At 54.6% G+C, this 230,686-nt stretch carries 209 protein-coding genes and 7 tRNA genes (1 of these 216 cut by a window edge); 74 read left to right on the top strand and 142 right to left on the bottom strand.

Annotation, left to right across the window (positions count from 1 at the left end; translation table 11 throughout):
- Nucleotides 1-732: the final stretch of an ATP-binding protein gene (locus JAO79_RS16245; protein ID WP_199006861.1), read on the top strand. The gene continues 1,260 nt to the left of window position 1, outside the view; only the last 732 of its 1,992 coding nucleotides appear in the window; its start codon lies beyond the left edge, outside the window; the stop codon is at nucleotides 730-732.
- Here the strand turns inward: JAO79_RS16245 and JAO79_RS08655 are convergent.
- On the bottom strand, nucleotides 683-1,174 hold the full coding sequence (locus JAO79_RS08655) for a MarR family winged helix-turn-helix transcriptional regulator (protein WP_199006860.1): 492 nt from the start codon (nucleotides 1,172-1,174) through the stop codon (nucleotides 683-685). The two genes, JAO79_RS16245 and JAO79_RS08655, sit on opposite strands and share 50 nt — an antisense overlap.
- A complete protein-coding gene (locus JAO79_RS08650; protein WP_199006859.1) occupies nucleotides 1,152-1,637 on the bottom strand; it encodes a glutathione peroxidase in 486 nt (161 codons plus the stop codon). The genes JAO79_RS08655 and JAO79_RS08650 overlap by 23 nt, the downstream gene beginning before the upstream one ends.
- 252 nt (nucleotides 1,638-1,889) lie before the next feature.
- On the opposite strand from JAO79_RS08650, the gene JAO79_RS08645 reads away from it, so the two are divergent.
- From JAO79_RS08645 to htpX, 3 genes are all read left to right on the top strand, one after another.
- On the top strand, nucleotides 1,890-3,104 hold the full coding sequence (locus tag JAO79_RS08645) for a pyridoxal phosphate-dependent aminotransferase (protein WP_199006858.1): 1,215 nt from the start codon (nucleotides 1,890-1,892) through the stop codon (nucleotides 3,102-3,104).
- Nucleotides 3,105-3,116: 12 nt separating this feature from the next.
- Entirely contained in the window at nucleotides 3,117-3,590 is a 474-nt protein-coding gene (locus JAO79_RS08640; RefSeq protein ID WP_199006857.1) for a hypothetical protein, read from the top strand.
- A gap of 93 nt (nucleotides 3,591-3,683) precedes the next feature.
- On the top strand, nucleotides 3,684-4,565 hold the full coding sequence (gene htpX, locus JAO79_RS08635; protein WP_199006856.1) for a protease HtpX: 882 nt from the start codon (nucleotides 3,684-3,686) through the stop codon (nucleotides 4,563-4,565).
- A 70-nt stretch (nucleotides 4,566-4,635) separates the two neighbouring features.
- Here htpX and pdxB read toward each other — a convergent pair whose 3' ends face one another.
- The 3 genes from pdxB to JAO79_RS08620 are packed head-to-tail and all read right to left on the bottom strand — an operon-like array spanning nucleotide 4,636 to nucleotide 7,700.
- Nucleotides 4,636-5,790: a 4-phosphoerythronate dehydrogenase PdxB gene (gene pdxB / locus JAO79_RS08630; protein ID WP_199006855.1), complete on the bottom strand. Its 1,155-nt coding sequence runs from the start codon at nucleotides 5,788-5,790 to the stop codon at nucleotides 4,636-4,638.
- 21 nt (nucleotides 5,791-5,811) lie between these two features.
- A complete protein-coding gene (locus JAO79_RS08625) occupies nucleotides 5,812-7,113 on the bottom strand; it encodes a DEAD/DEAH box helicase (protein WP_199006854.1) in 1,302 nt (433 codons plus the stop codon).
- A gap of 20 nt (nucleotides 7,114-7,133) precedes the next feature.
- Nucleotides 7,134-7,700, bottom strand: a complete 567-nt coding sequence (locus JAO79_RS08620; protein ID WP_199006853.1) for an elongation factor P hydroxylase — start codon at nucleotides 7,698-7,700, stop codon at nucleotides 7,134-7,136.
- A 121-nt stretch (nucleotides 7,701-7,821) separates the two neighbouring features.
- Here JAO79_RS08620 and dsbD point away from each other — a divergent pair, with 121 nt between their 5' ends.
- Entirely contained in the window at nucleotides 7,822-9,699 is a 1,878-nt protein-coding gene (dsbD, locus tag JAO79_RS08615; protein ID WP_199006852.1) for a protein-disulfide reductase DsbD, read from the top strand.
- Between the two features lie 20 nt (nucleotides 9,700-9,719).
- Here the strand turns inward: dsbD and tusA are convergent, their stop codons facing one another.
- A complete protein-coding gene (gene tusA, locus JAO79_RS08610) occupies nucleotides 9,720-9,962 on the bottom strand; it encodes a sulfurtransferase TusA (protein WP_199006851.1) in 243 nt (80 codons plus the stop codon).
- Between the two features lie 82 nt (nucleotides 9,963-10,044).
- On the opposite strand from tusA, the gene JAO79_RS08605 reads away from it, so the two are divergent.
- Nucleotides 10,045-10,338: an antibiotic biosynthesis monooxygenase family protein gene (locus tag JAO79_RS08605; RefSeq protein WP_199006850.1), complete on the top strand. Its 294-nt coding sequence runs from the start codon at nucleotides 10,045-10,047 to the stop codon at nucleotides 10,336-10,338.
- Nucleotides 10,339-10,343: 5 nt separating this feature from the next.
- Here the strand turns inward: JAO79_RS08605 and rlmM are convergent, their stop codons facing one another.
- Nucleotides 10,344-11,420 (bottom strand): 23S rRNA (cytidine(2498)-2'-O)-methyltransferase RlmM, encoded by a 1,077-nt coding sequence (gene rlmM, locus JAO79_RS08600; RefSeq protein ID WP_199006849.1) that lies wholly within the window; start codon nucleotides 11,418-11,420, stop codon nucleotides 10,344-10,346.
- A gap of 130 nt (nucleotides 11,421-11,550) precedes the next feature.
- On the opposite strand from rlmM, the gene JAO79_RS08595 reads away from it, so the two are divergent.
- On the top strand, nucleotides 11,551-13,410 hold the full coding sequence (locus JAO79_RS08595; RefSeq protein ID WP_199006848.1) for a diguanylate cyclase: 1,860 nt from the start codon (nucleotides 11,551-11,553) through the stop codon (nucleotides 13,408-13,410).
- On the opposite strand, the gene JAO79_RS08590 is transcribed toward JAO79_RS08595, so the two are convergent.
- Nucleotides 13,395-14,039: an alpha/beta family hydrolase gene (locus tag JAO79_RS08590; RefSeq protein ID WP_320158952.1), complete on the bottom strand. Its 645-nt coding sequence runs from the start codon at nucleotides 14,037-14,039 to the stop codon at nucleotides 13,395-13,397. The two genes, JAO79_RS08595 and JAO79_RS08590, sit on opposite strands and share 16 nt — an antisense overlap.
- A 221-nt stretch (nucleotides 14,040-14,260) precedes the next feature.
- On the opposite strand from JAO79_RS08590, the gene ccoN reads away from it, so the two are divergent.
- From ccoN to JAO79_RS08545, 9 genes are all read left to right on the top strand, one after another.
- Complete coding sequence (ccoN, locus tag JAO79_RS08585; protein ID WP_199006847.1) at nucleotides 14,261-15,691, top strand: cytochrome-c oxidase, cbb3-type subunit I; 1,431 nt, start codon at nucleotides 14,261-14,263, stop codon at nucleotides 15,689-15,691.
- Between the two features lie 15 nt (nucleotides 15,692-15,706).
- On the top strand, nucleotides 15,707-16,315 hold the full coding sequence (gene ccoO, locus JAO79_RS08580) for a cytochrome-c oxidase, cbb3-type subunit II (RefSeq protein WP_199006846.1): 609 nt from the start codon (nucleotides 15,707-15,709) through the stop codon (nucleotides 16,313-16,315).
- Nucleotides 16,316-16,319: 4 nt separating this feature from the next.
- Complete coding sequence (locus JAO79_RS08575) at nucleotides 16,320-16,505, top strand: cbb3-type cytochrome oxidase subunit 3 (RefSeq protein ID WP_114333488.1); 186 nt, start codon at nucleotides 16,320-16,322, stop codon at nucleotides 16,503-16,505.
- Nucleotides 16,502-17,392, top strand: a complete 891-nt coding sequence (ccoP, locus tag JAO79_RS08570; RefSeq protein WP_199006845.1) for a cytochrome-c oxidase, cbb3-type subunit III — start codon at nucleotides 16,502-16,504, stop codon at nucleotides 17,390-17,392. Before JAO79_RS08575 ends, ccoP begins: the two co-directional genes overlap by 4 nt.
- A gap of 136 nt (nucleotides 17,393-17,528) precedes the next feature.
- Complete coding sequence (gene ccoG / locus JAO79_RS08565; RefSeq protein WP_199006844.1) at nucleotides 17,529-18,956, top strand: cytochrome c oxidase accessory protein CcoG; 1,428 nt, start codon at nucleotides 17,529-17,531, stop codon at nucleotides 18,954-18,956.
- A gap of 43 nt (nucleotides 18,957-18,999) precedes the next feature.
- Complete coding sequence (locus JAO79_RS08560) at nucleotides 19,000-19,515, top strand: FixH family protein (protein WP_199006843.1); 516 nt, start codon at nucleotides 19,000-19,002, stop codon at nucleotides 19,513-19,515.
- The gene (locus JAO79_RS08555) at nucleotides 19,512-21,920 is read left to right on the top strand and encodes a heavy metal translocating P-type ATPase (RefSeq protein WP_199006842.1); all 2,409 of its coding nucleotides are present in this window, start codon (nucleotides 19,512-19,514) and stop codon (nucleotides 21,918-21,920) included. The genes JAO79_RS08560 and JAO79_RS08555 overlap by 4 nt, the downstream gene beginning before the upstream one ends.
- A gap of 9 nt (nucleotides 21,921-21,929) precedes the next feature.
- Nucleotides 21,930-22,169: a cbb3-type cytochrome oxidase assembly protein CcoS gene (ccoS, locus tag JAO79_RS08550; RefSeq protein WP_199006841.1), complete on the top strand. Its 240-nt coding sequence runs from the start codon at nucleotides 21,930-21,932 to the stop codon at nucleotides 22,167-22,169.
- Nucleotides 22,170-22,177: 8 nt separating this feature from the next.
- Nucleotides 22,178-22,867, top strand: a complete 690-nt coding sequence (locus JAO79_RS08545; RefSeq protein ID WP_199006840.1) for a sulfite exporter TauE/SafE family protein — start codon at nucleotides 22,178-22,180, stop codon at nucleotides 22,865-22,867.
- 3 nt (nucleotides 22,868-22,870) lie between these two features.
- Here JAO79_RS08545 and ttcA read toward each other — a convergent pair whose 3' ends face one another.
- A complete protein-coding gene (gene ttcA, locus JAO79_RS08540; protein ID WP_199006839.1) occupies nucleotides 22,871-23,782 on the bottom strand; it encodes a tRNA 2-thiocytidine(32) synthetase TtcA in 912 nt (303 codons plus the stop codon).
- A 72-nt stretch (nucleotides 23,783-23,854) separates the two neighbouring features.
- On the opposite strand from ttcA, the gene JAO79_RS08535 reads away from it, so the two are divergent.
- The 3 genes from JAO79_RS08535 to JAO79_RS08525 are packed head-to-tail and all read left to right on the top strand — an operon-like array spanning nucleotide 23,855 to nucleotide 26,252.
- Nucleotides 23,855-24,508 carry a TetR/AcrR family transcriptional regulator gene (locus tag JAO79_RS08535; RefSeq protein ID WP_199006838.1) on the top strand — a complete coding sequence of 218 codons (654 nt, stop codon included), beginning with the start codon at nucleotides 23,855-23,857 and terminating at the stop codon, nucleotides 24,506-24,508.
- A gap of 18 nt (nucleotides 24,509-24,526) precedes the next feature.
- Nucleotides 24,527-25,183 carry a DNA-J related domain-containing protein gene (locus tag JAO79_RS08530; RefSeq protein WP_199006837.1) on the top strand — a complete coding sequence of 219 codons (657 nt, stop codon included), beginning with the start codon at nucleotides 24,527-24,529 and terminating at the stop codon, nucleotides 25,181-25,183.
- Nucleotides 25,184-25,217: 34 nt separating this feature from the next.
- Nucleotides 25,218-26,252 carry a polysaccharide deacetylase family protein gene (locus JAO79_RS08525; RefSeq protein WP_199006836.1) on the top strand — a complete coding sequence of 345 codons (1,035 nt, stop codon included), beginning with the start codon at nucleotides 25,218-25,220 and terminating at the stop codon, nucleotides 26,250-26,252.
- Nucleotides 26,253-26,259: 7 nt separating this feature from the next.
- Here JAO79_RS08525 and JAO79_RS08520 read toward each other — a convergent pair whose 3' ends face one another.
- Genes JAO79_RS08520 through JAO79_RS08505 form a run of 4 tightly spaced genes read right to left on the bottom strand, consistent with a single transcriptional unit; the run spans nucleotide 26,260 to nucleotide 30,845 of the window.
- A complete protein-coding gene (locus JAO79_RS08520; RefSeq protein ID WP_199006835.1) occupies nucleotides 26,260-27,294 on the bottom strand; it encodes a MalM family protein in 1,035 nt (344 codons plus the stop codon).
- A 20-nt stretch (nucleotides 27,295-27,314) separates the two neighbouring features.
- Nucleotides 27,315-28,940, bottom strand: a complete 1,626-nt coding sequence (locus JAO79_RS08515; protein ID WP_199006834.1) for an OmpP1/FadL family transporter — start codon at nucleotides 28,938-28,940, stop codon at nucleotides 27,315-27,317.
- A gap of 39 nt (nucleotides 28,941-28,979) precedes the next feature.
- Nucleotides 28,980-29,990, bottom strand: a complete 1,011-nt coding sequence (locus JAO79_RS08510) for a transporter (RefSeq protein WP_199006833.1) — start codon at nucleotides 29,988-29,990, stop codon at nucleotides 28,980-28,982.
- A 54-nt stretch (nucleotides 29,991-30,044) separates the two neighbouring features.
- A complete protein-coding gene (locus JAO79_RS08505) occupies nucleotides 30,045-30,845 on the bottom strand; it encodes a C39 family peptidase (RefSeq protein WP_199006832.1) in 801 nt (266 codons plus the stop codon).
- Between the two features lie 314 nt (nucleotides 30,846-31,159).
- Between JAO79_RS08505 and JAO79_RS08500 the strand changes: the two genes are divergently transcribed.
- The gene (locus tag JAO79_RS08500; protein WP_199006831.1) at nucleotides 31,160-31,519 is read left to right on the top strand and encodes a phasin family protein; all 360 of its coding nucleotides are present in this window, start codon (nucleotides 31,160-31,162) and stop codon (nucleotides 31,517-31,519) included.
- A gap of 76 nt (nucleotides 31,520-31,595) precedes the next feature.
- Nucleotides 31,596-33,392: a PHA/PHB synthase family protein gene (locus JAO79_RS08495; protein WP_199006830.1), complete on the top strand. Its 1,797-nt coding sequence runs from the start codon at nucleotides 31,596-31,598 to the stop codon at nucleotides 33,390-33,392.
- On the opposite strand, the gene JAO79_RS08490 is transcribed toward JAO79_RS08495, so the two are convergent.
- A complete protein-coding gene (locus JAO79_RS08490) occupies nucleotides 33,389-33,991 on the bottom strand; it encodes a uracil-DNA glycosylase family protein (RefSeq protein ID WP_199006829.1) in 603 nt (200 codons plus the stop codon). The genes JAO79_RS08495 and JAO79_RS08490 overlap by 4 nt on opposite strands.
- Before the next feature lie 37 nt (nucleotides 33,992-34,028).
- Nucleotides 34,029-35,855 (bottom strand): phosphogluconate dehydratase, encoded by a 1,827-nt coding sequence (gene edd, locus JAO79_RS08485; protein ID WP_199006828.1) that lies wholly within the window; start codon nucleotides 35,853-35,855, stop codon nucleotides 34,029-34,031.
- A gap of 122 nt (nucleotides 35,856-35,977) precedes the next feature.
- Here edd and pyk point away from each other — a divergent pair, with 122 nt between their 5' ends.
- Entirely contained in the window at nucleotides 35,978-37,426 is a 1,449-nt protein-coding gene (gene pyk / locus JAO79_RS08480) for a pyruvate kinase (protein WP_199006827.1), read from the top strand.
- On the opposite strand, the gene JAO79_RS08475 is transcribed toward pyk, so the two are convergent.
- From JAO79_RS08475 to zwf, 3 genes are read right to left on the bottom strand one after another with little or no spacing between them, the layout of a single operon-like run.
- Complete coding sequence (locus JAO79_RS08475) at nucleotides 37,423-38,094, bottom strand: bifunctional 4-hydroxy-2-oxoglutarate aldolase/2-dehydro-3-deoxy-phosphogluconate aldolase (RefSeq protein ID WP_199006826.1); 672 nt, start codon at nucleotides 38,092-38,094, stop codon at nucleotides 37,423-37,425. The genes pyk and JAO79_RS08475 overlap by 4 nt on opposite strands.
- Nucleotides 38,094-38,807, bottom strand: coding sequence for a 6-phosphogluconolactonase (gene pgl / locus JAO79_RS08470; protein WP_199006825.1), 714 nt, complete (start codon nucleotides 38,805-38,807; stop codon nucleotides 38,094-38,096). The genes JAO79_RS08475 and pgl overlap by 1 nt, the downstream gene beginning before the upstream one ends.
- Nucleotides 38,800-40,272, bottom strand: coding sequence for a glucose-6-phosphate dehydrogenase (gene zwf / locus JAO79_RS08465; RefSeq protein ID WP_199006824.1), 1,473 nt, complete (start codon nucleotides 40,270-40,272; stop codon nucleotides 38,800-38,802). The genes pgl and zwf overlap by 8 nt, the downstream gene beginning before the upstream one ends.
- 179 nt (nucleotides 40,273-40,451) lie before the next feature.
- Here zwf and JAO79_RS08460 point away from each other — a divergent pair, with 179 nt between their 5' ends.
- A complete protein-coding gene (locus JAO79_RS08460) occupies nucleotides 40,452-41,333 on the top strand; it encodes a MurR/RpiR family transcriptional regulator (RefSeq protein ID WP_199006823.1) in 882 nt (293 codons plus the stop codon).
- 41 nt (nucleotides 41,334-41,374) lie between these two features.
- Here the strand turns inward: JAO79_RS08460 and JAO79_RS08455 are convergent, their stop codons facing one another.
- The 10 genes from JAO79_RS08455 to JAO79_RS08410 form a co-directional block, all read right to left on the bottom strand.
- Nucleotides 41,375-43,222 (bottom strand): SurA N-terminal domain-containing protein, encoded by a 1,848-nt coding sequence (locus JAO79_RS08455; protein WP_199006822.1) that lies wholly within the window; start codon nucleotides 43,220-43,222, stop codon nucleotides 41,375-41,377.
- Between the two features lie 154 nt (nucleotides 43,223-43,376).
- The gene (locus JAO79_RS08450) at nucleotides 43,377-43,649 is read right to left on the bottom strand and encodes an HU family DNA-binding protein (protein ID WP_114333466.1); all 273 of its coding nucleotides are present in this window, start codon (nucleotides 43,647-43,649) and stop codon (nucleotides 43,377-43,379) included.
- A 238-nt stretch (nucleotides 43,650-43,887) separates the two neighbouring features.
- Complete coding sequence (gene lon / locus JAO79_RS08445; RefSeq protein ID WP_199006821.1) at nucleotides 43,888-46,305, bottom strand: endopeptidase La; 2,418 nt, start codon at nucleotides 46,303-46,305, stop codon at nucleotides 43,888-43,890.
- A 173-nt stretch (nucleotides 46,306-46,478) separates the two neighbouring features.
- Entirely contained in the window at nucleotides 46,479-47,762 is a 1,284-nt protein-coding gene (gene clpX, locus JAO79_RS08440) for an ATP-dependent Clp protease ATP-binding subunit ClpX (protein WP_199006820.1), read from the bottom strand.
- Nucleotides 47,763-47,838: 76 nt separating this feature from the next.
- Nucleotides 47,839-48,474 (bottom strand): ATP-dependent Clp endopeptidase proteolytic subunit ClpP, encoded by a 636-nt coding sequence (clpP, locus tag JAO79_RS08435; RefSeq protein ID WP_133005865.1) that lies wholly within the window; start codon nucleotides 48,472-48,474, stop codon nucleotides 47,839-47,841.
- 163 nt (nucleotides 48,475-48,637) lie between these two features.
- Complete coding sequence (gene tig / locus JAO79_RS08430; RefSeq protein ID WP_199006819.1) at nucleotides 48,638-49,942, bottom strand: trigger factor; 1,305 nt, start codon at nucleotides 49,940-49,942, stop codon at nucleotides 48,638-48,640.
- Nucleotides 49,943-50,162: 220 nt separating this feature from the next.
- Nucleotides 50,163-50,247 (bottom strand) — tRNA-Leu (locus tag JAO79_RS08425).
- A gap of 57 nt (nucleotides 50,248-50,304) precedes the next feature.
- Nucleotides 50,305-50,380: transfer RNA gene (locus JAO79_RS08420), tRNA-His, on the bottom strand.
- A gap of 92 nt (nucleotides 50,381-50,472) precedes the next feature.
- Nucleotides 50,473-50,549 (bottom strand) — tRNA-Arg (locus JAO79_RS08415).
- 33 nt (nucleotides 50,550-50,582) lie between these two features.
- Nucleotides 50,583-50,659 (bottom strand) — tRNA-Pro (locus JAO79_RS08410).
- Nucleotides 50,660-50,895: 236 nt separating this feature from the next.
- On the opposite strand from JAO79_RS08410, the gene folD reads away from it, so the two are divergent.
- On the top strand, nucleotides 50,896-51,753 hold the full coding sequence (gene folD / locus JAO79_RS08405; protein WP_199006818.1) for a bifunctional methylenetetrahydrofolate dehydrogenase/methenyltetrahydrofolate cyclohydrolase FolD: 858 nt from the start codon (nucleotides 50,896-50,898) through the stop codon (nucleotides 51,751-51,753).
- Between the two features lie 98 nt (nucleotides 51,754-51,851).
- Here the strand turns inward: folD and JAO79_RS08400 are convergent, their stop codons facing one another.
- The 3 genes from JAO79_RS08400 to JAO79_RS08390 form a co-directional block, all read right to left on the bottom strand.
- Entirely contained in the window at nucleotides 51,852-54,023 is a 2,172-nt protein-coding gene (locus JAO79_RS08400) for a malate synthase G (protein ID WP_199006817.1), read from the bottom strand.
- Nucleotides 54,024-54,173: 150 nt separating this feature from the next.
- On the bottom strand, nucleotides 54,174-55,559 hold the full coding sequence (gene cysS, locus JAO79_RS08395) for a cysteine--tRNA ligase (protein WP_199006816.1): 1,386 nt from the start codon (nucleotides 55,557-55,559) through the stop codon (nucleotides 54,174-54,176).
- Nucleotides 55,559-57,238, bottom strand: a complete 1,680-nt coding sequence (locus JAO79_RS08390) for a glutamine--tRNA ligase/YqeY domain fusion protein (RefSeq protein ID WP_199006815.1) — start codon at nucleotides 57,236-57,238, stop codon at nucleotides 55,559-55,561. Before JAO79_RS08390 ends, cysS begins: the two co-directional genes overlap by 1 nt.
- Before the next feature lie 160 nt (nucleotides 57,239-57,398).
- On the opposite strand from JAO79_RS08390, the gene JAO79_RS08385 reads away from it, so the two are divergent.
- The 3 genes from JAO79_RS08385 to JAO79_RS08375 are packed head-to-tail and all read left to right on the top strand — an operon-like array spanning nucleotide 57,399 to nucleotide 61,337.
- On the top strand, nucleotides 57,399-57,899 hold the full coding sequence (locus JAO79_RS08385) for a peptidylprolyl isomerase (protein WP_199006814.1): 501 nt from the start codon (nucleotides 57,399-57,401) through the stop codon (nucleotides 57,897-57,899).
- Nucleotides 57,896-58,630: a UDP-2,3-diacylglucosamine diphosphatase gene (gene lpxH / locus JAO79_RS08380; RefSeq protein ID WP_199006813.1), complete on the top strand. Its 735-nt coding sequence runs from the start codon at nucleotides 57,896-57,898 to the stop codon at nucleotides 58,628-58,630. The genes JAO79_RS08385 and lpxH overlap by 4 nt, the downstream gene beginning before the upstream one ends.
- Nucleotides 58,631-58,685: 55 nt before the next feature.
- Nucleotides 58,686-61,337, top strand: a complete 2,652-nt coding sequence (locus JAO79_RS08375; protein ID WP_227664475.1) for a mechanosensitive ion channel domain-containing protein — start codon at nucleotides 58,686-58,688, stop codon at nucleotides 61,335-61,337.
- On the opposite strand, the gene JAO79_RS08370 is transcribed toward JAO79_RS08375, so the two are convergent.
- Entirely contained in the window at nucleotides 61,271-62,206 is a 936-nt protein-coding gene (locus JAO79_RS08370) for a hypothetical protein (protein ID WP_199006811.1), read from the bottom strand. The two genes, JAO79_RS08375 and JAO79_RS08370, sit on opposite strands and share 67 nt — an antisense overlap.
- A 150-nt stretch (nucleotides 62,207-62,356) precedes the next feature.
- Here JAO79_RS08370 and JAO79_RS08365 point away from each other — a divergent pair, with 150 nt between their 5' ends.
- Nucleotides 62,357-64,213 (top strand): LTA synthase family protein, encoded by a 1,857-nt coding sequence (locus JAO79_RS08365; RefSeq protein ID WP_199006810.1) that lies wholly within the window; start codon nucleotides 62,357-62,359, stop codon nucleotides 64,211-64,213.
- Nucleotide 64,214: 1 nt separating this feature from the next.
- A complete protein-coding gene (locus tag JAO79_RS08360; protein ID WP_199006809.1) occupies nucleotides 64,215-66,020 on the top strand; it encodes a glycerophosphodiester phosphodiesterase family protein in 1,806 nt (601 codons plus the stop codon).
- 20 nt (nucleotides 66,021-66,040) lie between these two features.
- Here JAO79_RS08360 and JAO79_RS08355 read toward each other — a convergent pair whose 3' ends face one another.
- A complete protein-coding gene (locus JAO79_RS08355; RefSeq protein ID WP_199006808.1) occupies nucleotides 66,041-66,496 on the bottom strand; it encodes a hypothetical protein in 456 nt (151 codons plus the stop codon).
- Between the two features lie 371 nt (nucleotides 66,497-66,867).
- Nucleotides 66,868-67,638, bottom strand: a complete 771-nt coding sequence (locus JAO79_RS08350) for a ferredoxin--NADP reductase (protein ID WP_199006807.1) — start codon at nucleotides 67,636-67,638, stop codon at nucleotides 66,868-66,870.
- Between the two features lie 139 nt (nucleotides 67,639-67,777).
- On the opposite strand from JAO79_RS08350, the gene JAO79_RS08345 reads away from it, so the two are divergent.
- Nucleotides 67,778-68,659 carry a LysR family transcriptional regulator gene (locus JAO79_RS08345; protein ID WP_199006806.1) on the top strand — a complete coding sequence of 294 codons (882 nt, stop codon included), beginning with the start codon at nucleotides 67,778-67,780 and terminating at the stop codon, nucleotides 68,657-68,659.
- Between the two features lie 45 nt (nucleotides 68,660-68,704).
- Here JAO79_RS08345 and JAO79_RS08340 read toward each other — a convergent pair whose 3' ends face one another.
- Nucleotides 68,705-69,313 carry a tRNA-(ms[2]io[6]A)-hydroxylase gene (locus JAO79_RS08340; RefSeq protein ID WP_199006805.1) on the bottom strand — a complete coding sequence of 203 codons (609 nt, stop codon included), beginning with the start codon at nucleotides 69,311-69,313 and terminating at the stop codon, nucleotides 68,705-68,707.
- A 258-nt stretch (nucleotides 69,314-69,571) separates the two neighbouring features.
- Here JAO79_RS08340 and JAO79_RS08335 point away from each other — a divergent pair, with 258 nt between their 5' ends.
- Nucleotides 69,572-72,166 carry a bifunctional aconitate hydratase 2/2-methylisocitrate dehydratase gene (locus tag JAO79_RS08335; RefSeq protein ID WP_199007140.1) on the top strand — a complete coding sequence of 865 codons (2,595 nt, stop codon included), beginning with the start codon at nucleotides 69,572-69,574 and terminating at the stop codon, nucleotides 72,164-72,166.
- A gap of 274 nt (nucleotides 72,167-72,440) precedes the next feature.
- Here the strand turns inward: JAO79_RS08335 and putP are convergent, their stop codons facing one another.
- The 12 genes from putP to JAO79_RS08275 all read right to left on the bottom strand — a co-directional run bounded on the left by putP (nucleotide 72,441) and on the right by JAO79_RS08275 (nucleotide 82,924).
- The gene (gene putP / locus JAO79_RS08330; RefSeq protein ID WP_199006804.1) at nucleotides 72,441-73,931 is read right to left on the bottom strand and encodes a sodium/proline symporter PutP; all 1,491 of its coding nucleotides are present in this window, start codon (nucleotides 73,929-73,931) and stop codon (nucleotides 72,441-72,443) included.
- Between the two features lie 302 nt (nucleotides 73,932-74,233).
- Complete coding sequence (locus JAO79_RS08325; protein ID WP_199006803.1) at nucleotides 74,234-75,013, bottom strand: helix-turn-helix transcriptional regulator; 780 nt, start codon at nucleotides 75,011-75,013, stop codon at nucleotides 74,234-74,236.
- Nucleotides 75,014-75,017: 4 nt separating this feature from the next.
- On the bottom strand, nucleotides 75,018-75,662 hold the full coding sequence (tmk, locus tag JAO79_RS08320; protein ID WP_199006802.1) for a dTMP kinase: 645 nt from the start codon (nucleotides 75,660-75,662) through the stop codon (nucleotides 75,018-75,020).
- Nucleotides 75,662-76,726: an endolytic transglycosylase MltG gene (mltG, locus tag JAO79_RS08315; RefSeq protein ID WP_199006801.1), complete on the bottom strand. Its 1,065-nt coding sequence runs from the start codon at nucleotides 76,724-76,726 to the stop codon at nucleotides 75,662-75,664. Before mltG ends, tmk begins: the two co-directional genes overlap by 1 nt.
- A 29-nt stretch (nucleotides 76,727-76,755) precedes the next feature.
- Nucleotides 76,756-77,550 (bottom strand): aminotransferase class IV, encoded by a 795-nt coding sequence (locus JAO79_RS08310; RefSeq protein WP_199006800.1) that lies wholly within the window; start codon nucleotides 77,548-77,550, stop codon nucleotides 76,756-76,758.
- 7 nt (nucleotides 77,551-77,557) lie between these two features.
- Entirely contained in the window at nucleotides 77,558-78,805 is a 1,248-nt protein-coding gene (gene fabF / locus JAO79_RS08305; protein WP_199006799.1) for a beta-ketoacyl-ACP synthase II, read from the bottom strand.
- 126 nt (nucleotides 78,806-78,931) lie between these two features.
- Entirely contained in the window at nucleotides 78,932-79,165 is a 234-nt protein-coding gene (gene acpP, locus JAO79_RS08300) for an acyl carrier protein (RefSeq protein ID WP_114333443.1), read from the bottom strand.
- 133 nt (nucleotides 79,166-79,298) lie between these two features.
- Nucleotides 79,299-80,042: a 3-oxoacyl-ACP reductase FabG gene (gene fabG / locus JAO79_RS08295; RefSeq protein WP_199006798.1), complete on the bottom strand. Its 744-nt coding sequence runs from the start codon at nucleotides 80,040-80,042 to the stop codon at nucleotides 79,299-79,301.
- A gap of 15 nt (nucleotides 80,043-80,057) precedes the next feature.
- Entirely contained in the window at nucleotides 80,058-80,996 is a 939-nt protein-coding gene (gene fabD, locus JAO79_RS08290; protein ID WP_199006797.1) for an ACP S-malonyltransferase, read from the bottom strand.
- A gap of 112 nt (nucleotides 80,997-81,108) precedes the next feature.
- Nucleotides 81,109-82,113 (bottom strand): phosphate acyltransferase PlsX, encoded by a 1,005-nt coding sequence (gene plsX / locus JAO79_RS08285; protein ID WP_320158951.1) that lies wholly within the window; start codon nucleotides 82,111-82,113, stop codon nucleotides 81,109-81,111.
- Between the two features lie 43 nt (nucleotides 82,114-82,156).
- Nucleotides 82,157-82,336, bottom strand: a complete 180-nt coding sequence (gene rpmF, locus JAO79_RS08280) for a 50S ribosomal protein L32 (protein WP_114333439.1) — start codon at nucleotides 82,334-82,336, stop codon at nucleotides 82,157-82,159.
- A gap of 30 nt (nucleotides 82,337-82,366) precedes the next feature.
- Nucleotides 82,367-82,924, bottom strand: a complete 558-nt coding sequence (locus tag JAO79_RS08275; protein ID WP_199006795.1) for a YceD family protein — start codon at nucleotides 82,922-82,924, stop codon at nucleotides 82,367-82,369.
- Between the two features lie 137 nt (nucleotides 82,925-83,061).
- Here JAO79_RS08275 and JAO79_RS08270 point away from each other — a divergent pair, with 137 nt between their 5' ends.
- Nucleotides 83,062-83,655 carry a Maf family protein gene (locus tag JAO79_RS08270; protein WP_199006794.1) on the top strand — a complete coding sequence of 198 codons (594 nt, stop codon included), beginning with the start codon at nucleotides 83,062-83,064 and terminating at the stop codon, nucleotides 83,653-83,655.
- Nucleotides 83,656-83,674: 19 nt separating this feature from the next.
- On the opposite strand, the gene JAO79_RS08265 is transcribed toward JAO79_RS08270, so the two are convergent.
- From JAO79_RS08265 to rluC, 3 genes are read right to left on the bottom strand one after another with little or no spacing between them, the layout of a single operon-like run.
- On the bottom strand, nucleotides 83,675-84,673 hold the full coding sequence (locus JAO79_RS08265; protein WP_199006793.1) for a S49 family peptidase: 999 nt from the start codon (nucleotides 84,671-84,673) through the stop codon (nucleotides 83,675-83,677).
- A 38-nt stretch (nucleotides 84,674-84,711) separates the two neighbouring features.
- Complete coding sequence (locus tag JAO79_RS08260) at nucleotides 84,712-85,359, bottom strand: HAD family hydrolase (protein WP_199006792.1); 648 nt, start codon at nucleotides 85,357-85,359, stop codon at nucleotides 84,712-84,714.
- A 2-nt stretch (nucleotides 85,360-85,361) separates the two neighbouring features.
- Nucleotides 85,362-86,423 (bottom strand): 23S rRNA pseudouridine(955/2504/2580) synthase RluC, encoded by a 1,062-nt coding sequence (gene rluC, locus JAO79_RS08255; RefSeq protein ID WP_199006791.1) that lies wholly within the window; start codon nucleotides 86,421-86,423, stop codon nucleotides 85,362-85,364.
- On the opposite strand from rluC, the gene JAO79_RS08250 reads away from it, so the two are divergent.
- The 3 genes from JAO79_RS08250 to JAO79_RS08240 all read left to right on the top strand — a co-directional run bounded on the left by JAO79_RS08250 (nucleotide 86,422) and on the right by JAO79_RS08240 (nucleotide 90,540).
- Nucleotides 86,422-86,577: a hypothetical protein gene (locus tag JAO79_RS08250; protein WP_199006790.1), complete on the top strand. Its 156-nt coding sequence runs from the start codon at nucleotides 86,422-86,424 to the stop codon at nucleotides 86,575-86,577. The two genes, rluC and JAO79_RS08250, sit on opposite strands and share 2 nt — an antisense overlap.
- Nucleotides 86,578-87,028: 451 nt before the next feature.
- Nucleotides 87,029-89,995, top strand: coding sequence for a ribonuclease E (gene rne / locus JAO79_RS08245; protein WP_199006789.1), 2,967 nt, complete (start codon nucleotides 87,029-87,031; stop codon nucleotides 89,993-89,995).
- A 2-nt stretch (nucleotides 89,996-89,997) separates the two neighbouring features.
- Complete coding sequence (locus tag JAO79_RS08240) at nucleotides 89,998-90,540, top strand: YecA family protein (protein WP_199006788.1); 543 nt, start codon at nucleotides 89,998-90,000, stop codon at nucleotides 90,538-90,540.
- Between the two features lies 1 nt (nucleotide 90,541).
- Here JAO79_RS08240 and JAO79_RS08235 read toward each other — a convergent pair whose 3' ends face one another.
- Nucleotides 90,542-91,408 carry a PHP domain-containing protein gene (locus JAO79_RS08235; RefSeq protein WP_199006787.1) on the bottom strand — a complete coding sequence of 289 codons (867 nt, stop codon included), beginning with the start codon at nucleotides 91,406-91,408 and terminating at the stop codon, nucleotides 90,542-90,544.
- 87 nt (nucleotides 91,409-91,495) lie between these two features.
- Between JAO79_RS08235 and JAO79_RS08230 the strand changes: the two genes are divergently transcribed.
- The 3 genes from JAO79_RS08230 to JAO79_RS08220 all read left to right on the top strand — a co-directional run bounded on the left by JAO79_RS08230 (nucleotide 91,496) and on the right by JAO79_RS08220 (nucleotide 92,896).
- The gene (locus JAO79_RS08230) at nucleotides 91,496-91,795 is read left to right on the top strand and encodes a YciI family protein (RefSeq protein ID WP_199006786.1); all 300 of its coding nucleotides are present in this window, start codon (nucleotides 91,496-91,498) and stop codon (nucleotides 91,793-91,795) included.
- A 141-nt stretch (nucleotides 91,796-91,936) separates the two neighbouring features.
- On the top strand, nucleotides 91,937-92,605 hold the full coding sequence (locus JAO79_RS08225) for a TIGR04211 family SH3 domain-containing protein (protein ID WP_199006785.1): 669 nt from the start codon (nucleotides 91,937-91,939) through the stop codon (nucleotides 92,603-92,605).
- Between the two features lie 3 nt (nucleotides 92,606-92,608).
- A complete protein-coding gene (locus tag JAO79_RS08220; protein WP_199006784.1) occupies nucleotides 92,609-92,896 on the top strand; it encodes a PilZ domain-containing protein in 288 nt (95 codons plus the stop codon).
- A gap of 67 nt (nucleotides 92,897-92,963) precedes the next feature.
- On the opposite strand, the gene rraA is transcribed toward JAO79_RS08220, so the two are convergent.
- Together rraA and ppsA are read right to left on the bottom strand one after the other, a co-directional pair.
- Nucleotides 92,964-93,443 (bottom strand): ribonuclease E activity regulator RraA, encoded by a 480-nt coding sequence (gene rraA, locus JAO79_RS08215; protein ID WP_114333427.1) that lies wholly within the window; start codon nucleotides 93,441-93,443, stop codon nucleotides 92,964-92,966.
- 28 nt (nucleotides 93,444-93,471) lie between these two features.
- Nucleotides 93,472-95,844: a phosphoenolpyruvate synthase gene (gene ppsA / locus JAO79_RS08210; RefSeq protein ID WP_199006783.1), complete on the bottom strand. Its 2,373-nt coding sequence runs from the start codon at nucleotides 95,842-95,844 to the stop codon at nucleotides 93,472-93,474.
- A gap of 114 nt (nucleotides 95,845-95,958) precedes the next feature.
- On the opposite strand from ppsA, the gene JAO79_RS08205 reads away from it, so the two are divergent.
- Nucleotides 95,959-96,774 (top strand): pyruvate, water dikinase regulatory protein, encoded by an 816-nt coding sequence (locus JAO79_RS08205; RefSeq protein WP_199006782.1) that lies wholly within the window; start codon nucleotides 95,959-95,961, stop codon nucleotides 96,772-96,774.
- Nucleotides 96,775-96,841: 67 nt separating this feature from the next.
- Here JAO79_RS08205 and JAO79_RS08200 read toward each other — a convergent pair whose 3' ends face one another.
- Nucleotides 96,842-99,766, bottom strand: coding sequence for an insulinase family protein (locus tag JAO79_RS08200; protein ID WP_199006781.1), 2,925 nt, complete (start codon nucleotides 99,764-99,766; stop codon nucleotides 96,842-96,844).
- 100 nt (nucleotides 99,767-99,866) lie between these two features.
- Here JAO79_RS08200 and JAO79_RS08195 point away from each other — a divergent pair, with 100 nt between their 5' ends.
- From JAO79_RS08195 to JAO79_RS08185, 3 genes are all read left to right on the top strand, one after another.
- Nucleotides 99,867-100,328 carry a hypothetical protein gene (locus JAO79_RS08195; protein ID WP_199006780.1) on the top strand — a complete coding sequence of 154 codons (462 nt, stop codon included), beginning with the start codon at nucleotides 99,867-99,869 and terminating at the stop codon, nucleotides 100,326-100,328.
- 114 nt (nucleotides 100,329-100,442) lie between these two features.
- The gene (locus JAO79_RS08190; protein WP_199006779.1) at nucleotides 100,443-101,756 is read left to right on the top strand and encodes an MORN repeat-containing protein; all 1,314 of its coding nucleotides are present in this window, start codon (nucleotides 100,443-100,445) and stop codon (nucleotides 101,754-101,756) included.
- A 54-nt stretch (nucleotides 101,757-101,810) separates the two neighbouring features.
- Entirely contained in the window at nucleotides 101,811-102,875 is a 1,065-nt protein-coding gene (locus JAO79_RS08185; RefSeq protein ID WP_199006778.1) for a response regulator, read from the top strand.
- On the opposite strand, the gene JAO79_RS08180 is transcribed toward JAO79_RS08185, so the two are convergent.
- Entirely contained in the window at nucleotides 102,858-103,400 is a 543-nt protein-coding gene (locus tag JAO79_RS08180) for an NTP transferase domain-containing protein (RefSeq protein WP_199006777.1), read from the bottom strand. The genes JAO79_RS08185 and JAO79_RS08180 overlap by 18 nt on opposite strands.
- A gap of 171 nt (nucleotides 103,401-103,571) precedes the next feature.
- Here JAO79_RS08180 and JAO79_RS08175 point away from each other — a divergent pair, with 171 nt between their 5' ends.
- A complete protein-coding gene (locus JAO79_RS08175; RefSeq protein ID WP_199006776.1) occupies nucleotides 103,572-104,423 on the top strand; it encodes a 6-carboxytetrahydropterin synthase in 852 nt (283 codons plus the stop codon).
- Between the two features lie 165 nt (nucleotides 104,424-104,588).
- Here the strand turns inward: JAO79_RS08175 and JAO79_RS08170 are convergent.
- From JAO79_RS08170 to gltX, 3 genes are all read right to left on the bottom strand, one after another.
- Nucleotides 104,589-104,664, bottom strand: a tRNA-Glu gene (locus JAO79_RS08170).
- A gap of 7 nt (nucleotides 104,665-104,671) precedes the next feature.
- Nucleotides 104,672-104,747, bottom strand: a tRNA-Ala gene (locus tag JAO79_RS08165).
- 116 nt (nucleotides 104,748-104,863) lie between these two features.
- Nucleotides 104,864-106,345 carry a glutamate--tRNA ligase gene (gltX, locus tag JAO79_RS08160; RefSeq protein WP_199006775.1) on the bottom strand — a complete coding sequence of 494 codons (1,482 nt, stop codon included), beginning with the start codon at nucleotides 106,343-106,345 and terminating at the stop codon, nucleotides 104,864-104,866.
- A gap of 138 nt (nucleotides 106,346-106,483) precedes the next feature.
- On the opposite strand from gltX, the gene JAO79_RS08155 reads away from it, so the two are divergent.
- Complete coding sequence (locus JAO79_RS08155) at nucleotides 106,484-107,386, top strand: zinc ABC transporter substrate-binding protein (RefSeq protein WP_199006774.1); 903 nt, start codon at nucleotides 106,484-106,486, stop codon at nucleotides 107,384-107,386.
- Here JAO79_RS08155 and JAO79_RS08150 read toward each other — a convergent pair.
- Nucleotides 107,375-108,289: an AEC family transporter gene (locus tag JAO79_RS08150; protein WP_199006773.1), complete on the bottom strand. Its 915-nt coding sequence runs from the start codon at nucleotides 108,287-108,289 to the stop codon at nucleotides 107,375-107,377. The two genes, JAO79_RS08155 and JAO79_RS08150, sit on opposite strands and share 12 nt — an antisense overlap.
- Before the next feature lie 255 nt (nucleotides 108,290-108,544).
- Here JAO79_RS08150 and rnk point away from each other — a divergent pair, with 255 nt between their 5' ends.
- Complete coding sequence (gene rnk / locus JAO79_RS08145) at nucleotides 108,545-108,931, top strand: nucleoside diphosphate kinase regulator (protein WP_199006772.1); 387 nt, start codon at nucleotides 108,545-108,547, stop codon at nucleotides 108,929-108,931.
- Nucleotides 108,932-108,984: 53 nt separating this feature from the next.
- Here rnk and selD read toward each other — a convergent pair whose 3' ends face one another.
- Nucleotides 108,985-110,022, bottom strand: a complete 1,038-nt coding sequence (gene selD, locus JAO79_RS08140) for a selenide, water dikinase SelD (protein ID WP_199006771.1) — start codon at nucleotides 110,020-110,022, stop codon at nucleotides 108,985-108,987.
- A 109-nt stretch (nucleotides 110,023-110,131) separates the two neighbouring features.
- Here selD and JAO79_RS08135 point away from each other — a divergent pair, with 109 nt between their 5' ends.
- From JAO79_RS08135 to JAO79_RS08125, 3 genes are all read left to right on the top strand, one after another.
- Nucleotides 110,132-111,316, top strand: a complete 1,185-nt coding sequence (locus JAO79_RS08135) for a trans-sulfuration enzyme family protein (protein WP_199006770.1) — start codon at nucleotides 110,132-110,134, stop codon at nucleotides 111,314-111,316.
- Nucleotides 111,317-111,434: 118 nt separating this feature from the next.
- Entirely contained in the window at nucleotides 111,435-112,256 is an 822-nt protein-coding gene (locus JAO79_RS08130; protein WP_199006769.1) for a hypothetical protein, read from the top strand.
- A 62-nt stretch (nucleotides 112,257-112,318) separates the two neighbouring features.
- Complete coding sequence (locus JAO79_RS08125; protein WP_199006768.1) at nucleotides 112,319-113,077, top strand: transporter substrate-binding domain-containing protein; 759 nt, start codon at nucleotides 112,319-112,321, stop codon at nucleotides 113,075-113,077.
- A 22-nt stretch (nucleotides 113,078-113,099) separates the two neighbouring features.
- On the opposite strand, the gene JAO79_RS08120 is transcribed toward JAO79_RS08125, so the two are convergent.
- The gene (locus JAO79_RS08120; RefSeq protein ID WP_320158954.1) at nucleotides 113,100-113,558 is read right to left on the bottom strand and encodes a very short patch repair endonuclease; all 459 of its coding nucleotides are present in this window, start codon (nucleotides 113,556-113,558) and stop codon (nucleotides 113,100-113,102) included.
- Between the two features lie 83 nt (nucleotides 113,559-113,641).
- Here JAO79_RS08120 and JAO79_RS08115 point away from each other — a divergent pair, with 83 nt between their 5' ends.
- Nucleotides 113,642-115,216, top strand: a complete 1,575-nt coding sequence (locus JAO79_RS08115; RefSeq protein ID WP_199006766.1) for a DNA cytosine methyltransferase — start codon at nucleotides 113,642-113,644, stop codon at nucleotides 115,214-115,216.
- A 38-nt stretch (nucleotides 115,217-115,254) separates the two neighbouring features.
- On the opposite strand, the gene JAO79_RS08110 is transcribed toward JAO79_RS08115, so the two are convergent.
- From JAO79_RS08110 to JAO79_RS08075, 8 genes are all read right to left on the bottom strand, one after another.
- Nucleotides 115,255-116,019 carry a hypothetical protein gene (locus JAO79_RS08110; RefSeq protein WP_199006765.1) on the bottom strand — a complete coding sequence of 255 codons (765 nt, stop codon included), beginning with the start codon at nucleotides 116,017-116,019 and terminating at the stop codon, nucleotides 115,255-115,257.
- Complete coding sequence (locus tag JAO79_RS08105; protein WP_199006764.1) at nucleotides 116,016-116,924, bottom strand: hypothetical protein; 909 nt, start codon at nucleotides 116,922-116,924, stop codon at nucleotides 116,016-116,018. Before JAO79_RS08105 ends, JAO79_RS08110 begins: the two co-directional genes overlap by 4 nt.
- Nucleotides 116,921-118,786, bottom strand: coding sequence for a hypothetical protein (locus tag JAO79_RS08100; protein ID WP_199006763.1), 1,866 nt, complete (start codon nucleotides 118,784-118,786; stop codon nucleotides 116,921-116,923). The genes JAO79_RS08105 and JAO79_RS08100 overlap by 4 nt, the downstream gene beginning before the upstream one ends.
- Nucleotides 118,783-119,802: a PD-(D/E)XK motif protein gene (locus tag JAO79_RS08095; RefSeq protein WP_199006762.1), complete on the bottom strand. Its 1,020-nt coding sequence runs from the start codon at nucleotides 119,800-119,802 to the stop codon at nucleotides 118,783-118,785. Before JAO79_RS08095 ends, JAO79_RS08100 begins: the two co-directional genes overlap by 4 nt.
- Nucleotides 119,795-122,419, bottom strand: coding sequence for a Z1 domain-containing protein (locus JAO79_RS08090; RefSeq protein WP_199006761.1), 2,625 nt, complete (start codon nucleotides 122,417-122,419; stop codon nucleotides 119,795-119,797). Before JAO79_RS08090 ends, JAO79_RS08095 begins: the two co-directional genes overlap by 8 nt.
- Before the next feature lie 419 nt (nucleotides 122,420-122,838).
- Nucleotides 122,839-123,750: an ROK family protein gene (locus tag JAO79_RS08085; protein ID WP_199006760.1), complete on the bottom strand. Its 912-nt coding sequence runs from the start codon at nucleotides 123,748-123,750 to the stop codon at nucleotides 122,839-122,841.
- 66 nt (nucleotides 123,751-123,816) lie between these two features.
- Nucleotides 123,817-126,006: an EAL domain-containing protein gene (locus JAO79_RS08080; RefSeq protein WP_199006759.1), complete on the bottom strand. Its 2,190-nt coding sequence runs from the start codon at nucleotides 126,004-126,006 to the stop codon at nucleotides 123,817-123,819.
- 225 nt (nucleotides 126,007-126,231) lie between these two features.
- On the bottom strand, nucleotides 126,232-126,930 hold the full coding sequence (locus tag JAO79_RS08075; protein WP_199006758.1) for a pirin family protein: 699 nt from the start codon (nucleotides 126,928-126,930) through the stop codon (nucleotides 126,232-126,234).
- Nucleotides 126,931-127,141: 211 nt separating this feature from the next.
- On the opposite strand from JAO79_RS08075, the gene dusA reads away from it, so the two are divergent.
- From dusA to JAO79_RS08055, 4 genes are all read left to right on the top strand, one after another.
- A complete protein-coding gene (gene dusA / locus JAO79_RS08070) occupies nucleotides 127,142-128,164 on the top strand; it encodes a tRNA dihydrouridine(20/20a) synthase DusA (RefSeq protein ID WP_199006757.1) in 1,023 nt (340 codons plus the stop codon).
- 117 nt (nucleotides 128,165-128,281) lie between these two features.
- Entirely contained in the window at nucleotides 128,282-129,247 is a 966-nt protein-coding gene (tal, locus tag JAO79_RS08065) for a transaldolase (RefSeq protein ID WP_199006756.1), read from the top strand.
- 55 nt (nucleotides 129,248-129,302) lie between these two features.
- Nucleotides 129,303-130,430 (top strand): 3-deoxy-7-phosphoheptulonate synthase, encoded by a 1,128-nt coding sequence (locus JAO79_RS08060; protein ID WP_199006755.1) that lies wholly within the window; start codon nucleotides 129,303-129,305, stop codon nucleotides 130,428-130,430.
- Nucleotides 130,427-131,200: a glycerophosphodiester phosphodiesterase gene (locus tag JAO79_RS08055; RefSeq protein WP_199006754.1), complete on the top strand. Its 774-nt coding sequence runs from the start codon at nucleotides 130,427-130,429 to the stop codon at nucleotides 131,198-131,200. Before JAO79_RS08060 ends, JAO79_RS08055 begins: the two co-directional genes overlap by 4 nt.
- Before the next feature lie 25 nt (nucleotides 131,201-131,225).
- Here JAO79_RS08055 and sthA read toward each other — a convergent pair whose 3' ends face one another.
- From sthA to JAO79_RS08005, 10 genes are all read right to left on the bottom strand, one after another.
- Complete coding sequence (gene sthA, locus JAO79_RS08050) at nucleotides 131,226-132,617, bottom strand: Si-specific NAD(P)(+) transhydrogenase (protein WP_199006753.1); 1,392 nt, start codon at nucleotides 132,615-132,617, stop codon at nucleotides 131,226-131,228.
- Between the two features lie 69 nt (nucleotides 132,618-132,686).
- Nucleotides 132,687-132,929 carry a (Na+)-NQR maturation NqrM gene (nqrM, locus tag JAO79_RS08045; protein WP_199006752.1) on the bottom strand — a complete coding sequence of 81 codons (243 nt, stop codon included), beginning with the start codon at nucleotides 132,927-132,929 and terminating at the stop codon, nucleotides 132,687-132,689.
- Nucleotides 132,930-132,941: 12 nt separating this feature from the next.
- Nucleotides 132,942-133,991: an FAD:protein FMN transferase gene (locus tag JAO79_RS08040; protein ID WP_199006751.1), complete on the bottom strand. Its 1,050-nt coding sequence runs from the start codon at nucleotides 133,989-133,991 to the stop codon at nucleotides 132,942-132,944.
- A gap of 9 nt (nucleotides 133,992-134,000) precedes the next feature.
- Entirely contained in the window at nucleotides 134,001-135,227 is a 1,227-nt protein-coding gene (gene nqrF / locus JAO79_RS08035; RefSeq protein WP_199006750.1) for an NADH:ubiquinone reductase (Na(+)-transporting) subunit F, read from the bottom strand.
- Nucleotides 135,228-135,264: 37 nt separating this feature from the next.
- Nucleotides 135,265-135,873 (bottom strand): NADH:ubiquinone reductase (Na(+)-transporting) subunit E, encoded by a 609-nt coding sequence (gene nqrE / locus JAO79_RS08030; RefSeq protein WP_199006749.1) that lies wholly within the window; start codon nucleotides 135,871-135,873, stop codon nucleotides 135,265-135,267.
- Nucleotides 135,873-136,538 (bottom strand): NADH:ubiquinone reductase (Na(+)-transporting) subunit D, encoded by a 666-nt coding sequence (locus JAO79_RS08025; RefSeq protein ID WP_199006748.1) that lies wholly within the window; start codon nucleotides 136,536-136,538, stop codon nucleotides 135,873-135,875. Before JAO79_RS08025 ends, nqrE begins: the two co-directional genes overlap by 1 nt.
- A 2-nt stretch (nucleotides 136,539-136,540) precedes the next feature.
- The gene (locus JAO79_RS08020; protein WP_199006747.1) at nucleotides 136,541-137,344 is read right to left on the bottom strand and encodes a Na(+)-translocating NADH-quinone reductase subunit C; all 804 of its coding nucleotides are present in this window, start codon (nucleotides 137,342-137,344) and stop codon (nucleotides 136,541-136,543) included.
- Nucleotides 137,337-138,545, bottom strand: a complete 1,209-nt coding sequence (locus JAO79_RS08015) for an NADH:ubiquinone reductase (Na(+)-transporting) subunit B (protein ID WP_199006746.1) — start codon at nucleotides 138,543-138,545, stop codon at nucleotides 137,337-137,339. Before JAO79_RS08015 ends, JAO79_RS08020 begins: the two co-directional genes overlap by 8 nt.
- Nucleotides 138,546-138,549: 4 nt before the next feature.
- Nucleotides 138,550-139,896, bottom strand: coding sequence for a Na(+)-translocating NADH-quinone reductase subunit A (locus JAO79_RS08010; RefSeq protein ID WP_199006745.1), 1,347 nt, complete (start codon nucleotides 139,894-139,896; stop codon nucleotides 138,550-138,552).
- Nucleotides 139,897-140,124: 228 nt separating this feature from the next.
- Nucleotides 140,125-141,528, bottom strand: a complete 1,404-nt coding sequence (locus JAO79_RS08005) for a glyceraldehyde-3-phosphate dehydrogenase (protein WP_413785055.1) — start codon at nucleotides 141,526-141,528, stop codon at nucleotides 140,125-140,127.
- Nucleotides 141,529-141,780: 252 nt separating this feature from the next.
- Between JAO79_RS08005 and mfd the strand changes: the two genes are divergently transcribed.
- Both mfd and JAO79_RS07995 read left to right on the top strand, forming a co-directional pair.
- Nucleotides 141,781-145,314, top strand: a complete 3,534-nt coding sequence (mfd, locus tag JAO79_RS08000) for a transcription-repair coupling factor (protein WP_199006743.1) — start codon at nucleotides 141,781-141,783, stop codon at nucleotides 145,312-145,314.
- 29 nt (nucleotides 145,315-145,343) lie between these two features.
- Entirely contained in the window at nucleotides 145,344-146,090 is a 747-nt protein-coding gene (locus JAO79_RS07995; RefSeq protein ID WP_227664470.1) for a CsiV family protein, read from the top strand.
- On the opposite strand, the gene JAO79_RS07990 is transcribed toward JAO79_RS07995, so the two are convergent.
- From JAO79_RS07990 to JAO79_RS07970, 5 genes are all read right to left on the bottom strand, one after another.
- On the bottom strand, nucleotides 146,077-146,856 hold the full coding sequence (locus JAO79_RS07990) for an S-methyl-5'-thioinosine phosphorylase (RefSeq protein ID WP_227664469.1): 780 nt from the start codon (nucleotides 146,854-146,856) through the stop codon (nucleotides 146,077-146,079). The two genes, JAO79_RS07995 and JAO79_RS07990, sit on opposite strands and share 14 nt — an antisense overlap.
- Nucleotides 146,846-148,093, bottom strand: coding sequence for a mechanosensitive ion channel family protein (locus JAO79_RS07985; RefSeq protein WP_199006741.1), 1,248 nt, complete (start codon nucleotides 148,091-148,093; stop codon nucleotides 146,846-146,848). The genes JAO79_RS07990 and JAO79_RS07985 overlap by 11 nt, the downstream gene beginning before the upstream one ends.
- A gap of 23 nt (nucleotides 148,094-148,116) precedes the next feature.
- Nucleotides 148,117-148,581 carry a L,D-transpeptidase family protein gene (locus JAO79_RS07980; RefSeq protein ID WP_413785054.1) on the bottom strand — a complete coding sequence of 155 codons (465 nt, stop codon included), beginning with the start codon at nucleotides 148,579-148,581 and terminating at the stop codon, nucleotides 148,117-148,119.
- A gap of 91 nt (nucleotides 148,582-148,672) precedes the next feature.
- Nucleotides 148,673-149,350 carry a TetR/AcrR family transcriptional regulator gene (locus JAO79_RS07975; RefSeq protein WP_199006739.1) on the bottom strand — a complete coding sequence of 226 codons (678 nt, stop codon included), beginning with the start codon at nucleotides 149,348-149,350 and terminating at the stop codon, nucleotides 148,673-148,675.
- Between the two features lie 60 nt (nucleotides 149,351-149,410).
- Nucleotides 149,411-150,274 carry a hypothetical protein gene (locus JAO79_RS07970; RefSeq protein ID WP_199006738.1) on the bottom strand — a complete coding sequence of 288 codons (864 nt, stop codon included), beginning with the start codon at nucleotides 150,272-150,274 and terminating at the stop codon, nucleotides 149,411-149,413.
- 148 nt (nucleotides 150,275-150,422) lie between these two features.
- On the opposite strand from JAO79_RS07970, the gene JAO79_RS07965 reads away from it, so the two are divergent.
- Nucleotides 150,423-151,043, top strand: a complete 621-nt coding sequence (locus tag JAO79_RS07965) for a riboflavin synthase subunit alpha (RefSeq protein ID WP_199006737.1) — start codon at nucleotides 150,423-150,425, stop codon at nucleotides 151,041-151,043.
- 8 nt (nucleotides 151,044-151,051) lie between these two features.
- Here the strand turns inward: JAO79_RS07965 and JAO79_RS07960 are convergent, their stop codons facing one another.
- The 3 genes from JAO79_RS07960 to JAO79_RS07950 form a co-directional block, all read right to left on the bottom strand.
- The gene (locus JAO79_RS07960; RefSeq protein WP_199007138.1) at nucleotides 151,052-152,185 is read right to left on the bottom strand and encodes a class I SAM-dependent methyltransferase; all 1,134 of its coding nucleotides are present in this window, start codon (nucleotides 152,183-152,185) and stop codon (nucleotides 151,052-151,054) included.
- A gap of 190 nt (nucleotides 152,186-152,375) precedes the next feature.
- Nucleotides 152,376-153,431 (bottom strand): class I SAM-dependent methyltransferase, encoded by a 1,056-nt coding sequence (locus JAO79_RS07955; protein WP_199006736.1) that lies wholly within the window; start codon nucleotides 153,429-153,431, stop codon nucleotides 152,376-152,378.
- Between the two features lie 112 nt (nucleotides 153,432-153,543).
- Nucleotides 153,544-158,409, bottom strand: coding sequence for an NAD-glutamate dehydrogenase (locus tag JAO79_RS07950; protein ID WP_199006735.1), 4,866 nt, complete (start codon nucleotides 158,407-158,409; stop codon nucleotides 153,544-153,546).
- A gap of 166 nt (nucleotides 158,410-158,575) precedes the next feature.
- On the opposite strand from JAO79_RS07950, the gene JAO79_RS07945 reads away from it, so the two are divergent.
- Genes JAO79_RS07945 through JAO79_RS07920 form a run of 6 tightly spaced genes read left to right on the top strand, consistent with a single transcriptional unit; the run spans nucleotide 158,576 to nucleotide 165,540 of the window.
- A complete protein-coding gene (locus tag JAO79_RS07945) occupies nucleotides 158,576-159,538 on the top strand; it encodes an AAA family ATPase (RefSeq protein ID WP_199006734.1) in 963 nt (320 codons plus the stop codon).
- 40 nt (nucleotides 159,539-159,578) lie between these two features.
- Nucleotides 159,579-160,511, top strand: coding sequence for a DUF58 domain-containing protein (locus JAO79_RS07940; RefSeq protein ID WP_199006733.1), 933 nt, complete (start codon nucleotides 159,579-159,581; stop codon nucleotides 160,509-160,511).
- On the top strand, nucleotides 160,511-160,978 hold the full coding sequence (locus JAO79_RS07935; RefSeq protein WP_199006732.1) for a DUF4381 domain-containing protein: 468 nt from the start codon (nucleotides 160,511-160,513) through the stop codon (nucleotides 160,976-160,978). Before JAO79_RS07940 ends, JAO79_RS07935 begins: the two co-directional genes overlap by 1 nt.
- On the top strand, nucleotides 160,975-161,994 hold the full coding sequence (locus tag JAO79_RS07930; RefSeq protein WP_199006731.1) for a vWA domain-containing protein: 1,020 nt from the start codon (nucleotides 160,975-160,977) through the stop codon (nucleotides 161,992-161,994). The genes JAO79_RS07935 and JAO79_RS07930 overlap by 4 nt, the downstream gene beginning before the upstream one ends.
- Entirely contained in the window at nucleotides 161,987-163,813 is a 1,827-nt protein-coding gene (locus JAO79_RS07925) for a VWA domain-containing protein (protein ID WP_199006730.1), read from the top strand. The genes JAO79_RS07930 and JAO79_RS07925 overlap by 8 nt, the downstream gene beginning before the upstream one ends.
- Nucleotides 163,807-165,540, top strand: a complete 1,734-nt coding sequence (locus JAO79_RS07920) for a BatD family protein (RefSeq protein ID WP_199006729.1) — start codon at nucleotides 163,807-163,809, stop codon at nucleotides 165,538-165,540. Before JAO79_RS07925 ends, JAO79_RS07920 begins: the two co-directional genes overlap by 7 nt.
- A 25-nt stretch (nucleotides 165,541-165,565) precedes the next feature.
- Here the strand turns inward: JAO79_RS07920 and ccmI are convergent, their stop codons facing one another.
- Genes ccmI through ccmA form a run of 9 tightly spaced genes read right to left on the bottom strand, consistent with a single transcriptional unit; the run spans nucleotide 165,566 to nucleotide 172,804 of the window.
- Complete coding sequence (gene ccmI, locus JAO79_RS07915; RefSeq protein ID WP_199006728.1) at nucleotides 165,566-166,840, bottom strand: c-type cytochrome biogenesis protein CcmI; 1,275 nt, start codon at nucleotides 166,838-166,840, stop codon at nucleotides 165,566-165,568.
- A gap of 39 nt (nucleotides 166,841-166,879) precedes the next feature.
- Nucleotides 166,880-167,362 (bottom strand): cytochrome c-type biogenesis protein CcmH, encoded by a 483-nt coding sequence (locus JAO79_RS07910; RefSeq protein ID WP_199006727.1) that lies wholly within the window; start codon nucleotides 167,360-167,362, stop codon nucleotides 166,880-166,882.
- Entirely contained in the window at nucleotides 167,362-167,898 is a 537-nt protein-coding gene (locus tag JAO79_RS07905; protein WP_199006726.1) for a DsbE family thiol:disulfide interchange protein, read from the bottom strand. The genes JAO79_RS07910 and JAO79_RS07905 overlap by 1 nt, the downstream gene beginning before the upstream one ends.
- Complete coding sequence (locus JAO79_RS07900; protein WP_199006725.1) at nucleotides 167,895-169,895, bottom strand: heme lyase CcmF/NrfE family subunit; 2,001 nt, start codon at nucleotides 169,893-169,895, stop codon at nucleotides 167,895-167,897. The genes JAO79_RS07905 and JAO79_RS07900 overlap by 4 nt, the downstream gene beginning before the upstream one ends.
- A 33-nt stretch (nucleotides 169,896-169,928) precedes the next feature.
- Nucleotides 169,929-170,408, bottom strand: a complete 480-nt coding sequence (ccmE, locus tag JAO79_RS07895; protein WP_199006724.1) for a cytochrome c maturation protein CcmE — start codon at nucleotides 170,406-170,408, stop codon at nucleotides 169,929-169,931.
- A gap of 13 nt (nucleotides 170,409-170,421) precedes the next feature.
- Nucleotides 170,422-170,655, bottom strand: coding sequence for a heme exporter protein CcmD (gene ccmD, locus JAO79_RS07890; protein WP_199006723.1), 234 nt, complete (start codon nucleotides 170,653-170,655; stop codon nucleotides 170,422-170,424).
- 3 nt (nucleotides 170,656-170,658) lie between these two features.
- On the bottom strand, nucleotides 170,659-171,402 hold the full coding sequence (ccmC, locus tag JAO79_RS07885) for a heme ABC transporter permease CcmC (RefSeq protein WP_199006722.1): 744 nt from the start codon (nucleotides 171,400-171,402) through the stop codon (nucleotides 170,659-170,661).
- Nucleotides 171,403-171,455: 53 nt separating this feature from the next.
- A complete protein-coding gene (gene ccmB, locus JAO79_RS07880; protein ID WP_199007137.1) occupies nucleotides 171,456-172,181 on the bottom strand; it encodes a heme exporter protein CcmB in 726 nt (241 codons plus the stop codon).
- Nucleotides 172,181-172,804 carry a cytochrome c biogenesis heme-transporting ATPase CcmA gene (gene ccmA, locus JAO79_RS07875; RefSeq protein WP_199006721.1) on the bottom strand — a complete coding sequence of 208 codons (624 nt, stop codon included), beginning with the start codon at nucleotides 172,802-172,804 and terminating at the stop codon, nucleotides 172,181-172,183. The genes ccmB and ccmA overlap by 1 nt, the downstream gene beginning before the upstream one ends.
- Before the next feature lie 153 nt (nucleotides 172,805-172,957).
- Here ccmA and JAO79_RS07870 point away from each other — a divergent pair, with 153 nt between their 5' ends.
- Nucleotides 172,958-174,316 (top strand): flagellar hook-length control protein FliK, encoded by a 1,359-nt coding sequence (locus JAO79_RS07870; RefSeq protein WP_227664467.1) that lies wholly within the window; start codon nucleotides 172,958-172,960, stop codon nucleotides 174,314-174,316.
- Complete coding sequence (locus JAO79_RS07865; protein ID WP_199006720.1) at nucleotides 174,313-174,651, top strand: EscU/YscU/HrcU family type III secretion system export apparatus switch protein; 339 nt, start codon at nucleotides 174,313-174,315, stop codon at nucleotides 174,649-174,651. The genes JAO79_RS07870 and JAO79_RS07865 overlap by 4 nt, the downstream gene beginning before the upstream one ends.
- Here the strand turns inward: JAO79_RS07865 and JAO79_RS07860 are convergent.
- The 14 genes from JAO79_RS07860 to flhA all read right to left on the bottom strand — a co-directional run bounded on the left by JAO79_RS07860 (nucleotide 174,648) and on the right by flhA (nucleotide 188,762).
- The gene (locus tag JAO79_RS07860) at nucleotides 174,648-175,040 is read right to left on the bottom strand and encodes a DUF2802 domain-containing protein (RefSeq protein WP_199006719.1); all 393 of its coding nucleotides are present in this window, start codon (nucleotides 175,038-175,040) and stop codon (nucleotides 174,648-174,650) included. The two genes, JAO79_RS07865 and JAO79_RS07860, sit on opposite strands and share 4 nt — an antisense overlap.
- A 65-nt stretch (nucleotides 175,041-175,105) precedes the next feature.
- On the bottom strand, nucleotides 175,106-175,594 hold the full coding sequence (locus JAO79_RS07855) for a chemotaxis protein CheW (protein ID WP_199006718.1): 489 nt from the start codon (nucleotides 175,592-175,594) through the stop codon (nucleotides 175,106-175,108).
- A gap of 127 nt (nucleotides 175,595-175,721) precedes the next feature.
- Entirely contained in the window at nucleotides 175,722-176,456 is a 735-nt protein-coding gene (locus JAO79_RS07850) for a chemotaxis protein CheW (RefSeq protein WP_199006717.1), read from the bottom strand.
- Complete coding sequence (locus tag JAO79_RS07845; protein ID WP_199006716.1) at nucleotides 176,449-177,246, bottom strand: ParA family protein; 798 nt, start codon at nucleotides 177,244-177,246, stop codon at nucleotides 176,449-176,451. The genes JAO79_RS07850 and JAO79_RS07845 overlap by 8 nt, the downstream gene beginning before the upstream one ends.
- A gap of 183 nt (nucleotides 177,247-177,429) precedes the next feature.
- Nucleotides 177,430-178,212 carry a flagellar motor protein MotD gene (gene motD / locus JAO79_RS07840; protein ID WP_199006715.1) on the bottom strand — a complete coding sequence of 261 codons (783 nt, stop codon included), beginning with the start codon at nucleotides 178,210-178,212 and terminating at the stop codon, nucleotides 177,430-177,432.
- Nucleotides 178,213-178,240: 28 nt separating this feature from the next.
- Nucleotides 178,241-178,978: a flagellar motor protein gene (locus JAO79_RS07835; protein WP_199006713.1), complete on the bottom strand. Its 738-nt coding sequence runs from the start codon at nucleotides 178,976-178,978 to the stop codon at nucleotides 178,241-178,243.
- A complete protein-coding gene (locus JAO79_RS07830) occupies nucleotides 178,978-180,123 on the bottom strand; it encodes a protein-glutamate methylesterase/protein-glutamine glutaminase (RefSeq protein ID WP_199006711.1) in 1,146 nt (381 codons plus the stop codon). The genes JAO79_RS07835 and JAO79_RS07830 overlap by 1 nt, the downstream gene beginning before the upstream one ends.
- A gap of 23 nt (nucleotides 180,124-180,146) precedes the next feature.
- Nucleotides 180,147-182,249 (bottom strand): chemotaxis protein CheA, encoded by a 2,103-nt coding sequence (locus JAO79_RS07825; RefSeq protein WP_199006709.1) that lies wholly within the window; start codon nucleotides 182,247-182,249, stop codon nucleotides 180,147-180,149.
- A gap of 19 nt (nucleotides 182,250-182,268) precedes the next feature.
- Nucleotides 182,269-183,054: a protein phosphatase CheZ gene (locus JAO79_RS07820; protein ID WP_199006707.1), complete on the bottom strand. Its 786-nt coding sequence runs from the start codon at nucleotides 183,052-183,054 to the stop codon at nucleotides 182,269-182,271.
- A gap of 20 nt (nucleotides 183,055-183,074) precedes the next feature.
- A complete protein-coding gene (gene cheY, locus JAO79_RS07815) occupies nucleotides 183,075-183,458 on the bottom strand; it encodes a chemotaxis response regulator CheY (RefSeq protein WP_199006705.1) in 384 nt (127 codons plus the stop codon).
- A gap of 88 nt (nucleotides 183,459-183,546) precedes the next feature.
- Nucleotides 183,547-184,290 carry an RNA polymerase sigma factor FliA gene (locus JAO79_RS07810; RefSeq protein ID WP_199006704.1) on the bottom strand — a complete coding sequence of 248 codons (744 nt, stop codon included), beginning with the start codon at nucleotides 184,288-184,290 and terminating at the stop codon, nucleotides 183,547-183,549.
- A gap of 30 nt (nucleotides 184,291-184,320) precedes the next feature.
- Nucleotides 184,321-185,133 (bottom strand): MinD/ParA family protein, encoded by an 813-nt coding sequence (locus JAO79_RS07805; protein ID WP_199006703.1) that lies wholly within the window; start codon nucleotides 185,131-185,133, stop codon nucleotides 184,321-184,323.
- A 62-nt stretch (nucleotides 185,134-185,195) separates the two neighbouring features.
- Nucleotides 185,196-186,533 (bottom strand): flagellar biosynthesis protein FlhF, encoded by a 1,338-nt coding sequence (flhF, locus tag JAO79_RS07800; RefSeq protein ID WP_199006702.1) that lies wholly within the window; start codon nucleotides 186,531-186,533, stop codon nucleotides 185,196-185,198.
- 57 nt (nucleotides 186,534-186,590) lie between these two features.
- Entirely contained in the window at nucleotides 186,591-188,762 is a 2,172-nt protein-coding gene (gene flhA, locus JAO79_RS07795) for a flagellar biosynthesis protein FlhA (protein ID WP_199006700.1), read from the bottom strand.
- A 235-nt stretch (nucleotides 188,763-188,997) separates the two neighbouring features.
- Here flhA and upp point away from each other — a divergent pair, with 235 nt between their 5' ends.
- Nucleotides 188,998-189,636: a uracil phosphoribosyltransferase gene (gene upp / locus JAO79_RS07790; RefSeq protein WP_199006698.1), complete on the top strand. Its 639-nt coding sequence runs from the start codon at nucleotides 188,998-189,000 to the stop codon at nucleotides 189,634-189,636.
- Nucleotides 189,637-189,638: 2 nt separating this feature from the next.
- The gene (locus tag JAO79_RS07785) at nucleotides 189,639-190,895 is read left to right on the top strand and encodes a uracil-xanthine permease family protein (RefSeq protein ID WP_199006697.1); all 1,257 of its coding nucleotides are present in this window, start codon (nucleotides 189,639-189,641) and stop codon (nucleotides 190,893-190,895) included.
- Nucleotides 190,896-191,074: 179 nt separating this feature from the next.
- Here JAO79_RS07785 and flhB read toward each other — a convergent pair whose 3' ends face one another.
- The 23 genes from flhB to JAO79_RS07670 all read right to left on the bottom strand — a co-directional run bounded on the left by flhB (nucleotide 191,075) and on the right by JAO79_RS07670 (nucleotide 212,800).
- Nucleotides 191,075-192,211: a flagellar biosynthesis protein FlhB gene (flhB, locus tag JAO79_RS07780; protein ID WP_199006695.1), complete on the bottom strand. Its 1,137-nt coding sequence runs from the start codon at nucleotides 192,209-192,211 to the stop codon at nucleotides 191,075-191,077.
- A 2-nt stretch (nucleotides 192,212-192,213) separates the two neighbouring features.
- On the bottom strand, nucleotides 192,214-192,996 hold the full coding sequence (gene fliR, locus JAO79_RS07775; protein ID WP_199006694.1) for a flagellar biosynthetic protein FliR: 783 nt from the start codon (nucleotides 192,994-192,996) through the stop codon (nucleotides 192,214-192,216).
- A 3-nt stretch (nucleotides 192,997-192,999) separates the two neighbouring features.
- A complete protein-coding gene (gene fliQ, locus JAO79_RS07770) occupies nucleotides 193,000-193,269 on the bottom strand; it encodes a flagellar biosynthesis protein FliQ (protein WP_114333343.1) in 270 nt (89 codons plus the stop codon).
- A 10-nt stretch (nucleotides 193,270-193,279) separates the two neighbouring features.
- Nucleotides 193,280-194,041 carry a flagellar type III secretion system pore protein FliP gene (gene fliP, locus JAO79_RS07765; RefSeq protein ID WP_199006693.1) on the bottom strand — a complete coding sequence of 254 codons (762 nt, stop codon included), beginning with the start codon at nucleotides 194,039-194,041 and terminating at the stop codon, nucleotides 193,280-193,282.
- A gap of 4 nt (nucleotides 194,042-194,045) precedes the next feature.
- Nucleotides 194,046-194,450 (bottom strand): flagellar biosynthetic protein FliO, encoded by a 405-nt coding sequence (gene fliO / locus JAO79_RS07760; RefSeq protein ID WP_199007135.1) that lies wholly within the window; start codon nucleotides 194,448-194,450, stop codon nucleotides 194,046-194,048.
- A 43-nt stretch (nucleotides 194,451-194,493) separates the two neighbouring features.
- Nucleotides 194,494-195,000 carry a flagellar motor switch protein FliN gene (fliN, locus tag JAO79_RS07755; protein ID WP_199006692.1) on the bottom strand — a complete coding sequence of 169 codons (507 nt, stop codon included), beginning with the start codon at nucleotides 194,998-195,000 and terminating at the stop codon, nucleotides 194,494-194,496.
- The gene (gene fliM / locus JAO79_RS07750) at nucleotides 194,993-195,991 is read right to left on the bottom strand and encodes a flagellar motor switch protein FliM (protein WP_199006690.1); all 999 of its coding nucleotides are present in this window, start codon (nucleotides 195,989-195,991) and stop codon (nucleotides 194,993-194,995) included. Before fliM ends, fliN begins: the two co-directional genes overlap by 8 nt.
- 24 nt (nucleotides 195,992-196,015) lie before the next feature.
- Nucleotides 196,016-196,516 carry a flagellar basal body-associated FliL family protein gene (locus JAO79_RS07745; RefSeq protein WP_199006689.1) on the bottom strand — a complete coding sequence of 167 codons (501 nt, stop codon included), beginning with the start codon at nucleotides 196,514-196,516 and terminating at the stop codon, nucleotides 196,016-196,018.
- A gap of 180 nt (nucleotides 196,517-196,696) precedes the next feature.
- Nucleotides 196,697-197,860: a flagellar hook-length control protein FliK gene (locus JAO79_RS07740; protein ID WP_199006687.1), complete on the bottom strand. Its 1,164-nt coding sequence runs from the start codon at nucleotides 197,858-197,860 to the stop codon at nucleotides 196,697-196,699.
- A 94-nt stretch (nucleotides 197,861-197,954) separates the two neighbouring features.
- Nucleotides 197,955-198,299: an Hpt domain-containing protein gene (locus JAO79_RS07735; RefSeq protein WP_199006685.1), complete on the bottom strand. Its 345-nt coding sequence runs from the start codon at nucleotides 198,297-198,299 to the stop codon at nucleotides 197,955-197,957.
- Between the two features lie 34 nt (nucleotides 198,300-198,333).
- Nucleotides 198,334-200,046, bottom strand: a complete 1,713-nt coding sequence (locus tag JAO79_RS07730) for a SpoIIE family protein phosphatase (RefSeq protein ID WP_199006684.1) — start codon at nucleotides 200,044-200,046, stop codon at nucleotides 198,334-198,336.
- Between the two features lie 9 nt (nucleotides 200,047-200,055).
- Complete coding sequence (locus JAO79_RS07725; protein ID WP_199006683.1) at nucleotides 200,056-200,361, bottom strand: STAS domain-containing protein; 306 nt, start codon at nucleotides 200,359-200,361, stop codon at nucleotides 200,056-200,058.
- Between the two features lie 136 nt (nucleotides 200,362-200,497).
- Nucleotides 200,498-200,941, bottom strand: a complete 444-nt coding sequence (gene fliJ / locus JAO79_RS07720; RefSeq protein WP_199006682.1) for a flagellar export protein FliJ — start codon at nucleotides 200,939-200,941, stop codon at nucleotides 200,498-200,500.
- Nucleotides 200,941-202,332, bottom strand: a complete 1,392-nt coding sequence (gene fliI, locus JAO79_RS07715; RefSeq protein WP_199006681.1) for a flagellar protein export ATPase FliI — start codon at nucleotides 202,330-202,332, stop codon at nucleotides 200,941-200,943. Before fliI ends, fliJ begins: the two co-directional genes overlap by 1 nt.
- Nucleotides 202,313-203,194 carry a flagellar assembly protein FliH gene (locus tag JAO79_RS07710; RefSeq protein ID WP_199006680.1) on the bottom strand — a complete coding sequence of 294 codons (882 nt, stop codon included), beginning with the start codon at nucleotides 203,192-203,194 and terminating at the stop codon, nucleotides 202,313-202,315. The genes fliI and JAO79_RS07710 overlap by 20 nt, the downstream gene beginning before the upstream one ends.
- Nucleotides 203,194-204,225 carry a flagellar motor switch protein FliG gene (gene fliG / locus JAO79_RS07705; RefSeq protein ID WP_199006679.1) on the bottom strand — a complete coding sequence of 344 codons (1,032 nt, stop codon included), beginning with the start codon at nucleotides 204,223-204,225 and terminating at the stop codon, nucleotides 203,194-203,196. The genes JAO79_RS07710 and fliG overlap by 1 nt, the downstream gene beginning before the upstream one ends.
- On the bottom strand, nucleotides 204,218-205,933 hold the full coding sequence (gene fliF / locus JAO79_RS07700; RefSeq protein ID WP_199006678.1) for a flagellar basal-body MS-ring/collar protein FliF: 1,716 nt from the start codon (nucleotides 205,931-205,933) through the stop codon (nucleotides 204,218-204,220). The genes fliG and fliF overlap by 8 nt, the downstream gene beginning before the upstream one ends.
- Before the next feature lie 15 nt (nucleotides 205,934-205,948).
- A complete protein-coding gene (gene fliE / locus JAO79_RS07695) occupies nucleotides 205,949-206,317 on the bottom strand; it encodes a flagellar hook-basal body complex protein FliE (protein ID WP_199006677.1) in 369 nt (122 codons plus the stop codon).
- 241 nt (nucleotides 206,318-206,558) lie between these two features.
- Nucleotides 206,559-207,995, bottom strand: coding sequence for a sigma-54-dependent transcriptional regulator (locus tag JAO79_RS07690; RefSeq protein ID WP_199006676.1), 1,437 nt, complete (start codon nucleotides 207,993-207,995; stop codon nucleotides 206,559-206,561).
- A 22-nt stretch (nucleotides 207,996-208,017) separates the two neighbouring features.
- Nucleotides 208,018-209,256 carry a sensor histidine kinase gene (locus JAO79_RS07685; protein WP_199006675.1) on the bottom strand — a complete coding sequence of 413 codons (1,239 nt, stop codon included), beginning with the start codon at nucleotides 209,254-209,256 and terminating at the stop codon, nucleotides 208,018-208,020.
- Between the two features lie 206 nt (nucleotides 209,257-209,462).
- Entirely contained in the window at nucleotides 209,463-210,911 is a 1,449-nt protein-coding gene (locus tag JAO79_RS07680) for a sigma-54 dependent transcriptional regulator (RefSeq protein WP_199006674.1), read from the bottom strand.
- A 106-nt stretch (nucleotides 210,912-211,017) separates the two neighbouring features.
- A complete protein-coding gene (locus JAO79_RS07675; RefSeq protein ID WP_199006673.1) occupies nucleotides 211,018-211,347 on the bottom strand; it encodes an SOS cell division inhibitor in 330 nt (109 codons plus the stop codon).
- A 94-nt stretch (nucleotides 211,348-211,441) separates the two neighbouring features.
- Nucleotides 211,442-212,800, bottom strand: a complete 1,359-nt coding sequence (locus JAO79_RS07670; RefSeq protein ID WP_199006672.1) for a DUF1329 domain-containing protein — start codon at nucleotides 212,798-212,800, stop codon at nucleotides 211,442-211,444.
- 205 nt (nucleotides 212,801-213,005) lie between these two features.
- On the opposite strand from JAO79_RS07670, the gene JAO79_RS07665 reads away from it, so the two are divergent.
- Both JAO79_RS07665 and JAO79_RS07660 read left to right on the top strand, forming a co-directional pair.
- Nucleotides 213,006-213,506, top strand: a complete 501-nt coding sequence (locus JAO79_RS07665; protein WP_199006671.1) for a DUF6586 family protein — start codon at nucleotides 213,006-213,008, stop codon at nucleotides 213,504-213,506.
- A gap of 63 nt (nucleotides 213,507-213,569) precedes the next feature.
- The gene (locus JAO79_RS07660) at nucleotides 213,570-213,830 is read left to right on the top strand and encodes a hypothetical protein (protein ID WP_199006670.1); all 261 of its coding nucleotides are present in this window, start codon (nucleotides 213,570-213,572) and stop codon (nucleotides 213,828-213,830) included.
- A gap of 8 nt (nucleotides 213,831-213,838) precedes the next feature.
- On the opposite strand, the gene JAO79_RS07655 is transcribed toward JAO79_RS07660, so the two are convergent.
- Both JAO79_RS07655 and lexA read right to left on the bottom strand, forming a co-directional pair.
- Nucleotides 213,839-214,324, bottom strand: coding sequence for a cell division inhibitor SulA (locus JAO79_RS07655; RefSeq protein WP_199006669.1), 486 nt, complete (start codon nucleotides 214,322-214,324; stop codon nucleotides 213,839-213,841).
- 40 nt (nucleotides 214,325-214,364) lie between these two features.
- Nucleotides 214,365-214,973 carry a transcriptional repressor LexA gene (lexA, locus tag JAO79_RS07650; RefSeq protein ID WP_199006668.1) on the bottom strand — a complete coding sequence of 203 codons (609 nt, stop codon included), beginning with the start codon at nucleotides 214,971-214,973 and terminating at the stop codon, nucleotides 214,365-214,367.
- Between the two features lie 170 nt (nucleotides 214,974-215,143).
- Here lexA and JAO79_RS07645 point away from each other — a divergent pair, with 170 nt between their 5' ends.
- Entirely contained in the window at nucleotides 215,144-216,145 is a 1,002-nt protein-coding gene (locus tag JAO79_RS07645) for an amidoligase family protein (RefSeq protein ID WP_227664466.1), read from the top strand.
- Nucleotides 216,138-216,923, top strand: a complete 786-nt coding sequence (locus tag JAO79_RS07640) for a gamma-glutamyl-gamma-aminobutyrate hydrolase family protein (RefSeq protein WP_199006667.1) — start codon at nucleotides 216,138-216,140, stop codon at nucleotides 216,921-216,923. Before JAO79_RS07645 ends, JAO79_RS07640 begins: the two co-directional genes overlap by 8 nt.
- Here JAO79_RS07640 and JAO79_RS16400 read toward each other — a convergent pair.
- A complete protein-coding gene (locus JAO79_RS16400) occupies nucleotides 216,905-220,675 on the bottom strand; it encodes a translocation/assembly module TamB domain-containing protein (protein ID WP_320158950.1) in 3,771 nt (1,256 codons plus the stop codon). The two genes, JAO79_RS07640 and JAO79_RS16400, sit on opposite strands and share 19 nt — an antisense overlap.
- Nucleotides 220,672-222,420: an autotransporter assembly complex protein TamA gene (locus JAO79_RS07630; protein ID WP_199006666.1), complete on the bottom strand. Its 1,749-nt coding sequence runs from the start codon at nucleotides 222,418-222,420 to the stop codon at nucleotides 220,672-220,674. The genes JAO79_RS16400 and JAO79_RS07630 overlap by 4 nt, the downstream gene beginning before the upstream one ends.
- 226 nt (nucleotides 222,421-222,646) lie before the next feature.
- On the opposite strand from JAO79_RS07630, the gene JAO79_RS07625 reads away from it, so the two are divergent.
- Nucleotides 222,647-223,654 (top strand): hypothetical protein, encoded by a 1,008-nt coding sequence (locus JAO79_RS07625; RefSeq protein ID WP_199006665.1) that lies wholly within the window; start codon nucleotides 222,647-222,649, stop codon nucleotides 223,652-223,654.
- A gap of 33 nt (nucleotides 223,655-223,687) precedes the next feature.
- On the opposite strand, the gene JAO79_RS07620 is transcribed toward JAO79_RS07625, so the two are convergent.
- Nucleotides 223,688-224,344 (bottom strand): CoA transferase subunit B, encoded by a 657-nt coding sequence (locus JAO79_RS07620; RefSeq protein ID WP_199006664.1) that lies wholly within the window; start codon nucleotides 224,342-224,344, stop codon nucleotides 223,688-223,690.
- Nucleotides 224,345-224,381: 37 nt separating this feature from the next.
- A complete protein-coding gene (locus JAO79_RS07615) occupies nucleotides 224,382-225,080 on the bottom strand; it encodes a CoA transferase subunit A (RefSeq protein ID WP_199006663.1) in 699 nt (232 codons plus the stop codon).
- 146 nt (nucleotides 225,081-225,226) lie between these two features.
- Between JAO79_RS07615 and JAO79_RS07610 the strand changes: the two genes are divergently transcribed.
- Both JAO79_RS07610 and JAO79_RS07605 read left to right on the top strand, forming a co-directional pair.
- Nucleotides 225,227-226,114, top strand: coding sequence for a LysR family transcriptional regulator (locus JAO79_RS07610; RefSeq protein WP_199006662.1), 888 nt, complete (start codon nucleotides 225,227-225,229; stop codon nucleotides 226,112-226,114).
- 74 nt (nucleotides 226,115-226,188) lie between these two features.
- Complete coding sequence (locus JAO79_RS07605) at nucleotides 226,189-226,335, top strand: hypothetical protein (RefSeq protein ID WP_199006661.1); 147 nt, start codon at nucleotides 226,189-226,191, stop codon at nucleotides 226,333-226,335.
- Nucleotides 226,336-226,457: 122 nt separating this feature from the next.
- On the opposite strand, the gene JAO79_RS07600 is transcribed toward JAO79_RS07605, so the two are convergent.
- The 3 genes from JAO79_RS07600 to JAO79_RS07590 form a co-directional block, all read right to left on the bottom strand.
- Nucleotides 226,458-227,351 carry a DMT family transporter gene (locus JAO79_RS07600; RefSeq protein WP_320158949.1) on the bottom strand — a complete coding sequence of 298 codons (894 nt, stop codon included), beginning with the start codon at nucleotides 227,349-227,351 and terminating at the stop codon, nucleotides 226,458-226,460.
- 94 nt (nucleotides 227,352-227,445) lie between these two features.
- Nucleotides 227,446-227,522, bottom strand: a tRNA-Met gene (locus JAO79_RS07595).
- A 97-nt stretch (nucleotides 227,523-227,619) separates the two neighbouring features.
- Nucleotides 227,620-228,939, bottom strand: a complete 1,320-nt coding sequence (locus JAO79_RS07590) for an acetyl-CoA C-acetyltransferase (RefSeq protein ID WP_114333264.1) — start codon at nucleotides 228,937-228,939, stop codon at nucleotides 227,620-227,622.
- A gap of 185 nt (nucleotides 228,940-229,124) precedes the next feature.
- On the opposite strand from JAO79_RS07590, the gene JAO79_RS07585 reads away from it, so the two are divergent.
- Complete coding sequence (locus JAO79_RS07585) at nucleotides 229,125-230,531, top strand: 3-oxoacyl-ACP reductase (RefSeq protein ID WP_199006660.1); 1,407 nt, start codon at nucleotides 229,125-229,127, stop codon at nucleotides 230,529-230,531.
- Nucleotides 230,532-230,686: the final 155 nt, after the last annotated feature.

Here is a 230,686-nt window from a genome sequence, read left to right as displayed (position 1 = left end):
AAATTTACCGATCAGGGTAAGGTCAAGGTTCGCGCCAGCTACTCCTCAGGGCACCTTCGTATCGAGGTCATCGATACCGGCATCGGCATGTCACAGGAAGGCCTGAATAAGATCTTTTCTCCTTTTTCACAAGCCGATTCCGATACCACCCGTCTTTACGGAGGCACCGGACTGGGCCTGACACTCTGCCGGCAGTTGGTTGATCGCATGAACGGCCGGATCAAAGTGGATTCCACGCCCGGAAAAGGCACGCACTTTACGGTGACACTGCCCCTACCCGTCCACAACGAGCCTATGCAGGACAGCACGCCTGACGAGGAACTACCGTCAGCTTCAACTCAGTTGTTGAAGATTCTTCTGGTGGAAGATAACCATGTAAACCAGTTGGTCGCGAGCGCAATCCTGAGACGGCTGGGACACAAGGTCGATACGGCGGAAAACGGAGCACTCGCCATCGAAGCCCTCAAACAGGAGAGCTACGATCTGGTGTTGATGGACTGCCAGATGCCGGTAATGGATGGCTATGCAGCCACACGGGAGATACGGCGCAATCCGCACTGGAAGAACATTCCTGTGATCGCAGTAACCGCAAACGTGATGCAAGGCGACAAAGAAGAGTGCTTTGACTCCGGCATGAACGACTACATCACCAAACCCTATAACCGCGACGAGCTAAAGGCGGCTATTGTGCGCTGGGCTCCGCCCGCTCCAGAATCTCCAGAAGATCCCTGAGCTCACTCCGCAGCGAGGCTACGCGCCGCGGATCAACATCAAGACCGCACATAAGGCGCTGCGGCACAGCCACGGCCTTCGTGCGTAACAGGCGCCCGTCGGGTGTCAACGCCACCCTGACCACCCGCTCGTCTTCCGGCCCGCGCGTGCGCTTGACCAAAGAACGCTCTTCCAGCCTTTTCAGCAGAGGTGTCAAGGTACCGGAATCCAGCCGCAAACGCTGCCCGAGCTCCGACACTTTAGGTGCCCACCCCTCTTGGTCTTGCTGCCACAGTACCAACATCACCAGATATTGCGGGTAAGTCAGGCCGAGCTCTTGCAACAGAGGGCGGTAGCGTGCGGTAACCGCCCTATTGGCCGCGTAAAGCGCAAAACACAGCTGGTTGTCCAGCGCCAGCAGCTGGTCGCCCCCCGGGATTTCAGAGCAACTTTTCGATGTCATTCCGAATGTCCGCAGGTTTGACCGTCGGCGCGTAGCGGCGCACCACCTGACCTTCTTTATTGATCAGAAATTTGGTGAAATTCCACTTCACTTTTTCGCTCCCCATCAAACCTTTCGCTTCTTTTTTCAGGAAGCGGTATAGCGGGTGAGCCCCGTCGCCGTTCACGTCAATTTTCGCAAACATCGGGAAATCCACCCCGTAGTTCAAAGAGCAGAACTCAGTGATGGACTCGTTGCTACCCGGGTCCTGGTTCATAAACTGGTTGCAAGGGAAACCCAACACTTCAAAACCTTTGGCGCCCAGTTCGCTGTGCAGCTCCTGAAGCCCTTCAAACTGCGGCGTAAAACCACACTTCGATGCGGTGTTGACGATCAGCAGCACCTTGCCTTTGTAGTCTGCCATCGCAACATCATTACCTTTCGCATCCTTGGCACTGAAATCGTATATAGATTCGTTCGCCATCTCTTTCGCCTCTTTGTCGTTAAATTGTCAAAATTAGATTGTGCACAATTTAATTGCAAAAAACCAGGCAAGACATGCAGCTTTATCGCGCCACCCAGCATCCACTTCAACATTCGCTCGCAAACTCAACAGAATTCGCCACAATTGAACACATTTGCCCCTGTTCGCCCTGCCCCTCACTCCGCTAGAATAGTGGGCTTGTGTTATCTCGTATAACTCTTCCAGACCGTTAGCTAAGGATCTCTGCACGCCATGCATAACTTCTCCAAATCCGCCAAACTCGACAATGTGTGTTACGAAATCCGGGGTGTGGTGCTGAGAGAGGCGCGCAGGCTGGAAGAAGAAGGGCATCGCGTACTGAAGCTCAACATCGGAAACCCCGCGACATTCGAGCTGGACGTACCTGAAGAAATCCAGCAAGACGTCATCTACAACATGCCGCAAGCTCAGGGTTATGTGGAATCCAAAGGGCTCTTTTCGGCCCGCAAAGCGGTGATGCATTACTGCCAGCAACGCGGCATCGCCAAAGTCGATATTGATGACATCTATCTGGGCAACGGTGTCAGCGAACTGATCGTTATGTCGATGCAGGCCCTGCTCAATACCGGCGATGAAGTGCTTATCCCTGCCCCGGACTACCCGCTCTGGACCGCTGCCGTAACGCTATCAAGCGGCAAACCGGTGCATTATCGCTGCGACGAACAGCAAAACTGGTTTCCGGATATCGAAGACATCAAAAAGAAGATTACGCCGCGCACCAAAGCGATTGTGCTGATCAACCCGAACAACCCCACAGGCGCGGTGTACTCAGTCGAGTTGCTGCATCAGGTCATCGAGCTGGCCAGAAAGCACAATCTGATCGTGCTCTCCGATGAGATCTACGACAAGATTCTCTACGACGGAACCGTACACACCTCCACCGCCTCGCTGGCGGAAGACGTGCTGTTCTTCACGTACAACGGTTTGTCGAAAAACTACCGGGCCGCCGGCTATCGGGCGGGCTGGATGATTATCAGCGGTGCCAAACACCGGGCCAAAGACCTGATTGAAGGCATCGAAATGCTGTCCAATATGCGCCTGTGTGCCAACGTGCCGGCGCAGCTCGGGATTCAAACCGCTTTGGGCGGCTACCAGTCCATCAACGATCTGGTCGCTCCGGGAGGGCGCCTTTACGAGCAGCGGGATACCGCATGGCGCATGCTGAATGACATTCCCGGCGTCAGCTGTGTGAAGCCTCAGGGCGCGCTCTACCTGTTCCCTAAGCTGGACCCCAAGCATTTCCCGATTCGAAACGACGAGAAACTCGTGCTCGATTTACTGTTGCAGGAAAAAATTCTTCTGGTGCAAGGCTCGGCGTTTAACATTGACGACCAGCAGCATCTACGCGTTGTCTTCCTGCCGCGCAAAGAAGCATTGGCCGATGCTATGGGCCGGCTGGGCAACTTCCTGGAACACTACCGCCAGTAACCGGAGCAACACATGGCCGACATTCACGTAGAAGAGTTTTACAAGGACGTCGCCATTGCCTTGGTTCAACTGTACGCCGCCTTTCCGCGGCGTATCAGTTTGTTCGTCGAAGACATAGCCGGGCCTGACGATCCAGACGATTTCGGGTTGCATAGCCAACGACACATGGCATGCTTCGGCGCCCTGCTCTGGCTGTGCGAGGAAGGGTTTCTGCGCTACGTGGACACCATCCGCCAGGAGGCGCTCGATCAAGCGGTTTTATCCCGAAGTGCGTTCACCCGGCTGAGTGCCCCGGCACCGCAGGTCTTGAGTGAAAAGCTCGCCCCGAATACGGATCAATCCGGACTGCCAAGCTCTGTAGAACGGGATAGATCAACCTACATACATCTTCTGCGCACTGCACTGAAAAGCGGCAGCTCCAGCCAGATAAGCCTGATCGTGCAATCAACTTTCTTCCTAGACCCTGAACTCCAATCGGTTCATTAAATCGTCGTCAACCTCTTGAAGAAGTGAACCCTGCCCACATATATCGGTCAGATAGAAAACGACGTTTGGCGTAATCTTAAACAAGGAAATTCTATGCGCATTTTGTTGTTTCTGGCCACGAACCTGGCCGTTATTCTGGTTGCGAGCTTTACCCTGCGACTGCTTGGGGTAGACAGCTATCTTGCTCATCAGGGCATTAACTACAGCTCTCTGCTTATTTTCGCCGCCGTGTTCGGATTTGCCGGATCGTTTGTCTCCCTGCTGATCTCCAAGCCGATGGCAAAGTGGAGTACCAAAGCCAGGGTTATAGAATCCCCACGTACTCCTGCAGAACGCTGGTTGTTGGAGACTGTCGCAGATCTCGCGCAGAGGGCTGGCATCGGCATGCCGGAAGTCGCCATTTTTCCGGCCTCCCAATCGAACGCGTTTGCCACCGGCTGGAACAAGAACGATGCACTGGTCGCGGTCAGTGAAGGCCTGCTTCACCGCTTCAACCAGGATGAGATTCGTGCCGTATTGGGGCATGAGATCGGCCACGTAGCGAACGGCGACATGGTCACACTGTCTTTGATCCAAGGCGTGGTGAACACCTTCGTTATTTTCGCATCCCGCGTGATTGGTTCGTTCGTAGATCGCGTGGTGTTTAAAAACGAGGATGGTCACGGCATCGGTTTTTTCATCGTCAGCTTTGTGGCCGAGATCGTACTGGGGATTCTGGCTAGCACCATCGTGTTCTGGTTCTCTCGCCGTCGGGAATTTCGTGCCGACATCGCCGGTGCCCAACTGGCTGGTCGCGGCGCCATGATCAACGCGTTAGCGCGCTTGAAACAGGAAAGTGAAGTGCCGGATCAAATGCCGGACACGCTGCAGGCCTTCGGCATCAACCGGGGCTCCCGCTCAGGCCTGGCCGCTCTGTTCATGACCCACCCGCCATTGGAAGACCGGATTGCAGCGCTGCAAAAAGCATCGCTTTAAGCATTTCCAAGTATCCTGAAACAAGAAGGGGCGCTTTAGCGCCCCTTCTTGTTTCAGATGAGAAACCTAATCAGATCTTGAGTTTAAACCCCAGTGCCCGGAAACGGTCCTGCAGAGACTTGCTGCTTCCTTTCAGATGAATCTTCAGGCTGGAACACTCTCGGCGCACCGGGTAATCGCGGCGCAAGCGATCAAAGGCTTCGGCACGCTTTTCACCCTCTTCTTTCATCACACGGCGCAACCGAAGGTCGTCTTTCCTAGGGTCGTAACAAGCGCCCAGCGCAAGGCGCAGCGCTTCATCTTCAACGGCATTGCGGGTAAACGACATATTACTCAAGGCTGGCTCAGGCAAAAACTGGCCCGCTTTCTTCCGTACAGGCAAGCCCAGAAAACGACACAAAGCCTGATACACCATTTCGGTGCCCTGCACCTTCCCTTCCAGGCTGTAACCCGCGATGTGCGGCGTCGCCAGCCACACGTTATCGACCAGATCAGGGTCGATGGCAGGCTCGTTCTCCCAAACATCCAGTGCAACAACCGGGGCATCAGGCTGCGCAAGCCTGCGCGCCAAAGCCGCCCCATCAATAACTTCACCTCGGCCGGCGTTGATAAGTAACTGATCCGAGGTCAGCTCGGCAAGCTGTTGATCGGAGATCATATGATGCGTCGGGTAATCGCCGGCACGAGTCAACGGGGTGTGAAAGGTCACCACATCACAGGCCAGCGTTTCTGCCAGGCTGACAAACTCATCGGCGTTCTCTGGCTCCGCATCCTGGCGGGGCGGATCGCACAGCTTCACGTCGAAATCGAGGCGCTCTAATATTCTGGCCAGCTCGCTACCAACGTTTCCCGCGCCAACAACCCCCACACTCAGAGTTGACCAATCACACAGGTCCCGCTGATCAGCAAACAACGAGATCACCGCCAGAACATACTCGGCCACACTTCCTGCGTTGCAACCCGGCGCCGCCGAAAACCCGATACCTTGTTCCGTGAGCCAGTCAACATCCACGTGATCGGTACCGATCGTTGCCGTACCGACAAAGCGCACACGCGTACCTTCGAGTAAGTCCCGATTCACCCGGGTCACCGAGCGAACCAGCAAAATATCCGCGTCCTGGACTTCGTTTCGTGTCAGCCCCCGGCCCTTTACCCGGCGAATCTCGCCAATATCGCCGAAAAACGACTCCAATAACGGTATATTCTCATCAGCAACGATCAACATATATCAGCTCCTTCAAGCCAATCAGTTGCGACGGGGCCGCTGCGGGCCGCGTCCGCCGGTATTGCGCCCGCCGCCACCAGCGCGGTTACCTTGGGGCCGCCGCCCGCCCCGTTTGCGGGTGATTGGAGGGTTTTCCATCGCCACCAGAAGATCCTCTTCAGGCACGGCGGTTTTCAGCTTCTGGCTGATGTAGGTTTCGATCGACGGCAACGCATAAGCATCGTCCTCTCCGGCAAAGCTGATGGAAACACCGGTCTGCCCTGCGCGGCCTGTTCGCCCGATGCGGTGCACGTAATCTTCCGCGTTTTCCGGCAGGTTATAGTTGAATACGTGGGTCACGCCGTTTACGTGAATGCCCCGGCCCGCCACATCGGTGGCAACCAGCACCTGAATGTCACCTTTCTTGAATTGGTCCAGCGTTTTCAAGCGTTTGTTCTGGGCAATCTCACCGGACATCAGCGACACTTTCACGCCTTGATTTTTCAGATCTTCTTCCAGGTCCCGGCATTGATCACGACGGTTTGCAAAGACAATGGCCTTTTCCACTTCAGGACGCTTGAGATAGTTCACCAACACCGGAAGTTTTTCGTCATCGGAAATCAGGTAAACGGTCTGTTCAACCCGCTCGGCGGTTTTTTGCTCAGGCTCGATCTCGACAAATTCGGCGTTTTGGGTCCACATCGACGCCAGGTTCAGTACGTCCTGATTGAAGGTGGCGCTGAACAATAAGGTTTGACGCTCTTCTTTGGGCGTACACTTGCGAATAATTCGCTTAACATCCGGAATAAAGCCCATATCCAGCATTCGATCGGCCTCGTCCAGAATCAGGATATCCAGCTGATCCAGAAACACATCCTGTGAGCCCAGAAAATCGATCAGACGGCCCGGCGTTGCAACCAGAATATCAACGAATTCATTTTGCAGTTGCTCACGCTGTTTATCGTAATTCATGCCACCCACTACGGTGACTACATTGTGACCGGTGTATTTGCAAAGGTGCTCGGCATCTTTGGCAATTTGCATGGCCAGCTCACGAGTTGGTGCCAATGCCAGAACCCGTGGTTCAGAGGCAAACCGGTCCGACGCTTTGACGGGTGTTTCAAGCAGCGTCTGAATGGCGGTAATCAAAAACGCGGCCGTTTTACCGGTGCCGGTTTGAGCCTGGCCGATCAGATCTTCACACGCCAAGGTCCATGGCAATGTTTCCGCCTGTATCGGTGTGCAGTATTCGAAGCCAATTTTGCTGATGGCATCGAGAAGTTTCTGGTCCAGGTTTAAATCGCTGAAACGCAATTTACTGGTGTCTTTTGTCTCAATCGTCATAAAGTTTCAGAAGTCCTTGTTTAATCATTTTCCACGCCCGTTGGCGCGATGCGAACCCGATCCAGGTTCCAGTACTCGGCAAAACGGGCTGAAGTCTTGTAAAAATCCCGGAGTGTTTCGAAGAAAGCTTGCGCCCGTGCAGGAAGGCCATGTTCGAGATAATGACTCGCCTGCTTAAGCACATTAGCGCGAAAGGTGCGCTCGTCAGCCGCCCCATCACCCGCCAGATTATCCACGCTGATATGGAAACGTGATCCGGCAGCCAGAGAAAACAGCCACTCCACCGCCTGGGGCTTTATTTCTACGCTCTCGAACGCTTGTTGCTGTTCGGGGGTGCGCCCATCGGGGCAATACCAATAGCCGTAATCGTGCAGTGTGCGGCGGTACTCACCGGCCAGGCACCAATGCGCAATTTCGTGCAGGGCGCTGGCAAAAAAGCCATGGGCAAAAACCACCCTGGCGAGCCCGTCGGGGTCGCTGGCTGGCAGGTATTCCGGTTCGTCACTGCCCTTGACCAGTATGGTCCGGTGTTTCTCCCGGAACAGGTCATTAAACAGCATGATAAGATCGTCTGGATTGTGATTCATTGGTTCGCTATTGTGCGACTTTAAAGCAGCCAATGCCAGCGGGAACTTCTGACAGCCCACTCGGTCAATGCCCCCGACTTAACCACTACACGCACTGACGACACAGGATATTCAAATAGCCATGACAGTGTCCCCACGAATTTGGCACTTTATGCCACTCAAGGTGCTGACTGCTGTTGCCGTTTTCACCCTATTCAGTCTGCTTGTTACCCCTGTCGCACAGGCAGCCGGCAACTCGTTTTTTAACACCGCAAGCAATGATTTCCTGCCGGTAGAGCAAGCACTTCCCTTCAATTACACCTCTGACGCGGGCCACCTTGTATTGTCGTGGGACATAGCCCCGGAACACTACCTGTATAAAAGCCGAATCACCGTAACCCCGCTCAGCGCCGGAGTGAAAGTGGGTGAACCGGAATTTTCATCGCCCGGCACACTCACGAACGACGAATTCTTCGGTGAGATGACGGTGTTTTTCGACCCGGTCGAGGTTCGTTATCCGATAACCCTTCCCGATGGCGTTGCCGAAGCGGATCTACGGGTATCGTTTCAGGGCTGCGCTGAAGCAGGCTTGTGTTACCCGCCACAAAACCACGAGATTCTTTATTACCCGGGCTCCGGCGACTCTCAAGCTTCCGCCACAGCTCCTTCATCTACCAACACTGTGCCGCCAGTCACAACGGCAGACACCAGCAGCGCCAGTGGGCTTGCCGGATTTCTGTCCAGCCAATCCATCTGGATGGTCGCGGGTCTGTTTTTCCTGCTTGGTCTGGGGCTGACCTTTACTCCTTGCGTGCTCCCGATGGTGCCGATCATTTCCAGCATGGTGTCCGGCCAAAACACCCGGACCACCGCACACGCGCTATTGTTGTCCGGCAGTTACGTTTTAGGCATGGCGATCACCTATGCCGCCGCGGGAGTGATCACCGGATTACTCGGCGCCAGCTTTAATCTTCAGGCCCAACTGCAGTCTCCCTGGGTACTGGGGATTTTTGCTGCCTTATTTATCGTGTTCGCACTGTCCATGTTTGACCTGTTCGAGATTCAGCTGCCTCGCTTCATCCGTGAACCACTCAACGATGCCAGCCAGCGACTAACCGGCGGCCGGGTGCTGGGCATATTCGGAATCGGCGCACTGTCTGCCCTGATTGTTTCACCCTGTGTCTCCGCACCGCTGGCGGGAAGCTTACTGTACATTTCCACCACCCAGGACGCCTTTATTGGCGGAGTCGCCCTGCTGGCGCTCGGGTTGGGCATGGGCGTGCCGCTAATTCTGGTCGCCGTAGGTGGTCGCAAGCTGCTACCAAGCTCCGGGCGCTGGATGACGACCGTGAAACACTTTTACGGCGTGATGTTATTGGCGGTTGCAATCTGGTTGGTCGAACGATTGATTCCCGCCTGGACAGGCTTGACTTTGTGGGGCCTGCTCATCACTGTTACCGCGGTTCAATTAGGTGCATTTGATGCAGCAAAACCCGGTTGGGGGCGAACCCGCAAAGGCATCGGTTTGGTGATGTTTTCCTACGGCTTGGCCTTGTTGGCCGGAGCTGTCAGCGGCGCCACAGACCCGCTTCGCCCGTTAGCGCCGTTCACAGCCACGGCAGGAATTCCGCAAGGCACAGCACAAGCTCATGCTGACTTTGAACGGATAGAAGACCCAGAACAGATCCGCTCGCTGATGGCTCAGGCCAGCGCGTCTGGCCAACCCGTCATGCTGGATTTCTACGCAGACTGGTGCATCTCATGCAAAGTGATGGAGCGCAACGTGTTTAACCAGCCTGATGTGATTCAGGCGTTGCAACCATTCACGTTGCTCCAAATCGACATGACGGACAACACACCGGCCCAACAAGCGTTTCTTGACGAACTTGGCCTGTTCGGGCCGCCGTCCATTCTGTTTTTCGACAGCACTGGCCAGGAATTCTCCGAGGCGCGGGTTCTGGGTGAAATGAACAAGCAGCAATTCCTCACCCACCTGAGCAATCTATCCTCGGCCTCGTAAAGTTAGTCATCATTGCCTGGTCAAGCCTCGCACCGCTTGATCAGGTAAACAAACTCCCCGCCCTGTTCTTCATGTTCGATCAACTCGTGGCCCAAAAACTGGCAAAAGCGCGGTATATCCCGAGTGGTGGAGGGGTCGGTGGCAATGACTTTCAATACTTGGCCAACCTCAACGTCGGTGATGCGCGTGTGCAACATCATTACCGGTTCAGGACAAAACAAGCCTCGTGTATCCAATTCCGCGTGAAAATTCTGATCCGCCAAAGGTGACTTCCTCTAGTTCTCGTGATTTTAAGAATTCGGTGCTAAATTATTGTTTATAGCAACGAAAAAACGGGAGACTTACATGATTCGGGTTTTGATTGAACGCCACATTGCCGAGACGCTTGAAGCTGCTTACGAAGATCGCGCCCGAAAGGTGCTTCAACACGCGGTCAGTGCTCCCGGCTTTATCTCAGGCGAAACTCTGGTAGACAGCAAAGACCCTAACCACCGCATTACTCTGGCCAACTGGCGCTCCGAACTTGACTGGGACCGTTGGTACAGCTCGGAAGAACGCAAAGATCTGATGGCAGAGTTGGTGCCCATGATGGATCAGGATGAGCACATTACTGTCTTGCACCAAAGCCCCATGCCCTGAGAACTCTATTCGAGCCGTTCAATAAAGCAAGTGATCTCTTCGCGATCATGATACAAATGGCGGGCCTTGAACGTGCAGTTGAGGCCCGCATCCTCTAACCCGCGAACGATGATGTCCCGGCACACAAGCCACTCCTCATACCGTTTTTTCATCGGTAGCTTGAGATTGAACACGGTGTAACGGCAAAGCCGGCCTGCCAACCAATCGACCGCCAACCGGGCTGTGCGCTGGGGTTTATCGATGATGTCACACACCATCCAGTCTACGGCACGCTTCGGCTGCCAGTTGTAACCATCGGCTACCACGTGCTCAACGTGACCACTAGCCATCAATTCGGGGTTCATCGGCCCGTTATCAACCGCCGAGACCAGCATCCCCTGCTGCACCAACTGCCAGGTCCAACCACCCGGAGCGGCCCCGAGATCAACCGCTTTTTTACCACCGCCGAGATAATCCAGCCAGCGGGCCTTGGGCAAAAACACCTTCCAGGCTTCTTCCAGCTTTAATGCGGAACGGCTCGGCGCGGAGGCAGGCAAGCGCAAACGAAGGATACCGTCAGGGAAAGGAGAACGATTGTCTTCCAGGCTAAAGCCGACGACTGCCGTTTCAAAATCACCGAGTAGCACTTCGAGGCGAGCTTTGGACGACGCCTTCGCATCCCGCTTTAACAAGCCCGCGTCGCGAAGCCCTCTCGACAAGGGCGCAACCCATTTACGCGCAAAGTTGCCCAGATCCTTATCGTCGTTATTCTCGGGCAACCGCACGTCAACGCGAGCACAGTGCTCGCCCGACCATTCACAGTCCTTCAGAAATTCAATGATTGCCCCTACCCTATCCGTAACCGGCAGTTCGCACTCACCGATCAGTGCGAACCAATCGCGGGTGAACACCAACCCCTGTAAAGGAACCCGGTCCATCATATCCCGGCCGGTTTCGCCACCAGCGATCGTGAAGCGGACCTGCCCGGAATTCCGTTCGGGCTGGAAGTAACCATAAATACCCTTCTCGGCGGCCTGATCCATCAACTCCTGACCGGCCTCTGCCTCAAAGCCTGGCCGGCATATCAACATAATCTGTTGCATTAATGACCTATGTACTCGTTTTACGCCGAATTTCTGGCACATCGACAAGCATGAAATTCAACCTGCTTAACACCAATGCGTCATGACTCTCGCTATAATTGCGCCTCATTTTAAACAGATAATGCCTACGATGCTCGGCACACGGTTTCGGAGTTTCATAACTCTCCTCGTTCTGGCGAATCTATTTCTGGTCTCAAACGTCCTCGCTCAGACCCAATGCCCGACTCTGGCTGTTGACGATAAACATGCCCGTCAATCGATCAATCATTATCTGTGCTATGCGGTTACTAACCCCGGCGAGCCCGCACATTCTGCGTTATCGCCGCAGCAACTTCCTCAATCCCTAGAGTGGCGCTCTTCAGCAGGTAATGATCTGGTTTTCAGCCATACCAAAGCAATCTATTGGATAAAGCTCAGGCTCAACAATCCCGGCGACTCCCAAAGCCGCTGGTACCTGATGCTGAACTACCCGCCGCTCGACGAAATCACCTTCTGGCAAAAGCCAGGCCCCCACAGCGGGGCAACTACGCCTTCCCCTCTGAAAACAGGGGACCATTTCCCGTTCGAAAGCCGCGGCATCGATTACCGGTATTACCTGCTACCCATCACGCTGGCAGAAAACGAAACGACCACCCTCTACATACGCGTGCACAGCAGCGGCGCTCTCAATGTGCCTTTGAGCCTGATGACGCCAGACGAAGCCATTGAACAAAGCAACCACCTTACTTTGATCCACGGCCTGTTTTATGGGGCCCTGGTCATACTCGCGGTCTTCAACCTTCTGTTATATGCCAGCTCCGGCACCCGCTACTATTTCCTCAACGCTTTTTACACTGCTTCAATGGCGATGTTTCTGTTCGCCATGGGCGGTTTTGCGAATCAATATTTCTGGCCCGACAACTTTTATATGGCGAACCTGTCCATCCCGTTCCTGCTTGGCGTCATTGCGTTGGCCATGATTCTGTTTGGATGGTCGTTTCTAGAAGTTCCCCGGCGTACCCGATCAGGAAAATCACTGCGCGTGTTGGCATGGTGTGCAGCAGGCTTGCTGGCTCTGACTTGCGTTATACCCTATTCAACATCCATACAGATCAACACCATTTTCCTTTTGGCGGTGATCCTGCTCCTGTCCATAATTGCAACCATTCGCTGGCGTGGCGGTTACCAGCCTGCGTTCTGGTACCTCGCCGCATGGATGGTCATGGTCGCCGGCAGCCTAATATATGCAGCAGCTGCATTCGGCTATATGGGCGATTATCAGGCCAGAGAAGTGATGATGCAGGCCGTGGTCGGCGCGCAAGTCGTGCTCCTGAACTACGCATTGGTTCAACGCTGGCGCCTGTTAAATGAAAAACTACTCGGTATCGAGCATCAGGCCCGCAACGAACTCGAAGTAAAAGTTCACGAACGAACCTACCAGTTGCGTACCGCCATGTACCGGCTTGAACAGGCAAATCGCAAGCTGGAAGCCCTTAGTCTAAACGACGCGCTTACCGGATTACATAATAGAAGGCACATGGATAATTTGCTGCCCGAACTGTGCCTTGAGGCACAGCGGACAGGCAAACCATTAACCCTGGCCTTACTAGATGCCGACCACTTCAAACGAGTCAATGATACCTGGGGGCACGATTTCGGCGACGCCTGCTTGCGAATGATTGCCGGAATTCTGACCGATCACGTGAAACGCCCCCGTGACGTTGCCGTACGGTTTGGTGGTGAAGAGTTTGCGCTTCTGCTGCCTGACACAGACATTGAGGGGGCGGCCCGCCTGTGCAACGACATTCTGAAAACCATGCGCAACACACCTGTTCGCGCACCAGATGGCAGCCAGATTACCATCACCCTGAGCGCAGGGCTCGCAGAGCTGGCCGGCCACAAGAATGCCCAAGCCTTGTTTCAAAGCGCGGATGAAGCGCTTTATGCGTCAAAACACCGGGGCCGGGACACCCTCACATTCGCGGAAACCGCGCCTCACATCACGCCGTGATCAGTCAAAAACTGTCGGGTCAGCTCAGCCGCTTGGCGAATCAGATCAGACTGGTCAGCCGGATGCTTTTTCAAGGTCGCGAAATCGTGGTTGCCGCCGTCGAGCCAACAAAGTTGTGTTATACCGTCTATCTCGCCCTGCGCAATTAGCTCTTCAGGCTTCCCGAAAGGATCTCGCGTTCCCTGCACCACCAGGAGTGGACAGGTTACAGCCGGAAGATGATCAAGACGCCATCGATCAAGCTTTCCCGGTGGATGGAAGGGGTAACCAAAACAAACGACAGCATCGACATTGTCTTCGCTGGCCACCACGGAGGCCATCCGTCCGCCCATCGATTTACCGCCAATCACCACCCGACAATCGGGCCCCACCTCGGCACGAACCTGCCGAATCTGTTTCCTAAACGCCTCCAGCAACACAGGCGCTCTGTCAGGAGGCCGCTTCTTTCCATCTTCCCGACGTTTTTGCATATAAGGAAACTCAAACCGAACACAGGCAATCTCCTGCCACTCCAATGCTTCGGCTAATTGTTCCATAAAGGGCGAATCGGCCGGCGCTCCCGCTCCATGAGCAAGAATCAAGACGGTTTTTGCCCCGTTCGCATAGCTTTTACTGGTAAATCGGACCACAACATTCACCTTCAACTTATCTGGCGGTATCATTAGCGCCTTGAGAAAAACCCGCAAGACCCTTTTAAGAAACAGGAATCTACGCCAACCCACTGGCAACGCTGCCGATTATGGCAAATTTGACGAATGTCAGTAGTTGACTTGAGTCATTGCAAAGGGGTCATGGTTTCTCCATACTTGCGACCGCATAATTTCCCCATCCTGAACCCATTGGTAAGGCTATGAGCACAGTAAACGCAAACCTGACATACAACTACACGGTGGTGAGACAGTTCGCCATCATGACAGTAGTGTGGGGTATCGTTGGCATGTCTCTGGGTGTGTTGATTGCAGCACAGCTGGTTTGGCCAACTCTCAACCTCGATCTTCCCTTCACGCATTTCGGCCGTCTGCGGCCGCTGCACACCAACGCCGTTATTTTCGGTTTTGGTGGTAGTGCCCTGTTCGCAACATCTTACTATGTTGTTCAGCGAACCTGTCAGGCACGCTTGATTTCTGATGGCTTGGCCGCGTTTACCTTCTGGGGTTGGCAGGCCATTCTGATTGCAGCCGTCATCACCTTGCCGATGGGGCTGACATCTACCAAAGAGTACGCTGAACTCGAATGGCCGATCGACATCGCCATCACCATTGTTTGGGTGACCTACGCACTGGTATTTTTTGGCACGATCACCAAGCGCAGCACGCCTCACATCTACGTAGCTAACTGGTTCTACGGCGGCTTCATCCTGACCGTTGCCATGCTGCATATTTTCAATAACATGGCGCTACCTGCAACCGCGTTCAAATCCTACTCTGCCTATGCTGGCGTCACAGACGCGATGATGCAGTGGTGGTACGGCCACAACGCCGTAGGTTTCTACCTGACCGCCGGTTTCCTCGGAATGATGTACTACTTCGTTCCCAAGCAGGCTGATCGCCCTGTCTACTCCTACCGTCTGTCCATCGTCCACTTCTGGGCGTTGATCGCTACCTACGTATGGGCTGGTGGCCACCACCTGCACTACTCTGCACTGCCGGACTGGGCTCAGACTGCCGGCATGGTTATGTCCCTGATTCTTCTGGCGCCTTCTTGGGGCGGCATGATCAACGGTATGATGACTCTGTCAGGCGCATGGCACAAATTGCGTACTGACCCGATTCTGCGCTTCCTGGTGGTGTCTCTGTCCTTCTACGGTATGTCTACCTTTGAAGGCCCGATGATGGCTATCAAGACCGTAAACGCTTTGTCCCACAACACCGACTGGACCATCGGCCACGTCCACTCCGGCGCACTCGGCTGGGTTGCCATGATCAGTATCGGTTCGATCTACCACCTGATCCCGAAACTCTGGGGTGTGAAGGCAATGTACAGCACCGCGCTGATCAACGTTCACTTCTGGCTGGCCACTGTCGGCACTGTCCTGTACATCGCCGCTATGTGGGTTAACGGCATCATGCAAGGCCTGATGTGGCGCGCGGTTAACGAAGACGGCACGCTGACATACAGCTTTGTAGAGGCTCTGGAAGCTTCTTACCCGGGCTACCTGGTTCGCTTCATCGGCGGAGCCACCTTCCTGACCGGTATGCTGATCATGGCGTACAACGTTTACATGACCGTGCGTCAGAAAGAAGCGGCTGCTGAAAGCAATGCAGCAACTCAGGCGGCCTAAGGGGAGATTGATCAGATGAATCACGAAACTATCGAGAAAAACCTTGGCCTGATGATTGTGCTGATTATTCTCACAATCAGCGGTGGCTTCCTGGCTGAAGTTGTTCCCCTGTTCTTCCACAAAGAAGTGAACCAGCCCATTGAAGGCCTTGAGCCTCTGTCTGCGCTGGAACTGGAAGGCCGGGACATCTACATCCGCGAAGGCTGCCACGTGTGCCATACCCAGCAGATCCGTCCTTTCCGTGCGGAAACCGAGCGCTATGGTCACTACTCCGTTGCGGGCGAATTCGTATACGATCGTCCGTTCCTGTGGGGTTCCAAGCGCACAGGGCCTGATCTGGCCCGCGTTGGCGGCCGTTACTCAGATGCCTGGCAGCGCCAGCACCTGTTTGACCCTCGCAGCGTGGTACCCGAGTCCAACATGCCCGCGTTTCCATGGCTGTTCGAGAATCGTGCAGACCACGGTTCTATCGAAGCACGCATGAAAACCCTGCAGACTCTTGGCGTTCCCTATACCGACGAGCAAATTGCCAGCGCAGCCGATGAGCTGAAGGGTAAATTTGAAATCGAAGCATTGGTCGCGTACCTGCAGCAGTTAGGCACCGTGCTTTCAGAGAAACGGTGATCCCATGGATATCAATGAGTTACGCGGAATTCACTCTCTATTGGTAATGGCAGCTTTCTTCGGCATCATCTGGTGGGCGTACAGCGCCCACCGCAAGAAGGCCAATGAAGAGGCGGCACACCTGCCCTTCGATGATGACGAAGTGGATAAGCGTACGCTCGAACAGGAAAAAACGGAGAAAAAACAATGAGTACCTTTTGGAGCGTCTGGGTCATCGTGATCGTGCTCGGTACCATATTCGGCTGTGCTTGGCTGCTGTTGGCCACCCGCAAAGGGCAGACAAACGACACCGAAACCGAAAACACTACTGGCCACTCTTACGATGGCATCGAAGAATATGACAACCCGCTGCCCAAGTGGTGGTTCTATCTGTACCTTGGCACCTGTGTGTTCGCCCTGGGCTACCTGGCACTCTATCCGGGACTGGGCAACTACGAGGGTCTACTGGGTTGGACTTCCACCAACCAATGGGAAGCTGAAGTACAGGAAGCTGAAGAGAAGTATGGCCCGATCTATGCGCAGTTTGGCGAAACACCCATTCCCGAACTCGCTCAGAACGAAGACGCCATGAAAATCGGTCAGCGCCTGTTTGCGAACAACTGCTCCGTATGTCACGGAACGGCAGCTCGCGGACAGGTTGGTTTCCCGAACCTGACCGATGACGACTGGCTGTGGGGCGGTGAGCCCGAGCAAATCCTGCACTCGATTGCGAAAGGTCGCCAGGGCAACATGACTCCCAAGGGCGTCATGCCGAACATGACCAATGAACAGGTTGACCAGGTGGTTAATTACGTTCTGAGCTTCAGTGGCCGTGAGAAGGATGCTGAAGCCGCAGAAGCCGGTGCCGCTGTGTTCGCGCAAGCCTGTACCGCATGTCACGGTGCGGATGGTACCGGCATGCAGGCGGTTGGCGCACCTAACCTGACCGACAACATTTGGCTCTACGGCTCCACCTACGAGTGGATCAAAGAGACCGTTGTCAACGGTCGCCAGAACCAGATGCCTGCACAGGAAGGCCGTCTGACTGATGACCAGATTCATATCCTGGCAGCATACGTTTACAGCTTGTCCAACTGAATCAAACCCGGCCGGGGGTGACTAATCCCCGGCTTGGTCTTTTCAACCCTGTATCTGCCCTGCGGGTACAGGCTTGAAAAGATCCGCAGACCCTCCGAGGCCCGCTCCCAGCACGTTTATTTACCGGGAGGTATCCATGAGCAAGCAGATTCCTGTAAAGCAGGTAGACCCTAGCCCTTCCGACAACAACAAAAACTCCGGAACCTACGACCTTTACGAAAGTCGAGAAAAGATCTACGTCAAAGAAGTTAAAGGACTATTCCAGAGAATCCGGAACGTCAGCCTTGTGGCCCTCATGGGCATGTACTTTGTTTTTGCCTGGTTGACGCTGGACGGTCAGCCGCTGATCCACTTCGATCTCCCGGCCCGGGAATTCCATCTGTACGGAACCACCTTCTACCCGAAGGATTTCTTTTTGCTATCGGCCATGCTGATCATCTCGGCATTTGGCTTGTTTTTCATCACTACCTTGTTCGGACGCGTCTGGTGTGGCTATACCTGCCCGCAAACCGTCTGGACTTTTATCTTCATGTGGATTGAAGAAAAAGTTGAAGGCAACCGCAACAAGCGGATCAAGCTCGATAAGAGCCCCAACTCGGCCGAGAAGATCACCAAGAAAACCATCAAGCATACGCTTTGGCTGATCGTCGCATTGGCCACCGGCATCACCTTCATTGGTTATTTCTACCCCATCCGCGAGCTGATCGTGGACATGATTACACTGCAAGCAAACGGCTGGGCGTATTTCTGGGTTGCGTTTTTCACTGTCGCAACTTACCTGAACGCCGGCTGGATGCGAGAGCAGGTCTGTTTGTACATGTGCCCTTACGCCCGATTCCAGTCGGTCATGTTCGATGAAAACACTCGCATCGTATCTTACGACCCGAACCGGGGAGAGCCTCGGGGCAAACGCAAAAAAGGCGTTGATCCCGAAGAGGTGGGGCTGGGCGACTGCATCGACTGCGAGCAGTGTGTACAGGTCTGCCCTACCGGTATCGATATCCGAGACGGCCTTCAATACGAATGTATTGGCTGCGCTCTGTGCATTGATGCCTGCGACGAGATCATGGAGAAAATGGATTATCCGAAAGGCCTGATCCGTTACACCACGGAAAACGAACTCGAAGGAAAAACCTCTAAACTGCTTCGCCCCCGCACCTTTGGCTACGGGCTTTTGCTGGCCGTCATGATTGGTGCGGTTGGGTACATTATCGCCACTCGCGTGCCCGCCAAACTTGAGGTCATCCGGGATCGCGGCGCTCTCTTTAAATTTAATGGCGAAGGTCGTGTCGAAAACTCGTTCACGTTGAAACTACAGAATATGACAGAGATCCCACAAACGTTTGAGCTGTCGGTCGATGGCATGGAAGGGATCCGTATTCTCACCCAGACCAGCGTAAAGATTAAAAGCGGTGAAAACCTGTCGCTGCCCACCGTTGTTGATGTGGTTCCGGAATCGATTGAGCAAACCAACAACACCATCAGCTTCCGGGCAGAGTCAAAAACCGATCCATCGCTGCAACTTGAAACCGAAAGCCGATTTGTGGGTCCAAGACCTCGTTAATAACGGCGCGCTACACTTAAATTAATTTGAGACGACCAAGATTATGACTGACAACACCCCCGTCGCCCCATGGTATCGCCAACCCTGGTTCTGGTTTCTGACCATTTTTCCTTTGGCGTCTATCACTTTCGGGCTGACCATGCTCGTGGTTTCCGTGAATCTGGACACTGCGATGGTCACAGACGATTACTCGAAGGAAGGCCGTGGCATCAACATGGCCATTGCCCGGGATCAGAAAGCCTCTGAAATGCAGGTATCAGGGAAACTACAGCTGGCTAACCGCAAAGCCGTGCTTACACTGGACACAAAAGATGGTCCGGCAGATTTTCCATATCTTGTCCTTAATCTGTACCACCCTACCCTTGAAGATAAAGATCGGGTGATTCAGTTCAACCGCTTGGCAGACGGCGAATATTCCGGCCGCATATTGGAAAATCTGGATGGCCGTTGGTATTTCGACCTTCAGGGTCCCGACAACGATTGGCGGGTTAAAGGGGAACTCTGGTTACCCGCCGAACACCCTATTACCATTCAAGCAAAGGCTAACGTTCAAGAGTGACCCCCACCAGTTGCTTCCATTGTGGCGAGCTTGCCGAGGGTAATCCGGCGATTACCCTGAAGCTCGACGATCAAGAGCGGCATTTTTGTTGTCAGGGCTGTAAAGCGGTATGTCAGACCATCCACCAAGAGGGCCTGACAAACTTCTACGACATCCGCACCGAACCGGCCACCACCCCAAGAGAGCTCAGCGAATCCGAACTCCTGCGTCTGCGTGAGCTGGACCACCCGCTGGTTCAGCAATCGTTCGTTGCGCCCGTTAAAGCCGGACAGGAAGCACAATTGCTGATCGGCGAAATCACCTGCGCAGCGTGTATCTGGTTGCTTGAAAATCACATGAAGCACCAAGCCGGTGTTCAGAGTTTTACCGTGAACCACACCACCCAACGAGCAAGATTGGTGTGGTCTCCCGAACAAACCCGATTGAGCGATCTGCTGATCGCTATCTACGAGCTGGGCTATACCGCCCGCCCATACCAGGCAGATTCGGCTGAGCAAGCTCTAAAGGCGGAAAACCGTTCCATGCTTATCCGGCTAGCGGTCGCCGGTATCGCCACCATGCAAAGCATGATGCTGGCGTTCCCGCTGTATTTCGAAATTATCAGCGAGCTGTCACCTGAATTTATCAATATGTTCAGATGGTTCGGCTTTCTCGTAGCAACACCGGTTGTGTTCTACAGCGCCCGGCCTTTTTTCCGCAATGCCCGGCGAGACCTCGCCTCGCGACATCTGACCATGGATGTGCCGGTCGCAATCGCCATCGGCCTGGCCTACGCCGCCAGCGCGTGGGTAACGGTATTCGGCGGTCAGGAAGTCTACTTTGAGTCGGTGTGCATGTTCGCGTTTTTCTTGCTGCTGGGTCGCTACATCGAGGTGCAGGCGCGCTATCGGGCCGGCCTGAGTGGCAACGCGCTGGCCGGCTTTCAGCCGGCGGTCGCCGCACTTGTCACTGACGGTGAAGCGGAGATTGTTCCTGCCCACCAAATTCAGCCTGACGACGTGATTCGGGTTCGGCCCGGGGAAACACTACCAGCTGACGGCGTTATCCTTTCCGGTCAGTCCACCCTCAATGAAGCGGCACTGACCGGTGAATATTTGCCAGAAACCCGCTCGCCTGGCGATACGGTTCATGCCGGAACCATCAACGGCGAGAACCCGCTAGATATTCAGGTCACTCGCGCCGGCGCACAGACGCGCCTGTCAGGAATTCTCCGGGTGCTGGACCGGGTCCAATCGGAAAAACCCCCTGTCGCCAGAATGGCAGACCGGATTGCCGGAAAGTTTGTTGGCCGAGTACTTATACTCGCACCGGTAGTCTGGATTGGCTGGTGGCTGGCCGGCGCGGATAACGCCTTTGATATCACCCTGTCGGTGCTGGTGGCCACCTGCCCCTGTGCACTGTCACTGGCCACCCCCACCGCCATTACCTCAGCCACGGTCCGGTTGCGAAAACTCGGATTTCTGCCGACCCGCGGCCACACATTGGAATCGATGAATGCGATTGATACGGTCGTGTTCGATAAAACCGGCACCCTCACCCGTGGTGAACTCACGCTCACCGACCACACCGCGTTCGGCCCGGTTGATGAAGGTACCTGCCTGAGAATAGCCGCGGGGCTGGAAAAGCAGTCCGAGCACCCTATTGCTAAAGTGTTTCATAGTATGCCTTCGCTTCCGGTGACCAACGTCACCAACCATCTGGGCGGAGGCCTTTCCGGAGACTATGAGGGCGAGGCGGTCTATATCGGTCACAAAGCGTTCGTTGCCAGCCACACACGCGCGTCCGAACCTGACGCAGCTAATGCCGGAGGCATGGAAATTTGGCTAGCGACAGCCTCACACTGGTTGGCCCGCTTCCAGCTAGATGACAGAATTCGTGACGATGCCGCCAAGGCAATCCGCACATTGCAAAGCATGGGTATCGAAACCGTGCTTCTCAGTGGTGACCGATCCGGTCATGTCCAACAGGTTGCTTCGGAACTCGGAATTTCACGTGCCATCGGTGAAGCCTCACCAGAGCACAAACTCGAGGTGCTGGATAAGCTGAGCCAGGAAGGCCACCGTGTTATGATGGTAGGCGACGGTTTGAATGATTTGCCTTCAATGGCCGGCGCCGGTATTTCCGTCGCCATGGGCACCGCCGCTGATCTAACCCAGCTAAAAGCCGATGCGGTGTTGTTAAACGGCCAGCTTTATCAGCTCGTTGAGGCCATTCATACAAGCCAGAAGACTCGCCACATCATACGCCAAAACATGATCTGGGCGTTCGGCTACAACGTGTCTGCATTGCCGCTGGCTGCTGCGGGCCTTGTGCCACCCTGGCTTGCCGCGATTGGCATGTCTCTCAGTTCACTGATCGTTGTCCTCAATGCTTTGCGCCTGAGCAGGGCCCGACGCGACACTTAGGAGTTAACAATGAACATTGTCATGCTTCTGATTCCCCTGATGTTGATGCTGGTAGCGCTTGGCATCGTTTTATTTTCCTGGGCGGTCAAAAGCGGCCAGTATGATGACCTGGACGGGCCTGCACACAGGATCCTGCACGACGACGATAAAGACATGATCCCCACGGAAGCTCGCCCTCCTTCAGAACGCTCCGCCAAAGACCGTCAAAGCAAAAGCGATTCGGGGAAAAGCTCCGAGCGCTCTGACTAACCACATTCATGCAGCCAGAACTCTATCTTAGTTATTCGAGCGCCTTTGTCATTGGGCTGCTCGGCAGCACTCACTGCCTTGGCATGTGCGGAGGCATAAGCGCCTCGCTCTCAATGGCCCTACCTGTGGGCCGCGGTTTCCGGCTTCGCCAGACACTGCTCCTATTGGCATTCAACTTTGGCCGAATCGGAAGTTATTCCCTGATTGCAGCCGGCATAGCCTTGCTCAGCACCCAAGCCGCAGGGCAATGGGCCTGGGCAGGGCAACTACTCATGGCGTTCGCCGGCGTACTGCTGATCTTCATGGGGCTATCAATGGGGCAATGGTGGCAAGGAATTCGCTATATCGAACGAGCGGGCGCACCGGTTTGGCGTATGCTGTCACCGCTCACCAAACGCTTTCTTCCGGTCAATAACGCCGGGCAGGCATTGGCTCTGGGTTCATTATGGGGCTGGCTGCCTTGCGGCTTGGTGTACAGCACACTCGGCTGGGCAGCTCTTCAGCCCACCGTATCCAGCGCTGCTTTAACCATGTTCTTTTTTGGTTTGGGCACTCTACCCTCAATGCTGGCAACCGGATATGCCGCGCAATGGATACGCGGCATCAAAAGCCACCAAGGCGTGCGCAAAATCAGCGGCATCCTGCTGATCCTGTTCGGATTGTGGACACTGCCCATTCACGCCATATTGCCCCTCTGACGACTAGAGATTCAGCACATCCAGACGACCAAAGTCTTGCTCGGGCTCAGCGTTCTGCACAACAGCCTGGCGCTTACCTCCAAGGCGTTTGCCGTCCTTGAAGTCATAGAGATTCGGGTCAGCCAGGTGAGAGGGCTCAACATTACACATCGCACGGAACATGGTTTCCAAGCGGCCGGGATGCTGCTGATCCCATGTCTGGAACATGTCTTTGATCACCTGCCGCTGCAGGTTTTCCTGAGAACCACACAAATTACAGGGAATGATGGGGTATCCCCGAAGTTCCGCGTATCGGGCAATGTCTTTTTCCCGGCTAAAAGCCAGCGGTCTGATCACGGTGTTGCGGCCATCATCGCTATGCAGAACCGGCGGCATAGATTTTAACTTGCCACCGTAGAACATGTTCAGAAACAAGGTTTCCAGCATATCGTCCCGGTGGTGACCAAGCGCTATTTTGGTCACCCCGTGCTCTTCTGCAAAGTTATACAGAATTCCGCGACGCAAGCGAGAACACAGACCGCAAGTGGTCTTCCCTTCAGGGATTTTTTCCTTAACAATGCTATAGGTGTCTTTCTCAATGATGTGGTACTCGACCCCGAGCGCATCCAGATAGGACGGGAGCACGTCTTCCGGAAAGCCTGGCTGCTTTTGGTCGAGATTCACGGCAATGATCTCGAAGCGGACCGGAGCGCTCTTTTGTAGATTGAGCAATATATCCAGCATCGCGTAAGAGTCTTTGCCGCCAGACAAGCAACACATAACCTTGTCGCCTGCCTCAATCATCGAGTACTCAGCAATGGCCTGCCCGACCTCTCGGCGCAAGCGCTTCTGGAGTTTATTCTGCTCCACCTTGAGGAGGCGCTCCTGCTCAGAAACGGGTTGAGATTCAGATTTGACAGACATTGCTTCAGACATCGGTTTTCCGCTCACGAGGTAAGTGAGCCCGGAATTATACGCACCACAAACATTCAGGGACAGGACAGCAACATGGATATGTTGAATTTGAAGCCGGAAACTACGGGTAAACGCGCACTCAACAGGCAGCGAAACCGCCGAGCCATTCTGGATGCCGCCAGAGACTGTTTTCAGGAAAACGGTTACGACAACAGCTCCATTCGCGATATCGTGCGCAGGACGAATCTGGCCTCTGGTACTTTTTATAATTACTTTTCGAGCAAGAAGGACATTTTCGCCGCGCTGCTGACCGATTTTCTCACCTCGCTCAATGAGGATATGACCACGCGCAGAAATGCGGCGACCTCAACCCGAGAGCTGATCTACTCCACTTACCATGCGCTTTATAGCGCAACGGCCAAAGACCCGGTGATTTACGAGTTGGCCCATCAAAATCAGCGGGCACTGAGAAACCTGTTTGGCTCGGACATACTCGGCCTGACGCTCCTGTCACTGGAACAAGACGTTCGTGCCGCGATCGACCGGGGGCTCCTTCCCAAAACGGATCCGGACTATCTATGTGCCACTTTTTTTGGCGTTGCTTATGATATGAGCTTGCTCGTCGCCCGAAAAGCACGGACCTGCCCTGACAGTGTTCAAGATGAGGCAGAGCGTGCCGCCAAATTCTCAACCGATCTGTTTCTGGGGGGCCTGCCGGCGCTGGCCACTCTTCCAAGCAAAAGCTGACTGGCATACCATGCCTGCATGACGATTGAACGAGAACCCGGCCGGGCCAGTGGCGTTACTGACAACGAATTGAACTGGTTGACGCAACAGATCGAGCATCTCATGCTGGCGGCTGAGCAGGAGTTGAGGGTGGCAGGCCCGTTGGGCCTCAGTGAGCTGACTCTGATCAAAGCACTTCAAGGTGACTGCTGGCAATTAATCGGGCAAGTGGATTTTTCCCGCCCCGAACAACTCTACCCCGTTCACTTTTTACTCTTTCACGCGCTATACCGCTTAAGCGACGAGCTATTCACCGGAGGGGAAAGCATCCAGATATCCCCTATGTGTATTCGTCTGGTCACAGCAAATGCAGCTACCGACACATCCCTTCCGGGGCCAAAAGATGCGCTCAGGGCGTTTTACCTCGACCTGAACCAATACTACCTGTCTAACACCGATATCAGCGACATGATGGATCGCTTTTGGGCAGGTACAATACAGCAAAAACCAGATTGCGCATCCGCTGCCTCGGCCGCTGAATTACTCGGGTTCGAGTCAGTGCCGACGTCGTTCGACACAGTAAAACGCCGATTCAGAAAACGGATGATGCAGGCGCACCCTGACCGTGGCGGTAGTACAGAAGAAGTTCAGCACTTGAATGAGGCTATCACGGTTCTCAAAGCGCACTATTCATAAACTACACCCCAGTGTCCATTGGAACGCCCTACTCATGATCAAATTCAGAAAACTGATACTTCGAACCACTCTGTCCTTGATGATGGCACTCCCGTTCACTGCCCAGGCCGACCTGGTGGTTCTGCAGTATCACCACGTTGACGATAGCACCCCGCCAGCCACCAGCACATCGCGGTCTTTGTTTGAAGCTCAATTACAGATGATTGCTGAATTGGGGTTGGAAGTGGTTTCCTTGGAGCCCGCTGCGCGCCAGACACTCGCCGGAGACGCTCCGAAAACAAATCAAGTCGCGATTACCTTCGATGATGCCTATGAATCGGTGTACAACGTGGCCGCCCCACTGCTCGACGAACAACAGATACCCTACACCATCTTCGTAAACACCAATTCAGTAGGTGGAAAGGGTTATATGGGCTGGACGGAGCTAAAAGAACTGAACCGCAAAGAATGGGTTACGATTGCCAACCACAGCGCAGATCATGCGCATCTGGCTCGGAAACCAGGTGAAGCCGAAGCCGATTGGAACACACGCACTAACCGCAGCCTGGATCGCGCGCAAAGTGCGCTGGAAACCCAATTGGGAACAACCCCGCGCTTATTCGCATACCCCTATGGCGAATACGACGAAGCGCTCGAGCAGAAAATAAACAGCAGAGACTGGCTAGGATTTGGCCAACAATCGGGAGCCATAGGCCGCCACTCGCACAGTACGCGCCTTCCCCGCTTCCCAATGGCCAATGCTTACGGACAACTCAACAGCCTGAAAGATAAACTGCTTAGCAAAGCCTTTCCTGTGAGGGCCAGTAGCCTGCCGGATGGCGTCATTTCCACCAATCCGCCATCGCTGACAATTAAACTGAACGCCCCACTATCGGCATCCCGACTTGCTTGCTTTGCATCGGGGCTTGGTCGAATCGATTTTCGCGTAACGGGTGACACTGTCACCGTGCAAGCACCTAAAGCTCTGAACGCCCGCCGCTTTCGATACAACTGCACCCACCCGGCAGGTGACGGCAGTTTTTACTGGCTGTCACAGCAGTGGCTGAATCTGGACGCGCCAGAAGACTAAACGGCACTCACGGCTCGAACGTTGCAATCCCCAACTCACCTTTTTGAGTATGAGCAATCGCTTTGGGCCCAGCATCAGTTGTGATAACAGTCTGATCCTGAGTGTCCTGGGATCGGGTATGAAGCACAAGCCAGCGCTCACCACGGTTGGGGAAAGCCGGCACCCAAGCTTCTAGATACCCCCGGCGATGCCAATTTTCCGGGGTGTATCCCATCACGAGATCTGTAACGAGCCTGACGACCTTGAACTCCCGATCAAGAAACGCCAGGCTCGGAACAAACACTCCGTGGTGATCATAAGCCCGTAGCCGCATGACAAACCCGGACTTGGAAACTGACAAAGGCAGCGCAATCAGATGGTACGGTGACTCGCCGGAACTGAATTGATGACGAGGAGTATCGGAATCCATCTGAACGCCAAATTCGCTCCCCTCCACCCAATTTTGATAGTCCTTGTTTGCCAGGGCCTTGCAGCAATGCTCTGCAAACTCATCAAACTCGCTGGTCTGCTTAGGCTCTATACCTAAAATCGCAAAAGCATTCGGGTCGTACCCCTCCACAGGTTCAATTTCACCAACGGATTGCGATGGCAGATGCACGGAGGCCGGCGTGAGACTAATCGGACTGGCCTGGCTTTTCGGCCGGCCTTCGAAATCGGGCGTGTAATAGCTGACCCGCACATTGCCCTGGGCATCCAGCCAAGTGAAATAGGGCTGTCTCTGGCCATCACGCACAAAACCATGGTCCGCCAGCGCTTCACCATCCGGATAATTCTCGACGGTGAAATCATCGTCACTTGGCGGTGTACTGGCCACAAACGGATCCTGGCTTTCGACACGCTCCGGTTCGGCGTTATCGCCACTCTCTTCAGGCGTATCCGAATCTGGAATTCGGGTGTAACGTACCCGGCCCTGCTCGTCCACCCAGGTAAAATAGCCCTCACGGTCGCCAACGTGAGCGTTTCCGCCACTAAACTGGCAACCAGTCAGTACCGTAACAACGACAAATAACAGCGATAACGCCTTTGCGCGGGCCAGTGTCATTGACAAACTCCGCCGTTCGCTCAGAACTTGGTCCTGAAGCTTAAACCGGCCATCACAACCCGCAGGGAGGTTTTTATATCGAGGCCAGCATATGGGTTGTAAATGATGTTGGTTATATTGTCACAGTTTACGTTACAGCTGGAATCCGCCGGAATGGTTTCAATCGACTGTAAATACGACAAGTTCATGTCGATTTCGGTATCTTTATCCCAGCGATACCCCATGCCAATGCTGTAAAGGTTCGCCCCACCGAAGGGCGCCATAATTGAGCGCTGGTCATCCGGAATGACAGAATCCCGAATTTCAACGCCGGCCCGCAGGTCAAGGCGTGACGATGCATGGAATTCCATCCCGAACGCCCAGTTCCACTGGCTTTTGAAACCCAGAGGCAGTTTTAGCGTATTGGGTGTTGCGTTATCAGGAGACAGAATTCTCGCGGCGTTCAGAAATTCCAGATCCCGGTCGAACCGCAAATTGAAGGCATCCCACTGGGCAAAGTCGGTCCAGCCGATATCGGCATTCAAGGTTAGCTTGGGGTGAACATCCACGCTGATCCCGGTTTGGAAGTGCTGCGGATACACCAGGTCCATCGACACGTTACCCGCCTCGCGCGGCGCACCAGAAGGCAAACTAAGAATGGCTGAAGTGATCGCCCCCAGTACCGACCCGTTCAAGCCTTGCCAGAACCCCGCCCAATCGTCGGTGTACTGAATCTCGAACTGGCCTTTCAGATTCATGTCGGCTTCGGAGGTGTAGCTTGCCCCCCAACGAAACCAATCGGTAGGCTCCCACATGACGCCGAGCGCATAGGTCGGCGAAATGCTTTCCTGCATGTTCAGACTCAGGGCACCAATGTCATCAAACGGGCCTATGTTACCGCCACACAGCGCAAGCCAGGGCTGCAATGGTTCGTCGCCGCTTTCGCAGTTGAAGGCATCCTGCAGCACTTCAGCGACACCCAACAACATGTTGGGGGCACGCATGTACTGATCAGCGGCTAAACCGAAGTGGGACAAATGAATGCCGGCTCCCACCGACCACTCGTCATTGATCTCGTAACCCACCGTTGGCGACAGATACGTGGTGCGTTGAAGCGCCGTTGCTTGTGGCTGGTATCGGCCCGGGTCGTCTTTGTCCCGGTAAAAGCCAGCGGCCATCGGCATAAAGAACGCGTTCGCAAACGTTAGCTTTGACCCCGGAGATTTGATACTGATCCCGGCTGATGGCGCAACCGCCGGCCCCGGCGGCAACCGAAGAACGCCATATCCGGGCACGTATAGGGCCACGTTGTTGGTATGACTGTGGCTATTAGCGACCGGGTCACGCTTTTCGTTGGTTAAAGGGTCAATCTCCAGCCCTTTAATTCCAAAAATCTCATACTCTTCATCCGCAATGAAGTCGGCATCAATATCCAGATAGATGCTGAGGATGTTCACTTCCAACTGACGGTCGTCTAACTTCGTCAGGCCGGCCGGATTATAGTGAATCGACATAACCCCCGGTGGATCGGCGGTCACAGCATTGCCGAGCGCCAGTGCCTTAGGGTGGATCGTCAGGTTCTGAGTCATCTGCGCCTGCGCTCCACACGAAAGGCCAGCCGCTATCAACGTCGCCAGAACGTGCTGTTTGTAGCTAGGTTGTCCCATGAAATTCATCCCCTTCCCTTTGAATATCTACAGCGCCAATCACTCTTTGAGGCCGGAGAAATTAATGGGCAGGGATACACCCAGGGAGAAGTCTGGAGCATCTTCGGTCAAGCCAATACCCAGGCTGGTGTTCACGATGGTCATGTCACTGACGCGCGTGCCGAGCGACATACTGAGGAAGCCGGTCATCTGGTCTTGAGCGGCGGCTTGATCACCGTTAGAGAACGTCAGAATCGTTTCGTCGCTATAGCTGACCTGGGCTGATACGCTCAAGGAAATGTCGTATGACAACGAATAAGCAAAACCGGCGGACCCGGACAACCCGAAACCGGGCTCCACTTCCACCAGCAGACGGCCACCACGTACCTGTTCCAAATCATCAGCAGTGATATTGTAGGTCGCACTCACCGAGCCAAAAACAACCACCGGGTCCAACACCTTGGACAGGCTCAGGCCGCCGCCAACCGAGTAATAACCGCTGCCCGTTGATAACTGCTCCTTGATATCGATCTCGTAGGGACTAACGCCGGTTTTGGTGCTCAGAGTTCCGAAAAAGGTGGTCGACATTTTGCCCGGTACATACGCAAATGGCTGCCAGCGCCCGGTAAAGGAAACATCCCCCATGTCGTAGACATTCAGTTCATCTTCGGTGTCGTACTTCACGACTAGCGGAAGGCGGGCGCCTACCGTCAAGTTGTCCAAAAGCCCGTAGTCGTAGGAAAACGAATTGGTGAAACTGTGAGTAGCCGAGGGCACCACATCCAGATTGCGTACCGAACCGTTAGTAATCGCCAGATCAAGACGTTGATCGCCGGTGTACGAATAATCAAAGGAGTAATTAAGAGAATGGGTCCCCTTCTTCTGTAACGAGTAGTTTTTTTCCGCCGCCTGAAACACCTCTTCCAATTGACGGCTGGAATCCTCATCTCCGTCCTGACGCGACAACGCTTCCCGTGCCTGATCAACGCTTCCGTCCTGTGCCAGCGCCATACCCGGAAGCAGACCCGCCGTGGAAACAAGGAAAAAGCCTCGCACTAACCAACGATTCATCCTGACTCCCTACTTTTATTTATTTTATTCCTGTCCCGGGTGTTAACCCGAAAATTAGTTACGACGGTAGTGAAGCTGTTTTCGTGTGTTTTCCACACTGCCGTCGGGATTGTTCTTTTGACGTTCCAACAGGTTCTGCAGCCTGCGCTCCGTGGCTTCATGAAATGCTGGAATTTCGTGCTGCGCCAGCAGCGTCATCGTCTGGTCATCCACGAACCGGAGGTCTTCCTCTTTCAATTCCAGGTTATCCAGAGGCTTATCACTCCCCGGAAAGACAATGAACAACACGTTGTCGTCCCATTTTTCTTCGAACTGAGCCAAGGTAAACGAGATGTTGCCCACGGCCGGATCAGCGAGATATACCCGGCCATCTCGAATGGTTCGAAGAACAACAAAGTGTTTGAAGCCTGCGTGCTGGATGGGAACGATGGCAGGGTGATCAAGCTCCATCAGGTCATCGATACCGGCGCGAAAACCACCTGACGGGTAACCAAGGGCGGTCACCAGTTTTTTCATATCCAGCATGGAGAATGCGCGGCGTTCGACAATGCGCTCGCTTTCGCCGTAGTGGAGCAGCCCTTCCATTACCTGACGCTCTGACAGTGTTCGCCCCAGATAATTGTTCAATACGGTGGTGAGCGCTGCGCTGCCGCAACTGTAGTCGTAGGCTTGCCGCACTATGTTTCGGAAGGTTTGTTCCACCAATGGCTCAACGCGAACATCGGTGCGATGCTCGACGGGGCTGGCGTCCACTTTGTGCTCGAGCACAATGGTACCCCGATCAAACGGTTCTACTTCGGTAGCTTCCTGCACCATTGCGAAGGTCATGATAGACCCGGCTAACACCAGCAGCATTATGGAAAGTCCCTGTTTTTATTAGATATGCAACTTAGTGGTTACATCATGTAACGGTACGATACCGAAATCGGAAAAGGCTTAAAGATAACTGTGCCTCAAATCTATCGCTGCAGCGCAGGCCAGCCCGGGTGGGAGTGAGAACTGGTTCAAGAGCCGTTGATTCAAATCGATTCCATTATCGACTAAGAGCTAAACGACTCGCGCACAAAGGTAAGGGATAATACGTACTGTCATACCAGCGTCATCAGGCGCCGGCGACGATAAAAAAACATCCTCTAAAGAAGATACCTTACAAAACGGAGTTGTACTTTATGAACACGGATCTACTCGAAAAAGCCTCTCGCCTTAACGAAACACTGATCAACCAGTTTGGTAAAGCGGCTGAAATACAAATGGAATCGTTGCGCCGTTACGCCGACGTTGCGATGGATCAGGCCCAACAGGCCGCCGAAGTACGCAATCTGGATGATTTGAAAACGCTAACCGCCAACCACGCGGACACGCTCAAATCACTGAATGACCAACTCACCAATGACTGGAAAGCCTGGCAGAATTATTTCAGTGAGACCCGCGAGCGCATGCAGAGCATTTTCGAGACTGAAACAGGCAAGCCATCAGCCGAACCAAAAGCATCATCAAAGACATCTGGCAGTAACAAAAACGCAACCTGATTACCGTTAAACGCAGTTGAATGCCGGAATGACCTGATTCATTCCGGCTGTTTTTATCAAGCGAACGGAGGCCCCAATGCTTGGTATGGATTTTTTCGGTAAGACGGCAAGCCAGTTACTCAAGTCTTTCGAACCCCGAATTCGTGACAGTCAGCAGCAAATTGAAACGTTACTGGGTGATGCTGGCTTGATGGACTACGCCAAACTATCGACCCTGTCCGAAATGTCAGACGCGTATCGCGCAATGGCGGAGGACCTTCTGCTACACCCTCTCAGATTCGCCAGTGCCGAGATGGATCTCGCGAAGAAACATCTTGGTCTTGCCCGTTACACGCTCAATCGAGTCCTAGGGAAAGAAGTCCCCCCTGTCGCCAAACCAGATCCGGATGACCGACGTTTTCTGGCGGAGGACTGGCACAAACACCTGCCGTTCGATGTGTTACAGCAAGCGTACTTGATCAATTCCCAAGCCTTTCTGGACTGGGTAGAAAATATCGAAGGGTTGCCAGCCCCTACCCGGGATCAACTGATGTTTTATGCCCGTCAGTTAACCAGTGCGCTTTCGCCCGCAAACTACCCGCTAAGCAACCCTGAGGTGCTTCGTATTACGTGGGAACGTAAAGGCATGAATCTGATCGATGGTGCCCGTAACCTGGTCGAGGACATTCGCCAAAACCCGGCACTGTTCAACGTAGGGATGACCGATCGCACCGCATTCGAGATAGGCAAAAACCTGGCAGAAACGCCCGGAAAAGTGGTCTATCAAAACGAACTCATGCAGCTGATTCAGTACACCCCAACCACTGAAACCGTTGCCAAGCGACCAATCCTCATCGTTCCGCCGTGGATCAACAAATTCTATATTCTGGACATGTCCGAGCAGAATTCCTTTATTCGCTGGCTGGTCAGTCAAGGTCAAACGGTGTTTATTATTTCGTGGCGAAACCCCGGGCCTGAGCATAAAAATCTGGGCTGGGACGACTATGTAGAATCCGGGCCGTTAGCCGCCATTGAGGCCGTGAAGCAGGCCACCGGCGAAGACAAATTGAATGCGATCGGTTACTGCATCGGAGGAACCCTTCTGGGCACTACCATGGCGGTTCTGGCCAAGAAGAAACTCAAACCGATCGTCAGCACCACCTATCTGACCACTCTGATGGACTTCTCCGACCCCGGCGGCATCGGTGTGTTCATCAACGACCATTCCCTGCGCGGTATCGAGCGGGCCATGGAGAAGAAAGGCTACCTTGACGGCCGGGCCATGGCGTTCACCTTCAACTTACTGCGTGAGAACGACCTGTTCTGGTCGTACTGGACCAACAACTATTTGAAGGGCATCAAACCAAAAGCGTTCGACTTGCTGTATTGGAACCAGGATGGCACCAATCTGCCCTACCGCATGCACAGCTACTATCTACGTGAAATGTATCTTCACAACCGCCTGATCGAACCAGATGCAATGAACATTTGCGGTGAAAAGATCAATCTCGGCGAAATCAAGGTGCCATCGTTCTTCCTGTCGGCACGCCAGGACCACATCGCCAAGTGGAAAGCCACCTACAAAGGTGCAAAGGCGTATGGCGGTGATGTCCGCTTTGTGGTTTCAGGTTCCGGCCATATCGCGGGGGTCATTAACCCGCCGTACAAGGAGAAATACGGCTACTGGACCAACAACGCCCTGCCCGAAAACCCGGATGAATGGTTTGACACTGCCGAAGCCCATAATGGCTCTTGGTGGCCACACTGGCGTGAGTGGATCAAAAAACACGAAGGCGCGCAGGTTCCCGCACGGGTACCCGGCGACGGGGAACTAAAGGCAATTGAAGACGCCCCCGGCAGCTACGTCAAAGTCAAAGCGGGCGATGTGATCTAACCGAGAATCTCAGCAACCCGCGCCTGCAACCGCGGCAGCACCTCCTCCTCAAACCAGGGGTTCCTTCGAAACCATAAATTGTTTCGGGGGCTGGGATGAGGGGTTGGTAGCAGCCGCGGCCAGTATTCACGCCACGCTTTCACGTTGTCGGTAACCGATCGTCGGCTATCAGGCAGATGCCAGGCGTGCGCGTACTGGCCAATCACCAACGTCAATTCAACCTTTTTCAGCCGTGCCAGCAATCCCTCACGCCAGGTATCTGCGCATTCCGGGATGGGTGGCAAATCGCCGGATTTTCCGGTGCCCGGAAAACAGAACCCCATCGGAAGTATGGCCATTCGGGTGTCATCATAAAACGTCTCCCTATCGACCCCCATCCAGCGGCGTAACCTGTCCCCGCTGGGATCGTTAAAGGGCATCCCCGTTTCGTGCACCTTTCTGCCGGGCGCCTGCCCCACAATCAGAATACGGGATGACCCGGACAGCTGAACAACCGGCCTTGGCTCATGGGGCAGCTTGTCACGGCACAAGGTACAAGCCCGAACTCGCATGACTAACTGCTCAAAGCTGAGCTTATCGAGCTCCTGATTATCTGACATCACCATCAGTTCTCCCGGCCTGAATCAATACAGTCACCTAACTGCGGCCTTCGGTTGCCCAAAACACACTGGCACCCTGCTCCGGATGACTCACCCCATGCCGCATCCAGCCAAACAGTTCGCGTCCGTAATCTTGATGTTGCCGCGCAAGATCACGGCAAACCGGTTTCCTTGCCTTCCAGGTGGCGTCGTCTACCAACACAGATAACTGCCCGTTAACAGCATCCAAACGAATAACATCGCCGTTCTGCAGTTTAGCCAACGGCCCACCATCCAAGGCTTCGGGATAGACATGGATGGCAGCAGGAACTTTACCAGAAGCGCCCGACATACGGCCGTCCGTCACCAGCCCGACTCGATAGCCGCGATCCTGAAGAACACCCAGGTAAGGCGTTAGTTTGTGAAGCTCCGGCATACCATTAGCCCGGGGCCCCTGAAAACGCACTACCACTACACAGTCCCGGTCAAGATCGCCGCCCTCAAAGGCTGCCTTCAGATCGTTCTGGTCTTCAAATACAATCGCAGGTGCCTCCACACAATGGTGTTTCGCTGCAACCGCAGAGACTTTAATAATGCCCCGGCCAAGATTGCCTTCGAGGACTTTCAACCCACCATCGGGAGCAAACGGCTGTTCAACAGAGCTAAGTACATCGGGGTTCAGACTGTCGCGAACGGCCGGGCACCATCGCAGCCCCTGATCGCTCATTTCCGGCATGCGTGCATACTGGGCCAAGCCCGGCCCCATAACGGTGTTGACGTCTTCGTGCAGAAGCCCTGCATTCAATAATTCCTGAATCAGATAAGGCGTGCCACCCGCCGCATGGAAGGCATTAATGTCGTCTTGCCCGTTCGGGTAAATACGGGTCATAGACGGAACGGTGGAGGAGAGCTCGGCGTAATCGTTCCAATCAATCAGAATACCCGCGGCCCGGGCAATCGAGACCCAGTGAATGGTGTGATTGGTCGAGCCACCGGTAACCAGCAAAGCCACCAGAGCGTTCACGATTGCCTTTTCATCCACCATATCGGCCAACCCTAGCTTACCGCCCTGAGGTTGAGACAAACGGATCACCTGCTCCGTGGCTGCGCGGGTTAAAGCATCTCGCAACGGCGTGTTCGGGTGAACAAAGGCTGCCCCCGGTATATGCAAACCCATCACCTCCACCAGGAGCTGATTGCTATTCGCGGTTCCGTAAAACGTGCAGGTGCCCGGGCTGTGGTAAGACTTGCTCTCGGCTTCAAGCAATTCGTCCTGCCCTATTTTCCCTTCGGCAAATAACTGACGAACCCGCTGTTTCTCTTTGTTAGGCAAACCCGAAGGCATCGGCCCCGCCGGTATCAAAACCGCAGGCAAATGACCAAAACTCAGGGCACCAATAAGGAGGCCTGGCACAATTTTGTCACAAATACCCAGTAAGGTGACGGCATCGAACATGTTGTGGCTTAACGCCACGGCCGTACTCATGGCAATGGTGTCGCGGGAAAAAAGGCTTAGATCCATGCCGGGCTGGCCTTGGGTAACACCATCACACATGGCAGGTGTGCCACCGGCAAACTGGGCCACGGAACCCATACCATGCGCCGCTTCGCGAATAACATCCGGGAATCGATGATAAGGTTGATGGGCAGAAAGCATGTCGTTGTATGCAGAGACAATCGCCACATTGGCTCGGTTCATCAGTTTGAGTTGGTCCTTGTCGCCTGGCTGGCACGCTGCAAAACCGTGTGCCAGATTACTGCACGACAAGGTTCCGCGCTGCGGCCCCTGCTCCCTGAGTGCCCGCATTCGGGCCAAATACGCCTGCCGTGTCACCCGGCTTCGCTCGATAATCCGGTCAGTAACCCTGGAAACAACAGGCTGCATGGCATGACTCCCACATTGATAAACACACTACGTAAGTGTACTTCCTTAAAGACTCGCGTTCCGATTCAATTAACCATACTCAATACATTCCCCGTTTTCGACACTTCAAAAGGACAAGCTTTATGCTCCGGCGCACAAAAATCGTAGCCACCCTTGGCCCCGCCACCGACAGCAAAGAAGCGTTGGCCGGCATTATCGCGGCCGGCGTGGACGTTACTCGCCTGAACTTTTCTCACGGCAGCGCGCAGGAACACATAGAGCGGGCCAAGAATGTACGGGCAACCGCCGCCGAACAAGGTCGTTTCGTGGCATTACTGGCGGATTTGCAGGGGCCAAAACTCCGAATTGCTCGCTTTAGCAATAACAAAGTCACGCTCAAGCCCGGCCAGACGTTTGTTCTTGACGCTTCGATGGACAAAGACGCCGGTACCGAAGCCTCCGTGGGCATTGATTACGAAGAGCTGATCAACGACGTGACTCCCGGTGACATTCTGGTGCTGGACGATGGTCGCATCGAAATGGAAGTCACGGCTGTCAATGACCACAGCATTACCTCAACCGTGCTGATCGGCGGCCCGCTGTCCAATAACAAAGGTCTGAACAAGCGCGGGGGTGGACTTTCCGCTGACGCACTCACTGAAAAGGACAAGCAAGACATCGTTACCGCCGCCAATCTGGGCGCCGACTACGTTGCGGTCTCTTTCGTACGCACTGCCGAAGACATGCACGTTGCCCGCCGGTTGCTGAAGGAAGCGGGTTCGGATGCCGGCCTGGTGGCAAAAATCGAGCGGGCCGAGCTGGCTCACGACACGGAAGCTCTGGATGCCGTCATCAAGGCATCGGATGCCGTTATGGTTGCCCGAGGGGATTTAGCCGTAGAGATCGGCGATGCGGAATTGGTGGCCGTTCAAAAGCACATTATCGCTCGGGCGCGGGTACTCGACCGCGTCGTCATTACCGCCACCCAAATGATGGAATCCATGATCACCAACCCCATGCCAACGCGGGCCGAGGTGTCTGATGTGGCAAACGCGGTTATGGACTACACCGATGCGGTCATGCTGTCGGCTGAAACCGCCGTGGGCGATTATCCGACTGAAGCGGTCGAGGCTATGGTGAGAATCTGTAAAGGTGCGGAGCGCCACCCTTCGATGCGCCAGTCAAAACACCGTATTAACGAAAGCATGGAAGCCGTTGACGAAGCCATTGCCCTATCTGCCATGTATGCCGCAAACCATTTGCAGGGCGTAACGGCGATTATCTGCCTGACCGAAACCGGCTCGACACCGCGCCTGATGTCACGCATCAAATCAGCCTTGCCCATCTTTGCGTTTTCCCGGCACCACTCGACCCAGCACAAGGTCGCGCTTTACCGGGGCGTTCAAACTGTGCCGTTCGATTCTGCCAATCACGAGAAAGAGCAGGTGAAAAATCTGGCATTGGAAGAATTGGTCAAGCGCGACTATGTCAAACAGGGTGACCTGGTGGTCATCACTAACGGTGATTTTGTGAATGCGCATGGCGGCACCAACACCATGAAAATTGTTCAGGTGGGCACCGACATCGGCTAATCCGACGCTCGGGATTGCTTTCCGGCATCAACAAGACTGGCGCGAGCGATATCGGAAATCGCCGCCCAGTCTTTCGCCGCGACTTTATCGGCCGGTGTTAGCCAACTACCGCCGACCGCAGCGACATTCTCCAACTTCAGATAGTCTGCCGCCGTCTCCCGCCGAATACCTCCCGTCGGGCAAAACTTCACGCCCGGGAACGGCCCTGCCAGTGCTTTCAATGCTGCTACACCACCGGACACTTCAGCGGGAAAGAATTTGAAATGCCGGTAGCCGTGAATGTGGCCCATCATCAGTTCTGAAGCTGTCGAAATTCCCGGCAGCAACGGCGCTTCAGAGGTTACCCCGAATTCCAGCACCGCTTCGGTAACGCCGGGCGTGATCACAAACTGAGCGCCGGCCAGCTCTACCTCGCGATATTGGGCAATACTGGTCACCGAACCGGCGCCTACCAATGCATCTGGCAGTGCGTTGCGAACCTCACGAATGGCGGCCACCCCGCACTCGGTGCGCAGGGTGATTTCGAGAACACCAAGCCCTCCTTCATAGAGCGCCTTACACAGAGGCACTGCATCCGCCAGACGATGAATGGTAATCACCGGTATGATTGATGACTGCGTCAGTACCCTCTCAATTTCCAGCTTATGTTCGTTCGAGAGTTGTGGCATCACGGGCTCCAGTAGATATGTAATCCGGCTTGCAGGAAAGCGCGAATGGGCATTGCGGACCAATCGGCCGGCGCTTCCGCTGCCCTAGCCAACGTGGAGATCTTGTCTTGTCCTTTCAGGTGTAGCATTTTAAATCGCGCTCGCATCAGAACCGGCAAGGTTAATGTAACCCGCTGGTTAGCCTGTGACGGCGGAGTCATCACCATGACCTGCTGATGCCCATGCCGGTCCATGGCCTGGTTCAGCTCGGGAGCATCCGGAAACAGCGAAGCCGTATGCCCGTCATTGCCCATGCCAAGCACCAGCACATCCACAGGGTCGGTCAATTCCGTTGCTGCTGCCTCAAGCTCAGGCATTGCCTCACTCGCATCTTTATCTGAATAGTGAAACAACACAAGCCGGGCCTGAGCCGCTTCCGCTTGCAGCAGTTCTTTTTTTACCAAGGCGGCATTGCTGGCTGCGTCAGTTTCCGGCACCCAGCGTTCGTCGGCCAAAGCGATCAGAACCCTACCCCACTCCAACGTTTTTCCCCTCAAGGCCCGAAAAAAGGGCAGCGGCGTTGAGCCCCCGGAAACCACCAGCGTTGCCAGCGCTGCTTCAGAAAGCCGAAGCCGCAAATGTTCAGCAACTTGCTCTGCGAGCATTTCGCCGATCGCCTCCGGCGACTGAGCTGAATGCACATGGACGCCCTCCGGCATTTGTAATTCAGGCATCTTCATACCAACTCCTGCCGTCTCTGGTGATCAGTGCAATGGAGGCAACCGGCCCCCAGGTGCCGGCAGCGTAGCGTTTCGGCGGCTCGCCCAGATCACGCCAGTTCTGGATAATTTGATCAACCCAGCGCCAGGCGTGCTCGACTTCATCGCGCCTTACAAACAGATACTGGTTGCCTCGCATCACTTCCCACAACAATCGCTCATAGGCATCCGGGATCCGTTCGGCTCCAAAGGTTTCCGAAAACGTCAGCTCCAGCGGCCCCTGCCTCAAACGCATCCCCTTATCCAAACCGTGTTCTTTGGTCAGGATTTTCAGCTCCATGCCTTCGTCCGGCTGGAGTCGTATAACCAGTTTGTTATTGGCCAGATGCTTCTGGTCAGGATCAAAGATGTAATGAGGGGCCGGTTTAAAGTGGATAATGATCTGGGCCATTTTTTCCGGCATGCGTTTACCGGTTCGAATGTAAAATGGCACACCTGACCAGCGCCAGTTGTCGATTTCCACTTTCAAGGCAACAAACGTTTCCGTCAGGCTGGACTTATCCGCACCCTCTTCCTCCAGATAGCCAGGCACCACTTCGCCATGACTGGCTCCGGCGGCATACTGGCCGCGCACCACGTATTGCTCCATCATCGCGGGAGATATTCGTTTGAGCGCTTTCAGAATTTTCACCTTCTCGTCGCGAATACTGTCGGCTGACAAATCCGCAGGCGGGTCCATCGCAATCAAGCAAAGCAGCTGCAGCAAATGGTTCTGGATCATATCCCGGACCTGCCCCGCTTGATCAAAATACCCCCAACGCCCGTCAATCCCTGTACTCTCAGCCACGGTAATCTCAACATGGGAAATATGGTTTTGATCCCACTGGGAGGCAAACAGATTGTTGGCAAAACGCAGAGCAATCAGGTTCTGCACCGTCTCTTTGCCTAAATAGTGGTCGATACGGAAGAGCTGGCTTTCGTCATAAACCTCCGCCAATGCATCATTGATGACTTTGGATGATGCCAGATCGTGACCGATGGGTTTCTCCACCACCACCCGAGTACGCGACGTACAACAGCTTTGGTCTTTCAGATTCCGTGCGATCACGCCGTACATAGCCGGTGGCGTTGCCATGTACACGATCAATTGGTTGTCTGCGTTGCGCCAGCTGTTGAGCGCGGCGAAGGCTGCGGTATCGGTGAAATCCAGATTTTGATAATCAACCCGAGCGGCGAAACGTTCGGCAAGTTTGGAATCAAACTCTCCATCTGCGACCGCCACCTCAAGGTTCGAAATCAATTGCTTGCGGATGTCTGCAACGCTTAAGTCGCGCCGGGCAATCGCGAGAATACGGCTGTTTTCCGCCAGCAATCCCTCGCGATCCAGCTGATAAAGGGCGGGAAAGAGTTTTTTTCGGGCCAAATTCCCCATTGCTCCGAACAGCATAAGATCACAAGACACTGGCAATGGCTCAGACATTCAACTCCCCATCCTGCTGGCAGGCGCTTGTCGTAACTTTACCCAAATAATGACATTGCCGACTAAGGAATCCAAGAAACTACGCAACTCATGACGTTTTTACTACTCAGGTTTTCTTTCAAGGAAGGTATAATGCGGATTCATTAATCATTTTTGCGTACAGGCAGGGAGCAATCCGTATGGCAGTCAGTGCGGTCCGTCGAGAAGAGAATTTGCTGGAAGAAATCCAGAACCGCCTGGAAACTCTCAATAAATCCGAGCGCAAAGTGGCCGGCGCCATTCTCCGTGATCCCAGCGCTGCAACCCGGTATAGCATTGCAGCTTTGGCTCGGGCGGCTGACGTCAGTGAACCCACAGTCAACCGTTTTTGCCGGGGCTTTTCCGCTACCGGCTTTCCAGACTTCAAGATTCGGCTGGCACAAAGCATTGCCACCGGCACCCCCTACGTGGGCGAGAATATCAAACCTGACGATTCGGCCTCCGAGTATGCAGACAAGATCATGCTCAGCACCATAGCCAGCCTGGATAAAGCCCGTCAGGCGCTAGACCCGGAGTCCATCGCAACGGTGGTGGATTACTTGATTCAGGCGAAACAGATCATCTTTTTCGGTATGGGTGGCTCCGCCTCGGTTGCCATGGACGCCCAGCATAAATTTTTTCGATTCAACACACCGGTGTCCGCTTACGAAGACGCCTTGATGCAGCGCATGGTCGCCGCGGGGGCTGGCGTGGGAGATACCATCGTCGTCATCTCTTACACCGGCCGCACCCGGGAATCCGTAGAGTCTGCCCAACTGGCGCGAGGCAATGGCGCCACGGTGATTGGCATAACCAACCCGGACTCCCCTCTGGCGGAGGTGTGCACCACCGTTCTGGGGGTGACGTCGCCGGAAGATACGGAAGTGTATATGCCCATGTCTTCACGCATCATTCATCTGACCGTGATCGACATCCTGGCAACTGGCGTGACGTTGAAGCGGGGCCCGGACTTTCTCAACCATCTCAAGAAGGTGAAGGAGAGCCTGAAAGCAACGCGCTTCCCACTGGATCCACAGCCATAAAAAAAGGGTGCCTAGGCACCCTTTTTCAATGAGCGACCGGATTAGTTCCGCTCGATCTCGGCGGTTTCTCTCAGGTATTGCTGATAGACCGCGTATTCGCGCTGACCTTGAAGCTGGGTCAAGAATTGCTGAACATGCTGGAACTCGGCATTTTCACGATCCACGTCCCCTTCGTTAACGGCCTCAAGCACAATGATATGAGCTTCCGCCAGACCTACAACCGCGTCTACAGTCGATTGCTCGCCATTTGGACGTGGCATGGTGAAGGCTTTGCGCAGCACCAGCGGGCTTAGATCCCCGGCAGCGCCACGGCCTTGGGCTTCGAACTGCTTCCAGTTGCCCTGCTCTACGCTATCGCCGGCTTCAATGTCTGCCACCAGCTTGTTCGCCTTCGCTTGCAGCGCCTCTCGCGTCGCCATTACTTCCAGTGTTGCCTTGATATCGTCGCGAACATCCGTCAACTCAAGCTGACGAGCTTCGTGATGAGCTTTCACACGCGCAACAATAGAAACATTGTCGCCCACATCGATCAGCTCCGTGTTGTAGCCATCTTCCAGCACATCTGCGGAGAACAACTGGCGCACCAGCCCGGCATGACCGAAGGGTTCTGCGCCGCCATCTCGGGTTACGCCCTGCACTTCACGAAGCTCCAGCCCCAGCTCACTGGCAGGCCCGGCCAGATCATCCGCCGCATAGGCTGCGTCTGCCAATTCAGCGCGGACTTCAACATAACGCTCTTCGGCTTTGGCCCGAGCCAACTCGTTACGCAGCTGCCCTTCCAGCTCTTCAAACGAGGGCACATCGGAGCGGCGAACATCGTCCAGGCGAATCAAGTGAATACCAAAACTGGTTTCAACGGGCCCGGAGATTTCACCCTCGTCCAATGCAAACAGCGCTTCTTCAAACGCTTCATCGTAAACGCCACGGCCAGCATAGCCCAAATCGCCGCCATCACGCCCCGAAACGGTATCGACCGAGAATTCTTTAGCCAGGTCGGCAAAGGACTCGCCTGCTTCCAGTCGGGACTGAATAGTCGAGAGCGTTTCTTCAGCTTCTGCACCGGCCTCAATCAAAATGTGAGCCGCTTTACGCTCTTCTCGGGCAAATTGCTCGGCCCGCGACTCATACTCGGCCCGTACCTCGTCTTCACTCACCTCAACCGCATCCGCCAGGGTGGCCTGTGACAACGTCAGGTAGACTGCATCTACCTTTTCCGGCTCCTGGAACTGAGCCTTGTTCTCTTCGTAATACGTGGCAATCTCGTCATCCGTCACCGCGACCTGATCAGCGACTTGGTCTTTGGACAACGAAAGAACACGGAAATCTCGAGTCTGATTCTGTATGGCCAGCAACTGAGCGGCACTTTCCGGTGTCGCCAGTGCGGTTTGAGCGATGGCCGCTCGAATCTGGTTGGTCACGTAACTCTTATGCATGCTGGCGCGGAATTCGGCAACACCCATACCCAGGTTACGAACGGTCGCCGCAAAGCGCTCCGGGCTGTACTTACCATCCACCTGGAACTGAGGCATTTGAGTAATCAGGGCATCAATATCCGCGTCCGACAGCTCAAGCCCTTGGCTTTGGGCATCCTGGGTCAGTACGGCCTCTTGGATAAGGGCTTCCAGTACATCGGTGCGTAATTGGTCTTCGTCCACCAGAGATGGATCTGGGGTTTCCATCTGCATCAGGCGCTGCTGGGTTTCGAGCTGAACGGTTCGGAGAAACTCCCGCTCGGTGATATCAGTTCCGTTCACTGTAGCCACTTCGGGCTCACCGGAAAAACCGCCAATAATGGCATCCATTCCCCAGATGGAAAGGGAAACAATCAATAGGCCAACGATCACTTTGGCGATGGTACTCTGGGCGTTATCCCGAATATCTTGAAGCATGTTAGTTCTGAATCCCTGTTCAAGGTCGTGCTGGTGATTATTGTGTGAGCTATAGCCCCGGCGGCCTTTAACGTAAAAAGGCGCACCCTGATCGGAATGCGCCTTGAATTCTTATGGCAACTCCCGCCAGCGGAAGCTGCCAGTGAAAGAGCTATTACTTAACAGCGTCTTTCAGGGCCTTGCCTGCCTTGAATCCAGGCACTTTAGAGGCCGGAATCTTGATCTCAGCGCCAGTCTGCGGGTTACGGCCAGTACGGGCGGCGCGTTCTTTCACAGAGAAGGTACCGAAGCCGATCAGAGTAACCTGATCGTCGTTCTTCAGAGCACCAGTGATGGTGTTCGTCATAGCATCCAGCGCACGGCCAGCTGCAGCTTTGGAAATATCTGCGGATTCTGCAATTGCATCAATCAGTTCGGACTTGTTCACACTAAACCCCTTCGATGTCAGGTTGAAGATGTTATAGGTTGGTTTGTTTTTTCGCGGACGCTCACGACTATCGCATAAGCGGTCGGAGAATTCCATTCTTCACTATTATTATTCCTTGCGGCGATTAACCGGTGTTTGGAATAGGCACATACTGCGCGGGAGCCCTTGGTATTGGCTGCTTCACGGCGAAACAGTTATACCAATGGGCTCTCCGGCATGTCAACAACTCATCCAGTGTTTAATGTGTATTTATGCGCTCTGCAGCATCATTGGAATCGTCGTTCCCCTTGGCGGAGGACACTTTTTCATCGTCCTTTTCCGCTCTCGGTTCGGGCGGATAAGCCAGCGCAATGTCGAGCACTTCATCGATCCACTTAACCGGCTTAATTTCGAGAGATTCCTTTATATTCTCCGGTATCTCTTTGAGATCACGAACATTTTCATCAGGAATCAGAACGGTTTTAATGCCGCCCCGATGCGCCGCCAGCAGCTTCTCTTTCAGGCCACCAATCGGCAGCACACGGCCTCTCAGCGTGATCTCACCGGTCATGGCAACGTCCGCGCGAACGGGGATTTTAGTCAGCGAAGAAACCAGAGCTGTGCACATCCCGATGCCCGCACTCGGGCCGTCTTTTGGCGTTGCACCTTCCGGAACATGCACGTGTAAGTCGTGCTTTTCATGGAAATCGTCAGCCACACCCAGCCCGGTTGCCCGACTTCTGACCACGGTCAGGGCCGTTTGGATGGACTCTTGCATGACATCGCCCAGCGAACCGGTCTTCACAACACGGCCTTTACCCGGCGTTAACGCACACTCAATCGTCAGCAATTCACCGCCAACCTGAGTCCAGGCCAGGCCGGTTACCTGACCAATCTGGTTATTCTCTTCCGCAAGACCGTACTTGAACTTTTTAACACCCGAATAGTCTTCCAGCATGTCCGGCGTGATCGTTACCGAAGCCTTATCGCTGCTCTCTACGTGTTCGCGCACTACCTTACGGCAGATTTTGGCGATTTCACGCTCCAGTCCACGCACCCCAGCTTCACGGGTGTAATAGCGAATCAGATCCCGCAAGGTTTCTTCCGGAATTTCCAGTTCATTCTTGCGCAGACCGTTTGCAACGATTTGCTTGGGCAACAAATACCTCAGTGCAATGTTGACCTTCTCATCTTCGGTATACCCCGGGATACGGATGATTTCCATCCGGTCCAGCAACGCAGGCGGTATGTCCATCGAGTTCGATGTGCACACAAACATCACATCGGAGAGGTCGTAGTCCACTTCAAGGTAATGGTCGTTGAAGGTGTGGTTCTGTTCGGGATCAAGCACTTCCAACAACGCAGAAGCCGGATCACCGCGATGGTCCATGCCCATCTTGTCGATTTCATCAAACAGGAACAGCGGGTTTTTAACGCCAACCTTCGACAACTTCTGCAGCAACTTGCCCGGCAACGCTCCGATATAGGTTTTGCGGTGGCCGCGGATTTCGGCTTCGTCTCGAACGCCACCCAGAGCCATACGGGTGTACTTACGATTGGTTGCCTTGGCAATGGACTGACCAAGAGAGGTCTTGCCCACACCTGGAGGCCCTACCAGGCACAGCACCGGACCCTTCACCTTCTTGACCCGACTCTGAACGGCCAGATATTCAAGAATACGCTTTTTGACTTCATCCAGACCGTAATGATCCTTGTCCAGAATCTCCCGAGCCTTATCCAGATCGTGGCGCACCCGGCTACGTTTTTTCCAAGGCACCGCCAGCATCCAGTCGATGTATCCGCGCACCACGGTTGCCTCGGCCGACATGGGCGACATCATCTTCAACTTATTGAGCTCGGCTTCCGTTTTCTTGCGAGCTTCTTCGGGTAATCCGGCCTCTTCCAGCTTCTGTTCCAGCTCTTCGAAGTCGTTGTTACCTTCACCGAGCTGACCCATCTCTTTCTGGATAGCCTTCATTTGCTCGTTCAGGTAATACTCACGCTGGCTCCGCTCCATCTGCTTTTTAACGCGACCACGGATGCGCTTTTCAACTTCAATCAGATCCGTTTCGCTGTCGAGCTTACCCAGCAACAAATCTACCCGCTTTCGAACATCCAGCGCCTCAAGCAGCTCCTGCTTTTCAGGAATCTGCATATCAAGATGCGCCGCCATGGTGTCTACAAGGCGATCGATCTCGTTAATGCCGGTAAGGGAGTTAGAGACTTCCGACGGAACCTTTTTGGAGAGCTTCACATACTTTTCAAACTCTTCCTGCAGGGTTTTGATCAACACACTCTGCTCGCGCTCTGGCAGCTGATCTTCGTCCATCAACACGGCGCTGGCAGTGAGGTAGTCACCTTCTTCGATACCGGAAATACTGGCACGGGCATTACCCTCTACCAGCACCTTTACGGTGCCGTCCGGCAAACGCAGCATCTGTAAAACGGTCGCCAAGGTACCCATGTCGAACACATCGGCGGAGCCTGGCTCGTCGGTGGCCGCATCTTTCTGCGCAACCAGCAAAATCTCTTTGCTACCCTCCATCGCGGCCTCGAGTGCCTGAATGGACTTCTCGCGTCCTACAAACAGTGGCACCACCATGTGCGGAAACACCACCACATCGCGAAGCGGAAGCAGCGGATATTCTTGCACGGTTTCTTCGGATATAAGGGTCATAGAGAATCCTCTGAAAACATTTTATTCAGCATACCACCCATCATTGGGGCGCAGACCAAAATTGCAATCTTTTTACGGGGCAAAATTCTTGGCGGGTACTTTATGAACAGCCATGAAAAAGGGGCGTTGCACGCCCCTTTTTCAGGTAACCGATCTCTCGCTGGCCGAGAAAATCAGTCTTCTGATGCTGCCTTCGCATGATCGCTGTTCGCGTAGATCTTGAACGGCTCTGATTCACCGTTGATCACGCTCTCATCGACCACCACTTTGGACACATCGGTTTCAGACGGAATCTGATACATGGTGTCCAGCAACGTAGCTTCCATGATGGAGCGCAGGCCTCGGGCACCGGTTTTCCGTGACATAGCCTGGCGGGCAACCGCACGCAGTGCGTCTTCACGGAAGTCCAGCTCAACCCCTTCAAGATCAAACAGCTTCTGATACTGCTTGGTCAGGGCGTTCTTAGGCTCCGTCAGAATCTGCACCAAAGCGTCTTCATCCAGCTCGGTCAACGTTGCCACAACCGGCAAACGACCTACGAATTCCGGAATCAGGCCAAACTTGACCAGATCTTCCGTTTCTACGTCCTGAATGATATCGCCAGCACTCTTGCTATCGTCCTGGCTCTTTACCGTAGCCGAGAAACCGATCGAGCTACGCTCCGAACGTTCCTGGATGACCTTTTCCAGACCGGCGAAAGCGCCACCACAAATAAACAGGATGTTGCCGGTATCGACCTGCAGGAACTCCTGCTGGGGATGCTTTCGTCCACCCTGAGGAGGCACCGAAGCAACCGTACCTTCAATCAGCTTAAGCAACGCTTGCTGAACGCCCTCACCCGATACATCGCGAGTGATAGACGGATTGTCAGACTTGCGTGAAATCTTGTCGATTTCATCGATATAGACAATGCCTCGCTGAGCTTTCTCTACATCGTAGTCGCACTTTTGCAGCAGCTTCTGGATGATGTTCTCAACATCCTCACCCACATACCCGGCTTCGGTCAGCGTAGTTGCGTCTGCAATGGTGAACGGCACGTTCAGCGTGCGAGCCAGAGTTTCTGCCAACAAGGTTTTACCGCTACCGGTCGGACCAATCAGCAGAATGTTGCTTTTACCCAGCTCAACGTCGCTTTTGCCTTCACCGTAGCGCAAGCGCTTGTAGTGGTTGTAGACGGCAACAGCCAGCACGATCTTGGCACGATCCTGGCCAATCACATATTCGTTCAGCGTATCGCGGATCTCTGCCGGCACGGGAAGGCGGTCACTCGCTTCTTCCTGGGCATTCTCCTGGATTTCTTCACGAATAATGTCGTTGCACAGATCCACACACTCGTCGCAGATGAAAACCGAGGGCCCTGCGATGAGCTTACGGACTTCATGCTGGCTCTTTCCGCAAAACGAGCAGTACAGCAACTTGCCGTTATCGTCGCCTCTGCCGTTTCTTTCATCTGCCATTTAAATACCTCTGTTCTTCGTTGGCCTGCCTAAACGTTCTATACGCAGGCCAAGGGTGATGCGATGACTTTCAGTATTAGTTATTCGGTACGCGCTTATCAAGTACTGTATCAATTAGCCCGTACTCTTTCGCCTGGTCAGGATCCATAAAGTTGTCACGATCGGTGTCGCGAGCGATGGTCTCGAGATCCTGCCCGGTATGATGCGCCAGAATTGTATTCAGAGTGTTACGGATCTTCAGAATCTCACGAGTGTGGATTTCAATATCCGTTGCCTGGCCCTGATAACCGCCCAGTGGCTGGTGAATCATGACGCGGGAATTAGGTAGGCACGCACGCTTGCCTTCTGCGCCGCCGGCGAGGAGGAATGCGCCCATGCTGGCTGCTTGGCCAATACACAAGGTAGCCACATCGGGCTTGATGAACTGCATGGTATCGTAAATCGACATACCCGCAGTGACTGAACCGCCCGGGCTGTTGATATACAGGTGAATGTCCTTATCCGGGTTTTCGGACTCCAGGAACAACAACTGAGCAACGACCAGGTTTGCCATGTGGTCTTCAACCTGACCGACAAGAAAAATTACCCGCTCTTTCAAAAGGCGCGAATAAATGTCGAAGGACCGCTCTCCACGTGCCGTCTGCTCGATTACCATCGGCACCAGACCGGCGCTCGTTATCATTGTTGGGCCATCAAACGGTTTTTGCGTCATGTGTGCCTGAACTCCTTAAAGACATTGGGCATGGACTCCTGCTTCAGGACATCCGGAATATAAAGCCTGGATACCCCTATACTTTGCCAGCAGTGAGCCCAGATGAAAACAGCCGGATACACCGGCTGTTTCCAGAAAGCGACTCAGGGCTATGCCCGAGCTATCAACGCTGGGCTTGGCCAGCCTTGACTGCTTCTTCGTACTTCATCTTCTTCTCTTTCACTTTGGCCTGCTCCAGCACCAAATCAACAACCGCTTCTTCCAGAACAACAGACTCAACCTGAGTCTTCTGCTCCTGGTTGCTGTTGAAGTGGGCTACCACTTCTTCCGGCTGTTCGTAAGTAGACGCGATTTCCTGAATCTTTTCATCTACTTTCGCTGCATCCGCCTTCAGGTCGTTGGCTTTAACCACTTCCTGGAACAACAAACCGGTCTTAACGCGACGCTGAGCCTGCTCTTCGAAGATTTCCTTCGGCAGCTGCTGGAAGTCTACCTGACCACCAAAGCGCTGAACGGCTTCCTGGCGCAGACGATCGATTTCCTGGTCTACCAAGGAAGACGGAACGTCCAGCTCGGTTGTTTCCAGCAGACCTTCAACAACGTCATTCTTGACCTTGTTAGACACGGCCTGCTTCAGCTCGCGATCCATGTTCTTTTTAACTTCTTCACGGAATCCGGCTTCGTCTTCGGCTTCGATACCAAACTTCTGGAAGAACTCGGCGTTCAGCTCTGGCAACTGAGGCTCTTCTACTTTATGAACCTTGATTGCAAAAGTAGCCGGCTTACCCGCCAGATCTTCGTTGTGGTAGTCCTCGGGGAAGGTTACTTCGATGTCGAACTCTTCGCCGGTCTTACCGCCAACGATAGCCTTCTCGAAACCTGGAATCATCTGGCCAGAGCCCAGAGTCAGGCGATGGCCTTCAGCGGCGCCGCCTTCAAATTCTTCACCGTCGATGGTGCCTTTGAAGTCGATGGTCACAACGTCCTTGTTTTTGGACTTGCGCTTCACTTCTTTCATAGGAGCCTGCTGACGACGCAGGTTATCGATCATGGTGTCGATATCTTTTTCGGTTACTTCAGCGGCTGGCTTCTCAACTTTGATTTTGCTCAGGTCGCCTAGCTCGATTTCCGGCAGTACTTCAAACACGGCCACGAATTCAAGGTCTTTGCCCTCTTCCATGGTCTTCGGCTCAAACTGCGGCCAGCCCGCCGGGTTGATGTCCTGCTCCTGCAGCGCCTTGATGTAGTTATCGCGCATTACTTCGCCAACGATTTCCTGACGGATGCTGTCACCGAAACGACGCTTAACCACGCTCATGGGCACCTTGCCTGGACGGAAGCCGTTCAAGCGAACAGTGCGAGCGGTTTCCTGTAGGCGTTTCTGAACCGCCTGGTCAATTTCCTGGGCGGGCACACCAATCGTCATGCGACGTTCGATGTTAGAGGTCGTTTCAACAGACACTTGCATGGAAGATCCTCGAATTACAGATTCTGTATGTGAATGAAAAATAAAACCAAATCCCGTTAGGAGCGAAACTCTTTAGCGGGACGCAAAATTAAAAGCCGGTAGTTTATCACGGTTTACCCCGCCGAGAGAATCACTGCACCAAACGGAATAACGGTTTAAGAGCATGATCACAGCGTGAAAACGTAAAATATGAGGATAAAAACAGGAAAACAAAGAAGGATGGTGCGAGAGGAGAGACTTGAACTCTCACGGGTCGCCCCGCTGGAACCTAAATCCAGTGCGTCTACCAATTCCGCCACTCTCGCATGCCCGATTAGGATCTGAAGACCTCAGAAAACCGGAAACAACCAAACAGAGAAAAGTGGGGTGGACGAAGGGGTTCGAACCCTCGACCGCAGGAGTCACAATCCTGAGCTCTACCAACTGAGCTACGTCCACCACATTAAAAAAGTGCCCGATGGCACTTTGATCTGTCTAGCTTCAACTTTGCTGGTTTGACGAGCCCGGTGCAGACCGAACTTAGAGCCTAATGGCGCGCCCGGCAGGACTCGAACCTGCGACCATCCGCTTAGAAGGCGGATGCTCTATCCAGCTGAGCTACGGGCGCTTGACCTTTCGCCCACCTGAATATTCAGAAAAATGGTCGGGGTAGAGAGATTCGAACTCCCGACATCCTGCTCCCAAAGCAGGCGCGCTACCAGACTGCGCTATACCCCGATAAGACTGAACAACAAGTGCTTCAGCAAAGTTGGCGCGCATATTACCTTCGAGTTTCGCATCCGTCAACAAAGAATTTGAAATTCATTCAGATAATTATGAAAACGCCTTCTCACAGTTCTCCCGAGAGATGCATTTACGCCCTTCACTTACATTGGCGAGAATGCTGAACCATGAGACAATGCCTCACCTTCGTTATTAGACCATTATTCATGCCCAACCTACAAGACGGAAACATGAGCGCCACACTGATTAAAGGAAAAGAAATTGCCGCACAGGTTCGACAGCAAGTTGCTGTCGGCGTCGAAGCCCGCAAACAGAAGGGACTCAGAGCCCCCGGTTTGGCGGTCATTCTGGTCGGCAGCGACCCCGCTTCACAGGTATATGTGGGCAACAAGCGCAAAGCGTGCGAACAGGCAGGCATCATGTCTTTATCTTATGACCTGCCAGAAGACACCTCACAAGGCGCACTCGAAGCGCTGGTTGACGAACTGAACGAGAACCCGGCAATCGATGGCATTCTTGTCCAACTTCCCCTGCCCTCCCACCTGGACGCAGACCCAATCCTGGTAAAAATTCGCCCCGACAAAGATGTTGACGGGTTTCACCCTTTCAACATCGGCCGTCTGATGCAGCGCAAACCCACTCTGCGCCCATGTACGCCGGCAGGTGTCATCACCCTGCTCGACTCCATCGACACCCCCTACAAAGGCCAGCACGCGGTCATTGTAGGCGCATCCAACATTGTGGGGCGGCCGATGAGCATGGAACTCCTGCTCAAAGGAGCAACGGCGACCGTTTGCCACCGATTTACAGACAATCTGGAAAAGTTTGTCAGCGAAGCCGACATCCTGATCGCGGCGGTAGGCAAACCGGGCATCATTAAAGGTGAATGGGTTAAGCCGGGCGCCACAGTTATTGATGTTGGCATCAATCGAATGGAAAACGGCTCTTTGTGCGGCGACGTAGACTTTGAGGCGGCCTCAGAACGCGCCGCTTACATAACCCCCGTTCCGGGTGGCGTAGGCCCGATGACCATCGCCAAGCTGCTTGAGAACACACTCTACGCCGCTGACGTATTGCACGCGGATTAACACCGCCGCCGAAACATCAGAGCAAATCTCGCTGCCGCCAATCGGCAGCCCACAAAAAAACCCCGCTTAAGCGGGGTTTTTTTGTATCTGCAGCCTAATTACTGGCTGGCTTTCGCCTTCAGACGGTAAGCATGCAGAAGCGGCTCGGTGTAGCCATTCGGCTGCTCACGACCCTTCAGCACCAGATCCATCGCAGCCTGGAAGGCAATGCCGTCGAAACCAGGCGCCATGTTGCGGTAGCTCGGATCGTTGGCGTTCTGACGATCAACCACAGCAGCCATACGCTTCATGGTTTCCAGAATCTGCTCTTCCGTGCAGATACCGTGGTACAACCAGTTAGTCAGCAACTGAGAGGAAATACGCAGAGTTGCGCGGTCTTCCATCAAGCCAACATCATTGATGTCCGGTACCTTGGAGCAACCAACACCGCTGTCAATCCAGCGAACAACGTAACCGAGGATACCCTGCGCGTTGTTGTCCAGTTCTTGCTGAATCTCTTCCGCGGTCAGCGAAGACGGATCTTCCATAACCGGTACGGTCAGGATGTCTTCAAGCGCTGCGCGCTGACGGCTGGCCAGCTCTTTCTGAACATCAAACACATTCACCTGATGGTAATGCGTGGCGTGCAAGGTGGCAGCAGTCGGAGACGGTACCCAAGCGGTGTTTGCACCAGATTTCGGATGACCAATCTTCTGCTCCAGCATGCCAGCCATCAAATCCGGCATAGCCCACATACCTTTACCAATCTGGGCAACACCAGACAGACCCGCTTCCAGACCGATATCCACGTTCCACTGCTCGTAGGCGTTGATCCACGCGGCCTGCTTCATCTGACCTTTACGGATGAAGGGACCCAACTCCATAGAGGTATGCATTTCATCACCGGTACGGTCAAGGAAACCGGTATTGATGAACACGGTGCGCTCTTTGGCAGCGTGGATACAGGCCTTCAGGTTCACAGTGGTGCGACGCTCTTCGTCCATAATACCCACTTTCAGAGTGAAGCGAGGCAGGCCAAGAGCATCTTCTACGCGACCAAAGAATTCGTTGGTGAACGCAACTTCTTCAGGACCGTGCATCTTCGGCTTAACAATGTAAACAGAACCCTTGGTGCTGTTCTGGAACTTGCCAGTGCCCTTCAGATCGTGAATGGCGATCAACGAAGTGACAAAACCGTCCATCAGACCTTCAGGCACTTCGCTGCCGTCATTCAGCAGAATGGCCGGGTTAGTCATCAGGTGGCCAACGTTACGTACAAACATCATGCTGCGACCCTTCAGGGTCAAGTCGCTGCCATCTGCCGCAGTGTAGGCACGATCCGGGTTCATGCGGCGAGTCACCTGCTTGCCACCTTTCTCGAACGACTCTTCCAGATCGCCCTTCATCAGCCCCAACCAGTTCTTGTAGGCGATGACCTTGTCTTCTGCATCGACCGCGGCAACAGAATCTTCACAGTCCATGATGGTGGTCAACGCTGACTCCATCAGAACATCTTTCACGTTAGCGCCGTCGTCTTTTCCGATCGGATGAGTGGCATCGATCTGGATTTCAAAGTGCATGCCGTTCTTGACCAGCAGCAGGCCGGTAGGCTCATCGGCTGCTCCGGTGTAACCCACAAAACCGGACTCGTCTTTCAGGCCAGTTACGTCACCATTTTGCAGCTTAACCGCCAGCTTGCCGCCATCGACATAGTACTTGGCCGCATCTTTGTGGCTGCCAGCTGCCAAAGGTGCAGAACTGTCCAGCAGGTTGCGGGCCCACTCGATTACCTTGGCACCACGCACCGGGTTGTAACCACGACCCTTCTCAGCGCCGTCTTCTTCTGACAATGCATCGGTGCCGTAGAGGGCATCGTACAAGCTACCCCAGCGTGCGTTAGCTGCGTTCAGCGCGAAACGTGCGTTCATCACCGGCACAACCAGCTGCGGGCCAGCCATGGTGGCAATTTCCGGATCAACGTTCGAGGTCGAGATCTTGAACTCTTCCGGCTCGTCCACCAGGTAACCGATTTCTTTCAGGAATGACTTGTACTCAGCCATATCCAGCTTCTGACCTTTGTGGTCACGGTTCCAGGTGTCCAGCTTTTCCTGAATGGCATCACGCTTGGCGAGCAACTCACGGTTGCGCGGCGCCAGCTCGTTCACAATTTTGTCGAACTCGGCCCAGAATTTGTCGGCATCAATACCGGTGCCCGGAATGGCTTCGTTGTTTACGAAGTCATACAGATTCTTTGCGACCTGAATGCCGCCAACTTGAACGCGTTCTGTCATCGTTACCTGCCTCAATGGGTTGTGTTTCCCGACTCCCTGATTGCGCAAAGCCATCAGGGGCATGATTATTCGAGCGCCGCATTGTACGTGAAATTCCCTACAAGGTCATTCCCGAAAATAACAATGCGGCTTTTGTCGAGCCTCCGGACGTCAGGCCCGACGCCAAGTAGTCCCTTCGCGACTGTCGTCCAGAACGATACCCTTTTCGAGTAGCTCATCCCGAATACGGTCACTTTCAGCAAAATCCTTGGCTTTGCGAGCAGCGGCACGGGCCTCAATCATGGCCTCGATATCGGCCGCACTCAGTTCACTGCCGGTATCGGCCTGAAAGAAAGCTTCCGGATCCTGCTGCAGCAATCCAAGCACACCGCCCAGACGCACCAGAACAGCAGCACTGCGCGCTGCGTTCTCGTCATCGCCCTCCCGGCGTTGCTGATTGATGTCGTTCGCCACCGCATGCAACACCGCAATGGCACCGGCGGTGTTGAAATCATCATCCATCACTTCCGCGAACCGACGGTCATGTTCGGTTTCCGGCACATCCTCGCTTGCCGCAGGCTTAACACCACGCAGCGCGTGATAGAGCTTGGTCAACGTCCGGCTCGCCTCAGCCAAACTGTCTGCCGAGTAATCCACCTGACTACGATAATGGCTGGACACCAGAAAATAGCGGACCACTTCTGCCGGATAGGTTTCCAGAATCTCGCGAATGGTGAAGAAGTTGCCCAACGACTTGGACATCTTTTCTTTATTGACCCGGATAGCTCCGGCGTGCATCCAGGTATGCACGAACTTGTGGCCCGTGGCGCATTCGGATTGGGCGATTTCGTTTTCATGGTGCGGGAACAACAGATCAGGCCCGCCGCCATGAATATCAAAGGTATCACCCAAACACTTGGTGGACATGGCAGAACACTCAATGTGCCAGCCAGGGCGGCCGTCGCCCCAGGGCGAAGGCCAACTCACCTCACCTTCTTTCGCAGCTTTCCACAACGCAAAGTCCGCCGGGCTGCGCTTGGCTTCCTGAACACCGACTCGCGCTCCCGCCACCAGATCCTCAAGTTTTTTCTTGCTGAGCTTGCCGTAATCCGGGAACGACTCCACAGAAAAATACACATCGCCATTGTCAGCTGCGTAAGCGTGGCCACCTTCGATCAGCGTTTCAATCATCGAGATAATCTCGCTGATAAAGGCGGTAGCTCGCGGCTCTTCGTTCGGGGACTGAACGCCCAAACGGGCCTCGTCTTCGTGCATCGCATCAATCATGCGTTCGGTGAGATCGGTATACACTTCACCGTTTTCATCGGCACGACGCAGAATCTTGTCGTCGATGTCGGTCACGTTACGAACGTAGTGCACATCATACCCGCGGTGCCGCAGGTATCGACTGATTACATCAAACGCCACCAACACCCGACCATGCCCCAGATGGCAATAGTCGTAAACGGTCATGCCGCACACATACATGCGCACTTTTCCCGGCTCGATGGGCTTGAACTCTTCCTTTTGTTGCGTGAGCGTGTTGTAGATACGCATTATTTACCCCCCTTGCCCCAGGAATCCCGCAAGGTCACGGTGCGGTTGAACACTGGCTTGCCGGTGCTTTCGGTCAGTTCCTGATCGCAGAAAAAGTAGCCTTCCCGTTCAAACTGGTATGGCAGGTCGCTACGCGGTGTCGCCAAACTCTTCTCGACCCTTGCACCTTCAAGCACCACCAGAGAAGCCGGGTTGATGTGATCCATCATGTCACCTTCTTTGTCGCTGTCGGGTGCCTCATGATTGAACAAACGGTCGTATTGGTTAATCCGCACTTCAACGCTATCCGACGCCGAAACCCAGTGAATAACACCGTTCGGCTTGTAGCCTTCAGGGTTCACACCCAACGTCTTCGGATCGTATTCGCACTTGAGCTCGACAATTTCACCACTATCATCGCGAATCACTTCTTTGCAGGTCATGACGTAACCACCGCGCAGACGAACCGCCTGGTCCGGGGCCAAACGCTTCCACTTGCGCGGAGGCTCCTGGGCGAAGTCTTCACGGTCGATGTACAACACCTGGCTCCAGGTGACTTCACGCTGCCCCATATCCGGGTTTTGCGGGTGAACCGGCAAGCTCAAAGTTTCAGTCTGACCTTCCGGGTAGTTGGTCAGCGTGACCTTGAGCGGTCGCATTACGCACATGGCACGCGGTGCGCGGGTGTTCAGATCTTCACGGATCGCATGCTCAAGCATGCCCACGTCAACGGTTCCACCTGCCTTGTTCACACCGATCATATCGCAGAAGGTACGAATGGATTCCGGCGTAAAACCACGACGACGCATACCAGAAATGGTCGGCATACGCGGGTCGTCCCAGCCATCAACCACGTTATCGTCAACCAGCCGCTTCAGCTTGCGCTTACTGGTCACCGTGTAGTTCAGGTTCAGCCGCGCAAACTCAATCTGCCGCGGATGGCAGGGAACGCTGATGTTATCCAGAACCCAGTCATAGAGCGGGCGGTGATCTTCAAATTCAAGGGTACACAGGGAATGCGTAATACCCTCAAGAGCATCCGAAATCGGGTGCGTGAAGTCATACATCGGGTAGATGCACCACTTGTCGCCGGTCTGGTGATGATCCGCGTAACGAATGCGGTACAAAATCGGGTCGCGCATATTGATGTTCGGTGACGCCATATCGATTTTGGCGCGCAACACCAATTCACCGTTCTGGAACTTGCCATCGCGCATATCACGAAACAGCTGCAGGCTTTCTTCAGCCGGACGGTCGCGATACGGGCTGTTCTTACCCGGCTCTTTCAGAGAACCACGGTACTCGGCCATTTCGTCGGCCGTAAGTGCACAGACGTAGGCTTTCCCCTTTTCAATCAGCTCTTCCGCAAACGCGTAGAGTTGATCGAAGTAATCCGAGGCGTAACGCACCTCATCCGCCCACTCGAAGCCAAGCCATTCCACATCACGCTTGATCGCATTGATGTATTCAAGACTTTCTTTCTCCGGGTTGGTGTCATCGAAGCGGAGGTTGCATTCGCCTTCAAACGTCTCAGCAATGCCGAAGTTCAGGCAGATAGATTTGGCATGACCAACATGCAGATAGCCATTGGGCTCAGGCGGAAACCGGGTAACGACTTTGCCCGTATGCTCGCCCTTGGCGACGGCATCTTCGATCAGGCTCTGAATAAAGTTGTGGGCTTTCTTCGACTCGGCGCTCATACAATCTCTGTCAACAGGGAATGAATTGTCGGAGCTATTCAGAGGCTCCGTTAAACCGCCTATTATACTCACAATTCCTTGCAGTACTCATGCACAGGACGAAACTCTTCAGTACAATGGTTACTTCAAACCTTTATACACCCAATGACAGGAAGCCCTGATGATTCTGCTGCAAACCAATCTCGGTGATATCAAACTGGAACTCGATTACGAAAACGCCCCGGAAACCGCAAAAAACTTCGAGCAGTACGTTCGTGACGGTTTTTACGACGGCCTGATTTTTCACCGGGTAATCAGCAACTTCATGGTTCAGGGCGGCGGCTTCGAGCCCGGCATGAAACCTCGCCAAACCCGTGACCCTATCAAGAACGAAGCAGACAACGGCCTGAGCAACATGGTCGGCACCGTGGCTATGGCCCGTACCATGGACCCGCACTCAGCAACTGCCCAGTTCTTCATCAACGTTGAGAACAACGGCTTCCTGGACCACACTGGCAAGAATGCCGAAGGCTGGGGCTACTGTGTATTTGGCAAGGTTGCTGAAGGCATGGACACCGTGAACAAGATCCGCGCGACTCGCACCACCATGCGTTCGGGCCATCAAGACGTGCCCGCTGAAGACATTGTGATTATCAAGGCTGAGGTCGTGGAGGCCGCGTGAGCACACTGTTCATCTCGGATTTACACCTTGAGGAATCGCGCCCGGACATCACGGGCGCTTTTCTTGGCTTCCTGAAAAAAGAAGCCATGGGCGTTGAACGCCTTTATATTCTGGGCGATTTCTTTGAAGCCTGGATTGGCGACGACGAACGCACCCCACTGCAAGAACAGATCGCAGCCGCGCTGCGGGAGGTTCGCGACTCGGGCACAGCCATCTACCTGATGCACGGAAACCGGGATTTTTTGATTGGCGAGGACTTCTGCGCAAGAGCAGGGGCAACCCTGTTGGATGACCCGACCGTGATCGACCTGTACGGCACTCCCACTCTGCTGATGCACGGTGACAGCCTGTGCATTGACGACGTGGAATACCAGAAATTCCGCGCCAACATGCGCAACCCGAAAACCGTGGAAATGCTCTTGGCACGGCCATTGAAAGACCGACAACTGATGGCACGGCAACTTCGGGAAATTTCCATGGCGAAGAATCAAGGTAAGGCTGAGGCCATCATGGACGTGAACCTTGACGAAGTAGTGAACGAGTTTGAACGCCACCAGGTTCAACTGATGATTCACGGCCACACACATCGCCCGGCGATTCACGAACTCGAGGCCAATAATCACCCTGCCCGCCGCATCGTACTGGGCGATTGGGACGAAAACGTTTGGTGGCTGGTGGCCGAGCCGGGCAAATCACTCGAGCTCAAGAAGACGCCATTGGATAGCGTGTAACCCCCTCCCTGTGAGCAGAACTATGAGAAAGCCCACGTTATACCGGCCCCTCTCAATGAAGCGGTTAATCGGGCTACTCATGTTCTGCCTTGCCATCGGGACCGCATCCGCGCAGACCTCACCCGAACAAGATACCCCAGCGCCGGAAGAAGCCCTGCCCGCCGTCCAGCCCGAGCTACAGCAAAGCCTGAACACTCCACCCCAAACCGAACTTCCGGATTCCGTTAATGCGGACATCCGTGAACAAATTCAGACGCTGCGAAAATCGCTCAATCAACGGCGCGCTGCTCTGACCGAAAGCCGGGAACGCCTGGATTACGCCGAATCAATCCTGTCCCGGTTAGAAGGTGAGTACCAAAGTTTTGAACTGCGACTGGAAAACGCCGGCCTGAACCTGACTGCCGATTATGCAGAGCTGCTGAAACAACGGCTCGAAAGGCTTCAGGAACAAAGCGTTGCCAGCGATTTTATAAAAGGCATTGAAGACAAACTGGCCACAGCGCGGGAAGAACAACTTCGGCTGGAAGAGTTTGAAGCCATCACAGCCCCGGGCGAAGACGCCCGAAGCCAACTGCGCAGCCTTCGCTCCAAGCTGTTACGGGAATTGCACAAAGCCGTCACCGAGCACATCAACGTGCTCAACGAGTACTTCAACACGGTGACCGCTCTGCAGGATCAGGTAAAACGCTACCAAACACTGCTGAAACAGCGTTTATTCTGGCTGCCCAGTGCGAAGATCATATCCACCGACACCAGCGCACAGCTTGTCGAGTCGATTCAGTGGCTGGTATCGCAGCTACAATTTAACGATCTCAGAGATTCTGTTTCTCAATCGGTCAAAGAGCGTGGCGGGCGAATTGCGTTGGTTGTTTCGTTCTTACTGGTATTACTAACCAAGCGCAAGAAAATCAAAGCCAACCTGCACGCCAATCAACAATACGTCGGCCATGTGGGCATGGACCGCACGGCCTTTACCGTGCAAGCGCTGATAAATAGCATTTTGCTGGCCTTACCCGGTGTACTGGCATTTGCATTAGCTGCCCTGCTTCTCATGGAAGGCAATGCATTTTTTGCAGCGCTTTCGAAAGGGTTTACGGCAGCGGCATTCATCATGTTTTTGCTTGCCCTGATTCGCAATGTCGCCACGAAGGATGGCCTGGGTGAAAAACATTTCCACTGGAATCCCGGCTCATTGCGCGCTATCCGGCGTGAACTGCTGCTCTTAATGGCTTTCGTCATACCCGTAACCATCGTCATGACGGCCATCAGCGCAACCCCGGACGGAGCGAAATTCGATGACAGCCTCGGTCGCTTGCTGTTCATCATCGTTTCCGTCGCGCTTGCTATCTTCGCTCAGCGAATCATGTCAGCCGTTCGGGACGAACAACCTCGCCACCGCCTTTTTATTATTTTGCACTGGGTCGCCGTCGCTGCCCCTATCTTGCTAGCTGTCGCATCAACCATTGGCTACCACTACACGGCGCTGCAGCTTGAACGCAATCTGTTTATTTCCATTTGCTGGCTGGCCTTTTCGGCCTTGCTCTACTTTACCGGCCTGCGCGCACTCTCCGTGCGTGAGCGGCGGCTTACGCTCAAACGGTTGATCGAACAGCGAGAGGCTGAACGTAAACAGGCAGAAGCCCGAGAAACGTCCGACACCTCCGGCGAAAGTACGCTTATCACCCCGGAAATGCCGGAAATGAACCTGAAAGACATCAGTGAGCAAAGCTCGTCCTTACTGCGCATTCTGGTTTCCGCCGTAGCCATAACCGGCCTGCTTCTTCTCTGGACCGACGTGATTCCTGCGCTGCAGTTGTTCGATGATATTACCTTGTGGACCATCGCCACCGATCTGGAAGGCGGCGACCCCTTGCCAATCACGCTTGCCGATGCGCTTTTATCCCTCCTTGTTGGCGCAGGAACCGTCATGGCGGTCAAAAACCTTCCCGGCACTCTGGAAGTGACGCTGCTTAGCCGGCTGGACCTTCAGCCCGGCGCTGGCTACGCCATCACCACCATCACCACTTATATCCTGGTGTTTTTGGGTGTCATCGTCTGCCTGGGTGTCATCGGCATACAGTGGTCGAAGCTGCAGTGGTTAATCGCGGCACTCGGGGTTGGGCTCGGGTTTGGTCTGCAAGAAATCGTGGCTAACTTTGTATCCGGGATCATTCTGCTGTTTGAACGCCCGATTCGAGTGGGTGATACCGTAACCATTGGCGGAATTACCGGGAAAGTTTCGCGCATCCGTATTCGCGCCACCACGCTGGTCGACTGGGATCGTAAAGAGCAAATCGTTCCCAATAAAACCTTTGTAACACAAGACCTGACCAACTGGACCTTGTCTGATGCCACCATTCGACTCAAAATTTTTGTGGGCGTTGCCTACGGCTCCGACGTGGACGAGGTGCAAAAACTGCTTTCCGACGTTGCCCTGAACAACGATCGAGTGATGGAAGACCCGGCCCCGGCTGTCTTCTGTGTCGGGCTTGGTGACAGCAGCATCGATTTTGAGGTGTGGGTGTTTGTCAAAGACCTGCCCGATATGATGCCGCTCTACCACGAACTGTATTCGGCCATTACGCGCACACTGACCGACGCAGGCGTGACGATTCCCTTCCCGCAAAGGGACATCCGCATTCACTCGCTGTCGGAAACCTCACCGGGAACACAATCCGAGCCGCCCTCGCAAGATGCCCCCTCGTGAACCGAATCGCGATCTTCGACCGGTTCGTTGTATGTTCGCAAGCGCTTGAGCCAACCCGGCAGCCAGCGTTCCCGTTCAATGGGGTTAGCGGCATTGCGGGCGCGTTGCGTTAAAACCTCCGCGGCAGCCTCACGAAATGCCGCCAATGGCCGCGCGGGCGCTTCCGGCATCTTGAGCAAAACCTGCAGCAAGCCCCAACCTTGCCCCTGATACCGTTCGGTTTTCGATACCCCCTCACCTTTGAAGTTCACGTAATCCATCACCGCGTAAACGCCTCCCGGGGTCTGCATAAGGCCCGCCAGCTTTTTGCGAACGGCCTGTTTTTGTTCATCCGGCGCAGCGGTTACCACCTTTTCCAGAGAAACCCGCGCTCGCTGCTGAATAAACCGAACCTGCAGGCCGCGGGTGTCGTAAAGGAAGGCTCGAAGAGCCTGAACACGATCAGATTGCGCGGCCGCTTCGTAAAACGTGCGTCTGTCGGGCCAGGGTGCGCCTTTGGCATCAGCGACCCAAGCGGGAATATCCGTGCCTTCCTGTTGCATAAAGGCAAGCAATGCGGGAAAGCTCTCGGTAAACCGGCCGCTCACGCCGTCGGGATACCAGATAAAATGCCCAATACCCAGCGAGGGAAAGGCTTCGCCCTTATTCCAATGCACCAGGCATTCACGCCGCCCCGCGCATTCGTTTTTAAATATCCGCTCCCCCACCCACGCCAGTTCTTCGGGGCTTAACCCTAACTGCCGCCGCTGGTCTACCGTCGCAGCGGCTGCCGAAGCTGCCAGCACAAGCATGGCTACCGCAGCAGCCACCACCCAAAACAACGAACGCACTTTTCGATCGATTACGATATGGACACCTTGTTTGGACACGCAAGCTCCTGACAGAAATTATCTTTTAAAAACAGCCCTATACAAACCAGCATAACGAACAACGAGCGGATATCCCTTAGTCCGGAACGGTTGAAGCATTCGAACGGCTGCCCATACTGTACCTTTGACCACTCAAAACAGACATTACGTATGATCAAACTCCATCAACTAACCGGCCATGCCCTCACACGCACGTTCCTGCTGTCCTTAGGCTGGCTTTTGTTGGTTAGGGGCTTGTTGGTTTTACAAAGTGGCGTAATTCCCAGTATGCCGGGCATGCTCGGGGGCGACATTGCCGGCGCAGTTCTGCTGACACTTATTCTGCAGGGGAGCCGGGGCGTATTGCGCGGATTGGTTATTACAGCGCTGGGCTGTGCCCTTTACGTTGCCGGCATGCATCTGACTGCCCATGGCACGCTGTTTCAATTGGCGTTTGCCGGCAAAGGCATGGACAGCACATTCATCGCAGGGAGCCTGCTGAATGTGTATTTGATCACCCTACCCGTTTATCTCGCGTTGGCGTGGCTCTTACACCATTTACACCGGCGCTGGGTCCCCCTTTCCAGGCCTAAAGCCCTGCCGTTTACCGGCGCTGCAGCGGCGACGCTGGTCATTTACTCCCTGTCATTTCCAAGCTTGACTACCCCGGCGAACAACCTGGTGGTCAGCACTTTGGCCCAAATTCCGGGCGCACTGATCAATCCGGTTGGTACTGCGATTGGCAACAACGAGGTAGAGGTCAGCTCCAGCCTGGAAAACCGGACCCATTTTTTCCACCAGCAAGTCAGTGGCCGTAATATCTCACCACCGCCCAACGTCCTCGTGATCATGATCGAGGGCATGTCCGGCGGCTACCTGCCGTCGGTTAGCCGCTTTCACGAACTTTCACCCGTGGTCGCGTTGCCCAATCTGGAGCAGACGTTCAACGATTTCGGCTTCCGCATTTACAAGAATGTTCTTAGCATGGAACGGCAGACAGACCGAGGAACCTTTACGCTTACCTGCGGCCGTTACCCGGACTTAAGAAGAGCTTCGGAAAAAGTGCGTTTGGTGGCCGGCCAACACGCGGCCCCGGATTGCCTCCCTGAAAAGCTGAAAGCTAAAGGCTATCACACGGCCTATTGGCAGGCCGCGCCAATCGAATATATGAACAAAGACGAGTTTATGCCTCAGGCCGGCTACATGGACGTTACAGGCGCTGACGTGTTTGCCGGCCCGAACGAAGCCGAGGGTTGGGGGCCACCCGACCCGGTTTTCTTCGACGATATTGCCGCCAGACTGCGTTCGCTGAACCGCCAGCACCAGCCCTGGTTTGTAACTACGCTGAACGTAGGCACACACCACCCTTTCAACATCGGCGAAAAGACAGAGAAACGGCTCGCCTCGGAAAAAACCGAGGACGATAACGAAACCATTCTGCCAATCCCTTCCCCGCAAGCCGCGCGCATCAACGCCATGAAAGTGATGGCCGAAACCCTCGACAGCTTTTTACGACAGCTTGAGCAGGAGGGCATTTTAGAAAACACCCTGGTGATCGTCACGTCCGACGAAGCCGGCGGATTTATTCGCGAAGACCACGAAACTCTTCCGCTTAACAGCAACGTTGGTATGTTAGCGGTGAAGCCGGCGGCGCACGACAGCCTGTCATACTACGCCCCGGAAGATGCGCTAATTTCACAGCTGGACATCGCCATTTCCATCCTGGATGCCAGCGGCCATGGATCAACGGCGGGGGGAATGATCGGTACCAGCTTGCTGGCCATGAACTCCAACCCAACTCGCGACCTTCTGTTGGCAGATACGTATACCGGCATGAAATACTTCTTGCGGAATGAAGGAAAGTTATTGGCCTGCACAGAATTAATGACCCGCTGCCAGACCTGGTCATTCGACCCGAAACGAATTTTTGGAACCTTAGCCGAAACCGACGAAGACCCCTTTCTTACGTTAGAAGAACGGCTGGCACTGGTAGAAAACGCAAACCGGTTGACCACCATCGACAACTGACATGCTCAAGCTTACCTCTCGAACCCTGGCACTCTTACGCCAGCACAGCCGCCCACTTCTTGCCTTGCACCTGACCATCACCGGGGTATCGGTTGCGCTACTGCCCTCGCTGGTGGCGGCCGCTTTGGCAGCCATTCGCCCACTCACCGGCGAAGCCGCTATTACCACGGCGGGCTTGATCCGGTTTTTAACTTCGACGGGCGGGATTACCTGGGCAGGTTTCACGATGTTTGTTACGGTCGCCATTATCGTTTACCAGCAGGCAGGGATCACGCTGCTCGTTGCCCAGAATGACCAGCACCCCATGAAAAGTATCGCCCGTGCTTTGTTCGGTGTGGTACGTCGAATTACTGGCCTGACAACCCTGGCCTTACTACTGACCCTCGCCCATTTTCTGACAGCGTTGCCGTTTCTCGCAGCCATTATCGGCGCCTCGAAACTTTTACTTCATCACTACGACCCATATCTCCTCAATCTTGAGCGCCCACCGGTACTCTGGTGGTATGGCGCTTTCTGTCTTGCCATGGTGGCGGGACTTGTTGCCTCCAACGGTACCTTGATTGTACGTTGGAGCCTGGCCATCCCCCGGCTCATGCTTACCGGCGCCAAGCCTGTGGCTGCTCTGCGTTCCAGTTACCACCTCACCCGAAAGCGCTCGAGAGATGCCGCAACAACGCTGGCATTGGGTGCAGCCCTTACGGTTGCTATACCGCCATTCATCACGCTGATCTTCAATGCGCTTGCAACTGGCATATTCCAGATTCTGCCAGACAACAAAGTCTATCTGTTCCCCGCCGTTATCACGCTCGTAGGGAGCTATGTGTTAATTGGGCTGGCCGTCACCTTTCTGGCCACCTCCGCTTTCGGCACTCTGGTAATGGCCTACTACGAGGAGCGTTCAGACTCTTCATTCAAAAGGTCGGCACCCTCGGCCCCAAAACACGCTGCCACCCTGATACGCCGAGCCTGGGTTTTGGAAGCAGTAGTGGTGGCTGTGGTATTGGTGCAAAGTTATCCGATCATCAGCTCGCTCAACCAAAGCAACGAGGTCGGGATTACCGCGCACCGGGGCAACGCCTCTCTTGCCCCGGAAAATACCGTCAGCGCCATTCAGCAAGCAATTAATGATGGCTCGGATTATATCGAGATTGACGTGCAGCTGACTGCCGATGGTGTGCCGGTGCTTTGGCACGACACCGATATGCAACGCATCTTTGGTTTACCCGAACGAATAAACGACCTTCCGTTCAAGCAACTGCGCACGCTGGATGCCGGATCCTGGTTTGATGAAACCTTTGCGGACGAACGAATCGCCACTCTGGCCGATGCTATTGAAGCAACCCGAGGCAAGGCAAACCTCTTGGTTGATCTTAAACCGAACCGAAATGAAGACGCCTTAGTCAATGCGGTCGTAAAGGTGTTGCAAGAGAATGATGCTGTTGAAGGCACGGTGATCGCGGCCGCCGACTGGCCTGTTCTTGAGCGGGCGAAAACGCTGGAGCCCAATCTCAGAACTGCACTGCTAGCCCAGTTCGTGGTCGGCCCTTTATGGCAGGACCGCTATGACATTCTGGGTATACGCGCCAACCGGGCCAGCCCTGCCATGGTGGCCCGGGCGCACGAAGCGGGAAACGAGCTGTTCGTGTGGACCGTTAATTCGCCAAAAGAAATGGCACGCTTTATCGACATGGGCGTAGACAACATTATTACCGACCGCCCGAACGTGCTTTCTCAACTTATGGAAAGAAGATCAAAGATGGACGATGCCGAGCGGCTGGCGAACCGGCTACGCAACTGGTTGCGGTGACGCTTCGAGTAGAGCACTCGTCAGCCGTGCTCCTCAAGCCAGCGGGATATTTGTTTCTGATAGCGCAATGATGAGCGTTTCTGCGTGTCGTTGGTGGTAGCCACCAGTTTGTATTGATCCGAATCGTCACATTCAATGTCGAACCGGCGAATTGCACCAAACGGACGCTTGTCGGAACCGTAAATGCAGATCACATGGTATTCCATGGCCTTCAGCTCAACCTCGGGATCGGTCGGTCGGCCGTTTTCAACCGGTGCACCGGCTAATGTCCCTGCCCGATCCAGCATGTCATTGAACGAACACAGCTGCATACAAGCACCCGAAGCCAGTGGCCCCTGATGGGTTCGAGTCTTCAGATCCGCGGAATCACGCTCGGCCGAATCATGCCCACAGTCCGTTGCCGGCACAAAAAACTCTCCGCCCGATGTCTCAAGGCGCACCATCACGAAATACACATAAACAGATTCACTGCTCATGTTGCACACCAGACAAGGCGAATCGATTCCTTCATCGCCCACCGCCCTGTTTATCAAAATACGCGCCCGCGTTTGGCGAGCATAACTGCTATAGAGAAGCTGCGCGTAGAAAATCCATATCATCATGGTACCGATACTAGTCACCGGTGAGATCCATTGCGCATTCGCGCCAAACCACTCCGTGACGCCCATTGCCTACCTCCCTCCTGTCTGTGCAATTAACCCGTGAGTATAGACATTAGAGAGCTCAATCCGAGCGCTATTAACACATGGTAAAGGTGCAACTCAGGGCGATCGGTCTAAAAACGAAAAAGCCTCCCCGACAATGCCGGGAAGGCTTTTTGTTACCAGAACATCTACAAAGGGAAGGCTTACTGCTCTACGAAGGCTCGCTCAATAACGTAGTGCCCCATATCGCCGCCCCGCGCTTCCTTGAAGCCTTTGTTGTCCAGGATCGCGCACGTGTCTTTCAGCATGCTTGGGCTGCCGCAGATCATGAACCGGTCCTGCTCAATATCAAAGTCCGGCAATCCCAGATCACGTGTGATCTTCCCGCTTTCCATGGCGTCCGTCAGTCGGCCCTGGTTACGGAATGTCTCACGAGTCACTGTTGGGTAATACAGCAACTTGCCCTGAACCATCTCTCCGAAGTATTCGTTGTCCGGCAACCCTTCGATTTCACTCTGGTAAGCCAACTCCGACACGTAACGAACACCGTGAGTCAGAATCACGCGATCATACGCTTCGTATACTTCCGGATCCTTAATAATGCTCATGAACGGAGCCAACCCTGTGCCGGTACTGATCAGCCAGAGGTTACGGCCAGGCAGCAGGTTGTCCAGAATCAAAGTACCCGTCGGTTTGCGGCTGACGAGAATTTCGTCGCCCACATTAATTTTCTGCAGACGCGACGTCAGCGGGCCGTCAGGCACTTTAATAGAGAAAAACTCCAGCTCTTCTTCGTAGTTGGCGCTGGCGATGCTGTAAGCGCGCATCAAAGGCTTGCCTTCAGATTCCAGACCAATCATCACGAAGTGGCCGTTCTTGAAACGGAATCCCGGGTCCCGGCTGGTCTTGAAGCTGAATAAGGTATCGTTCCAGTGATGAACACTGGTCACCGTTTCTTTCATCAACTTACTCATGGTGCCCTCGCAAGCTAGCAATGGTTAAATATTTAAGATGCACCCAGTGTAAGCTTTTTCTTGAAATCGACAAAATGGGATGCTCTCATAATGCTATTCGATTTTTTGAATAAACAGATTCAACTCTGGTAGCCAAACCATGAAATACAGCTTTCGCCAATTAGAAGTTTTTCTCGCTGCGGCCCATTTCCAGAACATCACCCGGGCGGCGGAGTCACTGTCCATGTCCCAATCCGCAGCCAGCAGTGCACTCAAAGAACTCGAAAGCCAATTTGATATCCGGCTTTTTGATCGGGTTGGCAAACGCCTGCAGTTGAACGAGCTGGGCCGGCTGTACCGCCCGAAAGCCGAAGCACTGCTCGCTCAGGCTACAGAATTGGAACAAGCGTTCAGCAAGCACTCGGAAATTGGCGCACTGAAAGTCGGCGCAACCCTGACCATAGGAAACTATCTCGCCGTTGGCGTGATGGCTCAATACATGAACACCCCTACCCGCCCCAAAGTCTCTCTGGAGGTGGCAAACACAAGCACCATCGCCCGCCGGGTAAAGGATTTTGAACTGGATATCGGTTTGATCGAAGGTGAGCTGCAAGCCTCGGAGCTTGAGGTAATCCCCTGGCGTGAAGACGAACTCATCGCCTTCTGCGCCCCGAATCATCCCCTGGCTCAAAAAAAGCAGCTGACTGATGATGATTTACGGCAAGCAACCTGGATCATGCGAGAGCAAGGCTCTGGCACCCGCCAAAGTTTTGAGCGGGGCATGCAAGGCCTGTTACCGGACCTGAACGTGTTACTCGAGCTGGAACACACCGAAGCCATCAAGCGTGCGGTTGAGGCCAATCTCGGCATCGGCTGTTTATCATGGGTGGTGCTTGCAGACGCCTTCAAACGCGGCAGCCTGGTGCCGCTTGCGATGCCCGAACATCGCTCATTTAACCGGCAGTTTTACTTCATTCTGCACAAGCAGAAATACCGCAGCGCAGGGATTGCTCAGTGGATGGAGCTGTGTAAACAGCTTTAACAGACGCCCGAAACCCATCATTACCGCGAGATTCGGGCGACGGGTTCAGGCCGTGACAGGCCCGCTGTGAAAACGGAATTCCGAATCCGCGCCCTCAATCAGCGCTTTTTCTGCGGCCATAAACTCGGCAACCCGCTCATCCACCGGGCCACCATTGGCCTTAACCGCCAGTTTGAGATAATCCTGATAGTGCCGCGCCTCAGACTTCAATAACCCGGTATAGAATTCGGCCAGTTTTTCATCAAGATGGGGCGCCAGAGCCGCAAAACGCTCACAAGAACGCGCCTCGATAATCGCGCCCACGATCAATACATCCACCAAACGGCCCGGATCGTCTTTACGCACCAGATCCCGCATGCCGCCTGCGTAGCGCGCGGGTGTCAGGTGGGTATAGGTCACCCCGCGTTTTTTCATAATCGCCAGCACCTGTTCAAAATGCCGAAGCTCTTCCCGGGCCAAACGCGACATTTTGTTCAGCAGCTCGGTATTTTCAACGTACCGATACATCAAGCTAAGCGCGGTTGACGCCGCCTTTTTTTCACAGTGTGCGTGGTCGATCAGCAGCAAATCCTGGTTCACCAACGCATTCTCAATCCACTGCTGTGGCGTGCGGCACGGTAGAAAATCGTATATTTCGTTCAGGGCATCTGTCATATCATGGAATCTGGTCTGGTTTCGAAAGCCACGGAGTATACCGCAGCTATCAGACAGCTCCGACCTCTGTCCAACTTAACTTTATACGTGCTTTCCTATAGAATGCAGCGCCGGATCAAGGTGTCTCTGAATAGAATCTGAATGTCCCGACGGCCAAGTTAGGCGTTATTCAGAGGCTCCTTCGGCCTTTTCGTAAAAAACTCCCGCCAGGCAGCATATCGCCGGCGAGGAAAATTCCAACTGATGAGGGTCCATATCGTGTTAGAAGCTTATCGTGAACACGTTGCCGAACGTGCAGCTCTGGGTATCCCACCAAAGCCGCTGAACCCCGAACAGACTGCTGCTCTGGTAGATCTGCTGAAAAACCCACCAGCCGGTGAAGAAGCAACTCTGGTTGATCTTCTGGAAAACCGTGTACCGCCAGGAGTAGACGAAGCTGCTTACGTTAAAGCTGCGTTCCTGACTGCGATTGTTAAAGGTGAAGCGGCTTCTCCGCTGATCGATAAAAAGAAAGCTGTTCAGCTGCTGGGCATGATGCAGGGTGGCTACAACATCGAAACTTTGGTTGACCTGTTGGACAACGAAGAGCTGGCCGAGCTGGCCGGTGAAGAACTGAAGCACACCCTGCTGATGTTCGACGCGTTCAACGACGTTAAAGAAAAAATGGACGCTGGCAACGCTGTTGCCAAGTCTGTTGTTGAGTCCTGGGCCAACGCTGAGTGGTTCACCAAAAAGGACAAGGTTCCTGAAAGCACCAAGATGGTTGTTTTCAAGGTAACCGGCGAAACCAATACCGACGACCTGTCTCCGGCTCCGGACGCATGGTCCCGCCCGGACATCCCGCTGCACGCCCGCGCTGCCTATAAGATGGAACGCGACGGCCTGAAGCCGGAAGAGCCTGGCGTAACTGGCCCGATGAGCCAGATCGAAGAAATCAAATCCAAAGGCCTGCCCGTTGCTTTTGTTGGTGACGTTGTGGGTACCGGTTCTTCCCGTAAGTCTGCCACGAACTCGGTTCTGTGGTTCTTCGGTGACGACATACCGGGCGTTCCTAACAAGCGCGCTGGCGGTGTATGTATCGGTAACAAGGTTGCTCCAATCTTCTTCAACACCATGGAAGACGCTGGCGCTTTGGTATTTGAAGCACCGGTAGACAACATGAACATGGGCGACGTGATCGAGATCCGCCCATACGAAGGCAAGATCCTGAACGAAGCCGGCGAAACCATCTCCGAGTTCAAGTTCAAGTCTGACGTCATTCTGGACGAAGTTCAGGCCGGCGGCCGTATCCCTCTGATCATCGGCCGTGGCTTGACTGCCAAGGCGCGCACCGCGCTGGGCATGGGCCCGACTGATCTGTTCCGTCTGCCGGAAGATCCGGAAGCTGGTGACAAGGGCTTCACTCTGGCCCAGAAGATGGTTGGTAAGGCATGTGGTCTGGAAGAAGGCCAAGGCGTTCGCCCGGGCACCTACTGCGAGCCTCACATGACCACCGTTGGTTCTCAGGACACCACGGGACCGATGACTCGTGACGAACTGAAAGATCTGGCCTGCTTGGGCTTCCAGGCTGACCTGGTTATGCAGTCTTTCTGTCACACCGCTGCTTATCCGAAGCCGGTTGACGTTGAAATGCAGCACACCATGCCGGACTTCATCCGTAACCGTGGCGGTGTTTCCCTGCGTCCGGGCGACGGTATCATCCACTCCTGGTTGAACCGTATGCTGTTGCCTGACACCGTAGGTACCGGTGGCGACTCCCACACCCGTTTCCCGATGGGCATCTCCTTCCCGGCCGGTTCTGGTCTGGTTGCGTTTGCTGCGGCGACAGGTGTTATGCCTCTGGACATGCCAGAATCCGTTCTGGTTCGCTTCAAAGGCAAAATGCAGCCGGGCATCACCCTGCGTGACCTGGTACACGCAATCCCGCTGTACGGCATCAAGCAAGGTATGCTGACCGTTGAGAAGAAAGGCAAGATCAACGAGTTCTCTGGTCGTATCCTGGAAATCGAAGGTCTTGAGCACCTGACCGTTGAGCAGGCGTTCGAACTGTCTGACGCTTCTGCCGAGCGTTCTGCAGCCGGTTGTACCATCAACCTGTCTGAAGAATCTGTTGCCGAGTACTTGCGCTCTAACATCACCATGCTGCGCTGGATGATCGCTGAAGGTTACGGCGACCCACGCACACTGGAGCGTCGTGCACAGCAGATGGAAGCCTGGTTGGCGGATCCGAAGCTGATGCGTGCAGACAAAGATGCTGAGTACTCTCACGTTATTGAAATCGATCTGGCCGACATCAAAGAGCCGATCGTTTGCTGCCCGAACGACCCGGACGATGCCAAGTTCCTGTCCGAAGTGGCTGGCGACAAGGTTGACGAAGTGTTCATCGGTTCTTGCATGACCAACATCGGCCACTTCCGTGCCGCTGGCAAGCTGCTTGACCAGCACAAAGGCTCCCTGAACACTCGTCTGTGGATGTCTCCGCCGACCAAGATGGATCAGGCTCAGCTGATGGAAGAAGGTTACTTCAACATCTACGGCACTGCCGGTGTACGTACCGAAATGCCGGGCTGCTCACTGTGTATGGGTAACCAGGCGCGTGTGGCTGCGAAGTCTACCGTTCTGTCTACCTCTACCCGTAACTTCCCGAACCGTCTGGGCGATGGTGCCAACGTGTACCTGACCTCTGCAGAACTGGCTTCTGTTGGCGCGATCCTTGGTAAGCTTCCGACTCCTCAGGAGTACATGGAGTACGCTAAAGATCTGGACAGCATGTCAGCTGAGATCTACAAGTATCTCAACTTTGACCAGATGGAGAACTACACCAAGAAGGCGTCTGAAGCGACTGTCGCTTAAGACCTAACCTTTTCGGTTTAGCTCCAATGAAACGCCAGCCTTCGGGCTGGCGTTTTTTTGTGCCTGCACGAAAACTTACTCATTTATTAGTGTCCCGGCACCGCCGTGGGGTAGCTTTTCTTTCGGGAAAAATAACTCGCTTCGCTCAGACATCTTTTTCCCTTCAGAAAAGCTACCCCACACCGGCGCCTCACTCCGCGCTGTTAGATTGTCTGGTCCATAAAAAAGGGCTCCCGTAGGAGCCCTCTGCATACCCTTTCTGTAACCCTTACGATTACCGCTCGATATGCTGGTATTCACCGGCGTCTGCTGTCACAGAGCTCACCACGATAATGGCGATGAACGCAGCAACGAAGCCAGGAATGATTTCATAAACGCCAGGACCACCCATGAAGCTGCCATTCCAGCCCAGAGAGATCCAGACCATAACGGTCACAGCGCCCACTACCATGCCGGCAATGGCACCAGCACCGTTAGTACGGGACCACATCAGAGACAGCAGAATCAGCGGACCAAAGGCGGCACCAAAGCCTGCCCACGCGTTACTAACCAGCCCCAGAACCTGAGAGTCAGGGTCTGAAGCGATAACCGCAGCCACCAGACCAACAGCGATAACACAGGCACGACCTACGTTCACACATTCACGATCCGTGGCTTCTTTGCGCAGGAACAAGCGGTAGAAGTCTTCAGTCAAAGAAGACGACGACACCAGCAACTGACTGGATATGGTACTCATAACTGCGGCCAACAGCGCTGCGTACAGGAAGCCTGTGATCAGCGGGTGGAACAGCAAGTCAGACAGAATGATGAAAATGGTTTCCGGATCGGCAACATCCAGGCCGTTACGAACCGCGTAAGCGCGACCGAATACACCCAGAGAAATCGCACCGATCAAGGAAATACCCATCCAACCCATACCAATGTTACGGGCAGTTGGTACGTCTTTCAGCGAACGGATCGCCATGAAACGCACGATGATGTGCGGCTGGCCGAAGTAGCCCAAGCCCCAGGTGACCGCCGACAACCAGCCAATGAAGGTCAGCCCTTCGGTCCAGGACAACAAGGTGGGGTCCACTTCATTAAGGGTCTGTGAAGCCTGGGCAAAACCGCCCCCACCTTCACCGAACAGCACAACCGCCGGCATGATAACCAGTGCCAGCATCATAATGCAGCCCTGCACGAAGTCGGTCATGCTCACCGCAAGGAAACCACCCACAACGGTATAGGCCAGTACCACACCCAAGGTGATCACAATACCCACCGAGTAGTCACTCAAACCACCAAAATTGAAGATGCCGGCAAAAGCACTTTCAAACAGCTTACCACCGGCAACAAGGCCAGAAGCGGTGTATACCGCGAAGAACACCACGATAACAATCGCAGATACGGTTCTGAGCGATAGAGCTTTCGTCGGGAAACGGTTAGCCAGAAAGGACGGGATAGTAATGGCATTACCGTAATGAACCGTTTGTTCACGGAGGCGGGGTGCCACCAGCACCCAGTTGAAAAACGCACCCACAAACAAGCCGATACCGATCCACGCAGACGCCAGACCAGACACATACAATGCGCCCGGCAGCCCCAGCAGCAGCCAGCCACTCATATCAGACGCACCGGCCGACAAGGCCGCTACTTTCGGGCTAAGCGCTCGCCCACCCAGCATGTAGTCTTCAGACGAAGACGTCGATGTGCGCATTGCATAAATGCCGATGGCAATCATGAGCGCAAAGTAAGCAAAAAGACTGATCCAAACACCAATAGCCATAAGGCTCCTCCGGTTTAATGAGTCGGACTAGATCCGCTCTCTGAGCACAGCCCTGGCGCTCAAGCCAGCGAACTGCGCCGTTATTCTTGTTTAGCCGAATTCCATCCTCGTTGGAGCGAAGCGCACCTCGCACGGATACTCCCTCAATATAGTTAAACTTCAGTATTTTGCGACTGAAATCAACAACAAGTCGGCAATACGGGACTTCAGGCGACACAAGTTAGTATTACTACCCACTCACGGCTTACGAAATCCTACGATTCTTTTGCAAAATTCTCCGGTACTAGCCTTTTGTGCCGGAATTATGCGACATGTTCGCCAATTTGGAGTCTGGAGGGTGTTGTGCCTTTGTATTTGCGCAACGCATTGGTGAGAGCACTTTGGGAGGAGAAGCCGGTCCGGTAACTGATTTCAGAGACCGACAACGGGCTATTGGCAAGCAAGCGGGAGGCCTGCTCCAGACGTGTCTGTAACAGAAACTGGTGCGGTGTAATCCCCGCTACTTCCCGAAAAATTTCATGAAACCGGCTAACACTCAAACAGGCCCGGCCCGCCAGCTCCCGAACGGTAATTTTCCGGTGCAAGTTGTCAAGGATGAACCGGCGGGTAGCTTCCGGGCTGACACTGTGACGGCTCGGCTTAACGGTCGCTCCATCAACCACTCGGTCCGCCATGCTGTACAGAATGCTCGCAGCCAGATGCCGATGCAGCGGCACGTTATCCGGCGCCCGGTCAAATTCGCCAGCCGCAAATTGCACCAATCCCTGCAATCGGTGATCCATCCGAACCGTGCAGGGCTTATCAAACATTCTGGCCAGTAATTCGTATTCTCGATGAGCCGTAGATTCAAGCGCAGGGCTCTGGGGATCGAGATTGATCACCAGAACATGGTTTTGCTGATCCCCGCAGTAATCGTGCTCAATCTCTGTAGGCACCAAACACGCTTTCCAGGTATCGAGATAAGCCCCGAGCCCATCGACACACAACTCGGCCGCACCACGAACACCGACAACAACCTGGTGGTGGTCATGGTGATGTTGCTGAGCGTTCGCGGGGAGCTTTACGATCCTGGCGTCGAGCATTGCCTTACCCTGTCATCTCAGGCGCTTTGGCCAGCGCTGTCAGTAACGCCGACACACCTGCTGAAACCTGCTCCAACGGCAACGCGGCATTGACAATGTGATACTGAGCGGGTGCAGCCGTGGCGCGCTCCAGGTAACTGTCGCGAATACGCTGGAAAAACTCAACGTCTTCCTGCTCGAACCGGTCCAGCTCACCCCGATGTTTGGCGCGCGCCATGCCGGTTTCGACCGGCGCATCCAGCAGAATCACGTGGTCAGGGCGCACATCGCCCTGAACCAGGGATTCGAGTACGGCAATGCGGTCTTTAGGTACACCGCGGCCACCGCCCTGATAAGCGAACGTTGCGTCCGTAAAGCGATCACACAGCACCCATTTGCCATCGTCCAATGCTGGCAGGATATGGGTGTGAAGATGCTGAGCCCGAGCCGCAAACATCAGCAGCAGCTCGGTCAGTTCGTGCACGGCTTCATCCCGGGGCGCCAGCAATAGCTCACGAATATTCTCTGCCATTGGCGTGCCGCCGGGCTCACGAGTCACGATGCAATCAATACCCAAGGACTCCAATGTCTCCGCAGCATTTTTCATCTGGGTAGACTTGCCTACGCCCTCGGTGCCTTCAAAGGTAATAAAACGGCCTCGAGCTGCCATTACTTGTCTCCGCCGTTATTCGTTTGTGCATCCGGAACCGGATACGACCGATACCCTTCTTTGCGATTTAACTGAAAAGCCCTGACCGCTTTCTGGTGTTCCGCCAGGGTCTTTGAGAATTTGTGGCTGCCGTCACCACGAGCTACAAAATAAAGCGCATCACCGTCATCCGGGTGCAAAGCAGCGTGAATGGAATCCCGCCCCGGAAGTGCAATCGGCGTGGGCGGCAGGCCGTCGATACGATAGGTGTTGTAAGGCGTGTGTGTTCGCAGATCGCGCCGGCGAATCCTGCCCTCGTACTTGTCACCCATTCCATAGATTACCGTTGGGTCGGTCTGCAGGCGCATCCCCTTTTGCAATCGGCGAACGAAAACGCCCGCCACTTGCTCTCGCTCATACGCCGCGCCGGTTTCACGCTCTACGATGGACGCCATGATAAGGGCCTGGTAAGGATTATCGTAGGGCAGGTCTTTTTCGCGCTCTGCCCATTCCTGCTCCAGCAAACTTGTCATACGGTTGTACGCACGCTTCAGGATATCCAGATCCGTTTCGCTGCTGCTGAACATGTAGGTGTCCGGGAAAAACCAGCCCTCAGGGTGCTCGCCTTCTGCCCCGACGGCCTTCATGATCTTCTGATCAGGCCAGTCGGTTGTTACTTTCTTCAGATTCTTGGATTTTGCGAGCGCCGCCCGCAGGTCGGCAAACGTCCACCCTTCGATAAATTGGACTGCCCACAGCTTGACCTTGCCTTCAACCATTGAATCAACGATCTCCAGCGGTGTCATACCGGGGGTCAGTTCATAATCGCCGGCCTTGATGCGGGTAAGCTCGGGTTTTACACGGCCATACAACCGCAGCCACAAGGAATCGGATACCAGCCCTTGCGCGGCAAGCTCGTGCGCAAGGCCGTTGAACGAGGTGCCGTGCTCAACATTAAACAAAACAGGCTCTTCAAGAACTACGGGGTTTTTCAAGGTTTCCAGACCCTGCCAAACCCACAGCCCGACCGCCGCTGCAGCTATTACACCCAGAGCAAAAACCGAAACTATTAACTTCCTGAACACACGCGCTATTCCGTTGTTGGAGTGGAGCCTCAGATTGTCGCAAGCCGGCCGGTAACAGGCAAATCCTGTTCAGCTAAGGTTCGCACAGGCACAATGCCCAGCACGCTATTGGTCAGATAGACCCCGCGACAGCTTGGTGCGAACATATCATCCAACATGACAGGTGCCTCGTGAACTATCTCTCCCTTCGCTCGCAGGCGCTCAAGCACTACCCTGCGCATAACCCCCATCACAGCCACAGAATCTGGCGGCGGGGTGCGCCAACCGTCCTCGGTTTCAATGAAAAGATTAGTTCGAGTGCCTTCGACAATATGGCCGGCAGCGTTTGCCATCAGAACTTCGAACACGCCATCGTGCAATTCGGAAGCGGCCATGACCTGCTCGATTCGGTTTAACGACTTAATCCCGGAGAACAATGGATTGACAGTCAGAGGCACGCGAGAGAAATCAGCCACGACACCTGTGACCGGTGGCAATGGCGGCATAGCTGCATGAGACACCAGAAGATTGGGCTGCAACTCCGGTGTCGGACGGTAGCCCCGACCACCGGAACCACGAGTGAGCGTCAGTTTGAGTACCCACGAATTCCCGGAATAATGGTCAGAATAGCGCTCTAGCGCTTTTTGCAGTGTGCGCTCAAGCTCTGCCCGATCAACGGGTATACGCAGACGCTCGGCATCCCGGGCCATCCTGTCCAGATGATAGATTTGCAGGTAGGCTGAACGGCCATCAACACGAATGGTTTCAAACAGACCGTCACCGTAGGCCAAACCGCGATCACCGGGCGGAAAAGCACCGTCTTCCGCCCAATATATCGTTACCACGACGGGCTCAGCCCTCGAATCGGGCAAAAATCAGCGTACCATTGGTGCCGCCGAAACCAAACGAGTTGGACAAAGCCACTTTCACATCGGCCTTGCGGCTTGTGTGCGGGACAAAATCAAGATCGCACCCGTCATCGGGATTATCCAGATTGATCGTGGGCGGCAAAATTCCATCCCGAACCGCCATAACAGAGAATATTGCTTCTACGGCGCCCGCTGCACCTAACAAATGCCCGGTCATGGATTTAGTGCTGCTGATTGCAAGCTTTTCAGCATGGCCGCCAAACACCGATTTAACCGCCGACACTTCTGCGACGTCCCCGGCCTGAGTAGAGGTGCCGTGGGCGTTAATGTAATCCACTTGATCTACCGACAACCCGGCATCCCGCACCGCATTGGCCATTGATCGCGCCGCGCCTTCACCGTCCTCAGGGGGGGAAGTAATATGGTGCGCATCGTCACTCATGCCAAAACCAACGACTTCACCGTAAATGGTGGCACCACGTGCTTGCGCATGCTCCAACGCTTCCAAAACCAGCACGCCGGCACCATCGCTCAATACAAAGCCATCACGCTCTTTATCCCAAGGGCGACTGGCCTTCTCCGGCTCATCGTTACGCGTTGACAAGGCCCGGGCCGAGGAGAAGGCCGCGACCGCCGATCGCGTCGTTGCCATTTCGGAGCCACCTGCCAACATGACATCGGCATCGCCATAGGCGATGGTTCTCGCTGCGTAGCCGATGTTATGGGTACCCGTGGTACAGGCCGTCACAATCGCAATGTTCGGGCCTTTGTAGCCAAAACGAATGGCCGCGTTACCGGAAATCATGTTGATGACCGATGCCGGCACAAAAAACGGAGAAACCTTGCGAGGTCCGGATTTCTCCATTTGAATAATATTCTTTTCGATATATTCCAGACCGCCGATGCCGGAACCAATGGCAATTCCGACTCGATCACGGTCAAGCTTTTCGTACTGCTCCAACCCACTGTCATCTACCGCCTGCTGGGCAGCGATCAAACCGTAATGGATAAAGGCGTCGAGCTTTCTCGCTTCCTTGCTGGACAACCAGGGTTCCATATCGAGATCTTTGACGGCACCACCAATGCGAGTGTTGTAGTCGGTTGCGTCAAAGCGATCAATTGCACCAATACCGCTCCGCCCAGCACACACTGCATCCCACGAGGACGCGACATCGTTCCCCACTGGTGAAAGCATCCCCATGCCCGTGATAACAACCCGTCGTTTACTCATATCCTCATTCACCTGATTGTTCTTTAAAAATATCCGTCAACCTTACTGATGTTCAGCCAATAAAAAAGCCGTCCTTCAATTTACAAAAAAGGACGGCTTTCGCCTGGCAATCTGATCAGCAGAGTATCAGGTGTGCGCGACGATGTAGTCGATCGCGTTCTGAACCGTGCCCAGCTTTTCGGCTTCCTCGTCAGGAATTTCGGTTTCGAATTCCTCTTCAAGGGCCATAACCAGCTCAACAGTGTCCAGTGAGTCAGCGCCAAGATCCTCTACAAAAGAAGATGTGTTCTGAACTTCGGACTCTTTAACGCCCAACTGTTCACATACGATCTTCTTAACGCGCTCTTCAACTGTACTCATAATGTCCTCACTTTAGTGTCAACCAAGCAACTCGATGATTGCCAGTTTAGTTTAAACCCTACCTGCAGACAAGCAGGGCAATCAGTTAAACATGTTGTACGACAAGGGGTTGCACCACCGCCCGAAACGGGGGTTAGCCCATGTACATGCCGCCATTCACATGAATCGTTTCACCTGTTACGTAAGCAGCACCATCAGATGCCAGGAAAGCCACAACGGAAGCAACCTCCTCCGGCTCACCCAAACGCCCTGTCGGTATAATTTCCAGCATAGCGTTACGCTGCTTTTCGTCCAGTTTTTTAGTCATATCAGTATCAATAAAGCCCGGCGCAACACAGTTTGCGGTAATTCCCCGGTTTGACATCTCTTTCGCCAAACTGCGGGTAAAACCTTCAACTCCGGCTTTGGCTGCACAGTAGTTGCCCTGCCCCGGGTTGCCCATACTGGCCACCACCGAACTGACATTAATCACCCGGCCCCAGCGCGCTTTCGCCATGCCCCTCAGCACGGCCTTGCTGGTGCGGTAGACGCTGGACAAATTGGTTTCCAGCACCGACGCCCAATCGTCATCTTTCAAACGCATCAATAAGTTATCACGGGTAATACCCGCGTTATTGACCAAAATCAGGGGGGCGCCTGATTTCTCTGAAATTTGCTTCAATCCGGCATCAATACTTTCGGGATCGGCCACATTCATCACAAGGCCGTAACCATTATACCCGGCCGCTTTCAGACCTTCCGAAATAGAGTCAGCGCCTTCGGAACTCGTTGCGGTACCGATCACCTCAGCACCCAAGCGCGCCAATTCATGAGCAATGGCCTTACCAATGCCCCGGGTTGCCCCGGTTACCAGCGCTACCTTGCCTTCCAACGACATAACCTACTCCGTTTATCAGGATTGACCGAGTGCTTCGATTGCACTCGCCATAGAATCTGGATCTTCAATACCATGCACTGGCAAACCGCGCTCAATGCGCTTGACCAGCCCGGCCAACACCTTGCCGGAACCACATTCCACTGCAACACCAACACCTTCGCTCGCCAACGTCCGGATCGAATCCGTCCAGAGCACCGGTGAGTACAGCTGCATCAACAGGTTCGACTTCAACGTATCAGCATCTGTGGCAACGCCCGCATGGACATTCTGCACAACCGGGATGACAGCATCGTTAAAGCGCACATCGTCCAGTGCATCCGCCAACTCTTCGGCAGCACCTTTCATCAAGGCACAGTGGGAAGGCACACTCACCGGCAGAGGCATGGCCTTTCGGGCGCCTCGCTCTTTACACGCTTCAATCGCGCGCTCGACTGCAGCCAGCGAGCCAGCAATAACGACCTGGCCCGGAGCGTTGAAATTCACCGCCGCGACCACATCGCCTTGGGCAGATTCTTCGCAGGCGGCAATCACTTCGGCATCGTCCAGCCCTAGTATAGCGGCCATTTTGCCTTCACCTGCCGGTACTGCCTCTTGCATCAGTTCGCCCCGCAACTGCACCAGCTTGACGGCTTCAACAAAATCGAGACTTTCGGCAGCCACCAACGCGCTGTATTCACCCAGGCTATGACCCGCCACAAAATTCGGCTGAGGCCCGCCAGACACCAGCCACTGGCGCCACAAGGCAACGCTGGCAGTCAGCAGAGCTGGCTGGGTAACCATGGTTTGGTTCAGTTCCTCAGCCGGACCGTGCTGGCAAACATGCCAGAGGTCATACCCAAGAACATTCGAAGCATCACTAAAGGTTTCAGCGATCATCGGCCATGCTTCAGCAGCACCTGATAACATGCCAACCGACTGAGAACCTTGTCCGGGAAAAATAAACGCTGATTTCATAGGAGCGATCTTATCTTCATTAGGAATTGGTGGAGATTAGCCAATAGTACAAGCCAGGCCAATTATCCGCGATAAAGTAAGTTAATGTGGGCCGACTTTAGTCTCAAACAACTTAAAACAACAAGTCATCAAGCCGGTCATTAATCCTGCGGGGAACTTCGTGAGTCACTTCGCATACCGCTTGGCGTATGGCCGCGAGCATCGCTCGCTCATTTGCGTTACCGTGACTTTTTATAACAACACCCTGAAGCCCCAAAAGGCTGGCGCCGTTATGCCGGGAAGGGTCCATCAACTGCAACAAACGCCCCATTACCGGCCGTGCCAACAAACCCACGATGCGACTGTACACAGAGCGGGAAAAAGCCTGCTCGAGCAACTCAATCAGCAACCCGGCAACACCTTCGCCTGTCTTGAGCGCAATGTTGCCAACAAACCCATCACAGACTACAACATCAGCGACATTCCGAAACAGGTCGCTACCCTCGACATACCCGATATAGTTCAAAGTGTCGGACTGGGCGAGCATGTGAGACGCAAGCCGAACCTGCTCGTTACCTTTGATCTCTTCTTCCCCTACATTAAGCAGGGCAACACGGGGCTCGGCGATCTCGGAAACAGCAGACGCCATCAAGGAACCCATCAGAGCATATTGATAGAGATTTTCAGCGCTGGAATCGACATTGGCACCGAGATCCAGTACCAGGCAACGACCACGAAGAGAAGGGATAAGCTTCGCAATAGCAGGCCGCTCGATGCCGGGGTACATCCGGATCAGGGACCGCCCGAACGCCATCAGCGCACCAGTGTTACCGGCACTGACACAGCCTTGGGCCTCGCCATCACGAACCAGGCCTAGAGCGATGGCCATGGAAGAATTTCGTTTGTGACGCAAAGCGTGGGAGGGGCGCTCATTCATACGCACCACATCAGCCGCTTCGACAATGCGGATTTGAGGGTGCCCACCACGCAACAAGGCCTCAAGCTCGCTCCGGATACCTACCAGAACAAGACTCAAGGCCTCATTTTCACGCACTGCATCTAGCGCAGCATGGACGACCACCTCGGCGCCACGATCACCGCTCATGGCATCGACGGCAATGGTGATTGGATTACTCACCGCTCGTCCATACGACACAGGTCAGAAGATATCGCGTCGAGTATTACTCGTCGCGCGCTTCAACAACCTGCTTGCCGCGGTAGAAACCATCCGGAGATACGTGATGGCGACGATGAACTTCGCCAGTTGTTGCATCAGTGGACAGCGCGGAAGTTGGTAGCGCGTCGTGTGAACGGCGCATGCCGCGCTTGGAACGGGTCTTGCGACTCTTCTGTACAGCCATGGTTAAACTCCTGACCTATTTATGAAAACGTTAATGCTTAGTCGTCTTGAAACCCGCCAGCACGCTGAACGGATTATCATCTCTTTTCTTTGCCTCAGGCTCTTCAGGAGCGTTTGACGGCTCCAGTGCCTCAAGGTCTTCTTTCGCCGGGCACTCGTCCCTTTCATGAAGCGGGAACGGAGGCAACACCAGAAGAAGCTCGTCTTCTACCATCGCCCACAGGTCCGCTGTGAAATCTTCACAAAGGAACGGTTCCAACGTTTTTGGTAACCGTTGCGCCTGCTCATCACTGCTGACCAGACCCAAATCAAAGCTCGACGTCAACGTGACCTGCATGTCGTTCATACAACGCTGACACACCAGAGTGACCGGAGCAGACAGCTCTCCCGATACAACCCTCCGGCGCTCGCCATCCTGATAGAAGGACAGTTTTGCGTGGCATTCGCGGCCTTTTTGCGAGCCACCTACCGCTTCTCCAAAACGAGCAAGACCCTCGAGCGGTATTACCCCCTCAAGTGTCGCTTTTTGTTCCGCCAACCGTATAGGTTCAACAGATTTTGGAAGTTCGGCGTTCGGCGCTTTAGTCATAGGCGCGCAATTTTAGGGAGGAGACCGCTTGCTGTCAAAGACTTAATCGCTTTTATAGCAGGGCTTCCCGTTTAAGTAGGGGTATTCTACGATATTCCCGCCAATTCTCTCAACGAACACAGAGCGATCAGACCACCATGACACACACTATTTTGCTCGCCTCATCATCGCCTTACCGAAAACAACTCCTGCAACGACTGGGACTGCCCTTCACATGTGCCAGCCCTGACATTGACGAAAGCCCGAAACCAGACGAACCCGCAAAGACACTCGCCATTCGCCTCGCCACCCAAAAAGCGCAAGCTTTGGCAGAGAAGAACCCGGACACACTCATTATCGGATCCGACCAGGTAGCCTCCCTGCCCGACGGCAGCCTGCTAAACAAGCCAGGCTCGCACGAGCAAGCGGTCGCCCAGCTGACCCAAAGCAGCGGCCAGTGCGTCCAATTCCTCACCGGCCTGGCCGTACTGGACACTCAAACCGGCAATATGAAAACCCACTGCGAGCCATTCACAGTGCACTTTCGACACCTCTCGCAGGACGAAATCACAGCTTACCTGCTCAAAGAGCAGCCCTACGATTGTGCTGGCAGTTTTAAAATGGAAGGGCTAGGCATCGCCCTGTTCAGCCACCTTGAAGGCCGCGACCCGAACAGCCTGATTGGCCTACCCCTGATCGCCCTCACTGATATACTGCGCGGATTCGGAGTAAACCCGCTGTTACAAGATTAACCCGCAACTCAACGTCGGCTTAGCGCAATTCCAGCCTGGACTCCAGCAAATGCGCGGCAACACCTTCGCCAAAGGACACCCCTAATTGCTCAACAAACTGTTGAAACGGCGAAGGCCCGCGACTGTAATCCACCAACTCCTCGGCGCCCACCAGTTCTCGGGCCACCCAGGAGGCACTGCCCAAGCCATCAATCAAACCAAGCTCCAACGCCTGCTCTCCACTCCACACCAGGCCGCTGAACAACCTTTCATCGTCAACCAGTCGATCGCCTCGCCCTTCCTTTACCGCTGAAATGAACTGCTTGTGCGTGTTCTCCAGCACGCTCTGCCAGAACTCGACATCTTCTTCACGCTCCGGGGTGAACGGATCCAGAAACGCTTTGTTTTCACCAGCGGTGTACAAACGGCGCTCCACGCCGAGTTTCTCCATCAACGCATTGAAACCGAACCCGCCGGCGACAACCCCAATCGAACCCACCAAGCTCGCGCGGTTCGCGTAGATTTCGTCAGCCGCTGCGGCAATATAATAAGCACCGGACGCACCCACATCTGCGATCACTGCGTACACTTTCTTTTCAGGGTACTCCTGCCGAAGACGCTGAATCTCGTCGTACACATAACCTGACTGCACCGGGCTACCGCCCGGGCTGTTTATCCGCAACACCACCGCTTTAGAATTTTCTGCCTCAAACGCAGCGCGCAGCGAACCCACCAAATTGTCAGCACTTGCCAGCTCATCCGCAGCGATAGGGCCATTCAACTCAACCAGCGCAGTGTGCTGCTCTGGCACCACTCCCATACCCTCTCCGATTGGCGACCGGATCATCACAATCAGCGCAAACAAATAAATGAACGTGAGAAGCTTGAAAAATATCCCCCAACGCCGGCTACGCTTTTTCTCCGCGTGAAGCGACATTACCAGCTTTTCAATCAACTTCCAGTCGCGGTTCGTCTCAGGCGGCATTGCCGGCTTCTTCGCGCCAAAAAGACCGCCCTTACCCGATTCCGAATCACTCATTAGCTATTCCTTAACTCGCAAACACCTAAAAACTCGCTTTACAGCCCAAGAACACGGCGAAGATCACCGACGGAATCGACCACCGCATGAGGCCGACAATCCAGCAACACTTCTCTCGAATGCGCGCCCCATTCCACCCCAATAGCGGGCATACCAATACGCCGCGCCATATCAAGGTCGTAGTGCGTATCACCAATCATCACCGCGTCTTCCGGCTGAAAACCGTAAAATTCCAAAATTTCTTCAAGCATCAACGGATCAGGCTTGGAACGAGTTTCATCGGCACAACGAGAGGTATCAAAATGGTGCCCCAGACCACTGGTTTTCAGCGCCTGAGCAAGCCCCCGGCGACTTTTTCCGGTTGCCACCGAGCAGCCCCGCCCCGAGGTACGAATATCGGCGACCACCTCGGCCATGCCCTCGAACACATTCTGCGGAGTCGTCACCTTCTTGAAGAAATAACCCGAGTAGCCTTCGCGAATACGCACGATTTCTTCATCGCTCACACCCGGATACAGCTTCTGCAGTGCCTCGATCATGCCCAGCCCGACAATATCCCGATAGGCCTCAAGCTCCAGATTCGGGTAGCCAAGCTCCAAAGCGGCCTGCTGCAAGCTTTCAGCAATATGATCAACCGAATCGATCAGCGTTCCATCCCAATCAAATATCACTGCTTTTACGTTCATCTTTACGAACCCTTACCGCGTCGTGTTAGTTGATCAACCAACTTCCCAAAAGCTTTATCATACGGAGCCTCCAGAAACATAGACTCTTCTGTGCCGGGTAACCGGAACTCCAGCGAACGAGCATGAAGCATCAAACGCTCACCACCTATCTTCCTGAACGCTTTGAGGCTTGCATCGTCCATATACTTGTCGTCACCGGCAATCGGATGCCCTCCCCAGGCACTGTGCACCCGGATCTGATGGGTTCTGCCGGTCACCGGCGACGCTTCAACCAGACTGTAACCGTCGTAGTCTGCCAGACATTTATACAAGGTGAGCGATTCTTTACCTTCGCTACTCACCTTCACCCGGCGCTCACCGTTTGGCATCTCGTAACGTAACAATGGCTCGGCAACACGGGTGAGCTTTTTTGGCCAGGACCCAATAACAAGTGCGTGATACCGTTTGCGCATTCGCTTATGACGCAATTCATCCTGCAAAAACCGAAGTGCCGACCGTTTCTTTGCCACCATCACCAACCCGGACGTATCGCGGTCCAGCCGGTGCACTAACTCCAGAAACTTTGCCTGGGGCCGGGACGAGCGCAACACTTCAATCAACCCGAAGCTCAAGCCGCTTCCACCGTGGACAGCAATGCCTGCGGGTTTGTTGACCACCAGCATTTCGTCATTCTCGAACACCACGGCGGTTTCCACCACATTCTGCACGCGATCACCGGGCTTTGGCTGCTCGGGTTTGGCCTGCTGCACAATAGGTGGAATGCGAACCACATCACCCTCTTTCACGCGGGTGTCTGGCTTCACACGCCCTTTATTCACCCGAACTTCACCTTTACGCACAATGCGGTACACAATGCTCTTCGGCACACCTCGAAGCCGCGCCAACAAAAAATTATCAACCCGCTGCCCTGCCATGTCGGCGTCAACCTCGACAAACTGAACGCCTTTTTGCACTCGGTCATCAGACTGCACCGCCGGGCCAGACTGATCCTTGCGCCCACCTGCAAGACGCTGCGGCGTGCGGGCTTTTCGAGGTTGTTTCCGGGGGGCCGGTTTTTGAGACATGAAATACCTTATTCCGGCTGGCGCCGGGCGTTTGGATACAGGATTGTACAGCTTCGGGTTTACTGTTATATTCCGACGTGCTCTGCCGTTTGTCTACGGCCTGAAGAATTTCGTTCAGAAGCCGGAGCGGCAGCAGTATACCGACACTGATTAATAGATTGAACGCCGAACACCCAATCATTACCGGGCGCGGCGTGAGACAAACTCCCGACCTACAGGGCAGACCATAGAGTGGCTGTTACCTCCTCGGGAGACGAAATAACCGACCGGGAAACCGTCGGACGGAAACATCACGAAGAATCACTGCCACGCAAAACCGGGCCGTCAGCTTACCAACACGACGTGAGACCTAGGAGTTTGTGTGAACCTGAAAACGGATATTATGCGTCAACAGACATTCACCCTATTCGATCTTTCCCTGCCATCAGGCAGACGAAGAATCAGCGGTGGTCTCAGACATACAGGGTCAAAACCCGAAAAGGTATGACTCGTCTGGCCGCCGGCCTGCCCTGCTAATTCAGGGCCCGCGGCACGCACATCCCGATTCGCTGATGCGAACGTCTCCGGTTTCCTGTCTTAACAAACGACAGGAACTCACTTTTCCCATGAAAAGAATGCTGATCAATGCAACTCATCCTGAAGAGTTGCGCGTAGCACTGGTAGACGGCCAACGACTGTTTGATCTGGACATCGAGTCCAGCACCCGCGAACAGAAAAAAGCCAACATTTATAAAGGCAGAATCACTCGCGTAGAACCCAGCCTGGAAGCGGCTTTCATCGATTTTGGCGCCGACCGCCACGGTTTCCTGCCCCTGAAAGAAATCTCCAAAGAATACTTCAAGAAGTCCCCCAGCCAGATCGAAGGCAAAATCAACATCAAAGACGTGCTTTCTGAAGGCCAGGAAGTCATCGTTCAGGTTGACAAAGAAGAGCGCGGAAACAAAGGCGCAGCCCTGACCACCTTTATTTCTCTGGCTGGCCGCTATTTGGTACTGATGCCAAACAACCCCCGTGCAGGCGGCATCTCCCGTCGAATCGAAGGCGAAGACCGCGCTCAGCTAAAAGAAGCAATGAATGGCGTTCAGGTACCCAAGTCTATGGGCATCATCGTTCGCACCGCCGGTATCGGACGCACCACAGAAGAACTCCAGTGGGACCTCGATTATCTGGTTCAGTTCTGGGAAGCCATTACCCAGGCCGCCGACGAGCGTAAAGCGCCGTTCCTGATCCACCAGGAAAGCAACCTGATTATCCGCGCAGTTCGTGACTACCTCCGCCAGGACATCGGCGAAGTATTGATTGACTCGGAAAACGTCTACGAAGACGTGCTGAGCTTCGTTCGCGCCGTAATGCCTACGTTTGAGAACAAGATCAAACTGTACAAAGACGAAATCCCTTTGTTCAGCCGCTACCAGATCGAAGGCCAGATCGAGACGGCGTTCCAGCGTGAAGTCAAACTGCCTTCTGGTGGCTCTATTGTTATTGATCCAACCGAAGCGCTGGTTTCAATCGACATCAACTCGTCGCGTGCCACCAAAGGCCACGACATCGAAGAAACTGCCCTTCAGACCAACCTCGAAGCCGCCGAAGAAATCGCTCGCCAATTGCGCTTACGCGATATGGGCGGCTTGATTGTCATCGACTTCATCGACATGACACCGGCCAAGCACCAGCGCGAAGTTGAGCAGAAGATGCGTGAAGCGCTGGAAATTGACCGCGCCCGCGTGCAAGTTGGTAAAATTTCCCGCTTCGGCCTTCTCGAAATGTCCCGCCAGCGCCTGCGCCCCTCACTCGGTGAAACCCGCAGTGAAGTATGCCCACGCTGCGAAGGCCAAGGCACGATTCGAGGCATTGAATCTCTGGCGCTGAGCATCATGCGCCTGATCTACGAAGAATCCTCCAAGGAGAAAACTGCAGAAGTACGCGCTATCGTGCCGGTTTCTGTAGCAACCTTCCTGCTAAACGAGAAGCGCAAGCAGCTGGCCGACATTGAAGCCGGTCAAGGCGTATCCATCGTGGTCGCTCCGGTTCCCAATATGGAAACCCCGCACTTCGAAATCATTCGTATGCGTCAGGACGAAACGGCACCTGAGCACATTTCCAGCCACCAGGTGGCCCACGAATACAACGAGCGTGAAGAAGAATCCGTTGTTGAAGTGACCAGCACCGAAAAGCCTGTACGTGAGCAAGCCGCAGTTAAAGCCATCCGCCCTGCTCCTGCCCCGGTCGCAAAAGCGGCAGCCAAAGCCGAACCGGTAGAATCCGACGAAGGCTCGTTCCGCAAACTGTGCAAGAAAATCGCCAGTTTCTTTAGCGGCGAAGCTGAAACCGACTCTGGCGACAAGCAAGCGACAAAGAGCGCCGGCAACAACCGTCGCCCGCAAGCTCGCCCAGACCGTCAGGATCGCCGGAAATCACGAGTAGCACGTGATGACCAGCGCGGAGGCAACCGCAATGGCAACGAACGTCGCCAGAACAACCGCAACCGTCCTAACCGGAACGACGACCAGAACCGCGGTGCTCAAGGTCGCCAGAATCAGCAAGACAAACCGGCTGACAACAAGAGCAACGACAACCGCAGAGACGGCCGCAAAGACGGTCAGAACCGCGGTCAAGGGCGTAACCGTCCGCAGCGCGATGCCAAAGATCAAAAAGATCAGAAGGACCAGAAGGACAACCAGTCCAATCAGAAAGGTCCATCAAATGACAAATCCGGCGATGACAAGCGCCGCAAGCCACGTCGCCAGCGCAATCGTGACGGATCTCCTGCTGAAGCACCAGCCTCTACACCGGCTGCTCGCAAAGCAGAGCGGAGTGAGAAACACCAGAAAGATACGCAGCCAGAAAAAGCCGTTGAAGAAAAAACCTCTTCAGCACCACAAGCTGCGGTAGCAACCGACGCGAAAGCCAAGGACGCTAATGCTCAGCCTCAGGTCAAACAGCCTGCGGAGCAAAGTCCGAAAGCTGAAACCGCCAAGCCTGAAGCCAAGGAGCAGGATGCGGCACCCAAGGCAAAAGAAGAGGCTAAAGCGGACGAGAGCAAGCCAGAGAAGCGCAAACCCGCCTCTCGCCAGCGCAAGCCTCAGGCCGCCAAAGAAGCCAAAGCGGAACAAACCAGCGAAGCGCCTAAGGCAAGCGAACCTGTAGCCGATAGCAAGGACAAGGCAGACGGCAAGCCGGCAGAAACTACCACAGCAGAGGCAAAACCTGCCCCTGAAGTGAAAGCCAGCGAAGCTAAAGCGCAAGCACCTGAGGCCGAAGCCCCGAAAGCTGAGAAGGCTGAGAAGGCTGAGAAGGCTGAGAAGGCTGAGAAGGCTGAGAAGGCTGAGAAGGCTGAGAAGGCTGAGAAGCCAGCGGAAGCGAATGAAAAGCCAAAAGCAAACGTTAAGGCTGACCCGAAGCCTGAAGCTGAAGCTAAAGTTGAGACCGAACCTAAAGCAGAACCCGCGAAAACGGAAGCGCCCAGCGCTGTTGATGTTCCGGTAACGCCAGGTCGCGCTTACAACGATCCAAGAGAAGTCCGCAAGCGCCAGCGTGCGGCCGAAGCAGCCAAAAAGGCCGAGGATAATTGATTATGCTGACCAATTCCGACATTGAAGCACTGGAAGACATCCTCTTTGCAGAGCCCTGGGGCGACGAGGCCCTGGACTTCTTCGGCCTGCACGGAGCTGTCTGCGCCAGCGTGATCGGGCCGGTCAACCTACAGGTGGAAGACATCTTCCGCCTGGCCACAGGTTCCGACGCCCTACCCGACGGCAAAGTGCCCGAAGTCTTCGCCCGATGCGTTAGCAGTCTTACCCGGGACATGACCCAGTCTCTGGACATGGGTCATGCACTGGAACTGCCAGAGCCCGAAGACGGCGACCCAATGAATGCGCTGGAAAACTGGTGCGCAGGCTTTGTCGAAACCTTCCTCGAAAACGAAGACAAGTGGATGGAAGAAGCCGCTGAAGAAGAAGTGGCCGATCTGATGGTGCCAATCCTGACACTGTCCGGCCTGTTTGAAGATGAAGACTTCCAGCGCGCTCGCGAAGACGAGCAGGTTGCAGGCCGTATGGCAGAAGCCATTCCGGACTCACTGACAGACCTGTACCTGTTGTTCCACTCGCCGGAGTAGGTTACCCGCGAACAGGTTCACGGAAATGATGCCAGACGGGCTCCAGCCCCTCTGGCATTTTTGGTATTCGGCCCAGCTCGCACCAACCCGCTCCCGGGAAATGGAAATCGCTGCCCTGGGACGCCAACAAACCTTCTCGCCTCGCAAGCTCGGCAACAAACCCCAGATCACCACTGGATTGCCCGGCTATCGAAACCTCAATGGCGCGACCACCCGCCTTACCAAAATCGTGCACCAACTCTCTCAACCGGGTCGCTGACAACTTGTATTTGCGAGGGTGCGCCAGAACCGCAATGCCCCCGGCATCGTGAATCCATTGCAGCACCTCACTCAGTTCCGGCCAACAAGCCTTCACATCGCCCGGCTTGCCCGCCCCCAAGTGGCGCTTAAAGGCGTGAGCCACCTTCGGAACCACCTCTGCATCCACCAGCGCCTGGGCAAAATGCGGACGCCCGGGCACATCTCCGCCCGCCAACGCCGTCGCCTTTTCCAGCAATGAATCCACCTTCAGGCGCGATAGCTTGTCCGCAATGATTCGGGCGCGCTGCCAGCGGTTTTCATTCTGAATCGACAACGCCTTTAGGAATGCGGGGCTCGCCTCGTCAAAATCAAGGCCAACTACATGGATGGTGTACGTTCGCCACACACACGACAACTCGACACCATTGATCAAGCTCAGCCCGCCTGCGATGGCTGCTTCTCGAGCTTCAGGAAGCCCCGCAATCGTATCGTGATCGGTGAGAGCCAGATGACTAACCCCCTTTTCAATCGCACGGGCCACCAGCTCGGCGGGTGCTAGCGCACCGTCAGACGCCGTGCTATGGCAATGCAGATCAATGCATGGTCTTGGGTCTTGAGGTATAGTCACATCCAATCCTGATAATAATGAGGCTAACAGTGTATCAGCCTTGCGCTGCTTGCCCTAACACTGGCCCCACCGACATTGGAGCACTCTATGTATTACGCGATCATGAGCGAAGACGTTGCTAACAGCCTGGCTCTTCGCAAGCAGGCACGCCCGGCTCATCTTGCCCGGCTCGAAGCACTGAAAGCAGACGGTCGTTTGCTTGTGGCCGGGCCACATCCTGCGATTGATACCGAAGATCCGGGCGACTCCGGTTTCACCGGCAGTCTGGTGATAGCCGAATTCGACTCTCTGGAATCCGCCCAGGCCTGGGCCGATGCCGACCCTTACATTGAGGCTGGTGTTTACCAATCGGTCACTGTCAAACCGTACAAGGTCGTGCTGCCTTAACCTCGCGAGGCCACCCCACTTCGGGCGCCAGCGCACAGTATGAGCGGATTGTAACGCGGGACTGCTTGAATACAGGTCAAGCTGTGACAAAATTGTTGCCTTATATTATCTAACTATCGTCAAACTCAGGGAATGCAACCAGTGACACCGCTTCGCCTTGCTCTAAGCTTTCTTATTATTTTCAGTTCCATATCCGTAGCTCAGGCGCGAACCGTATGGGTTGACGACCAACTCTACCTCCCCGTCCGATCAGGGGCCGGCACGCAGTTTCGAATCATCGAGAATGCCGTTCCAACCGGCACGCCTCTTGAACTGATCGAAACTCAAGAAGGCTACTCCAAAGTTCGCACGCCGAAAGGCACTGTAGGCTGGGTTTCCTCCCAATACATCAGCAAAACGCCTGTTGCCAAAGATCTGCTTGCCCGAGCTAATCGGGAAATGGAAAAAGCAAAACAAGAGGCTGCCAGACTTCGCGAACAGCTGTCAGCCGTTACCGAGGAGCGAGACACGCTTCAAAGTACCGAAAGCAATTTGTCCAGCCAGACCAAAAACCTGCAAGATGAACTGAGCAGAATAAAAAGCATTGCTGCCGACTCCATCAATCTGGAGCGCCGTAACCGGGAACTGCGGGAAGAAAATCAGAGATTGCAGAACGATCTGGAAATACTCACCGCCGAGAACGAACGATTGGAAGCGGGCCGCGAATCTGACTTCATGCTGCTGGGCGCTGGATTGGTGTTCGGCGGCGTGCTACTGGCACTGATCATTCCAATGCTCAAGCCAACACGGAAAACCGATAACTGGGCCTAAGCCATGAAAGACTATTCGGAAAAACGGGATTTCTACCGGATGCAGGTCAACAGCACCATCCAGATCACCGACAGCAGCGGTGAAACCATCACTGGAATTTGCCAAGACCTCAGCGCCGCGGGTATGCAGCTTCAGGTAGATCGCCCTTTTCCGGTTGGTGCAGAGGTAAAAACGGTGATGGAAGCCGCCGGAGACCAGTTTCCGCCCCTGGAAACCGTTGGTGAAGTGTTACGCTGCGCCCCGGATGAGTCGGGGTACATCTTGGGCATCAACATCCTCGAAGTCCGATAGAGTTTTCGGCAAAAAAAACGGCGACCCATAAGGTCGCCGTTTTTGTATCCGCCGAGAAAACTCTGGCTTACACCAGAGGCTTCTCCGATACGATGATGCCATTGTTGTCGGCATAAACGTACTGGCCCGGATGGAAAGTCACGCCGTGGAAGGTTACCGGGATGTTCAGATCACCAATATTGCGTTTTTCCGTTTTGCGCGGAACCGTGCCCAGAGCCTGAACGCCCAGCTTGGTCTGGCCAATCTCGTCCACATCACGAATGCAGCCGTAGATGATCAATCCAGCCCAGCCGTTTTCAGCGGCTTTCTCGGCCAGCATGTCTCCCAGCAAGGCATTGCGCTTTGAAGCACCACCGTCAACAACCATCACACGGCCATTGCCCGGCAGACCTACCTGCTCTTTAACCACAGAGTTGTCTTCAAAGCACTTTACAGTAACGATCTCACCGCCGAACTGACGAATGCCACCGTAGTTGTTAAAGCCAGGCTCAACCACCTGCACTTCCGGAAACTCATCGCACAGATCCGGCGTAATAATATTGCTCACGCTTTCGTTCTCCTTTCCCGTTTTCGGTTCAGTCGATTTTCTCGTCAGCCAGGAAGAACCAGGTATCCAGAACGGAATCCGGGTTCAAAGAGACCGTATCGATACCTTCATCCATCAGCCACTTGGCAAGATCGGGGTGATCCGACGGTCCCTGGCCACAGATACCAATGTACTTACCGGCCTTACGGCAAGCCTGAATAGCATTGGACAGCAGCGCTTTGACCGCTTCGTTACGCTCATCAAACAGGTGCGCAATGATGCCGGAATCCCGGTCCAGCCCCAGAGTAAGCTGCGTCAAGTCGTTCGAGCCGATCGAGAAGCCGTCAAAGTGCTCCAGGAACTGCTCAGCCAGAATGGCGTTCGCGGGCAGCTCGCACATCATGATCAGGCGAAGGCCATTCTCACCACGCTTCAGGCCGTTCTCAGCCAGCAATTGAACCACTTGCTCGGCTTCACCAACGGTGCGCACAAACGGAACCATCACTTCAACGTTGGTCAGCCCCATTTCGTCACGCACTTTCTTGAGTGCACGGCATTCCAGCTCGAAACAGTCACGGAAGGTTTCAGAGATGTAGCGAGACGCGCCACGGAAGCCCAGCATCGGGTTTTCTTCATCTGGCTCGTACAAGGTACCGCCAATCAGGTTGGCGTATTCATTGGATTTGAAGTCCGACAAGCGAACAATCACTTTCTTCGGCGCAAACGCAGCCGCCAGCGTCGAGATGCCTTCCACCAGCTTGTCTACGTAGAAATCAACCGGTGAGCTGTAACCGGAAATACGCTTATCGACAGTCTGCTTGATGTCACCCGGCAAGCCGTCGTAGTTCAGCAGCGCCTTCGGGTGCACACCGATCATCCGGTTGATGATGAATTCCAGACGTGCCAGGCCAACACCTTCGCTGGGCAGAGACTGGAAATCAAACGCACGGTCCGGGTTGCCCACGTTCATCATGATCTTGAACGGTATGTTGGGCATGGAATCCACGGTGTTTTCACGCAGCTCGAAATCAAGAGCGCCTTCGTAGATGAAACCGGTATCGCCTTCCGCACAAGATACGGTGACGTTCTGGCCATCTTTCAGTTCTTCGGTGGCATCACCGCAACCTACAACCGCCGGGATACCCAATTCGCGGGCAATGATCGCGGCGTGACATGTACGGCCGCCACGGTCAGTCACGATGGCAGAGGCACGCTTCATAACAGGCTCCCAGTCGGGGTCTGTCATGTCGGTCACCAGAACGTCGCCGGGCTGAACCCGATCCATCTCGTTAATGCTGGTGATGATTTTGACCGGACCGCTGCCGATCTTGTGGCCGATACTGCGGCCTTCGATCAGAACCTTGCCGGTTTCTTTCAGCAGGTAACGCTCCATAACGTTGGCAGAAGCGCGGCTCTTAACGGTTTCCGGACGGGCCTGAACAATGTAAATCTTGCCGTCGTCACCGTCTTTCGCCCATTCGATATCCATCGGGCGCTGGTAGTGCTTTTCGATGATCATGGCCTGCTTGGCCAACTCTTCGACTTCCGCATCGGTGATGGAGAAACGCGTACGCTCTTCCATATCCACCTTCACGGTTTCAACAAATTTACCTTCGCCCGGGTCTGTGTGATAAACCATCTTGATGGCTTTGCTGCCCAGGTTACGACGCAATACCGCCGGGCGGTTGGCCGCCAAGGTGGGCTTGTGTACGTAAAACTCGTCAGGGTTTACAGCGCCCTGAACCACGGTTTCACCCAAGCCGTAGGACGACGTGATGAAAACAACGTCGCGGAAACCGGATTCGGTATCCAGCGTAAACATAACGCCACTGGAGGCGGTTTCACTACGAACCATTTTCTGAATACCGGCCGACAGCGCAACCAGCTTGTGATCAAAGCCGTGGTGGACCCGGTACGAAATGGCGCGGTCGTTGAACAAAGAGGCGAACACTTCTTTAACAGAGGTGCGTACCTGCTCAAGACCAACCACGTTCAGGAAGGTTTCCTGCTGGCCCGCAAACGAAGCGTCCGGCAGATCTTCAGCGGTTGCGGAGGAGCGCACGGCTACAGCCATGGCGTCGTTTCCGGCGCGAAGATTTTCGTAGGCTTCTTTCAGAGCATTTTCAAGCGGCTCGGGAAAGTCGGTATCAATAACCCACTGACGGATCTGTGAGCCAACCCGGGCCAACTCATTTACGTCATTCACATCCAGCGCATCCAGAGCCTGATCGATACGATCTTTCAGCCCGTCTGTCGCCAGAAACTCTCGGTATGCATGTGCTGTAGTGGCAAAACCGCCTGGGACGGTAACACCTGCATTGGCCAGATTACTGATCATTTCACCGAGGGACGCGTTTTTACCCCCAACACGGTCAACATCGGACATTCCTAGGTGGTCAAACCAGATAATGTAATCTTCCAAAGCGTGGTCTCCCTTGTATCTTGAGTGGCGCGGAGTCTCGAAACTGGCGAGTATAATACTGTAAGCTGCGGAAATTACCTAGAGAACAGCCTTAAAACCTGAGTGGAAGAAACCATGAAAAGAACTGCTTTTTTTATCTCGGACGGCACCGGCCTGACCGCGGAAGCACTGGGACACGCGCTCTTGGCCCAGTTTGAAAAGATTGAATTCGAACGCATTACCGTGCCGTATATCGATGATGAAGAAAAAGCACGGGAAATGGTTAAACGCATCAACACCGCCGCTGAAATCGATGGTGAACGCCCGTTAGTGTTCGACACCATCGTTAACAGCGCCATTCGCGAGATCGTCAGCGATGCCAAAGGCTTCATGGTTGATATATTCGGCACCTTCCTGAACCCACTGGAGCGCGAACTAAATTCATCGTCCTCCTACTCGGTCGGAAAATCTCACGCCATCAACAACATCAGCAGTTACGAACGCCGGATTCACGCAGTCAATTTTGCCCTGGATAACGACGACGGCGCCAGAACACGGCACTACGACGAGGCTGATTTAATCCTGATTGGCGCATCCCGAAGCGGCAAAACCCCGACCTGCCTGTATCTGGCTCTGCAATACGGCATCAAAGCGGCAAACTACCCGATCACCGAAGAAGATCTGGACGATCAGAAAATGCCGAGCGCTCTGCGATCTCACAAACAAAAACTGTTTGGCCTGACCATCCAGCCGGAACGCTTGGCCACCATTCGTAACGAACGTCGCCCCAATTCACGCTACTCCTCCATGCAACAATGCATGCATGAAGTGGAGGAAATCGAGCTAATGTACAAACGGGAGCGCATCCCTTACCTGAATACGACGGCCTACTCGGTTGAAGAAATCTCCACACGGATCATGGTTTCAACCGGTCTCAAGCGTCACCGATAAGCGGTTAAAAACAAAAAGGGTGGGAGGTTCACGCCCCCCACCCTTAATCGAACGCGACAAGCGAAATTTACAGTTCCTGAATACTCAGGCCCAGCTGTTCTGCCACGCCTCGATTATCCGGGCTGGTGATGACCGCCACGCTGGCATCTTCCGGCTTCAGCCAGGTGTCGGCGACCCGCCGCATTTCATCCAGTGTTACGTTCAATACCCGCTCACGGAATCGGGCCCGCTGCTCAGGGGTGCGACCAAAAAGATTGTTGTGGAACGCATGTCGTGCCGCTCCTGCCGGAGAGTGCGGGCGATCCAGCTGACCAATCACGCCCAGAATCGCTTCCTCCAGTGACTGCTCGTCATGCTCTTCTGCTCGGAGCCAGTTTAGCGCCGCATCGAAATCATCCAGCGTTTCTGCAAACCGCGGGTCGCGGTAGGAGAAGAAACGGAACACACCGTTCACGCTATCCTGTCCGGCGCCCCCGCCGTATGCGCCACCTTTTTCACGAATCGCCCGGTGCAGGTATCCGTTGCGCAGGAACCCGCCCAATACCGTCAACGCGGCTGCATCCGGATGATCAACCGCGACCGTTGCGTAGGCTTTGGCACAGAAGTTCACCTGAGTGGAGGTCAGCCAGGCTTCTCTGGTTTTGTAGCTCACCGGTTTCATCGACCAGTCGCCCTCAACCTGGGCACCGCCGTCCTGCCAGCAGGTCTTCACGCTATCCAGCATGGGAGCCAGCTGCGCTTCCTCGCCAATCAACAGGAATTGGCGCCCCTGCTTGCGAATCTTTTCATGTAAAGCCCCAAGACTGTCACAGAACTTAGCCAGTTCGGATTCGTCGTTCAGCGATTTATCAAGCTCTTTGGTGCCTCGGATACCCGCAAGACCACCCAACCGGAAACTCAACCAGGAACCCGGGCTCAACCCCTGAGCCGCCGCCCCCATGGCCAAGCCATGGCCACTGCCGGTAACCGCTTGCTCCCGCCGCGCACGCACCTGGGCGATGATCTCCCGAACACGCTCCTTCTCATCAAAACGCGCACCGCTGTACACATCTTTAAGCAGCTGAGTCAGCTCGCCGCTGTTGCGGGACAGAGCTTTACCACTGAAAATCAGATAGCCAGACATGGCCTGAACGTCATCAATCTGCCCTTTGGCAAGGAACGAAGCGCCAATACCGCCAGATTCCGCCGAAATACGATCCTGCATTTGCAGGTAGTCCAACTCGCCACACCCGACTTCGGAAATCAGCGTGGTGTAGTAAGGCAGCAGCAACAGCTCTTCCTCACTCAATGCCGGAACAGGCAGTACAATTTGCTGGTAGACCAACCCGTTGGTGCCGCGGGCATAGAGGGTAGCGCCGGTTTCAGCGTCGTACTTGCCTTCTGGCTCGGGCATCTGCAGCGGCACATCGGACAAACCTACTTTGGGCAAAATCGAGTCGTCATCCTTGCGAAGCTGGCGCTCTTCCAGAGCCTTTGCACGCTCCACAATCAGCTTCACTTCCTCGTCAGTGAGGCTGGCTTTACGCTTGGCCAGTGACTCTCTCAACGCGGCCTGATGGGCGCCTTCCAGCTTTTCATCCGGGCGCAGGGTCAAGGTAACCCGGTGCGGGTTTTCCAACAGCTTGCGGCGAATCAGGCCCGGCACATACTCGGGATCTTTGATTTTTTCGCGTAGCGTGGCCAGCACAGGTTCAAGATCAAGCAATTCAACCGGATCACCCCCGTGAACCATGGGTGAAATGGCCTGCATGATCAGCTGCAAGCCATAGGGGAAGCCGTCACCGGCAATTTCCCGCTGGTGCAATTCCAGCTGATGAAGAATGGCCTCAAGCCGTTCCGGGCTGACGCCTTCTTCCACCACCTTCGCCAGAGTCTCTTCAACCAAAGCTTCCAGGTCTTCGCGCCGGCCCGGCTCACTGCCTTCAATGCCACACACGAACGTCATTTCACGGTTAGAGTCCTCAAGCCCGCACATAGGCGACGGCGCATGGCCAATGTCTGTGGTTTCCAGTGCCCGCATCATTGGCGAGGCGCTGTTCTCGAACAGTACAGACGCCAGCAACTGAGCTTCCAGGTTCTCCTGCAGATCAAAGCTGTGCCCCAGCAACCACCCCATCACAATGTGGGTTTTCGCCTCGGTGTCCTCGCCCTCGCTCACCGCGTAGCCCTGCTCTACCCGCATCGGAGAGAACATCCGCTTTTCGTCGTGTACCGGGAGTTTGACTTCCTGATGCTCGAAACGCTTCAGCGCCAGCTCTTCAAACTTCTCATGATGCTCATGGGCCGGAATATTTCCGTAAGTGGCAAAAATCGCGTTACTCGGATGGTAGTGATGACGATAAAACTTCACCAGATCGTCGTAGCTCAAGTCCACGATATGGTCTGGCTCACCACCACTGTTGTAGTGATAGGTGGTTGTTTGGAACAGATGGCTGGACAGGTTCTGCCACAACTGTGAGGTCGGCGCGCTCATCGCACCCTTCATCTCGTTGTAAACCACTCCCCGGTATACCAGGTCGCTGTTTGGGTCATCCGGCTTTTCAAATTCCAAACGATGCCCTTCCTGCGCAAAATCCAGTGGGTCGAGTTTGGAGAAAAACACCGAGTCCAGATACACCGTCAACAGATTGTCGAAATCTTTCCGGTTCATGCTGGCAAACGGATAAGCCGTCCAGTCGCTGCTGGTGAAAGCGTTCATGAACGTGTTCAACGAACGGCGAATCATCATGAAGAACGGATCGCGCACCGGAAAACGCTCGCTGCCGCACAAGGCTGTGTGTTCCAGAACGTGAGCTACCCCGGTGGAATCCATCGGGAAGGTGCGAAGGGCTACAAAAAACACGTTTTCATCGTTATCCGCCGCCAGATGCAAATGACGCGCACCGGTCTTTTTGTGGCGATACTCCTCAACGTCCAGGTTGAGGGTGCTAATCCGGTGACTACGAAGTTTCTCGAAAGCCGGATGGATTACGTTGTCTGTCACTGCCGCCATTAAAACGATCCTATGCATTGAACAATTGGAGAATTACAGGGTAACACGTACTATCGGATATGATGCATCGAACAAACTCAACTAGGTAGCCTGCCGATCCATGACAGACGAAACCAAAAAAACAAAAGCCATAGATGCTCCCGAAGTAGCCGCCTGGTGGGCCGAACGCCGCCAGTATCTGGAGCGCATTCGCAAAGTACCCGAAATCCGACAAAAGTTTTGGCGCGAAGTTGGCGTATACCTGCTTCGGCGCTTGCTCTGGTCTTACGGGTTTTTCCCGGTGTTTATTGCATTCTGGCTTCCCTTCGTATTGGCCAGTTTCAACCCTGTGGTACTGGCCACAGACATGATCCCCGTTCTGCAGAGTTTTATCGACTCAAATCCGGAAGAACAGGCCACAACCATCAGTACAGTGATGATTGCCTGGTTCTCGATAGGGACCTTTTTTCTGGTCTTCGATTTCGTGTTGACACCGTTCCGCTCGCCCTATCAATATGAAGCCGATGTGTACATGAAGTCGTGGGAACAGCTCAACCATGACCAGTTGCCAGACAAAATGTGATTTGGCCTGCATTCTGACCAACTTCAGACACTTTCTGTTACATAACGTTGCGGACAGTGGTTAAGATGAATCCATAACAAAAGTATCCAGGAAGTTGGGATAAGAGGTTCAACCATGGTCGATTTCAGACCGCTGATGTTCGTCAATGCACTTGCGCTGATGTTACTCGTAACAGCAGGCTTTGCCTCCGTACAGCATGGCCCGGTACTGGAAGGTAGCGGCAAACCACCCATCGCTGGGCAACAACAGAAACTGGCCACCCTGCCCCCGCCAGCGGCAGCTCCCCAAGCACCCGCAGCGCAGAGCCTTACTCCCGATGCGCAGCCCGAAGAACCAGGCGATGAGGTTTTTGCAGAACAGCCGTCTTCCATTAAAACCGCCCCGGAATCCGCGATCACGGCCGAGACGTTTGAAGTTGAACCACTTCCGGATGACCTCCAAACGGTGGCATTCGCAGAACCTTTTACACCACCCCCCATAAAACCAGAGCCCGCAACAACCGGAAAACTGGTGCTTCGCTCTAACGTTGTGGGTGATCAGGTCACGATCAATGGCAAGAACTACGGGGCCACCCGGCTTGATCTGGAGCTGGACCCAGGCCGCTACGAGATTGCGATACAAAAGGCGGGATATAAGCCCTGGGAGAACACGATTGCACTGAAAGCTGGCCAGGAAATCACACTGGTCGGGCAGCTTGAGCAATACACCACCGTTAATTATTCAAACGGACGCTGGGTGGGCGGCATCAAAACCGGAGACGGCAGCTGGATAGACGAAACTGGTCTACGCTATGAGGGGCACTTCGTTAATGGCCTGTTCGATGGCACAGGCACAGCCTGGTACCCGGACGGCAGCCGGTATGACGGCGACTGGGCAAAAGGCCAGCAACACGGTGAAGGCCAGTGGCGCGGCGCTGATAACGCTCAATACACCGGCCGCTTTGAACGCAACGAGTTTCACGGTCAGGGCACGCTGACCAAAGCCAATGGCGACGTACTTACGGGCAACTGGATGCAAGGAAAAATGCAGGGGCTGGGCTCTCTCACCACCGCAGACGGCCTCTTGTACGTCGGCAACTTCCGAAACGGCGAATTCCATGGCGAAGGCACCCTGACCTACCCGGATGGCCGCTCCTACGAAGGTCAGTTCTCGAACGGCACCTTCCACGGCAAGGGCTCGGAAATCTTTGCAGACGGCAAGAAATACGACGGCCAATATATGGAAGGCAAATTTCATGGCGCAGGACTGCTACGCAACCCCAACGGCAGCTCCATCGAAGCAACATTCCGCCACGGCGAACCCTATGGAAAGGTACGCCTGACGACAGCGGCCGGCGAAGTGTTCACCGCCCGCACCACTGAGCCCGGCGTGTGCTATCGGGACAAAAGCTACAGGGCAACGCAATGCCCGCAACTGGAAGGCTGGTAATAAATCCCCGGTCGCGACACCAACGAGTTTGCAGTAACAGGTTGAGGTAGTTAGATGGCAATCAAAAATGCTTTGCTGGTTGACGATTCCAAGGTTGCCAGGTTCGCCCTGAGCAAAATTCTTGAGAATCGGGACATGGAAGTGAACATGGCAAGCTCTGCCGAAGAAGCTCTGGATTTCCTGAGCAAGAATACTGCACCCGATGTGATCTTCATGGACCACCTGATGCCGGGCATGAGTGGCGTTGAAGCCGCAAAGGCGATCAAAAGCAACCCCGACACTGCCGGCATTCCCATCATCATGTGCACCTCTAAGAAGTCGTCTTCGTTCTCGGATGAAGCGAAAAATTTCGGCATTTACAGCATTCTCACCAAGCCCCCTCAAAGCGAAGGGCTGACCATTATGCTGGAGCAGCTGGCGACAGACGTTGAGCGCGGAACACTGCCAATGCCCGAAAACCTGTCATCGCTTGCTTCGGACGAAGAAGCCGCCATCACTCTGCCCGCCGAGAGCCGTTCGGAAAGCACCAGTGCTGCAGGTGCGAACGACGTGCCCTTGACCGCCGAACTGATTGAACAGATTTCCCGCTCGGCAGTGAAGACCAACATCAACAATCGTTTGCACGAACTGCTCAACGACTTGTTCGACGAGCAATACATTCATGTAAAACGTGCGCTCGAAGACAACGAGAAAAAGCAGGAAGCCCGAATTGAAGAACACCTCAAAACACTGACCGAACTGGTAGACGAGCGCACCCGCAACCTGCGCGATGAGGTGGCCGCGGAAATCAACATGAACCTGAGTCGCGAGCTGGCGATCTCGCGTAAAGAAATGGCGAAAAACTCCGGTTTCACCGCCGAGCACATGGCCGAGCTGAAAGACCACATCACCAGCGTACAAACGATTGATACTGAATTCTGGCAGACGCTTCAGTCTGAGGCCGTGCAACAAGCCCACGAAATCTCCCGCGAGACCGCGGAGGATATCGCGCAACGCACCATCGATCTGTACGTGGCCCAACAAAAAGCCGCTCACTCCCGCATCTACACGCTGGGCCTGGCGGTGAGTCTGGGTATTTTCAGCGTCGGCATTGCCTGGCTATCAGGCCTGTTCGGCTAGCATCTGCTTTATTTGTCGCCAGCGTGCGGGAGTGTCGGCGTCCAGCTCCACTCCCGCGATTTCCACACGGCACACGTCAATCTGATTCAACAAGCGCCCTGCCCCAGCATCACCCTGTAACCGAAGCACCTCAGGCCATAACCGCCGAGGAATCCAGGCCGGCACCCCCACGCGCTGGCCGTAATCCGCGGCCCATACTTTGTCTGGCGCTGTCATTACGCCCTGTCGAAGCCGTAACAGGCCTTCTTCGGCCAGCAAAGGCTGATCCCCTACCAGCAAGAAAACACCGTGTGCGCTTGCGCTCAAAGAACGAACGCCCGCAGCCAAAGAAGCCGACATCCCGTACTGCCAGTCAGCACAATACACCCAACGGGAAGGCGCCTTTGCAGTCCTGTACCGAATCAACGGATAACGCGCCCCGGCAACCACCGAGACACAACCGGACAGCACCCTGGCTTGCCCTATGGCATGCCCCAGCAGTGTGCCTTGCCCGGGTAGGTTCAGGGTTTGTTTTGCTTTGCCCATGCGAGCACTACTGCCCGCCGCCAGCACCAATGCCGGAAACTGCTGATCGAGCGGTGAGCGGTTCGTGGCTATGATGCGGCCTCCTGTTAGACGTTCTCATTTGCAAACTGCTGAAGAGAACGATTTTTGCTAGAATCACGCCACCATGCAACTAATATAGTCAGGCCATTCATGAACCATCTTTTCGTCGACAACCTCACCGTGATTGACTTCGCCTATCTGGACCCTGCACGAGGGTTGGTAGGCGAAAGCTGGATTGCCGACGTGGTCCTCGGCGGCGAGCTCGATGACCAAGGCATGGTCTTTGACTTCAGCAACGTCAAGCGCACCATCAAGCGCGTTATCGACGAGCGAGTTGACCACCGGCTAGTAATCCCCAGAGGCTACGAAGGCCTGCACTGGAATGAAGACCAGCCGCACACCTTCCGCTGGGACCTGACAGACGGCAGCCACATCACCCACACCTCACCGGATGAAGCGGTAGTCTGGCTATCGTCCGAGCGCGTGGAGAAGCCTGCGGTAGCAGCCTTATTGGAAAAAGAACTAAAAGCCGTTCTGCCGGGCAACGTCACCACCGTCGAAATCAACCTGCGGGAAGATGTTATCGAAGGCGCTTACTACCACTATGTCCATGGTTTAAAGAAACACCTTGGCAACTGCCAACGCATCGCTCACGGCCATCGCTCACCCATCCGCATCGACCGAAACGGCCAGCGCGATACCGGCCTGGAAAAACGCTGGGCCGATTTGTGGGAAGACATCTACGTAGGCACCGAAGAAGACGTTACCCGCCGCTTTGTGGGCGACGACGGCCAGCACTACATCAGCTTTGAGTACGAAGCCAATCAGGGGGAGTTCGCCCTTACGCTGCCTGAGAGCCGCGTATACATGCTGGAGACAGACACCACGGTAGAGCTGATTGCGGCCCACATGGCGGACGTACTGAAAACGGAATTCCCTGATGACGAGATTCGCGTGAAGGCTTACGAGGGGGTTGGCAAGGGGGCTATTGCGGTTCGCTGACATTTGGCTTCGGAGTATGGGGGTCAGACCCGTGGGGTCTGACCCCGAATCCACACGGGTCTGACCCCAGCTGATACAGCTCGCCGCTTTCTTTCAGACACAAAAAAACCGCCCGAAGGCGGTTTTTTTGATGGCTTCCCGGTGGACTAAACCGTGAAGCCGTATTGGCGTCCCCTAGGGGGTTCGAACCCCTGTTGCCGCCGTGAAAGGGCGGAGTCCTAGGCCACTAGACGAAGGGGACTAGAAATTGGTGGAGCCAGGCGGGATCGAACCGCCGACCTCAACACTGCCAGTGTTGCGCTCTCCCAGCTGAGCTATGGCCCCTCAACGGATGCGTATATTAAGGATCCGCCCCTAGGCCGTCAACACCCAAATCCTCTTTTTTTAAAGTTTTTTCGACTTCCCTGTCGCCATCGCTCAATTAACAAACAAACCGCTCATCAAACGCCCAATGCGGCGTATTCTTTCTCTACTTTCTTCGTTTCTTTCTTGGAGAAACCGCCCAAAACATCCAATGCACTACGCAAGCGAGAGCGAGTCATGTCCGGGCCAAGCAGCGCCATCGAATCCATAACCGACCAGGAGTTCGGTGTTCCGGCAATCGCGACGAAGATCGAGAACATGAAATCTCCCATCTTCAAATCCATTGCCTCCGCCAGCGCTTTGATATCCGCAAAGATCGTATCTTTGCTCCAATGGCGCTGCGCTTCCAGTTTCCAAAGCGTAAACTGAAGCACCCGCTTAACCTGCGCCTCTTCCAGCTTCTTGTGCTCGAAATCTTCCGGTTTCAGATCCAGCATCCCGCTGAACATGAACTGCGCCATCGGGGCAACATCCGAGAACACCTCTGCCCTACCCTTGATATGGGGCACAAGCGCTTTTAGCGCATCTTCGTTGAACCACCAGTCGCGCAGGCGAGCCATAAACTGCTCGTCGCTCAGGTCGTCACGAACCCACTGACCGTTCAGCCAGCGCAGCTTCTCAACATCAAACACCGGCCCGCCGAGGGACACCCGCTGAACATCAAAGTTTTCAATCATTTCGTCGAGGGAAAACTTTTCACGCTCATCCGGCATAGACCAGCCCATACGACCCAGGTAGTTGGTCACCGCTTCCGGCATGAAGCCCATGCGCTCGTAGAAATTGATGCTGGTCGGATTTTTACGCTTCGACAGCTTGCTCTTGTCCGGGTTACGCAACAACGGCAAATGGCACAGCTCCGGCATATCCCAGCCGAAATACTCGTACAGCAACTTATGCTTTGGCGCCGAGTTTATCCACTCTTCGCCCCGAAGAACGTGGGTGATTTCCATCAGGTGGTCATCCACTACGTTGGCCAGGTGGTAGGTAGGCATGCCATCAGACTTCAACAGAATCTGGCAATCTACCTGTGCCCAATCAATCTCGATGGTGCCCCGGAGCATGTCCTGAATTTCGCACACGCCTTCGTCGGGCACTTTCATGCGAATCACATAGGATTCGCCCGCGTCCAAACGGCGCTTCACTTCTTCCTGAGATAACTCAAGATCGCCTTTGATGCCCGGATTCTGGCCGTTCGCTTTACGCTCTTCCCGAATCGCATCCAGCTCTTCCGGTGTACGGAAACAATAAAAAGCATGGCCGGCTGTAACCAGATCTTCGGCATACTGGGCGTACATGTGCTTACGCTCAGACTGGCGATACGGGCCGTGCGGGCCACCTACATCGGGACCTTCGTCCCAGTTCAGCCCCAGCCAGCGCAATGCCTTAAGAATGTCCTGTTCAGATTCAGCCGTACTGCGCACCTGATCGGTATCTTCAATCCGCAGAATAAACTGGCCACCGTGCTGGCGCGCAAAGCACAAATTAAACAAGGCCACGTAGGCGGTACCAACGTGAGGGTCACCCGTGGGCGACGGAGCAATTCGAGTACGTACTGTCATGAAACCATCCTGAAAATAAGTGGCCGATAAATAAGTTACGCATTATAACGGGCCTGCCCCGGTTTCGCATGATTCGGTTTTACGAGCCCTATCTTTAATGTTACATTATAACGTATCAACGAACTGCAGGACCCCACCATGAATTTCAGCAAAACCACCCTTGCTCTGGGCTTGGCCGCCCTGGTTTCCGCCACGCCGGCATTCGCCACCAACATTGTTGCATCCATCAAGCCGATTGAACTCATTGTGAAAGCGGTTGCCGGTGACAAAATGAATGTCTCCACCATCGTGCCGCCGGGGTCCAGCCCGCATAATTACAGCATGAAACCGTCACAACGCCGGGCACTGGAGCAGGCCGATGCAATTTTTTGGGTAGGACCAGACATGGAGACCTTCCTCAGCCGCCTGCTTGGCGGAACGGAGTTCGCAGGCAAGGTCGTTGCATTCACGGAACCGTCCGAAGGTGAGCCGGACATGCATCACGACCACCACGACCACCATCATCACGGCCACGATCACGGCGACGGTGAAGACCCGCATCTGTGGGTAGATCCGGGTATGGCACTGCAGATGGCCAAAGCCGTCCATGCCAAGCTCAGCACTCTCGATGGCATTAATATCTCTGAGTTAGACGCCAACCTGAAAGAATTCGAGCACAGCCTTCACACGACAGAGCAAAATATCGAAACAAGCTTCAAGCAACTTAAAGGCACAAGCCTGTTCGCCTACCACAACGCATTCGAACGTTTTGCGGAACACTACGAACTTGATCTGGCCGGTGTACTCACCCTCAACCCGGAACTGTCGCCCGGAGCCCGACACATCGCGGAGGTACAGAAACAACTGCGTGCAGCCAATCAGCCCTGCTTGCTGACCGAACCTCAGTTCAACCGCCAGTGGTGGCGGTCTATCACCGAAGGGCTCAACGTGACCGTCAGTACCTGGGACCCACTGGCGACCGACATTGCATCCACTGCCAATGGCTACATCGAATTTCAGCAATCCATTGCTGACGCGGTACTCGAATGCCTACCAAAGTAGGCTGAGCATCAGCGGGATAGACACCATTGCCAGAAGAGTCTGCCCGCTGATAATTCCGGCCATCAAGGGCGCGTCACCACCCAGTTGGCGCGCCAGAATATAGGCAGAAGTGGCGGTAGGAAGAGTGGCGAGCAGCACCGCCACTTGCACCAGCAATCCGCTCAGTCCCAACATCCAGGCCAATCCAACCGCCATCATCGGAAACACAAGCAGTTTCAAAGCGGACGACACCAAAAACGGAGCAGACGCACCACGCAACGCGCTCAGCTGCAAACCGGCACCAACCGTCATCAAGCCCATGGGCAAGGCCAGATTACTTAGCGGCTCCAGCGTGCCCGCCAGCAGTGGATGAAAACCAATTTCGAAGAAGCTCCACAACACCCCCAACACCGAACCCACAATCAGTGGATTGGTAACAATTGCGCGCAAGACCTGCTTCAAGCTGACTTTGTCTTGGCCGGCCACCAGAGAAAACATCAGGATGCACAGCAAGTTCAGCATCGGCACCATGATGGCAACCGCGATGGCGGTCAGCGATAAACCGTCATCGCCCAGCAGCATTCCACCCGCAGCCAACCCCACGTAGGAGTTGAAACGAATTGCGCCCTGGTAGACCGACGAAAACACCGGCCCACTCCAACGCCTGAACAGCTGCACAAGCACCAGCGCCAGTGTCATAGCCGCCAACATCGAGATAATGAGCAATGCGGTATCGGCATAGGCCGAGACCGGGAGCCGCGCCTGCCCCAACTTGAACACCAGCATGGCAGGGAACAGGATGTAATAGGTGAAGCGCTCAGCCTGGGGCCAGAAGTCCCCGCCCGGGAAATTCATCCGCCTAAGTACGTGCCCCAACATGATCAAAACAAACACCGGCACCAGCGCCTGAACGACTACCTGCATGCTATAGACCTTATAATCGTTGCCATTTTGCTCACCTGAGGTTAGATTCAGGGTATTGCTTTCCAAAACGGCGTAATGTGAACAACGTGAACACCCCGATTTACGGCATTCATACACCAAATATCGCACTGCGGTCTTCTTTCGAGAACACCGGCAGGGCTGTTATACGCCTCTGATTCCGCTGAATCCACCTTTCCCCTCTTCCGGATTCAGCGCTTAAACCACACTTTTTTTAGATTTTTCCAGGAGATTCCTATGGCTGAATTACCTTCAATCGTAGTGGCAGAAGAAGATTACAACCGCTTGAGCACCCTGCTTGAGCGCGTCGCAGGAAAGTCCGATGTGGCTGACGGCCTTGAGGATGAATTAAGCCGGGCAGACCTCAAGCCTCTGAGCGAAATGCCGGAAGGTGTTGTGACCATGAACTCGGTGATCCGGTTTGTGGACGAAGACGCCAACAAAGAACACGAGATGATGCTGGTGTACCCGCACGAAGTGGGCGACAGCGCTCAAAAAGTGTCCATTCTGGCCCCCGCTGGCGCTGCCATGCTGGGCTTGAGCATCGGCGACAGCATCGAGTGGCCGATGGCGGGCCGGAAGCCCATTCACTTGAAAGTGGTCAGCGTTACCCGAAACGCCTAATCAAAAAAGCCGCGCGAGGACACACCCTCTGCGCGGCTCTTTTACAACTCACATCAATCTTCGATGAACACCAGGCTCTCTTCGGAACCTGTGGCTTCCAAACGCCCCATAGGCTGAAGATCCAAGCCTTGCTCGCGAGCTGCCGCTTCGAATGCGTCACGGCTACTTTCCGCCACGCTCACCATCAAACCACCACTGGTTTGCGGATCACAGAACAGCAGCTTGTCCGCTTCAGTCATGCCTGAAATAGCCTTTCCGAACGCCGCCGCATTACGATGGGTGCCACCGGGAATACAGTCAGCATCAATATATGGCTGCAGGTTTGGCAAAGTCGGGATAGCCTTACGGCTCACGGTGGCTTTCACACCACTGCCACGACAAATCTCCAGCAAGTGCCCCGCCAGGCCAAAGCCGGTGACGTCGGTCATCGCACTCACGCCTTCGATCTGGGAGAACACCTCACCTACTTTATTCAGCGTGGACATGTTCTCGACCGCAACCGCCAAATCGTCTGGCGCCACCTTACCTTTCTTGGAGGCACTCGTGAGAATGCCCACGCCCAGAGGTTTGGTGAGATACAGAAGATCCCCGGCCTTGGCTGTATCATTGCGAATGATACGATCTACATTCACGGTACCGGTAACGGCCAGACCAAAGATCGGTTCCGGGGAATCAATGCTATGGCCACCCGCCAAAGCAATGCCCGCCTCGGCACACACCGCACGCCCACCATCAATCACCTTGGCGGCGATCTCGGGCGCCAGCTCGTTCACCGGCCAACCCAGAATCGCAATCGCCATTACAGGCTTGCCACCCATGGCATACACATCGCTGATAGCATTCGCCGCCGCAATTCGACCAAAATCAAACGGATCATCCACCACCGGCATAAAGAAGTCGGTGGTACTGATAACGCCCACACCGTTGCCGATATCGGCGACCGCAGCATCATCCCGACTGTCGTTGCCTACCAACAATTTCGGGTCATGGAAGTCCGGCATATCCGTGTGAAGAATTCGGTCAAGAACGTCTGGAGCAATCTTGCAGCCACAGCCAGCACCGTGGCTGAACTCGGTCAATTTGATAGACAAGGTTTCTTCCTTCTATACGTTACGGAGTGTGCTTGGGTTTTTGCTAGTATACCCGGAACCAACAAGTTTACAGATCAGCACACTTTGCAGTCACCACACAGGAACGTCAATGAGTAATCCAGCCAGCAAGCCAGATCACCAGGGCCCCGCCACTCGCATCATTCACAACCGCCGCCACCAAGACACCTTTGGCAGCCCCTACTCTCCTATTTACAACACCACCACCTATCGTTTCGAGAACACCGCTGCCCTGCTCGATATGATTGAAGGCCGCAGTGAAGGCTATCTGTATACCCGGTGGGGCACCAACCCCAGTATTCAGGAGCTGGAGCAAGGCCTGGCCGGCCTGGAGCAGGCTGAAGCTGCGCTCGCGTTTGCCTCGGGAATGGCAGCCATTTCAGCAACCCTTTTCACCCACGGTCGCAATGGCATCGTTTGCGTAGGCGATCTGTACGGTGGCACTCAAGCTTTTCTTGTCGAGCAATGCCAGGCTTTGGGCATTCAGGTTACCTTCCTGTTTCGGGAAGAGCTTAACCACCTGGCAGAACACTTGGACCAGCCCGGCAAACTGGTGTACTTCGAAACACCGGCCAACCCCAACATGGCCATGCTGGATATTCGCGCCATCGCCGAAACCGCACATAAGCACGGCGCCCTGGTAGCCGTGGACAACACCTTTGCCAGCCCCATCAACCAAAAACCGCTGGCGCTGGGTGCCGATCTGGTGTTGCACAGCGCCAGCAAGTATCTGGGCGGCCACAGCGACATTACTGCCGGTGCACTGATGACGTCTGAAGCGCTTGCCAAGCCTGTTGCCAGCTGGCGCAAAAACCTGGGCCAACTTATCGCCCCGGAAACCGCAGCCCTGCTGTCACGGAGCCTTCGCACGCTGCCAGTCAGAATCCGCCAGCACAATGAAAACGCGATGAGCGTGGCCCAAGCAATGGAAGCACACCCAAAAGTCACCAAAGTGCACTACCCGGGCCTGCCTTCTTTTGAAGGCCACGAGCTGGCCTGCAAGCAGATGAGCGGCTTCGGCGGCATGCTCAGTATTGAAGTGGAAGGTGGCCAAGAGGCGGCAGCGCAGGTGGCAGACAGCCTCAAGATATTCCTTCTTGCCACCAGCCTTGGCGGCGTTGAAAGCCTCGTCAGCCAACCCAGTGCCACGAGCCACCATGGGCTCAGCCGCGACGAGCGCCTGAGGCGAGGTATCGGCGATGGCATGCTGCGCCTGTCGGTAGGGCTGGAAGATGCGACCGACTTGATTGATGATCTAACGCAAGCCTTGAGTTAAACGTTGAGTGCGGCTCCCTTTCAATATACCGGGAGTCGCACTACATTATAGAAGGCCAAAACACTGACCCGCCGAAAACACCTTAGATAACCCTTCACAGGACCCGAGGGGAACAAAAATGCACGGAAAAAATCTTTTTATTGCATGGATGCTAACAGCACTGTGCATGCCACTCCCCAGCCAGGCCACCGAGCCCCCCGGCGAACTGGAGATTGCCGTCATTACCGATGTACCGATCACCGCCGCAACCACCGAGCTATTGCAGCAAGCCTATCAGCGTTTGGGCGTGACCATGAAAACACTAAACGCGCCATCTCGCCGCGCCCTGATGATGGCCGACAAAGGGCTGCTGGACGGCGACTTATTCCGAATCGCCCGAGTAGCCTACGACTACCCCAACCTGGTACGCGTTGAATACCCGCTGTTGCAGGGTGAGCTACGAGCGGTGGTGCGCCCCGGCGATGGCAATCTACTGGACTCTCCTAAATCCACGCCTATAAAGGCTGCGGTGCGCCTTGGAATTATCATTGCCGAACAGACCGCTAAAACAATGGGCATGAAACCCGTTCAGGCCAACAGTTACGAGCAAGCTCGCACACTTCTGGAATCGGGCCGGGTAGACATAGCTCTGGTCTCCGACATCGAAGGTTTTGGCCCACTGGCACGGAGTAGCTGGCAAGAATTCGAACTACTCCCCGAACCCCTTGCCACGTTTACGCTGTACCACTACCTCAACCGCCGCCATGAGAATGTTGCCAGAGCCTTGCCCGCAATACTGACAGACCTCGAAGAAGAAGGCCTGAAAACCGAAATACTCAGCAAGTTCCGCGAGAAACAACGCGAATGGCGCAGTGAAGACTATGTAACTGAGAACCCAGGCAACGACAGCACACCGCCTGCCTCACCGTCTCTGCTGAAACGGCTGCTATACTTTCTGTAGCCCCTGCTGGCCCGCCACGCCCAAAGGGCACCTACCTTCGAAAAGGTAGCCGTTTACGCAAAATGAGTGCAGCAGTCATGCTCACCAGTAAAGCCTATCGCGCTTGGCTTTTTCTAGCGCTTTTTATGATACCCGCCCACTCCGGTGCCGAACTGCCTGAACGCGTCCAGATTGCCGCGATTTATGATGAACCCACCACAGCCGCCGGAGCAGCAATAATCAAACGGGCCTATCAAAGGCTGGGCGTAGACGCCTCCGTTATTATTACGCCTTCACGCAGAGCCCTGATGATGGCCAACACCGGGGTGTTCGACGGCGACCTTTTTCGGATAGGACGCGTTGAGCAGCTGTTTCCGAATTTGATCCGCGTGGAGCACGTGCTGTTTCGGGGAACCTTGAGGGCAGTCGTTCGCAAAGGCGAAACGCACCACTTGGCCCTACCCCCGCCGAAACTCACAACGGTTGCAATCAGGCGGGGCATTATCATTTCCGAATTAACGGCGCAAAACATGGGCGTAATTTCCGTATACACCAACAGCAATCGTCAGGCACTCAGCCTGCTTCAAGCCAAACGCGTAGACGCCGCGTTTTTTACCTTTGTCGCACACTTCAGCCCCGTCGAACCCAGATTCCTGTCCGGCCTGCATCTCGTTGAAGAGCCTATGGCGACCTTTAACCTTTACCACTATCTAAACCTGCGCCAACGGGAGTTGGCCAATGCTCTGCCTGGTGTTCTCAGACAGATGGAGGAAGAAGGTATTATTGAGGATATTTTGGAAAGTTTTAGGGAGCGGCGGGGGGAGTGGGGGCAAACGAATTAATCAATCATCTATAGTACGTCGTTCATTCGCACTGCGTGCGCGAATGTGGCATGTCAATTTTGATCGAACTACTCTTAAGCCAACTTTCTAGTTCATCAATAACCTCCAAGCGCCGATACTCTCCCACTCCTTTGATCTCACACTCCCAAAGGGTGCAGACACGCCATCCAAGCCTCAACAATTCATCCAGGCTCCGCTGATCTCTGTAGATATTTCCCTTAATTTTCGAATACCAAAAATCGGACCGGGTTTGAGGCCATTTAAATAGATGACAATTATGACCGTGCCAGAAACACCCATTAATGAAGATAACTGCACGATATTTCGGCAGAACCAAGTCCGGCGAGCCCTGCAAATCTTTGCGGTGCAGGCGAAACCTGAAACCACGCGCGTGCAACGTTTTTCGGACCATAATTTCCGGTTTAGTATTCTTACCTCGGATGCCGGCCATCATTCTGGACCGAGTAGCACGGTCTACCACATCAATCACTTCGCAAAATACCTCCTGGAATTTAAAGCCCTACCTGGTATCCTACACCCCTACCTAATTTTGGCGAACTTTCGATGACCGACACTATAAAAGTAATCGACCTTTTTGCAGGCCCGGGCGGGCTTGGCGAAGGATTTTCCGCATTTCGGACTTCGAGTGGAAAACACCCTTTCAAGATCGTTGCTTCAGTGGAAAAAGAAGCCAGCGCTCACAAAACGCTCACTCTGCGCGCCTTTTACCGTCAATTTTTGGGGCGCAAAACTCCAGCTGAGTATTACGAATACCTTCGCGGCAACCCAAAAGTGAGTGCGGAGCAGTTTTTCTCAGAGAAGTTCCCAAAAGAGTGGGCAGCTGCAAAGCAAGAAACGCTGGGTGGCCCCAAAGCGTTGGGCAGTGAAGACCATAATGAAATTTTTGCAGCAATAGAAAAACAGCTTACCGGACATAAAGGAAAAAAAATCGTTATCGGCGGGCCTCCATGCCAAGCTTACTCCCTCGTTGGCAGAGCCAGAAACAAAGGCATAAAAGGGTATGTTGCCGAAGAAGACCACCGACACTTCCTGTACAAAGAATATCTGAAAGTTCTGGACCTCGTTCAGCCAGACATTTTTGTCATGGAGAATGTCAAAGGCATCCTGACTGCCAAGGTTAATGGCGAGTCAATTTTCGAGAAGATTCGGGAGGATCTCGCCTGCCCCTCTCGTGCACTTGAGAGCGACAGCAAAGAAGTCGAGTATGAATTACTACCCTTTGCTCACCCACTTGAAAATCACAATCTGTACGGCAACTACCAGAACAAGGATTTCGTGATTCGTGCTGAAGAGTTCGGTATTCCTCAAGCGCGCCACAGGGTCATTCTTCTGGGTGTTCGCAAAGACCTCATGCGAAAAAACATGACAGGAGAACTTCTGGCTCCTTGGAGAACAGAGCATCAAGTTACTACAGGGCAGGTATTGTCCGACCTTCCTTCTCTTAGAAGCGGGATTTCGAGGACCAAGCCCAATGACTACCAAACGTGGAAACAAAACTTTGAGAAAGGTTTTCTTAAGGTTCATCCAGAGTTAGCCTTCTCGCAAGCTGCGCAACAAAAATCTGAAAAAGCATACTACTCTGCTTCTGAGGTTCTGAATCAAGGTGGGAGGTTTGTCGCCACTAAAAGTCGACACAAAAGTTGCATGCCCGAAAAGCTCGAAGAGTGGTTTGCAGATGAACATTTGGCAGGGTTCGTGAATCATGAAGCCAGAAATCATATGGCCGAAGACCTGCACCGCTACCTTTATGCAAGTTGCTTTGCTGCAGCCAACGACGGTGTCTCACCACGTTCACGAGATTACCCTGAAAGCTTGGCTCCAGCACACAAAAACTGGAAGAGCGGCAACTTTACGGATCGTTTCAAAGTCCAGGCCAAAGATCGCGTCGCCAGTACAGTTACGAGCCATATTTCTAAAGACGGACACTACTTCATCCACTACGATCCAGCACAGTGTAGGAGCTTAACCGTCCGGGAAGCCGCAAGAATTCAGACTTTTCCAGACAATTATTTTTTCGAGGGGAATCGGACCGAGCAATATGTTCAGGTGGGAAACGCCGTCCCACCATTACTCGCACACCGGATCGCAACCGTCGTATCTGAGCTGCTGGAAGCCTGAAACAAAGACAGCGCTTGCCTGAACAAAAGAGAGTGTGTTCAGGCAGGTGCAAGGCCGGATCGATAAGCAGCATCCTCAAAAAGTTGATTGATGAAACCCTCAAGATCCTCAGTTGACATCGATGCAAGGTGGCGAATTTCGTTATGCAGCCGGACCTGAAGCGTCACCTTCCGCATAAGCTCCTCCATTTTCCTAACCCCATACTTACACGATGCCTGCACCCAACCCTCGGCGAGGGCAAGGGAGAGCTCCTTGCTACTAGCAATACTTGGCCTCTCCGTTATCTGAACAAGTGCATCCTCAGTCAACGATTGCAACAACCCCCAACGTTCTTGGTGCCCCTCACCTCGATCCAGTACCACCCCCCTCAACCAAAGACGCTGAAACGCGTTTCTTATTCCGCCATGATACCGCTCTCTCGCTCCGAGCGAGAACCTCCAGGTAACAATGTCAGGCAACAACACCGTTGCTATACACGCCCAGACATCATCTCGTAAAAACTCACCATTGTTAGCCCCAGTAAGTTCCACAAGCTGGATTGAAGCCTCTGCATCAAACTCAGATGCCTGTGCACGATCAGGCGATCTCGGATACCCATTTTTTTTTGCTATTTCAAGAATAGCTGTTCTGAGTCCTGTTAATTGCGAATGAGGCACCTTGGCCCCACCAGTCGGAGCATAGTAAACAGCATCAGGCAGACTATAAGCCAACGCGAAAGCTGACCCTCTGGCAGTCGGTTCTAGTTTGTCCAAAAGCTGATCCACTGCAGCCCGTCTCAGCCGTGGAAACAATTTTACAATCACAACTCCTCCTGCCGGTCAGCGATCGCCCAGATACAAGCCCTAAACCTCCCCGGCTGGGTCTCCGCTTTCTGCTGGAGCGTATTGATAGGAGTGTTTGGCCAAGCCAAGCTGACCCAACTCCCAGCTTGAGCCCCAAGAGAGCCTGCTGGAGCATTATCGATAATATCTTGGGCATCCTCCTCATCCATCAGTTTCTCCAAAATCTGACCAATGATCTCAACACTAAGATACCGTAAAGCAAAGTCATCACCAGCTTGAAGCCTTTCAATAAATTGAGGAAACTCAGTGTTGAGATATAGGCGTACAGCACCATGAAAATCTCGATTCCAATCGCCTGGATTCCAGCTCATATACCACGGAGAGTTGGATTCCGGCAGGTCTTGAAAAAAACTACTAAACCTCGCTGTTTCTATCGGAAACCTTGGTTCATCCCCGTCAAGCCTCATAGTGGATCGTTCAGACCAAAGCTTGCTATTCGTTTGTATCGGTGAGAGGCGCGGTGCCTCAGCAGGGGAGGCACTTAGCACCAATGTTGTTGTCAAAAAGATCAACGACGACAAACTTGAACTATCAGGAATCAACTTCACTTCAGCTCGACTAGCTGATGCCGTGATGGGATAACGCGCACAAGTCAACATTTGCCTTGGGTAACGGCCAGCTCCTGTTCCGACTTCGACTAGCAACTCCAACTCCAAGTTCTTGGGGGAAATCCCCAGTGCCTCTGCAGCTTCTTCAAAGCTGACCTCAATGTTTCTGGTCAATTCTATTTTGCAAGCATAATCCCAACCCGCAACGAACTCCGCTGCGGGTGCAAGCTCACCACCATCCACGCGAATAAACCATGGTTCAGCAATGACGTTACTATCGGGTACAGTCAAAAAAGGGAATGCAACACTGGCAGTCATACCCCCCCCTCAGTCAATACATTTAGACTCACCGTAACAGCTCCATGTTTTGGAAGGGCCACTAACACTTCAATAACCCCTACTTCCCCATTCACATCCACACCGCACATATCACCAACGGTACGGTAGGACGCCGTCTCAAAGCGAAACTCGAGGATTTCGGGTTTTTCAACAATGTCGTTAGGCGACGAAAGGCCTCCGCCGTCAATAGCAAACATCGCGCTGCCTTGAACTCGAACCCCAGACCTACCTGAGCCCTGAAGAACTTCAGAACGAAAAACAGCTACAGGACCAGTGTGTGAACTATACCCATCCAACAACCTATCAAAAATAGGCCGCGTTACTTGGGCCGTCCGAGACGCGGATCCCGATTTGCCAGAACTTATCCGTTTACGGCCTGCCCCGCCTCCAAGTCCTTTGTCAAGAATAGCCCCAATTTCGCCTGCGACCTTAGCCAATGAGAGGCCCGCCTCACCTTGCGGACCCGGTGATGCGCTCACTATAGCAACTTCACGGGCAGCCTTTTTTATCTCTCGCAACGCGACATTGACAAATGTTTTGGGGTGCCCCTTGGGCAAGTGGTCCGGGATCCAGTCATCGTGGGCAGGGGGCTCGGCATCTGCAAATGCCTGCTCCACTTCATCGTCAGAGTTGACAACAAACACCCCACCCCATTCCAGCCTCTCATCAGGCAAAGGATCACCTTGGACATATCTAACCACTAACTCTACCGGCCTCATTACGGCTATGTGGCTAGCAATCCTAGGGAACGTGCTCCCTGTCTCTACAAGCCGCCTCCTCTTAGCTTTAAGTCCCTTTTGTATAGCCAGCTTTCCAAGATCGCGGGCAGGCCGTTGACACGAAATCATGTCAACGTCACTATCATTCCCTGAACGTATCTTGTTCATTGCCTGACAAAAAAGATCCAGAGGCGGAAATAGTTCGGGTGCAGGTATTTCGAGGCCTTCACCATCAACCTCAACCTTACAGGCCAACCTCCTGGCAGCCGGTGTACTCGCCATCATTCTCGGCCAGAAATTCCACAGAAGTGTCTCGACAATTTTTTTCCCTACCAATTCCGGAGGTTCTACAGAGCCATCCTCATTTCGAACCTCAAAACCAAGAATCATTATCGAGGTGCCGGTTCTGCATTCCCCTCGATCCGGAAACCCTAGAGAGCTAGCAAGTATGCGGGCGGACTCATTGATCAGCGGCTCTGCAAAGTCGCCTTCGGGGGAAAGCTCCCCCCACCAATGACGACCAGTGTACCGTTGTAAATACCCATTATTTTCAACATCAAATGATTTGCCTACATGGCAGCCCATAAATCGGCGTGATTTCTCGTTATCTCCGTTTACATATGTGTCCACTAAAATGGTATTACAAGAACTCATCGCATAAAGAGACACCTTTCCGAACCCATAAGTCCCTCCGCCGTGACTGGTATCACGACTACTTCCGATATTTCTCAAAAAATCAATGAAGTCAGTTTGCGTAGTCCCTACAGGCATTTGATCAGAACGGGTAGGTCCGCCTAGTCCTGTTGTACCAAAGTCACAAATTTCAAGAACTATCGGGCGATCTGTATCTATGAGCCGAGCAAGCCGCTCACAAGACCCTTCCTCTTTTGGAAGATCATAAAGCGCCTTGGTAGCCAAAACGTCCATTTGCTCACGCGACAACTGTCGCAGCCTGATTAGTACTTCTGGAGGCTTGCCCAATTTAGCTGCATCCAGAATATTCTGAACCGACTCACGAATTAGCGTCTGGAGGGGGTCTAGGGACGGTGAGCCTAGCAGTCTCCTAAAATTCTCTCCAATATTTCCAGATTTTCCGTATTGCTCTGAGTGCAAGTTCATCATTGTGCAAGATACTTCACTAATTCCTTATTAATCATAGCCTTACGGGAGCAATGAACAATCGAACCGCTGGCTAAACTTAGATCAACATCGTATTCGACACTATGAACACCGAACGGAAGTTGACCGCCTTCAAAACTTGCTAATGTTAGCCTTGGAAACGCCTCATCAACCCGGAAAAGCACCTCATTTTCGAGCGAAAAGCTCAGGTAATTCCATTCAGCTGACTCCGGATCGTAACACTCCAACTTTCTAAGACATTCAAGCAACTTTTCCGGCCTATCACACCTCCGAACAGCTCGATTAAAAAGACTAGACACATTTAACGTCCCGTTTGGCGTTGTTTCCAATGTCAACCGGACAAGATACAAGCTTCCACCCGCTGGCTCACGTAACTGCTCTAATGATTGGATAGATACAAAATTGTTTGTTGGAAAACGGGTACTCTTTACCTCCAATGCAACGCCACCTGCCCGGAAGTCATGGCGCCCGCCTTGTGGGCCCATCCAAGCCTTCCAGGCGCTAGCAGAGTGATCGAGTAATTCATTAAGCACGAACAGTTCACCAACAAGCCCTACCACCTTCTCTGCTGCCACATCTTTACTTTTGGGCTGAGTGAGAAGTGAGCGAAAGTCCTGAAGCGTACTACGTACCGCCACAGGAACGCTTGCCCCCGCTTCTATCCGAAGAATAATCTCATCCACAACCTCGGCAAAAACACTTTCTAACTCACCGGCTCGACACGTAATGTCCAATAATCGAAACCTACCACCCTCAATATCAGCCGATATCTCCTTGATTTGAAGGGCGGCGGTTACCGAGAACCTTCCCGTTTTCTCTGAAACTCCTAGCGGGAGTAGCAATCGCGCCTCCCCTCCATGCCCAAGCGCAAATCGAATGGGCCCTGTTGTTAATTCAACATGGGACTTACGCGTTGGCAACTCCCCGGCCGAAGGACCATATTCGCCAAGCCTCAATAAGGACCATTGGTTACTAGCGAACTTTTCCGCATCAGACATTTGCAGCCTCCGCCTGAGCGCGCTCTTCGTCATCTATCTGGTCAATCTCATCGCCAGACACATACTCCAACTCGATACTGAAGTAATTGCCTGAAACCTCTTTGCTACCGGGGAATACAACCCCATAACCGAGGATATCGCTCACTGCCTCAATTCTGGATCGAGTCTCACTTTTTTCTGTCTGAGGCTTTGAGTCCTTGTCAATTACGTAAAGAAGTAAAAGTGGTTTTTTACCAACAGCCGTCTCCCTTTTCACCTTCAAATCCGACCACTTCATAGACTTTTCAAATTTTAAGTCGCTATCCACCACCAAGTCGGAGCGAGACATCAAAGCTTTTATATCTGCGGTATCAGAATCACTTGCAGAGTTGAGTTTAGCCCGATTAACAGTTGGGACCGGGCCAATCACCCCCAAGTCATCGTTTGACAGTTTGGTTCGCTTAGAGCCTACGACAGCCACATTCCACTTTTGAAGCGCCTCACCAGCCCCCTCAATGAACGCACTCAAAACCTTTGGAGAAAGGTCTGCATGGTCCGGGTGCGCCACATACGTTGAAAAAAATCTATTAACTGCCGTCCGAGGAACATCAATCCAAACGAGTCCGTCACCAGATCTCTGGCGCAATCCCAAATTTTCGGCTTGGCTAACAAGATCTGCCGCTGCCTGCCAATTCTTTGAGAGAGTATTCTGGTCGCGGTGGTTAAAACGGAACGTTTGCTTATGAGCCCCCCAATAGCTAATCGCGCATCTATTGGCTGATTTCATTTTCGATGCAGTAGTAATTGCCATGCCTGGAATTGCCCTGACGCGAACCGCCATATCCATTGGGGTTATTTCACGCACCTTGTATTCCTCAATCTCCTCACGGATCTCAGCTTCTATTCCAGCCAACGCCCGAAAACGAAGAGCTAGCTCTTCGGTGGTCCAGATCCGGGGCAGGTCTTCATACCTTGACCGGTAGCCAAACCACCGCCCCATTTGCAGCAAGGTATCGTACTGACTAGCCGAACGCAGAAAGTAGCTAACTATGAGTCCCTCTATTGTTAGCCCTCTAGCCAAAACAGAGCCACCCACCACAATGTAGGTTTTCGCAGCCCCCTCATAGTCTATCCGGTCATCACTAGCGCCGTTCTCAACAGGCACCTCAATACGGTCCAATACGGCCGGAATTTCATTGATAAGATCGGAGAAGGGAACTGCAGGTTCGTCAGAGATGGCTTGCCCTAAGCGTCCGTTTTCGCTTTCCCAAACCTCACGCAATCGTCGTGAAGCTTGGCTACTAGCGATGCGCAACTCGCTGTCTTTAACCTCCAACCACCCCTGAATAAGCGAGGCCAATTTCTCGTGCATTGTCACGTATGCAGAAGTATGAACTAACATCGACATGTGCTTGTCTGAATCTCCGCGAACACGGCGGGCAGCACAACAACCAAGAAAATAAAGTACTGCCAGCTCTAACGAAGGTGCCATTGCGGGCTGGAATGCATCACGCTCTTTTGCTTTTGCGGGCTGAAGCAGCTGCACCTCTTCTTCATCAATATGACGAATCATATCTAGGCCATCATCCCCATCATCATCGCGATCTGATTCAACTGAAGGCTGGCCGAATAATTTTTTAGCTCCAAAATACCTATCCGGAGTTGGCAAACATGTTATAAATTCTCTTGGATAAAGATCGTCCAGAGTTACCCCATCCGGCTTGTAAGGGTTAATAAATACGTTAGCAAAAGGAGTTGCCGTATACCCAACGTAAGTAACTGATGGGAAGAGTTTTAAAAGTTCTCTAATCCGCTCATTGATAGTGGTCATGTCCGCCTCTCCTGAGGCAGAGTTGACGCTAGCTTGGTCGCACTCATCATCTACGATCAGAACTTTTAAGCGTTTGAGCGCGAATGGGGGGGTTTCCTGAATAGCAAGCAGGAGTTTTCCTAATGGTGAAACGTTCTTTTTAACAACGGCTAGCTGAATGCTATCCGGCTGCGACAACAACCCACCATTGGGCGGTTTTTGAAAATCACCATCCTCATCTACTGCGGTTCGCACCTGCCAATACTCTCGGCGTCTTTCAACCAAATCACTCATTATTCGGAGTTGAGTTTGGCGCCGAAGTTTATTAGTTAGACCAGCCAGAACAATAATAGTGTTGTAACCAGCATCAATTGCTTTTGCCATGACGGCTGTCATGTTAGCTGTTTTTCCGGACTGGACATGACCTACAACCAACCCCTTGCACGTAAACTTATTTTCTTTGGGGTTATTCAGAAGCGAGACAACTTCGGTAGATGTTTCCTCAATACCCTCAACATCATCGGGGTGCCAGTTCTTAGCATTAATTAGATATTTTTTCAGAGCTGGCCAATGCAGGTCATTTGGCTTAGACCCATAGTACCAAGGATCTCTTTTCCTTATAACAGAATTAACCTTTATAACCTCAACGTTCTCTAGCCTCTTCGCCAAGATTTGGTAGGCTTGGTCATAAATTTCAGATGACAAGGCTCCTGGCATTAATGCATCATTTCGAAGTTTCACAGCTGAAAGAGCTGACTCTAGATCTTTTGACGCAGGCAGTGCGTCTTCTAACATCGACACTATCGCATCAACTTGAGGGCTAGGCATGCGTTAACTCCTAAAAAACATATTACCGGGAAGTTTATTTTCAACTGGAAAAATTAACCCCATACCTATTGCATAATCTGCCCGAAGGAGCGATCAGAGTTGAAATGAAACTACTGAGGAGTTCGACGTCCAACTGTCGCAAATCATTCTTATGTGGCTAATCATCCCTAAAAGGAACCGTAGCCTTCTAACTAAAAAAAATCCAAAGAATTTAGCAGAGCTTCGTCAAACTCATCAAAGTTTTACAAAATTTCACAAAACGACCCATTCTCTTTGATTCTTGCACCCCAGCCAACTAACGTCCTAACCTTAATCAGATAGTTCTTGATCGGCATCTACCTCTAGGACCGCTTTAAGGGCTGGGCTCTACCGCAAGGCTATTTAGCCATTGCTGCAACAGCCTGTATCGCAAACTATGTCTACACGCCCCCCAACCAAGCCGCCCCACGCACCCCACTAGAATCCCCGTGCACCGCGCGCTCAACGGGCGTGCCGCATTCGCCTCCAAACACATAGCTCGACAGCCTTTCGGGCAATTCTTGATAGATTTGCTCGGCGTTACTCATACCGCCACCCAAAACGACAACGTCCGGGTCGAGCACATTGATCACTGCGGCTATGCCTCGGGCCAGATGGTCGAGGTATCGGTTCATGCTTTCATCAGCCTTTTTATCGCCCTGCAGGGCGTTTTCAGCGATTGTTTTAGCGGGCAGCTGTTGGCCGTGGAGAAGCTTGTGGGTATGGGATAGCCCGGTGCCAGACAGGAAGGTTTCGTTGCAGCCGTAGCGGCCACAAAAACAGGGGCGTTGATTCAGCTCGGTTTGCGGGGTCCAGGCTAAGGGATTATGGCCCCACTCTCCGGCCACTCCGTTTGGGCCGGTGAGTATTCGTCCGTTCACGCTGATACCCGCGCCGCATCCGGTGCCCAGTATGGCGGCGAACACCACGTTATGGTTCTTGCCGGCTCCATCGGTTGCCTCGGAAAGCGCCAGGCAATTGGCATCGTTGGTAAGGGTTACCGGCCGCTGCAGCAACGCGCTCAAATCCTTCTGCATAGGCTGGCCGTTGAGCCAAACGGAGTTGCCGTTTTTGACGGTACCGGTGATGCCAGAAATGCTTCCGGGTATTCCAACACCCACTGGCAATCCATGCTTACCGGCCTGTGATTCTGCAGCCAGGACTAACGAGTGAATGGTTTCGAGAGTGGCTCGGTAATCCCCACCCGGAGTAGCCACACGCTTTCTGAAGTGCTCGTTGCTTTCCCGGTCAATCAGAATCACTTCCGTTTTGGTACCACCCAAGTCGATTCCGACCAACCAATCACTGTGCATGCAACGCTCCGTTCCAAATCCGCCCCTAGGAGGGGAAAATTCTAGGCCTTCCCTGTTATGGCTGCACTATTCGTCTGCGGCGGGGAGCTGATGCGGCAATTGAAGAAGGTCGTCCAACGGCACCGGCCGAGAGAAATAGAAGCCTTGCAGCATGTCACAGCGGCGGTTTACAAGATCATTTCGCTGCCCTTCGGTTTCAATACCCTCTGCTACCACTTCCAAGCCAAGGTGGTGGGCCATGGTGATAATGCCTTCTACAATGGCGGCATTTTCACGGCCACTGTCGATGTCCCGCACAAAGCTTCTATCAATTTTCACTTTGTTGATGGGCAGCTGGCGCAAATAGCTCAGGCTTGAAAACCCGGTTCCAAAATCATCGATGGCGACTCTCACACCCAGATCCCGAATGTTCTGAAGCAGCTCGATCGCCTTCTCCGAGCCCGCCATCATTAAGCCTTCGGTGACTTCGAGTTCCAGCTTCTCAGGGCTCAGCCCGCTTTCATCAAGGGCCTGCTTTACTTCATCAAAGAATCCGTTGCGCCGGAAGTGCACCGGGGAGATGTTTACCGCAACGGTAAGCGGCTTGTCACGGCCAGCATTAATATTCTTCAGATCTTGGCAAGCATGCCTCAGCACCCAGCGGTCCAGATCAATTATCTGCCCGGTACGCTCGGCCAACGGGATAAAGTCACCGGGCGGCACCATGCCTCGCCCGGGATGCCGCCAGCGCACCAGTGCTTCTAGCGAGGTCATCTTTCCGGTGACCGCATCCACCAACGGCTGGTAATAAAGCACCAACTGATCGTGCTCTACCGCTTCAAGCAATTCCCGCCTGAGCTCGATGTGTTCGCGTACCGTGGAATCCACATCGCCCACATACCATTCCCAGGTATTGCGGCCTTGGGCTTTAGCTTCGCGCACGGCCAGGTGTGCGTGCTGAATGAGCTCACTGGCGTTCTTGGAAGATGCCCGCCCCAGTGCCACACCAATACTGGCACTGACATGCAACACATGTTCGTCGATTACAAAGGGCCGCGCCAACAGACTCAATAGCCCTTCTACCACGGGAAGGGCCTGCTCAACCCGCCCGCGCTCGGTCAACAACACACCGAATTCATCGCCGGCAAACCGGGCAAGAAAATCACTGGGTTCCAACCCCGCCACTAGCCGGTCAGCCACCGCCTGCAGCAGGTGATCTCCTACCGCATGGCCCAAACCGTCATTAATCGAGGCAAATCCATCAAGGTTGATCAACAAAACCGCCACATGCCCTTTGGCTAACGGAAGATCTTCGGTAAGCCGAGATTCGAAACCGGCGCGATTAGAAAGCCCCGTCAGCATGTCGTGGGTGCGCTGAAAATGCAGTTTCAGTTCGCTTTCCCGCTGGCTGGTGATGTCTTTGGCAATGCCGTACACACCGACCACCTCGTCATCGACGATAATCGGAAGATTCGTCACTTCGATCAAATACTCGTCGCCGCTGATGTTATAAGCAACCACTTCATAATATTGAGGGATGCCCTTGCGCGCCTGATCAAACGCCTGAGTGGCAGTATCGTGGTACTCGGCTTTGAGGAATTCATTGAAGTGCAATCCAAGAATAGCCTTCTCCTCAAAGCCCGCGATGTTTTCAGAACTCCGGTTAGCCGCCACGAAACGGCCGTCCAGGTCCAACTCGAAAACCGCATCCGGATGGTAATTAAACAAAGACTGGTAACGCTGGGACTGAATACGGAGCGCCCGCTGATCCTGCTTTCGCGCCAGCGCAAACGCCAACAACCCGGCAGCCCTCATGATCAACACCAATTGATCGTCTGTGGGTGTACAGGGCGTCGGATGATAGGTTGAGAACGTGCCTAACAGGGCGTCGTTATCCATAATCACCGGGATAGACCAGCACGCCCTTAGATTCTCTTGAAGGGCACTTTCCCGATAGTCTGCCCAGTTCGGGTCATCGGAGATATCTGGGGTGATGACTACTTTTTGGGTGTAGGCGGCTTTCCCACACGAAGCTACGTTCGGGCCGATCTTTACCCGCTGCATGGCGGCCCGGTAACTCTCGGACAGCCCTTCACCGGTGACCAGGCTGAGCGTTTCGTCAGCTGAATCGTACATCATGAACGTCACGGTCGCGTCAGGCATTTCCCGCGCCACCATTTTCGTCACTTCCGCCAATATATCCATGAACGGTTCATGGCTGGCGATCATGTCCTGAATTTTCTGTTGATCCGCCAACTCGGCAAGGATGCGATTCATTCTTATGCCTTAAAGAGAAGCGTTATTACTTGAGACTACCGTTGAATCCTGGAGATTACCAGCCAACTTTCGGCCAAACCAAGATCGCGAAAAGTCTAAGTACATCAAAGCTCAACCATAAAAAAACATAAGTTTCGCCTAGACTCTCCTTGCTTTAAGGATATAGATCATTTCCAGATAATTAACCAGCAATCTCGCCGGCTGAGCCCGCATTTGCGGACTCGCTCACGCCACATCGATCAGAACAACTTCGCTGTCTGCGATCGCATGAACCGACAAACTCTCCTCCTCTCGAATCGCGACGCCGTCACCGGCACTCGCCACCACTCCGTTTATTGAAATTTGCCCGGACGCAGGCACCAAATAAACCTTTCGGCCCGGCGCTATCTGATACTCCGTGCTCTGCCCTGCTGCCAACGTTGCTGCCACCATTCGTGCGTCGGCACGTATTGGCAACGCATCGGTATCTTCCGGCAAACCGCTTGCGAGCGTGACGAAAGCCCCACTGCGCTCTCCTTTCGGAAAGGGTTTAGTGCCCCAGGCCGGCGCTAATCCTTTCTCATCGGGCATGATCCAGATCTGAAAGATCTGCGTGGTTTCGTCTTCCTCGTTCATCTCGCTGTGTGAAATGCCGGTGCCAGCGCTCATCACCTGCACATCGCCCGCCTCGGTTCGGCCACGATTACCCAAACTGTCCTGATGCGTAATCGCGCCCTTGCGGACATAGGTGATGATTTCCATCTCGCGATGCGGATGCCGGGGGAAGCCGGAGTGCGGCGCAATCGTATCGTCATTCCATACCCGCAATTTTCCCCAGTGCATGCGTTTCGGATCGTAATACTCGGCAAAGGAAAAGTGATGACGCGTGTCGAGCCAACCATGGTGTGCACCACCCAATTCTTTATAAGGCCTAAGCTCAATCATTGCGAAACCTCCTCAACATTTATTTCAACTGATTTGTCCAATAAAACCACTATAGGGCGAACAGGCTGCCTACTAAACCGGAACGTTTTGACCGTATCATTCAGTAAAATTGAACTCAGTTTCCCTGAGTAAAGCTAAGGATTTCCCCTCAATCAATCCGGTCGGTTTCCTGTTAGAATTGTCGCCTCAAACGGGCAAAGCTGAGCATTTAATGATCAACACTACCTCTCCTCATACAACTGGACCGGAGCCGTCCCGCCGCTTCTCCATTGCACCGATGATGGACTGGACGACACCTCACTTCCGCTATTTAGCACGTATCCTGAGCCGTCGCGCGCTGCTGTATACGGAAATGGTGACTACGGGTGCGTTGATCCATGGCGATACTCAGCGCTTTCTTCGCCACGACGCGGCCGAATACCCGTTGGCCCTCCAGTTGGGTGGTAGTAACCCGGACGAGTTGGCGCAATGCGCAAAACTCGCTGAAGAGTATGGCTTCAGTGAAGTAAACCTCAATGTGGGCTGCCCCAGCGACCGGGTTCAGAACAACATGATCGGCGCTTGCCTGATGGGGCATCCAGACAAAGTCGCCGAGGGTGTGGCTGCGATGAAGGCCGCAACCAGCCTGCCAGTAACCGTAAAGCACCGGATCGGTATTAATGGCCGGGATTCATGGGAAGAGCTGTGCGAGTTTATTGAAAAGGTTTCTGCTGCGGGCTGTAACACCTTCATCGCGCACGCCCGCATTGCCATTCTCGAAGGCCTCAGCCCGAAAGAAAACCGCGACATCCCACCGCTGAAGTACGACTGGGTATATCGCTTGAAAGAGACCTACCCGGAACTCGAAATCATCATCAACGGTGGCATCAAAACCATCGATGAATGCCACGGTCATCTTCGCCATACCGACGGTGTTATGCTGGGGCGCGAGGCCTACCATAACCCTTGGCTGCTGACCGAAGTAGATCCGGAGTTCTTCGGCGAGGAAGCCCCGGTGGCCAGTCGCCACGAGGCGCTACGGGCCATGTTTCCGTTCATTCAGAAAGAGCTGGACCGTGGCGTTTACCTTACCCACATCACCCGCCATATTATGGGGCTGTTTCTCGGCATGCCGGGCGGCAGACAGTTCCGTCGCCACTTAAGCGAAAATGCCAACAAGCCCGGCTCGGGGCTGGAAGTGGTGGAACAGGCACTCGCGAAAGTACGTGAGCCTGAAACGATGCTGGAAATCTGACAGCCCACGGCTTTAGTTGTCTTGTTCCTGTTGTAAGCTGCCGTTATTGTAGAGGTTACGAAAGTGTTCCGGAGCTGAGCACTTCAATAACAACTATCAATGCGGACGACAGCACGAATGACGAACAAGTTAGACCAACTGAAAACCATGACCACGGTGGTTGCCGACACCGGTGACCTGAACGCCATTGCCCAATGGCGACCCCAAGACGCAACCACCAACCCGTCTTTGCTTCTTAAAGCAGCGGCGTCAGATGCGTATCGCCCCATGCTGGATAAAGCCATCACGATGGCTCACCGCCAGGGGGGTTCTTCAGCCGAGCAGCTAACACTGGCGACCGATATGCTGGCCGTTCTGGCCGGCAAAGAAATTCTCGACCTTATTCCCGGCGTGGTATCCACCGAAGTTGACGCACGGCTGTCCTTTGATACCGCCGCGACGCTCAAGCGCGCACGCCGAATCATCGAGTTATACGATCAACAAGGCGTCGATACCAGCCGGGTACTGATCAAGATCGCCTCAACCTGGGAAGGCATTCAGGCAGCCGAGCAACTTGAAAAAGAAGGCATTCGCTGCAATCTGACACTGCTGTTCTCATTCGTTCAGGCAGTGGCCTGCGCGCAAGCCGGCGCACACCTTATTTCACCCTTTGTGGGCCGTATTCTGGACTGGCATTTGGCCCATTCTGGCCGCGATAGCTACCCGGCGGCAGAAGATCCCGGCGTACAATCGGTCACGCGAATCTACAATTACTACAAAACCCACGGCTTCAACACAGTGGTTATGGGGGCAAGCTTCCGAAATACCGGAGAGATTGAGATGCTGGCCGGCTGCGACCGCCTCACCATCAGCCCTGCACTGCTGCAGGAGCTTCAGGATGACAAAGGAACGCTCAACCAAAAGCTTAACGCCGAGACGGCCGCAAGCAGCGATGTCATTGGTCATGTGGACGAAAAACTGTTCCGTTGGGAGTCCAACGAAGACGCCATGGCAACCGAGAAACTGGCCGATGGTATTCGCCGCTTCTCGGCCGACCAGATTGAATTGGAAAACCAGGTTCGCCAGCAGGCCAGCGCTGCTTGAACGACAGCGTGCGCCTTCGGCGGTAGTGATTGCCCGTTAATTCGAGGATTTCATTATGTTAGCCATTCTTCACCCGAATACCGAACTGGATAGCGAAGCTTACCGCCAGACCATGCACTACCTGGAGAACCTGCCCGGAGTGAGTCTGCGGGTTCATGAAGTTCAAGGTGTAAGTCAGCGGCTGACCGAGATCTATCTTTTGGGAGATACCAAACCACTGGACAAGGAAGAAATCGAGGCTTTGCCCGCGGTTGAACGGGCGATACGGATTTCTGAGGATTACCGCATTCTCGGTCGCCATAAAGACGACAACCGCCAAAGCGGATTCCACTACAACGGTGTCGATTTTAACCAGAACAACCTGAACGTGTTTGCCGGTTTGTGTGCCGTCGATGTGCCCGAGCACGTCGAAATCATGATGAAGGCTTTGGAAGAGAACGGGCAGGTTTGCACGCGCATGGGTGCCTATAAACCTCGGACCAACCCCTACTCGTTTCAGGGGCACGGTCAGGGGTGCTTACCCTGGGTGTTCGAGAAAGCCGGCAAGCATGGCATCAAAGTGGTGGCGATGGAGATCACCCACGAAAGCCACATTGAAGAAATTGATACCTGTCTGGAAAAGCTGGGGCGCCCTACCGGCGTGATGCTGCAGGTAGGTACGCGAAACACCCAGAACTTTGAGCTGCTGAAAGCCATTGGCCGCCAGAGCACCTACCCGGTGTTGCTGAAACGAGGCTTCGGGATCACTCTGAATGAATCATTGAATGCAGCGGAATATCTCGCCAGCGAAGGCAACGCCAACGTGATCTTCTGCCTGCGCGGAATGAAAACCGAAGCCGGCCAGCCACACCGCAACATGGTCGATTTTGCCCACGTTCCGGCGGTGAAACGCCTGACACGTATGCCGGTGTGCGTTGACCCGTCCCATTCTGTCGGCACGCGCCAGCAGTCACCGGACGGCATCCTCGATGTCATGCACGCCACCGCACAGGGCGTGATCGCGGGCGCCAACATGGTGTTGGTGGATTTCCACCCGAAACCCGAGAAAGCCCTGGTGGATGGCCCTCAGGCGCTTTTGATGAATGAATTACCGGCTTACCTGGAAGATATCCAGCTGTGCCACGACACCTGGAAGAAACGCCAGGCAATCTACAAACGATTAAAGGATATCGCTACAGAATGATCATTTATGGTCACCGCGGGGCCAAAGGTGAGGCCCCTGAAAACACGCTTCCCGGATTTCTTCATGCTTACCGGCAAGGCGTCCGGCACTTCGAGCTTGACCTGGCGTTATCTAAAGACGGCACACCGGTGTTGGTGCACGACCTGACCGTTGACCGCACAACCAGCCAGAAAGGCGGTATCAGCAAATACACGGCACAAGAGCTGAGCCAGATGGATGCCCGGCGCAACACCAGCTCATGGCCACACCCAACCGGTATTCCGGCGCTCGAAACCTTGCTCGATCAACTGACCGATCTGGAACACCTTCAGCTGGAGGTCAAGAAAGACAACCGGTACCGGCTCAATATTCTCTGCAACCGGTTAACCGAGATCATTCAGCAACGAAACATGTACCAAACGGCGGCCATTACCTCGACCGACCCTTGGTTTCTGAGAGAAATCCACCGGCGTGACAAGAACATCCGCATCGGGCTTGTGGCTGAACGAAAGTTTCCCAAACCACTGAAAGTTGCCAGCTCGCTTGGCTGCCAGTACTTCTGTGTAAATTGGCGAATTCTTAGCAAAGAAATGGTCGATATCGCTCACAAACGGAACATGCACGTTTCCGCATGGACGGTAAACCGAATCCACGACATGCTCGCGCTCGAAGAGATGGGCGTGGACAGCATCATCACAGACTACCCGACCAGCACGCGCATGTACTTCGATAATCGCGCTAAATCACTGGTGACGTTGCCTGTCCAGGAAACCGAGCAGCCAGATTCGTAACTGACTGCCCGGTAAGCGGCCTGAATCAGAAAATCCGGTTCAGGCCGTTCAGTGCAGCTACCCGATAGGCTTCCGCCATAGTTGGGTAATTAAAGGTGGTGTTAATGAAGTAGTTCAGGGAGTTCGCCTCACCTTCCTGGTTCATGATGGCCTGGCCGATGTGCACGATTTCGGCCGCTTGGTCACCAAAGCAGTGAATACCCAGAATTTCCCGCGTCTCTCTGTGGAACAGCAGCTTCAGCATACCAACTGCTTCGCCGGTAATCTGGGCACGGGCCAGATCTTTGAAAAACGCCTGCCCGACATCATAAGGCACCTTCGCTTCTGTCAGCTCGCGCTCGGTCTTGCCCACTGAGCTGATTTCCGGAATGGTGTAAATGCCTGTGGGTACATCATCCACAAAGCGGAAGTACTCATCCTGAACCACATCAGATGATGCCGAACGCCCTTGGTCATAGGCAGCACTCGCGAGGCTTGGCCAACCAATGACATCACCGACCGCGTAGATGTGCTCTACTTCCGTACGGTAATGATCGTCTACCGCCAACTGGCCACGACTGTTCGGTTCAAGTCCCACTTTATCGAGGCCCAGATTGTCGGTATTACCACTGCGACCATTACACCACAAGAAGGCGTCCGCCCGGATTTTCTTACCAGACTGCAGCGTGACCACCACGCCGTGGTCATCACCTTTGACGGTTTCGTACTGCTCGTTATGACGAACCAGCACACCGTTGTTTCGCAGGTGATAGCTCAGCGCATCTGAAATCTCGTCATCCAGGAAGGACAACAAACGGCTACCGGGGTTGATCAGATCAACCTTGACTCCAAGGCCCGCAAAAATCGACGCATACTCGGAACCGATCACACCCGCACCGTAGATGATCAAAGTGCGCGGGGTATGAGAGAGATTCAGAATCGAGTCGGAGTTGTAAATCCGGTGGTGGCGGAAGTCCACATCGGGCGGCAGATACGGGCGCGAACCGGTCGCAACAATCGCCTGCTTAAAATGGATCGTTTCTACTGACTTATGGCCACGAATTTCGAGGCGATTCTTGTCCAGAAACGCCGCACGGCCGTTTAGCAGGTCCACCCGGTTACGGGAGTAAAACTGCGTGCGCAATTTCACCTGCTTACCAATGACCTTCTGGGCACTTTGCAGAACCCTTGGGAAGGAGAACCAGCGAGGCTCACCAATGTCCCGGAACATCTGGTTCGTGTTGAAGGTGATAATCTGCTTAACAGAATGACGCAGTGCCTTGGAAGGAATGGTCCCCCAGTGAGTACAGTTACCCCCTACGGTGGCCTTGTCCTCAATGATCGCAACGCGCTTGTTATGCTTCGCCGCGTTCATTGCCGCCCCTTCACCAGAGGGGCCGGCACCAATAACAACAACGTCGTAATGATGTTCTGCCATGCGCGCAGTATCTCCTTATCTACGTCTCGTCAGCGTAGCTTTAATTATTGAGTGTGTGATCGCCTGTCGTTATTTATCGATTTTGCTGGCGTCGTACGTCAGATCGTCTGCGCTAACAGGCGCTGCAGATTCAGAACGGCTCTCTTCGCACTTTTGGGTGTTGCCACCACAAATATCGCACGACGAGCTGATACCAAGCGCACCAATACCACCGCAGGTACCACTGATCGGCTTACGCCCGAATATAACGCCAACGGACATCCCTACCATCAGCAAAACCACAATCGCCAAAACTAACAAAAAGGTACTCATACCCTGCCCCCTTTACTGGACAACGTAAGAAGAAAACGCCGGCGTGCTGTGCACGTCAAATCCAGCTTCGCCCCTTACAATAAAATACGCCGGGATGTTTTCACGGGTCGCCAGGCTCATCGCCCGCTCAAATCCCATCACATTGAACGCCGTCGCCATTGCATCGGCTGTCATACAATCATCCGAGATAACGGTTACAGATGCTAACCGATGATCGATCGGCTTACCGGTATCTGGATCAATTGTATGGGAATATCGCTGCCCTTCCGATTCGTAATAGTTACGATAGTCACCGGAGGTCGCCATCGATTTCTGATCCAACGCCACCACCACATTTACCTGGCGCGCCTGTTCGGAAGGCGTCTCTACCGCCAGCCGCCAAATATCACCATCCGGTTTGCGGCCTCGGGTACGAACCTCGCCTCCTATCTCAACAAGGTAGGCCTGCACACCTTGGCTGTCGAGGTATCGGGCTACCACGTCCACCCCATAGCCCTTGGCAATACCAGACAAGTCGATGTACTGGGGTTTGCTGGCGCGGATAGCTAACGCTTCTGAATCAAGCTCCAGGAACTCCCAGCCGGTCACGCCTAGCATCCGTTGCAGCTCCTCATCGGAGGGCGTGTGTTCAGGCCTGGCCTCCGGGCCAAACCCCCAGAGATTAACCACCGGCCCGATGGTGGCATCGAAGGCGCCGTCAGTCTGGGCTGAAATTTCCTGAGCGCGCTGAATCACTTCGAATAACGAGGCCGAAAGAGTTGTCCACTCCGCCTGATTCGTTTTTTGATTCAATCTGGAAAGTTCAGAATCCTGCTTCCAGGTCGACATCGCGCTATCGACCTGCTCCAACTCGCTTTGAATGCCCTGTGCCAGCAGTTTGAGCTTGGCATTATCGTCCGGCAATACGACGTTGATGTGATAGCTGGTTCCAAAGATCCCACCAGAGATCTCCCAGATATTTTCTTCTTCCTGAAACGAGCAACCCGCCAGGGCGGCCACCGCCAGCGTCATAATGACGCTGGCCATAACCACCCTGACGGGTCCAAACATGCGGGATGTCATTTGAGCTAATTAACCTCCAAAGTCATCCAGCATGATGTTTTCGTCTTCAACACCAAGATCTTTCAACATCTTGATGACAGACGCGTTCATGATTGGGGGGCCACACATGTAGAACTCACAATCTTCAGGCGCCGGATGGTCCTTCAGATAGTTGTCGTACAACACGTTGTGGATGAAGCCGGTAGGCCCTTCCCAATTATCGGTTGGCAGGGCATCAGACAATGCCACATGCCACTCGAAGTTTTCGTTTTCTTCAGCCAGTCCGTCGAAATCTTCTACGTAGAACATTTCGCGAACACTACGTGCACCGTACCAGAAGCTGATCTTACGCTTAGACTTCAGGCGTTTGAGCTGATCAAAGATGTGCGAACGCATCGGCGCCATACCCGCACCACCGCCAACGAATACCATTTCGGCCTCAGTCTTCTTGGCGAAGAACTCACCGAACGGCCCCATTACGGTAACCTTGTCACCCGGCTTCAGGTTGAACACGTAGCTCGACATGATGCCTGGTGGGTGATCGCTGCCCGGAGGCGGCGTCGCGATACGGATGTTGAACTTAAGAAGACCCTTTTCTTCCGGGTAGTTAGCCATGGAATAGGCCCGGATAGTTTCTTCTTTGTTGATCGCCTTGTAACGCCAGATGTCGTGCTTGTCCCAATCTTCGTGGAACTCTTCCTCGATCGCGAAATCCTTGAAGTCGATTTCGTACGGAGGGCACTCCAGCTGCACATAACCACCAGCGCGGAAGTCCACTTCCTCACCTTCTGGTAGCTTCAGTACCAGTTCTTTGATGAACGTAGCCACGTTGTGGTTGGAAATGACTTCGCATTCCCACTTCTTAACACCGAAGAATTCTTCCGGCACTTCGATCTTCATGTCCTGTTTCACAGGAACCTGACACGACAAGCGCCAGCCTTCTTTCTCTTCACGGTTGGTGAAGTGTGTCTTTTCAGTCGGCAGCATCGCGCCGCCGCCGTCCAGAACTTTACACTTACACTGAGCGCAGGTACCGCCACCGCCACAAGCAGAAGACAGGAAGATACCGCTGTTGGCCAGCGTGCCCAGAAGCTTTCCACCGGCTTCCGTTTTCACGGTGTGTTCCGGGTCGTCATTGATTTCGATGGTCACATCACCGGTGCTTACCAGTTTGGATCTTGCCGCGAGGATGACCGCAACAAGCGCCAGAACGATAACGGTGAACATGACCACGCCGAGTATTATTTCTGTATACATGGTCTCGCCTTTTCGTTAAACCGAATCACCGGGTGAATTACAGGGAAATCCCTGAAAAGGACATGAAGCCAAGGGACATCAAACCAACAGTAATGAAGGTGATCCCCAAGCCACGCAGGCCTTCCGGAACATCGCTGTACTTGAGCTTCTCACGGATACCAGCCAGAGCAATGATCGCCAAAGCCCAGCCAACACCCGCACCAAAGCCGTAAACCACACTTTCGCTAAAGGTATAGTCACGCTCTACCATGAACAGTGCCGCACCCATGATGGCGCAGTTAACTGTGATCAGTGGCAGGAACACACCCAGCGCGGAGTATAGAGCCGGAATGTATTTGTCCAGAATCATTTCCATGATCTGAACAATCGCCGCAATAACACCGATGTAGGTGATCAGGCCCAGGAAGCTCAGGTCAACCTCAGGCAGACCGGCCCACGCCAAAGCACCTTCGCGAAGGATGTTGTTGTAGATGAGGTTGTTCACCGGAACGGTCAACGTCAATACAACAATTACGGCGATACCCAAACCGGTCGCAGCTTCAACTTTCTTGGAGATGGCCAGGAACGTACACATACCCAAGAAGAACGCGAGCGCCATGTTCTCAATGAAAATTGCCTTGAGAAGCAGGCTGATATAATGCTCCATCAGAACGCCTCCTTATGGGTGTGGCGGGACATCTTGAAATCCGGCTCTTCAACCTGCTCCGGCTTCCAGGTACGCAGACCCCAGATGGCCAGGCCGATGATGAAGAACGCACTCGGTGGCAACAGCAACAAGCCGTTGGTGATGTACCAGCCGCCTTCATTGACCGGAGTCAGCAGAGTCACACCGAACAATGAACCCGCACCCAGCAACTCACGGAAGAAGGCAACGAACAACAGCATGACCGAGTAGCCAAGACCGTTACCGATACCGTCTACGAAGCTCAACCAGGGGCCATTCTGCATGGCGAAGCCTTCAGCGCGACCCATTACGATACAGTTGGTGATGATCAGACCAACGAAAACCGACAACTGCTTGCTGATTTCGTAGGCATAGGCCTTGAGGATCTGGTCTACCACGATTACCAGAGAGGCAATGATGGTCATCTGCACGATGATCCGGATACTTCCCGGAATCTGGGTACGTACCAGCGATACCGCCAGGTTTGAAAACGCGGCGACCGCGATAACCGACAAGCACATAACGATGGTGACGCTCATGCTCGTGGTTACTGCGAGCGCTGAACAAATACCAAGGATCTGCAGCCCGATCGGGTTGTTACTGAAAATCGGTTCGAAAAGAACCTGTTTGGCGTTTGCTTCAGCCATGATCAGACCTCCCCTTCACGAAGTTTCTTGAGGAACGGCGCGTAGCCACGGTCGCCCATCCAGTAATTGACCAACTGTTCCACACCACGGCTGGTCAGAGTGGCGCCAGAAAGAGCGTCAATCTTGTGCTCTTTGTTTTTGGCATCCGCACTAACACCGCCTTTAACCAGTTTGATCTGCGGCTCGGTCGGGTCGTCGGCGTATAGCTCCTTACCCACCCACTGCTGCTTCCAGCGCGGGTTATCCACTTCACCACCGAGGCCCGGTGTTTCCGCGTGAGCGTAGAAACCAAGCCCTTCAATGGTGTTCAGGTCACCTTCAAGAGACACAAAACCGTAAAGAGTGGACCACAGACCGTAACCATGAACCGGCAACACCACACGAACCAGATCTCCGTTTTCGCTCAGGGTGTATACCTTGGCGATGTTCGGGCGGCGCTTGATGCCGGCCTTGTCTTCGTAGGATGGGATGTTGGTGCTCAGCTCCGGGTCGGAAGCCGCCTTGTACATGTCGTACTTCATCGGATCTTCTACATCAACGGCAGAAGGCTCTACGAAATCGCCAGTCTCAAGGTCAACCAGGCGCACGTCGAACAGTTCAAAGGTTTCTTCGATCTGATCGGCACTTGCGCCAGCTTCCAGCATGCCCGCTGCGGCCAGAATGTTGGATTTGATATCCAGGTTCTGGTTTTTTACCTGGGCCGGACGGAGCGACACCGCTGCGGTGGAAACCACAACAGAGAAAAAGATACTCAGTACCAGCGCAACGATAATGGTTCTGGAGACAGTTTCTTTAGCTTTAGCCACGAGCAAGCCTCCGTTTGATGTTAGCTTGAACCACGTAATGATCCATCAGCGGTGCGAACAGGTTAGCAAACAGGATCGCCAACATGATGCCTTCCGGGAATGCGGGGTTAACCACACGGATCAGAACGGTCATTACACCCACCAGGATACCGAAGCACCAGCGGCCGGTGTTGGTCATAGACGCTGAAACCGGATCTGTTGCCATGAACATCATACCGAAGGCAAAACCACCCATAACCAGGTGCCAGTGCGGCGGTACAGCGAACATGTTGTTGGTTTCAGAGCCAATCAGGTTCAGCAGCAAGGACATGGCGATCATACCGATCAGCACGCCACCAACAATGCGGTAGCTGGCAATTCGCATGGCAATCAATGCCAAGCCGCCAATCAGAACCGCGATGGTAGACGTTTCACCCATAGAGCCTTGAATGGTCCCGATGAACGCGTTCATCCAGCCAATCTGCTGGTTCAGCGCTTCGATGCCGTCGCTGGCAGCCACACTCAGCGCGGTTGCGCCACTGAAGCCATCAACAGCGGTCCAAACCGTGTCGCCAGAGATTTGAGCCGGGTACGCAAAGTACAGGAACGCACGACCGGTCAGTGCAGGGTTCAGGAAGTTTTTGCCGGTACCGCCAAAGACTTCTTTACCGATCACTACACCGAAGGTGATACCCAGAGCCACCTGCCACAAAGGAATAGAGGGTGGGCAGATCAGAGCAAACAGAATGGACGTTACGAAGAAGCCTTCGTTTACTTCGTGACGACGCACGGTTGCAAACAGCACTTCCCAGAAACCACCCACAATGAAGGTCACTGCGTATACCGGAATGAAATAAGCCATGCCGTATACGAAGTTATCCCACAGGCCAGCTCCTGCGCCTGTAACAGCGAGAGCCTGAATAAATGCGGTACGCAGACCACCGTCACCCACCAGGGCGTCCGGGTTCTCGGCCAGGAAGTTATTGGCCTGGTAGCCAATATTCCACATACCGAAGAACATCGCCGGGAAGGCACACAACCACACGGTGATCATGATGCGCTTGAGATCTACGCCGTCACGAACGTGGGAAGTTGTCTTGGTTACCGATCCGGGCGTGTAGAAAATAGTATCGGCGGCTTCGTAAAGCGCATACCAGCGCTCCCACTTGCCACCTTTCTCAAAGTGATGCTCGATACCATCGAGATACTGTCTGATAGACATCGTGTTAGCCCTCGATCTCGATTCGGGTCAGGTTCTCACGGAGAATCGGACCGTATTCATATTTACCCGGGCACACAAAGGTGCACAGTGAGAGATCTTCTTCGTCCAGTTCCAGAGCGCCCAGTTTCTGAGCCACTTCAGTATCACCAACAATCAGTGCACGCAGCAGCTGGGTTGGCAGGATATCCAGTGGCATCACCTGCTCATAGGCACCGACAGGAACCATCGCCCGCTCACTACCATTGGTGGTGGTCGTGAAATCAAAGCGCTTGCCACCCATCAGTTTGGACAAGTAGATGTTCAGTACAGAGAACTTATTGGCACCCGGGGTCAACCAACCCATGAAGTGACGCTTGTAGCCCTCTTCCAGAACAGACACCTGATTGGCGAACCGCCCCAGATAGGCACAAGGGCCATCACCACGACGACCACCGAAGACAGAACCGGAGATCGCACGGATCTCGCAATCGGTTGCGACTTCACCGTCCAGAAGCTCAGGCAGGCTGGCACCCAAGCGGGTACGAACGAGACGAGGCTTCAGAGCTTTCGGTCCGCCAATGGCCACAATACGCTCTACCGGAACTTCACCGGTTTCAAACAGTTTGGCAATATCAATCACGTCTTGGTAATTGATCGTCCAGACGGTCTTGTTGGCAGAAACCGGATCCAGATGATGAATGTGGGTGCCCACGTTACCGGCAGGATGCACACCGTCAAACTGATGTACTTCGATGTTATCGGCTTTCGGCACAGACACGTTGGTGCCCGGCTTACCGGTAACAAACACCTTGCCATTGGTGAGGCGAGAGATAATCGTCAGACCTTTCTCAAAAGCCTGGCTGTTCTCGCCAATGATCACCGCAGGGTCCGCCGCTAGCGGATTGGTGTCCATCACTGATACGAAAATGGAGTTCGGAGCAGAGTCGATAGCCGGAACTTTGCTGTACGGACGAGTGCGGAACGCTGTCCACAAGCCAGATTCAACAAGGTTGTCGACTACTTGCTGGCGTTCCAGGCCGGCGAGATCCGAGTCGTTGTAGCGGGCATAGGTTTCGGCCTCGTCGCCATCGATTTCGATGACAACCGACTGAAATACCCGACGCTCACCGCGATTAACTTCTTTCACCACACCGGCTGCCGGTGAAGTGTAACGAACGCCTTCGGTCTTCTTATCCGTGAACAGCAGCGTACCGCGCTTAACACGGTCCCCTTCTTTCACAGCCATGGTCGGCTTCATGCCGTGATAGTCAAAGCCAATAAGCGCCACGTGGCGAATCGGCTTGCCATCGGTAATGGTCTGTTCGGGAGCGCCGCTGATGGGAAGATCCAGGCCTTTTTTGATCTTGATCATTAGCCTCATCCAGTCATCAGAAACTATTCTGTGGATTCTTAAACGCCCAACTCCTGCGCAACGTACCGTGGAGCCAGACACACCCAAAATCGCGCCAATTATAGAGATTAAGGAAACCTATTTCCACCGGTAACCAAAATGCTTTTGGTGCCAAAAAACACGAAAAAGCCCCGGCAACTCTCGTTGCCGGGGCTTTGCGTTCCGCTTCGGTCGGGCGAGCCTACGACATTAGTCGCGTGCGCGCTTCGGGAAGATCGGATAATCAACGCCAGCCATCTGGTTAACACAACGGATAACCTGAGCGCTGTAGCCGAATTCGTTGTCGTACCATACGTACAGAATCAGACGCTTACCGTTCGCAATGGTAGCCTGAGCATCCACCACACCCGCGTGACGAGAGCCAACGAAGTCGGTTGAAACCACTTCCGGCGAGTTTACGAAGTCGATCTGCTTCTGCAGCTCAGAGTGCAACGCCATTTCACGCAGGTATTCGTTCACCTTCTCCACATCAACGTCCGTTTTGAGGTTCAGGTTCAGAATCGCCATGGAAACGTTCGGAGTCGGTACACGAATCGCGTTGCCGCTCAGCTTGCCCTTCAACTCAGGCAACGCCTTGGCTACCGCTTTCGCTGCACCGGTTTCGGTGATTACCATGTTCAGCGCCGCACTACGGCCACGACGACTACCTTTGTGGTAGTTGTCGATCAGGTTCTGGTCGTTGGTGTAAGAGTGCACGGTTTCAACGTGACCGTCTTCAATGCCGAACTCGTCATTGATTGCCTTCAGCACCGGCGTGATGGCATTTGTGGTACAAGACGCGGCAGACAGAATCTTGTCGTCTTCGGTAATCCAGTCGTTGTTGATACCGTAAACGATGTTCTTGATATCACCTTTGCCCGGAGCGGTCAGAATAACCCGGCTAACACCCTTCGATTTAAGGTGCAGACCAAGGCCCTTCTCATCGCGCCAGATACCGGTATTATCAACAACAATGGCGTTGTCGATACCGTACTCGGTGTAATCCACCTGATCCGGGCCACCAGAGTAAATAACTTTGATGAAGTTGCCGTTGGCGATCAGAGCGGAGTTTTCTTCGTCTACGGTAATGGAACCGTTGAACGGCCCGTGCACTGAGTCACGACGCAGCAGGCTGGCACGTTTTTCCAGATCGTTCTCGGCACCACCCTGACGCACAACGATAGCGCGCAGGCGCAGGTTATTACCGCCACCGGCCTTTTCGATCAGGATACGGGCCAGAAGACGACCGATGCGGCCGAAACCATAGAGAACCACGTCTTTGGTGTCGTTGTTGGCGTCTTGGACGGACTGAGCTTCGTACTCACCCACAATCGGTCCGATTTCGCGCTTCAGAAACTCAACCAGGTCGCCGCCGTCTTCTTTAAACTTGACTGCAAGCTTACCGATGTCCACGTGCCCGCGACCAAGATTCAGCTTATCCATTTCTTCCAGGATCGGCATGGTGTCGTGCACAGACAGTTCACTGTCTTCAACCTGGCGAACGAAACGGTGAGCCCGCAGGATATCGATCACAGACTGATTGATGATCGAGCGACCGTAAATAGAAGTAACTACATTGTTTTTACGGTACAGACGGCCGATCAGCGGAATCATAGCTTCCGCGGTGGACTCTCTTTCAGTCCAGTTGGACAGATGCTGGTTGATCTTGTCGTGACTCACGGTTGAAACCTCGTTTAGCACAGGGGAGTAATTTTGAGGCGCACATTATCCAACTTAACGGGCCTCACGGCAAATGGCTTTGTGTATCCCGTTTTGAAGGCGGCAACCATGACACTGTAATCCCTGAACGATAGAATGATGCGCTTCCGGTTCCCAGACGCTTCAATTCAGGAGATGGCCAAGCCCATGGCTCAAGGTTCAACCAATAACGTTGCGAACACCACGCTGATTGCACCCGCAGCTCCGGCACAGGCAGCCGACCACAGAAAGTGGGGGCAACTGCAGGGCTGCAGCCAAGCTCTGGCCATTTGCGAAAGCGCCAGAAAACACAAAGGCCTGACCTTAGTCGTTACCCGAAGTACCGACGAGGCCATTCGCCTGGAGCAAGCGGTTCGGTTTTTCCTTAGTCTGCCGCCCGAAGAAGACGGTGCCACCGTATCCGAAGACGGGCTTGAGCTGCTATCGCTGCCTGATTGGGAAACCCTGCCCTACGACCTTTTTTCACCGCATCAGGACATCACGTCCCGGCGCATTCGCACCCTGCACCGCCTTCCGTCTACTGATCGCGGCATTTTGATCGTTCCGGCACGGACCCTGATGCACCGACTGGCCCCGCCAAGCTACCTGCAAGGCAATACCCTGCTGCTCAAGACCGGGCAAACACTGAACATCGATAGCTGGCGCATGCAGCTGGAAGCTGCCGGATACCACCACGCTGAAAATGTTTACGAACACGGCGAATACGCGGTTCGAGGCGCCATTCTCGATATTTACCCGATGGGTTCCAACCTGCCCTACCGGATCGACCTGTTTGACGATGAAATTGAAACCCTGAGAACCTTCGATCCCGAAACGCAGCGCTCCATCGAGCGCATCGAGCAAATCGAACTGCTACCCGCTCACGAATTCCCCTGGCACAAAGAAGCACGTTCCGGGTTTCGCAGCCGTTGGTTTGAACACTTCCCTCACTCGGATAAAGACTCACCGGTTTACCAGGATGTGAGCAACGGCATTACCCCGCCGGGTATCGAATATTATTTGCCACTGTTCTTTGAGCAAACGGCAACGCTCTTCGATTACCTGCCAGCGTCCACCTTGGTATTTACAGAAGATGGCCTTAACGATGCGGTTCAGGCCTTCGACAGCGAAACCCGTGCTCGCCATGAAGACCGCCGGCACGACCGCCTGCGCCCGATTTTGCCGCCCGCAGAGCTTTTCCTGCTTCAAGACGAAGTCTTCGGCCAGTTAAAACGCTACCCCCGCGTTACCTGCAGCTCAGAACAAACGTCAGGCGCCGGCTCCGCAAATTGCGCGGCCGATGCACTGCCGGACATTGCAATGGACGGTCGCGCTGCCGACCCGGCCGGCCGACTCAAACGTTTTCTTGACGAATTCCCCGGCCGCACACTCATTTGCGCCGAATCCTCAGGTCGTCGAGAGGCATTGATTGAAAACCTTGAGAGCCAAAACCTGAAGCTCAGCACCGTTGCCAGCTGGCAGGAATTTCTCGGAAACGACAATGCCAGCCTGGCCATTACCATCGCACCGATGGAGCAAGGCATGGTGTTGCCAGAGCAAAATCTGGCTCTGATCACTGAAACCGCGCTGTTTGGCGAACGCGTGCTTCAACGCCGTCGCCGTGAAAAGCCAACCGAAGTGGATGATGCCGGTTACCGCGACCTCTCGGAGCTCCGTATCGGATCGCCGGTGGTTCATATCGACCATGGTGTCGGCCGCTACAAGGGCCTGGAAACCATCAATGCCGGCGGCGAATCCAATGAATTTCTGACGCTCGAATACGCGGGCGGCTCCAAGCTGTATGTTCCGGTGTCCAGCCTGCATCTGATCTCGCGCTACGCCGGAACGGACGAAGAACACGCCCCCTTGCATAAGCTGGGCACCGACCGCTGGAGCAACGCCAAACAAAAAGCACTGGAGAAGATCCGCGACACCGCCGCCGAGTTGCTGGATGTTTACGCTCGCCGCGAAGCCAGAAAAGGCTTCCAGTTTGAAGATCCGAAAGAAGCCTACCGCGCCTTTGCTGCGGGCTTTCCGTTTGAGGAAACCCCGGATCAGCAAGTGGCCATTCAGGCCGTCTTTGAAGATATGACCAGCGAGCAGCCCATGGACCGCCTGGTGTGTGGCGATGTCGGCTTTGGCAAAACCGAAGTTGCCATGCGCGCGGCGTTTCTGGCCACCTGGTCCGGCAAACAAGTGGCCGTTCTGGTACCAACGACGCTGCTGGCCCAACAGCACTACGAATCGTTCCGGGACCGCTTCTCAGACACGCCGGTCTCCATTGAGCTGCTAAGCCGTTTCAGGAGCAGCACCCAAACCAGTAACGCCATGAGCGCTATCGAAGAAGGCAAGGCGGACATCGTGATTGGCACCCATAAACTGCTTCAGGGTGATGTGAAATTCAAGAATCTGGGCCTGGTTATCATTGATGAAGAACACCGGTTCGGCGTGCAGCAAAAGGAAAAACTGAAGGCGCTGCGTGCGGAGGTAGACATGCTCAACCTCACCGCCACACCTATCCCGAGAACCCTTAACATGGCCATGGGGCACCTGCGCGATCTGTCCATTATCGCCACGCCGCCCGCGCGCCGCCTCTCGGTAAAAACCTTCGTTCGCCAGCGGGAAGAAGCCATGGTGAAAGAAGCCATTCTCCGTGAAATTCTTCGCGGTGGTCAGGTGTACTTCCTGCACAACGATGTATCGACCATCGAGAAAACGGCTGAAGATCTGCGCAGACTCATCCCGGAAGCCCGGGTGGGCGTTGGCCACGGGCAAATGCGGGAGCGCCAGCTGGAACAGGTGATGTCAGATTTTTACCACAAGCGCTTCAACGTGCTGGTGTGTACCACCATTGTAGAAACCGGCATCGACGTACCCAGCGCCAACACCATCATTATTGAACGTGCGGATAAATTTGGTCTCGCCCAACTGCATCAGCTACGTGGCCGGGTTGGCCGCTCGCATCACCAGGCCTATGCCTATCTGCTGACACCGCCACCCAAGAGCATCTCCGCCGACGCCAGGAAACGATTGGACGCCATCTCGGAAGCACAGGATCTTGGCGCTGGATTCATGCTGGCCACCCACGACCTCGAGATTCGTGGCGCCGGTGAATTGCTAGGCGAAGAACAAAGCGGTCAAATCGAGAGCATCGGCTTCACGCTGTATATGCAGCTGTTAGATGAAGCCGTAAAAGCCATTCGCGAAGGCCGCACACCCAATGCGGAACTCCCCCTGAGCCATGGCACGGAAATGAACCTCCGCATTCCGGCGATTATTCCGGAAGACTACCTGCCCGACGTGCACAATCGCTTAATGCTGTACAAGCGCATTGCCAGCGTGAAAGAAGAAGCCGAATTAAAAGAACTTCAGGTTGAGATGATTGATCGCTTCGGATTATTACCGGAGCCCGCCAAAAATCTTGTGCGTCAAACCCAACTTCGCTTGATGGCGGAAGCTCTGGGTATCGATAAAGTGGATGCGGGCAAGGAATGGGTGCGGCTGGAGTTTGGCGCCACCACACCGGTTGACCCCTTAATTCTGGTTAAAAAAGTGCAATCCTCACCCGATGCGTACCGGCTTGAAGGGGCCAACAGCTTCCGCTTCCGGCTGAATGATGACTCAACCAATGGTAAACTCGACGCCATCTCGGCCATGCTCACCGAACTTGGCCCTGTAGAAACAAAAGCCAAGGCTTCCTGAACCAACCTGATTTAGCCGGAGTGAGACACTTGCAAGCCACAAAACGCTTTTCGACCCCCTTTCTGACAGGTGCCTTATTGGCTCTTGCGTGTACATTCCTGCCCACGACGGCTGTTCAGGCTCAGGAATCTCGCAAAAATTTCTACCGGGCGGAGATTGTGATTCTTCAACGGCTGATTGACCCCAACGCCGTGGAAGAACAAATGGCGGGCAAGCAAGTCGAATCACGCGATGTCGCAAAGAGGCTCTGGGTAGAGGACGCCAGCGGGCGCCGTATCTCAGACCTCAAGCTTGCCGGGCGAAACGAACTTCACCTGGGGCGAGCCGCTAGTCGCCTGGAAAACAGCGGCAACTACCGGGTGCTGGCTGCAGCTGGTTGGTACCAGAGCTTTCCACCCAACTACGACGGCTCCCCTATGAGAGTAGCGATCGGAGACTGGCTCACCGGAGCCCAGCAGAAAGCCGTGGAAGGGCATATTGAAATCGACCGGCAGCGTTACCTGCACGTAGGTGTTCACCTGAATCACTGGAAAGATGGCCCTGCACCGGCGGCCAAGGCGCCTGCGGCTGACCCCGCTAACGCTGGCGAAACCCCGGAGCCCGAGGATTCAGGTTCCATTGCCGACATGGCCGACACCACTCAGCCGGCCATCGTTGAGCCCGCAGCGGCCGAGCTGGTCACCTGGATCAAAGAAACCCGTCGCATGCGGAGCGAGGAAATTCATTTTATTGACTCCCCCACTATCGGTGTTCTGGTCTTCTTCAGAAAACTTTAGGCAAAGGCTCCAACTCGCCCAAACTGGCCATTGAGCGCTCCAGAATATGCTTGACGCCCGTCATGCCTTGCTCGATGGCCGCCTCAATCTCTTCCATTGTAATGATATGGTCAGATTTTCCGGCGGCCCAATTCACCACCAAGCCCAGGCACACATAACGCATCCCCAGCTCTGCCGCCAGAACAGCCTCGGGCATCCCCGTCATTCCCACCAGATCACAACCGTCTTGCTCAAGACGACGAATTTCTGCCGCAGTTTCAAGCCGCGGCCCTTGGGTCGCGCCGTAAACGCCGAAATCGGAAAACTCGAGCTCCAACGCCTCGGCCGCTTCGATCAATAGAGCCCGCCCATCCAGATCGTAAGGGTGGGTAAAGTCGATATGGGTTACGTGCTCAAGATCGTCTTCGAAAAAGGTACTGGCGCGCCCCCAGGTGTAATCGATCAACTGATGGGGAATCACTACATGGGCAGGCCCCATGGCTTTATGAATTCCACCAACGGCGTTGACCCCCACAACGGTTCGAACCCCCGCATCATAAAGCGCTTGCAGATTGGCCCGATAGTTCACCCGGTGCGGCGGTATACGGTGCGGATTGCCATGCCGGGCCAAAAATACGACGGGCTGCTCGCCCAGCACGCCTTTAACCAGTACGTCGGAGGGCTCACCCCAACGGTTACTGTCCGCCTCTTTGCCAAGTATCTGAAGTTCACTCAGCTGAGTCAGCCCCGTTCCGCCGATAATTCCTACCGGACGATTAGTCGCCATCAGCATCACCTCCGTCGCTTGAATTAGAATCGTCATCACGGGCATGGGCCTCGCCCTGATTTTCTCTGTAATCCGATTTTTTGCGAGCGGCCTGGTCGTCGCGCTTATCGCCTTTCTCTTTTGCATCCGGATTGCTGACAGACACGCCATCCGGCAAATGCAGGGTTCTTGTCGGGAAGGCAACTTCCGCGTCGTGGCCTTCAATAATATCGCTGATCTTCAGCAGTACATCTTCCTTGATACCGTGATAGCGAACCCAGTCGGTAGTTTTGGTGAAGGTGTAAATCATGATGTCGAGCGTGGAATCATTGAAGGCCAGGAAATTCACGATCAAGGTCTGATTGGCATCAATCTCGTCGTGGTTCTTCAACATATCCCGGATTTCATCAACAATCGTTTTCATTGATTGAACATCGGCATAACGGATCCCGATGGTTTCCGAGATCCGGCGATTGGTCATTCGCGACGGGTTCTCTACCGCGATCACGGTAAACGCCGCATTGGGTACGTACAGCGGGCGCTTATCGAAGGTACGAATGGTGGTTAAACGCCACCCGATGTGCTCCACCGTTCCTTCAATATTCCGGTCTGGGGACCGGATCCAGTCCCCTACCTTGAATGGACGGTCCAGATGAATGATGAAACCGCCAAAAAAGTTGGCCAGCAAATCCTTGGCGGCAAAACCAACGGCAATTCCACCCACACCACCAAAGGCCAGGACACCTGAAATACTAAAGCCGAGGGTCTGCAGCGCCGTCAGCACGGCAGTAATAATAATGACAGCGCGCAGTAGCTTGCTGATGGCATTCACGGTCGTGAAATCCATTGGCTTGCGCATTTTGACCGGCGACACCAGTATTTTCTCGACCTGCTTCACCAAACCGAACAAGGCCCAGACAATGACCCACATGAAGCCGATCTTCAGCACGGTTTCGTTTGCCGTGAACACTTCGGCGTCGGAGAAGTGATGGGCGATTTCTGCAGCCCAATACACCCCTTGCAACCAGATAAACGCTACAAGCGGGCGACGACACGCATGGAGCACCGCATCGTCCCAAAGATTCTTGGTATGACTGAATTTGTTCTCAAGGTATAGAACAACACGGCTAACGATAAAGGCCAGAACCGCAGTACTTAACACCACGGCAAAGATAAGGATGCCAGCACGCCATCCTTCGGTCAGCATGCCGAAGTGTTCAATCCAGTCATTCACAACGCGCAAGATATTTCCGATCATCCTGTCCCTCTGGGCTCGTCAACTCACTCAATATTCACGTGCATACCAACCGGCGCACGCTCGAATAATTCCAACAAATCCCGGTTACGCATCCGCACGCAGCCATGAGACATAGGTACCCCCATCGGCTCCGTATCGGGTGTTCCATGAATGTATATGAAACGGCGAAAGGTATCGACACCCGGCCCGCGATTGCGCTGCCATTCCAGTCCACACAGCCAAAGTATACGAGTCAGGATCCAGTCACGATCGGGATAGGCCGCCGCAAGCTCCGGCGTGTATACCTCGCCTGTGGGCCGTCGGCCGCGAAACACCGCATTCAATGGCTGACCTTCACCAATGCGCGCTCGCACATAGTGCCTGCCCCTGGGCGTGCAACCACTGCCGTCCTGTTCCCCCGCCCCGTTTAAGGCGGTGGAAACCGGGTAACTAGCCAGCAGGGAATCGTCATCAGTCAGCACTCTAAGCAACTGATCAGCGAGAGAAATATGAATATAGGCCCGTTGGGGCCATGGGGCGTTCAAAACGTAAGCTCCCTCGGGCGAAAACCAGAGGGAAGCCTACCTGAGGGCGGGGAGTTCAGGCAACCGTGGTGCCCGCAAGAGAAGGCGGCACTTGCAATTTGTCCGGAGCTTTCATGCCTTCAGCGAGGAAGGGCACCAACCGAGCGGCAATTTCCTGAACCGAAGCCTGCACACCGAGCTTGTTTTCAAGAATATCGATCAAGGCATCACTGCTGGACATGGTGAACGCAGTTGCGCCCAGCATGAACTGGATGCGCCAGTAACGGTCTACAGCAGACAACTCCGGAGTGGCCTCTTTGAGCAGTCGCATGAAACGACTGAATGGCTGCCCGTATTCCTGCTCCAGAAACTTGCGCAGGTGGCCTTGGGATTGAGTGTAGGCAAGGCCCAGCAACCGCATGAAAATCGAAATACCCTTTTCATTGCGTTGAGGCATACGGATGGCGCTTTCGGTCAACACCCACAGCGTCTGGTTCAAGGTGGGAGGGTTACCCTGGCATTTCTTTTCCAGATCATCGAACGCGGCTTCCAAGGTCGATGAAAAAGGCGTCAGGAACCGGGCAAACACCGCATGGATGAGAGCCTTCTTTGAGCCAAAATGGTAATTGACCGCAGCCAGATTTACGTTAGCCTTACTGGTAATCATGCGCAGCGAAGTTTCTGCAAACCCCCGCTCCGCGAACAGTTCCTCAGCTGCATCGAGAATGCGATCTACGGTATCTGACTGTGCCATTTTATTATCAGCGCCTCTAACAAACGTCTGTTTGAAACATACGTTTGAGGGCTGATAATGTCAAGCTCGCGGCTCGGGAACCGCTGCCGCCTCTTGCCACCCCTTATCTATTGCAGCCTGATTGCCATCAAAAAACGCCTGCTGGATTTTGTTGTACGCTCTTTCCGCTTCCAGCATGTAGATCAAATAGAGCCTGACATGCTCCCGTTTGGTTAAGTATCGGGGAAGCACCCGCTGCTCCGAAAGCCGAATCATGTCGCTGAAGCGCCCATGGCGCAGGGTCGGGTTGTACCGGGCCATTCTCGCGCATTGCCAGGCCAGGCCGTCGGCCCCCTCAAGATGCGCTGCATGCTTTCGCGCATCGTTGAGCATGCGCTGACGTTTGAGTACCAAATCCAGATACGACGGTTTATTGGTATAGATGGTGCGAATAAACGGCATGCCTAATAAAAGTATAATCACACAAATCCCGAAACCACCGCCTGCAATCCAGGCTGGAACCATGCCAGTCAGTCCGCTGAGAAAAACCGAGGCAGCCACTATCGCAGACAACAACCACAAATCGCGGCTACGCCGTGCCTGTGCCATGGAGTAGTTATCAGGCCAGTCAGCCATCGACAGCAACTCGAAATCCATCAGGAGAACGCGGTCACATTGCCGCAGCATCAACCTGAGATTTTTCAGCTCGGATTGCGCCTTGCGGGGCTCGTCGTCCTGCGTTGACGGTTCGTCTTCAGCACCCGCATCAGACGAATCCGGTTGCTCGTCGCTGTCTGCCGGCGTCACTTCTGTTTGATCTGCATCCACGCCCTCACCGCGTTCCTGCAGAGGCGTTTCAAGAGGATCAGCCGGTCTGCCTGCGCGAAGCTGTGCGGGCGGTGAATCCACGCCTGCAGCCAAGGTTGTAGTGGCATTTTCCGCCATGAGGTTCCCACTGTTCGATGCTTTGGTTAGTCAGGTTATCGGCCACAGCGATGACAACTTGAGCGCCGCCCTCTCCCGCGGCGCTTCTTGGCAACCGTCATCGCCACCGGTATGCTTTCTCCATTCATCGCACTTCAGGAGACGGTTTATGTTTACCGGTATTGTTCAGGGCATTGCCAAAGTAGTCGAAATTCATACAGCACCGGGCCTGAACACCCTCGTTATCGAACTTCCTGAAGACAAAGTTGACGGGGTAACGATTGGCGCGTCCGTTGCCATCAACGGCACGTGTATGACGGTAACCCGGCAAGAAGGCCTGCAACTCTATTTCGATGCGATGCAGGAAACGCTGCGACTAACGACCCTCGGGGCGCTTAATATCGGAGACGACGTGAACTTCGAGCGAGCGGCACGTATTGGCGATGAAATTGGCGGGCATCTGTTGAGTGGGCATGTCCACACCACCGCGAAACTCGCAGACATCGTTCGCACCGAAAACAACGTCACACTGTGGTTTGAAGTACCCGAAAATTGGATGAAGTATCTCTTCCCGAAAGGCTTCGTTGCCATCAACGGCGCCAGCCTGACCATTGGTGACGTTGAAGCCAACCGCTTTAATGTCCATTTAATTCCCGAGACGCTGCGGGCAACAACGTTCGGCACCATCGAGCAGGGCCAGTTGGTCAATATTGAAGTGGACAGCCAGACACAAACCATCGTCGATACGCTGGCACGCATGGGGTACGACCGCCCTGCCACGGCGGTCTAACCAGGCCATCACAGCGCAGCTTCAAACACCACAAAGCGCGGGCTCGCCGCCCGCTGCTCCACGGAACGGAAGTACCGCTTGAGCGAGCGGTGATAGCCAAGATGCCGGTTTCCCACCATCAATACCCGCCCATCGGCGGCAAGATGCTTCGCGGCTTGTTTGAATAACCTCAAAGCGATGTGGTCCCCCACCACGCCCCCCTCGTGAAAAGGCGGATTCAGTAAAATCAGCTGGAATTCACCGCAGCCCGTTGGCACACCGTCACTGTGATGTAATTGTGCTCGCTCTGAAAAAGCACAATGCCTCAGGTTATGGTGCGCACTGGCCACCGCCTGACTCGAAACATCACTAAAATCCACCGCAACATCCGGCCGACACGCCAGCGCGGAGAGCCCCAACACGCCGTTCCCGCACGCAAGGTCCAGTATCCGAGCTTCAGGCTTGAGGACCTGCACCGCCGGCCCGACCAATGGCAGCAGTTCACGGGTACCGATATCCAGGCGCTCTCTCGAAAACACCGCCGGCATGGCTTCGACCGGCGCCGGCACACCGTGTTGCTGGTACCCTTTCCAGACGGAAGGCCAGCCCTCCAGGGTCTCGCTGCCACGGCGACAGACCACAACCCGGGCCTTTTTTCTGGCCGGTAGCACCGTTTCTGTCTTCACCGCCCCCGCAAACACATCCACACTGCGTTCCGGCAGATGTTTAATCATACCACCCGCCAGCAGGCAGCCGTCCTCCGCCAACTGACTATTCACCCAACGCAGTAACCACGCCAAATACTCAGCCTGCCTGGGGATACGCAGGACAACAAGATCAAACGGTCCTTCGGGAGGATTAAGCCAGCTGGCTGGAACGGATGGGGACGGCAGGTTCGGATTCCGGAGCGCATTGTCCTTGAGAGCCTGACTCAATGCAGCGCTATCAGAAACTGAAACCGGCGAATAATCCGCCAAGCCAAGGGTCAAGGCACCAAAGGCATCGTCAATCACAAGAACACGGTGCTTCGGGGTCAGCCGATTCAGTGCTTCATCTAAAAGCAGTTCATCCGCGGCGTCCCACGCGCGCAGGTTGGAGACCTCACTGCCGGGCCGCTTCATCGCCAAACGCTGGCCGGCAATCTCAAGCACTTCACTGGTCATCTCGGGCATTCGCTCACTAATTTCTGATAAATAATGTTTTTAGGCTGTTTACTCTAGAAAAAACACCTAAATTAGCCTTGTTCACGCCGAAAACCCCTTTCGGTCAGACGTTCGGCGCCCTGCCGATTGACCGATCGTTTTCTGCACATGCTTTTTTACCCCTCCCCAGGGGTTTTTTTATGCCTGAAATTCAGCGTGGCATGCGTTGGAAGGCGCGATACACCGTAAATCGCTTATCTTGTACAAGAGTTTGCACGGGCCCGATGAACTGCTGCATCAACGCTTCATAGGGCAAGAAGCTGTTCGCCACCAAACGAAGCTCACCACCCGGCACTAAATGCCGCGCCACTTGCCGAATAAACTGTTCGGTCATGGAGGTGTCGGTTTTCACCCCGGAATGAAACGGCGGGTTCGTCACGACGGCCTGCCAGCGGCCCTTCAAGCCTGCCAGCCCATCTTCTGCGAATATCTCGCCAGACGCTCCCGCCTTCTCGTATGTGGCTCTGGCGCAGGCTACCGCTTGTGCCTGTACATCCACTCCATCGACCACACCCGGCTCAACCCCCGCAGCACGTCGATGGCCCTGAAGCCAACTACCAATAACGCCGGCACCACAAGCAAAATCCAGCACTTTTTCGCCTGACAATGGCTTCTCTGCAAGGTTTTCAAGCAGTAGCCGTGTGCCTCCATCCAGCTCCCCTTTGCTGAAGACACCCGGCAAACCGGCTACAGACACTTCAACACCGGCGCAGTTGATCGGTGTCCATTCCAGATAGTCTTCCAACACAAACGCGTCATTGGGCTGACTGTTGGTTCCACTCCAAACCTGACAGTGCCGGGCACTGTCTATTTTCATACCGTCTGGAACCGCTTGAAGAAATTGCTTGGAACCGCCGGCGATGCCCTCTTTTTTCTCACCAATCAACACAAGGTTTGCATCCTGACGCCCAAGAAATTGCGCCATTGCTAACCGCAGCGTGAGCTCGGCACGGGCTTTGGGCAAAAACACAATCACCGTGTCAAATGCACCGGCGGACAGCCCCTCGGTGTCATAACCAAAACACTGTTGCCATTTTGTGTGGGGTGCCATCGATTTGTAGACACCCGCGTGCTCTGTCATCGCCAGCCCTGCGGAGGGGCACTGCAGCAACAGGCCGGGGTCAGAAAGCCCCAATATGGCCAGGCGGCCGTCCAATAATTGGGCATTTCGGAGGAGAACTTCGTGGGTATTCGGTAATGAAGACATGGCAAGCCGGCCTGAAGGTGATGCTGAAAGGCACGTATGCTAACCGGAAAAAAGCCCTGAGTCTGCCTTCACAGCATCATCAGGGCTTTAACCGCTTCTATAGCGCCAGCTCTTACTCGCCAGGCTGCTGGTGCAGGGTGCTCTGCGCCAGATCCAGCAACTCACGCAAAGCGACCGAGAACATGGCGTATTCAGGCTCTCTTACGCCTTTCAGCTCCGCCAGCATGGTGTTCCAGCGCTCAATCATATGCTGGTTTTTCTCTTCCCATGCCTGCACGCAGGCCGGAACCTTCTCCGCTTTGCCGGCGAGTTGCAGCACACCGGTGGTCAATGCCCGCTGCTGCCAGTCAAGGTCCTCACGGAAGCTTTCCCGCGCCAGAGCTTGCCAGTGCGAGTTCGGGGTCAGTGCCGCAATTGCGTCGGCAAACCAGTTCAAATCAAGCCGGTCACCCAGATCGTAATACAGGTTCGCAACGGTCTTGAGTGGCATTTTTGTCGTCTCTTTGGCTTCGATAATCCCCAACGACGAATACAAATAGCCTGTTCCGGACAGCACTGACGCCAGGTCTTTCGGAATACCCTCTGAAACCAACTCTGAATTGCGTTTCTCCCAGTCCGCCTTGGCCTGTTCACCGAGGTATTCCGGCAGATTTGACGTGATTGCCCACACGCTATTCGCAAACCGCTCCATATGGCTCTGAATATTCAGCTCTGCCCGACGGTTGCGCAGCAGCCAACGCACAGACCGGCGCATCAAGCGCATCAGATCCTGCATCAACTCCAACTGGAGCTTGGCGGAAACGTGGTAGTCCAAGGCTTCAATCCTGTCCCACCAGTTATCAATGCGGAACACATCCCGGGCAATGATCCACGCCAGCGCAATGGTCGCCGCATCTGCGCCGGTCGATTGCTGTAGCCGCTCAACAAAGGTAATCCCCATGTGGTTTACCATGTCGTTGGCGATCTGTGTGGCAATGATTTCCCGACGCAATTGGTGATCGGCCAGCTCTGCCTTGAACTTACTGGTGAGCCCTTTCGGGAAGACCTTGTACATTTCCCCTTCCAGCAACGGGTTGTCCGGCAAGCTGCTGTCTATCAGGGTCTGTTTCAGATCTCCCTTCACGTAGGAAATCAGCACCGACAATTCAGGCCGGGTCAGGCCTTTGGAGATGAGTTTGCGCTCCGACAATGCCTCGTCGTCCGGCAAGAATTCCAGACTCCGGTTGAGTTTGTCCTCGTTTTCGAACGAGTTCATCAGCCGGCGATACTCTTCCAGTCGAATGAAAGTATCTTCGTTGGCGATGCTGATCGCCTGTGTCTGTCGATAGTTATTTTTCAAGACCAGCGCAGACACATCATCGGTCATGTCTTCCAGCATGATATTGCGCTGCTTTTGGGTCAGATCGCCCATAGCTACGGCCCGGTTGAGCAAGATCTTCATATTGACCTCGTGGTCTGAGCAATCCACACCACCCGAGTTATCGATGAAGTCTGTATTCAAACGGCCGCCTTTCAGGGCATAGTCAATCCGGCCAAGCTGGGTAAACCCGAGGTTACCGCCCTCACCGACCACTTTGCACCGCAGCTCTGCGCCATTGATCCGCACGCCATCGTTGGCTTTATCACCAACATCCGCGTGACTCTCTGACGCGCCTTTCACGTAGGTGCCAATGCCACCCACCCAAAGCAGATCTACTTCGGCTTTCAAAATATGGCCAATCAGCATGTTCGGCGGAACACTGTCTGCCTTGATGCCAAGCAGTTTCTTGATTTCAGGCGTCAGGGAGATGGATTTCGCGGAACGGCTAAAGACCCCGCCGCCCTTGGAAATCAACTTCGTGTCGAAATCGGTCCACGCCGAACGTGGCATTTCAAACAGTCGCTTACGCTCTTTGTACGTTTTTTCGGCATCCGGGTTAGGATCTATGAAGATGTGCATATGGTTGAATGCAGCCACCAACCGGGTTTTCTCGGAGCACAGCAGGCCGTTACCAAATACGTCACCGCCCATGTCGCCGATGCCGATAGCGGTGAACTCATCGACTGCGGGATTAATGCCCATTTCCCGGAAGTGACGCTCCACCGACACCCAGGCACCGCGAGCCGTAATGCCCATTTTCTTGTGGTCGTAACCGTTACTGCCGCCCGAGGCGAAGGCATCGCCCATCCAGAAGCCGTATTCAGCCGCCAGGCCGTTAGCGATGTCCGAAAAGGTCGCAGTGCCCTTGTCTGCGGCTACAACCAGATAATGGTCGTCTTCATCGTGCCGCACAACCTGTTCGGGAGGCTGGATTCCGGCATCCACCAGATTGTCTGTGATGTCCAACAAGCCGCGGATAAAGGTTTTATAAGCCTCAACGCCTTCTGCCTGAAATGCTTCACGATCAGAGGGCGAAGGCAACTGTTTGGCGACAAAGCCGCCTTTGGCGCCAACCGGAACAATCACCGCGTTCTTCACCTGCTGCGCTTTCACCAGCCCAAGCACTTCTGTGCGGTAGTCCTCGTAGCGGTCAGACCACCGCAAGCCACCCCGGGCAACCTTACCGCCGCGCAAGTGCACGCCTTCCACCCTTGGCGAATACACGAAGATCTCGAACATAGGCAGTGGCAGGGGAACGTCCGGAATACGAGTCGGGTCGAATTTCAGACTGATGTAAGGCTTGGGGTTGCCTTCTGCGTCCGGCTGGAAATAGTTGGTGCGCAAGGTTGCCTGCATCAACTCCAGATAAAGTCTCAGAACCCGGTCTTCACTGAGGTTGTCCACGTTGTCCAGGCCGGCATGAAATTCGATTTCCAGCTTCTGCTGAGCAGCCTCGCACTTCGCGGCACTCTGATAGCGATCCGGGTTGAACCGAACCTCAAAAAACTCCAAAAGAGTATTCGTCAGACCGACATGATTCACCAGGGTGTTGGAGATAAACGTCTGGCTGTTCGAGAAACGAATCTGGCGCATGTAACGAGCATATGTGCGCAACAGGGCAATTTCACGCCACCCCATATAGGAGGTCAGCATCATGCGGTTGAACGCATCGTTTTCGGCCTCACCATGCCAGACCCGGCGGAACAGCTCCTCGAAAATGGGTCGGATACGATGAATATCCAGCGACTCTCCGGTATAGGCCTGCAAGGTAAAATCGTGAATCCAAACCGTCTGACCGGAACGTTCCGTTACCTCAAACGGGTGCTCGCCGATAACACGGAAACCCAAATTGTCGAAAATGGGCATCACATCGGATAACGGCAGCGGCTCATCCGGGTAAAAAAGTTTGAAATGCAGATTGCTTTCCGATTCTTCTAGCGCCCGGTAAAAACTCATCGCCAGGTCTTTCTCGCGAACAGCCGCGACGATGTGCTCCAGATCCACTGCGGCGCGTCGGGGCGAGAACATGGCCACGTAGCTGGCCGGAAACCCGCTCGCCCACAATCTGTAAAGCTCGTTACCGGACTCCTCTCCGTACGCCTCGGTAAGCGCCACGTCGAGCCCGTCACGCCAGGACTGGGCAAGATCAATCACCTGATCGCGAATGTCAGCTATCGGCAAATCACGGTTCTCAACCTGAGGCACCCGGATGGTGAACTGCACCCTTGCCAGCGGAGACTCGGAAAAGTGGGTCACGAATTCGATGTCGTGGGCATCCAGCCGGTCCATCAACACCTGCTCCACTTTCATGCGCAGCTCGGTGTTGTAGATGTCTCGCGGGAAGAACGCCAGGCAGGTCACGAACTGCCCATACACGTCTTCACGCATAAACAGCTCAATCCGCCGGCGTTCCTGTATGTACAGGATGCTTTTCGCCACTTTCAGCAGTTCGTCGGTTTCGATCTGGAACAATTCATCCCGCGGATACAGCGTCAGAATCTGCACCAGTTCTTTACCGGCATAATCGCTGGGCATGAAGCCGGAGCCGTCCATAACCGCATCGAATTTGCGGCGTAACAGCGGAATCTCGTCCGGGCGCTCGTTGTAGACCCTGGAGGTGTACAAGCCCAGGAAGCGGCGCTCCCCCACCACTTCACCTTTGCTGTTAAATTTCTTGACGGCAATGTAGTCGGGGTAAGCCGGGCGGTGCACACGGGAGCGCTGGGCTGACTTGGCAAATATAAAGATGTCGTCAGCGCGGGTCATCGCGTGGCGGGTTCGCTGCGGCAACTCGTTCAGCCGTACCTTCTCCGGGCGTTCGTTGTTTACGCGGAAGATCCCCAACTCCGAGTTGGCAACGCGCTGCACCACCATCCCTTTCTTGTCTTTGACGAAATCGTATTCGTCGTAACCCAGAAAGGTGAAGTGGTCATCCGCCAGCCAGCTCATAAACGCTTTGGCTTCTTTCTTGTCTTCGGCACTGATGCCCGCCGTAGTGCCATCCAATTCTTTGATAATGCCGGCAACCTTGTCCTGCACAATCGGGAAGTCTTCTACGGCAATGCGCACTTCGTGCAACACGCTTTGCAGGCTTTGCTCCAGACTGCTGAGGTCTTTCGGCGATGTGTGCCGGTCAATTTCCAGCACAATAAACGCTTCATAATCTGCTGATGCGGACTCTTTGGCACCGTGAATTTTTTTGAGCTTTCCGGATTTCTCACGCTCGATCTGCAGCACCGAATGCTGGATAGAATGGGTGCCGATTTCCCGTTGGTTGACCGCCATACGCAGGGAGTCAATCAGGAACGGGATATTCGGATGCAAGATAAAAATAACGGTGTGTGTGGACTGCCACCCGTCACTCTCGAGGTCCGGGTTAAATACCGACACCGGCGTTTCGTCGGCTGTCCGCTTCTGCAAAAATTGCCAGGCAGCCAAAACGGCACCGTAGGTATCGGAGAATCGTCGGCTGACCAATTCTTCTAACGGGATGTGGGCATAATGCAACCGGGCGAACTGGGCAATTTTCTTCGCTTCGCTCTTCGCAATCTTTTGTGCAAAGGCGTCTGACAACTGATCAAAAAACTGCTCTTTGCTGGCGATTGTCAGCGCGTTCATATCCGACCTCAAATGATTTTGTGTGAAAGAAACGTAATCCACTTATCGTCACATAAGCATAGTCAAACCCTTGATTTTTGCTGGCCCGCCCTCAAAACTTCGGCAACTACTTAGGCACTATTTCTACGGTGCCAGCGGACCTTCAAAACCAAGAGCAGTAAACGTCATGTCGTTACAGCAAACTTTCGGTGCCCTCAGAGCACAACTGGCAAAACGCATCATCGGCCAAGACAAGCTGGTAGACCGCCTTTTGATTGCGCTCCTGGCCGATGGCCACCTACTGGTCGAAGGTGCCCCCGGGCTGGCCAAAACCACTGCTGTAAAAGCCCTTGCCGACCACATCGAAGGCGACTTCCACAGAATTCAGTTCACACCCGACCTGCTACCGTCAGACGTGACCGGCAGCGAAATCTATCGGGCTGAAACCGGCCTGTTCGAATTTCAGCGTGGGCCCATATTCCACAACCTGGTACTGGCCGACGAAATCAACCGCGCGCCGGCAAAGGTGCAATCGGCGCTGCTGGAAGCCATGGGTGAACGCCAGATCAGTGTCGGCATGCAGACCTTTGCACTGCCGAAACTGTTCATGGTTATGGCCACCCAGAACCCGATAGAACAAGAAGGCACCTACCCCTTGCCCGAAGCCCAGCTCGACCGCTTTCTTATGCATGTGGTGATTGATTATCCAAGTGCCGAAGCTGAAAGGGAGATTCTGCACCTGGCCCGCAGTGACTACCGTCAGGGAATTCCGAACGTAGACATTCGTCTAACGGAAGATCAAGTCATGGAAGCCCGGCGGGAAATATCGAACATTTACATGGCCGAACCGGTTGAGCAGTATTTGCTGGCGTTGATTCTGGCGACTCGTGACGCAGCCGCTCTCGACCCGGAACTGGCTCGCTGGACCGCCTTTGGTGCCAGCCCTCGGGGTACCATCGCGCTGGACCGCTGCGCCCGGGCACTGGCCTGGCTGGACGGTCGCGACTACGTGACCCCCGACGACATTCGCATCATGGCCTTTGACGTGCTTCGTCACCGGATTCTTCTGACGTTCGAGGCCGAAGCTGAAGGCATGACAGCCGATGCCGTGCTGCAAAGGCTGATCGATCGGGTTCCGGTAACCGCCTGACGTGTTTGTAAAACCCGCTTTGGCGACAAGAGAAATACCCATGGGCAACACCGCTGTCACCCACGCCACCTTACAGGATCTGGTTCGCTTGCAGGCCGATGCCAGGGCGTTGAAACTGCCCTCGGCCCGACAGATACACAGTCGCCAGGCCGGTATGAGGCAATCGCGCCAGCGCGGCCGGGGCATGACCTTTGCAGAAGTTCGTCAATACCAGCCCGGGGACGATATTCGCAGCATTGACTGGCGCGTGACGGCGCGGCGCCAATCGCCCCATACCAAACTGTTCGAAGAAGAGCGCGAGCGCCCGGTCCTGCTTATTGCGGATTTGGGGCCCACCCTGTTCTTCGCCAGCACCGGCGCATACAAACAAGCCCGATGCGCGCAGATCACCGCACTGTTGGCATGGCTTGCACTGATGGCGGGCGACCAAGTGGGGGGGCTGGTTTTCAATCATCAGGAACTTGAAGTACTGCGGCCTGCCCGGCGGAAAAAATCACTGCTACGGTTATTGGACACAATGGCCCGGCAGCAACACCAACCCGGAATCGCTCCAAACCCGGCGATTCCTGAAGGCCCGGACCTGAACAAGGCGTTGTCCGAAGCCCGTCGAGTCGCTCACACCGGCAGTCGTATTTTCATCGTCAGTGACTTCATGAATGTTTCCAACGAAACCACCACTTTGCTAGGCGCACTGGCGAGGCATAACAGCGTGAGCGCCCTGCGAATAATGGACCCGCTTGAAAAAGAACTGCCACGCAGCGGGCAGTTCGCGGTTGCCGGGCCGGAAGGACCGGTCTGGTTTGATGCCGCCAACCCGAACTTTCAAAAAGCCTGGCAGGCCAAAATTTCCAGTCACGAACAGCAGTTGGCCGACTGTTTCCGAACATCTGGCGTGCAGGCCTCCACCATCATGACGCAGGAAGACCCGGCTGAAGCTCTGAGATTCCAGTTGGGGCCGGGAGGACGGATCTGATGAATCCCGAAGATCCACTTGCTCAGCTGAGAGACATCCATCTGCCTGAAACCGGTGGCTGGTGGCCGCCAGCACCGGGCTGGTGGTTGCTTGCCGCGTTGTGTCTGACCGCATTGGTCGCATTGGTGTGGGCCTGGCAACGTCACCGAGCGCGCACCGCGTGGAAACGCCAGGCCAAAGCCGAGCTCGCAACGCTGATTCAGCACCGGTGCAACGAACCAGGTTGGTACGGTGATTTAAATCGGCTACTCAAACGCGTTGCGCGCCAGACTCACCCAAACCGTCACCCGGAATCCATGACCGGTGATCAATGGGTAGACTTCCTGCTGGAAACCCTTCCCAAAGACCGAATTGCATCGCGCCCGACCGCTGAAGCGATAGTCGCGGCAGCCTGGCAACCCAAGCCCGCAATCGAGCCCCGAAACGCGGCGGGATTCGCATCGTTTTGGCTGGAGGCGCAGCTATGATCAGCCTGGCATACCCATGGGCCCTGTTGCTGGTTTTGCTGCCGCTGCTGCTGATCTCGCGAAAGCAAAAGAGCGAGCCAGTAGATGCACCGGTCATCCCTGTCGGACATTGGCTTGCCGACATGCCCGGAGTCAGCACACAGGGACGAACCAACCCTTGGTGGCGAAAACTGCTCATGCTGGCGGCCTGGCTTTGCCTGGCGGTCGCTCTCGCCCGACCTCAACATGTGGGCGAACAGGTGCAAATGCCCATCACCGGGCGCGATCTGATGCTGGTAGTCGATATTTCACCCAGCATGGAAGAACAAGACATGGTGTTGCGCGGTCGCAGCATCAATCGCCTTCAAGCGGTCAAGCGGGTGCTAAACGACTTCATTGATCAGCGGGAAGGAGACCGGCTCGGCTTGATTCTTTTCGGCACAGAACCCTACGTTCAGGCTCCCCTTACCTTCGATCGTGAAACCGTACGGACGCTCTTGCTTGAATCCGGTCTGGGCATGGCTGGCCGTGCGACGGCCATCGGAGATGCCGTGGGACTTGCGGTGAAACGGCTGCGCGACAGGCCCCAGGAGCAGCGTGTCGCCATCATGCTGACTGACGGCGCCAACACCGCCGGCGAAATCAATCCGGACAAAGCCACCGACATTGCAGCCGCAGCCGGTGTCCGGCTCTACACCATCGGTATCGGAGCCGACTCGGTGATTCAGCGCGGATTGCTGGGCACCCGCCGGGTGAATCCTTCGCGGGATCTGGATGAAGAATTGCTTACCCGCATGGCCGAGCAGACCGGGGGCAGGTACTTCCGTGCCCGAAGTTTGCCGGAGCTCGAGATGATTTATGACAGCATCAATCAATTGGAGCCTACTGAACAGGAAGGCCAGTTTTTCCGGCCAGTGACCGAACTCTACGTATGGCCGGCTGGCATCGGCATCGCGATCTGGCTCACCTTGATGGCCGTGCGCCTCGCCCATTCCCGCACCCGCTTTACGCCGGAAAGGGAGGCGAACCATGGCTGACTTCCATTTTATACGCCCCCTGTGGCTTACGTTAATCTTCGCCGTTCCATTGCTGTACCTCGTTCAACATCGCCTGAAACACGGCGATGCGGGCTGGGGCCGCTATATATCTCCGGCCCTTCTCAAACCCTTAATACGCCGCCGCGGCCGCGCGTCTGACCGGGCCACCGTGTCGCCATTCTGGCCCCTCTGCCTTGCGGTGATTATTCTGGCCACCGCGCTGGCTGGTCCGAGCTGGAGACAAGCACCCACGCCACTCAAACAACCACAGGACAGTCTGGTCATTGCACTGGACTTGTCGCTGTCTATGCTGGCCACAGATGTAAACCCGGACCGGCTAACCCTCGCCAAACGCAAGATACGGGATATTCTTGAGCAACGGCAGGGCGGCCTCACAGCATTATTGGTGTATGCCGGTGACGCCCATGTGGTCACCCCCCTGACCGAAGACCATCGCACCATTGAAGCCATGCTCAGCGTGCTCGAGCCAACGATCATGCCGGCGCAAGGCAACCGTACCGACCTCGCGGTGAAAGAAGCCATTAACCTGCTAAACAACGGAGCTCCCGGGCGCGGGCGCATCCTACTGATTGCCGATGATGTTTCCGGAAGATATCGCGATGGCATTCACGAACAACTCAGTGCCACGTCGTACACTCTCAGCACCCTGACCGTGGGTACCGAAGAAGGCGGTCCGATTCCCCTGCCGCGGCATGGGTTTATTCGAGACGGCAACGACATTGTCATTACCCGGGCCAATCCCGATGCCCTCGCGGATCTGGCCCGCCAATCTGGCGGAAATAGCCACGGAATGACGCTGGACGACACGGATATTCGCGCTTTACGCGTGGAACCAGAGGCTACTGATGACTGGCAGGCAACCGAAGATGGGCTCACCATCAACCGCTGGCAGGACGACGGATATTGGCTGCTTTGGCTGACACTGCCTTTGCTGCTGTTGGGCTGGCGCCGTGGGGCGTTTGCCGTGCTTGCCCTTGCCATCCTGCCTGTCACGTTGGCCCCAAGGCCTGCGATGGCTCTGGACTGGGGCGGGCTTTGGCAACGGGAAGATCAGCGTGGTCCTGAGCTGATCGAGCAGAACCCCGAACAGGCCGCCGAACGGTTGGAGCGGCCCGGCTGGCGAGGCTCGGCCCTGTATCGGGCGGGCAAATATGAAGATGCGATCGATGCGTTCTCACATTCTGACGACACCAGCAGCCACTACAATCGCGGCAACGCCCTGGCCCGTGCCGGCAAACTTGAAGAAGCCCTGGAAGCCTACGACAGAGTACTGGAAAAACAACCTGAGCATGCCGACGCGCGCTTCAATCGTGATCTGGTGAAGAAGCTTCTGGAACAGCAACAGAGCCAGAAGCAGAATGGCGACGAAGATCAGAATCAAAACCAGAGTTCTGACCAGAGCGATTCCGACAGCCAAAACAGTGATTCTCAACACGGTGATAAGCAACAGTCCGGGGACGAAAGCCAACAGCAAAACGGTGAACAGAACAAGCAACAAGACTCACAGTCGCCGGATAACCAGGACCAGAACGGTCAGCAATCCCGAGACCAGCAACAACAGGAACCGGAACAGGCGGAAGCGCAACAAAATGCCAATGCGAGCCCCTCAGAGCAAAACTCCGAGCAAGAATCTGAGGCCGAGGCACCCGCGCCGGTGACCGAACAACCCCTGAGCCAGGGGCAAGAACAGATGTTACGACGGATACCCGATAACCCCGGGGGATTGCTGCAGCGTAAGTTCCTGCAACAGTATCAGCAACGCCAGACCCAACGCGACGAGGGCGATACACCATGGTAAAGAACCTTTTGTCTTCCCTCTTATGGCTTCTGTTCTTGTTCTCCGGCGCGCTGTCGGCGAATGAGCTTACGGCCGAGCCAGACCGGGACCAGCTCTATGAGGGTGAAGTTCTGACCTTGACGGTTAAAGGCTCGATGAACATCGAACTCAACCTGAGCAATCTGTTCAATTTTGATTTGTCGCAGTTGCCGTCACCGAACATCGAGCAAGTGGAACCGGATTTCGAAATCCTCGCACGCAATCAACGCTACAGCGTACAAACCGTTAATGGCGACATGGTGGGTGAGATCACCTGGACTTATCAATTGGCTCCCAAGCGTACCGGAACCCTGACAATCCCCGCACTCAAGTTTCAGGACTCGACCTCCAACCCCGTCGCCATCGAGGTCGTGTCGGGCACACCTCCGGACGCTCCAGCGGCCAACCGTGACAGCTTTGTCGAACTCTCTGCCGACAAAGCCGAGGTTTATGTTCAAGAGCAGTTGGTTCTAACGGTACAGCTGTATTTCTCAGGCAACCTGATAAGGGGAGAACTTTCAGACCCCCAACACCCGGATGCAATCATTGAAAGCCTCGGCAAACAACGGGAATTCACCACCCGTCGCGACGGTAAACGGTACCGCGTGGTGGAACGTCGTTACGCCATTTTCCCGCAGACCCCCGGTGAGTTGAAATTACCTGCTATCCGGTTTGAAGGTCAGGTCAGAGAAGCCAACGGAGCACTCCGATTTTTGCGGGACAGCCAGCAGCTCTATCCGGTGCAGGTAAAGCCCGTGCCCGCCGATTACCCCGCCAATCAGGCGTGGCTACCGGCTGACAATCTGGCTCTGGCCGAAGACGGTTTGCCCACCAACGGAGTATTAACGGCAGGCAGCAATTTGACCAGAAACATCGTGTTGCAGGCCTCCGGCCTCCCTTCCGAGGCACTACCACCTCTGTCAGTGAGTTACCCCGGAGCGTTGAGGCACTATCCTGAACAGCCGCGACGAAATACCGAAGCCACGGCAGAGGGCGTTGAATCAAGCTTACGCCTGGAAGCCGCACTGGTGCCGGTAAACTCCGGAGACATTGTCATTCCTGAAATTCGGGTGCCTTGGTGGAACACGCAAACCGATCAACTGGAAGAAGCTGTCCTGCCAGCCCGCCGCTACCGAATTGAAGGTGGCACGGCAACAATCGACTCGACCGTCAACGAACCGTCACAAGCCAAGCCAACGGCGGGCGAACCCATGGAAATCAGCATAGATACCAAAGGCGAAAGCATCTCCCCGTGGCTTTGGTCCACTCTTTTGCTGGCCTGCCTTTGGCTGATCACCCTGACGCTTTGGTGGCGTTCCCGGCGGAATAAAACAGTCACCGATGCACACCGACCGGTCGCAGGCGATAGCAGTGAGAAACAGCGATTTTTGCAGCTCACAACGGCGATTCAGAACGGCGCCCCGGAGACTTCAGTGCTTTTGGTTCGTTGGGCTCGGGAACGATTCCCCGAGAAGCACTTCAATGACGCCAGCGACGTTGTTCGTCACAACAACTGCTATGACCTTCAAGAAGCACTAAGAGATTTTCAGGCCAGTCTGTATTCGTCTGCTTCAAGCGCTTCTGCGGTTTCAGACAAGACCGTGAGAGATAAACTGACGAATGCAGTCAAGCAGTTACGGCAAGGGGGAAATCGAAAGGAAGGCCAAAACGGGCTGGCTCCGCTTTACCCGGCCGAACTGTCTAGCTAGCCGGCCGGGCATTCAGGAGCACAAATCAGTTGGTCAGCTGTTGGTTGATGATCAGCTCCACCGGCTGGCCTTCGGTATTTGGCGGAACAACATTCGCTGTCACTGACCCCTGCCAGTCGCCGGGTTGCGCGCTGATGGACCCGCTGCGGGTCAGGCGTGCGACCACCACGACTTCATCCACAGCCGAGATAGTCGCGTCTGGTGACATCGCGTAGCTGTCGTCCAATCGAACGTCTGCCGGCAAAGCGCCCGCGGTCAACCGTGTCACTGCAACGGGCGCGCCGCCCGTTGCACCAGCCGGTCGAGCAAAGATAAACAGCGTGGTGTCGGCAGGCACCTGTTCTTTGAAAGCATCGTCGATGGATACGCGAAGATCAACACCGGCGGATGCCACGGTGGTTTCACCTACAACCGGTGTTGGTGGTGTTTCCCCCAAGCGGCCATAAGCTTCCGCGATACCACCCCGAATCGATGCGATTTGCGGATGGTTAGGCGCAGCTTCTGTAATGGTTTCCCAATACTCTATCGCCTGACGGTAATTTTGCTGGCTGAAGGCGTGGATGCCCAACAAGCCCAACGAATTCACTTCGGTTGCATCCAACGCCAAGGCACGATTTATTGCGCCTCGAACAGCCGGCGTCATCTGCCCTTCGGTTTTGAAAAACAGAGCCTGAGCCGACAAACCGTAAGCGACGGCACTTGAAGCCGGATCGCCCGTAACCTGCTCGGCCAGACGACGGTACGCTGCCGCGGCTTCGTCATAGCGCTCAACCCGCATGTAGGTTTGAGCGAGCATGGCCCAGCCATCAATATTCTCAGGGTCTTGTTCCAGCCGTTCCCGCAACTGGTCGGCGAGTTCCGACATGCGAGCCACCTGATCTGCGCCAGACGCGTTCATTTCCTGCATCGTCAGGTACTGCTCAACCTGGCCCATCGAGCCCCACTCCTGATACGCGAAGAATGCTCCCGTTGGCAGTAACAGGAGGGCTGACAAAGCAACGGCGACAGCACTTCGGCGCCCCGGGATACGTTTTTCCGGCTGGGCATTTTCAGGGACATCGTCCAGCATTGAACCGGCCAGCTCGTCTTTCAGTTGTTCATAACTTTGCTGGTCCAGAATGCCAGCCTCACGCTCCACTTCGAGCTCTCTGAGCCGCGATTTATAGGCCAGCAGGTTCTGGTTTCTCAAATCGGTTTCAATTCGTGATTTCGGCCGATGGAAAAGCACCGGGTACATCACAAACGCCATCGCGAACAAAACCAGTACCGCGGCGGCAATCCAAAAGGTTTCTTGAGTCATGATGAAGTCAACGTCACAGTTAGAAATGTGTTGCGTAGATCAGTCCCGGGGCGACTGATCTTTTTCGGCCAGCATTTTTCTGACGCGGGCCTGTTCCTCGGGGCTAAGGGCCGACTCATCCTGATCGCGCCTACCGGACCTAACCGCAACGCCGATTACAATCAGCACGCCGCCGATTACTGCAATGGCCGGAAACGCCCACAGCAGGATGGTGCGTCGGTCTACGGGTGGTTTGTACTGAACAAACTCTCCGAAACGCCCTACCAAATCGCCAACAATTTCATCGTTGGTGGCGCCGTTTTTCATTAACCGGTAAACCTGATCCCGCATGTCTTTCGAAATGGGCGCGTTGGAGTCGGCAATGTTCTGGTTTTGGCATTTCGGGCAACGCAACTCGGCAATCAGGTTCTGATAGCGCTGCTCCTCAGCCCGGGTCTCGAAGTCGTACACCTCTCTCACTTCAGCCTGTGCGCCAAAAGCACACAGGATCAGCAGCAGCAAGGCACCCTGAATGTAACGCATCAGCTATTACCCTTTGCTTTCTGAATAACCGGTTGCAAAACCTCCTCCCAGACGCGCTGGTTCACCACGCCTACGTGGCGGTACCGCACAATGCCATCAGCATCGATAACAAAGGTTTCAGGCGCACCGTATACACCAAGGTCAAAACCCAACGACCCCTTGGGGTCGAAGATTATTTCATCGTAGGGATTTCCCAATCGATCGAGAAAGCTGAACGCTGTTTCGCGCTGATCCTTGTAGTTGAGCCCCACAATGCGAACGCCCTTTTCCTTCGATAACCGCATCAGGTATTCATGCTCGTCCCAGCAGGACGGACACCATTCCGCCCATACGTTCAACAAGGCTACTTCACCCTTCAGAACCGTCTCATTCAGCAGCTGGGTTGAGTTATTGAGGCTCTCCAGACTGAACGCCGGTACTGGCTTTCCAATCCGTGCAGACTCCAGTTTGGTGGGGTCTTTGCCGATGCCTGCGGCCAGGAAAATACCGAGACTGACCGCGATCACCAATGGTAAAAACAGCAGAAGACGCTTCATGACGTTGCTCCCGTAGCCTGAGTGCTACCTACTTTGGGGCTACTGTCAGCGACCTTCACCTGATTTTTCGCCCGGATGCGGTAGCGCTTATCCGAGATCGCCAGGAATCCACCGATGGCCATAACCAGAGCCCCCAACCACAGCCAACGGATCAGCGGCTTGTATTGCAAGCGTATGGCCCAGGCCTCGTCGGAGATCCGCTCACCGATGGCTACGAAGATGTCCCGGAACAGTCCACCATCAATATCCGCTTCGGTCATCACACTCATGCCGACCGGATAATTTCGTTTCTCCGGGTGCAGCACAGAAATCTTTTCACCATTCAGCAGCACATCGAAACTGCCGTATTGAGCGGTAAAGTTAGCCCCGCGACGATTGCCGATATAGGTAAATACAATCTCGTAGTCGCCTACCATGGCCGAGTCACCGGGCACCATTCGCACATCACGCTCAATGCCATAGTTTGAAACCACGGTTGCTCCCGCCATCACCATGGCGACACCCAGGTGGCCCAGCACCATGCCCCAATAACTGCGGGACTGGCGCTTGAGACCGTACAACCGCCCCTGACGGGAAGCAGATTTGTCCCACAGATCCCACAGCGTTGCCACCGCCACCCAGATTGCCGTGAATACGCCCACGAAGGCCCAGGGTTTGAATGCGCCGTAAACCAAAATGACCGCCGCGCTTGCGGTCAAGCTCAAAGCCAACGGCCAAAGCAGCTTTCGGCCCAACCAGCCGCCATCCGTTTTCTTCCAGCGAGAGAAAACGCCCGCGCCCAACAGCAGTCCTGCCGCAACGGCCAACGGGCTAAAGGTGGTGTTGAAGAACGGTTCGCCAATCGACAGCTTGCCCATATCCAGATAATCCAGAATCAGCGGGTAAAGCGTACCAATTGCAACCAACAGCGTTGCTGTGACCAACAAGACGTTGTTCAGCAACAGGAAGATTTCCCGTGACATTGAACCGTAGCGGGAGCGAACGTGCACTACGGGCGCGCGGAAAGCATAGAGCGATAGACTACCAACGACAGTAATGCCCAACAGGGCGAGCAGGAAGGTGCCCCGTTCGGGGTCAGACGCAAAGGCATGAACAGACGTCAGCACTCCGGAGCGGACCAAAAAGGTACCGAGCAGGCTTAGCGCAAAGGTTACGATGGCCAAAAGCACGGTCCAGCTTTTGAATACGCCACGCTTCTCTGTCACCGCCAGCGAGTGCATTAGCGCGGTGCCCGACAACCAGGGCAGCAAGGATGCATTTTCAACCGGGTCCCAGAACCACCAGCCACCCCAGCCAAGCTCGTAGTATGCCCACCAGCTGCCCAAAGCAATGCCGATGGTTAGGAATGACCAGGCTACGGTGGTCCAGGGGCGGGACCACCGGGCCCATGCCGCATCCAACCGACCGTTAATCAGGGCCGCCAATGCAAACGCAAAGGCAACGGAAAACCCGACATAGCCCATGTAAAGCATGGGGGGGTGCACGATCAACCCGATGTCTTGCAACAACGGGTTAAGGTCCTGGCCGTCCGCCGGAATATTGGGCAGCAAGCGATCAAAGGGGTTCGAGGTCAGAATAATGAACAGGAAGAAGCCTACGCACACCATGCCCATCACAGACAGAACCTGGGACACCATGGTTGAGGGCAACCTGCGGCTGAATACCGCCACCGCCAGGGTCCAGCCAGTCAGCATCAGAATCCACAGCAACAGGGAACCTTCATGGCCGCCCCATACCGCGCTGAACTTATAGAACCAGGGCAACATGCTGTTGCTGTTGTTGGCGACATAAGCGACGGAAAAATCGTCCACCATAAAGGCGTGAGTCAGGATGGCAAAGGCCAGCCCGGTAAACACAAACATGCCCGACGCCAAAGGTCGGGCAAAGGCCTGCAGGCTGTCACGCCCGGTCAGCGCTCCCGCCAATGGCACGCCAGAAAGAAGCAACGCCAGCAGTAGCGCGAGAATCAGTGAAACTTGCCCGAGTTCCGGATACATCAGGACTCTCCAACATCAACAATAAATGGGTGCTCAATAAGCCTGGGATTCGGCAGCTTTATCTGCGTATGGCGATTTGTGCTGTCCTTTCGAGGATTTTTCCAGCGCGTCGGCCACTTCAGGCGGCATATAGTTTTCATCGTGTTTGGCCAGCACCTGATCCGCCACGAAAAGTCCGTCGTTATTCAATCGCCCCATGGCAACCACACCCTGGCCTTCAGCGAAGAGGTCCGGCAGGATGCCGACATACTCAACCGGGACAGAATCGGTAAAATTTGTCACCCGAAAACGCACAGCAAGGCTTTCGGTGTCGCGCACCACACTCCCCTCTTCAACCATACCGCCGGCCCGAATCCGCACATCAACCGGGGCATTACCGGCGGCGATTTCAGTCGGGTCGTAGAACAGGTTTATGTTCTGGCGCAGTGCATAGGTGGTCAAACCAACCGCAACAGCCAAACCAGCAACGAGGAAAATCACTATGGTCAGTCTTTTCTTACGAATCGGGTGCATGGGATACCTAAAATCAATCCTGAGAGATTTCGACACGGGTAAACGTGGCTGCCGCTTTTGGCTTGGCCTGCCCTTTCCGGGCCTGCTGATCATGGCTGCGTTTACACATGCGATACGTCGCTTGATGGCGTTTCGCCGACCAAAAAACCATGCCCGCCAACAGAACAACGAACACGGCATAACAGGTCCAAACGTAGGGACCGTGGCCTTCCATGGCGAGAAATGCTGAAAATGATTCAAATGCCATTGTTTACTTCCTTCCCGCCAGAACGAGCTCTTTCACCCATCGGGTTCGGCGCTCCCGAACCAGAATTTCGGTTTTCATTCTCAGGCATGCCAACCAACCGAACAGCAGATAGAGCCCCAGCACAGATAGCAAAAGCGGTACCCACATCTCCATCGCCATAGACGGCTTTTCGGTCAGTTTAAAGGTGGCGGGCTGGTGCAATGTGTTCCACCAATCCACCGAATACTTGATGATCGGGATATTCACCACTCCGACCAGCACCAAGACGGCCACGGCACGCGCCGCCGACTTTTCATCGTTAATGGAGCGGTCCAGCGCGATGGCACCGCCGTACAGAAACAACAAGATCAGCATGGATGTGAGCCGGGCATCCCAAACCCACCAGGTACCCCACGTTGGCTTACCCCAAACCGCGCCTGTGAAGAGCGCCAAAAAGGTAAACATCAAACCAACCGGCGCAACCGATTTTACGAACACATCAGCCAGTTTCATGCGCCAGACCAGGGTTACCACCGCCGCCGAGGCCATCATGATATAGATGGATTGCGCTAAAAATGCCGACGGCACGTGAATAAAGATGATCCGGTAGCTGTTGCCCTGCAGATAATCTTTCGGAGCAAACGCCAATCCCCAGACTAACCCTGCAGCCAAAAGGATCAGGCCACCCGCCAGCAACCAAGGCATAAAGCGGTTCGCAATACCGAAGAACCACTTGGGAGAGCCCAGTTTGTGAAAAAATTGCCACATCAGTTAGTCACCGTCTTACTGTTCACAAGTCGTTTCTGTCCAGCTGAAAACAATCAGCTATTGGACAGGCTGATTCGTAAGGCTGCAGCCGAAGCAAAAGGCGCCAACGTTAGCGCCAACACCAGGAAAGCGCCCATCAACGCCAGATAACCGGACACCTGAGCCCCCTCTGCAGCCGCAGCTACTGTTCCTGTACCGAATATGAGCACGGGAATGTACAGCGGAATAATCAGCAGTGACAAGAGCACTCCAGCCGATCGCAGGCCCAAGGTTAACGCGGCGCCAATGGAACCGATCAAACTCAATACCGGAGTGCCAATCAGCAGCGTTAGACACAAAGTGGCCACGGAGTTCCCGTCGAGGTGCAACATTAGCCCTAAAACCGGTGTTAACAGCACCAAAGGCAGGCCGGTCAGCAGCCAGTGGGCCATGGTTTTGGCCAGGACCAGCAGAAACAGTGGCTGCGGCTGCAACATCAACTGTTCCAAAGTGCCGTCGTCAAAATCGTGTCGAAACAAATGATCCAGCGATAAAAGCACCGACAACAAAGCCGCCACCCACAGGATACCGGCTCCGGACTGTTTCAGGAACGCCACTTCCGGGCTAACACCAAGGGGGAATAGAGTGACCACCATGGTAAAAAACAGAAGCGGATTTAACAGATCTTGTCGTTGCCGAAATGCCACGCGGACATCTCGCAAAAACACCGACACCATGGCCTGAAACACGCCCACTGAGCTGTCTACCTTTTTCAGTGCGATTGGCGCATTGACGTTCATCATGCGGCTCCCAAGGTAATCCGGCCCATACCGGGCAAATCGAGGTCGTGGTGGGTCGTGACGATAACCGCTCCCCCCTCCCGGGCACGCTGCAACAGCAGAGTTTCAATCGCTTCAACCCCGTCGGCATCAATAGCGGTAAATACTTCGTCGAGTATCCAGAGTGGCTCGTCGGCAATCAGTAGACGCGCCAACGCCACCCGGCGCTGCTGCCCGGCCGACAAATTTCGACAAGGCACATGTTCAAAGCCTGCAAGGCCTGTCCCGGCCAAAGCCTGAAGCAGCGCATCGTCGTCAAGCGGTCTACGCCCAGCCATCAAAGCCCGCAAATTCTCCAGCGGTGTCAGCAAGTGTTTGATACCCGGGCGATGGCCCAGATACATCATATTACGTAGATAAGATTCCCGGTTCTGACTTATAGATGTGCCGCACCAACTCAGATCACCCGCCCAGGCGTCGTTCAAACCCGCTAATATTCTAAGCAAGGTGGTTTTACCGGAGCCATTAGGACCCTCGACACGGGTAACCGTACCGGGCAGTATGGAAAAAGACAGGTTTTGGAACAGAAGGCGCTCGTCGCGCTCACACTCAAGACCAACGGCCTGTAGTAACGGCTCGGGCATCTGGGTTCCGTTTAAAAGCGAAGGACGCCTATACGGCATCGGGTGCATGAATGAAGGCCAATCAGGTACCAATATGGAAACCGGGCATTTAATACCAACGTCGCGCATTATAACGAAAGCCATCACAGATTACTCTTGCCCGATATCAAAACAATGCCAATGAAACTGAATGCCGGGCAAACGCCCGTACCCCAGGAAAACAAGCTTATTGGAGGTAAGCAAAGCAGCACCGGCTTGTCTTCAGCTGGCATAGACCGTGCCCAGCCGGCCCAACAACAGTTGGCACAATTGAAACTGGGTAACCGCGAGTCCACGCTCGCCAAAGTGGCAGAAGTCCTCCAGCGCAAAGAGGGTGGCAGTGAGCTGATTCTAGAGGTAAAAGGCCGTTCCCTCGCAGTGGCTACGGGTGACCAGCCGCCGGACCTGAAAGCGGGCGACTTGATCAAAATCATGCGCGCCGGGAACGAGCTGAAGCTCATGGGGAAATTGGCAGCCAGTGAAGAAGCCGGCATCGCAAAGGCACTGGCTCAACGCCTGCCCTGGCAGCAAAATCTGCAAAGTGGATTGGCCCAGTTATTAAACAGCATGAATGCCGGGCTAAAAATTGCCCCGCAACCGGGCCAGTTGCCATCGAGTATCAACGTTCAGCCCCTTCCCGCGGCAGCCAGACAAGCCCTGGAAGGAATGCTTGCCAACATGGCAAAAGCAAATGGCCTGACTCCGGGCGCCGGGAAAACCAAGGACGGATTAAGTCAAGTGAAGCAGTGGTTGGCAGAGAGCGGTGCCTTTGCGGAATCCCGATTGCTGCAAGCGGGAAGCCAGTCATCAGCTCCCAGCGATTTCAAGCTTGCCTTGGCCAGGATCGTAACTGCGCTACTCGCCCACCAAGGCCAAACGCCGGACGCCTTTAGCCGCCTGACACCCCTGGCAAGCCCGGACTTAATGCACGCGCCTCTTCAGTTTCCGAAAATGGTTTCCGCATTCCCCTCTCAGGGCCGAAGCGAACCCGCCAGCGTAGCCCAGACACTGCGCATGCTGGCCGGCATGCTCAATCGTATCACTGTGAACCAATTACACAGCCAAACCCTGACCGCGCGGTCAGGTGCAGAACCCGGCGCCCCCGCCAGCACTCTGCTTTTAGAAATCCCGTGGCTGACGCCCCAACAAGAACCCCGAATGGCACAGCTAAGAATGGAGCAATACAACCAGGAGAGTGGCGGCAAGAACCAACCAGACCGGGCATCGATCAGCGAGTGGCGCTTGAATCTGGCCATCGATCTGGATCACGCGGGGCCGCTCCATTTTGATGTAGCCTACCGCCACCCCAGTGTCCGCGCTCAGATTTGGGCCGAAAAACAATCGACCCTGCGCCAGGTCAACGAAGAGCTGCCGTTGTTGCGCCATAGCCTGATTGACCTTGGGCTTGAGGTAACCGATCTCGAGTGCCGCCGGGGCAGCCCACGACAAACCGAAACCCGTCTGGAGCATCGGCTGGTGGACACCAAAGCATGACCAAAGAACGCGAATCCAATAAACAAGACGATACCACCGCGCCCGCTGCCGTCGCCCTCAAGTACGATGGCGAGCGTGCACCGATTATTTCAGCGACCGGCACTTGGGAACTGGCAGAAGAGATTATCCGGATTGCCCGGGAACATGACGTTCCTTTGTACGAAAATGCGGAACTGGCTGGAATTCTGGCGCGGCTGTCACTGAACGAAGAGATTCCCGAAGAACTCTACCGGGTGATTGCTGAAATACTGGCATTTGCGTTTCATATTCGGGGCAAAACACCCAACGATGCTCGCCCCGGCACCGGCCAGCCGGCTGATAAACCCGACGATTAAGCCGCCTGACGCTTCTTGAGCGCTGACACAAGCTCGGCTTCCGGACGGGAGATCCCACAGGTGTTCATCAAATCGTCAATACCTGCCCCCAGATCAACCAACCGAGCGGCTTCATCGTATGAAATTCTCAGCGGGTCATTCTGGCGCATTTCGTCCATGGCATTACGCAACTCGAACAACTGACGTTCACAGGCAACTAAACGCTGACCTACCCCCATACTGCCACTGGTGGTTGCGTGCAACTCACGACCGAGCGTGTCGCACCGGCTCTTGAGGGATGCCTGAAGTGCTTGAATCTTGCGGCCGTGAAGAATGCCCTGCACAAGAACCAGAACAATCGCTACAGCGGTCAAACACCAGGGTAGCCAGGAAGGAATGTTAAAGCTCATAGTGGACGTCTCCGTTATTGATGACCCCGGTAGACGTCCATCAAAAGCACTGTTGGCTTCGCCGTTTACAGTGCTGCGATTTCAGCCCACTCGTGGTCTGTCAGCATCTTTTCAAACTCGACGAGAATGATCAGCTCGCCGTTCTTGTTACACACACCCTGGATGAACTTGGCACTTTCCTCGTTCCCCACGTTGGGCGCAGTTTCAATCTCGCTGGCCTTGAGGTAAATCACCTCAGCCACGGAATCCACCAGTACACCCATCACCTGATTTTCGGACTCCATCACCACAATACGCGTGGCTTCAGTGACATCGGCATCCATTAACCCGAACCGGCGACGGGTATCAATCACCGTCACAACGTTGCCCCGAAGGTTGATGATGCCCAGCACATAATCCGGGGCGCCCGGTACCGGCGCAATTTCTGTGTACCGAAGCACTTCCTGGATCTGCATCACGTTGATGCCGTAGGTTTCATCATCCAGGCGAAAGGTCACGTACTGGAGTACCTGATCTTCCTGGGCCTGATTGTGCTGTCCGCTAGGGGCTGCCATAGCTCGTTCTCCTGTAAGGCCACCCTGCGGGCAACCTGATCGTCAAAAAATCATCATCAGCGCCCAATACTATAGTTATGGGCATAATCCGTGCCAGCATTGCACGGTTTCATTCGGTAACCGGAAATTAGCTCAAATCTAACCGCTGTTCCTGCTCCGCGCGCACCAGCAGTTCAGACATGGCCCTTACATCAATTAACGCACACATATGATCGATCACGGTACCTGCCAACCAGGGCCGCTGGCTCCTGGCGGTACGCCACCGAACCTGGTCGGGATCCAGCGTGAAGGACTGGCCGACGCTGTCGCAGGCCAAGCCCCAGGGGCTGTCATCCAGACGAATAATAAAACGATAGTTATCCCGGGCATTCTCCGGCACCCGGCCCGCCATGATCCACTGGGCACTGTCCACCACCCGCAGGTTATAGTCGTTACCCGGGCGAATACCCATATACCAGTCAGGGCTGCCCGGCAGCGAACGAATTTCTTCTTCAATTTTATGTATAGCACCCAGCAGAACCAGGGGCACCGCTAACTGAAGCCCGGCCACTGTAAAAATAAGACACTCGAACGGTTTCTCCGACCAATCAGGTCTGGTTGGCGGCTCACCAGATACCGGCGCAGTCTTTTTAACTTCGGGTTCAGGCGTGGGTGCAGCTTTCTGAGCATCCACCGTTACCGGCTGCGGGGGCTCGACAACAGCGGGGTCAGCTGGTGCCAGCTCCGGCTCCACCTTGCGTGGAAGCGGCGCCAACAACTCTTCTTGCTCTGCGGTTTCAGTCGCCGTGTGCAACAGCTCATCAAGATAGCTGGCAATCGCTGCGTCTGAAGCCGTCAACTGTGTCATTTTTTTGTCAGCCATGGTGCTGACCTTTCACCGCGGCCGTTTGGGCCAGCAGGTCGTCAAGTAAATGACTATACGCTCTGACACCGTGCGTGCTGGCGTCGAGAACAGAAGGAAACACGCCCTTTTCACTGGAATCCCGGAATTTGGTGTCCACCGGCACCGCAAACCGCCACAGGTTTTCAGGATAGGTTTTGCGCAACAAATTAAGACTTTTCACCGAAGCCTGGGTTCGTCGGTCATACATCGTCGGCACAATGGTGTACGGCAATTCGTTCTTCTGCGAACGCATGACCATCTGCAAGGTGTGCAGCATACGTTCAAGCCCTTTGATGGCCAAAAATTCCGTTTGTACCGGTATCACCAAGTGCTGCGCCGCAGCCAAGGCGTTCACCATTAACACCCCCAACGAGGGCGTGTTGTCCAGCAGTACGTAATCGAAATCGTCCCACAACTGTGCCAAAGCCCTGGACATGATCAGCCCCATGCCGCCAACGCCCACCATTTTTCGCTCAAGGGTCGCCAACGCGGTGCTCGCCGGCAACAGGAACACACCGGGGTGACTGGTATCGGCAATTAACTGAGCGGGCAAACCTTCCGGTACGCTGCCTTGGTGTTGAAACAGGTCGAAGACGCTATGGGCAATGGTGTCCGGATCATAACCAAACCAGGCAGTCAGCGATCCGTGAGGGTCCAGATCAACCACAAGCACACGCTTGCCCCGCTGAGCTAACAACCCACTCAGTGAAACAACAGAGGTGGTTTTACCCACACCACCTTTCTGATTGGCTACTGCCCAGATACGCACACGTGTTACTCCAGCTGCAAGCCCGAACGTTCAATAACGGCTCAGTATTTATATCGGCGGCAGCGCAGGCAACTTGAAGAATGAAAACTCTACAAGCGGCAAACGTTTGCCGTTTCAGGTTATAAGAATGAGTTAATACAGAAAGTGTGCCAGATCGGCTATACGCATGAACAATTTGCTGCTCTAGCGGACAATACCGCGAATGCTCGAATCTTTTGAAATTAACAAGATAACCCGACGGTTCCGGCGTCGCCCTTCTTCCGTGTCGTTTCGCGCAACGGGCTGATGTTCACCATAGCCAATCGCTGCCAACCGTTCAGGTTCAATGCCCTGCATTACCAGCATTCGTGAAACCGCCGAGGCCCGCGCTGTTGAGAGCTCCCAGTTCGATGGATAACGCCCCGTTCGTATAGGCCGATTATCGGTAAAACCCTCAACTTTTACGGCGTTATCCCGGTCGCGCAGCACTTTTGCGACCTTTTCGATAACCGCGAACGAGTCATAATGCGGTTCCGCGTCGCCACTATTGAATAGCATACTGTTAGGCAGGCTCAGCTCTATCCAGTGATCACTGGTTTCAAGACTGACCACACCCTGATTAATCAGATCGTCAAACTCCATGGCTAGCTGATCGGCCATCGCTCGCAGGGATTCAATCTTGCCCTGTTCACTGACATCAGGGCTGCCGGGCGCATCGGTGACAACCGGTGGAATAACGTTTTCCTGCTGCTGCTCGGGCACGGCGGCCACGTGCTCCCCTACTTCAATCGGTTTTATCGACCGCTGGGGCGCATTGAATACGCCCGTAAAGGTTTCAGACAAAACTTTGTATTTGCCTTCATTAACCGAAGACACCGAGTACATCACCACGAAAAAGGCAAACAACAAGGTGATGAAGTCGGCGTAGGAGATCAACCAACGTTCTTTATTATTTGTCTCTTCGTGCTGGTATCTTCGGCGACGCATAGGCAACCCGACTCCTGATCTCCGCGGGTTAGAGGAAGCCCCGGAGGCGCAGTTCGATGGTTTTAGGGTTTTCTCCTTCGGCTATCGCGATGATGCCATCGATCATCATATCTTCGTAGCGAGTGCGTTCTCTCACAATACCGCGGAGTTTGTGTGCGATAGGGAAAAACAGAAGATTAGCCAGTGCCACGCCATAGATAGTGGCGACAAATGCTGTGGCGATACCACTCCCGAGAGACTGAGGGTCTTCCAGGTTTGTCATCACCTGTATCAGGCCCATTACCGCCCCGATAATACCGATCGTTGGCGAATAGCCACCCATAGCTTCGTACACTTTGGCCGATTCGGTATCCCGCTCTTCGCGGCACTCCAGATCGACTTCCAAGGTGTTTCGAATGGTTGATGGCTCGGCACCATCGACCAACAATTGGAGACCTTTCCGGGCGAACTTCTCCGGCTCGCGTTCAGCCAGCCCTTCCAGCCCTAACAAACCTTGTTTGCGGGCTTTCACGCTCCAGTCCACAACTTTCCCGATGCCATCCTCCAGAGAAATGTATGGAGGTATAAACACCCAATGCACCTGAACAAAAGCTCGTTTTAACGTTGGCCAGGATGTCTGCAAGATGGTGGCGGCCAAGGTACCGCCTATAACGATCAATGCTGCCGGCATATTAAAAAGCGAACTGACGGCGCCGCCTTCCAGCAGGTTGCCCCCCAAAATGGCCACAAAGGCAAGAATGATCCCCAGCAGGCTCAAGATATCCATTAGCTAACGCCTTCAATCAGTCGCAAGCCGACGTCGTTAAGCGGCAATACCTCATCAGACAACCCCGCTGTGGCAACGGCCATGGGCATACCGTAGATCACCGATGATTCCTCGTCCTGCGACCAGACCACGGCGCCCGCTTGTTTCATCATGCGGCAACCTTCACGGCCGTCTGCTCCCATGCCGGTGAGGATAATCCCCAAAGTTTTACCGGGAAAATTGCGGGCCAGAGAGCCAAAGGTGACATCGACACAGGGTCTGTAGTTCAACCGCTCGTCACCGGGCAAAATCCTCACTCGCCCCCTTCCGCCACGGTTTTCGATCATCATCTGCTTGCCGCCCGGCGCAAGCAACGCCAGCCCCGGCTGCAGCATATCGCCGTCTTCCGCCTGACGAACTTCAATCTCGCACAGCTTGTTCAGACGTTCTGCGAAGGCAGGGGTAAAGCTCGCCGGCATGTGCTGCACCAGAACGATGGGTGCGGGAAAGCTGGCCGGCAATACGCTGAGAACCTTCTGCAGAGCAACCGGCCCGCCCGTAGACGTGCCAATGCCCACTACGCTGTATTGACGGGCTGGCGCTTTACTGGCGCTGCGCCGGGTCGGGTTTGCAGTTACGGCTTCTTGACGCGCCGGCTTAGTGATCGTACGCAGAGCAGAGCGCTCAGTGCGGGGAGCAATCCCCTGACGTTGCACCGGGGCTGCAGTCGTCGGCTTCCGTGGCGCAATAGCTGCACGAGCTCGCGGCTGGCTTTTGGCAATATCCAGCACACGGTTAATCAATACGTTTTGCAGCTGGCTGGTATCCCGGGCGATTTCTTCGAAATTCTTAGGCAGGAAATCTACGGCGCCGGCTTCCAGTGCATCGAGTGTAACCCGGGCCCCCTCATAGGTGAGCGAGGAAAACATCAAAACCGGGGTTGCCTGCCGTGCCATGATTTCACGCACCGCTGAAATGCCATCCATCACCGGCATTTCATAGTCCATGGTGATCACATCAGGCTTTAGTTTCTGGGCCAGCTCAACGCCTTCCCGACCATTAGTTGCGGCACCAACTACGGTTATCTGGCCCGAAGCCGTCAGGATTTCCGTCAATCTTTTTCGAAAGAAACCTGAATCATCAACGACCAGAACAGAAACTGTCATCCCTTTCTCCTAAACGCCCGGATTCAACCGTAATGCTGAAGCAAACTGGGCACATCAATAATCAAGGCAATGCGACCATCGCCCGTAATGGTTGCTCCGGCCATACCCGGCGTACCCTGAAGCGCGCGCCCCAGGGGTTTGATAACCACTTCTTCCTGACCAACCAACTGATCAACCACGAAACCAACCTGTTTCGTGCCCATGGCCACGATCACTACATGGGCATTGGCCACTTCTCTGTGGGCCTCGGCACCGTGAACCAGCCACCGCTTGATATGAAACAACGGAAACACTTTGTCGCGCACGACAATGCATTCGCGTCCATCGACCATATTGGTTTTGGTCAGATCAAGATGGAAAATTTCCACCACGTTGACCAATGGCAGAGCGAAAGATTGCTCGCCGAGCATGATCATCAATGTTGGCATGATGGCCAGCGTGAGCGGCACCTTGATAATAATTTTCGTGCCCTTACCCAACTCTGACTCGATCGAGATCTGGCCATTAAGCTGCGCAATCCGGTTCTTGACCACGTCCATGCCGACACCACGGCCAGACACGTCCGAAATCTGCTCTTTGGTGGAGAAGCCGGCCGCAAAAATAAGGTTAAAACATTCGTTATCGGTCAACCTGTCGGCTGCATCCTGGTCGTATAGACCTTTTTCGACAGCCTTTCTGCGCAACACATCAGGATCCATGCCGCCGCCATCATCGGCAATTGACAGCAATATGTGGTCACCTTCCTGTTGCGCCGACAAAGTGACGGTTCCTGCTCGGGGCTTGCCGGAATCTTCCCGGGCATCCGGACTCTCAATACCGTGATCGACCGAATTTCGGACCAGGTGCACCAATGGATCAGCGAGCGCTTCTACCAGGTTTTTATCGAGATCCGTTTCCTCACCATGCATGACAAGGTTGACCTCTTTTTTCAGGTTGCGGGCAAGATCCCTTACCACCCGAGGAAACCGGCCAAATACTTTCTTGATGGGCTGCATACGGGTCTGCATCACCGCCGCCTGCAAATCGGTCGTCACCACGTCCAGATTGGCGACTGCCTTATACATGTGCTCGTCTTCACTTTGCGAACCCAGCCTCTGCAGTCTATTTCGAACCAATACCAGCTCGCCCACCATGTTCATAATGTCATCGAGGCGTTTGGTATCTACCCGAACGGTGGTTTCGCCTACCGGAGCGTTCTCTCTGGCCGGCGCAGAAGGTTTGCCTGCAGGTGCGGGGGCGGGGCTGGGTTCCACTTTGGCATCAGCTTCGACAGCACGCTCTGGCTGAGCGCCGGTTTCTGGTTGCTGATGCCCGCTCTGAGCCGGCTGCCCTCCGGGGCCGCCTCCTTTGCCATGGAGCTCATCCAGCAGCCGCTCAAATTCGTCGTCGGTGATCAAGTCTGAACTTTCGCCACCCGCTGACTGACCGGCGGCTTCAGACGCCGGGGATTCCGTTTGGGCAGGTTCCAGTGCAGCAAACTTGCCTTTGCCGTGGAGCTGATCCAGTAACGCCTCGAACTCATCGTCAGTGATTTCGTCATCGCCACCACCCACATCCGATGGCGGTTCAGCTGACTTTTCGGAAGTTTCAGGTTGTGCTGGCGCGCCGGCTTTTTCGTCCGCTAGCGCATCGAGCAACCGCTCGAATTCTTCGTCGGTAATGTCACCCTGATCCCCAGGGTCAGTACTCGCATCCTGAGTTGAGGGGGCAACCGCTGGGGGCACAGGCGCTTCTGATTCGGGGATCGCCAAGGCATCCATAGCCGCAATCAAACTGGCCGGAGCAGGCGTCGGTTCCTGGCGATTGCGGACTTCCTCAAACATGGCGTTGACGTTGTCGAGGGCCTGAAGCACAACGTCCATTAACTCGGCGGTCACCCTGCGTTTGTGATTACGCAGGATGTCGAACACGTTTTCTGCGGAGTGACAGCAGTTCACCAAAGCTTCCAGCTGCAGAAACCCTGCTCCGCCCTTCACTGTATGGAAGCCGCGAAATATGGCGTTCAGCAGATCGCTGTCGTCCGGATTCTGTTCCAGATCAACCAACTGCTCCGACAGCTTTTCGAGAATCTCGCCGGCTTCTATCAAGAAGTCCTGCAGAATCTCTTCATCGGCATCAAACGCCATGGGTCACCCTCTTTGTCATTCAGAAACCGAGACTGGATAGTAAGTCGTCAACGCCGTCCTGCCCCGAAACAACGTCGTCTCGCTCAGCGGCTTTGATTTGTGGACCTACTCCTTTTTCGGCCGATTCTTCTTTTTCTTCAATTTGATGGACCGTGCCGGTCAATTGATCAACATGACTGGCCATAACCACCAGGCCCAACAGATTTTCCTCAACCTCTTTAACAAGCGCGGTGACCTTCTGAATCACCTGGCCGGTGAGGTCCTGAAAATCTTGAGCCAGAAGAATCTCGGAGAGGTTTTTATACAAATTGTCCGAATCGTTGCCCAAGGTTCCGAAGAACGCATCGATCCTTGCATACAGTTCGCGGAATTCGGCAGGCTCGATTTCGCGACGACGCAAGCGTTGCCATTCGTCCTTAAGGCTCACGGCCTCATCACGGATGGCATGCGCTACCGGCATGCTTTCTTCAACCAGATCCATGGTGCGGTTCGCGGCCTGACCGGTCATTTGAACCACATAGGCTAAGCGGTCCGACGCATCCGACATTTTTGAAAGCGCTTCTTTCTGCTCGGCATTTCGAGGGTCTATCTGAAAATTCCGGATAGCCTCATGGAGACTCCGGGTCAAACGCCCCACTTCCTGATACAGGCTCTGGTCACGAACTTCGCTGAGCTCGTTAATGATGGTCATCGCCTGTGCGAAATCACCGCCGTTGACGCTCTCAACCAGCCTAGAGGTCTGCTCCTGCAGCTTTTGGGTGACCTCCGGATCGAGACCCCGTTGGGTGTGTTTGCTGTCACTCATGGGAGCTACCCGACCTTTGGTTACTGAATACGTTCAAAAATCTTTTCGATTTTTTCTTTAAGCACAGCAGCGGTAAACGGCTTAACAACGTAACCATTCACCCCGGCCTGGGCCGCAGCCACGATCTGGTCCCGTTTGGCTTCCGCGGTGACCATCAGTACCGGCAGGTTCTTGAGATTTTCATCCGCACGGACAGCTTTCAGGAGATCAAACCCGGACATCCCGGGCATATTCCAGTCAGTCACCAGAAAATCGAAGTGCCCATTTTTGAGCATCGGCAGCGCGGTGTTCCCGTCATCGGCTTCTTCTGTATTAGTGAAACCCAGGTCACGCAACAGGTTTTTGATAATTCGGCGCATTGTGGAGAAATCATCCACAATGAGTATTTTCATGTTCTTGTCCAAAGGGACCTCCAGTCAATAACACCCGGATGTAGGTCAGCCCGCTGATATCCGGCAGGCTGTTCAATATTCGTTTCAGGACGCAGGCCAGTTATTCGCCACTGTGTTCTCGCCAATCCGATAGTCGGCCTCGAAGACGCAATGCCGCCTGGCTGTGAATCTGGCTGACCCGGCTTTCACTGACCCCAAGCACAGCCCCTATCTCCTTAAGATTCAATTCTTCCTGGTAATACAAACTCAACACTAACTTTTCTTTTTCCGGAAGCGCTTCAATCGCTTCGGCCAAACTGCGCTGAAAGGCACCCGCAGAGATGCCATCCAGCGGATTATCACTGGCCTCTTGCTCTTCTATCGGCAGCTCGCCGGTTTCATTGAGCTCATCGAGGCTAAATAGCCTGCCACTGTTGGCATCGGCAAGCGACGCATGGTATTCCGATAACTCAATACCGAGTTCTTCGGCCACCTCGACATCCTGAGCCTCACGACCGGTTCGGTCTTCAACGGTTTTGATTGCAGCGGAGATTCGGCGGGCATTGCGGTGCACGGAGCGCGGCACCCAGTCACCCTTTCGGATTTCATCAACCATCGCCCCGCGAATACGGATACCTGCATAGGTTTCGAAAGTTGCGCCCTTACCGGCGGAATATCGCTGAGCCGCTTCAAGCAAACCGATCATTCCAGCCTGCATCAGGTCTTCTAGTTGAACCGATGCTGGTAGACGGGCCATCAAATGCAGGGCAATTTTTTTAACCAGCGGCGCATGAACCTCGATCAAATTCGAAGCGTTGGAGGCGCCTGCCTGATGGTACATTCCCAGATTCTTCGTCAATGTCATGTATCCGGCTTTTATTGGACTGGATTCAGATCAGACTTCGACGAGCCGCTCCACGAAAAATTCCAGATGACCTCGCGGAGAAGATGGCAGCGGCCAACTGTCCACTTTATCTGCCAATGCTCGCACTGCCGTAGATGCCTTTGCCCGGGGATATGCCTCCAGAACAGCTCGCTGGCGTTGAACGGCTTTTTTGACCGCTTCGTCGTAAGGCACGATACCCACATATTGTAACGCCACATCCAGAAATCGTTCGGTAACTCGCGTCAATTTCTCGAACAAGTGCTTACCTTCTTCTTCACTTCGCACCTGGTTGGCGAGCACCCGAAAGCGATCTGTTCCGTAGTCACGATTCATCAATTTGATCAGCGCATACACATCCGTTATCGAGGTTGGCTCATCGCACACCACCAGCAACAATTCTTGCGCAGCACGAAGGAAGCTCACGACAGATTCAGAAATGCCTGCGGCTGTGTCTACAATCAGAACGTCAATCTGGTCACCCAACTCACTGAACGCATTGATCAGGCCCGCATGTTCCATGGGGCTGAGCTGCGTCATTCGCTGGGTACCGGATGACGCCGGTACGATTTTGATGCCACCGGGGCCATCCACAAGCACATCTTTCAGGTCACACTCGCCGCTAAGCACATCGTGCAAATTTTTATTGGCCGTCACGCCCAGCAGCACATCCAGATTACCCAACCCCAAGTCAGCATCAAGCACGACAACGCGGCGGCCCTTTTCTGCCAACGCGATCGCCAGATTGACTGACACATTGCTCTTTCCGACACCGCCTTTACCGCCGGATACCGCAATCACCTGAACCGGATGTGGTTTGCTCATACTGTTTATTGTCTCTTAACTGCGTCGTTAACGGGCTCTATGCCAGTGGCTGTTTATGGTGACTACGCCAAAGCACCTTCAGCAGCGGCCTGCGAATGCTGCATCGCTTGCAGGCGCTCAACGCCCATGCGAACCAAGGGGGCCGCCTCTGCCCGATGCAGGTCTTCCGGTATTTTCTGACCATCGGTATACCATGCCACCGGAAGGCCGGTTTCCATCACAAACCCCAGAGATTCGCCCAAGGTAAGCGCTTCGTCAATCTTGGTCACGATGCAGCCGACAAGATTTGCCATCTTATAGCAATGCCAAACGGATTTCATGATACGCGGCTGGCTGGTCGCAGACACCACCAAATGTGTATGAATATTGTGATCGCTGCGAACAAGCTCTGCCAGCTGCTCCTGATAACCCCGATCAGCACTGGTCAGTCCGGCGGTGTCGATCAGCACAAGATGCCGGTCGGAAAGCTCGTCCAGAATGTCGTCCAGCGAATGGCTTTCATCAACCACTCGAACCGGCACGTTCAGAATACGCCCGAACACAAACAACTGCTCATGCGCGGCAACCCGAAAACGGTCTGTGGTTACCAGTGCCAGACTGTCTGCTCCGTGCTCCAATACGTAACGGGCGGCCAATTTACCAATGGTGGTTGTTTTTCCGGAGCCGGTCGGGCCAACCAGCGCGTAAACTCCGCCAGTGTCCAACCAATCTTCCTTACCGGTTCGAATGCCAGTGGTGACCATTTTCAGCGCCGTTTTCCAGCCATCTTCCAACCGGCCGTTTCGGTGCTGCCGGGCAACGGAAGTTGCCAACTCAGCCCCCAATCCAAATTCCTGCAATCGCTCACTTAACAACTGCTGCACCGGGTTCTTTGCACCACCCTCGGCAGCCGCACCTTTATTCGTCGCAGGAGCGGCCTGGGCCCCCATAAGCTCTCGCAGCGAGCTGATCTCGGCTTTCATCGCGGCCAGCTCGTCCGAATAGCCCTTTGAATGATCAAGGCCCGAAGAGTCAGATTTTTGACCTTCAAACCAGCCTTCGGCTACCTCCGGCTCAGCGTACCCATTACCATTCAGCGATACCGGTGCATACTGCGCTCCGGCGGTGGCCCGCTTTTCCCGAACTTCTTGAATTCGGTTGCGAGTTCGGCTCAGCTCATCTTCCAGGCGCCGATGCTGGTCGGCCTGCATCTCAGCCAAACGGGAACCATTGGTCGCTTCCACCGCCTTTTCGCCCAGGCTTTGACGTGCCATGTTTTCGTCATAATCCAGGGCCGTCACAATTTCGACACCCCCATCAACGCGGCGATTGGATAAAATTACGGCATCCGGCCCCATTTCATGACTGACCTGCTTGAGGGCCTCGGCCATGGATTGCGCAAAAAACCGTTTAACTTTCATAACTTCCATCCTCTGCCGTCGAGCTGAACTCAGCTGACTGCGCTGCGATAGCGACCTTTACTGGCCGACCGACGCAACGATCGTGATCTGTTTGTTGTCCGGAATCTCTTGGTACGAGAGCACGTGCAAGCGCTCTACCCCATAGCTGGCAAACTTCGCCAGCCCAGGCCGCAACGGCCCGGAGACCAACAGAATGGCTGGTTTGCCCAACATTTCCTGGCGCTGCACGCTGTCTTGCAATGAACGCTGCAGCTTCTCCACCATGTTCGGCTCTAGCACCATGCCAATATCATCCTGTCCGCCGGATTGTTGACTCTGCTGAACAGACTTAAGCAACATCTGTTCCAGGTCAGGATCCAAAGTAATCACCGGAATTTCGGCATCGTTGCCACAAATGCTTTGCACGATCATTCTGCGCAGCGACTGACGGGCGAGCGTGGTAAGCAGTTTCGGGTCCTGACTCTTCGGATGTACGTTTACAATGGCCTCGGCGATCGAACGCATATCCCGAACCGGCACCTCTTCTTTCAGCAGGTTCTGAAGCACCTTGAGCAGAATGCTGATGGAAATGGTGGTAGGCACCAACTCTTCCGCCAGCTTGGGCGAAATCTTTTCCAGTTGATCCAACCACTTCTGCGCTTCGTCGTGGCCGATCAGCTCATGGGCGTGCTTCTGAAGAATCTGATTCAGATGCGTGGCCACCACTGTACTGGCATCAACCACTGTGTAGCCCAGGGTCTGAGCCTGGTCCTTCTGCTCCGGCTCAATCCAGATTGCATCCAAACCGAAGGCCGGGTCTTTCCCCGCAATGCCTTCGACTTTCCCGAACACCTGTCCCGGATCAATGGCCAACTCCCGCTCCGGATGAATCTCCGCTTCCGCAATGGTCACACCCATCAGGGTGATGCGATACACATTCGGCATCAGATCGAGATTATCCCGGATGTGAACAGACGGCATCAGGAACCCCAGATCCTGCGAAAGCTTCTTCCGCACACCCTTTATGCGGCTCAGCAACTGACCGCCCTGCGACTTATCCACTAACGGAATCAGCCGATAGCCGACTTCCAACCCGACGATATCGACAGTGGCAACGTCGTCCCAGCCTAGCTCTCTGGTTTCGCCGGGCGGCGGCAGAGCCTGCCCGTCACCGCCTCGATCCGGAATCACCTCGCCGCCCTGGCGCGGCACGGCTCCGGGCGCTCCACCACGCCCGGCAAACACACCCTCTTCTTCAACAGTCTGACTTTGGTTTTTCCAAACAAACCAAGCCGCCGCCGCAGCCAAAGCCCCGAGCCCCAGGAAAGCCACGTGAGGCATTCCCGGAATCAGACCCAACAAGATCAGAATACCGGCGGCAATACCGAGTGCTTTGGGCGCACTGAACATCTGCTGGATAATCTGCCCACCCATATCCTGGCTGGACGTCACTCGAGTCACCATGATGGCGGCCGCCGTTGACAGCAGCAGGGAAGGAATCTGAGCGACCAGACCGTCACCGATGGTCAGCAGTGCGTATCGCTCCATTGCAAGCGTAAAATCCAGGCCGTGCTGAACCATACCAATGGCGACACCACCAACGATGTTAATGGCCAGAATCAAAAGACCGGCGACCGCGTCGCCTTTGACGAACTTGGACGCACCATCCATGGAGCCATAGAAATCGGCTTCCTGGGCGATCTCTAAACGCCGGGCCTTGGCCTCCTCCTGGTTCACCAGGCCGGCGTTGAGGTCTGCATCGATGGCCATTTGCTTACCGGGCATGGCATCCAGGGTAAAACGTGCGCTGACTTCGGAGACACGCCCCGCACCCTTTGTGACGACCAGAAAGTTAATGATCATCAAAATCGCGAACACCACCAGACCAACAGCATAGTTGCCGCCAATCAACACTTCCCCGAACGATTCGATCACCTTACCGGCAGCATCACCGCCTTCGTGACCATTGAGCAGAACAATCCGGGTAGACGCGACATTCAAGCCAAGACGCAGCAGGGTGGCTACCAGCAACACGGTCGGAAACGCCGCGAATTCCATCGGCCGAAGCGCATACACACACACCAGCAGAATCACGATCGACAACGTGATGTTGAAGGTAAAAAACACATCGAGCAGAAATGCAGGCATGGGCAGAATCATCATGCCCAACAAACCCATCAGCATCAGGGGGACACCGAGGCTTCCTCGCGTCAGAGTTTTGACGTTATTCAGAACGAACGCTCTGTCCATACTGCCTGCATCTCCGGATCACTGTACTTTGAGGCCATTCGGGGTCATTACCAGGTCGGAAATCTGACGCGGCACCCCTTCATACAGACTGCTTCGCAAGATCTGTACCATCCCCTATAAATTTTATGATTTCTCGCTAACAGATCGCCTGACGTGAGCGCCTGGATACGGTATCCTTTCGCCGTTTGACTGATCAAAAACCAAGCCAGAAAATCCGAACCCACAGGTGACCCCGATGCCTATCCACGAAGTGAAGCACCCACTGATCCAACACAAGCTCGGCCTAATGCGCCGCTCAGACATCAGCACCAAAAATTTTCGTGAACTGGCTCAAGAAGTTGGCGCACTACTGACCTACGAAGCGACAAAAGATTTCACCCTGCAAGAAGAGACCATTGACGGCTGGGCCGGGCCGGTAACGGTAGAACAAATACACGGCAAAAAAATCACCATTGTCCCCATCTTGAGAGCAGGCTTGGGCATGCTGGATGGTGTACTCAGCCTGATTCCTGTTGCACGAGTCAGCGTGGTCGGTCAGATCCGTAACGAAGAAACTTTCGAAGCAGAAACCTATCTGGAAAAACTGGTCGGGGAACTGGACCAGCGTACCGCACTGATCATCGACCCCATGCTGGCCACCGGCGGTTCCATGATTTCCACCATCGACCTGCTCAAACAAGCGGGCAGCACCGAAATCCGGGCGCTGGTTCTGGTTGCGGCACCGGAAGGTATAGAGAAGGTGCTGGAGAAACACCCGGACGTTTCCATCTACACCGCCTCTGTTGATGACTGCCTGAACGAAAAAGGCTACATCCTGCCGGGCCTCGGCGATGCGGGAGACAAGATCTTCGGCACCAAGCAGAAGGATGTTTAAGGATGCAGGACATCACGACTGACTCAACCTGGAAACAGGCCATAGCCGGATCGCAAATGCTACTGGTCGCCTTCGGCGCACTGGTACTGATGCCACTGATCACGGGGCTCGATCCCAACGTTGCGCTGTTTACAGCGGGCATCGGCACCCTGATCTTTCACGTTGTCACCGGTGGCCAGATCCCCATCTTCCTGGCCTCGTCCTTCGCCTTCATTGCACCGATCATGGCCGCCAAAAGCCAGTTCGGCCTGCAAGAAACCCTGGGCGGCCTGATGGCAGCGGGTATCCTGTACATCATTCTTTCCGGCGTCATCCGGCTGCGTGGAAACGGCTTCATCACCCGCTTACTGCCACCCGTTGTGATCGCACCGGTCATCATGACCATCGGTTTGGGACTGGCTCCGGTTGCCGTGCACATGGCCTCGGGCCGCACCGGTGATGGCAGCACCCAACTCGTGCCGGAAGACACCGCACTGGTGATCGCAATGATCTCACTGCTGGTGACTATCATCATGACCGTTTGGGCCAAAGGCATCTTCCGCCTGATCCCGATCATGATCGGCATTGTTGTGGGCTATATCCTGTCCGCCTTCGCCGGCATCGTAGACACCACGGCCATCCAGCAAGCCGCGTGGTTCGCCGTACCGAACTTCGTCGCCCCCGCCTTCAGCTGGAGCGCTATCGTCTTCATGATCCCGGTTGCCATCGCCCCTGCGATTGAACACATTGGCGACGTACTGGCCATCGGAAACGTTACCCGCAAAAACTACCTCGAAAAACCCGGCCTGCACCGCACCCTGCTCGGCGACGGCCTGGCCACCAGCGCCGCCTCCATGCTGGGCGGACCACCAAACACCACCTACTCCGAAGTGACCGGTGCCGTCATGCTCACCCGCAACTTCAACCCGAAAGTGATGTGGTGGGCCGCCGCTACAGCCATCGTACTGGCCTTCGTCGGCAAATTCGGCGCTGCCCTGCAAACCATCCCGGTCCCCGTCATGGGCGGCATCCTGTGCCTGCTGTTTGGCTCCATCGCTGTAGTCGGCCTGAACACCCTGATTCGTCACCAAGTAGACCTGTCCCAATCCCGTAACCTGGTTATCGTGGGTGTGACACTGGTCTTCGGTATCGGAAACATGGTGCTGGGAACACTGGAAGGCATTGCACTGTGCGCAGTGGTCGCGATTGTCTTGAACCTGGTACTGCCCGGCGAGAAAGAAGCCTGGGGTGCGCGGATACAGGAAGGCAGCGCAGAGTAAGCGATCCCTCCCATGCCCGATTCAATGGGTGTGAGAGGGCTTTCCAAAAATTTCGTAGGCCATGGATGGCCGGAGAGAAGCGCACAGGGATGTGCTTGTAGCGGTTTTTGGAAAGCCCTCTTGCACCCATTGTGCACCAGCACTTTCAGGCTACCTTTGGCAGCCTCTCCCAAACCAAATCAAAGATCGCGCCGCATCTCCGGCGGAATAGGAAAGTCCGGCATCCCAGGCTTAGGCCCATGCCCCTTCCGGAACTGCCGCAACTGAAACACATACGCCAACACCTGAGCAATCGCCATATACAGCCCGTCAGGAATCTCCTCACCAATCTCCGAATTATGATAAACCGCCCGAGTCAAAGGCGGCGTACGCAACACCTCCACCTTATACTCCCGGGCCACCTCCATAATCTTGAACGCCACCTCATCGGCACCCTTGGCCACCACCACTGGCGCACCCATCGAATCCTGATCATACTTTAACGCCACCGCATAATGCGTCGGGTTCGTAATCACCACATCCGCCGTCGGCACATCCTGCATCATCCGCCGCTGCGCCATTTCCCGCTGAAGCTGACGAATCTTACCCTTAACCTCCGGCTTACCTTCTGAATCCTTGTACTCGTCCTTCACCTCTTGCTTCGTCATCCGAAGCTTCTTCTGGTGATCATAAATCTGAAACGGCACATCGATCATCGCAATAATAATCGTGGCGCAAGACAACACCAGAAAACTCCAGCCCAAGGTCCACAGCACATGCTCCATCGCCGGCACCACCGGCTCCTCCGCAATGCTCAACAAATCATCCGTGCGCAGATTCAAAATCAGGATAGCGATTGCCAAGACCAACCCCACCTTGGCAATGGCCTTCACCAACTCAATCAGCGAACGCATCGAAAACATCCGCCCCAACCCCTTGATCGGATCCATCCGATTGGCTTTCGGAGCAATGGCTTTGGCACTGAACAGGAGGCCGCCGATGCCAATAGAACCGGCAATGGCAGCAATCAGCAAAAGAATCAGAATGGGAGACAATGCGTAAGCGGCCTCTTTGGCCGAGACAATCAACTGCACGCTCATATGGCGGGTATCAAAAATCGACGCTCGCTCGATCACAAAGGCATCGCGCATGATGCCCTCAAACGTAATCGCCAGCTGCGTACCAAACATCAGCAAACCACCCGCACCGGCCAGCAACACCGCCATGGTGGCCAATTCCTTCGAACGAGCCGTCTGCCCGTCCTCCCTGGCCTTCTCGAGTCTTCGGGGGGTGGGTTCTTCGGTTTTCTCCTGACTGTTGTCGTTCTCTTCAGCCATGACTAACGCCCCTGCAATTGACGCATGAAATCGAACGTCTCACGGGTGTACTGGTCAAAGTGTGGCAGAAAATTCCCGTGCAACACCCAAATGGCGAACAAACCAAAAATCAATCCAATCGGGAAACCCAGCGCAAAAATGTTCATCTGCGGAGCAGCCCGCGTCATCACACCAAACGAAATATTCACAATCAGCACCGCCGTTACCGCCGGCAGAGCCAACAACATAGCCGACGCGAACATCCAGCTGATTCGGTGCGCCAATTCCCACACACCGCTTTGGCCCAAGCCGTCCATGCCAATCGGCATGGTGTGAAAACTTTCGATAAAGATCTCAAACGCCACCAGATGACCGTTCATCAGCAAAAACAGCAAGGTGATGGTAATCGTATAAATCTGTGCCAGTACCGGCACATTCACGCCGTTGGCCGGGTCCACCATCGAGGCAAAGCCCAAGCCCATCTGCATGGCAATCATCTGGCCAGCAATCACGAACAACTGCCACAATGCGGTCAACGCAAACCCCAAACCTACGCCGATGAGGATTTGCTGAAGCGTGATCACCACTGCATCGGCACTCAGAGCTTCAACCTTGGGCACTTCAGGAATCATCGGAACAATCAGAATGGTCATCAGCAAAGCCAGCCCGAGGCGCACTCGCGCAGGCACCAGCTGAGTACCAAAGATAGGAATAACCATTAAGAAACTGGCAAGGCGGAACAGCGGCCAAAGGTGCTGGCCTACCCACTGCCCCAACAGGTCTGCACTGAACTCCGCCGGAAACATCCGTTAGCCGATCAGGTAAGGAATACTGGAAATGAGCCCGCGGGCATGGTCCAGCAAAGTGGTCAGCATCCAGGGCCCCGCCGCAATGATCACGATCAGGGTAACCAAAAGCCGTGGCAGGAAGCTCAGTGTTTGTTCGTTGATCTGGGTGGCGGCCTGAAAGGTACTGACCACCAAACCAATCACCAGGCCGGGGCCAATGATGACGCCGGCGAACAGTACAATCATCCAGAGCGCTTCGCGGACAATATCAATCGCGGTTTCAGGCGTCATGTCGTGCCTCCTATATCCCGTAACTGGCGGCAAGGGTACCCATAATCAGCGCCCAGCCATCGACCAGAACGAAGAGCATAATCTTGAACGGCAACGATATGATGATAGGCGAAAGCATCATCATACCCATAGCCATCAAAACACTGGCGACCACCATGTCGAGAATCAAAAACGGTATAAACAGAATAAACCCGATCTGAAAGGCCGTTTTCAGTTCACTGGTGACGAACGCTGGCATCAAAACCCAGAACGACACATCTTCCGGAGTTTCGTATTCAACCTCCGCCAGACGCATAAACAGCGCCAAATCCGATTCCCGGGTTTGTTCCAGCATGAATTTCCGGAACGGCTCACTGGCCAGCTCCACGGCCTCCAGTGACGTAACTTCCTCCTGCAGATAGGGTTGCAACCCTACCCTGTTGGCCTCTTCCAGAACCGGCTTCATGATAAAAATACTGAGAAACAGAGCCAGCCCCAATAAAATCTGATTTGAAGGCGTGGCCTGCAGCCCCAGTGCCTGCCTCAGAATTGCGAACACCACGATGATGCGCGTGAACGATGTCATCATCATCAACATCGCAGGCAGGAAGGTCAGCGCCGTCATCAGCGCGAGGATTTGCAGGGTTACCGAATACTCTTGCGCTCCGTCCTCACCGGGCTGCATGGAAAACGCAGGAATTCCCGGCAGATCTGCCGAGGCCACCGCCGGCAGAAACAAGCCCGCCAAAACGGTCAAACAAGGCAGAAAAAATCGAAAAGCGGCATTCACCATAGCGTTACTCTTTAGCCTCGGGAGCAGTCCAGGATTTCCCGATCAAGCCCTGCAGCTTACGGGCAAAGTCGCTGGTGCCGGTGTTACTGGCATCCACTACGGGTTCCTCAAACACCTTGAGCGTTCGAATGCTACCCGGCGTGATGCCCAGCAGGATCTGCTGGCCACCGACTTCTACCAGAGCGATACGCTCACGAGTGCCAATAGCGAGAACGGAAACCACGCGAATGGCGTTGTTGTTCATACCCGCCATGCCGGTCATGCGTCGAATCAACCAGGCACAGCCATAGATGACAGCGATAACGGCAACTAACCCGAGCCCCAGGCTAACGATCATGCCAACCGTGTCTGGCGTGTTTCGGGCAACTTCCTGAGCCGGCTCAGCAGCCTCCTGGGCAATCGCCGGCATACTGGGCAGGCCAAGCGTCAGCCAACGTAACCAATACCGCACGTTATTTCTGCAACCGTTTGATGCGCTCGCCCGGGCTGATCACGTCGGTCAGCCGGATACCGAACTTCTCGTTTACCATGACCACTTCGCCATGCGCTATCAGAGTGCCGTTAACCAGAACATCCAACGGCTCACCAGCCAAACGATCCAGTTCAATGACAGAGCCCTGGTTCAGCTGTAACAGGTTTCGGATCGGAATCTGAGTGTTGCCGACTTCCATGGAGATGGTGACAGGGATATCGAGAATAACATCCATATCGGGCGCACCCGCGCCTCCTGACGAACCGCTGTCCTCCGAAAACTCTTCCATAGGCGCGGTGCGAACCTGCTGCTCAGGAGACTCTTCCGCTTTTCCGCCCTCGGCTTCAGCCATCGCCTCGGCCCAGGCATCCTCGGTAGCCGCCTCGGCGTTTGCATCGCCAGACTCTCCCATAGCCGCTTCCCATTCGGCTGCCAGCTTTTCGTCTTCTGTCAGCTCGTTATCGTCTTTTTTGTCGTCGTCAGCCATTGCGTCCCACCTTCAGTTGTTTCTTCACCTTGGGCAATGGTGCCCTTTCATGAATCCGTAGCGCCAGTTTGCCATCACGGGTGCCCATTGTGGCCTTGTACACCGGAACGCCATTGGCCGTTACCGTGAGATGGTCTGCAATCTCGACGGGGATGACATCACCCGCTTTCAGCTTGGCAATATCCCGCAGCGAAATCCTGCGCTGGCAAACTGTGGTATTGATCGGCACGCTGATATCTTTGATATCTTCCTGTAGGGCGTTAACCCAGCGCTCATCCACATCATCAATATCGCTCTGGACCCCGGCATCGAGCACCTCGCGAATGGGCTCAATCATGGCATAGGGCATCGCGAGATGAAGCTCGCCTCCGCCACCGTCCAGTTCAATGTGGAAGGTGCTGACAACCACCACCTCACTCGGGCTGACAATGTTGGCCATCGCGGGATTAACTTCTGAACTCAGATAGTCGAAATCGATATTCAGAACGGCTTGCCAGGCTTCTTTCATATCTTTGAAAACCTGATCCAGCACCATTTGCACGATCCGGTTTTCAGTCGGAGTAAATTCGCGCCCTTCAATTTTTGCGTGACGCCCCTCACCGCCAAAAAAGTTATCGACCAGCTTGAACACCAGCTTGGCATCCAGGACAAACAGTGAGGTTCCGCGAAGTGGGCGGACTTTACACAGGTTCAGACTGGTCGGCACGTAAAGCGTATGAACGTACTCACCGAACTTCATGATCTGGACCCCGCCCGTCGAGACATCCGCATTACGGCGCAACAAATTGAACAGACTGATTCGGGTGTAGCGGGCAAAACGCTCGTTGATCATCTCGAGCGTTGGCATGCGGCCACGGACAATTCGATCCTGACTGGCAAGGTCGTAATTTTTTACGCCCGTGTCGTCGCTCTCATCATAGGTATCGATATCGCCGTCATCCACACCGTGGAGGAGCGCATCGATTTCTTCCTGTGATAGTAAATCCTGCATATCTGGTCCTGCCCTGACTGTGGTTTACTGCACCACAAAGTTCCGGAACAATACCCCAGCAATCGCTGGTTCTCCCTCTTGTTCCAGTATTTCGTTGACTGCTTCCAGCATTTTCTGAGACAGAGCCATCCGGCCTTCAGGTGTCTGCAACTCAGCAAACTCAGTGCTACCCAACAGCATGTTCAACTGATTCAGAATTAACGGCATGTGCTTTTCAGCGCCTGCGAGGGCCGCAGAATCTTTTGCCTCGAACGACAAATAGATTTGTGCATAACGCTGCCTTCCCTGGGCTTGCACTGTGGTTCTTAAAGGCTTCTGAATATCGCTGTAGATACTGGGCTGAAACTCGGGCGTGGCCGGCTCTGACGGGTTTTCGTCGGCCAGAGTGTCCGAGTCGCCTTTCAGGAACCAAAGCGTTCCGGCAACCGACAGCCCGATAGCCAACAGCGTAATCACTACCACGGTAAGAATTAGCTTCAATTTGCCCTTCTTCTCGGGCGCTGGTGCCGTATTGTTTTCTGCCATGATGTCCGCTTTGTCAGATTATCGTCACTCTGAGGTGTTCAGAGCGCGTTTAGCAAGAACAATGCAAGGGGTGGGCCAAACACACCCCTCTCCCTATTTAAACCAGCAGTTTAGCGCTGCCGAAAGGGATGGGCAAAAACGTTTTGAAGAGATGTGCACTCAGGCGCAGGCCTGAGTGCGTCAGGCAAAGATATCGACCTCACCTTTCCAGGCCAGATCGAGATGGCCCGAGACCGATTCCTGCTGATCAAGTTCGCCGGCAATCACCCCACCACCCCGGTGACCGGAATTGTCGCCCTCTCCGGAACTGTCACCTTGTGCATCAGCTTGCCCCCCCGGCTGATCCGAAACATCGAATTCGCTCAAAGAAACACCCTGCTCCGCCAGCATGTCACGCAAGCGGTTCGAATGCAGTTCCAACTGTTCTCGCACCACCGGGTTGGCCGCGTGCACCGTTACCGCAGCCTGATCGTTCTGCACTCTGACCTTCACCTCCATCGGCCCCATATCGGGCGGCGTGAGGTGTATTTCCGCCACTTGCAGGTTTTTAGCCGTGAGCCAACTTAACTTGCCCATCACCTTGTCGCCCCATTCGGCCTGCCCTACCGGCACATCAACGGTGGTTGAATAGCCTCGCAACGGAAGATTCGCGTCACCTGCCAGCTTTCCTTGCAGGGCCTGTTGGGCTGCGCTGTCCAGCGTGCCCTGGAATCGTGGCGAAGAAAGCAAGCCAGCCGGGTCAACCGGTCTTGCGGTGTCGGTTGTGACATTAGCCGCCAACAAATCCGAAAACTGATTGCTTGAGGTTAAGCCAGCCGTGCTTGCCCCCTGGCCATTCAAGCCCCCCGAACCGACCGGCTTGCCAAGCATTGCACCGCTCAGCAACGCGACATTAACGGTGCCTTCAGGCACAGCCCCGGTGCTACCGGCTGGCATCAACGTTTGCAGATTGGCGAAGGTCAGCGGTGCGGGGGCGTCGGTCGGATTCTGGAACTCACCCGGACGGAGCGTATTTTGTGGTTCGTCCGCGGTGAGTGAATTAATTTGTTCTTTTTCTGAAACCGGTTTGCCAGTTTCAGTTTCCGGCTTGCTGCCGGACGAGCGATCTTGGGCACGAGTCCCTTGAGCTCGTGTCTCATCCTGAACGGCATTCGAGGCTTCTTTGCGATCCGAGCGTTTTTGCTCCAAGCGGCGCTTCTCAAGGCGCTCTTGCTCGACCCTCGACACCTGCTCGAACGAGCTGCCTTCTTTTTCTTTGCGGCGGCTGTTTGAGGCAGCCTTCGGCCCGACCGGGTCTTGCTTCGTTCCGGCGGATGGCAACTGGGAAAGAATTGTCTGCTGCATGGCAACCTCTTGCCGCTTTATGTCTCAGGGATTGCCCCAAGCGGGGCCTCTCTGTAGAGAAGCAAAAGCGGTGCCAAGCTAGTGTAAAGCTCGTTTATTGACTGAAGCGTTCCAGTTGCCGTTTAACTTCCTCAAATTCCTGCTCGATTGCGGCCATTATTGCTTCCGCGCCGTCCAGGCGCCCCTCCCTGCCCAGTACTTCCAACTCGAAACACAGATTGCCAAGTTTCGGTACACCAATGTTGGTACAGCTACCTTTGAGGCTGTGAGCCGCTTTTCTGAGATGCTCCGGATCGCCCTCGGCAATCGCTTCTTTCAGACCGGAAATCCGTGTACGCGAATCAGCCAGGTAGGTTTCGATGAGCACATCAAACTCATCTTCCATAACATCCTGCAATTCCGCCAAGGCTTCTTCATCCAAACGGGGTATGTCGCTCATTTTGCATCCTCGCGGTTGCGTTCCGCATCAGTCTTCACTGGCTCGTACAGCCTTGCATCGGGAACTCCCAATCATAAACGATTTCGACGCAATTACCCGAACCGCAGACGCTGACTGCTCTGGCCATACGCTTCAAAATCCCCATCCCTCTCCCATGATACTCTTTGCCAGCGATTGGGCGGGGGCTGTCGTTGCCCTCCCCCATATCAAACCCCTGACCACTGTCCTCACACCGGATCTTCAACCTGCCCCCTTCCGACAGCGGCTCGTGATCCAGCGTAAACCGTATATAGTGTCCTTGCGTATCAGAGAGTCGGCGCGTTCGTTCCTCATAGTAAAGGCTAAAACCTTTCGCAGATTTTTTCCATTCTGAGGAGAGCTTCAGAACACCGTGCTCCAGAGCATTGCTGTACAGCTCCGACAACAGCGTGAACACCTCACCACTTCGTCGCCTCAACCCCGGCACTTCCGTGCAGATATGCAATAGCAGCGGTAGTGGGTTGAAATCCGCCAACGCCTGATCACGAAGTTCATAAACACAATGCCAGCTGCCCGGCCCCGTCAAGGCCGACTCTGGCGCCGATTCCGCCACATCCGCAATGGCGCCCTGGGCAACGATCTTCAAGCAACAAAGAGTGATGTCGTCGGCAGGATCAGGGTGCCCGGTGAAGGCCTGCAAACGCGCCATCAGGGCCTCAAACGGATGGTCATCATGCTGAAGTTCCGAAAGTACCTGGCGGACAGCGTCTTCACCAAGGCTCTCCCCCTGTGCGTCACACGATTCGGGAAAGCCGTCGGTCATCAGCACCACGTAATCGTCTGGCGCGGTGTTCAGCAATTCCATCGTGGCATCGAATCGTTCCGGGGGCTGAACCCCCAATGGCAGATGCCGTGAGGGAACGGCGACAAGCTCACCATCGTTCCGCACCAGCCAGCCGTCCGGTAATCCACCATTCCAGACCCGTGTGGTGCCACGTGCACCGTCGGTCTCTACCAGTGCACCGCAGCAGAACATGCCAACGGGTAATATATTGCCTAGCTTTTTGTTGATTTCGGCGAGCAAATCTATCGCACCAAACCCTTTTGCGACCATGCCATAAAACACTTCCGCGATCGGCATCGCTCCGATGGCAGCGGGCAATCCATGACCCGTGAAATCTCCCAAAAATATCAGCGTACCGCCGCCCGGGCGCTCAGCGGCGAACAAAACATCGCCGTTAAAAATAGATAAAGGCGAAGCGTGATAGCGAATATTGGCAGCGTCGAGACAGCCCGTGTGAGCAACGTTGTCGAATACCCGACGCGCCATGCGTTGTTCTGCCAACATCTGTTCGTTCTGCTGCCGGATCTGATTGCGCTGCTGCACCACCGAATGTTGCAGCGCCAGCACCCGGCTGTAGGCATTGATTTTGGCTTCGAGGATAACGCGGCTGTAGGGTTTGAGCAGAAAATCATCGCCTCCGGCTTCCAGGCAACGCGCTTGTTCGCGCTCGCTCGCCAAAGAGGTAATGAACACTACCGGCACAAAGCGTGTACCCGATAACTCTTTGATGCGTCGTGCTGCGTCCATGCCGCTCATCGTAGGCATCAACGCATCCATAAACACGATGTCCGGCTCGGTCTTGACGAACACCGCAACAGCCTCAAGCCCGTTGGAGGCCTCGTGCACCTGGTGTCCCAACCTTCGGAGCAGCGTAGCGAGTATCATCCGGTCGCCGTCGCTGTCTTCCGCGATCAAAAGGTTCACAATGAAGCCTCAGCGTATGCTGAAGAGCTGTTCGAAGTTGGAGATGGAGAGAATACGACGTACATCGGGATTGCAGTTTTCGATCACCACGCTGGCAACGTCACCGCCGGCATGATCCCGTAACAACAGCAACATACCCAGTGCAGAGCTATCAAGATAGGTCGTGTGAGTCAGATCAACCACGTATTCTTTCACCGGCGCATCGCTGTGCTCATACGCATCACGAAACGCCTGGTGGGTGCTGAAATCAAACCGGCCCTGCACCTGAATTACCAGCACCAGACCGTCATCACTTCGCCGCGTACTTACCGACATACGCATTCCTCTACGAGCATTCGCATAACGATCATCGCTGCTCCTTATTCTGCCACGGTTATCTCAGACTAAGGATAGACAAGATTAGTGGAAATGCACTGACGGATGCAGGTTCAAAACGCAGCCTCTTGCCGATTCAGCGCTGGCGTCGGGCAAAGGCTCTGCCAGCCGCTTCGTCCGCCAGTTTTTGCTCTTTCGCGTCCTGAGCCTGAAGTTCTTGTTGCCGGCAAGTCTCAATATAGCGTTCCATGCCCCGCTTGCGCTCCCAGGCTTGCAGCCACTCAAGCCGGCGCGCTTCAAAGACCTGCTCCGCTTGCTGGAGTTGCCTCTGCTGCTGGGCAATGACCTGGTCGAGCTGACCAATAAAGGCCTGCCACGCCTGCAACCGCGCAACGGCCACAACGCCCTGCTGGCTGGCCCGAATCTGGTCCCGATATTCCTGTTGGTAGCGTTCCAGGTTCTCGACTTGCTCTTTGTGTGCTTCCACCTGCTTTCGAGCTTCACCCAGGCGATCAAGAGCTTCACTCTCTTTACGCTCTTCCAACGCAAGAACCACTTCCAACCGCTTAGAGCGCAACATCAGCCGTTACTCCGATCAGCCGCCGCGCCGGGTGCGGCGCTTCTGACCCGATCCGGCGAGCGCCGTTCTGGCACAACCGCCAATAGCTGCTCAATGCTCTCGGCCAGCGGTGCGCTTTCGTTAAGCTCTTGCTGGAGGAATTGGCGCATGTTGGCAATGTGCTGGATGGCAAAATCGGTTTCAGGATCAGAGCCTTTAACGTAGGCGCCCACGCTGATGAGATCGCGGGCTTGCTGATACCGGGAATAAACCTGTTTGAACCGCTGGGCTCGGGAAAAATGATCCGGCTGAGTGACCTGAGGCATCACCCGGCTGATTGAAGCTTCGACATCAATCGCAGGATAATGCCCCTCTTCGGCCAACCGACGCGACAACACAATGTGGCCGTCAAGTATCGCCCTGGCCGCGTCGGCAATCGGGTCCTGCTGGTCATCACCTTCGGTCAGTACGGTATAGAACGCGGTGATCGAGCCACCTCCCGGGCGCCCATTACCGGTGCGCTCAACCAATTGAGGCAATTTGGCAAACACCGAGGGCGGGTACCCTTTGGTTGCCGGTGGCTCACCCACTGCCAGCGCAATTTCTCGCTGGGCCTGGGCATATCGGGTTAATGAGTCCATCAAGAGCAACACCCGCTTGCCTTGGTCGCGATAGTATTCGGCGATCCGCGTAGTCAACATGGCGGCACGCAGGCGCATCAACGGTGAGTCATCAGCCGGTGATGCCACCACCACCGAACGGGCCAGACCTTCATCACCCAAGATGTCTTCAATGAATTCTTTAACTTCCCGGCCCCGTTCACCGATCAGGCCGACAATGGTGATATCGGCATCGGTAAATCGGGTCATCATGCCCAGCAACATACTTTTACCGACACCACTACCGGCAAACAGCCCCAATCGCTGGCCCTGCCCCACGGTCAGAAGTGAATTAATGGCTCGGATACCAACGTCCATTGACTCGCGCACAGGCGCTCGATGGAGGGGGTTTATGATGTCTCCGCTCAGTGGAACCCTGGCTTCCGCCTGCAGCGGGCCCTTTGCGTCCAACGGCTCGCCGGCACCGTTCAGAACACGGCCTAGCATCTGCGGCCCAACCGGCACTCGACTCGCGGAAGAAAGGGGAATGACTCTGGCGCCAGGCTTCAGACCTTCAATGGCGGCAAGGGGCATGAGGTAGACTTTGTCTTCTTCGAAGCCCACCACTTCGGCTTCAACGCTGCCGGCACCTTGACCTTCGATCACACAGCGATCGCCAACCACCATCGGGCAACCTACACACTCGAGCGTCAGCCCCACCATTCGCGTCAGACGACCAGAAAGTTCAGGCTCGGGCTCCTGCCCGATCGCCGCCTGAAGTTGCTCCAGACGGTCAAGCAGTCGGGAGGTCATCACTGTCATCCTGGGTGCCGTGATTCGGTTCTACTCCCGAGGATTCCCCGGTATCGCTAAGAAGATCCCGGTGAAAATCGGTTAAGTCGCCCATCGAAGCACCGGCTTGATGGGTTTCGGACTCACCCTCGCCGGCCAGTTGTTCTTCCAGCATATTCTGAACAGCCCGCTGAAAGCGCTTCTCGACGGTGTAATCCACCAGGCTATTACGGGTTTCCACCCGACAACCGCCGGGCATCAAACTGTCATCCTGAATGATCGAAGGTTTGGCTTCCAGACGCTCCGCCACTTCACTGACCGGCTCAAAATCGTCCGGGTGGATGAATACGCGCACATTATCGGTTGTTGACGGCAGCGACTTGAGCGCTTTACGGACAACATCGCGGATCTGTGAGGTATCAATGCTGAGTTCTCGAAAGACCACCGCTCTGGCCAACACCGTGGTCAGGTTGACCAGCGCCGATTCCAATTCTTCCTCATGGCGTGATATGGGAGCCAGCAATTCACCCAACACCTGATCCAGGCGCTCCATACGGGAAGCGTTTTCTTGCTGGACGGCTTCGGCAGCCTGCTGCTGGCCTTGCTCCCGACCTTCCGCTTCGCCGGCCGCCCGGCCTTCTTGATGGCCGTCCGCTCGCCCTTGGGCAAAGCCTTCCTGGTAGCCGGCCTCGCGACCTTCCTGATAACCGTCTTGGCGGGCCGCTTCGCGAATCTCTTGCAAATTCGCCGCCGTTAGCGGCTTAACCTCTTCCTCTCGAGCGATCTGGTTGCCTTGCTCGTCCAGCAATGGCAGTTCCCACCGCTCCCAGGCAGTCAGGTTTTCTTTGGGGATAAGCTTGTCGTCCTGATCAGATTTTTTCATCACATCATTTCTTCACCGGCGCCGCCCAGCGATATTTCGCCAGCTTCTGCCATTCTACGTGCCACCGTGATGATGTCTTTTTGCGCAGCCTCAACTTCACTGACCTTAACCGGACCTTTCGCCTCCAGGTCATCCTGCAGCAATTCGGCAGCCCGTTTGGACATATTGGCGAAGATCTTGTCTTTCACCGCTTCATCGGCGCCCTTGAGCGCAACCACCAACACCTCGGATGACACTTCTCTGAGCAGGGCTTGAATACCCCGATCGTCCACGTCTTTGAGGTTATCGAACACGAACATGAGGTCTTCGATGGTGGTGGCCAGATCCGGGTCCATATCTTTAATGGAATCCAGCAAACTGCCCTCGATCGAACGATCCATGAAGTTCATGATATCTGCAGCTCGTTTTACACCGCCGATTCGGCTGGCCTGGCCGGCTGACCCACCCGAGAACTGCTTTTCAAGAATGCTGTTGAGCTCTTGCAGCGCCTGCGGCTGAATGGTTTCCAGCGACGCCACCCGCATCACCACATCGAGCCGGACTTTCGGATCGAGCGTTGCCAGAATTTCGGCGGACTGGTCCGGGTCAAGGTAGGAAATGACAATCGCCTGAATCTGCGGGTGCTCGTAACGAATAATATCGCCGACTGCACGAGGCTCCATCCACTTCAGGGTATCTAAACCGGTGGTATTACCGCCCACCAGAATCCGATCGATCAAACTGGCCGCTTTGTCGTCGCCCAGTGCCTGGGTCAGCATGGCACGGATGTATTCGTCATTACCGACACCCAGACCCGTCTGAACACCGACGGCATCAACAAACTGATTCAGGACGAACGACACCTCGTCTTTGGTGACATCCTGCATCTGTGCCATCGCCACGCCCACTCTCTGAACTTCTTTCGGGCCCATGTGTTTCAGCACTTCTGCTGCATCGCTTTCACCCAGCGACATCAGCAGAATCGCAGCCTGCTCGACGCGCGAGATTTTACGTTGCGGGGCTTGCCCCTGTCCGGCATTTTGATCAGTCATCAACGTTCACCCACTGGCGCATGACCTGTGCAACCCGGCTGGGATCTTCTGCAATCAGGCCTTTGAGTGCATTCAACTGCCTATCATAACTGTCTGTCGCGCCCGGCAACAGCAGATCATCCTGAGACGACATGGCATTCTGCAGGGCCTTATCGCCCTCCAGGCCGTCTAACGAATCGTAGCCATCACCGTCTGAGCCAAGCCCGCGATCACGTTGGCCTCCACCGGACAGCGCCTTCAATGTCGGGCGCAACAAGCCGAGCACCAGAATCAGGATAACCAGACCGGCCAGCACCTGCTTCATCAAATCCCAGAACCAGGGCTGCTCCCAGAAACCCGGCTGTTCGAAGGTAACCGTCTCCTCTGGCGCGAACGGGGTATTCATGACGGTGACACTATCTCCCCGCTCGGCCGAGTAGCCAACCGCATCACGTACCAGCATCGCCAACCGCTGTAATTCCGCTTCCGGCCAGGGTTCATAGGTTACTTCGCCGGTTTGCGGGTCCACCACTTTCATATCATCAACTGCCAACGCAACGGTGACTCGCTTCACGGCCCCCAACTCTTGGCGGGTATAGCTTACGGTCCGGTCGATTTCGTAGTTTCGAGTGGCTTCTTTACGCACGTTTACCGGCGGCGCAATCGGATTGCCATCTTCATCAACCGCAGCACCGGCCACTTCCGGCACAGTCGCTTCACCCGGCGGCTGATTCGAAAGCGCCCCGGGCACCCCGGACATCAGATTGCCCGCGCCACGCTGTTCGGTCAGTTCACGCTCACTCCGAATGGCCTGTTGCTCTGGGTTATAAAGCTCTTCCGCTCGCTCGACTGCAGAGAAATCCAGATCGGCAGACACTTCTGCGCGATACCGGCCATCACCGACGATGGGCGAGATCAGCGATGCCACCCGGCGAGACAAGCGCTCTTCAACACGGCTGGTGTATTCATACTGATCTTTCATTCGATCCGTGTCGGCCTTGAGATTGGATTCCTCCCCGGTCAGCAAGTTGCCGTTCTGATCCACTACGGTCACTTGATCGCGGTTCATCATCGGGATGCTGCCGGCAACCAGATTCACGATGGCGCGGATCTGCTCTTGCTCCGGGCGTCGGCCTGCAAACACTTCCAGAAAGATCGAAGCACTGGGCTCGCGGGCATCACGAATAAACACGGAGCGCTCCGGAATGGCCAGGTGAACCCGGGCATTTCTAACGCCGCGCATGCTGGCGATGGTTCGGGCCAGCTCGCCTTCCAGGCCACGACGGTAGCTGATGGTTTCCATAAACTGGGAGGTGCCCAACCCGCGTTCCTGGTCGAGCAGTTCGTAGCCAATGGTTTTCCGATCGGTAACACCCTCTGCCGCCAGTTTCAGCCGGGCGTCATAAACCTGTTCGGACGGCACCAGCAACGCACCGGTGCGGGTATCCATTTTGTAGTCAATGCCGCTGCTGTCCAGAATGCTGGTAACGTCCTGCGGATTGTAGGCGGACAAATCCCCCACCACCGGTTGGTAGTTGGGTTCCTGGGCCCACAGCACCACGGCAACACCCAGCGCCACGCTGGCGGCCAATCCAACCATCAAACCCACCTGCCGCAGCAGGTTCAGGCGGTTGAACCCGAGCAACATATCGCTGCGGGTTTGGGATGCACCGGAATCCTGGGATGCCGGCAGATCGGAGGCGTTGGTTTCTGCAGGTAAGCTTGCCATGCTGTTGCTCCGTTATCAGATCGGCATATTCATGATGTCTTCATAAGCCCTGACTACGCGGTTTCGCACCTGGGTCAACGCTTCAAAAGACACAGTCGATTTCTGAGCAGCAATCATCACCCGGGTGATATCAACGTTAGGGTCGCCCATCTCATAGGCCGTGCGCAGTTCACTGGCCTGCTTCTGCATGTCGTTCACACCATTGACCGCTTTGCCCAGCATATCGTTAAAGCTGGGTACTTCTTTGGTTTCCTGAACCGGCCTTGGGCCATCCACTCGGCCACGCACAGACTGATCTTGTTCAACACGCTGATTCTGCATCATTTGGGATCGCAGATTCCGAATCTCGGACAGAACGTTGTTAATGTCGGCTCGTTGGACCATTTCACTCTCCCGGCTACCCCGGCGGGGCATCAGTTATTCGCTCAATACCAGATGCAAAGCAAACTGCAGGCCAAAACAGACTTTCACTTATAATTCAATGAATTAAATAAAATCAAAACCAGCCAGAAAAAGAGGTTGACGTTTTTTTGACTGCGCCGGTTACGGAAACCACAGCGCAAACAAAAAAGCGGCACCCACAAAGGGTGCCTGAAAGAGTTAACACGAAGGAAGGAAAACGCTGTTACGCCAAGGCAAGCTCAGCATCAAGATCGATACCGGCATCGCGCATCTGTGCCAGCTTGTAACGCAGGGTTCGCGGACTGATACCCAATTGCTCTGCAGCCCGGTTACGGCGACCACCCTCGTTTCTGAGGGCCTGAATAATCATACGGAATTCCTGCTGACGCAGATCGCTGCCCAGCGAACTGGCCACGTCTGTAGCAAAACCAACATCGGCGCCCTCCTCATCAAGTGGGGCAGACACGTCTGCGACCGGCACAGGTATATTCTGTTGAACGGCGGGCTGAGACATATCGACAGCCCCGGTTATCCCCATTTCAAGGCAAAGATCACCGGCATGAATGACATTTCCCTGGTGGAGCACCAGCGCGCGCTGAACTGCATTATCCAACTCCCGAACATTCCCGGGCCAGCTGTACTCGGTCATGGCCTTGCGGGCATCGTCGGCAAAACTGATGCCGGTCAGTTTCATTTTGCGACTATGTTTTTTCAGAATCGACTTCGCCAACGGCATGATGTCGAGAGGTCGCTCACGCAGCGGCTGCCAGCGCATGGGGAATACCGTTAAACGGTAGTACAAATCTTCGCGAAACTTGCCTTCTCGGACGTAATCTCCCAGATCACGGTTGGTGGTCGCCAGCACACGCACATCCAAAGGAATGGTTTTGCGGCCACCCACGCGCTCCACTTCCCGTTCCTGCAAAACGCGCAGCAACTTAGACTGAAGCCCCAGCTCCATTTCTGAAATTTCGTCGAGCAGTATGGTGCCGCCATTCGCCTGCTCAAACTTGCCCGGGGACGTTGCCACCGCACCGGTAAAGGCACCTTTTTCATGCCCGAACAGAATCGCTTCGAGCATATTCTCCGGAATTGCAGCGCAGTTGATGGCCACAAACGGCTTGTCTGCACGGGGCGATTGCTCATGAATAAAGCGCGCCAGCACTTCTTTACCTGTGCCACTTTCACCCGAAATCATCACCGTTGAATCACTGGCGGCGACTTTCGTAGCGAGCTGGAACATACGCTTGCTGACCGGATCTTCCGCGATCGGCTGATCGCCGGAGGCTTGGCGCGCCCCACCCACAACCTTGCTGACCGCCTCCACCAGAACCTGTGGCTCGAACGGCTTGACGAGATAATCAATCGCACCCGACTGCATGGCCGACACCGCATGACTGATCTGACCATATGCGGTAATCAGCATCATCGGCAGGCCGGGATACAGGCGCTGCACTTCTACCAGAAGCTGATGACCAGACATCCCTGGCATGTTCACATCGCTGATCACCATATCTACTGGTGTACGTGCCAGGCTCGAAAGAGCCTCTTCCGCGTTGGCCGCCTCACACACCCGATACCGCGCCAGCTCCAGTGTTGTCACCAACGCTTCTCTGAGATCACGATCATCTTCAACGATGAGAATGTGAGCCTTTGCCATGATTGATGCCTCCAACGTGTCTTTAAACCCGACCTGCCAGTGTCGGCAGTTGTATGATCGCAACTGCCCCACTCTGACCGGCAGACTGAATCGAAAACTCACCTCGATGAGCCTTAACCACTGCCTGAACCACCGCCAGACCCAAACCTGTACCATGGGACTTGGTGGTATAGAACGCTTCCATCATTTTGTGCGCCTGCGCCGGCTCAAAGCCTGGCCCATTATCCTGTACGCGAATGTCCAAACCCTTCGCTGAGGTTGTGAGGTGCAATGTGACTTCCGTCGCGCCGGCTTCCAGGCTGTTATTAACCAAGTTCGTGCAGGCTCCGACCAACGCGTCGCGGTTGCACATCAGGCTGCACTCGCCATCAACCTCGGGGGCCACCGTCACGGAGATGCCGGCCTCAAGGCTCAAACCATCCACCGCGGCCTCCAAAGCTCCGATCAACGTTTCCACTGGCAGCTCTTCGGCGAGCCGGGTTTCGCCTCTCGCAAAAATCAGCATATCCCGGACCTGGTGTTCGAGGTGGCTGAGCCGAGACATCAATTTGGAGGCGCAGCGCTGGCGCAGGTCTTCATCAAGATCGGGCTGACCAAGGTGGCCACCGTAAAGAATCGCAGCCGAAAGCGGCGTCCGAATTTGGTGTGCCAGCGACGCCACCATCTTCCCCATGGCCGACAAACGCTGGGCATGAGCTAACTGGGATTGCAGCTGACGCGTTTCGGTAAGATCAGTCAGCAGAATCAGCTGGCCCGGCTGATTTTCCATGGTTCGAATCTCGATACTGACCCGACGACCATCCTTTAGCGACACCTCGTGACCATCATCACTACGAGGGGAAAAACACCGGCTGATAACATCCACCCAGCGCTCACCGTCCAGAGGTTCACCCAGCAGTGCCAAGGCGGCGGGATTGCACTGGCTGACGACACCTCGCTCATCCAATACCACCACGCCGGCTGGTAGGGCTTTCAACAAGGTAGAGAGACGGTCCGCCAGCTGCTCTTTTTCTTCCAGCTCTTGCTGGCGCTGCTGCGACTCCTGGGTGAGTTCTCCGGACAATTGATTGACGCGAGATTCAAGGGTCCGATAGGAATCAGTGATCTGACGCGACATCTGGTTGAACAATTCCAGCGCCGAGCCCACCGCCTCTTTATCCTGCTGCGGGAACAGCGATGTAACTTTGTCGTTCGCATCCGCAGCCGCGTTCGGAGCTGTTTCAGCCTGCGCTGAATCGACCAGAAACTGTACCTGACTCATATCTTCCTCCTGACACCGACCTCGCGGCCAGAACACCCGGATTTATCAATTAGAGCCAGTTAAGCCATTAACGTGCCAAATCTAATTTTTTCTTATATTTCAAGAGGAAAGAAAACTCACAAGGAAGGAAGTGACGACTTTACGTCGTTTATCGAAGCGTGCAATGCCAAAGGTTTCAATCCTTTGACACTGCACAAAGGTAGGTGTCAGGATTCAGCGGCGTCGTCCCGCAAGCCATATTTGCGGACCTTTTCAACCAACGTTGTGCGGCGAATTCGCAACTTCTCTGCAGCCCTGGCCACAACACCCGAAGCCTCATCCAAGGCCTGCTGGATAAGTTGGCGCTCCAGACTGGACAAATAGTCCTTGAGGTCGATGCCGTTTACGGGAAGAAGCGCCGGGGAGTCGAGCCCCACAAGCCCGGGAATCGCGGAGGGCATGCCGGTGTCCTCAACTGGGCGGTTCTCATCATAGTCGTCCACGTAGCGGAATTTTTTCGGCAATTCCTGCACACCGATCACCCCATAGGGGTGCATGATCGCGAGCCGCTCGACCAGGTTGGCCAATTCTCTGACGTTCCCGGGCCAATCATGCCGGCAAAGGCTCATAATTGCGGCCGAATTCATTCGCAAGGAGCCGCGCTTTTCTTTTTCCATTCTGGAAATCAATTCATTGATCAGCAGTGGCAGATCTTCGACCCGATCCCTCAAAGCGGGCATTTCAATCGGAAACACGTTGAGGCGATAGTAAAGATCTTCCCGGAAGTCGCCGGACTCAATCATCTCCTCGAGATTTTTGTGAGTAGCGGCGATGATGCGAACATCGGCGGTTTGCGTTCGGTTACTGCCGACCCGCTCGAAAGTCCGTTCCTGCAGAACCCGTAGAATCTTGACCTGCATATTGAGCGGCATGTCGCCAATCTCGTCCAGAAACAGGGTTCCCCCCTCGGCGAGTTCGAAGCGGCCCACGCGAGATGTAATCGCGCCGGTAAAGGCCCCCTTTTCATGACCAAAAAGCTCACTTTCCAGCAGTTCTGCCGGGATTGCGCCACAGTTAACCGGCACAAACGGCTTATCCCGGCGCGAAGAGTGGTAATGCAAATTACGGGCAACCACCTCTTTGCCGGTACCGGATTCCCCTGTGATCAGAACGCTGACTTCTTTGTCTGCGACTTGCTCCATCAACTGGCGAACTTGCTGCACACGCCGGCTGGTACCCACCAGACTCCGGAACAACTGCACGCCGCGTTGCATTCCCCGATCGGGAGCCCGGCTAAACTGATCACGGTAGATCTGAGCCCGATAGAGTGAATCAACGAACTTGGTGTAGTTGAGCGGCCACTCCATGTGCGCGATCAACCGGGACGCATGGTCTTCCGGCAATTGCGTTGCATCGAGATCCCCCACCAAAAGAATAGGCAGCCCGGGCGAGGCCTCACAAACCGATGCAATAACAGGCTTGGTGCTGTGATCTTCACCATGAACAACCACAACCGATACTTGGTCTATCTGGCCAGCCTCACCGTCTTGCAAAAGCGCCATTGCGTCGTCACCGGCCACAACCTGCTCTTCACCCACAAATTCCAGAATAGTGATCAGATCACGCTGTCTGGCTTCGTCGTTGCTGAGCACCAGCACTTTATTATTTTGAGGCATTCACGAAGATCTCTATCGAAGGATTTGAGCGGTATTTAAGACTGTCTTCGGCCCGGAGTCAATTTTATGACACTGCGCGCGATCCATAGCCGAAAGCCATCAGAAATCACTTTGTGCGGTTACCGGAAACATTGGCGTAAGTTGCCGCTGCATTGCGATTCTGATTCACTCCTTGCAGCGACTGCCGAGCCTCATCGCGAGCTTTGACAGCCCCCCGCCCCGCCACTTCGACAAACCTGTTAAGGGCTTCTAATCGCGGCTTAACCTGGGTCGGCGACACAGCCCCCTGCTCCATTGCTTCCATTAAAGGGGCGACAATCGGTTTAACTTGTTGATTGAGGACGATCAACGCCTCCCAATCTTCTGCGTTTAACGCCGCTTCGAGCTGTTCATGCAAAGAATCGAGATCCGCCAAAAGGACATCAGGATTAGCCACCACTAGGTCACCTATTCAAAGTTGATGCAGAAAAGATCTGGCGAAACCGGTAAAGCAGCCGCGCTCCAACCGGATCGCGGCATGGGGTAGCGCTTTAACGGCGAGCCGCCCGGCGGGCAGCGGAGGCCGTAAATTCGTTCCGACGGTATCCCGGCGAGAAATCATAGGCGGGGTACCCGTCGTCCAGACCGTCAATGTAATAACGCTGAGCTTTTAGGTCGTACGTCATTTCCATAGTAGTCCAGAACACCGGCTGGCTGTAATAGCTGATGTTATGCGCTTCGGAAACACGCCACAGTTCGCCTTTATCGTTGTATTCTTCCGACGCCAGAATCTGCCAACTGTCCTCATCGATGTAGAACACGCGGCGAGCGTAGATATGCTGGATCCCGGTACGACGCTTTGCTTCTACCACCCACACCCGGTGCAGCTCATAGCGGGCCAACTGCTGGTTAATATGGTTCGCGCGAATCACATCTTTCGGGCGAACGTCGCTATCGTGCAGCTTATAGGCGTTGTAGGGCACCAAAAGTTCGCGCTTTCCCTTGAGCTCCCAGTCGTATTGATTCGGGGCCCCGTTATACATGTCCTTCTGATCCACTGATCGCAACGACGAGGAGTTCGGCAGATCTGTTTCGTAGGCCAGGTTGGGTGAACGGCGCAAACGGCGGGAACCGGAATCGTAGCGCCATGCCAGACGAGGTGAGCGCACCTGATCGAGAGTCTCGTGTACAAGGGTAATCGTGCCGGCCAATGTACTGGGTGCCAAAGTGTCCGTTTTCAGGAAGAAAATCTTGTTGTCGATATCGGCCAGATCAGCGCCGGGGCGGCTGTACGCGAAATAATAATCGTACTGGTTAACCACCGGGTTAAATGAACCGTCGCGCTGAGGGGTTGCCGACCCACTTCGGAAGGATACTTCCTCTCCTCGGTAGCGAAGGATGTGATTCCAGATCACTTCCAATCCGTTTTTCGGAATCGGGAAAGGACTGGTCATGATGGTTTTTCGAACACCGTTGCCGTTGTCCAACAACTCGGCCGTTAAGGCGTTCTCGTAGGATTTCTGATAAACCTCTTCAGGAAAAGCTGCAGTCCGGCGAGTTTGATAGACCGGCATGAAAAAGTTGGGGCCATACTGTTCAAGCATCTGGATATGGCCATCGGTCAGCTTGTCCCTGTATAGATCCAGGTTTTCCCGTGTAACCACAAACAGCGGCTCATCTTCTGGAAACGGATTGACTTCAACCTCGCCCTCTTTCCAGTTCGCTGGAGGTTTTGCCAAGCCGCCCTGCCAAGCCGGAATAGTGCCGGAATCGTTGGCCGCTCTAACCGCGCCGACCGGGGTCAACTCGTTCTTTAACCGCTTAGCTTCCTCAGGAGCCACCTTGGCCCACGCGGCACCGGACATACTCAACGCGGCAATGGTGACCGCCGCTAACAATCGGTTTCGCATTCCTTATTCTCCAAAAATGATCTTTTGAGCATCCTCACGCTGCCCCAAGTGGCCCTTTTTGCCAAATTCAAACAACCGTTTCAAGAAATTCTTTGTAGTTTCTTGTGTCTACGCACAAACCACAGAAGGAAAGAAATGCCTGCTTAAAAATGATACACTGGTCGGCTAAATGAATTGGCTCGGCTTAATCCTGAACGGATCCTCTATGGCGTCTCAATGGTACTCACTGACATCCCAGAAACTGTATCTGGCCAAGATTTTACTGTCACAGTTAGATCAAGCCATTGAGCAGGCTCAAGTTAATCCGCAAAACACTATGCTGAGCGAGGCATTGACCCAGGGCACAATCGAGTTGCTGCTCCGAGCACGAGGCAGCTTATTGGTGATGATCGCCCAGCACCATCAGCAAAAAGATTCCGAGCCGCAGTCTCTTGACGAGCTCAGGGCGAAAATCCCTTACGAAAACCAGGATCTAGCAGACCTGGAAACACTACAAGGCACCCCGTCCAGCTGGTGGAATCATCTTTCCCAACTTGAAAAAGCGTTAACTCAGCCGCCGACACCGAAAAAGACCGTATCTGCGGACAACATCATTGCTATTTCAGCAGAAGATGGCGCAGACCGTTCAGCCAAAAGCCTGAACAACACTCTGACGGCCATGACCGAGTTTGTCCGGGCCGTCGAGAACAGGCATAGCGAGTGGTAATGACCTCTGCCAAGCCACTACGTATGACTCACGAATAAATCGCACCAAGCAAAGGCCTAAAGAATGTCACCATCGTTTTTTGAAATCGTTGAACTGCCGAACGGCGACTACGCTTTACGTCGCGTTGATGACGATGCCGCGCCGCTGGTCCGCATTTCTTTCTCTCCCGAGGCGAAGGAAATGATGGCGGACCGGGACATGAGCATTGCGAAAGCTATGATCGCCGCTGGCATCGAGGCGACCGGAACCATTTCTGAAGAAGTTGATTGGGGCGAAGACGAAGGCGATTTTGGCGACGCCCAGCCTCACTATACGCTCCACTAACAGACTCATTACCGCTGGCGCAGCACGACTCCGTGACTGTTTCCTTTCGCGGATGCCTTTTGAAGCGACTCAAAGGCAGAGCGCGCCAGCTTGTCTGTCCACAACACCACGGCATGGCAGGTGCCAGCGCCCAGCGCTAATTCCGCCAGTTGTTGGGCCGGAATCTCAGGCGTTGATCGCAGCACCAGAATCTCGCCAGTCACAATGCCGTGCATAGTTTGCCACTTGCCCACCAATGACTGCGGTGGGTCTATCCAGGCCAGCCAGCGCTTTTCCTGATTCAACTGGGTCAGCATGGGCAGCAGCAACTGGAAGTTCTCGACCTGACCTTCCGGCAGAATGATCTCGGTAACATTGCCCCCAAAACCTGTACGCCCGGTTCCGGATACGGAACGCCGGGGCTCAGGACGACGGTAGCGGGATGAAGCAGCCTGCGCAGAGACCACAGCCGCGGGTTGATACGCCATAGTGTTATTGAAGCTCAACTGTTCCATCACTCACCTACCTGCGTTTTCACATGTCGATTTTCAGCTATCAGTGCAATTCTGAGCGGCGGATGACGCCTACACCGAGACCTTCGATGAAGAGCTCCTGTTCCGCCAGATCGACTTCAATGGGGCTAAACTCTTCGTTTTCGGCAATCAACCACACCTTGTTGCCTTCCTTACGGAACCGCTTAACGGTGACCTCATCACCCACCCGTGCGATCACGATCTGCCCATTCTGAACGTCTTGCGTCCGGTGTACTGCCAATAAATCGCCGTCCAGAATGCCGATGTCTTTCATACTCATGCCCCGCACACGCAGCAGGTAATCGGCCTTGGGTGAGAAGAAACTGGGCTGCAGCGCACAATGATCTTCGACATGCTCCTGTGCGAGAATCGGACTACCCGCCGCAACCTGACCAATCACCGGCAGGCCCAAATCCGGCTCGGCTTCTGGCAGCCGTATACCGCGACTGGCGCCGGGCACCATTTCAATCGCGCCCTTACGCGCCAACGCCCGCAGGTGCTCTTCAGCCGCATTCGCAGAGCGAAAGCCCAGCTCCGCTGCAATCTCGGCCCGGGTTGGCGGATAGCCAGTCTCGTCAAGATAGCGCCGGATAATATCCAGAACTTGGGACTGCCTTGCGGTTAATTTCATGTTGGAACGCTCCAGATAATAACGACTGGTTTTTTATACAGTGATTTGACTATATACAGTGTTTTATCCAGTGTAAAGCCTGAAACCGATCATTTATGGCCAGTAACGTGAAACGACACACCCCTGTGTTATGGTTAGGCTCAAAGCTTGAAAAGGAACCACGACAGACTATGAGCTCTTCTAAACTCAGCAATATGCCCGTCAGCACCCAAACAACGGATGGAAGCGAACGTAAAGTTGGTGTGGAAATTGAACTGTCCGGGCTTAGTTATGATGCACTTATAGATCATGCCAGTCGGCTTTTAGGCGGAAAGCCGGAACTTCAGTCCCGCTATGTCACCAGTATCAAAACTGAAGACGGTGACTACACCATCGAGCTGGATTCCGATCCGATCAAAGACCTTAATCTTGCTGATGAGGGCCTGCCCACGTCCATCCGGGAACTTGCCTCACACGCGATGGACGCGATCGATTTTGCTGCTGAGAAAATTGTGCCTCTGGAAATCGTTGGCCCACCTTTACCACTGTCCAAACTCCATATTATGGAAACGCTCGTGGACGAGCTCCGCGGCTTGGGAGCCCTCGGTAGCCGGGAAGCGATTTATTTTGCCTTCGGGTTGCAGCTGAACCCGGAGCTGCCTGATCTCGAACCCGGCACGATTGTTCGATACCTTCAGGCATTTGCCGCGCTGTATGATTGGTTGAAATCGCGGCACCAGATTGATATCAGTCGTAAGTTCACCACCTACATCGAGCCTTGGAGCACAAAATACACAGAAAAGTTGATGCAAGATAATTACGAACCAGACCTCAAAGGTTTGATGAAGGATTATCTAGACAACAACCCGACCCGTAATCGCGCTTTGGACTTGCTGCCTTTGTTCGCACACCTCGATGCGGACTTTTTGGCGGAATATGTGCAAGACCCCCGCATCAAGAGCCGTCCAACACTGCATTACCGGCTTCCTGACTGCGACATTGATAACCCGGACTGGCACTTTTCCAGCGTGTGGAACGATTGGGTGGTGCTCGAGAAATTAGCCAATAACGCGCAGGATCTGGCTGCGCTGCGGGCAAAATTCCGGGAGGCTCAGGAACTGAGCTTTCACAATCTGACCCATTCCTGGACCGACACCACGCAAACATGGCTCCAAGAACACGATTATGTCTGAGAAGCAAACCGAAACGGAGATTCCGGGGCTGACAATCGGTATCAGTGGGCCCGCGCGGCGAAGTCTTGCCCAGAGGCTCATCAGCCTGGGTTTGCGCCTGGCGGGCGCACGCACCCACTACATACGCCCCGGATCTCGCATTAATGTTGCGTTGCTCGATGGACTGGTGCTTTCAGGCGGCACCCATGTGCACCCTGAACGGTATGGTCAACAGCCCCAGGTGACAGCCAAATACGACCCGAGAAGGGATGACACCGACTATCGATTACTCGAACAGGCAGAGGCCATTGGTATACCGGTACTCGGTATTTGCCGCGGCGCTCAGTTCATCAACATTTTTCACGGGGGATCGCTGTGCCAGAACGTAACTCCCCTGAGGGTGAATACGCGGCACCGGCCGCTGTTGCTACCACTACAAACCGTAAGGCTGGTGGCAGGCAGCCGCTTGGAGGACTTGATGCCAAGCTGGAGAATCGGCGCCAACCGCATCCACAGCCAAGCCATCAAGCGCCTGGGTCGGGGGCTCAGAGTCACTGCAGTGGACAACGATCTGTTTGTTCAAGCTATCGAAAGCACGGGCACGCAATGGCTGATGGGCGTACAGTGGCATCCGGAATACCTGCTCTATCACGTGGGCCATCGCCGCATTTTTCGACGTTTAGTGCACGCCGCGTGCGAACGGAAACTCCAGCGCCTTGAAAACGAAAGTGCTCAATGGCAAGGCGAGCCACCACGCGTTATCGAACAGGCCGATACCCGTCAAAAATCCCGGGTATAGAAGATATCCAATGAGGCAGCCAGACCACTGGCTGCCTCCAGATAGAAATACCGCCCCAGATCGTAGCGCAACGCTACCGTGGTAATCGGCTCAAAAATGCCTACACCGTAACGAATACTCAGCTCGTCGGTTATATAGCCACTGGCAACCACCGACGCCGTCTCCCCTGACCCTTCAGCTTCGAGCATCAGGTTTTTAATACCCAACTCATCACCAATGCTTTGCGTCAGCTCATTGGTCTGTGTCAGGCCAAGTGAAATTGCCGCTGCGCTCATTTGCCCTTCATCGCCACGCCCCTGTGGCGGCCGTCCCAGGATAACGTATGACAAAGCTTCGCTTTGCGGCATGGCCGGTTCGGAAAAAACTTCGGTTTCCGGCTCGCTGATAGGGCCGCTGAGTCTGATGCCAGCTACCACCGTATCCACCTCGCGCACGGCTTCGATATCCAGATACGGTTCCGTCAGCGCGCCCACAAACACCACTCTTGCCCTGCGCAGATTGAGATCCTGTCCGTAGGCTTCGTAACGGCCATTCACCAATCGCAAAGCGCCCCGGGTGTCCATGTCGTTGCCAATTCGCAGCGTCCCTTTCAGATTGCCGGTCAAGCCAAAAGCATCGAGGGTCACTTCGTCTTCACCGACCACTACAACCACATCCATCAGCATGTCACGGATTGCAGGATCTTCCGCTTCAACACCCACGATGACCTCATCGCTAGATACGGAAACCGCCGATTCTGGCAGGGCCTGCACTTCAATTCGTCCTCGAGGTACTTCTACGCGCCCGGATACAGATAGCTCGCCCGACCGAAAGCGAATGGCAATATCCGGGGCCACTTCCACCGAGGCATAGGGCTCAAAATGCACCGGCAGGCGCTCTCCTTCGACATTCAGGTTCAGCTCCGGCTCATCGCGCCAGTCCAGACTGCCCGAGAGCTGTCCCGCGCTGCGGTCATTGCTCTGCCAGCGCCCGTTGATATCGGCGGTATACCCGGCAAACTCGAGCGCCAGCACCACCTCTTCCATCGGAAGCGGCAAATCCGGATCCTGGAACTTACCACCGGTGAGTCCCAGCTCTCCGGTAACGGCCGGTTTCAGCAGCGGGCCATCCAATCTGCCTTCGCCATTAACCTGACCGGCGACTTCGTCGATCCCGGAAAACGCCGACACGAAAGCTAGATCGAGATCGCCCAGGGAAAAGGTTCCCTCTACCGGCTGATCCGCGGCTACCGGGTTAATCGCCAGCTGTGTCGAGAACTTGCCGAGTTCAGGGCCTTTTAAAGCCACAGACAGCTCGGCGATCTCAGGCTTCAGCATCGCGCTTAAAGTCAGTTCCTGATGGCTCAGCGTTTCCCAATCGTCCAGAACCAGGAACTCGAACGTACCTTCCCCGCCGTCAATCTCAATCCGGCCATCTGGGCCGGCTTCTGTCATCGCAATTTCGATATCGGCATTGAGCTGCGCCTTCCAGCGCAAGGTGTCTGGCAACAAGGGTTCCAAGGCCAAGGTTGGAAACTGGTTAATCCGGTACGCAATGACAGGGTCGGGCCAAAGTTGTTGGTCTTCGGCACAAACTGAACTGTCCTGCCAGCGCCAGCAATGCTGCCCTAGTTCAAGCACCCCTTGCTTGCTATACGAGAGGGCTGTCCGTTGATCCAATTGCCACAGATGACCTGGCTTCGGAACGTTTATTTCGCCCCGGGTTATAGCCCCACTCCAACTTTCGAAGGCGTCTCCCAACCCTCCAGCCAGTTCCATCAAAAAAGACACGTCCGGGTGCTTTGCCTCAAACAAAAGCTGGTGTTCGGCCCTGGTGCCTTGGGCTGAGATATTCACTTCGTCCAGAATCTGGCCGGCCGCTTTGATGTCCTGCGCAACGACGCTTGCATCTAACACCTCGCCAGAGCCCAGGCTGGCCTGCACCTTTAACTGGCCAACCTTTGCGTCGTCACGCCACGCCAACTGGTCCGCCTTCAGGCGCACCTGCCCCTGAGGATCAGCCAGCGTACCCCCTGCTGTTAATTCGCCGGATAGCGCACCTTCCAATCCGGGCACGATCACCTCAGGATTGGGCAGCACAACCGATAGGTCGACCCCTAATCCCTCGCCGTAATGGCCATTGCCTGTAACTTCATTGTTTGCAACCGATACCAACAAATCCTGCAGCGTCCAGTCCGATCCGTCGCTACTCAATTTGCCCTTGGCTTTTGCTGGCTGCTGCTGCCATTCACCGGCAAGATCCCAGTCCGCAGTCATTACAGGCAACCCGCTGTTCTGTAACTGCCCCTGACTGGTCACTTGGCCACTCAGGTCCGCTTCCAAAATGGGCAACCAGTAGCCCGGATTGAAGGCGTTTAATTCGAACGCAGCCTGCCAGGATAAGGGCCCGGTTAGGCCAAGATCAGCCTCCCCCGTAAGCGATCCAGCGCCCGTCGTCATATCCAATCGGTTAACAACCAGTGCGTCGGCATTACCCTCCAGGCTGGCGACCAGATCGGCAGGCCCCTGCGGACCTTTTACACGCGCCTCGAGGTTGGCCTGATAGCTTTCGCCCCGATAACTGGCCTGGCCCGTTAAGGTTTCCAGCACCACAGGCGGTTCTGAAACGTCTGGCAGCAAACCAAACCAGGGGAAGGCATCCAGGCTGACATCGGCGTTGGCCCGCAAGCCATCGCTCCAGGATAGGTTCCCCGCTGCCTTGAAGGTACCGGGCTGGTCGCGCTCGGTAACCGCGGGCCCGGAAAGTGACAGGTGCAGATCAGTAGCCGACTCTGTCGTCACCAATCCGTCCAAGCCAACCTGAACGTCCCCGGTTGTGCCGGGAAGCACCGTTCGGGCTTTGGTCTGGAACCCGTTTGCCAGCGAGCCTCCCAAGCTCAACGAGAGGTCTTTCATCAATAAGGTAGGCGGGAGCGTGTGATGCGCCATAAAGGCTGGGGAGTTAATCTTGAGTTGAGCCGGTAAACGCTCATCCAGCGGTTGAGCCGTGCCTTTCAACTTCGCGTCCAGATAGCCCGTACTTTGGCCATTTACCCGCAAGTCCCGCACGCTGCCAGCCAGTTGCAAGTCCACCTGCCACTGATCACCCGACGGCGGCGGCAAATCGACTTTCACATTCAGGTCCAAAGGCCAATCTCTGCGCATCTCGGCCCATCCAGTGGCACTCACTCGAAGATCGCCTAGAACATAGGAGGCCTGATCGATATTCAGACTCGCTCCTGAACCACTCGTCTTTAAAGCAACTCGGTCCCAGATGCGACTACCGTTGACGGACAGCTCCCCCAAATCCACATCTTTGACTTCGACTGCCAGCGGCAACGCGATGTCTGGCAGAGTTATCCCGCCGCCGGATTGTTCCTCGGTATCTGACGGTTGCACCGTGACATCCACATGACTGGCTTTCAGGGTGTCCAGACAAACGGTTAGCTCGAACAAACACGTTGGCGACCAATCCACCTCCGGTGACTGAACGACCACTCCTACGCCATAACCTTGCCATTCCAAGCGTTCCGCTTGCCATTGCCCCAGCAACGAACCGTGAGCAGCGTCGGTTTGCAAACCCGGAATCTTCTCCAGTGTCCAGGCCGTACCTTTATCGGTGTTCAGTGCGACCAGAATAAGCCCCAACAAAACCAAGGGCAGCAGTAACACCACCGCAAGCACAATCAACAGCCAAAACCACCAGCGCCGCCGAGGTGTTTGCTTCGGCATTTCGCTTTTCGGGTTTTCAGTTGTTTCAGGCTGATCACTCACAATTCAGGCCCCATTGAAAAATGGATTCGCCAGCCACCGCCAAAGGAATCGTTCAGCCCTTCTGCAATATCAAGGCGCAGCGGCCCCACCGGACTCACCCAACGAATCCCGACACCCACCCCCGTGGCTAACGGATCAAAAACATCGTCTACCGCGTTACCTTCATCGATGAATGCGGCAAGCCGCCAGCCGTTTGTGAATTCATACTGGTATTCGGCACTGCCTACAATAAGATAGCGGCCACCCACCACATCACCGTCACTGTTTTTCGGAGATAACGATTCATAAGCGTAGCCTCGAACCGTTTGGTCGCCGCCCGCGAAGAAGCGCAGAGACGGCGGCACATCATCAAAATTATTCGTCGCCACACCACCAAAATTAAACCGCGCCAAAAAACGATGATTGTCCGCCAGGGTATAAAGACCTCGGGCCAGAAAGTTCACATGCAGAATATCCGCATCAGACAGCGCCGCCCGGTGCGCTCCCGTCACATCAACCTGCAAACGATATCCCTGCGACGGGTCCAAGGGGGAATTGGAGTGCAGCTTCGAATAGCCGACGCTGGGCAGCAACAAACTGGAGGTATCCTGCCTTTCCTCGCCGATGGTGTAGCGCTCACCTTCCCATCGTAATCCCAGAATTTGCATCCAACCGGTATCGAGCTGATGGCGCCATTGCTGGCCCAGAGTCAAACGCTCGGAGGCCACGTTTTCGATTTCCTCACGCTGGTAACCTGTGCTCAAACGGATGGAGTCTGTCATCGGTGGGTCTAGCGGCAGTTCATACCAACCGGAAATACTCTGACGCAATTCCGATACCTCGGTGTCGAGCCCCCGCCGATGACCCATAGGGTTGATATAGTGCTCTCGCCAGGTGCCCCGAAATCTTGGCCCTACGTCGGTAGAGAAGCCGACACCCGCTGAGATTGAACGCGGGTCGCGAGGGGTCAGATCAATGTTAATCGGGATTACCCGGTCTTCCGCATCGCTGGGGGATGCATCCAGATCCACCCCGGAAAAATAGCCGCTGTTAGAAAGGTCGCCACTTAGCTTGGCAACCTTAGCTGCATGAAACGGCTCACCCGGCTCGAAGGTCACAAATTGCTCCAGAAGCCGCTGCTCGAAACCGTGCCCCTCCAGAAAGGTGACTTCTCCTAAACGGTAACGCTCGCCGGACTCAAAGCTTAAATTGATGTCTGCGATTTTTTCAGCGGGATTAACCCTCAACTCCCGGTTTTCAAACTCGCCGTCAAAGTAACCCAGGCGCCGCGCCCGGTTGCCGATAGTGCTACGAAGGTTGTCGTATTCACCGTGGTTAAGTACATCTCCCACCCGGGGCCGCTCGGGCAGATTCTCAACAAACTCGGAATCGTTCGAGCCGGGCCCGTGAATATCCACATTTCGCTGGCGGACGCGCACCGGCTGACCGGGATCGACGGTCAGTTTCAGTTCCGCCAGCCCCACCTCGCCGTCATTAACATCCCAGGTGATCTTCGGGTTGTAATAGCCCAAAGCACGAAGGGCTTCCTTGACCTGGCCTACGGCCGTCGGGGCATACCGGCGCAGACCATCCGCAGTACGCCCTTCAACTTCGCCCAGAAAAATGCGGGCATTGTCTTCCAGTGCATCGTGATCGCCGTTCACCTGCACCTCAACCTGATTCGCCAGCACAAGTGACGGGATACAGAGTATGAGCAACGCTGTCGTTTTTATAGCCGTCTCTTTTGATAAGAAAGGTGGCAACATACGGTGTACCGGCATCCCAACCAGATTGTTTTATGAAACGTGGAGTTAGACCTAGGAGTTTACCGATCCCCCAACTCACGTGCCATGCCCCGCTCACGAAATAAAAAGACAAAACGTGGCGATTCGAGCTTCAACGGAGTTCGCTGGAAAGTCGTGCCCGGATAGCAAATAGGCTACCCTGTCATAGACTTACAACTGGTTTGCGCTTCACCCACAGGTAACAAGAATGCTCAGGATTAACCGTGAAAATCTGAAATCCAGTCATCAGATGATCTGGTTCCTCATCGACTTTGCGATGCTGGGCCTGCTGATCGTCAACCTGACGTTCATTATCTGGGATTCCATTTATAACTTCGTTGCCGTGCAAAACCTGCTGAAAGACCATCTGCCCGCAGTACAATCCGCCTATCACCCCATCCATGAGCGGTTTATCTTTTACGACATGATCTTCGTGTGGATTTTCCTGACGGAATTCGTAATCCGGTGGGGCTATTCGGTGAAAGCGAAGATCTATGACCGCTGGTATTTCTACCCGTTTATTCATTGGTACGATCTAGTGGGCTGTATTCCCATTGGGAGCTTCCGCTTTTTACGGGTATTGCGGGTTATTTCCATCGTCTACCGGCTGCACCAATACAAGATCATCGACTTCACCAACACCCGCATCTATAAATTCCTTGCGTTTTACTTCGACGCATTTATGGAGGAGCTTTCAGACCGGATCGTGATCAAGGTGCTGACCGGCGTTCAGCACGAGATACAACATGGCTCCCCCCTGTTTGATCGGATCCAGAACGACATTCTCTACCCCAGAAAAGCCATGCTCGCAGACTGGTTGTCTGACCGGGTCGCCCACGCCGCGGAGCAAGGTTATATGCCTAATCGTGGCGCGTTGCGCGCCTATCTCGAAGATCGGGTTGACCATGCACTAAAGCAAAACCTTGAACTGTCCCGGCTCAAATACCTGCCCGTGGTCGGGCCGACTATTCAAGATACACTGGAAAATGCGGTGGGCGATATCGTCGCGAACGTCATCCACCAGATGCTTGAAGATTTGGCGTCGTCTTCAAACCACGCGTTTATTGAAGACATCGTCAACGCCCTGCTACCTGACCCGAGTGCGACGGCCGAAGAACACAGCGATCAGGAGGCTTTGATTTCGTTGATCAATGAAATCATCGAGGCGATAAAGGGGCAGGTTCGAGTGAAGCATTGGCGGAAGAACCTGCCGTAACAGCAGGTTCAAACCGATTCAGTAAAAGCGGGATTATACCGCCATCTCCGGCACATGATCCGGAACAATCAGAGGCCCACCGGTCTTTTCGGCAATCTCTTCAACAGAAACCCCCGGTGCCCGCTCTTTCAAAATGAAGGTACCGTTCTCGATTTCCAGATACGCCAGGTCAGTCAGCACTCGTTTAATGCAGCCGGCCCCGGTCAAAGGCAGATTGCACTTGCTTAGCAGCTTGGATTCACCCGTTTTCGAGGCGTGAGTCATGGTGACGATGATGTTGTCTGCACCGGCCACCAAATCCATCGCGCCGCCCATTCCCTTAACCAGTTTCCCCGGAACCATCCAAGACGCGATGTTGCCCTGCACATCCACTTCAAACGCACCCAGCACCGTCAGGTCAATGTGACCTCCGCGAATCATTGCAAACGATTCCGCCGAATCAACAATTGATGCCCCGGTACGCGCCGTGACGGTTTGCTTGCCGGCATTGATCATGTCGGCGTCGATTTCTTCTTCCGTTGGAAACGCGCCCATCCCAAGCAGCCCGTTCTCCGACTGCAGCATTACCGATATATCGTCGGGCACATAATTGGCCACCAAGGTAGGGATACCAATACCTAAATTGACATAAAAACCATCTTTCAGTTCGCTGGCGACGCGCTTTGCCATCTGCTCTCGTGATAAAGCCATGTGATTCTCCCCGGTTTTAATGAGTTGTTGTCCGTTATCAGGCCCTGATGGTGCGCTGCTCGATACGCTTCTCAAAAGTGCCGCAAATCAGGCGATCGACATAGATACCTGGCGTATGGATCTCTGCCGGATCCAGCGTTCCTGCTTCTACAATTTCTTCCACCTCAACCACGGTGATCTTTCCTGCTGTGGCCATCAGTGGGTTGAAGTTTTTGGCGGTATGTCGATAAATCACGTTGCCATAGGTATCGGCTTTCCAGCCTTTCACAATGGCAATATCACCGGTGATTGCCTGCTCCAAAACGTAGTTACGGCCATCGAACTCACGCACTTCTTTACCTTCCGCCACTTGCGTGCCATACCCGGTTGCGGTGAAAAAAGCAGGGATGCCTGCACCACCCGCACGCACACGCTCCGCGAGATTTCCTTGGGGGGTCAACTCAACCTCTAATTCGCCATTCAACAGCTGCTGTTCGAACAACTTGTTCTCACCCACATAGGACGCAATCATGCGGCTGATCTGGCGGTCTTCCAGCAACAAGCCCAAACCGAAACCGTCCACACCACAGTTATTGGATACCACGGTCAGGTCCCGATTGCCTCGGCGCTTGATCTCAGCGATCAGGTTTTCCGGGATACCGCACAAACCAAAGCCACCGGCCAGAATAGTCATACCATCGGCCAAGCCTTCCAAAGCCTCCTCGTAAGAAGACACGCGCTTATCGAATCCAGCCATTTGTACCTCGTCGTTTCTTGTTAATGAGCACTCATTATTACGAACGACTTTTATTTGTTTAATCGAATTTTTCGGAGCAATTATTTCGAAAAACAGAACAATCGTGCGCTAGAATGTCACTCATACCCATCACAACGACGAGCCCTATGAACGTAAAACAACTGAGATCCTTTCTTGCCGTTGCCGAAACCCTTAGTTTCGTTATCGCCAGCGAAAGGCTGCACACATCTCAATCAGCGTTGAGCATGGCCATTAAGGGCCTTGAGGAAAGTCTGGGTGGGAAGGTGTTCGTAAGAACTACCCGATCGGTGCAATTAACGCCAGAGGGTGAGTCACTACTGCCGCTGGCGAGGAAGTTACTTGCAGACTGGGATTCCGTTCATCACGAACTGCAGCAGCGCTTTTCTCTTGGAATTGGCAAGGTGAGCATTGCCGCCATGCCTTCTTTTGCCATCAACGTGCTGCCAAGGGCCCTGAAGCAATTTCGGGCTTTGCATCCGAAAATTTCAGTGCAAGTGCACGATGTCATTAATGAAGACGTCATCGATATGGTTCAGATCGGTGAAGTAGAACTTGGAATCGGCTTCAAGCCCTACCCGGCATCGCTGGCCTTCGAGCCGCTGTTTAACGACCAGTTCGTGGCGATTGTTCCGCCTGGCTCAGGCTTCGAGGACGAAGAGCGTGTGGAGTGGGAAGCACTTCTTCAACATCCATTTATTTCCCTGCAGAAACCGTCAGCGGTGCATGCCTATCTTGAAGACAGCCTTCGTGACAGCCCTTTGGTTCTGAAAACGGAGCTTGAGGCACACCAACTATCAACCGTAGGTAAAATGGTCGCCACCGGATTGGGGGTTAGCGTTGTACCCGCACTCTGCACCCCGCAGATGGAAGCCTTAGGTGCGAAGGTTTTGAAGTTAAAAGATGCTCGTCTTGAGCAACCCGTAGGGCTTATCTGGCATCGTGAGCGTGAGCGGTCGGCAGCCACTCATGCACTCTACAATGTTCTGAAATCAGTGGGCAGCCAGCCCGACTAGTCCCATTGACAAAACAAAGGTCGGAAACTAATTTCATACTAGGGTTTTAACAGGATGCTGAGGCCTTAGTTGCAATGGGAACCATGAACAACGAGGCGATGACCTCTCCCCACTTTCATCCCCACGAAGCCCAGCGCATGGAAACGCTCCGCTCGACCGGCCTTCTGGACACCGATCCGGACCCTCGCCTGGATCACATCACCAAGCCCAGGCGATCATGATGAAGGCGTTTCAATGCGACTACCTTCAGGGCTACTATTTCGACCGCCCGCTGCCTGTGGAGAGCGCCACGCGACTTATGCAGAGCGGCAAAAAATACCCGCTGTGAATGCTTGCGCACGCGCTACCGTGCAAGAGCTTGGCCCCTGATCTCATCGTTGCGGGCGCGGCGCTCCGACACCCCAGCCTGCATAACCCCGGAAGCAATAATAAGAAGACTCCCCGCCAACTGCAGTGCACTCAAACTCTGCCCGAACAAAATCCACCCCAACCCAACAACGGTGATCGGCTCCAAATAGGCAAGAGTGCCGAATGTCGCAGCGGGCAGGGCTCTCAGCGCCACTACAGCAAGCATGATGGCCAAGAAGCCAGGCACCACCCCGGCCGCCACCAACCAGCCCCATTGACTCGCATCCATGCTCTCGCCTTGCTGAAGCATTAACGGCAGCATGCATATAGCTCCGGCCAACATCTGATAGCCACTCCGGGTCAGCACAGGCACTCGTTCATGGATCAATCTATTGGTAAGGATAAAGGCGGCATAGCACACCATGGCACACAGCGCATAGAAAAGTCCGACAACCTCTTCGCCCCGCCCTGAGAGATTAAAATTGAACTCTAACATCATGGCAAAGCCGAAAAGCGCCACTACAATCAATGCGGCACTGACCCCTGAGAGCCGTTCACCCATAAAAAAATGAGCCACAACAGATGCCGTAACGGGCGCGAGGTACAGCAACATAATCGCATTGGCCATACTGGTATAGCCCATAGCCATTACGTAGAAAACAACAAAACCCGCAAGAAATCCGCCGGTGACGAGCACTTTAAAGCCAGGCCAGGTAATGATTTGGCGTTTCTGCCCGGTGACGAGAAGAAAGCCCGCCATTAACAGCGCACCAATAAAGAGGCGATAGAAAGTTACCGTTTCTGCGCTAACGTTCGCATAGACAGCAATCGCGCCTATCGTGCCCATGAGCACAGCTGATAAAACCGCTGCCAGAATGTATACACTCACCTCGCCCTCCCCCAAACGCAAAAAGGCAGATCAGTAAGCCACTGATCTGCCTTTCAAAACAAGAAAAGCCGGCATAAGCCGGCTTTCTTTTATATGGTAGCGGGGGCTGGATTCGAACCAACGACCTTCGGGTTATGAGCCCGACGAGCTACCAGACTGCTCCACCCCGCATCAAACTGGTTGTTAACCAAGTCGCCCTGATCAACGTGGCGCGAATGATACGAGGTGAAGCGCCTTATGTCAAAGGGAATTACAACATTCCTGGAATTTAGCGCTCCAGAATAGCCGTAACGCCCTGACCACCAGCCGCACAGATGGAAATCAAGCCGCGACCGCTTCCCTTCTCTTCCAGCAACTTCGCCAGTGTCGAAACAATGCGCCCACCGGTGGCAGCAAACGGGTGGCCGGTTGCCAGGCTGGAGCCTTTTACGTTCATCTTCGAACGGTCGATGCTGCCCAGCGGCTTGTCCAGACCGAGGCGCTCTTTGCAGAACGCAGGATCTTCCCAAGCTTTCAGCGTTGACAGAACCTGAGCGGCAAAGGCCTCGTGTATTTCGTAGAAATCGAAGTCCTGAAGCGTCAGGCCAGCCTTTTCCAGCATACGCGGAACGGCGTAAGCAGGCGCCATCAACAGGCCTTCTTTCTTATCAACGAAATCAACCGCAGCCACTTCCGAGAACGTCAGCCACGCCCGAACTTCCAGACCATTTTCTTTTGCCCACTCTTCACTGGCCAGCAACACACAAGAGGCACCGTCGGTCAGCGCGGTACTGTTGGCGGCCGTCATGGTGCCGTTTTCACGATCAAAGCAGGGCTTCAGCGTGGCCAGCTTTTCGAGCGTGGTATCCGGACGCAGGATGTTGTCTTTTTCCAAGCCCGCCAGCGGCGTGATCAAATCGTCAAAGAACCCTTCTTCGTAGGCTTTCGCCAGCTTCTGATGGCTCTCGTAAGCCAGCTGATCCTGATCTTCCCGCGCGATATTCCACTCTTTGGCGGTAATCTGGCAGTGATCACCCATGGACAGCCCAGTACGCGGCTCACCATTGGTCGGAATTTCCGGAGCCAGGTGGCTTGGGCGGAAACGGCTCAGGATCTTCAGGCGCTCTTTGTTGGTTTTCGCACGGTTTAGATCCAGCAGGATCTCACGCAAACCTTCGCCCACACCAATCGGCGCGTCAGAGGTGGTATCTGTGCCGCCAGCAACGCCGCACTCGATTTGCCCCAGGGCAATCTTGTTGGCGACCAAAATCGCAGCCTCAAGGCCGGTGCCACACGCTTGCTGAATGTCATAGGCCGAGGTTTCAGGCGCCAGACCAGAACTGAGAACCGCTTCGCGAGTCAGGTTGAAATCGCGGGAGTGCTTAATCACCGCGCCGGCAACCACTTCGCCCAGCCGCTTACCTTGCAGGTTGTAACGATCAACCAGACCACGCAAGCTAGAGGTCAGCATTTCCTGATTGCTGACTTTGCTGTACGCCGTGTTGGAGCGTGCGAACGGCGTACGGTTACCACCGATAACCGCTACGCGGCGGATACCGTTACCCGGTTTCGCTGCTTTGGATTTGGTGCTTTTCTGAGCCTGTGCCATATCAAAATGTCCTGTATCGCAATGAAGAATCGAATAATTTGACGTTAGACTGAAGTCTATCGATAAACCGGCGCGTCTCATTGGCAAGTCTGACAACGCCAACACTGGCTTCAGTCAATCCAATAGGCTGAGGAATCCTTACCCTTTATGGCATTCTTTGCAAAACGCCCGAATAGGAAGCATTTATGTCTGACCTCTATCTCAAGCTCGTCAACACCCCTGTCGGCAAGTCTGCCGCTCAGTCGCTCGGCCTACCCTCGCCCAACCCACTGAAACGCCTGAAGCGTGTCGATCAGCCTTATATTGAAGGCGATGTATTGGTGGGCGCCGGTTCTGGCGCTAAAGCTGTCGCAACAGTGGGCGCCACATTGGGCGCAAGCCCGGCCAATGTATTTCACGCCACTGGCCTGGACACCTTGGACGAATCCTCTAAAGTAGGCAACAAAGCCGAAGCACTGGATGTGACCGTTGAACTGAACGGTAAATTCTCCGCTCTGGTGTTTGACGCAACCGGCCTGAAAACACCGCAGGAACTGCGTGCGCTGTACGATTTCTTCCACCCGACCATCCGTAAACTGGCCGCCAACGGCCGGATCCTCGTGATCGGTCAAGACCCGCAAACCTGCCGCAAAGCGCCCCAGGCCGCCGCGCAGCAGTCGCTTGAAGGCTTTGTAAGAGCCATGGGCAAAGAGATCGGTAAAAAGGGCGCCACCGCTAACCTGATTTGGATGGCACCCAACGCCGAAAACCAGCTGGATTCCAGCGTGCGCTTCTTCCTGTCGCCTCGCTCAGCTTATGTTTCTGGCCAGTTTGTTCGCATCGGAAAAGCAGACACCGCAAAAGCCACCAACCCAGTTGCTCCACTGGCCGGTAAAGTTGCCCTAGTCACTGGCGCGTCTCGCGGCATTGGTGCTTCAATCGCTGAAACCTTGTCTCGTGACGGCGCAACTGTCATTGGTCTGGATATCCCTCAGGCGCTGGAAGATCTGAAAACCGTAACCGACGCGATCAAAGGCAAAGCTCTGGCCTGCGATATCACTGACGAAAAAGCGCCGAAGCTGATCGCAGACTTCATCGCCAAAGAAACCGGCGGCGTAGACTTTGTGGTTCACAATGCGGGCATCACCCGTGACAAAACGCTCGGCAACATGCCAGAGCACTTCTGGGACATGACGATTGCCGTCAACCTGACCGCGGAAGAGCTGATCGATGAAGAGCTGATGCACCGCAGCTTGCTGAAAGAGAACGGTCGCATTGTGTGCATCTCGTCCATCAGCGGCATTGCCGGCAACTTTGGACAGACCAACTATTCCTGCGCCAAGAGTGGCGTAATCGGGTACGTTGAAGCTATGTCCAAGCAGCTCAAGGACGGCATCACCATCAATGCCATCGCTCCTGGCTTTATCGAAACTCAGATGACGGCCGCTATGCCCTTCACTATCCGTGAAGCCGGCCGACGCATGAATAGCTTGTCTCAGGGCGGTCAGCCAATTGACGTAGCAGAAGCCATTGCCTGGTACTGCAACCCGGCCTCCGCCGGCGTTACCGGTAACGTTGTGCGAGTGTGTGGCCAGTCGTTGATTGGTAAGTAAAGCACGGCAGACAAATCAAAGCCGGGCGACTTAGGTCTCCCGGCTTTTTTGTAGTACGTTGAAGATTTCTGAGGGCAAAAAAAAAGCAGATCCGATTGGACCTGCTTTTCTTCAAATCTGGTGGGTGGTACTGGGATCGAACCAGTGACCCTCGC

Source organism: Marinobacter litoralis (assembly GCF_016427555.1).
GTDB classification, from domain to species: domain Bacteria; phylum Pseudomonadota; class Gammaproteobacteria; order Pseudomonadales; family Oleiphilaceae; genus Marinobacter; species Marinobacter litoralis_A.
The sequence above is the reverse complement of the archived record's forward strand: the minus strand, read 5'-3'. Positions and strand labels throughout refer to the sequence as shown.

Excerpts from the sequence above, each read along its gene's own strand:
- JAO79_RS08655 (WP_199006860.1), bottom strand. The coding sequence starts at position 1,174 with ATGACATCGAAAAGTTGCTCTGAAATCCCGGGGGGCGACCAGCTGCTG.
- JAO79_RS08650 (WP_199006859.1), bottom strand. The coding sequence starts at position 1,637 with ATGGCGAACGAATCTATATACGATTTCAGTGCCAAGGATGCGAAAGGT.
- JAO79_RS08645 (WP_199006858.1), top strand. The coding sequence starts at position 1,890 with ATGCATAACTTCTCCAAATCCGCCAAACTCGACAATGTGTGTTACGAA.
- JAO79_RS08640 (WP_199006857.1), top strand. The coding sequence starts at position 3,117 with ATGGCCGACATTCACGTAGAAGAGTTTTACAAGGACGTCGCCATTGCC.
- htpX (WP_199006856.1), top strand. The coding sequence starts at position 3,684 with ATGCGCATTTTGTTGTTTCTGGCCACGAACCTGGCCGTTATTCTGGTT.
- pdxB (WP_199006855.1), bottom strand. The coding sequence starts at position 5,790 with ATGTTGATCGTTGCTGATGAGAATATACCGTTATTGGAGTCGTTTTTC.
- JAO79_RS08625 (WP_199006854.1), bottom strand. The coding sequence starts at position 7,113 with ATGACGATTGAGACAAAAGACACCAGTAAATTGCGTTTCAGCGATTTA.
- JAO79_RS08620 (WP_199006853.1), bottom strand. The coding sequence starts at position 7,700 with ATGAATCACAATCCAGACGATCTTATCATGCTGTTTAATGACCTGTTC.
- dsbD (WP_199006852.1), top strand. The coding sequence starts at position 7,822 with ATGACAGTGTCCCCACGAATTTGGCACTTTATGCCACTCAAGGTGCTG.
- JAO79_RS08605 (WP_199006850.1), top strand. The coding sequence starts at position 10,045 with ATGATTCGGGTTTTGATTGAACGCCACATTGCCGAGACGCTTGAAGCT.
- rlmM (WP_199006849.1), bottom strand. The coding sequence starts at position 11,420 with ATGCAACAGATTATGTTGATATGCCGGCCAGGCTTTGAGGCAGAGGCC.
- JAO79_RS08595 (WP_199006848.1), top strand. The coding sequence starts at position 11,551 with ATGCTCGGCACACGGTTTCGGAGTTTCATAACTCTCCTCGTTCTGGCG.
- ccoN (WP_199006847.1), top strand. The coding sequence starts at position 14,261 with ATGAGCACAGTAAACGCAAACCTGACATACAACTACACGGTGGTGAGA.
- ccoO (WP_199006846.1), top strand. The coding sequence starts at position 15,707 with ATGAATCACGAAACTATCGAGAAAAACCTTGGCCTGATGATTGTGCTG.
- JAO79_RS08575 (WP_114333488.1), top strand. The coding sequence starts at position 16,320 with ATGGATATCAATGAGTTACGCGGAATTCACTCTCTATTGGTAATGGCA.
- ccoP (WP_199006845.1), top strand. The coding sequence starts at position 16,502 with ATGAGTACCTTTTGGAGCGTCTGGGTCATCGTGATCGTGCTCGGTACC.
- ccoG (WP_199006844.1), top strand. The coding sequence starts at position 17,529 with ATGAGCAAGCAGATTCCTGTAAAGCAGGTAGACCCTAGCCCTTCCGAC.
- JAO79_RS08560 (WP_199006843.1), top strand. The coding sequence starts at position 19,000 with ATGACTGACAACACCCCCGTCGCCCCATGGTATCGCCAACCCTGGTTC.
- ccoS (WP_199006841.1), top strand. The coding sequence starts at position 21,930 with ATGAACATTGTCATGCTTCTGATTCCCCTGATGTTGATGCTGGTAGCG.
- JAO79_RS08545 (WP_199006840.1), top strand. The coding sequence starts at position 22,178 with ATGCAGCCAGAACTCTATCTTAGTTATTCGAGCGCCTTTGTCATTGGG.
- ttcA (WP_199006839.1), bottom strand. The coding sequence starts at position 23,782 with ATGTCTGAAGCAATGTCTGTCAAATCTGAATCTCAACCCGTTTCTGAG.
- JAO79_RS08535 (WP_199006838.1), top strand. The coding sequence starts at position 23,855 with ATGGATATGTTGAATTTGAAGCCGGAAACTACGGGTAAACGCGCACTC.
- JAO79_RS08530 (WP_199006837.1), top strand. The coding sequence starts at position 24,527 with ATGACGATTGAACGAGAACCCGGCCGGGCCAGTGGCGTTACTGACAAC.
- JAO79_RS08525 (WP_199006836.1), top strand. The coding sequence starts at position 25,218 with ATGATCAAATTCAGAAAACTGATACTTCGAACCACTCTGTCCTTGATG.
- JAO79_RS08520 (WP_199006835.1), bottom strand. The coding sequence starts at position 27,294 with ATGACACTGGCCCGCGCAAAGGCGTTATCGCTGTTATTTGTCGTTGTT.
- JAO79_RS08515 (WP_199006834.1), bottom strand. The coding sequence starts at position 28,940 with ATGGGACAACCTAGCTACAAACAGCACGTTCTGGCGACGTTGATAGCG.
- JAO79_RS08510 (WP_199006833.1), bottom strand. The coding sequence starts at position 29,990 with ATGAATCGTTGGTTAGTGCGAGGCTTTTTCCTTGTTTCCACGGCGGGT.
- JAO79_RS08505 (WP_199006832.1), bottom strand. The coding sequence starts at position 30,845 with ATGCTGCTGGTGTTAGCCGGGTCTATCATGACCTTCGCAATGGTGCAG.
- JAO79_RS08500 (WP_199006831.1), top strand. The coding sequence starts at position 31,160 with ATGAACACGGATCTACTCGAAAAAGCCTCTCGCCTTAACGAAACACTG.
- JAO79_RS08495 (WP_199006830.1), top strand. The coding sequence starts at position 31,596 with ATGCTTGGTATGGATTTTTTCGGTAAGACGGCAAGCCAGTTACTCAAG.
- JAO79_RS08490 (WP_199006829.1), bottom strand. The coding sequence starts at position 33,991 with ATGTCAGATAATCAGGAGCTCGATAAGCTCAGCTTTGAGCAGTTAGTC.
- edd (WP_199006828.1), bottom strand. The coding sequence starts at position 35,855 with ATGCAGCCTGTTGTTTCCAGGGTTACTGACCGGATTATCGAGCGAAGC.
- pyk (WP_199006827.1), top strand. The coding sequence starts at position 35,978 with ATGCTCCGGCGCACAAAAATCGTAGCCACCCTTGGCCCCGCCACCGAC.
- JAO79_RS08475 (WP_199006826.1), bottom strand. The coding sequence starts at position 38,094 with ATGCCACAACTCTCGAACGAACATAAGCTGGAAATTGAGAGGGTACTG.
- pgl (WP_199006825.1), bottom strand. The coding sequence starts at position 38,807 with ATGCCTGAATTACAAATGCCGGAGGGCGTCCATGTGCATTCAGCTCAG.
- zwf (WP_199006824.1), bottom strand. The coding sequence starts at position 40,272 with ATGTCTGAGCCATTGCCAGTGTCTTGTGATCTTATGCTGTTCGGAGCA.
- JAO79_RS08460 (WP_199006823.1), top strand. The coding sequence starts at position 40,452 with ATGGCAGTCAGTGCGGTCCGTCGAGAAGAGAATTTGCTGGAAGAAATC.
- JAO79_RS08455 (WP_199006822.1), bottom strand. The coding sequence starts at position 43,222 with ATGCTTCAAGATATTCGGGATAACGCCCAGAGTACCATCGCCAAAGTG.
- lon (WP_199006821.1), bottom strand. The coding sequence starts at position 46,305 with ATGACCCTTATATCCGAAGAAACCGTGCAAGAATATCCGCTGCTTCCG.
- clpX (WP_199006820.1), bottom strand. The coding sequence starts at position 47,762 with ATGGCAGATGAAAGAAACGGCAGAGGCGACGATAACGGCAAGTTGCTG.
- clpP (WP_133005865.1), bottom strand. The coding sequence starts at position 48,474 with ATGACGCAAAAACCGTTTGATGGCCCAACAATGATAACGAGCGCCGGT.
- tig (WP_199006819.1), bottom strand. The coding sequence starts at position 49,942 with ATGCAAGTGTCTGTTGAAACGACCTCTAACATCGAACGTCGCATGACG.
- folD (WP_199006818.1), top strand. The coding sequence starts at position 50,896 with ATGAGCGCCACACTGATTAAAGGAAAAGAAATTGCCGCACAGGTTCGA.
- JAO79_RS08400 (WP_199006817.1), bottom strand. The coding sequence starts at position 54,023 with ATGACAGAACGCGTTCAAGTTGGCGGCATTCAGGTCGCAAAGAATCTG.
- cysS (WP_199006816.1), bottom strand. The coding sequence starts at position 55,559 with ATGCGTATCTACAACACGCTCACGCAACAAAAGGAAGAGTTCAAGCCC.
- JAO79_RS08390 (WP_199006815.1), bottom strand. The coding sequence starts at position 57,238 with ATGAGCGCCGAGTCGAAGAAAGCCCACAACTTTATTCAGAGCCTGATC.
- JAO79_RS08385 (WP_199006814.1), top strand. The coding sequence starts at position 57,399 with ATGATTCTGCTGCAAACCAATCTCGGTGATATCAAACTGGAACTCGAT.
- JAO79_RS08375 (WP_227664475.1), top strand. The coding sequence starts at position 58,686 with ATGAAGCGGTTAATCGGGCTACTCATGTTCTGCCTTGCCATCGGGACC.
- JAO79_RS08365 (WP_199006810.1), top strand. The coding sequence starts at position 62,357 with ATGATCAAACTCCATCAACTAACCGGCCATGCCCTCACACGCACGTTC.
- JAO79_RS08360 (WP_199006809.1), top strand. The coding sequence starts at position 64,215 with ATGCTCAAGCTTACCTCTCGAACCCTGGCACTCTTACGCCAGCACAGC.
- JAO79_RS08355 (WP_199006808.1), bottom strand. The coding sequence starts at position 66,496 with ATGAGCAGTGAATCTGTTTATGTGTATTTCGTGATGGTGCGCCTTGAG.
- JAO79_RS08350 (WP_199006807.1), bottom strand. The coding sequence starts at position 67,638 with ATGAGTAAGTTGATGAAAGAAACGGTGACCAGTGTTCATCACTGGAAC.
- JAO79_RS08345 (WP_199006806.1), top strand. The coding sequence starts at position 67,778 with ATGAAATACAGCTTTCGCCAATTAGAAGTTTTTCTCGCTGCGGCCCAT.
- JAO79_RS08340 (WP_199006805.1), bottom strand. The coding sequence starts at position 69,313 with ATGACAGATGCCCTGAACGAAATATACGATTTTCTACCGTGCCGCACG.
- putP (WP_199006804.1), bottom strand. The coding sequence starts at position 73,931 with ATGGCTATTGGTGTTTGGATCAGTCTTTTTGCTTACTTTGCGCTCATG.
- JAO79_RS08325 (WP_199006803.1), bottom strand. The coding sequence starts at position 75,013 with ATGCTCGACGCCAGGATCGTAAAGCTCCCCGCGAACGCTCAGCAACAT.
- tmk (WP_199006802.1), bottom strand. The coding sequence starts at position 75,662 with ATGGCAGCTCGAGGCCGTTTTATTACCTTTGAAGGCACCGAGGGCGTA.
- fabF (WP_199006799.1), bottom strand. The coding sequence starts at position 78,805 with ATGAGTAAACGACGGGTTGTTATCACGGGCATGGGGATGCTTTCACCA.
- acpP (WP_114333443.1), bottom strand. The coding sequence starts at position 79,165 with ATGAGTACAGTTGAAGAGCGCGTTAAGAAGATCGTATGTGAACAGTTG.
- fabG (WP_199006798.1), bottom strand. The coding sequence starts at position 80,042 with ATGTCGTTGGAAGGCAAGGTAGCGCTGGTAACCGGGGCAACCCGGGGC.
- fabD (WP_199006797.1), bottom strand. The coding sequence starts at position 80,996 with ATGAAATCAGCGTTTATTTTTCCCGGACAAGGTTCTCAGTCGGTTGGC.
- rpmF (WP_114333439.1), bottom strand. The coding sequence starts at position 82,336 with ATGGCTGTACAGAAGAGTCGCAAGACCCGTTCCAAGCGCGGCATGCGC.
- JAO79_RS08275 (WP_199006795.1), bottom strand. The coding sequence starts at position 82,924 with ATGACTAAAGCGCCGAACGCCGAACTTCCAAAATCTGTTGAACCTATA.
- JAO79_RS08270 (WP_199006794.1), top strand. The coding sequence starts at position 83,062 with ATGACACACACTATTTTGCTCGCCTCATCATCGCCTTACCGAAAACAA.
- JAO79_RS08265 (WP_199006793.1), bottom strand. The coding sequence starts at position 84,673 with ATGAGTGATTCGGAATCGGGTAAGGGCGGTCTTTTTGGCGCGAAGAAG.
- JAO79_RS08260 (WP_199006792.1), bottom strand. The coding sequence starts at position 85,359 with ATGAACGTAAAAGCAGTGATATTTGATTGGGATGGAACGCTGATCGAT.
- JAO79_RS08250 (WP_199006790.1), top strand. The coding sequence starts at position 86,422 with ATGAAATACCTTATTCCGGCTGGCGCCGGGCGTTTGGATACAGGATTG.
- rluC (WP_199006791.1), bottom strand. The coding sequence starts at position 86,423 with ATGTCTCAAAAACCGGCCCCCCGGAAACAACCTCGAAAAGCCCGCACG.
- rne (WP_199006789.1), top strand. The coding sequence starts at position 87,029 with ATGAAAAGAATGCTGATCAATGCAACTCATCCTGAAGAGTTGCGCGTA.
- JAO79_RS08240 (WP_199006788.1), top strand. The coding sequence starts at position 89,998 with ATGCTGACCAATTCCGACATTGAAGCACTGGAAGACATCCTCTTTGCA.
- JAO79_RS08230 (WP_199006786.1), top strand. The coding sequence starts at position 91,496 with ATGTATTACGCGATCATGAGCGAAGACGTTGCTAACAGCCTGGCTCTT.
- JAO79_RS08220 (WP_199006784.1), top strand. The coding sequence starts at position 92,609 with ATGAAAGACTATTCGGAAAAACGGGATTTCTACCGGATGCAGGTCAAC.
- JAO79_RS08205 (WP_199006782.1), top strand. The coding sequence starts at position 95,959 with ATGAAAAGAACTGCTTTTTTTATCTCGGACGGCACCGGCCTGACCGCG.
- JAO79_RS08200 (WP_199006781.1), bottom strand. The coding sequence starts at position 99,766 with ATGGCGGCAGTGACAGACAACGTAATCCATCCGGCTTTCGAGAAACTT.
- JAO79_RS08195 (WP_199006780.1), top strand. The coding sequence starts at position 99,867 with ATGACAGACGAAACCAAAAAAACAAAAGCCATAGATGCTCCCGAAGTA.
- JAO79_RS08190 (WP_199006779.1), top strand. The coding sequence starts at position 100,443 with ATGGTCGATTTCAGACCGCTGATGTTCGTCAATGCACTTGCGCTGATG.
- JAO79_RS08185 (WP_199006778.1), top strand. The coding sequence starts at position 101,811 with ATGGCAATCAAAAATGCTTTGCTGGTTGACGATTCCAAGGTTGCCAGG.
- JAO79_RS08180 (WP_199006777.1), bottom strand. The coding sequence starts at position 103,400 with ATGGGCAAAGCAAAACAAACCCTGAACCTACCCGGGCAAGGCACACTG.
- JAO79_RS08175 (WP_199006776.1), top strand. The coding sequence starts at position 103,572 with ATGAACCATCTTTTCGTCGACAACCTCACCGTGATTGACTTCGCCTAT.
- gltX (WP_199006775.1), bottom strand. The coding sequence starts at position 106,345 with ATGACAGTACGTACTCGAATTGCTCCGTCGCCCACGGGTGACCCTCAC.
- JAO79_RS08155 (WP_199006774.1), top strand. The coding sequence starts at position 106,484 with ATGAATTTCAGCAAAACCACCCTTGCTCTGGGCTTGGCCGCCCTGGTT.
- JAO79_RS08150 (WP_199006773.1), bottom strand. The coding sequence starts at position 108,289 with ATGCAGGTAGTCGTTCAGGCGCTGGTGCCGGTGTTTGTTTTGATCATG.
- rnk (WP_199006772.1), top strand. The coding sequence starts at position 108,545 with ATGGCTGAATTACCTTCAATCGTAGTGGCAGAAGAAGATTACAACCGC.
- JAO79_RS08135 (WP_199006770.1), top strand. The coding sequence starts at position 110,132 with ATGAGTAATCCAGCCAGCAAGCCAGATCACCAGGGCCCCGCCACTCGC.
- JAO79_RS08130 (WP_199006769.1), top strand. The coding sequence starts at position 111,435 with ATGCACGGAAAAAATCTTTTTATTGCATGGATGCTAACAGCACTGTGC.
- JAO79_RS08125 (WP_199006768.1), top strand. The coding sequence starts at position 112,319 with ATGAGTGCAGCAGTCATGCTCACCAGTAAAGCCTATCGCGCTTGGCTT.
- JAO79_RS08115 (WP_199006766.1), top strand. The coding sequence starts at position 113,642 with ATGACCGACACTATAAAAGTAATCGACCTTTTTGCAGGCCCGGGCGGG.
- JAO79_RS08105 (WP_199006764.1), bottom strand. The coding sequence starts at position 116,924 with ATGACTGCCAGTGTTGCATTCCCTTTTTTGACTGTACCCGATAGTAAC.
- JAO79_RS08100 (WP_199006763.1), bottom strand. The coding sequence starts at position 118,786 with ATGATGAACTTGCACTCAGAGCAATACGGAAAATCTGGAAATATTGGA.
- JAO79_RS08095 (WP_199006762.1), bottom strand. The coding sequence starts at position 119,802 with ATGTCTGATGCGGAAAAGTTCGCTAGTAACCAATGGTCCTTATTGAGG.
- JAO79_RS08090 (WP_199006761.1), bottom strand. The coding sequence starts at position 122,419 with ATGCCTAGCCCTCAAGTTGATGCGATAGTGTCGATGTTAGAAGACGCA.
- JAO79_RS08085 (WP_199006760.1), bottom strand. The coding sequence starts at position 123,750 with ATGCACAGTGATTGGTTGGTCGGAATCGACTTGGGTGGTACCAAAACG.
- JAO79_RS08080 (WP_199006759.1), bottom strand. The coding sequence starts at position 126,006 with ATGAATCGCATCCTTGCCGAGTTGGCGGATCAACAGAAAATTCAGGAC.
- JAO79_RS08075 (WP_199006758.1), bottom strand. The coding sequence starts at position 126,930 with ATGATTGAGCTTAGGCCTTATAAAGAATTGGGTGGTGCACACCATGGT.
- dusA (WP_199006757.1), top strand. The coding sequence starts at position 127,142 with ATGATCAACACTACCTCTCCTCATACAACTGGACCGGAGCCGTCCCGC.
- tal (WP_199006756.1), top strand. The coding sequence starts at position 128,282 with ATGACGAACAAGTTAGACCAACTGAAAACCATGACCACGGTGGTTGCC.
- JAO79_RS08060 (WP_199006755.1), top strand. The coding sequence starts at position 129,303 with ATGTTAGCCATTCTTCACCCGAATACCGAACTGGATAGCGAAGCTTAC.
- JAO79_RS08055 (WP_199006754.1), top strand. The coding sequence starts at position 130,427 with ATGATCATTTATGGTCACCGCGGGGCCAAAGGTGAGGCCCCTGAAAAC.
- sthA (WP_199006753.1), bottom strand. The coding sequence starts at position 132,617 with ATGGCAGAACATCATTACGACGTTGTTGTTATTGGTGCCGGCCCCTCT.
- nqrM (WP_199006752.1), bottom strand. The coding sequence starts at position 132,929 with ATGAGTACCTTTTTGTTAGTTTTGGCGATTGTGGTTTTGCTGATGGTA.
- JAO79_RS08040 (WP_199006751.1), bottom strand. The coding sequence starts at position 133,991 with ATGACATCCCGCATGTTTGGACCCGTCAGGGTGGTTATGGCCAGCGTC.
- nqrF (WP_199006750.1), bottom strand. The coding sequence starts at position 135,227 with ATGTATACAGAAATAATACTCGGCGTGGTCATGTTCACCGTTATCGTT.
- nqrE (WP_199006749.1), bottom strand. The coding sequence starts at position 135,873 with ATGGAGCATTATATCAGCCTGCTTCTCAAGGCAATTTTCATTGAGAAC.
- JAO79_RS08025 (WP_199006748.1), bottom strand. The coding sequence starts at position 136,538 with ATGGCTGAAGCAAACGCCAAACAGGTTCTTTTCGAACCGATTTTCAGT.
- JAO79_RS08015 (WP_199006746.1), bottom strand. The coding sequence starts at position 138,545 with ATGTCTATCAGACAGTATCTCGATGGTATCGAGCATCACTTTGAGAAA.
- JAO79_RS08010 (WP_199006745.1), bottom strand. The coding sequence starts at position 139,896 with ATGATCAAGATCAAAAAAGGCCTGGATCTTCCCATCAGCGGCGCTCCC.
- JAO79_RS08005 (WP_413785055.1), bottom strand. The coding sequence starts at position 141,528 with ATGATTCCGCTGATCGGCCGTCTGTACCGTAAAAACAATGTAGTTACT.
- mfd (WP_199006743.1), top strand. The coding sequence starts at position 141,781 with ATGGCTCAAGGTTCAACCAATAACGTTGCGAACACCACGCTGATTGCA.
- JAO79_RS07990 (WP_227664469.1), bottom strand. The coding sequence starts at position 146,856 with ATGGCGACTAATCGTCCGGTAGGAATTATCGGCGGAACGGGGCTGACT.
- JAO79_RS07985 (WP_199006741.1), bottom strand. The coding sequence starts at position 148,093 with ATGATCGGAAATATCTTGCGCGTTGTGAATGACTGGATTGAACACTTC.
- JAO79_RS07975 (WP_199006739.1), bottom strand. The coding sequence starts at position 149,350 with ATGGCACAGTCAGATACCGTAGATCGCATTCTCGATGCAGCTGAGGAA.
- JAO79_RS07970 (WP_199006738.1), bottom strand. The coding sequence starts at position 150,274 with ATGGCGGAAAATGCCACTACAACCTTGGCTGCAGGCGTGGATTCACCG.
- JAO79_RS07965 (WP_199006737.1), top strand. The coding sequence starts at position 150,423 with ATGTTTACCGGTATTGTTCAGGGCATTGCCAAAGTAGTCGAAATTCAT.
- JAO79_RS07960 (WP_199007138.1), bottom strand. The coding sequence starts at position 152,185 with ATGACCAGTGAAGTGCTTGAGATTGCCGGCCAGCGTTTGGCGATGAAG.
- JAO79_RS07955 (WP_199006736.1), bottom strand. The coding sequence starts at position 153,431 with ATGTCTTCATTACCGAATACCCACGAAGTTCTCCTCCGAAATGCCCAA.
- JAO79_RS07950 (WP_199006735.1), bottom strand. The coding sequence starts at position 158,409 with ATGAACGCGCTGACAATCGCCAGCAAAGAGCAGTTTTTTGATCAGTTG.
- JAO79_RS07945 (WP_199006734.1), top strand. The coding sequence starts at position 158,576 with ATGTCGTTACAGCAAACTTTCGGTGCCCTCAGAGCACAACTGGCAAAA.
- JAO79_RS07940 (WP_199006733.1), top strand. The coding sequence starts at position 159,579 with ATGGGCAACACCGCTGTCACCCACGCCACCTTACAGGATCTGGTTCGC.
- JAO79_RS07935 (WP_199006732.1), top strand. The coding sequence starts at position 160,511 with ATGAATCCCGAAGATCCACTTGCTCAGCTGAGAGACATCCATCTGCCT.
- JAO79_RS07930 (WP_199006731.1), top strand. The coding sequence starts at position 160,975 with ATGATCAGCCTGGCATACCCATGGGCCCTGTTGCTGGTTTTGCTGCCG.
- JAO79_RS07925 (WP_199006730.1), top strand. The coding sequence starts at position 161,987 with ATGGCTGACTTCCATTTTATACGCCCCCTGTGGCTTACGTTAATCTTC.
- JAO79_RS07920 (WP_199006729.1), top strand. The coding sequence starts at position 163,807 with ATGGTAAAGAACCTTTTGTCTTCCCTCTTATGGCTTCTGTTCTTGTTC.
- ccmI (WP_199006728.1), bottom strand. The coding sequence starts at position 166,840 with ATGACTCAAGAAACCTTTTGGATTGCCGCCGCGGTACTGGTTTTGTTC.
- JAO79_RS07910 (WP_199006727.1), bottom strand. The coding sequence starts at position 167,362 with ATGCGTTACATTCAGGGTGCCTTGCTGCTGCTGATCCTGTGTGCTTTT.
- JAO79_RS07905 (WP_199006726.1), bottom strand. The coding sequence starts at position 167,898 with ATGAAGCGTCTTCTGCTGTTTTTACCATTGGTGATCGCGGTCAGTCTC.
- JAO79_RS07900 (WP_199006725.1), bottom strand. The coding sequence starts at position 169,895 with ATGTATCCGGAACTCGGGCAAGTTTCACTGATTCTCGCGCTACTGCTG.
- ccmE (WP_199006724.1), bottom strand. The coding sequence starts at position 170,408 with ATGCACCCGATTCGTAAGAAAAGACTGACCATAGTGATTTTCCTCGTT.
- ccmD (WP_199006723.1), bottom strand. The coding sequence starts at position 170,655 with ATGGCATTTGAATCATTTTCAGCATTTCTCGCCATGGAAGGCCACGGT.
- ccmC (WP_199006722.1), bottom strand. The coding sequence starts at position 171,402 with ATGTGGCAATTTTTTCACAAACTGGGCTCTCCCAAGTGGTTCTTCGGT.
- ccmB (WP_199007137.1), bottom strand. The coding sequence starts at position 172,181 with ATGAACGTCAATGCGCCAATCGCACTGAAAAAGGTAGACAGCTCAGTG.
- ccmA (WP_199006721.1), bottom strand. The coding sequence starts at position 172,804 with ATGCCCGAGCCGTTACTACAGGCCGTTGGTCTTGAGTGTGAGCGCGAC.
- JAO79_RS07870 (WP_227664467.1), top strand. The coding sequence starts at position 172,958 with ATGCCAATGAAACTGAATGCCGGGCAAACGCCCGTACCCCAGGAAAAC.
- JAO79_RS07865 (WP_199006720.1), top strand. The coding sequence starts at position 174,313 with ATGACCAAAGAACGCGAATCCAATAAACAAGACGATACCACCGCGCCC.
- JAO79_RS07860 (WP_199006719.1), bottom strand. The coding sequence starts at position 175,040 with ATGAGCTTTAACATTCCTTCCTGGCTACCCTGGTGTTTGACCGCTGTA.
- JAO79_RS07855 (WP_199006718.1), bottom strand. The coding sequence starts at position 175,594 with ATGGCAGCCCCTAGCGGACAGCACAATCAGGCCCAGGAAGATCAGGTA.
- JAO79_RS07850 (WP_199006717.1), bottom strand. The coding sequence starts at position 176,456 with ATGGCTGACAAAAAAATGACACAGTTGACGGCTTCAGACGCAGCGATT.
- motD (WP_199006715.1), bottom strand. The coding sequence starts at position 178,212 with ATGCGTCGCCGAAGATACCAGCACGAAGAGACAAATAATAAAGAACGT.
- JAO79_RS07835 (WP_199006713.1), bottom strand. The coding sequence starts at position 178,978 with ATGGATATCTTGAGCCTGCTGGGGATCATTCTTGCCTTTGTGGCCATT.
- JAO79_RS07830 (WP_199006711.1), bottom strand. The coding sequence starts at position 180,123 with ATGACAGTTTCTGTTCTGGTCGTTGATGATTCAGGTTTCTTTCGAAAA.
- JAO79_RS07825 (WP_199006709.1), bottom strand. The coding sequence starts at position 182,249 with ATGGCGTTTGATGCCGATGAAGAGATTCTGCAGGACTTCTTGATAGAA.
- JAO79_RS07820 (WP_199006707.1), bottom strand. The coding sequence starts at position 183,054 with ATGAGTGACAGCAAACACACCCAACGGGGTCTCGATCCGGAGGTCACC.
- JAO79_RS07810 (WP_199006704.1), bottom strand. The coding sequence starts at position 184,290 with ATGACATTGACGAAGAATCTGGGAATGTACCATCAGGCAGGCGCCTCC.
- JAO79_RS07805 (WP_199006703.1), bottom strand. The coding sequence starts at position 185,133 with ATGAGCAAACCACATCCGGTTCAGGTGATTGCGGTATCCGGCGGTAAA.
- flhF (WP_199006702.1), bottom strand. The coding sequence starts at position 186,533 with ATGAAAGTTAAACGGTTTTTTGCGCAATCCATGGCCGAGGCCCTCAAG.
- flhA (WP_199006700.1), bottom strand. The coding sequence starts at position 188,762 with ATGGACAGAGCGTTCGTTCTGAATAACGTCAAAACTCTGACGCGAGGA.
- upp (WP_199006698.1), top strand. The coding sequence starts at position 188,998 with ATGCCTATCCACGAAGTGAAGCACCCACTGATCCAACACAAGCTCGGC.
- JAO79_RS07785 (WP_199006697.1), top strand. The coding sequence starts at position 189,639 with ATGCAGGACATCACGACTGACTCAACCTGGAAACAGGCCATAGCCGGA.
- flhB (WP_199006695.1), bottom strand. The coding sequence starts at position 192,211 with ATGGCTGAAGAGAACGACAACAGTCAGGAGAAAACCGAAGAACCCACC.
- fliR (WP_199006694.1), bottom strand. The coding sequence starts at position 192,996 with ATGTTTCCGGCGGAGTTCAGTGCAGACCTGTTGGGGCAGTGGGTAGGC.
- fliQ (WP_114333343.1), bottom strand. The coding sequence starts at position 193,269 with ATGACGCCTGAAACCGCGATTGATATTGTCCGCGAAGCGCTCTGGATG.
- fliP (WP_199006693.1), bottom strand. The coding sequence starts at position 194,041 with ATGGTGAATGCCGCTTTTCGATTTTTTCTGCCTTGTTTGACCGTTTTG.
- fliO (WP_199007135.1), bottom strand. The coding sequence starts at position 194,450 with ATGCCGGCGATTGCCCAGGAGGCTGCTGAGCCGGCTCAGGAAGTTGCC.
- fliN (WP_199006692.1), bottom strand. The coding sequence starts at position 195,000 with ATGGCTGACGACGACAAAAAAGACGATAACGAGCTGACAGAAGACGAA.
- fliM (WP_199006690.1), bottom strand. The coding sequence starts at position 195,991 with ATGCAGGATTTACTATCACAGGAAGAAATCGATGCGCTCCTCCACGGT.
- JAO79_RS07745 (WP_199006689.1), bottom strand. The coding sequence starts at position 196,516 with ATGGCAGAAAACAATACGGCACCAGCGCCCGAGAAGAAGGGCAAATTG.
- JAO79_RS07740 (WP_199006687.1), bottom strand. The coding sequence starts at position 197,860 with ATGCAGCAGACAATTCTTTCCCAGTTGCCATCCGCCGGAACGAAGCAA.
- JAO79_RS07735 (WP_199006685.1), bottom strand. The coding sequence starts at position 198,299 with ATGAGCGACATACCCCGTTTGGATGAAGAAGCCTTGGCGGAATTGCAG.
- JAO79_RS07725 (WP_199006683.1), bottom strand. The coding sequence starts at position 200,361 with ATGTCGGTAAGTACGCGGCGAAGTGATGACGGTCTGGTGCTGGTAATT.
- fliJ (WP_199006682.1), bottom strand. The coding sequence starts at position 200,941 with ATGTTGCGCTCTAAGCGGTTGGAAGTGGTTCTTGCGTTGGAAGAGCGT.
- fliI (WP_199006681.1), bottom strand. The coding sequence starts at position 202,332 with ATGACCTCCCGACTGCTTGACCGTCTGGAGCAACTTCAGGCGGCGATC.
- JAO79_RS07710 (WP_199006680.1), bottom strand. The coding sequence starts at position 203,194 with ATGAAAAAATCTGATCAGGACGACAAGCTTATCCCCAAAGAAAACCTG.
- fliG (WP_199006679.1), bottom strand. The coding sequence starts at position 204,225 with ATGACTGATCAAAATGCCGGACAGGGGCAAGCCCCGCAACGTAAAATC.
- fliF (WP_199006678.1), bottom strand. The coding sequence starts at position 205,933 with ATGGCAAGCTTACCTGCAGAAACCAACGCCTCCGATCTGCCGGCATCC.
- fliE (WP_199006677.1), bottom strand. The coding sequence starts at position 206,317 with ATGGTCCAACGAGCCGACATTAACAACGTTCTGTCCGAGATTCGGAAT.
- JAO79_RS07690 (WP_199006676.1), bottom strand. The coding sequence starts at position 207,995 with ATGGCAAAGGCTCACATTCTCATCGTTGAAGATGATCGTGATCTCAGA.
- JAO79_RS07685 (WP_199006675.1), bottom strand. The coding sequence starts at position 209,256 with ATGAGTCAGGTACAGTTTCTGGTCGATTCAGCGCAGGCTGAAACAGCT.
- JAO79_RS07680 (WP_199006674.1), bottom strand. The coding sequence starts at position 210,911 with ATGCCTCAAAATAATAAAGTGCTGGTGCTCAGCAACGACGAAGCCAGA.
- JAO79_RS07670 (WP_199006672.1), bottom strand. The coding sequence starts at position 212,800 with ATGCGAAACCGATTGTTAGCGGCGGTCACCATTGCCGCGTTGAGTATG.
- JAO79_RS07665 (WP_199006671.1), top strand. The coding sequence starts at position 213,006 with ATGGCGTCTCAATGGTACTCACTGACATCCCAGAAACTGTATCTGGCC.
- JAO79_RS07660 (WP_199006670.1), top strand. The coding sequence starts at position 213,570 with ATGTCACCATCGTTTTTTGAAATCGTTGAACTGCCGAACGGCGACTAC.
- JAO79_RS07655 (WP_199006669.1), bottom strand. The coding sequence starts at position 214,324 with ATGGAACAGTTGAGCTTCAATAACACTATGGCGTATCAACCCGCGGCT.
- lexA (WP_199006668.1), bottom strand. The coding sequence starts at position 214,973 with ATGAAATTAACCGCAAGGCAGTCCCAAGTTCTGGATATTATCCGGCGC.
- JAO79_RS07645 (WP_227664466.1), top strand. The coding sequence starts at position 215,144 with ATGAGCTCTTCTAAACTCAGCAATATGCCCGTCAGCACCCAAACAACG.
- JAO79_RS07640 (WP_199006667.1), top strand. The coding sequence starts at position 216,138 with ATGTCTGAGAAGCAAACCGAAACGGAGATTCCGGGGCTGACAATCGGT.
- JAO79_RS07630 (WP_199006666.1), bottom strand. The coding sequence starts at position 222,420 with ATGTTGCCACCTTTCTTATCAAAAGAGACGGCTATAAAAACGACAGCG.
- JAO79_RS07625 (WP_199006665.1), top strand. The coding sequence starts at position 222,647 with ATGCTCAGGATTAACCGTGAAAATCTGAAATCCAGTCATCAGATGATC.
- JAO79_RS07620 (WP_199006664.1), bottom strand. The coding sequence starts at position 224,344 with ATGGCTTTATCACGAGAGCAGATGGCAAAGCGCGTCGCCAGCGAACTG.
- JAO79_RS07615 (WP_199006663.1), bottom strand. The coding sequence starts at position 225,080 with ATGGCTGGATTCGATAAGCGCGTGTCTTCTTACGAGGAGGCTTTGGAA.
- JAO79_RS07610 (WP_199006662.1), top strand. The coding sequence starts at position 225,227 with ATGAACGTAAAACAACTGAGATCCTTTCTTGCCGTTGCCGAAACCCTT.
- JAO79_RS07605 (WP_199006661.1), top strand. The coding sequence starts at position 226,189 with ATGGGAACCATGAACAACGAGGCGATGACCTCTCCCCACTTTCATCCC.
- JAO79_RS07590 (WP_114333264.1), bottom strand. The coding sequence starts at position 228,939 with ATGGCACAGGCTCAGAAAAGCACCAAATCCAAAGCAGCGAAACCGGGT.
- JAO79_RS07585 (WP_199006660.1), top strand. The coding sequence starts at position 229,125 with ATGTCTGACCTCTATCTCAAGCTCGTCAACACCCCTGTCGGCAAGTCT.